Below are 230686 nucleotides of genomic sequence, written 5' to 3'. Positions count from 1 at the left end.
GGTAAGGTGCTGGCCGAAGGCCGCAGCGTTGGGCACCGCATCGGCAATGGGCTCGCCAAAGTCATCGCCAGCGTGTCGCAGATGGATCTGGTGCAGCCGGGCGACGTGCTGGTGACCGACATGACCGATCCCGATTGGGAGCCGATCATGAAAAGAGCCAGCGCCATCGTCACCAATCGCGGCGGGCGGACCTGCCACGCGGCGATCATCGCCCGCGAGCTCGGCATTCCCGCGGTCGTCGGCTGCGGCGACGCCACCCGCAAGATCCAGCGCGATACCATGGTCACCGTCTCTTGCGCCGAAGGCGATACCGGTTACATCTATCAGGGCGAACTGCCCTACGAAGTCAGCAAGGTCAACTTGGACGAGATGCCCAAGCTGCCGGTCAAGCTCATGATGAACGTGGCCAACCCGGAGCGCGCTTTCGCCTTTTCCGCGCTGCCGAACGACGGCGTCGGCCTGGCCCGGCTCGAATTCGTCATCGCGCGGACCATCGGTGTTCATCCGAAAGCCTTGCTCGAATACGAGCGCCAGCCGGCCGAGTTGCAGCAGGCGATCCGCGAGCGCATCGCCGGTTATCGCGATCCGGTGAGTTTTTATGTCGACAAGCTGGCCGAAGGCATCGCCATGATCGCCGCCGCCTTCGCGCCCAAGCCCGTGATCGTCAGGACCTCGGACTTCAAGACCAACGAGTACGCCAATCTTCTGGGCGGTAAAGCCTACGAGCCGAACGAAGAAAATCCCATGATCGGTTTCCGCGGCGCCTCGCGTTATGTGGACGACTCATTCCGTGACTGCTTCGAGCTGGAATGCCGCGCCTTGAAAAAGGTGCGCGAGGACATGGGGCTGGAGAACGTCTGGGTCATGATTCCCTTCGTGCGCACTTTGGACGAGGCGCGCGGAGTCGCCGAGCTGCTCCAGCGCTTCGGCTTGCCGCGCGGGGTGAACGGGCTCAAATGGATCATGATGTGCGAAATTCCCTCGAATCCCTTGCTGGCCGACGAGTTCCTGCAAATCTTCGACGGCTTCTCCATCGGTTCCAACGATCTGACCCAGCTCACCCTGGGCATAGACCGCGACTCCGGGCTGGTCGCGGGGGGCTTCGACGAGCGTAACCCGGCGGTCAAGGCGCTCATCCGCCAGGCCATTCAGGCCTGCCGCAAGCATGGCAAGTACATCGGAATCTGCGGACAGGGGCCGTCCGATCATCCCGACCTCGCTCGCTGGCTGCTGGACGAAGGCATCGAGAGCTTGTCCCTCAACCCGGACACCGTGGTCGAGACCTGGATGTTTTTGGCCGGGAATAACGTCGGTTGAGTATCGAGGAGGCTGACAACCGCCGGATTTTCAATTAAAATGCCGCGTTTTCGGAGAGATGGCCGAGTGGTCGAAGGCGCACGACTGGAAATCGTGTATACGGCAAAACCGTATCGAGGGTTCGAATCCCTCTCTCTCCGCCAATCATAGAAACCGAAGGCGTTCGGTGAAATCCGGAAAACCCGCGAGTCACAAGGCTTGGCGGGTTTTTTGTTGTCCGGAGACGTTCGGCAGGGAACGCTTGAACCAAATCGCTTGTCATGCGAGGCCGTCACCCCGACACTCCCCCCAAATTGGCCAGTGAAGCCCCTAAGGAGCCGCCGATAAACGGTGCCAACATAGCGATTACCTGGGGTAATTGACGCATGGGTTCCCGCGATATACCGAAAGTCTGGAGATAACTCCACAGTTCCTGATGTTCGGATGTGGGAAAGTTTCGATTGAACTCGCGCTTGGCGCGCGCGTACAAGGCCAAAGTGCAGGGGATATACAAGGCGATGACCATCAGGGAAAAAACCGCACCCCAGTACATGCTCAAAGTCAGCGACCAATTGACGAATTCCTCGGTCAGTTTTCCCTGCCCCAAGAAGACCACCGGCCACCGCAGCCAGGCGAGCATATGCAAGACGCCGATCAACAGCATCGCAGAACCCAAATTGACCGCGTTTTTTAGGTGGCTAAAACGCGCTTCGATAAAATGCAGGACTTCATCCGGAGGCAGTTCCTCGAACGGAGCCATGGAACTGCTTCCGGCCAGAATGATCGCGAAAGGCACCACGGTCGCGATCAGATTGACCACGCTTACTAGTCCGAGAATAACTCCGAGCTGCAAGGGTGAAAAATAGCCTGACGCCTCAAGTACCCCGTAGGTCAGTCGAAAAATCGCGGTTACACCATTTTCGCGGAGAGTACCAAAAACGAAGTAGGCGACGGACAGGATTCCGAGGAGACCTATGATTGCACCGAAATACCTGAAGCATTGACGACTCAGGTTGAGGCGAATCGTATGAATGCTGACGATCATCACGGCAACTGCAATGGCGTAATAGACAATTACAGCCGTCAGCCACACCGTTCGCGCACGTAGCTCGGACAATTCCATAACGATGCCGCGGTCGAACGCTGAAATCTGACGGGCCAACTTGCCGGGGATCGTCGACAGTCCGAACCCGCCCAATTCGAATACTACGATAGCCGTCAGCAAAACCCCGACCGGGGCAAAGGCGAAAAGAAGACATCCGAACTCCTGCTTCGTCGCAGCATCGGGAAGAAAAAAACGCTTTCTCATGGCTTTGGCCCCCAGCCGATGTCCTTCTCCGCCAGGAACGCACCGGGTAATGACGGTCGTGGCAGAACGACGATCGTTTAGATGTGAAATTTACATTGTACGAGTCTGTCAGGCGGTCGATTCCTTCGCCCACGGTCGGTCGCCGCAAATAGCCCCGACCCGCCGACCATGACGTGTAGCCTATTTCGGGAAGCTCGGATAGAGCGACGCCGAATTCAGGGAGCTTGCCGCCCTACGCGTCCAGCATTCCAATATATTTCAGCCGGTTGATTTCCGCAGATGATGGGAGATTTTCGACAAACGGTCCAGGGGGCGGTCTCTACCTGATCCGAGTGTTTGAGCTCTTGGTCTATTACTCGAAGAGTCGCTATTTCGGTGCTGCACGGTTTCCATTAGCTAATCCGTTTGCCGACCCGTTAACGTCGGGAAAGGATTCCCGACCTACAATAGCCTAAGGCGCTATACCACATCGGAAAATGCACTAGCGTGGCGCGTGTGCCGCCATGGGCAGTATCTACAAGAACGGTTAAAGCAGCTCCCGAATGACCGGATAATCCGAGTAAAGCCGCTGGCGAAAGGTTTCGATCGCGGCCTCGCTTCGCTCGGTGCGCGGGATGTTTACCGGAATGTCGCCAATCACCGAAGCCGGACGCGACGACAGGAATATCAGCCGATCCGCCAGTTCGATCGCTTCGCGCAAGTCGTGGGTGACGAACAGGACCGTGTGCGGACGCTCTTGCCAAAGTGCCACGACCAGTTCGCGGACACGGCGGGCCGTGGGCGGATCGAGCGATACGAACGGTTCGTCCATGAGCAAGAGATCCGGATTGACGGCGAAGGCCCGCACCAGGGCCACACGGCGGCTCATGCCCAGCGAGAGCCGTTCCGGGTATACATCCTGCGCGTTGGCGAGTCCGACTACGTCGAAAAGATGATCGATATAGGCGGGATCGGCCTCTTTGGGAAGGGCCAGCTCGATGTTTTCCCGCACCGTCCGCCACGGAATGAGGCGCGGATTTTGAAAGACATAACCGATGTGCGGTTTTCCGGTTTCGGTTCCGATTCGGACCGTGCCTTCATAATCCCGGTCCAGTCCGGCTGCTATATTTAGTAGCGTAGTTTTGCCGCAGCCCGATGGGCCGACGAGACAGGCGAATTCGCCGGATCCGAGTATGATGGACAGATCCTGGAGTATAGCGGGTGCTCCCGTTTCTCCTTTGGGCCGATAGGTTTTTCTGACTATCTCGATTTGAACCGCGGTCATCGGCGCCACCGTTGGGCATGGCGATCGAGAGGCTTGAGGAGGCCGATCTCGATCAGTTGAATTACGACGACGAAGGCGATGGTGTAGGCGAGGATGGCGGAGACGTTGAACATCTGGAAGAACAGGTGCAGTTGAAAACCCATGCCGTTGCTGCGTCCGAGCAATTCCACGACCAGAATGATCTTCCAAATCAGCGCGAGCCCGGTCCGCGAGGCGGCGATGAAGAACGGGTACAACTGCGGCCAGACGATGTGGCGCAGCGTTTTGTACCGGCCGAACCGATACGCTTCGGCCATCTCCAGGAGATCTCGGTCCAGCGTCCGTGCGCCTTCCCGCACGGTCACGACGACATTGGGCAGCTTATTGATGACCACGGCGGCGATGGCGGCGCTCTCGACCAGCCCGAACCAGACGTAACACAGGATGATGATCACCAGAGCCGGAATGTTCAGAAAAAACACGAGCCAACTGTCGAAAAAACGATCCAGTTTTTCGTGCCGGCCCAGCAGGATACCCAAGGCAGTCCCCATACTCATGGCCAAGACGAAACTGACGGCCAGCCGCGCCAGCGTCACGCCGAGATGGTAGGGCAGCGCTCCGGAGCGGACTTCGGACAGAAGCACTTCGGATACCTCCAAGGGAGACGGCAACAGCGGCGTTCCAAAGGCGATTGCCGCGGCTTGCCAAAAGGCGACCAGCGCCGCGATCGAGGTTATCGGGTAGAAAAAAGCGGCGCGCATGTCGGAAATAGCGGCAAATGGACGTGAGAAACGACTGATTACAACTGACGTGTTATTTTAAGGGTTCGGCGGTGTCAGTGGTAAACAATCCGCCTTCTTTGAGGAAAATTAGAGTTTTTTCGAAAACGATTGCGGAACCATGACCGAAACAACATCCGATTCCGAAGTATCCGATCTCCGCAACGATCACATCAGCTATCGGCTCAAGCTGCGCCGCATCGCCATCGATACCTATCGGGAAAATGTCGCCTATCTCCACCGGGAGTGTTCGGTTTACCGTGCGGAAGGCTTCCAGGCGCTCGCCAAGATCGTGGTCTATTGCAACAACGAGCGAATCGAAGCCGTACTGAATGTGGTGGACGACGACCAGATCGTCAATCCCGACGAACTGGGCCTTTCCGAGCAAGCCTTCAGTCAACTGTGCGCGGAGGAGGGGCACGACGTTCGGGTCGCGCAGGCGGAACCGCCCGCATCCATGGATGCGGTTCGGCGCAAGATCGGCGGAGAGCGGCTGAGTTACGACGATTACATTTCCATCACCCGCGACATCGCGAATCGCCGTTATTCGAAAATGGAAATGGCGGCCTTTCTGGTGGCGACCGGACAAAACGGACTGGATCGGGATGAAGTGCTTCTTTTGACCAAGGCCATGCTGTCGACCGGAAGCCGGATCGACTGGAACGAGCCTTTGGTGGCCGATAAGCATTGCATCGGCGGCATTCCCGGCAACCGGACATCCATGCTGGTCGTGCCCATAGTGGCGGCGCACGGCACCTTGATTCCGAAAACCTCGAGCCGTGCCATCACGTCGCCGGCCGGTACGGCGGATACCATGGAGGTCTTGGCGCGAGTCGATCTCTTGCCGGAGACCTTGGACAAGTTGGTTCGAATCGAGCGAGGCTGCCTGGTCTGGGGTGGAACGACGCGCCTGGCGCCTGTGGACGACATGCTGATTTCGGTTGAGCGCCCGCTGGGCATCGATTCGCAAGGCCAGATGGTGGCTTCGATTTTGTCCAAGAAGCTCGCGGCCGGCGCGACGCATCTGTTGCTGGATATCCCGGTCGGGCCGACAGCCAAAGTTCGGCACATGCGCGATGCGATGCAATTGCGAAAACTTTTCGAGTACGTCGGCGACCGCTTGGGACTTTATTTGGAGGTCATGATCACCGACGGCCGGCAACCGGTCGGCCACGGTATCGGGCCGGTTCTGGAGGTGCGCGACGTGATGCAGGTGCTGGAGAACGACCCGCGTGCTCCGACCGATTTAAGGGAAAAGTCCCTGCGATTGGCCGGGCGTATTATCGAATTCGACCCGGATGTGCGCGGCGGTCAGGGATATGCCATCGCTCGGGAAATTTTGGAGTCGGGGCGAGCCTTGGAAAAGATGAACCGTATTGTTGTGGCACAAGGTGTGCAAGAACAAAAATTCGAGCTGGGCAAGCTAACGTATGAAGTCTGCGCCGAACGCGCGGGGTCGGTGACTCATATCGACAACTTTTTTCTCGCTCGTATCGCGCGACTGGCCGGAGCGCCGATGTCGAAAGGGGCTGGCGTCGACGTGCTGAAGAAGCTGGGAGACAAGGTGGAAAAAGGCGAAGCGCTGTACCGGATTCATGCCGAGTTTCCGTCGAATTACGATTTCGCTTGCGATTTCGTCCGTCAGCGTACGGGGTACGAGTTGGGCGAGTTCGATAAAATACCTAAAGGTTACGTGGAATTTTGACCATGATTTTAGGATTCTCCGATTCTCGCGTTCAGGCCATGGCAGTGGTGGAGGCTCTGGATGCCCGATACGGCGAGGTCGGCATCCACCGTTTTCCGGACGGGGAAAGCAAGGTGACCTTGCCGGAGATAAAGGACGAGCATGTCGTCGTATTTCGCAGTCTCCAGGATCCCAACGACAAATTGGTCGAGCTGCTCCTGGTCGCTCGCGCTCTGCGGAACCAAGGCGTCAACAGACTGTCTTTGATAGCGCCCTATTTATGTTATATGCGGCAGGATTGTGCCTTTCAACCGGGTGAGATCGTCAGTCAAAAAATAATCGGGGAGTTTCTTGCCGGCTTGTTTGATGATGTCGTGACCGTCGATCCTCATTTGCACCGTATCAGCCGGCTCGAAGAGGCGGTTCCGGCGAGAAATCCGATTGTCGTACCGGCGGCTCCGCTGTTCGCGCGTTATCTCGCGAACCGGTCAGACAAGCCGTTGCTGGTGGGGCCGGATGCCGAATCGGAACAATGGGTAAGCGCCATCGCGAAAGGCTGCGGGCTTCCTTTTGTCGTCGCTTTCAAGCAACGTTTCGGTGACAGGGCAGTGTCGGTCGAGACGACTGATTTTCAGGTGAGGGGGCGAAGCGTAGTCCTGGTTGACGACGTGGCCAGCACCGGCACGACCTTGACCGAAGCCGTTGCCAAGCTGCGCGCACTGGGGGCCGAGAAGGTCGATGTGCTGGTGACTCACCCGTTATTCGTCGAGAATGCCGTCGATAAGCTGCGACGTAGCGGTGTTTCCGAGATCGGCAGCAGCGACAGTATTCTTCACTCCACGAATGTCGTGTTTTTGGCCCCGATCCTGGCGGAAACCTTAAGAAACGCACTCGACTACAATCGGAATTCCAGCTAAGACTCCATGCTGATCTTCTTTAATATTCTGCGAAGGATATCGCTCAGGAAGCTGATTCTTGTCGGTTTTACGATGGCGATACTGCCCTTGGTGCTCGCCTTGGTGTTCGCTGTCACGGCGGTCAAGGAATTGGCGGTTTCCTCTCAAAAAACGGCTTATCGGGTGGCTCAAATCAGCCAAAAAAAGGAGTTGTTGCGCGAGAGGCTCACCGATTTCGAGCGCAAGGCCAAGCGGTACTTGATTTTAGAAGACGCGGAGAGCCGCGTCGCTCTCGAAACGGTTCACCGTGACCTCGGCGAGGTAATCAGCAATTTGTTGAGCTTGACCGAAGAGCCGGCGTTGGTCGCCCAGCTCCAGCGGTTTTCGGTAGAAGAGGGAGGCATCTTTCAGCATGTTTCGAACATGGCGATCGAGCCGACGGCAAAGCCCGAAAAAGTCGACACCCGCCGTTCCGGCGCGACGCGCGAGCAGCGTGACCGGCCTAGAAAGGCGCGCATGGAAAAGACAGATGAAATGTTTTCGACGCTCAATCTGAAGGCTAAGGAACTCGCTCGCGGTTTCTCGGGGATCGTGGATTCCGAGGTCGACAATCTGGAGAGCAGGTCCTCCGCGGTTCAGCGCCGGATGTTGCAGGAGTCGTCGGTTCTGCTGCCTATTTCGGTGGTCTTAATTTCGTTTGTTACGTTTTTCATCATCCGCTCGGTGCGCCAGATGGACCATGCGATACGCAAGCTCGGGGCCGGCGATTTCATTCGGCCGATCCAGGTGACCGGACCCAAGGATTTGGAATACCTGGGCGAACGGCTGGATTGGCTGCGCAGCCGGCTGCGAGGTCTCGAGGAGGCGAAACAGCAATTCATCCGCCATGTGTCCCACGAGATCAAGACTCCGTTGGCGACTATCCACGAAGGCACCGAACTGTTGGCGGACGAAGTGGTCGGGGAACTCAATACCGAGCAAAGAGAGATCGCGCAGATCGTGGTCAGCAATACGCAAAAGCTGGATACCTTGATCGCCGAGTTGATCAATTACAGCCAAGTCAACGCTCGTCCCGGAGCCATGCTTCGGGAAACGGTCAATATGGCGAGGCTCGTCTCAGAATTGATCGACGATTACCAGATTCGCTTGCGCACCAAATCCATCGAGCTGACCGAGCAGTTGCGGCCGGTCGAACTCGACGGCAACCCGGATCAATTGCGTACCGTTGTTGATAACCTGCTGTCAAATGCAGTTAAATACTCGCCCGTCGGCGGCGAGATCTGCGTGACGCTCCGCCAAAACGGCGGCCATATGGAGTTGGAAGTAGAAGATGACGGCCCGGGCATAGAGCCCGACGAGCGTAAACACGTTTTCGAGCCGTTCTTTCAGGGAAAAGCTGCCCGAGAGGACGGCATCGCGGGGACGGGCATGGGATTGGCTATTGTCAGCGAATGCGTTTCCGGTCATCATGGCAAGGTCGAAGCCTTGGAGCCCCGCCCGAACAAAAAAGGCGCCCGTATTCGGGTGCAAATACCTTTACGGCTAGATTAAGCGATACATGAAATTCCCCTCCCGCGCTACAGCTCTGATCGTGCTGTTTGCTATCACGGGTTGCGCAGGATTCAGAAGCAAGGAGAGTGCTGATACTGCACCCAAAGCGTCCGAGCAGAAATACGCCAGCTATGCGTTCGAGGATCTCCTCAGTTTTGCCGCCGAGATTGCCCGCCTGCCTCCGGCCGAGCGGCTATCCGAATGTCAGCAACTGTTGCAGCGTTACCAGGCCGATCGCAGCTTAGGCGTACGTCTGCATTTTTTCTTTGCCCAGGCGGCGACCGAGGCCTGTGGCGACATCAGGAATGCCTCCGTGATCGTGGACGCCTCTTTGGCCGAACTTCAGGACGAACGGCTTAAAGCCTTGTTGATTTATCAGAAAGAAATTTTGAGCCGTCTCGACAACGAAATCGAGCGGCGAAAACACTCGGAGCGTCAGGTCTCTCACACCGTATCGAAAGAAAAGAAAGTGCACCGGCGGCTGAAAACGCAAGAGAGCGAGCTGAAAGAGCTTCAAGAGAAGCTGGATGCGCTCAAAGCTATCGAGCAGCGTTTAGACGAGCCAGACAGCGGACAATAATCCTATGAACACTGCACGTAAACGTGTCCTATTGGTGGACGATGATCCGGATCTGTTGCGCCTGGTGGCCCTGCGTCTCACCTCAGCGGGATTTGAACTGGAAACCGTGAACAGCGGACCGGCGGCCATTTCGAGGGTCTCCGTGTTTCGCCCCCATGTCGTCGTGACGGATCTGCGTATGGAGGGCATGGACGGCCTGGCGTTGTTCGACTTTCTCCATGAGCAATATCCGACGCTGCCCTTCATCATCATGACGGCCCACGGCACGATCAGCGATGCCGTCAGCGCGACCAAGCGGGGCGTGTTCGGCTTCGTGTCCAAACCTGTGGACAAGAACGAACTGGTCAAGCTGGTCAACCAGGCCATGCGGATCGGACTGACCAGCGGCGTCACGGTGGATCAGGACGCTTGGAGACAACACATCGTCACACAGAGCCCTCTCATGGAGGAGTTGCTGAGCCAGGCCAATCGCGTCGCACAGAGCAAGGCGAGCATATTTATCGGCGGCGAGAGCGGCACTGGCAAGGAGTTGCTCGCGCGCGCGATTCACGAGGCCAGTACGCGGGCGGACGGGCCGTTCGTGGCGGTCAATTGCAGCGCGATTCCGGAAAATCTCTTCGAATCCGAACTTTTCGGGCATCGCAGGGGCGCGTTCACAGGCGCCACCCGCGATCACAAAGGGCTCTTCCGTGCCGCGGACGGCGGCACTCTGTTTCTGGACGAAATCGGCGACATGCCCAAGTCTTTTCAGGCCAAGCTGTTGCGCGCGCTCCAGGAGATGAAGGTGCGCCCGGTGGGCGCCACCGATGACGAGCCGGTCGACGTGCGCATCATTTCCGCAACTCACGCGGATTTGGATAAGGCCATGGCGGAAGGGAACTTCCGCGAAGACCTTTATTACCGGCTCAATGTCGTCACCTTGATGCTTCCGCCCCTATCCAAGCGGCCCGAGGATATTCCTTTGTTGGCGATGCATTTCCTGAGGGATCTCGCGGAAACCTACGGCAATCGGGTCAAGGGATTTTCGCCGGAGGCCATGGAATGTTTCGTGAATTTCGAATGGCCCGGAAACGTGCGGCAACTCCGTAACGTCGTGGAGCAGTGCGTCGCGCTGTCCTCGACGCCACTCATCCCGGTGACGCTGGTGCAACGGGCGTTGCGGGACGAACCGGCGTCGTTCCTGTCCCTGCAGGAAGCCAGGGAACAGTTCGAGCGAAACTATCTGATCCGGCTGTTGCAGATGACCAACGGCAACGTAACTCAAGCCGCCAAGCTGGCCAAGCGCAACCGGACCGAGTTCTACCGCTTGCTCAGCCGGTACGGCATGAATCCGTCGTTGTTCAAGAGTTCCGACGTAGCGCCTTAGGGCAGTAGGATGGGTAGAGCGATAGCGAAACCCATCGATCGCGAACCGGCAGGGCAAGCAGGCAGGCCGGAAAGGTCTGCCCCGGGTCGCCCGAGAAGCGGAAGCTTCTTCGTGCGGGTTCCCAAACAGGAGTTTGCGAACGAGAAAAAAACTAAGAAAAAATAGCCTTATTTTTCTTCCTGCCGGTTCCATCGCTTACCTTTTCGATTTTTCGTTATCGCAGCACCAGCACGGGAAGCGAGGCATTGGTGAGCATGCTCGTCGTCGTGCTGCCCACCAGGAACTCGCGTATCCTGGAGTGGCCGTAGGCGCCCATGATCAACAGGTCGATGCCATGCTCTTGCCGGTACCGCTCGGAAACGTTGATGACGTCGCCCTCGCGGATTTCGGCCGTCACGTCCAAGCCGGCCCGCGCCAATGTGGCTCTGGCCCAGTCGAGGTGCTCACGCAGACCGGCACCGTCTTTGCCGGCCATCAGAATGTGACAGGAAAGCCCTCTGAATAGCGGGCTGTTGGCAACCATCTCTATGCCTTTGCGCGTGGTCGCGCTGCCGTCGAAAGCGAACATGACCCGTTCGGGCTCCCGGAATTGATGGGGCGTTACCAGAATGGGTCTGTGCATCGTTCTGATCACCGTTTCCAGGTGGCTGCCGATATGACGATTGGTGCCGTTGGTGCTTTCGCCCTGCTTGCCCATCACCAATAAGCGTATATCCTCCTCGAGTTCCAGAAGCGTATCCACCAGGCTGCCGTGGCGTTGAACGCAGGATGGCGACTCGACGCCGTCGGCCACCGCACGCTCTTTTGCCGCCGCCAGCATCAACCGGCCCTGTTCGCGTGCGAGTTTCCCGCGTTTTTCATCCAGAGCCGTCAGTTCTTCCAATAAGGATTCGCGGCTGCCCAACCCGATATTGCCGCTCAGATTGCCGTCCACCGGGTACTGCGACTTGTCCAGCACATGAATGAAAGTCAGCCGAGCCCGAAGGCGCCGACTGGCCCAGGCCGCATAGTCGCAGACCGCCGTAGCCGCCCTGGACCCATCGATACATGCCATTACCTTAGTCATACTGAAACCTTTCCTCAGTGAGCCATCAATTTTTCCACGGCTTCCGGTTTATCGTGCACCGCGAACCGATCCACGATGGTCGCGCTGGCTTCGTTCAAACCGACGATCTCGACCTCGATGCCCTCGCGCCGGAACTTGATGACGACTTTATCCAGCGCGCTCACCGACGTGATGTCCCAGAAGTGGGCGCGAGTCAAATCGATCACGACTTTATCAATATCCTCCTTGAAATCGAAGGCTGCGGTGAACTTGCCGGCGGAGGTGAAAAACACTTGGCCGACCACGAGATAAGTCCGTATCGAACCGTCATCGCTGGACTTCGAACGGACTTCGAGAAACTGACCGACCTTGTTCGCAAAAAACAATGAGGCCAGCAATACGCCGACGAAAACGCCGAGAGCGAGATTATGGGTCGCGACCACCACCGCGACGGTCGTGATCATGACGATATTGGTGCTCAAGGGGTATTTGCTCAGATTGCGAATGGAGTCCCAACTGAAGGTTCCGATGGAAACCATGATCATCACGGCAACGAGCGCCGCCATCGGGATGCGCGATACCCAGGGCCCTAAGAATACGACCATGATCAACAGGAAAACGCCTGCCGTCAGGGTAGATAGTCGCGTCCGCCCGCCGGACTTCACATTGATCACAGACTGGCCGATCATCGCGCAGCCCGCCATGCCGCCGAACAGGCCCGCCGCGATATTGGCGATGCCCTGGCCCTTGCACTCCCGATTCTTGTCGCTGGGCGAATCGGTGAGATCGTCGACGATGGTGGCCGTCATCATCGACTCCAATAGCCCGACGATGGCCATGGTGATGGCATAGGGGAAAACGATTCCAAGGGTTTCGACATTCAGCGGCAGATCGGGCCACAGGAACACCGGCAGACTGTCGGGCAGTTGCCCCATGTCGCCCACGGTACGGATATCCAGGTCAAACCCTATGGCGATTGCGGTCAGAACCACGATGCAAACGAGCGGCGACGGAACGGCTCTAGTCAGGGACGGAAACAGATAAATGATGGCCAAACCGCCGGCGGTCATCGCATAGACATGCCAGCTCACGCCGGTGAGTTCGGGTAGTTGCGCCATGAAGATGAGAATGGCCAAGGCGTTGACGAACCCCGTCACCACCGACCGCGACACGAACCGCATGAGGTCGCCCAGTCTGAGATAACCGGCAATGATTTGCAGAATGCCGGTCAGAATAGTGGCGGCGAAGAGGTATTCCAGCCCATGCTCTTTGACCAGCGTAATCATGAGCAGCGCCATGGCGCCGGTGGCTGCGGAGATCATGCCTGGACGGCCGCCCGCGAAGGCGGTAACGACGGCGATGCAAAACGACGCGTACAGGCCGACCTTGGGGTCGACCCCCGCGATGATCGAGAACGCGATCGCTTCTGGAATCAGCGCCAACGCCACCACGGTACCCGATAGCAGATCGCTGCGAATATTGGAAAACCAGTCTTGTCGAACGGACATTAGCATTTGACGCTCCAATCAAATAAAAACAACGAAGATAGTTATCGCGACGAACTCAACGATCTGAAGAATGCCGACTAACGGCAACGGCGAAATTGAAGATCTTTCCGTTGATCGTCCCGCCAACGGTGCAGTTCGTCCGATATCCGACGCCTGGCTGCTTCTTGCGTCCGGGCTTTCTTTATCAATCAGGCCCGTAAATACCCTCCCGGTATTTCGGGCCGCAGCCCAGGCCGGTAACACGCTTAGGCCGAGCTTACGCAGCTTGTCGCCGCGCTAAGGAAACCCTGCCCCGGATTAACCCGGCCTAATTTATAAGCCTGGTTAATAAACCGAGACAGACTTGATCAGGTTCCGCCCAAGCGTGGTTCTCGACAGCAAAATAGCCGGCGTCCGTCATTCAGGGCATCTGACGGCAAATTCGAAAAAGCTGGGTAGGAAGGGCGGATGTCCTGCCGAGTAGGACAGGGCAGGCGACGCTATGGCGGAGTTGGAGAGGTGTGGTAAGGCATCGGACAGATCAATTGTCGCTTCGCTTTTGTTTACGTTTGGTTGACAATTTAGTGGGTTGTGTCAGGCTTGTCCACGAAATGAATTGTTTCTGTGGAACAATATAACTTCACAGTAGTCGCGAAGCGGGCAGTCCTGTGCTGCAACCGCGAGTCAGGAGGCAACGCCGGCGCCCGCATCCTGCATTTCCCGTCGGGCTTTCTCTCCGCCTTGAGGCGTGACCGGACGGGTGGCATCCCGGATCACCATGACCTCGAAGCCCTCCGTGCGTGCGTCCAGCACCGTGGCCAGCACGCAGACATCCTCCGCGAGACCGCCTATCCAGAGGCGCCTGATGCCTGCTTTGCGCAAATGTCGGGCAAGTCCGGTCTGGTCGAAGGCGGAATTTTGATCCTGGTCGAAGCGCACGCCCTTGGTCACGATGATGGCCGAATCGGGAAGTTTCAGGTCGGGGTGAAAGAGGGCGCCCGCGCTGTCCTGGAGGCAGTGAGGCGGCCACGGGCCGCCGCTTTCTTGGAAGCTGACATGCCCTACGGGGTGCCAGTCACGCGAGGCGTAGACCGGAACGTTTGCTTTAGTGGCGGCCTCAATCCAACGGTTGAGTACAGGCACCACCGCATCGCCGTTTTCGACAGGCAACGCCCCGCCCGCACAAAAATCGTTCTGCACATCGACCACGATCAAGGCGTCGCCGGGTGCAAATAGGCTGTCGATATTCGTCATTCTCGTTCACCTTTCATCTCGACGCTAAATCACCCATAAAAGGTGTCGACTTGAGATCACGTTTTGGACTCGTGTTCCGAAACGGTCTCGAGGATTCTGGCGTGCAACTGCAGGTCTTTCGCGTGGAACAGGACGAAGCGTATGTGTTCGACCGACGAGAGCTTCGTTGCTTCGTCGAAAATAGTCCTAAAGGCAATATGTGCCGCCGCTTCCATCGGATAGCCGAACGCGCCGGTTGAGAGAGCCGGGAAGGCGACGGACCGGATGTTGTTCTGCTCGGCCAGGTGAAGTGCGTTGCGGTAGCAGGCGGCGAGCAGTTCGTCGGCGGGTTCGTCAACCCCGTAGACCGGCCCAAGGCAGTGGATCACGTAACGGTTGGGCAGGTTATGAGCGCCGGTGATGACCGCCTGACCGGGACGAATCGGGGCGAACTGCCGGCATTCCTCTTCGAGTCCGGGCCCTGCGGCCCGGTGGATCGCGCCGGCTACGCCCCCACCCGTGCGCAGCGCGGCATTGGCCGCGTTGACGATAGCCTCCATGTCGGGCTGATCGGCGATGTTCCCCTGTATGCATTCGATCGCTACGTCGTGGATAATTCGTTTGGTCATCGATGTCACTCCCTCAGTCGCGCTGTTGGTGACGACAACTTTGCCACGTGACCGGACCGTAAATCGCAATAATTCGCTCAGGTTTGACCTTTACTGCCGTCCTCGTGAACGCGAAATCTCGACCAGGAGACAGAACGGTGGCGGACTGGTTCCCGAACTCCGGTTTGGGAACCCATTGCGAGAAACTACAGCTTCTCGGGAATTGCTCCCAAGCTTGGAGCTTGGGCGCCAGCGGTAAGTTCGTCTTGAATCGTCAGTCGCGTGCCTTATGGCCAAGCGGCCTTCAGAGCCGTAGGATAATGGCATGGACTCGTCTCCTCGGAAAAAGTCTCGTATCAAAGCGGAAAACAAGACTACGCGGTCGAGCCTGTGGAGAACTCCCTGAAATCGACAGTCAGAAATGAGCTGTTCCTAATCCGGATTTAACCCATTCATGAATTACCCAGTAAACACCGAGAAACTCAATAACCTGCATCTTTCCGCCGCCTGTCTCCTGCGCGGATTACGCTTGCTCTCGACGCCCGGTCTGCGCCACCTGGTAGGAATTCCGCTGCTGATCAACCTGGTGCTCTACGGAATCGCCCTGGTCGGCGGGGTTTATTATTTTTCGGCTTTCATAGACTGGCTGGTGCCGGCCTGGCTGGATTTTCTGCGCTGGCTGCTGTGGCCTCTGTTCGGACTGAGTTTTCTGCTCATCGTGTATTTCACGTTCACGATGCTGGCCAATCTGATCGGGGCGCCGTTCTACGGACGTTTGGCGGAAAAGACGGTCGTCTTGCTGAAAGGGCAGCCGGCGCTGGTGTCGGAAGCCTCCTTGGGTAAAGCGCTGGTGAGTGATTCGTTGTCGGAGGCGAAGCGGTTGCTATATTTTCTGACCCGCGCCGTTCCGTTGCTCGTCCTTTTTCTGATTCCGGGCCTCAACCTCATCGCGCCGTTCCTTTGGCTGGCGTTCAGCGCCTGGTTCCTGGCGCTCGAATACATGGCCTATCCGCTCGAGGTCCATGGCTACAGGTTCGACGAGCAGCGCCGCATCGCGAAGAAACTGCCGTTCGGTGTGTTCAGCTTCGGCGGCCTGGTCACGCTGGGGCTAACCATCCCTTTGCTGAACGTGCTGATCCCGCCGGCAGCGGTGATCGGCGCCACGCTTTATTTCTTGGAAGGACAGATCGGGGATCGGCCGGATGCCGGTTCGGCCAAGAGATAATCGCCCGAATCGGCGACAGCCCTCAGTCGAGCGTTGGTGATGCGGTTCGCCAAGGATTGTTTTGCTTCGGCTCGGGCCGCCACGCGCAGATAATTCGGCGTATAACCGAAAACCTCGGGGACATCGTCCGACGCCGCTTTCTCGGTTTCCCAGAGAACCGGAAATTCGCGCCCCAGGAATCGCTCGAAGTTTGCCCGCTTCAGTCTTTCCGAAAGCTCGTGCAGCGCGCGGCTTCGGGCCTTCTTGAGCTCGGCCGGGACATGGCCCGGCATTTCGGCGGCCTTGGTGCCGGAGCGGGGCGAGTAGGCGAAGATATGGATGTGGCCGAACTCGATCGACTCGATAAACGCGAGGCTCTCTTGCCATTCCGCTTCGGTTTCGCCGGGAAACCCGACGATCACGTCGGTGGTGATATTGATGTCCGGAACGTCCTTCCGCAATCGGCCTACCAGCCGGGCGAAATCGGCCGTTTTGCAGCGACGGGCCATGCGTTTCAGTACCGAATCGGCCCCGCTTTGCAGCGGCAGATGCAGGTGCGGCATGAATCTCGGATTCTCGAAAAGTTCGCTGAAGGAATCCGGCAAATCCCAGGGTTCCAGGGAGCCCAGGCGCAGGCGCGGGATGTCGGTGCGTTCGAGTACGGCGCGAATTAGCCGATCGAGCCCGTAGCCGAGGTCGCTGCCGTATCCTCCTAGATGAACGCCGGTGAGCACCGCCTCCTGGACGCCTTGGGCGTGCAGGTCGTCGATCTCGGCGACGATTTCGTCTATGCTCCGGCTCCGCTCCTCGCCGCGCGCGACGGTGACGATGCAGAACGTGCAGCGGTAACGGCAGCCGTCCTGAACCTTGACAAAAGCGCGTTGCCGGCCGAGCCGGAATAAGGCCGATTCGCCGGGATCGGTCGAAAACGCCGGCATGACCGGCAGATCGAGTTCGTCCTTGGCGATATCGATCAGCTTTGCCTTGTTCTCGTTGGCGACCACCAGATCGACGCCCAGGCCTTCCGCTTCCTCCCGGTTCAGGGTGGCGTAGCACCCGCTGAGGACCAGCTTCGCTTTTGGGTTTTCGCGCGCCGCGCGGCGTATCAGATGCCGGGATTTGCGCACGGCCTCCTGGGTGACCGCACAGGAATTGAGCACAACGAGATCGGCTTCCTCGGAGTCGTCGACGATGCGATGCCCCTCACGCTGGAGCTGCCGCGCCCAGGTTTCGAGTTCCGCCTCGTTGAGGCGGCAGCCCAAGGCTTTCAAATTAACGCGCATTGTTCTTAACCAAAAAATCGATAGGTAACCGCAATGGCCGCAAGCACCCCGGCCATATCCGCCAGAAGCCCGCAGCCTATTGCATATCTCACGTTTTTGACACCGACCGCTCCGAAATACACCGCCAGCACGTAAAAAGTCGTCTCGGTGCTGCCCTGAATGATGGTGGCGAGTCGTGCCGAAAAGGAATCGACGCCGTAGGCGCGCATGCTGTCCAGCATCATCGCGCGCGCCCCGCTGCCGCTGAACGGCTTGATCAGCGCGGTCGGCAGGGCGTCGACGAAGCGCGCGTCGATCTGGACGGCATCGCAAAGAAAACGTATTCCGGACATGATCGCTTCCAGGAGCCCGCTCGCCCGCAATACGCCGATGGCTACCAGCATCGCCACCAGATAGGGCAGGATGGCGATCGCCGTGTGAAACCCTTCCTTGGCGCCTTCGACGAAGGCTTCGTAAGCGTTGATCCGCTGGCGAACCGCGCCGGCCAGGAACAGGGCTATCAGCGAGAACAGCAGCAGATTGCTGAAAGCCGCCGAGTTCCGCTGCATCTCGTCCTGAGCCAGTCCGCCGAAATAGAGCGCCAGGCCGGCTACCGCCAGAACGAATCCGCCGAAATAAGCCATGATGACCGGATCGCGAAGACCGATGCGCTGCCGCAGGGCGACGCTCGCGAAGCCCACGAACGTGGAGCAGAAGGTCGCCATCAGGATGGGAACCACGACATCCGCCGGATGAGCCGCGCCCATCTGCGCCCTGAACACCAGAATCGACACCGGAAACAAGGTAATGGACGACGCATTGATCACGAAGAACAGGATCTGGGCGTCGCTGGCGGTGTCCGGCTTTGGGTTCAGGCATTGCAGCTCCTGCATGGCCTTGATGCCCAGCGGCGTGGCGGCGTTGTCGAGGCCCAAGACGTTCGCCGAGAGATTCATCACTACCGCCCCCATGGCCGGATGATCCGGCGGAACCTGCGGCATCAGGCGGCGGAGCAAAGGCGTCAGCCCACGGGTAAGCAGCCTGAGAAAGCCGCCGCGCTCGCCGACCCGGAGAATTCCCAGCCAAAACGCCAAGGCGCCGGTCAATCCCAAGGAAATTTCGAAAGCCGCCTTGGCGCTGTCGAACACCGCCTGCATCAGCCGGGCGAAAATCTCGGCATCGTCCAGCCACAGCCACCGGGCCAGTCCGGAAACGAAGGCCGCCAGGAAAAAGCCGACCCAGAGATAGTTCAATAACAAAACGTAAGTATCGTAGGATGGGTAGAGCGAAGCGAAACCCATCGATGGTGGGTTAGGCGCGCATCGCACCGACTCTGGAAAGTTCCTTTGGCGTTTCCGCGCGCCGTAACCCACCGCAACGGAACCCATGAGGCAAAGCCGCGGAACCGGTGGGTTACGGCGCGCGGAAAGCCCAGCTGCGACGGCACGGTTCGTAGCAGTGCGCGCCTAACCCACATTGGAAACATGCATCGGAACGCTGTTTTCGGCCAAATTTGTCAGACGTCCGGCGGCGGCGGAGCCAGGACCTCGCGACTTCCGTTGGTTTCGGCGGGACCTACGACGCCGGCCTTCTCCATGTCCTCGATCATCCGGGCCGCGCGGTTGTAGCCCACCTTGAACCGGCGCTGGACGCTGGAGATGGACGCCTTGCGCGATTCGGTGACGAAGCGCACGGCTTCGTCGTACAGCGCATCCAGCTCTTCTCCGTCTCCGCCGCCGGGGGACTTTGCACCGGAAAAATCGCCGCCATCCTCGGAGAAGCGGGTAATCTCGTCGATGTAATTGGCGCGCCCGGTCCGTTTCAGGAACTCGACGACATTATGCACTTCCTGGTCGGACACGAAGGCGCCGTGCGCCCGCATCGGCAGTCCGGTGCCGGGAGGCAGGTAGAGCATGTCGCCGTTGCCGAGCAAGGCCTCGGCGCCGCCCTGGTCGATGATGGTGCGCGAATCGATGCGCGACGACACCTGGAAGGCGATACGGGTCGGGATGTTGGCCTTGATCAGGCCGGTGAGGACGTCCACGGAAGGCCGCTGGGTGGCCAGAATCAGATGCAGTCCGGCGGCGCGCGCCTTCTGCGCCAGGCGGGCGATCAGTTCCTCGACCTTCTTGCCCACGATCATCATCATGTCCGCCAGTTCGTCGATGACGATGACGACATAGGGCAGGGGCGTTAGGGTAGGGGGCTCTTCGCCCTCCAAGGCTTGATCGGCGGACCACATGGGATCGCGAATCGGTTGACCGGATTCGATGGCCTCGGTGACCTTTTGATTGAACCCCGCGAGATTGCGGACGCCGAGCATGGACATCAGCTTGTATCGCCGCTCCATTTCCGCCACGCACCAGCGCAGGGCGTTGGCGGCTTCCTTCATGTCGGTCACCACCGGCGTCAATAGATGGGGAATGCCCTCGTACACCGAGAGTTCCAGCATCTTGGGATCGATCATGATCAGGCGGATCTCGTCCGGCCGTGCCTTGAACAGCATGCTGAGGATCATGACGTTGACGGCGACCGATTTGCCGGAGCCGGTGGTGCCGGCCACCAGAAGGTGAGGCATGCGGGCCAGATTCGCCACCACCGGCTGGCCGCTGATGTCCTTTCCGAGAACCAGGGTCAGGGGCGAGCCGGAGTGCTGGTAAGGTTCGGACGAAAGCACCGAATGGAGCAGTACGGTTTCGCGCTCCTCGTTGGGGATTTCAAGGCCGATCACGGATTTGCCGGGAATGATTTCCACCACCCGGACGCTGGTGACAGACAAGGCCCGCGCCAGGTCTTTCGCCAGTCCGCTGATCCGGCTCACCTTGACGCCGGCCGCCGGCTGGATTTCGAATCGCGTGATGACGGGGCCGGGATGGACCTCGGTGACCTGGACCTCCACGCCGAAATCCGCGAGGATCGTCTCCACCAGTTGGGACATTTCCTCCAGCGCTGTGTCGGAGTAGCCCCTGACCTTCGGAGCGACATTGTTGAGCAAATCGAGCGGAGGCAGTTCGCCCTCGTTCGGCAAAGGCGTGCTAACCGGCTTCGCAGTTTTTCGGAACCGGAACGGTTCTCTGGGTTCCTTGGGCTCTTTGGTGTCTTTGACTTCCGGGGGCTGAGGTTTGCGTTTGACCGTGGGCTCGATTCGCTTCGGCTTGACCTTATCTCTCGGTGCGTCGATCCTTGGCTCGCTTTCTTCGCGCTGCCGTTCCGGCCGGGATGTTCCGGCAAGCGCTCGGAACGCGGCGAAAAAGCCGTTGGCGACCATCAAGCCGCCTTTCCCCACCGCGTCCAGCAAGCCCAGCCAGGAAAGGCTGGTATAAAGCGAGACGCCCGCCAGAAAAAACGAGATGAGCAATATGGTGGCGCCGGTCGTGCCGAACGCGCCGGTCAATAGTCCGGCCGCTTCCTGGCCCAGGATGCCGCCGCTGGTCACGGGAAGAGGAAACGGCAGACGCAGTACGTGAATATCGGCCAAAGCGGAGCCTGCCGCCATCGCGGTCCCGAAACCGAACCAGCGAAACAGGTAGTTCGCGGCGCCGGAGGGTTCTTTCGAGGCGGGGCCTTTGTAGATAGCGTAGCCGTAACCGGACAGCAAAAAAGGAAACAGGAAAGCCGGTATTCCGAACAGGGAAAGGGAGAAATCCGCGAGCCAGGCCCCGACCGCGCCACCGCCGTTGGCGATGGGATGGCCCGTGCCAGTATGCGACCAGCCCGGATCACTCGAGTCGAAAGTCATCAGGGAGATCAGGAAAAACAACGAAATAGCCAGGTAAATCAAAAAGGCTGCTTCGCGCAGCCCTCTGACCAGTACCGAGCCCAGATCCTGACCGATCGTGAGCTTTTTGTAAAACTGCGACAAAATTCTCACCAAATCAAATAAATAAATGACCGGGGTATTGTTCAAAATCGGCGTCATTTAATCAAGAGCCGGGGTTTACGCCCCAAAAACTTATCGTCATACTTGGTATTTTGTTGTTGCGATAACCCAACCGAGGAGCACATGACCGAACAAAAACATTGCCGGTTGTTGATCTTGGGATCCGGTCCGGCTGGATACAGCGCCGCCATATATGCGGCGCGCGCCAATCTGAACCCGGTCCTCGTCACCGGTATCCAAATGGGCGGACAATTGACCACGACCACCGAGGTGGACAATTGGCCCGGCGACCCCGAGGGACTGCTAGGGCCCGATCTCATGGAGCGCATGCGCCGTCACGCCGAACGCTTCGAGACCGAAATCATCTTCGATCACATTCATACGGCCGATCTGTCGTCCAGGCCGTTCCGGCTGAGCGGCGATTCCGGCGTATATACTTGCGATGCCCTGATCATCGCCACGGGTGCTTCCGCCCGCTATCTGGGCCTGCCGTCGGAGGAAGCGTTCAAGGGCAGAGGCGTATCGGCGTGTGCGACCTGCGACGGATTTTTCTATCGGAACAAGCCCGTGGCGGTCATCGGCGGCGGAAATACGGCGGTGGAAGAGGCCCTTTATCTCGCCAACATCGCATCCCATGTCACCGTCGTGCATCGGCGCGATAAGTTTAGATCGGAAAAGATTCTTTCGGAAAAACTGCTGGAACGTGCGCGATCCGGCAACGTGACCATCGAGTGGAATCATGTGGTGGACGAAGTGCTGGGCGACGACTCGGGGGTCACCGGATTGCGCATCAAGAGCGCACAGGACGGCTCGTCCAAGGATTTGACGCTGGATGGCGTCTTCATCGCAATCGGCCATACGCCCAATACCGAAATATTCGCCGGGCAATTGGAGATGCGCGACGGTTACATCATCGTTAAGAGCGGGCTCGAAGGCAATGCGACGGCGACCAGCGTGCCGGGCGTATTCGCCGCCGGCGATGTAGCCGATCCCGTTTACCGCCAGGCGGTCACGTCTGCCGGTTCGGGATGCATGGCGGCGCTGGATGCCGAGAAATACCTGGACGGTATCGGAGGCGGCTGATCGCCGTCTCGCTTAACTCTTGAAAAAAATGCGAGCGGCCGGACACGTCGGCTGCCCGCAGGATTGCTCGAATAAGAAGATCAATTAATGGAGCCGTTATCCATGTCCCAATATCGAAAGTTCATTTGTTCCGCTTGCGGTTATGTTTACGACGAGGAACTGGGCGATCCCGATTCCGGTATCGCGCCCGGCACGCGTTGGGAAGACATTCCGGACGATTGGGTATGTCCCGAATGCGGGGTGGACAAAAGTTACTTCGATGCCATGGAGTAAGCCGGGCGAACTCGGGCACTTCGTCGGCAAAGGACTGTCGACCTACGAGTTAGCTGTAGTAGGTCGGGAATCCTTTCCCGACATGACGAGGCGGGAAACATGACGGGTCGTCGGCAACGGATTGCCGACCTACAACCTTCCCGATCCACACTGCTAAACCTTGATGAACAACGTTCTAGCCGACGGTCTTCTGGCGCTTTCGGACGGATGCCGGAAGAACCCGTTCCAGCAGTTTCGACCCCTGAACGGCTTCGGGAACTTGGGCTGGCGACGAAAGGCTGGCGATCCGGCGGCCTTCTTCCATCAAGGCCTGTCGCTCTTGCTCCATCTCGCGGAGTAACTCCGCCACCCGGTCGCCGCTCAGATCCAAAGCCAGCCCGATGCCGTCTCGCAGTCCCTTGATCGCGGTGCGTTCGGCCGAAGGCTTCAGCTTTCGATAAAGAAAATAGGGCAGCAGCCAGGACAGGGCGATGAGCAATACGCTGTGTATCGCGAAATCGGTTCCCAGATAGCCCAGGTGGTAAAGCGCGCTTTCGTAATAGCCTTTGACGACTTGGTAGGAAACCCAGCCGATCGCGATCAGCGGTAGGAAAACCGTCAGAAAGCCGGAAAGTTTCAGGAAGAAACGTTGCAGCGCGTTTCCCGGATTGGCCAGCGCCAGCCGCAGCGACCGCTGCCCCTCCGAGAGAACGGTGCGGCCCACTCCGCCCGCCAACTGGTCCAGCCGCGTCTTGAGCGGGACGACGGCAAGCCCCCGTTCGCCGGCTTCGACGATCAAATGATCCAGCGCGTCCCGATACCGGCTTTCCGCCCAGTCATCCCACAAGATCGATTCGGGCGGCGCTTTTTCGGATCGGGGTTTCTCGTCGGGAGATTTGGTCAAATCGATGCGCCGGCGGAGCAAGCTGGTTTCATGGGTGACGAACGCGCGGGAGACCTCTTGGATCGGCCATTCCAAGCCCTTCATCAAATCATCGCACGTTTCCTGCCAGATCCCGGACCAATTCGGTTCCAGGCCGGCGTAACCGTCGCGGTTGCCGAGTTTTTCGAGACAGTCGTGCAAAGCGTCCCGAAGCGCATCGAGGCGCAAGGTTTCCGCCCGCATCTCCAACTGATGGATGACATGGCGGTCGGCCATGTCCTGGAGGATGGCCTGCAAAGTCTCGAAATCGTCGGGTTTTCGCTCTCCTTCGATTTCGCGGCTGTCGGTTCGGAGCAAGATGGGATTCCTGAAACCGGCCTTGGTCAGCAGTTTAGCGAAATCTTCGATCTGAGCGGGGTGGCCGTGGTCCCACTGGTTCATGACGAACAGCCAGGCGTGCTCGCCGCCGTGGGCCTGCAGCAGGCGCCAGCCTTTATCGTCGCGATAGCGCTCGGGGCTGACCACGTAAATCAAAACATCGATGTGAGGCAGCCAGTCCAGCACGAGTTCCCGGTTGCTCTGTTCGATGCTGTCGATGTCGGGCATGTCGATCCAGAGGATTTGCCGGCGCCGGTCATCGTGGTGATAGGCCGTGCGCACCCGGTCGATGGGAAAGTTCTTCGGGAGGTGTTGGATTTTCACCGAATCGTGGAGATAAAGGGACACCTCCCTAGAAGTAGGGCGCTCGACGCCGGTTCGGGCGATACCCTGGCCGGCAAGCCGGTTCAGCAGGGTGCTCTTGCCGACGCCGGTCCCGCCGAAAAAAGCCGCAACCAAGGGGCGGTGTGCGCCGGCTTCGAACAGGGCCGCCGGCGTTCCGATGTCCACTTCGTTGAGGGCGTGGATGTCCCCTGATGTCAGCCATCCTTCGGCTTGGGCTTTTTCCGCCCAGCCCTTTGCAGTCGTCAGCAGTTGTTCGAAGGGTATTTGCATGGCTTAAACCAGTTGCGCTTCGGCCGACTCGATGGCCTCGGGGGAAATGTTGAACTGACGGGAGGTGTCCATCTGCCCCGGTAGACCGTTCAAATAGGCATGAACGGTTCTGTCGAATAATGCTTCCACGGCTTTGAACTGCTTCTGCTTGAGGTCGGCCGCCGCTTTGCTCATGTAACGCCCCAGCGCACTCTCGGCGAGCATGGTCGTCAGCGAGAGCATGGCCGGTGCGATGATGAAATCCTGCACGCCGATGCCGCCGGTATGCAGGGCCACGGCCAGTGCTGCAGCGTCGGTGGTGACGCGGGTGGCCCTGAGGCCATTCAAGACTGCGGGATGTTCCCGCAGGCGATCGTACAGACTGTGCGCGGTTTTCTCGATCTCCGGTTGAAACGCCCGAATATATTGGTCGACAGCCAATTCGTAGCGGTTCGTCAGGACCGGTCTCGTGGTTTTGAGCAGTCCTGCCATCTCTTTCCACCAGGCTTGCCGGGACGGATCGTCGTCGCGTTTCAGAAGAATGGTTTCGCTGATGCGTATGAACAGGTGTTCGGCGGCTTGGTGCAGGATCGCAGCCTCGCCGCTGATGCTCTGCTGGCGACGGCCGCCGACGGCCTGGCCGAGTTTTACGATCTGCCGCACCGGCCAGGTCACGATCTTGCGTGCCGTGAGCAGCGTGCCCGCGAGGCCTGGAATTTCCAGCAGCGTCAGGAGTTCTGCCAGCGCTCGCTGGAATGTCTCGTAATGGTGGGGATGGTTGAGATAATCCCGCTTGTAAAGATTCAGGCTGTCGCGGACGGCCTCATCGACCAAGCTGTGCCATTCGATCTTGAGGCTGTGCTCGGCCTTGACCGGCGCCAGCCAGTCGCGCCAATGAACCTGGACAAAATGCTTCGCATTCTTCGCGTGCCGCTCGCGACGGACTTCCCGGATCGCCCGATCTACGGCGCCGAGAAGTTGTGTGCGCTCGCTGTGCAGCAGGGCAAAGTCGTCGACCTGAATGTTTTCCAGATAAGGGACGGTAATGATGGGCGGAGGCGGGTCCCGCCGGGCGTTTCGCCACTTCTCTTGGAGCGATCCGACCAAAGTCTGGTAGGACGTTTTCTCGATTTTATTCAAGCAGATCACGGTCGGCTGAGACAACGGCTCCAATAGATCGATCAGTTCCCAGACCGACAAGTCGGCGTACTTGTCCTTGCTCAATATTAGCAAGACCACGTCGGCCAAGGCCGCCACGCGCAGGACGGCTTGCCGGTACTCTTCGGCATCGACGGAATCGAAATCCGGCGTATCCCAGAGTACGGACCCGCTCAAGGCATGACGCGCATCGGCTGCGGTCTCCAGTAGCGCGAAGCAGTCGTAGCGGTCGGACGGAAGCACATCCCGAGGGCAGCGCTGGTATTGCCGGAAATAGCCGTCGATCCATTCCACGCGGTCGGGCGGGAGATTGATGCAAAACCCCTGCGGATGAACGGTAAAACCGGCGAGCGGACTGACTTCGGCAAGCTTCTTCTCGAGCAGCCAGTTGATGACCGAGCTTTTTCCCGCTTGCGTGGGGCCTAAAACGGCAATCTGTAGCGGATGATCCTTCCTCGACCGATTCAATTCTCCCTTTTCCAGTACCGCCTCGCCGAAGCTTATGGATTGCAAGTTTCTTCGCAATTCGAGGAAGCGTGCCTCATCGTCCGGCGGGACGTGCTTCGAGACACTTTCATAGCTCTGCTTCAAGCGGCGGATAAAGGAAAGCATGGTCTGGGGAGCTAAAGAGACATCCACGTTGCTGAAAGGCAGATTGTACACGATGGCATTGCGCACGCGCTGGTCCTGAAATTGGAAGGCGCTACCTTCCCGATTGCTGGAGGACATGGGCTGTGTCAGGAAATTGTAGTTCTGTTGGTGAAAGCGTTGCATGTCCACACTATTTTGGCCGAGGAAAACTGTAAGAGTTCGGCTGGTTTCGCGTGGAGACGCATCTCTAAGAAGCTGTCTTCAAACTACTGCGCGCCGCCATGCCGGCGTTGCTCAAGGGCTCAAAATGCTGATGAAAAACATCCCTGTTTTTCACTCACCACATCCCTGGGGCTCGCCCTGCGGGCCAGCCTAACGGCTGTTCCCTCCGCGGGTCCCGTGGCTTCGGGTCGCCCTTTCGCGCCTTGGCCTGACGTCGCTCGTGACGTTTGAAGACCGCTTCTAAGCATTCGATTTTACACGTTATTTCGGCGCTGCTCCGATGTTGGTCGTATTGCATCTTTATGTTGTAATTTCATAACAAATTTTGTGCTGGGGCCATTCGTGAAGAGAAGCATAAAAATAGCATGCGGCGTTGTGCTGATCGCAGCATCCCTTCAAGGTCAGGCTGCCGTCGATCAAAAAGAGGAGAAGCCGAAGACGGGCGGTCGTCCGCCGTTCAGTTGCTTCGGCAGCCAAATGAACGATTATTTGGCCGGTGTGGTGCCGGCGCGCCCCGCTCATAATGCGCACGATATGTTGGGTTTGCCGGGCTGGTTGAACTTCAGCATAGAGCATCGCACCCGCTATGAAGTACTGGACGGACAATTCCGCGCCGGAGCCTCGGGCGGCGACCAGCAGATTCCTATGCAAACTTGTGTGTTTCTGGAGGCGAATTTCGAGCCTTTCAGAATCGGCGCAGAATTTTTGGATGCACGGGAATACGGGGCCGACGAAGGCTCGACGCTCAATAACACCCATGTCAACGAAGCGGACTTTTTACAGATCTACGGCGCCTGGTCCGACGAGGACGTGCTGGATTCGGGACTCGGAATGGAAGTCAAGGCGGGACGGCAGACCATGAATTTGGGCAGCCGCCGTCTGGTCGCCCGCAACGTTTTCCGCAATACCATCAATGCCTTTACCGGCGTGACGTTCCGATTGAGGGATGGCGAGGGGAAATGGCAACTGCGCGCTTTCGCCACTCAGCCGGTCAACCGGCTACCCACCAGCCAGGCCGATCTGCTGGAGGGGGTACACGAATTCGACGAGGAAGAATACCGTACCTATTTCTCCGGCCTGTTCTTCGAGGCCTCCGACTTGATTTGGGGCATCAACGGTGAGGCCTACTTATTCCACTTGCACGAAGAGGACCGGCCCAACGGCGCCACCACCAACCGCCGTTTGTTCACGCCCGGCGTGCGCTTAATCAGGCCGCCGCGAAAAGGACAATGGGACATGCAGGTGGAGACCATCGCCCAGGTCGGCGAATCTCGGGCGACGACCGGCCGCAACGACACGCGGGATCTGTCCCATGAAGCCTGGTATCAACACGCCTCCTTGGGCTATACCTTCGATATGCCCTGGTCGCCCCGGTTCTTAGCCCAGTACGACTACGCCACGGGCGATGAAAATCCCAACGACGGCAAGAACCAGCGTTTCGACACGCTATACGGGGCGCGCAGGTTCGAGTTCGGTCCCACCGGGATTTTCGGCGCCTTCGCCCGCAGCAATATCAATTCGCCCGGTTACCGGCTTTTCGTCAATCCGCGCAGCGATTTGTCGGCGTTCGTGTCCCACCGGATGTTCTGGCTCGCATCGGACAAGGATCAATGGACGCCGGCGAGACTACAGGATAGAACCGGCCGCTCCGGCGATTTCATCGGCCATCTGGTGGAAGTCTCGGCGCGCTGGGATGCGTTTTCCAACGTGTCGTTCGAATCCGGCTGGGCGCGCCTGATCAAAGGCGAATTTGCGAAAGATGCTCCGAACGCGCCGGATCCAAAGGACGTGGATTACTTTTACGTACAAACTTTGCTGCGGTTCTAATCCGACGCGTTTGTCGGCTACGGATTGTTTAGCTACGACATCGTATTCGGGTCTATCTCTCGGTCCATGGAAGCCTTGTGCGGAGCGCCCCCCGCTCTAAAATCATTGGTGCGGCGGTCTAACTGACCGTTAAGGAACGGCAATCATAGTGGAGCAAGGAATGCGAAAACGGAGCGACAAACACCGATCAGGCCGGAATGGCCAATCCCACCGAACCCAGTCCCCCGGTCGAACGGTCAAGAACGGATCTTTGATATCCCCAATGAAACCGCGACGCGCGATGTTTCTGCGGGCGCTGGCCGTCGCTGGCACAGTCGCGGTGATCGGCATTGCGCTTTGGCAGGGACGGCCCGAGCAAACCGTTCCGGAACGCTCGAGGAAAACCGTGGAGAAGGCCGTTGCGCCGGCGCCGACTTACGTCGGGGAACAGGTCTGCGCGGATTGCCATCAGGAAGAGAATCGGCTCTGGCGGGGCTCTCATCACGAGCTGGCCATGCGTCCCGCCAGCGAAGAGACGGTTGCCGGCGACTTCGACAATGCCTCGTTCACCTATGCCGGGGCGACTACCATCTTTTTTCGCCGCGATGGCCGCTTCATGGTTCGCACCGACGGACCCGACGGGCAGCTTTGCGACTATGAAATCCGGTACACCTTCGGCGCGACGCCGCTGCAGCAATATCTGATTCCGCTGCCGGGCGGCCGCCTGCAGGCATTAGGGATCGCCTGGGACACCCGGCCCAAGGCGGAAGGCGGGCAGCGCTGGTTTCACCTCTACCCGGATCAGAACGTGACCCATAGCCATCCGCTGCACTGGACCGGCCTAAACCAGAACTGGAACTACATGTGCGCGGAGTGCCATTCGACGAACGTGAAGAAGAATTACGAGCTCAAGGCGCGGCACTATTCGACCACGTTCTCGGAAGTCAACGTGTCTTGCGAAGCCTGTCACGGCCCCGGTTCGAATCACGTCGCGTGGGCAAAGAAGGAAGGCGACGGACAGCACCACGACGATGGGAGCAAGGGTTTGGTCATTGCGCTCAACGAGCGCAAGTCCGTTCAATGGATGCCGAATCCGGAAAGCGGCAATGCCGTGCGCTCGGCGCCGCGTCGGTCTACGCGGGAAATCGAAATATGCGCTCGCTGCCATTCGCGGCGTGGTCCGATTTCCGAAGACTATGGTCATGGTCGTCCGCTGGGCGACACCCATCGGTTGGCGCTGCTGGAGGACGGTCTTTATTACCCGGATGGGCAGATGCGCGACGAGGTGTATGTCTACGGCTCGTTTCTGCAGAGCAAGATGTTTCGGCACGGTGTGACCTGTAGCGATTGTCACGAGCCGCACAGCCTTGGGTTGCGTGCTCCCGAGGGCGAGGTGTGTCTCCAGTGCCATGAGGCTGAGAAGTACGAAAGCCCCAAGCACCATTTTCATCCGCTGAATTCCCGCGGCGCGGACTGCATCGAATGCCATATGCCGGCGACGACCTACATGATCGTCGATCCGCGACACGATCATGGCTTTCGCGTGCCGCGGCCGGATCTGTCCGTCAAATTGGGAACGCCGAACGCCTGCAACCGATGCCATGCAGACCATTCGCCCGCTTGGGCGGCGAAGCGGGTAGAGCAGTGGTACGGGCATACGCCCGAGGGCTATCAGCGATATGCCGAAATACTGCACGACGGTTCCACGGGAGCGCCCGGCGTGGTCGAGCGCTTGCTCGGCCTCGCCGAGGATAAAAGTCAGCCGGCGATCGCCAGGGCGAGTGCGCTGGCTCGCCTGGACCGTGTTCCGAATCCTCGCTCCCTCTCGGTAATCGGCAGGCAGTTGCGCGACGACGACCCGCTGGTTCGCGAGGCGGCGGCCGGTGCGTTGGAAGGCGCGGAACCACAAACCCGTTTCCGGTTTCTGGCAGATTTACTCCGGGACCGGGTCCGCGCTGTGCGCATCGAGGCGGCACGGGTGCTGGCCGATGTTCCGGCGGAACACCTGATGTCCGAACAGCGGACTGCGTTGACTCGGGGTATCGCCGAATACATGGCGGCACAGCGGCTCAATGCGGATCGTCCTGAAGCGCACCTCAATCTCGCGCAGGTGCATGCGGCCCAGCGCCGGTTCGATCGGGCCGAGGCGGCCTTGCGCACCGCTCTGGAGCAGGACCCGGGCTTCGTGCCGGCATCGGTCAACCTGGCGGATCTTTATCGCGCGCTGGGCCGCGATACGGAGGGGGAATCGGTGTTGCGGGAGGCGTTGCGACGCAGTCCCGAAAGCGCCGCCCTGCACCATGCGGTCGGATTGCTGCGGGTGCGCCAGAAGCGCATGTCCGAAGCCTTGGCGGAGTTGAAACTGGCGGTTAGCTTCGACCGCGGCAACGCCCGCTATGCCTACGTCTATGGCGTAGCCCTGAACGGCGTCGGGCAGGCGCAAAAGGCCATTGCGATGCTTCAGAGCGCACTCCGGCAACACCCTTTCGATCGGGATTTGCTTTTTGCGCTCGCGAGCATCTACCGAGACAACGGGCAGCCGCACAAAGCGCTCTCCTACGCGCGGACTCTCGCCGAATTGGAACCCGAGAATCCGGAGAGGGCAGCCCTGGTAGCGGAGCTCCAAGAACAGGGGCGGCGCAAGTCGAGGGATTGAGCGGTGGCTTGTTTTTACACACTTTAGGAATATATCGAGACGCTTCCGTCGGCAAAGGATTGCCGACCTACGCCGCTGGTGGAGGTGTTGCGAAAACAGGTTCAACCAAAGCCGAGCGATTGATCTGCGGCCTGTGACTACACACTTGGAAAATGTTTAGTGTTGTCGTCGGCAAGGGATTGCCGACCTTATATCTCGATTCTGGATTCCACAAGAGGCAGAATCTCCGACTGATCATCGGACCCAGACGCTGGGCAAGACGTTGCCGACCTTGGGCCTGAAGCCCGCGCCGTAGATCGTCCCCCAGCGTCCCTTCCTCGCCATAGAGTTCGAACGGTATCGTAGGGCTGCCTTGGGCAACACCCTGGATGGATAAGGCTGAACCCGGCAGGAGCGGTTTCGATCGGTCAGCACTTTGCCCCATCGTCAACGCAGACCAAGGAGACCCTATGACATTCAGCCCCATCGGTATCGACATCGCCAAAGCCAAGTTCGACGCCGCCGCGCTACGCAACGGCAAGTACAAAACCAAGGTCTTCCAGAACACGCCCGAAGGGTTTAGGGCGTTTCTGGCCTGGCTGCAAGCCTTCCCGACGCCCCACGTGTGCCTGGAGGCCACCGGCCGCTATGGTGAGGGCTTGGCCCTGTTCCTGGTCGACCACGGCCTCGCCGTCAGCGTGGTCAACCCCGCCCAAATCCACGCCTTCGGCCAAGCCGAACTGAGCCGCACCAAGACCGATAAAAGCGATGCCAAGCGCATCGCCCGCTTCTGTCTCAGCCAACGGCCGCTGCTCTGGCAGCCGCCTCCGCCGGCCGTGCGCCCATTACAAGCCTTAGTGCGTCGGCTCGAGAGCCTCCTCGAGATGCGGCAGATGGAAAAAAACCGCCTGGACGGGGCCGACCCCACCGTACGCCCCTCCATCGAAGCCGTGCTCGCCACCCTCGACGCCGAGATCGCCGCTACCCAACAACGCATCCGCGAGCACATCGACCACGATCCGGACCTCCGCCAACGGCGTGACCTGCTCGACACCATCCCCGGTTTGGGCGACGCCACCATCCCGGTGCTGCTGGCCGCCCTGGGCGACGTTCACCGCTTCGAAAACGCGCGCAGCGTCGCCGCCTTTGCGGGCCTCTCGCCCAAAGAGCACCAGTCCGGGAAGTGGAAAGGCCACACCCGCCTGTCCAAGACCGGCGATGCCTTGCTCCGCAAGGCCCTTTACCTGCCGGCCATCGTCGCCCGGCGCCATAACCCACTGATCCGGGCCTTCTGCGAGCGCCTTAAAGCCCAAGGCAAGAACGGCAAACTCATCGTCGGCGCCGCCATGCGCAAGCTCCTCGTCCTGGCCTACGGCGTCCTTAAGTCCGGCCGACCGTTCGATCCCAATCATGGGCTTGCATCGTGATTTCTAAGACGGTATCTACAATCGCTGAGTAGGTCGGCAATCCCTTGCCGACAAATGCGCCTCTTCGTGCGCATTCGAGGCCCTCCCAGCCGAATTACCTCGATACTCCCCCCAAGGCGCATGAGGGAGGCGGTTTGTAGGAGTCCAGGGAGCCCACCGGCACGTTCGGACACTGTTCGACGCTGCGTCGGAAATCGGTCGTGATGGTGTTCGCATAAAAGATCCAGGTGTTGTAGGGCTCGGCGGCCTGCCGCTCTTCCCGCGGATCGCGGGTCAGGTCGACTACCTTCGGCGCGGTCGAGAAGCGCTCGACCGGACTGTATTTCGTCTCCTGCCAGGCGTAGTGGATTTTCCAGTTCCGCCACTTCACCGCCCTCAGGTCGTCGCCCACATAGATCACGAAACCCTCGCGGCCGGAGTCTTCCCGTTTTCCCAGAAAGAAATCGGCCATGTCGATGCCGTCGATGGGGCGGTCATCGGGAACCTTGGCTCCGGCGAACGCCGCCAGCGTCGGGAAGATATCCACCAGGTGCACGATCGCGTTGTTGACGGCGCCGGCAGGCACTTTGCCCGGCCAACGCATGATGAAGGGCACCCGTATGCCGCCCTCCATCGCCGTGACGTAGGTGCCGGCCCAAGGTCCGCTCCAGCCGCTGAATTGGCCGTCTCCGGCATCGGGGTCCTCCACCCCGTTATCGGAGGCGAAGATCACCACCGTGTCGTCCTCGACGCCGAGTTCGGTGAGGGCATCGAGCATTCGGCCGACGTAGTGGTCGGTCTGCACCAGCATATCCGCATAGTCGCCGTGGCCGCTCTTTCCCGCGAAGTCGGGATGCGGGAGAGTGGGATAATGGGTCGCCGTGAGCGGCACATACGCGAAGAACGGCTTTCCGCTTCTGACGTTGCGTTTCATGAAATCGATCGCCCGCCGGGTGAGTTCGGCGTCGATCAGCCGGCGCTCGTTCAGATCGTAGAGCTTGACCCGCTGAGGCTCGCTTCCCTTGCGGCCCTCCATGATCCAGGGCTGGTCGGCTTCCGGAACCTGGGCGTCCGCCGGGACCGAATACTCCTGAAGCACTTCAGGCGTCGTCCAGACGGCTTCGTCGGTACTGTTGGGGATGCCGTACCATTCGTCGAACCCCTGATCGGTCGGCCAGCGTCCGGGCGTGCGGCCGAGGTGCCACTTGCCGAAGGCGCCGGTGGCGTATCCGGCGTCGGACAGCGCCTCGGCAAGAGTCACCTCCCATGGCACGAGGCCGTAGAAGGAAGTCCCGATCGGCACATTCTGCGCGCCGCTGCGGACGGCGAGCCGCCCGGTCATCAGCGCCGCGCGGCTCGGCGTGCACTGGGCCTCGGCGTTGAAATTCTCGAGCCGCATGCCTTCCGCGGCGAGCTGGTCGATCCGCGGAGACGGCGCCCCGCGCAGCGCTCCGCCGCCATAAGCGCCCCAGTCCCCCCAGCCGGTGTTATCGGTGAGAATCAGCAGAACGTTCGGCTGGGCGGCCTGTGCCTCCGCGCAGATGAGGGGCTGGAGCAGAGCAAGGCAAAACGCCATCAGCAGCGGTCGCCTTGTGAGTGGAAACGTGTGGCGTTCAATCATTCGATGCCTCTTATCGGTCGTAGGGCGGCGCCGTTCATCCCCTCGAGAGTGTGGCCGCGACGCCGCCCGTATCGGGAAAAGACCGATCCCGCCGCATTGTGGCGGGACGCTTCACTATCGAGCCACCTTCAGAAGCCTATCTTGATGTTGGGCGGGTACTTTTCCAGGACGGCTTCGTAGCGTTCGGCTTCCTGGCTTATCACCGTCGTGACGGGGAGGTGCCTGATGCCTTCGCCGACATCTTCGCCCGGGTTGGTGTAGAGATTGACGACCGCGCCTCCGGGGATCGTTTCGACGATGGCACCGGTGAACCCGCCCGTATAGCCCCGGTCGAAGACCGCCTGCTCGAGCTCGACGACCATATACATTTTGAATTCATCGAGGCGAATCGCGGACATTTGATCACCGAGGGTATAGATGATACTGCGGCGATTCGATTCGCCCTCGTCGGCCAGCAGGAACGAGGTCTGGTCGATGCCGTCGATATAGTACCCGGTCGCGGGCACGTACTTGGCCACCTCGGCGCCGGGCGCTCCGGCCAGAGATGCCGCGGTGTTGAAGAGGTCGGTCAGATCGAACAAGCCGTCCGAGATTCTGGGCTTGATCACCCCTTTCCAGTAGGCGAAAGTCGGTACCCGTACGCCGCCTTCCCAGGTCGAGCCCTTGCAGCCGCGGAACGGGGTGCGGCCGTGGGGCGGCACTTCGCATTCGGGTCCGTTGTCGGAGCTCAGGATAATCAGCGTGTTTTCGATTTGCCCACTGTCCTCCAGGGCCTTGTACAAGCGGGCCAAAACATCGTCCATTTCCACCATGCAGTCGCTGTAGACGGTGCGCGCCGGGGACTTGCCCGCGTACTCCTCGTTGGGATAGTTGTCGAAGTGACAGCCTCGGGGCGCATGATAGAGGAACCAGGGCTGGTCGTTGTCGGCTCTATCCCGGATGAATTTTTCGCTGTAGGCGGCCCAGTCCTGATCCAGGTTCTTGATCGTCGTCAGGTTGATCTCGTAGGTGTTTTCGCACTGTTTCTGACCCTTCACGCAGTGCACGTTGTTGCGGTTGAAGGGCAGTTTTTCCATCATCTCGGTCCGCGAAGGACTCAGGGCGATTTCCGGGTTGAAGTACACGTCCCGCCACTCTGTGTACATGTCCGACACCGACAGGAAGCCGTAATAGTCGTCGTAACCCACATTTTGAGGCAGGGACCCTTCGTTCTCGCCCATGTGCCACTTGCCCACGCCCTGGGTGAAATAACCCAAATCGTCGAGCACGTCGGCGATAGTCACCGCCCCGTCCAGTCCGCCGGGTTCGGCGTACAGGGCCGGCCGCAAGAGCCCGTGGTGCAGGGGGTTCTGACCGGTATGAATGCTCGCTCGGGTCGGGGTGCAACTCGGCGTCGAATAGGCCGAGGTCAGGATCAGACCTTCCCGGGCCAGCTTGTCCATGTTCGGGGTGGGGTTGCCGACCGCGGTGCCGCCGCCGTTGAACCCTGGGTCCATCCAGCCCACGTCGTCCATCAGGAAAATAAGGATATTCGGCTTCTTACCGAATTTCTGTTCCAGTTCGTCGAGCTTCTGCCGGGCTTCCCGCTCCTGGTCGGCGTGCGGGATCACCGGTTCCATGTTTTCCGCGATGCTTTCCGCCTGAACGTGAAGGTATTGGTTGGGATGGTCGTACCCCGGGGCGTCGGTTTGGCCCGTGGTCGATCCGCGGGTAATGTCTGCGGCAGTCGCAGCCCCGGCAGTCAGCATCACGCTCGCCGCGAACGCGCATGTCAGCACGATCGAGTTGCCGCCGCTGGGACGTGGTGGTTTCCTACCGTACATGCTGTGCCTCCTTGTCGGCGTGTCATGCTCGTTCGACTCTCTCGCCGCTCAAGAACGATCGAGAGCCAGCCGACGATGCGCAAGATAACGCCTATTTGACAAGGGACGCGGACAACGATTCACATTTGAATCACGTTGTCGAACTTCGAAGGCGAAATCATCCTTGAGAGGAACGCACAGGATCGTTCTTCCGAGGCAATTCCTGTCTAATTGAGGAAGGAAAGGAAGCGAAACCACGAAAGGAGATCGAAATGGACGCACCCCGTTTTCAGAAGCGGCGCTTGGGCATGTTCCCCTGGTTGCCGTTCAGGGTGATCATACTGCTGGCGTTCTCGCTTGCCGCCGCATGGGCAGAGGGCCCGCGCGGCACGGTGCTGCCCGCGCCGGAGCCTGCCTTCAAGGGCAAGATCGGACGCACTTACAAGGACTCTCAGCCGGACAAGATTCCGGTTGTCAAAGCGCCGGCCGGTGCTCCGAACGTCCTGGTGGTTTTGATCGACGATTCCGGGTTCGGCCAGTGGGGCACCTTCGGCGGGCAGATTCCGACGCCCAATCTCGACCGGCTGGCGAAGGCCGGGCTAAGCTACACGCGTTTCCACACCACGGCTCTCTGTTCGCCCACCCGCGCGGCTCTTCTGACCGGACGCAATCACCACTCGGTCGGTACCGGCACGATCACGGAGACCGGCACCGCCTATCCCGGCTACACCGGCCAGATTCCCAAGAGCGCCGCGATGGTCTCCGAGATTCTGCGCCAGAACGGCTATAGCACCGCGTTCTTCGGCAAGAACCACAATGTCCCGGACTGGGAGACCAGCGTATCGGGCCCCTATGACCGCTGGCCGGGACTGCAAGGCTTCGATCATTTTTACGGCTTCCTCGGCGGAGAGGCCAACCAGTGGGCGCCGGCGCTCTACCGCGACCATCAGCGGGTGGAGATGCAGGTTCCGAAGGGCCGAGAAGGGCGCTACACGCTCAACGACGCGCTGGCGGACGAGGCCATCGACTACATCTTTCAGCAACAGTCGGTCACGCCCGACCGGCCGTTCTTCGTCTATTACGCTCCGGGCGCGACGCACGCCCCACATCATGTGCCGAAGGAGTGGCTCGACAAGTTCAAGGGACAGTTCGACCAGGGCTGGGACAAGTACCGCGAAGAGACCTATCAGCGCCAGCTCAAGCTGGGCGTGATCCCGCCGGATACCAAGCTCACACCCAGGCCGAAGGAAATACCGGCCTACGACTCGCTGACGCCCGACCAGAAGCGGGTGGCCGCGCGGCTGATGGAAGCCTTCGCGGCCTACACCGCCCAGACCGACTACGAGGTGGGCCGCGTGCTCGACGCCATCGAGCAGGTCGGCCAGTTGCACAATACCGTCGTCTTCTGGATCATCGGCGATAACGGCGCCTCCATGGAAGGCACTCTCTACGGCGCTTTCAACGAAATGGCGGCCATCGGCGGTTTATCCGAAGATCCGGCTTTGCTGGTGCAGCACCTGGACGAAATCGGCGGGCCCAACGCTTACAACCATTACCCGGTGGGCTGGGCCTGGGCGATGAACACGCCGTTTCAATGGGGCAAGCAGGTCGCCTCGCACCTGGGCGGCGTACGCAATCCGATGGTGGTTGCCTGGCCGGATCGCATCAAGGACAAAGGCGGCATTCGCACGCAATTCCACCACGTCATCGACATCGTGCCGACCATTTTGGAAGCGGCCAAGATCCCGATACCCACGGAGGTGAACGGCGTCAAGCAGAAGCCGATGGAAGGCGTCAGCATGCTGTACGGCTTCGATAATGCGAACGCAAAAGGCACGCGGCAGGTACAGTATTTCGAAATGTTCGGCAACCGGGCGCTGTACAGGAACGGCTGGATCGCCGCCGCCCGTCACGGCCGGCTGCCGTGGACCACCGGGACCTTCGATTTCGACGAGGATCAATGGGAACTTTACGACCTGGATCGCGATTTCAGCGAAGCCGACGATCTGGCCGCGAAACATCCCGACAAGCTCAAGAAGCTTCAGGACGAGTTTTGGGTGCAAGCCAAGAAGTTCCAGGTTCTCCCACTGGACGATCGCTTGACCGAGCGTACCGATCCCGGCTTGCGGCCCAGCCTGATCGAGGGACGGACACGGTTCACCTACTACCCGGGCGGTGTGCGCATTCCGGAAGGCTCGGCCGCTCCGGTCAAGAACCGCTCGCACATCATTACGGCAGAGATAGAAGTGCCCCAGGGCGGAGCGGACGGCGTACTCGTTGCCGAGGGCGGCGTGGTGGGAGGCTTCGCCCTCTACGTCAAGGACGGACGGCCGGTTTACGAGTACAACTACGTCACCCAGGCCCGTTACAGCGTAACCGGCTCGGAGCCGCTGTCTCCGGGACCGAATACCATACGCATGGAGTTCCGCTACGACGGTGGCGGCATAGGCAAGGGCGGCACGGCGGCGCTTTTCGTCAACGACAAGAAGGCCGGCGAAGGCCGGATCGAACATACCACCTGGGGACGTTTTTCCGCCGACGAAACCTTCGACATCGGCGAAGACTCGGGATCTCCGGTAAGCGCCGCCTACGCTTCGCCCAATCGGTTCACCGGCACCTTGAAGAAGGTGGAAATCGATGTTCAGCCCGCGAACCTGAGCGCCGACGATCGGGAAAGACTCCGAAGCATGGCGTCAAAGGCGAGGCAAGTCATGGACTAAGGGCCGGGGAAGGCGGGTCTTGCGATACCCACCCTCGGGGAACGTCATTTGGTCGTTTCAGGCTGGGCGATATTCGTCTGACTTTTGCGTTTTCGCGATGATGAGCAAAAATAGCCGGGACGTGGATGGTGCTCGTCCATGAATTTACCTACGTTTCCGATCGGCTCTTCAAAAAAGGATTCAACATGCTAAGAAATCGTCTTGTTGTTCTCGGCCTGATCGCCTCGGTTGTTTTTACCCCCCTGGCCCTGGCCGAACAGGTGCTGAAAATGGCGACCACGACGAGTACCGAGAACACGGGGCTCTTGCCGGTGCTTAATGCGCCGTTCGAGAAAAAGCACACGGCCAGGATAGACGTGATCGCCGTAGGCAGCGGCAAGGCGATGAAACTGGGCGAAAGCGGCGATGTCGACATCGTCTTCGTGCACGACCCCGATGCGGAAGAGAAATTCATGGCGGCGGGAAACGGTGTCGACCGCAAGCCCGTGATGCACAACGACTTTGTCGTCGTCGGCCCGGAAACGGATCCCGCCGGTGTCAGGAACGCAAAGACCGCGGACGAAGCTTTCAAGAAAATCGCCGCGGCCAAGGCGGGCTTCGTTTCCCGCGGCGACGAATCGGGAACCCATGTCAAGGAAAAGACTCTTTGGCGGAAAGCGGGGCTGCGGCCGGAAGGCGAATGGTATCTTTCGGTAGGGCAGGGCATGGGAGCCGTGCTGCGCATGGCCGACGACAAGGCGTATTACGCGCTGACCGACCGGGGAACCTTTCTCGCGGGCAAGGACAAATTGACCGTGAAGCTTCTATTCGAGGGAGATCCGGCGCTGTTCAATCCCTATCATGTCATGGCCGTAAATCCGAAGAAGCATAAACACGTGAATTACGAGCTGGCCAAGAAATACATCGACTACGTCACGGGCACGGAGGGGCAAAAAACCATTGCCGACTTCAAAGTCGCCGATCAGCCGTTGTTTTACCCGGACGCGATCTCGAACGCAGAAAAATCGAAGAAATAGTTCGGAGGAACCAAAACCCTGAAAATGTGCCCAATTTAGAGGATTATCCGAATCCGGATACCGATATCGCGGGAACAGTTGCGCCACTGATGTTCCCGATTTTGTTATCGTAACAGGGAGATATCGATATGTTGCTTTGGATTATTTTCGGCGGGATCGCCGGCTGGGTAGCAAGCCTGATCGTCGGTCGGGGAGACGAGATGGGAATGCTGGGTAATATCGCCGTGGGTATCATAGGCGCCTTTCTCGGCGGCTGGATTGCCGACCGTTTGGGATTCGGAGGAAAGCCGGGTGTGGAGCGTCCGACATCTTTGATAAGCTTCGCGACAGCGGTGCTCGGCGCCGTTATTTTATTGGCCATTCTCAATGCCTTGATTTAGTGCGGTGTTCCGGAGAATCCGGTGTGTTTTGCCCGCCGATCGTAGGCGGTGGAGTTCTCCAGGACGATGTCGTTTTGGGGCGAGTACGAGAAACGGCTAAGGCGATCGCTGCAACCGGAAGTCTTGATGGTTCCGAAGGCGGTGTAAACCGCTGAGCGAGGCAAAGGCCTCATGCCCGAATAGAGAGGCAGACTCGCATAGATTTTCGCGGGGGATGATAGTGAACAATTGGTCAGTGAAGGCTTTGGGGGGATTTCTCGTCATATGGGGGTTTTCCTGCCCGGCCACGGCTCAGAAGTTCGGTCCGGTGCCGGACGTTGACGAAGGATCCGAAGAAGTGGAATCGGCTACTCTCAACGACGTCGATCTCGAATTCAGCGAGGACGAGCGGGTGAGGCTGAAGGAGCTGAGAGCATGGCTGCATCAGCGTAGTCGCGAAAGAGCGCGAGCCGCGGCGTTAAGTTCCGGAGACGTGGATGAAGCAAGCCGATTTGATTCGAGTGCCACATACCGAACGGTGCGCCCGCCGCAGCTCCTGCACGATGCACGAAACTGGCAAGGCCGGCCCAGGCTGCATATCGGTCGGGTACCCGACGATCGAGTGCGCGGCAGCTACGAGCCTCTCGATCCGAAAACCATCGTTTCTCCACGGCGGCAACCGACTCTAGACGCGGCCTCCGGGCGTCAAGCCGGCACTGCGGCGCCGCTGGAAACCAAGGCCAAAAAAAGCCGCGTCAGGCTGGTCTGGACCGCCGATGTGGCCCGGCACAAATCCGATTCATCCCCATCCTCCTCCAACGGCCGCCGCTGACATTGGCGCAGTTCTCGATCGGACCGGCTTGTCTATCTCTGGCTATGGCAGGCTAGAGCATTTTCCGATTCGGTGTCAGAGAGCCCGATAGGTAGGTCGGCAATCCCTTCCCAATCGCAAACGGCCGTCCTGGGAGCGCCAGGACGCCCCTTCCCACAAAGTCCTTTGCCGAGCCGATAAGTCGGCAAGGGATTGCCGACCTACGTTCTTCCCGCCCGACACGAAGCCGTACACCGGGATGAAAAACGCTCTAGATCTCGCTAGTCTGCGCTTCGTCCGCTTTCGCGAGCTTGCTGTGGCGTACCGAGTAGACGAAATAGACGATCAGCCCGATACCGAGCCAGATTATGAACCGGTACCAGGTGGTTGTCGGAAGAAAAACCATCAGTGCTCCGCACGAGAGGACGCCGAGTATCGGGAGCACGGGGTTGGCCGGTGTCTTGAAAGGACGGTGCATGCCGGGGTCGGTGATGCGGAGAATCATGACGCCGAGGCAGACGAGTACGAATGCGAACAGCGTACCGATGTTAACCAGTTCGGCAAGTTCGCTCAGCGGCACGAAACCCGCTACGGATGCGATCAGAAAGCCGCACAGGATGATGACTCTCACCGGCGTTTGGGTTTTCCGGTTGACGGTCGAAAACCACGGAGACAGGAGACCGTCGCGGGCCATCGCGAAAATGATCCGGGTGAGCGCGTAATAGAGCACAAGCATGACCGTGGTCAGCCCGGCAATGACGCCAGTCGCCACCAGTGCGGACGCCCAGTTCAAACCCAACAGCTGGAGCGCGTGGGCCACGGGAGAGGACACGTTGAGTTCCGTGTAGGGAACAACCGCGGTCAGCAGGCCGGCGACCAGGATATATATCAAGGTACAGAAAGCCAGCGCCGTCACGATGCCGACCGGCACGTCCTTTTTCGGGTTGCGCGCTTCTTCGGTGGCGGTCGAGACGGCATCGAACCCGACATAGGCGAAGAAAACGATGGACGCTCCCGCGAAAATGCCGATCGGTTTGCCCTCGGCCGTGTGGTCGAACCAGCCGAAAGGCATGAAGGGCTGCCAGTTGGCCGGATCGACGTTGAACAGCGCGACCGAGACGAATATGCCTATGGTCAGCAGCTTGATGAAAACCATCAGCGAATTGAGCCGGGCGCTTTCCTTGACCCCGATGATCAGCAGGATCATGAGAATCAGCACGATGCCGGCCGCCGGAAGATTGATGATGCCGCCCAGCTCCGGCGCATGGGTCAGGTAATCGGGCAGCGGCAAACCGATGGCGGTCAAGGCGTTGTTGAAATAGCCGGACCAGCCGTTGGCCACGGCGGCTACCGAGAGCCCGTATTCCAAGATCAGGTCCCAGCCGATGATCCAGGCTGTCAGCTCGCCGAACGCTGCATAGCTGTATCCGTAGGCGCTGCCGCATCCGCCGACGCTCGAGGCTAGCTCGGCATAGGCCAGCGCGGCGAAGGTGCAGGCGAGACCGGCGATCACGAAGGAAATGATTACCGCGGGCCCCGCCTGAGTCGCGGCGGCAATGCCGGTCAGTACGAAGATTCCGGTACCGATGATGGCGCCGATGCCGAGGAGAGTCAGATCCATCGCTCCGAGGCAGCGTCTCAGTCCACTGTCCTGGAAGTCGTCCGTGGTAGTTCTTTTGGTGCGGAAAATCTGCATCATCGAATTCTCGCGGGCTGGTTTTATTAAAGGAATTATGCCTGATAAATCCGACCGATGACGATTTCTGCCGTCCAGCGAGCGGGAAATCTCGATTGGAGCGGAGGGCCGCCCCGCACGCGGTTGTCGTGACCCAACCTGTCGTTGATCGACAATCCCTTGCCGACAAATGCGTCCGTTCGCCGGGAACGGCCAAGCATTCTCGCCCCGCCCTCCCCAAACTCCTTATTCGGCCAAACAGGAGGGCGAATTGGGGAGGACGTAGCGAGAGGGGACAAAGCGGGTTTGGAATGGAGAGCGCTTCGTCTCGGCTTGCTTGGACTGCGCTCCTTTGGTTTTCAGTCAAAAGGCGATGGCCGATCGGGACTTGAAAGATGACGCGGCAAGCCGTGTTCCGCAGCCATCTCTCGGAGCCTCGCTTTAGTGGATTTCACCGCGCCAGGCGCCGGTTTCGTGTCCCCGTGACTCGAGAAAGTCCCTGAAGTTCTCCAGGTCCTCTTCCACGTTGGAAGACACCATTCCGAGCATATCGCCGACCTTCTCCATCGTGGTCTCGGGTTGATATTCGATATCCACGCTGACACGGGTGCGGTCGCCGCCCACCGGCTCGAAACTCACTATCCCGTGGTTCTCCGGTCCGGCCGTGGTACGCCATGCGATGCGCTGATCCGGTACCTGCTCGACGATTTCGGTGTCCCATTCCTTGTGTTTTCCGCCGATCTCGGCATGCCAATGCACATGGCTATCGTCGATCTGGCGCACCTCCACGATGTTCTCCATGAAACTGGGAAAATCCTCGAACTGGGTCCACTGGTTATACGCAACTCTTACCGGCACGTTGACCTCTATGGATTTGTGCACGCTTGCCATTTCACACTCCTTCGGATCTGGTCTATTCGGTTTGTCCGGAATGCACCGGTCGAACGATGCATGGGTTCAATAAGTCGTTACCGATGGTGCCCAAAACGCCGCAATCGCCGCCGTTCGATCACTCATCAGCTCAAAAATTAGACACCGGGCGATTGGCACGGTTCGAAAGGAATCCAGAAGCCAAGGGCGGCGTATGCCCGGATCACATCCGTGTGTTTTGGATACCGGCATCCAGAACAAAGATCTGCAATTCGGTCCGACGCCATCCTTGGCCTCTTCGGCCAGTTTTCCACAGAACGCCGAATCTTCGGGAAAACCGCTTCGGTCATCGCGTATCAGTCTTATCAGGCCGAGTTCGTAAGCTTTTTCTGACTTGACGCGGGCAACAAGAACAATTCAGCATTCCGGCGCTTAACAGGATGGCGAAAAACTCTGACTGGTGCGCCGGGCGTCAACGGCGTGACCATATGAATGCCCGTCCGGCTTACCTGAAACAGTCCGTAGGGCGGGTTAGGCGATAGCCGTAACCCGCCTTGCCGCGGAATCGGCGGCTATCGCCTAACCCGCCCTACGAGCTGACCCATTCACGATTGGGCTGTGTGGCATAAGCGGTGAACAATGGATTACGAACTTAGACCTGCTACTTCTGATGACTACGCATACTGTTACCGTCTCACCAAGAGGAACATGCATGATTTATTCTGTAAACACTGGGGAGGCTGGGTTTCAACCGAGTTCCGTAACGGATTCGTCGTTGAGAACATAACCATGGTGATCATTGCCGGTAAACGAGCTGGTTACCTCAGCGTAATCAAAGAACCCACATCGATTTACATCGACAACATCCAGTTATCCCCTGCCCGGCAGGGCCAAGGTATTGGCACAAAGCTCTTGAACCGTCTACTTGCTACTTATTCAAAGGTCAGCATTCGTCTTACGACCTTTGAAGACAATCCGGCCAAAAGGCTGTATGAGCGAATGGGGTTTGTCGTCGTAGAAAGAAATGGCATGACAGTTAAGATGGAAAAACAGCCTAACGAGGCGGTGCACCGGAGCTGCTAACGCGGCCCGATTACCGGTGACGTTAGCAAAACGGCCCACGCTTTGGTTATTCGCTTTGATTTTTTTACGCAAAATGACGAAGTTCACTTAGCTGAACCAAGCCGAAGTTAAAACAACAAAAGCTTGACCCAGTCACCAAGCGCCGATTGTTCGGCACATGAGGCCACGTACCATATGTCCATCGCAAAGCTCAGATACTCAGATCTCCTTGATGCCTTCGAATTCGTGAGTTCCGGCGCGCCCTTTGACAGCAGGGCCTTCATCGATCGGGACACCGGAACGATTCACTATTTGTCACCCGAGTTCGACTTCGAAGAAGAAGTTCCCGACGATCTCGAAACATCAGACAGGTACGTCGAAGTTCCTCACAAGCACGATCTGGACTTGGGGCATAACCTGGTATTGTCATTCGTAGAGCAAGAACTCCCCGGCGAATACGAAACCGTTTCCGAGTTTTTTCGAAAGAAAGGCGCTTACGGTCGCTTCAAAGATTTCTTGAATAGCCGAAACCAGCTTGAACGCTGGTACGAATACGAATCCCGCGAGACTGAAAAGGCGTTGCGCCTTTGGTGCGACGAAAACGCCGTCGAGCTCACCGATGATTCATCTGTGGCCTAACCTCTCGGTCAACCGGGCCGTCTGCTGGTTGCGCTTGCAGGTTCCCGCCGCCTTATCGGCTGCTGCCCGGTCCGGGATTCCAATTCCGCGCGGTGCGGCCGGCGACAAAGAAAGTATTTTCTTGCGTTCTACGGGGCGACGATCAGTCGCGCCGCACCAGCTTGAAAAAACGGCTTATCTCTCCGCTCTGGGTTCTTTCCTGATAAAGAAAAGCCAGCTTTTGCTCTTCGAACTTGTCGAAGAACGCCTCCCAGGAGATCCGCTCCAGCGTTTCACCGCCTTCGGTGAACCGGATGCGCAGGATGCCTGCTTCGTCGCCTTTGCCGGCGGTACCCTTAACGGTGGCGGGCCAGCCTCCCCGTTCTTCCACCCAGCGGCGAATCTCCTCGTGATTCGTCGTTTTTTTCGATTCGTGCGACATGACGACACCTCCTGGCATTGATCATTCGGTAATGAAGCCTTGCGGCGAGAACATTTTTTAGTTCGGTGTAGGGTGTGACGGTTTCGTATGCCGCCCGTTCCTGCACCCTAGTAAAAAACGTTCTAACCGTAGCTATGAATGATGCGGGGTCTAGGGAATCCCCCGCGTGCCCGGCGCACATGGTTTTCCAACTCTATGGCCCGATGAATCGAGGTATGGGCCGAAAGCACCTTGGCACGCGCCCGCTCGCCGATGCGGGTCCGTTCGGCATCCGAGGTCTCCTGGAGATGGCGCAGAACGTCCTCGGCGCGTTCGGCCACCAGAATTTCTTCACCGATCTTGAAGAAGCTGTTGAGACCTTGCCAACGATCCGAGATGACCGGCGTCCCGCAGGCGGCGGCTTCGAACAGGCGCACGCTGGGCGAGTATCCGGCGCGTACCATCTCGTGGCGGGTGACGTTCAGCGTGAAACGCTGCGAGGTATAGAAGCGCCGGTGAGCGGCGGGCGGCAAGTGTTCGATGCGGTGAACGTTCGGAGGCCAGGCTATCGTTTCCGGGTATTGCGCTCCGACGATCGCAAATCGCCCCTGTGCCCACTGACGCGCGGGTTTCAGCAGCAATTCCTCGACCGCCGGCTGCCGGTCTTCGCTGTAAGTGCCCATGTAGCCGAGGTCGTACTCGATGGGGCCGAAGTCTGAAGAATGTAGATCCGGGTCTACCGAGCAGTAGAGCGGTTCCACCCGTTGAGCGCGGTACGAGCGTTTGAGCCAGGACAGGAGCGGACCGCCGGTGAAGGATAGATAAAGCTCGTAGCGGGGGATTAGATCCGGGTGCAGATATTCACAATCGCCGTGCACCAGTTTAGCCAGCGTGATCGGCGTATCGATGTCGTAGAAAGCGGTAAGGCCGCGCGCCGTGGCGATCACCCATTGTCCGACCTCGACGCCGTCCGGAACGTACGAGCCGACGATGACCAGATCGGCTTGCGCCACCTCGTCGGTGAACCGATCTTTCAGTTCGTCAAGATCGGCATAAAGGCGGGTCGTGCCGTAAGGCGGGTTGGGCAGGTCGCGGTTTTTCGCATACCAGGGCTGGTCGCGTTCCAGAAACAGTACGCTATGGCCGCGCGCGCTCAAGCCGTGTACCAGCGCCCGATAAGTCGTGGCGTGGCCATTGCCCCAGGATGACGTAATCGAGAGTCCCAGTATGACGATGTTCAATGGCTCGGACATGATCAAGCTCCTGTGTGTGGGTTTAAGGAGGGGTTGAACCGATCGGGAAGAGAGTTCTCCTCAGCATTGGATCGAGGCGCGGGCGTATTGCTCGAAACGCCGCCATCCGCCAGTCCGGTCAGAATACGGTGGACCAGCGCCGCCCGGTGCGCATAGGTATGCTCCGCGATCACCCGCCGCATGGCGGCGGCGCCGATCGCCCGAGCACGTTCTTCGGACGTCGTTTCAAGATGCCGGACGACATCGTCCCCGGTCCGGGCAACCAGAATTTCCCGGCCGGGTTCCAGAAATTGCTCGATGCCCTCCCAGGCGTCGGTGACGATGCAGGCGCCGGCACCCGCCGCCTCGAATACTCGGGTGGCGGGGGAGTAGCCGAAGCGCGCCATGCTGCTGCGGTTGATGTTGAGGACCATGCGCGAGCTGCAATTGAACGCGTTGTGATCCTGGGCGTATACATGGCCGAGATAGCGGAGATTGGGGAGTTCCGGTATGTTGCATTCCCACCCGTTTCCGCCGAGCAGGAAATCGGCTTTCGGGAGTTTCGCCGCGGGACTGAAGAAGAATTCGTGCACCCGCGTTTCCCGGTCCGGGAGGCGGTTTCCGAGAAATCCCAAAGTGGCGGCAAACCGGGGATCCGGTGTCACGGGATAATGAATGGCCGGGTCCAGCGCGTTGTAGACCGGCACGCAACCGCGTGCGCCCAATGTCCGGTAGGCTTCCACGACGGGCGGTCCGCCGCCGTAGGTCAGAATCAGGTCGTAATGGGGAATCAGGGTACGGAACGGATCGTTGGGATTCTGGTGAACCCGCTCCAAGGTGGCCGGGGCATCGACGTCCCAATAGATGACCATTCGGTTTGGCGCCCGAAGGCCCGGGATTTCGCGTTCCAGCCAGTCGTCGAACACGCCGACGCCGCTTGCCTTGACCAGGATATCCGCCTGCCGGGCGGCTTCCAGCGCTTTCGAAACGCCCTGTTCCGTGGCGGGATAAACCACGACGTTGGCCCAGGTCGGATTGGCCATATCGCGATGCTGCTGCCGCTCGAAGGCATCCGGCTCGTAGAAGGTGGTGCGGTACCCCAGCACGCTCAAGGCGCGAATCAGTCCGCGGTAGTACGTGGCCGCGCCGTTCCAGTAGGACGAGACCAGACTGGAGCCGAAGAATGCGACTTGCGGCCGGTGTTTCATGAAGACGTCTCCTATGTGACAGCGGGTTCTTTCCTCGATTTGTGTTCCGCGGAGCGGGACAGGCGCAGTTCGCGGCAGATGTCCAACAGCTCGTCGATTCGGTGCGCGCAGGTGTGGCGTCTGAGTATGGTGGCGCGTCCCTGCGCGGCCAGACTCTGCGCGAATTTGCGGTCGTGCAGAACCGCTGCGACGGCTTCCTCCATTTCGTGACGGGTGCGGGCGACCAGGAAATCCCGGCCGGGCGTAAACAAGCCCTCGACATCGTCCCAGGGCGCGCTGACCAGCGGAATGCCGCAGGCCAGCGCTTCGAAGGGGCGTATCGTGGGTATGCCCGGCAGCGCCCTGCGATAAGGCCGCCGCGGAATGTGTACCGTCACCTTGAAACGGGCGAACATTCGGGGAACCTCATAATTCGGCAGCCATCCGCCGTATTCGATTCCGGCGTCGGACAAGACGTCGAGCGCCCGTGCCGGGTAGCGCACGCCGTAAATGCGCGTCCTCAGCTTGAGCGTCTTGACCGGATCGATGAGAAATTCCTTGAGCTCGCGGGTGCGCTCGTCGTCGCCCCAGTTGCCTATCCAGATCAAATCTCCTTCGTCGGGCTCGCGCGGCATCGGACGGAATACGCGGGTATCGGCGGCCTCGTGCCAGGTCCAGGCCCGCGAGGCCCAGCCCCGGTCCAAATAGATGTCGCGCAGTACCTTGCCGAAGGCCAGCACCCCGTCGTAGTGTTCCAGATCGTATCGGGCGATCGATTCGGGATCGGTCACCGCCCGATGATGGGTGTCGTGGAACAGCAAGACGTAGTGCCCCGATCGGGCGCGATGGCGTCCGATCTTTTTGACCAAAGCGGGATCGTTCCACTCATGCACGATGACCACGTCGGCATCCGCCAGAACGGCGCCGATGTCGATATCGTCGACGTTATAAAAGCGGCTGAGCAGCTGTGGATAGGCCTCGAAAAAGCCCATCAGCGAGCCGGGAAGCCGCTCGGCGCGGAGGTTCTGAAGACTCCAGCCGTCGGTCGGTTCGTAAACCTCGACGCGGTGGCCGCGCTGCAGCAGTTCGGTGGCGATGCCCCGCAGGAAATGGGCATTGCCGTGGTTCCAGTCGGAGATCAGAGAGTGATAGAAGAGGACAAATTTCATTCTAAGATTCCATTGTTTTAGTTAGACGTGGTGATCGGGTCGCACCGGCGCTCCCGGCGATGCCGTTTGCGAGTGAAAAGAGACGTTCGTCGTCTTGCCGGCCCGGCGTTTGGTCGTCCGTCGGTCGGCGATCAGATCGTGATAAGCATTCCAGTACGCGGCGGCCATCCGTTCCGGCGTGAACCAGGCCGCTCTGATCCGGGCCTTGGCCGCCCAGTCGTGCCGCAGGTCCGGCCGGTCGATCAGTTCCTGAAGCGTCGAGCGGAGTTGCTCGGTATCGTTCGGCGATACGAACAAGGCAGCGTCCTGCCAGATTTCGCGAAGGCTGGGGATGTCGCCGAGCACCAGGGCGCATCCCGCCGAGGCCGCTTCCAGCGCCGATAAACCGAATGGTTCGTAGCGGGCGGGCAGGGCGTAGATAGCGGCATGGGCGAACCAGTTCGCGAGTTGCTCGGGAGAAAGCCGCCCGAGGCAATGGGTGTCCGCGAAGTCGGACGTTCCGCCGTCGGGATGTCGGGCTTCGCCGGCGATGTAGACGGGCCATGACAGGCGCGGGGCGATTCGGGCGAGAGCGGCGATATTCTTGGCCGGGTCCCATAATCGGCCGGCCGAGAGGATAAAGGGCTTTTTGTTGCTCTCGGGCTGGCCGGCGCGCCCATTGGAGATCACGCGGGCTGTCGGCAAAGGACCGTACAGCCTGCGCAATTCGGCGAGCATGGCCGCGGTCGGTGCGACCAGGCAGTCCGCCGCCCGCAGCCCGGTTCGAACGACGTCCCGATAGCGGTCCAGGCGCTTCGGCGCCGGCTCGCCGTATACCGCTTGCCACCACGACAGCACGCAGGAGTGGCCGACCATCAGGACCGGAGCCGGCCAGGCCAGATGGCCGTGGGGGTAATCGTTCAAATGAATCAGCGACGGATTGGCGTCCTTCGCCAGCTTCAGCAGCCACCGGCCGGCTGCTTCGAGATCCTCCCAGGGATCGTCCATCCAGACCAGTTTGTAGCGGCTCTCGGCCACCCGGACATGGTGAAGGGCCGCGGCTTCGCGCCGCTGTTCGGCGGACAGGAGGGCGCCCATCGTGGCCAGCACGATGTCCGCCCCGAAAGCTTCCAATCCGCGGGCCAGCTCCAGCGCGTACCGCCAGACGCCTCCGATCGTGTCGGCCGTCATGAGGATTTTCATCGTCCGTAGATCCTGTCGAGTACGGTTGCGATTTCGACGAACTGCCGGGCTTCCGGGGCGAAGCGCCCTTCTTGGCCGAGCCTCCGTGTCCAATCGATGAGCGCCCTCCCGCCCCAGGGGTCGGGAGGGCTGGCGACGGCTTCGCGCCGGGTTCCGTGGAAGCGTTCGACGATGAAGTCGTAGAAGGAGCCGTCGACATTGCGGAGCGCGGCCCCGCCCCCGGTGCCGTGGAAAGAGAAATCGATCGCCGCATCGCGGCCGGCCGAAAGCCGCCAGGAACAGGCGATGCGAGCGACGGCGCCGCCTCGGAATCCGATCTCCGCGACGGCATAGTCTTCGATCTCGGCAGCCGGTTTTGCCAGGAGCCTCCCGCGGGCGTACAGGCGGCTGACGACCTCGGTGACGTCCGGAAAATCCAGCATCCACAGCGCCAGATCCACGAGGTGGACGCCCAGATCCATGACGCAGCCGCCGCCCGCCAGGGCGAGGTCGTAGAACCACGGCTTGTCCGGGCCATAGGCGTTGTGGAAGGTCAGGTCCACGGCATAGATTTCGCCCAGATCGCCCCGGCGGATGGCGTCGCGAATTTCCGCCATGCCGCGTACGTAGCGGTAGCTCAAATCCACGCCCAACAGCCTGTCCGCACGGCGCGCCGCATCGACGATGCTTCGCGTTTCCTGCCGGGTCCTGGCCAGCGGTTTTTGGCAGAACACCGCAAGGCCTCTTTCGAGAGCGGCCATCGCTTGCCGGGCGTGAGCGGCGCTGGGCGTGGCAATGACTATTCCGTCCACAGAGTTCTCGAAGAGGCTCTCCGGACGTTCGCTCAGGGCGGCTCCGGGCGCGAGGTGCGACGCTTCCTTCAGGGCTTCCGGGGACGGATCGGCGAGGGCGACGATCTCGGCGCAACCCTCCTCCGCCAGGGCGGCCATCCGGTTGCGGCCGATCCAGCCGACGCCGAGAAAGCCCAGCCGCGGACGGTTCGGCCGAACTTCCGTAGTCGCGTTTTGTACCGGAGTCGCGCTCATAGCAGCACCACCGCCTTCAGAAAGCCGTCCGGGCGCGACCGCATCAGCTCGAAAGCCTGGGGCAGCTCCTTGAGGGCGAATCGGTGGGTGTAAAGCGGCGACGGATCGATGCGTCCGGTGGCCACAGCCGCGATCGCGGCGTGCAGACCGTCGGCGTATCGCTGCGGGTCGCGTTCGTGGGCGTTGATGACGTCCAGGCCGCGCCAGTTCCACAATTGCATGTTCACCTGGCGCGGCCCGTCCTGATGGTAGCCGGCGATCACCAAGCGACCCCGTACTCGGGTCAATTCGGTGGCCAGATCCAGGGTGTACTGTTCTCCCCCGACCTCGATCACGCAGTCGCAGCCGACATCCCCGGTCAGTGCTTTGACGCGGTCGACGGCAGCCTGAAAATCACCGATCGACAGGGTTTCGTCGGCGCCTTGGCGGCGTGCGACATCGAGCGCGTAGGGACGGCGGGACAGTGCGATCACGCGGGCTCCGGCCTTGGCCGACAGGCCGACGAGCAGGGCGCCCAGAAAGCCGATGCCGACGATGGCGACCGTTTCTCCGGACTTGATGCCGCTGCGGTGAAACACGTTCATCGCGCAAGCCAGGGGTTCGCCTGGGAAGATCTGGTCGTCGAGCACGGCGGGAAGAGGAATGGCGGCGCCGGCTTCGACCAGATCGTATCCGGCGTAGGCGTGATAGGACAAAACCGCTACCCGAGTGCCCACCGCCGGACGCTCGACGTCCGCGCCCACTGCCTCGACGCGGCCCCAGCCTTCGTGTCCGGGGGCGCCGGGCGGGAAGGGGTAGTCGAACCAGGGGCGTCCTTCCCAGACCGGAAGATTCGAACCGCAGACGCCGCAGCCTTCCAGCTTGACGCGCACCTGCCCAGGACCCGGTGGGGGCACCGAGACGGGCATTACTCGAAGGTCCTTCGGTCCTCTGAAAACCGCCGCCAAGCAGCGAATCTGGGCGACGGTTGCCTGTAAGGGAGCTTGTTCCGTTGCCGGTCTCACGCGTTGATGTCCTCCTTGTGCTCAGCCATCCGTGCTGAGATTGTCCCGTTCCGGAAGCGGGCATCGGCCGGCAAGAGATCAGATGTTCATGCTGCTGACCGCTTCGCTATCGTTCCCTGTTTAAGCACTCTCGGATTCCACGCATCGGTCGGATTCCAAGGGGTGTCCAGTGCTAACTGTCGTGTTATTAACCCGGCCTATAAATATAGGCCGGGTTAATCCGGGGCAGGGATGCCCCGGCGCGGCGACAAGCCGCGTGAGCCCAGGCCGGGCGTGTACCGGCCTGGGCGGCGGCCCGAAATACCAGGAGGGTATTTACGGGCCTGATTAATAAGTAAAGCTTTGAAAAAAGCCATCTCCCTCTGACCAAAGGTATCTACACAAGTCCGCAAAACCGTCATTCCGGCAGGGAAGGGTTGCGACTAAAGCAACCGTTTGCGATTGGATGCCGGAATCCAGAACACATGGATGTGAGAGGCCGTTGCCGTCCTTAGCCTCTGGACTCCGGCAATCCATGCCGGGGTGACGATTTGTACAGATACCTCTACTCTCCGGGAGAGGGTTGGGCGAGGACCCTTTAAGTCAGTCAATTACGCAAGTTTTTTACTCCGAACAGAGATTTACCGCGCGTAAATAAAGTTGCGTAAAGTTAAGCCCTATTCAACTCACCCGCACCCTAGCCCAATCACTCCGCAAATCCCCGATGCGGAGCCGCAAGCGGATCTCGCGCGTGCACCCGTTCGCCGGGAGCGAACGGGAACGTGCGAAGCACGGCCCGAAGGGCGAGCCTCAGGGATGAGGCGAGTAAATCGGCCTCGCCACGCTGTCCAGCTTCGCTCGCGAGTCCGGGGCAGCCCATCCCAGGCCTGCCCGCTCGTCGCGTTGCGCCTCGCCCTGCCGATTTTTCCCAGAGGGAGAGGGAGTGTTTGTGGCTTTACTTTCCCGGCCATTCGTAATCAAAGCTTCCTTTTAGTCCCTTCGACCGCACTGCCGCTGTCTTGCCGGGGTTGTACCGCGTCTTTTGGTCCGAGTACATTAGTAACCATTCGTATGTCGCCGCCACCCCGTCGTGCACGGCGGTTTCCGGTCGCCAGCCGATGGCGCGGTCCAGCTTGCGGATGTCGGAGACGTAGTACTTCTGATCGCCGGTGCGCCACGGCGCGAATGCCAGCTCAGGCCGGCGGCCGTGCAGTTCCTCGATGAGGTCCACCAGTTCGATCAGGCTGGTCGTCCTGGCCGGTCCGCCGCCGACATTGAAGGCCTGTCCGCGCAGCCGGCCGATGTTGTCTCCGGCGAGCCGCAAGGCTCTTACCAAGTCTTCGACGAACAGCACATCCCGGACCTGAAGGCCATCGCCGTAGATGGTAATCGGCCGATCCTGCAAGGCTCGAATCAGAAAGTGAGCCACCCAACCCTGGTCCTCGGTGCCGTACTGGTGCGGCCCGTAGATGCAGCTCATGCGGAACACGGCCGTAGGCAGCCCGTAGCTGCGCGCATAGTCGAGGACGTATTGGTCGGCTCCGCCTTTCGAGCATCCATAGGGGCTGTGAAAATCCAGGGGCCGGTCTTCGCCGACACCGTTTCGGGCGGTTTCCTCGTCGCGCGGCATATAGCGATCGCCCTGGCGGCGTACGCCGAGATCGCCGAGATCGCCGTACACCTTGTTGGTCGAGGTGTAAACCAGCGGCGGCGGATTCTGGGCCGAGCGCAAGCCTTCGAGTATGTTGAGCGTGCCGCGGAGGTTTACCTCGAAATCGGCGGCCGGATTTTCGATGCTGGTGGTGACCGCCACCTGCGCGGCGAAGTGGAATACCTGCCGGGCCCGGTGCACGGCGTTCCGGACCGCGTGAAAATCCCGGATATCGGCGATGTCGACCTGGACCCGGTTACCATGGGTGGAGCGGAGCCACTCGAGATTGCGCTCGACGCCCGGCCGGCCCAGATTGTCGAAGATCAGCACCGGAATGCCGTCGTCGAGCAGACGATCCGCGAGATTGGTCCCGACGAACCCCGCTCCGCCGGTGATCAGCACCGGCCTCAGGTCGTTTCCGGTAAAACCTTGCTTCGGATTCAACGGTTGGTGCTTGTCGGTCATAGCCGCAGTCCCCGCTGCGAAAGTTCCTCGTTCGCCGCCTCGAACCGGTCGAAAGCGGGCTGGGTTTGCAGCCATTCCGCCAGTTCGGCCATGCCGTCTTCCAGCTCGATACGGGGGCGATAGCCGAGGATGTTTTGGGCCTCGCCGATATCGGCGAAGCAGTGGCGGATATCGCCGACCCGGTATTGCTCGGTGATTACCGGCCGAATCTCTTCCCTGCCGAGCAACCGACCCATCTGCTCGGCAATCTCGCGCACCGTATAGCTGCGGCCGCTGCCGACATTGAGTGCCCGACCGGCGGCCTCGTCGCGCTCGAGCGCGAGCACACAGGCCTGCACCACGTCCCGGATATTCACGAAATCGCGTCTTTGTTCGCCGTCCTCGAAGATCGACGGGCTGTTGCCGTTGAGATAACGCGAGGCGAAGATGGCGAGCACGCCGGTGTAAGGGTTGGACAAGGCCTGCCGGGTCCCGTAAACGTTGAAGAAGCGGAGCGCGACGGCCGGAATGTTGTAGGCTTGGCCGACCAGCAGGCATAAACGCTCCTGGTCGTATTTCGACAAGGCGTAGACCGACGCGGGCGAGGTCGTCTTCGATTCCGGCGTGGGCAGGGGTTGCAGCGGATTGCCGTTATTGTCGGTCAGTTCCCACTGGCCGTGCTGAAGCTGCGTCAGCGGCCGTTCCGGGGGGGCGCAGGTCTGACCACTGGTGGTCCGGTAAAGTCCTTCGCCGTAAACGCTCATACTGGACGCCACGGCCAGCTTTTTCACCGGTTGTTCGATCAGAGATTGCAGCAGCACGGCGGTGCCGCGGTTATTGATATCGGTGTATCGCTCGATCTGATACATGCTTTGGCCCACACCGACCGCGGCGGCAAAGTGGAACACGGCATCCACGTTCCGTAGCGCCTCTCGGACTGCGCCGGCATCGCACACGTCGCCGTGCATGAATTCGACCGCGGGATTGAGGTATTGCGGCGGCTGTCGGTTATCGCCGTGGACTTGCTCGCTGAGAGTGTCGAGCACCCGGACCCGGTAGCCTTGGTCGATCAACCCATCGGCAAGGTGCGAGCCGATGAACCCTGCTCCTCCGGTAATCAAGATCCTTTCCATGGTCACTCCTGTCGATCCATCGTTTCGGTGATGCTCCGGTGTCGTCGAGGCGTGTTGTCGGCAAAGGATTGCCGACCTACGAACCCGTATCGCCGGCCGGGGGCCGGAACGGAATCAGCTTCCGGTCATGGCTTTCGAGGACGTATGTCCCTTCGCCGTCAATGTGCTCTCGAAATAGTCTATGGTGCGTTTTAAGCCGTCGACGAGAGACGTGGATGGCGTCCAGCCGAGTTTTTCGCGGGCGTGGCTGATGTCCGGACAGCGCCGGATGGGATCGTCCACCGGCAGCGGCCGGAAGGTGATTTTCGAACGCGAGCCGGTCAGATCGATGATAGTGTCGGCCAGTTCGAGCATGGTGATTTCGGCCGGGTTGCCCAGATTGAGGGGGCCCGGCACATCGTCGGACGTCGCCATGAAGCGCTGCATCGCCTCGATCAAGTCGTCGACATAGCAGAAGGAACGCGTCTGGTTGCCGTCGCCATATATGGTCAGCGGACGGTTTCTCAGCGCTTGCCCGATCAGGTTCGGAACCACGCGGCCGTCGTTGAGCCGCATATAGGGTCCGTAGGTATTGAAGATGCGGCCGACTTTGACGCGCACCGTGTGCTGCCGGTAATAGTTGAGAAACAAGGTTTCGGCGCAGCGTTTGCCCTCGTCGTAACAGGCCCGCGGCCCCACGGGGTTGACCGAGCCGCGATAAGCTTCATGTTGAGGATGGGTTTCCGGATCGCCGTAAACTTCGCTGGTCGACGCCTGGAATATCTTGGCTTTCGAGTAACGGGCCATTTCCAGGAGATTGAACGAGCCCTGCACGCAGGTCTTCAAGGTGTGGACCGGATCGGCCTGATAGTGGACCGGCGAGGCGGAGCAGGCGAGGTTATAGATTTCGTCTACGTTTTCGACGTGCAGCGGCAGGGTAATGTCCTGATTGATGATTTCCAAAGCACCCAGATCCTTGAGTCCGAGGAGAATCTCCTTGCCTCCGGTTCGAAAGTTGTCGATGCAGGTGACCGCATGACCTTGCATAAGCAACCAGCGGCAGAGATTCGTTCCCAGAAACCCGGCTCCGCCGGTCACGACAACGTGTTTCCTTCCACTCTCTGTCATATCCATGATCTCCGCTTTTAGAGTGCATCCTTGACGTTCTTGGACGAATGACCTGCCGACTTCGGGATCAGCGGACCGTGTTGCGGATTTGCCTTATGCGTCGTTGTTCATTCCGGTAGCACACGGCTGTGCTCGATACTGTTCGGCAGCGGATAAACCCACCGCAGCAGTTGCTTAATTGGGCAGCAAAAGGCGTCGCATTCCTTGCGGTCTGTTTATGGTTTGACTGGGTAACTGAAAGCTTGCGGATGACCCTTCCCTGCTGAAAGCTTAAAACTATCCATGTCCCAGGCGTATTACCGGCTACTGATATTTTGGTCCGTGCTGTTTGTCAAAAGTTCAATGACATCTAAGTTGATGCTCGACTTCGGTAGCGGCAGTGTCTATCGGTCGTGCGTTTCGTCACCGGGATATCTATCGCCATGATCTATCGACGGTCTTCGCCGAAATGCCGGATAAACAAGCGACGCTCGGAGTCGAATATTTACATTTGAGGTTGATGTTCTCGGTTTGAGTCCGGGCGAACACGGGCCGATATCAGGCAAAGGAGCAAGCGTATGACGGGCGAGTTGCAAGAACCGAAACCGCCGTTTCCGGAACAACATCTGGAGCGGCCGGAGCTGGAATCCAAGCTGGAGCCCCGGCCAAGATATTCGGCCCCTCTTTACAAAGGGGCGGGCAAGCTCAAGGACAAGGTCGCGCTGGTGACGGGGGGAGATTCGGGAATAGGCCGGTCCGTCGCCGTGCTGTTCGCTCGGGAGGGAGCGGATGTCGCCATCGTTTATCACGAGGCGCATTCGGACGCCGAGGAAACCAAGCAGGCGGTCGAAGCGGAAGGGCGTAAGGCTCTCGTCATTTGCGGCGACATCAAGAACTCGTTGTTTTGTCGACAGGCGGTGGAAAGAACCGTTCAGTCGTTCGGCAAACTGAACATTCTGGTGAATAACGCAGCCTATCAGAAACACTGCGACAGCCTCGCCGAGATTTCCGAGGAGCAGTGGGATCTGACGTTCAAGACCAACATCTACGGTTATTTCCATATGACCAAGGCGGCGCTGCCTCACCTCAAGGGCGGCGATGCCATCATCAACACCGGATCGATCACCGGTCTGGAAGGCAATGCCGGGCTTCTGGATTACTCGGCGACCAAAGGCGCGATCATCGCCTTCACCAAGTCGCTGGCGCAGAATCTGGCGGAATCGCGGATCCGGGTGAATTGCGTCGCTCCGGGGCCGGTTTGGACGCCTCTGAATCCCGCCGATCAGCCGGCCGAAAAAGTCGCCAAATTCGGCATGCAGACCAAGTTTCAGCGACCGGCCCAGCCCGAGGAAATATCGCCGGCTTACGTGTATTTCGCGTCCGAGGCGGATTCGAGTTACGTGACGGGCGAAGTGCTGACCTTATTGGGAGGGAATGTTCGCGCCGGTTGAGTTAATGCGGTCTTCACGCCGGTCTCGCGCCATGCACTGGAAAACGTCCCGCCTATTCAAAAGGCAGGCCGAACCGAGTGGTCGTCGGTCGGCCATCGTTTGCCGAGCAATTCGTGATGTCGGGAAAGGATTCCCGACCTACCCGGAGTGATTGCCTGAGTTCGTAGGTCGGCAATCCTTTGCCGACTGCAATGTCGGGAACGGGGCGACTCGAGGTCCGTTTGCTATCGATCCGGCGATACCGACCTTGAATCCAACGGCATCGCCCTCCGTGCTTCGACGGGTCGCTTTAGGGCGCGGCGGAAATCGCCCTGACCAAGTCCCCTACCTTGGAGGTGTCTATGCTCGTGGCCAAGTCGCCTTGGCTCACGACGCCGACCAGCTTGTGCTCCTCGATGACCGGCAAGCGCCTGACTTTATGGTCGATCATCTTGCGCAGCGCATCGTCGATGGAGTCACTGGCATGGACCATGACGGGAGTGCCCTGAGCGACTTCGCCCGCGGTAGTCGTTGAAGGATCCCGATCTGCGGCCAGAACCTTCACCACGATGTCGCGGTCCGTCAGCATGCCCTTGAGGCGCTTGTCGTCGCCGCAAATAGGGAGTGAGCCGATGTCGAGCAGTTCCATTCGCTTCGCGGCTTCGATGATGGTTTCGTGCTCGCCGATGCACTCGGCGCCCTTGGTCATAACATCTCGTACCTGTTTGTTCATACCGTTTTCCTGCGCTCCAGTGATTGACCGGACGTGAGTCGCCGCTGCGAATGCAGGCCTCATCGTCTCGGATGTTGCCTCGAATCGTCCGTGTTGTCCCTTCCTTTGTCCCCATAGGCTTTGCCGATGGTGTCGGCCACGTATGCACGACGTTCGCCCAAAGGCTCGGGTTCGCCTATGGTGGTGTCCTCCTTGGTTTGATGCTCCATTTCGGCGTTGAGCTCGGCGCCCAGGAGCACCACGTAAGCCGTGAGGTAAAACCAAGTGAGCAGAATGACGATGGCGCCGACCGAACCGTAGGTTTCGTTGTAGTTTCCGAAATTGGACACATAAAAAGAAAACAGCCCCGAACCGATCAGCCACAACACTACCGCCAGCACGGCACCGGGGCTGATCCATTGCCAGCGGGGCGCATTGCGGCAAGGGCCGTAATGGTAGACGACGGCCAAACCGAAGATGAAAGCCAGCGCCAGAAGCGGCCAACGCAGGAGAGAAAACAGGAATGACAGAAATCCGCGGAGGCCGGTAAAGCTCAGAAAAGCAGGCAAGCCGGCAATGAGGCCTATGGCGACCAGGGCGAAGAGGATTCCGCCGAAGGTGAAGGCTAGAGCCAGGCCGTTCAATTTCAAGAAGCTCCTTTTCTCCTGCTCGTTGTAGACGATGTTCAGCGCGGTGATCAGGGAGGTGATGCCCTTTGTAGCGCTCCAGATCGCCACCGCTAAACCGATGAGGACACTTAAGCTCAGCGCTGTGTTGGCATGACTGGCGATGTCGTTCAACTGCCGGCTCAGCAGCGCATGGGCCTCCGCAGGGACGATGTTCGCCAGCGCTTCGATCTCTTTCTGAACGTCGGCGGGATCGGCGACCAGACCGTACAGGCCGATCATTGCCGCCAAGGCGGGGAAGATCGCCAGCAGGGCATAGAACGCTACGCCGGCCGCGACGATCGAAATATTGTCGTGGACGACCTCGTTCTTGACACGGTAGGCAATGTCCCGCCAGCCTGCGAGCGGGATATCCCAAGGACGCACTGCCGAGCGGCCTCGGTCGTTGTAAGCGGAAGCGTCAGTCGATGTGGGCATTGGGAAGACCTCCCTGACTGATTCGGGAAAAGCGATTTCCGGCGCGGAGACGGCATCGACTGTGCAATCTCGACGCCGTCGTTCATGGCGCGCGCCGTCGTCGCTTTTTATGCGAATTCGCCATGACGCGTCGAGCGCGCCATGGCGTTTTTCCAATGATTAACCGGCTTGAGGACCGTCGCTTACGGCGTGTTCGGAGACTCGTAGCCGGGTCCTCGGCTCATGGAGCCGGACATCCGGCGATCGGGCATGCCGTGCCGCCGCTCTCCGGCAGGCGGTACTCGCGTGACGTTTCCGATCGTCTCGGCCAAGAATCCCTTGCGGCGGTCGCTTACGCCTCCGCGGCGCTCGCCCATCGGTGGCACGCCTTTCATGGATTCGGCGGCGGCTGCCTCACCTCCCGTGGCTCGTGTAACTCCGCCCATACCTTCGGTGGTCGTACCGCCGGCCGTGGTGCCTACCACCGTAGTTCCACCGGTGCCGATGCCGGTTTCGCCGCTTTCCATGCCATGAAGTATTTCGCCCGAACTCGAGCCAGCCGTAATCGGGCTGCTCTCGGCTTCGGTCGGACCCTCGTGCATCGGGCCGGCGGTAGCCGGTTCGCGTTCGGCTTCGACGGCGCCCTCATGCATGATTTCCCGGCCGGTTTCGCGAGCTTGACGCGCCAATCGGTCTCTCGTCTCTCCCATCATTTCGTCTTCCATGCGTGTGCGGGGCACGGCGGCACCGAGCGCCGCTCCGATGGCGATCCCCAACACGCCCAGGACCAAGGGTTGTTCCTGAACGATGTGCTGATACTGGTCTTGGGCCGCATGGCCGAGTCGTACCGCCTGATCCTGCGCTCTGTGAGAGACTTCTCCGGCTTTTTCGCGGACGCTGCTCATGGTGTCGCCGACGGAGTGCCGAACATGGCTCGCCTTTTCGCCGAGCGTTTCCCGGACATGGCCGACGGTCTCCGATACTCTGCCTTTGGCGTGTCCAAGCTTTTCGCTCATGGCGCCTTCGCCCTTGGTTCCGCCCATGCCGTGGGAAACGGACCGTTCTATCTCGCCATGGCTGCTATGCAGACTTTCCATGCCGTGAGAAGGCTTCATGAGCCCAGAAACGGATCGGCCGCCTTTGCCTTTGGTTCGGCCCGACAGCGCCAGCCAAGCGAGCCCGGCGCCGAGCAGAGTCATCGGAATCGGATTTTCCTTGACGACAGTCCCGGCACTGGTGCCGAACCGTCGCAAATTTTCGTTTATCTGCTTCTCGTCCAGATAGTTCAAGGCTTGATCCAGGAGCTGTCCGGGCGAAAATCGCTCTTGAATCGTGTCCAGAGTCTCCGCCATCTGGCTTCGTGTCCGTTCGATATCGGTTTCGATTTGTTCGGGACTTCTGGTCTCGTCATATGTAGCCATAACATTCTCCACTATGCTTGCTAGAGAGCACCCGTCCCAGTCGTAGCCTGGGGGGACGCTCTTTAGAACTATGCTGATAGGATGTCCTCAAAACAGTCGGACTACCCATTAATCGCCATCGAAATACGGTCACATCAGTGTCAATCGCTCTTCGATCCAGGCCCGGTGCCTCCGTTCGTCCGCCAGATTGCGCTCCAGCAGCGGACGGGCTTGAGGCAAGATATCGGTCCGCTGGAGTGCCTGGCTGTACGCCTGGTTGGTGTCGTCCTCATTGGATTTCATGGCCTGGAGAATGCCTTTATCGCCGGCAATGTTGCCGATGATGACCTTGCCTTGCGTCAAAACGGCTTTGAAGTCGGCCTCGGTAGGCGGCATTTGGCCAAGATCGCGTACGATGCGACTCAGTTCCTGGATATGGCGCTGGTGATCGCTCATGAATTCACCGAGCCGATCACCGACGGCACCATCGTCGATCCTTTTAATGGCGGCTTCGTATGCGGCGACGGCATCGAAGTCGAGCTCGATCAAATTGCAGAGCGTTTCGATGAAGGATTCCTCATTTCCGATTAGGGTAGGCATATGGTTCCTCGCTCGTCCGAGCGGTTCTCTTTTCTTAACGATGACGAGTTACTTGATATGCTCACGCAAAACTTCCGAATCTCTGCGGAGTGACTCGCCGGACTTCTTTGGCATCAAGTTTTTCGCCTTGAGATTGCTGCGGCCTTTTTGCAGCAATACCAAGCCGATGATGAGAACGATCGATCCGACGATCAGCGGCGACAGCCACGGGTTGTCGACAGCGACGGCTCCCATGATGTCGTTGAGGGCGGCGACCGCTGCGAGCAAGAGAGTCAAAAACCCTGCAAACACGATCGCACCGCCCACCGTCAGCGAGCCGACCCCGGCACCTGCTTCCGACACTTTCTCGGAAAGCTCCGCCTTCATCAATTGTCCCTCTTGACGGACGAGAGTCGACAACTCCCGCGTAAAGTCCGTTAGGAGTCCGGCAAGCGAAGAATCCTTCTTGCCTGTAACTTCATCTGGTTGCATGACAGCACTCCTCTCATAAATGGTTGTGCCGGCGCCTTTGACGCCGGATGTTTCGCGTGTCGGATATGTAGCCCTTTCGGAATCGGAAACCTCAGTGGGTATATCGGGTTTCGGTTCCCACGCGCTCCGTGGAGCCATGCGCCGGCTCGGTTTCTCTCCGTTCTGCCGAGCTCTTGAGAAATCGTGAAAGCATGAAACCCACGAGTACGCTTCCACCGAAGAAGACCCCCGGATTTCGGCGGGCGAAGTCCTCCGTCTTTCTCATCATGGTGCGAAGATCTCCTTCGCGAATGGTATCGACCATTCTGTCGAGAGCTCCCGCCGCACGATCGACATAGCGGGCGGTCGTACCTTGTTCCCGCTCGTTCAACTGTTGAGCGGTTCGATGCAAGGCCTCCGCCATGCCGCCGACTTCCGAGGCCGCGGCGTTGCGCTGACCCCTGAACAATGATTCACCTCTTTGCTTGGCTTCTTCCTTCAGCCGTTGCATTTCGTGCTTGATTTCGCCGGCTACTTCCTTGGCTTCGGTCTTAATATCCGACGAACGCATTTCCGCGCTGCCTGTGGTACCCATTCCAGTACCGGACTGAGTCGAGGAGGCAGGTTTGGTGCTATCTAAATCAGTATCTACGTTAGCCATGACATCACCTCGCCTTCTGATGGTTGATAATTGACAAATTATTCTTCGAGATACCAGGAAAAAACAGTCGTATTAATTCGTATTCTTAGTTAAAAATCATGGTTTTCCGATAAACTAGAACTGCTGGTATATTCCTTTTGGCAAATCGATCTAAATACCTTGACGATCTGTGAGAAGGTAAATAAGACCAGGTTATGAATGTTTTTAAGAAGATGGTCTAAAGCGGCTGGCGAATACGTACTTGAAGGGTGATATGGAATAGTATAAGAACGAATATATTGCCCTTATGAACAACAGGCGGCCTGTTGTTTTGTCTCTTGTCTACAACAAGTTGGGAAAAAGACTAAAAATACAAAGCTAAGTTGCCGATCTCCAATGATGGTTAAACCGAGGCCCGCCTCGATACCGAGTCTTGATATAGGTTTAAGACCATTGATAGGGATTGAATATCCCTGATGTCGAGGTAACGATGGCTCGTACGTGCGGACATCTATTTCCGAATGAGACCCCGCCTCCGGGAGAGGTTCAGGCTATTTATCGGGATTCGGTAGAACGTTGCCGGCTTCGGCAGTTCGTGGTGTCGAGCGTCTGGAGGAGTTCAGGTAAAGCGCCGCGCCAAGACCGGCGAGCAGGGCCAAGGTGCCCGCAGTCCAGGCCGTCTTTCGATAGCGTTGTTGATGGGGTTCCAGCCAGCCGCCGCGCACGGTGTCGAATTCGGGCATGGGTTCGAAAAGGTTTCCGGGCGAATCCGGTCCGGGCCGGTCTTGAAAGTGACGTCGCTCCACCTTTCTTGCCACCATCCGTTCCGCCAGCGGCGGCGCAAGATTCCACATGGCGATCATGCGCCCCGCGTTGCCCACGGTGACCTCCCTCTTCGGATGGCGAATCGTCTCCAAGATCGCCTCCGCTACGTCTTCGGGCGCATAAACCGGCGGCATCGCCTGAACCGCTTTTCCGGAGTAGTTGGCGGCATGTTGGAACAACGGGGTATCGATGGTTGCAGGCAGAATGGTGCACACGTGAATGTCGGGCGTATCGCGAAGCTCCATGCGCAAGCTTTCCGAGAATCCGGTGATGGCGAACTTGCTGGCGACATACGCGCTGGCATACGGCGCCGCCACTTTCCCCACTACCGACGCCACGTTGACCAATACACCGTAACCTTGCTTGTGGAAATAGGGCAGAACCGCCCGTGCACCGTGAACATAACCGAAGAAGTTGGTTTCGATGACGCGTCTAAATGCATCCGCAGGCGCGTCCTCGAACCGGGACAGCATGGTAACGGCGGCATCGTTGACCCACACGTCGATTCGCCCGTAAGTCTCGATGGCACGGCGCGCCAATTGCCTGACTTGCTCTTCGTCGGTGACGTCGGTCCTTACCGCCAACGCGCGTCCGCCGATTTGCTCGCATTCCCGCACCACTTCGTGCAATACGTCCGCTTGGCGGGCCGCCAGCACGACCGTTCCATGCTGTTCGGCGACCTTCATCGCCGTCGCTCTGCCGATGCCGCTGGACGCTCCGGTAATGACGATCACGGAGTCGGCAATATTCAATCGCATGGAAACGTCCTCTCATTCCAGCCGGGCACCGACTCGAAGATCGGTATAAATCGCCGAAACAAACGAGGCGCGGTGGACAGAGCGCCGCAGCGAGATTCCCTCTCTATCGGCTCTCTGCGGCCGCGCCGCAACAGGATCAGGTGGTCCCGATGAGCCTGTTCAGAACGTTGAGGTGTTGCTGTTGTCTCGGCAACAGCGTGGTTTGAATCAAGTTTCGGACATCGGCCGGAATATCCGCATCCAGCAGGGCTTCCTGGTAATCCTGAATACCGTTTTCCTCTCCTTGGCGGAGGGCGGTGAGAGCCGCCTTATCACCCAATAATTTGGCGCCGCCCATGACCATTTTGGACCAGGTTCCCCAGGCTCCGGAGTCCTCCGTGGGTTTGCCTCCGGACTGAATGATCCGCTCCCTGAGCTTGTTGGCGGAGTCTCGATGATCTTCGCAAATCGAAGAAATCTGCTGCACTTCTCCAACCTGCGGCTCATTACGCAATTTATCCAGAGCCTGTTGATAGGTTTCGACGGCGGATATTTCGTCTCGCAATAGGGTATTAAGTTTGGATTCGTCCCATGGCATATACGTCTCCTGATGTTTGCTCCGAAGCGAAGTTGTCCGCTGGTTAGGTGACGCTCGCTTCTCCGCTCACTGCGATGTCTTCCGCATTAGCCTGTTCGAAAATCTCTTTGGCTTTGGACCTTTGGTGGCTGTCAGTGGTATGCACGGAAATCAGAATGTTCCCGCTCTTGATCTTGCCCTCGTAACGTTTGGCTTCGTACTCCGGAATTCCCATGCCGACCAGAGCTCCGATGATTCCTCCGGTTGCTCCGCCGATAGCTGCGCCGGTCAGTGCCGCCGCGATAGGTCCGGCAGCGATAAAGGGGCCGACACCAGGTATTGCAATAGTGCCGATTTCTGCAAGCCAACCGAGCACGGCACCCACGCCCATGCCTGCGACTCCTCCGGCGGTAGCTCCCTCCGGTGCCTTGGTGTGCTGCTCGTGGGCGAAATCTTTGGTCGTGGACTTATCGGGAAAAAGGACGGAGATATCGTTGTTTGAAAATCCCGAGGATCTCAAACGATCGATAATCAACTCGGCTTGTTCTCTCGTCTTGGCGACACAAAATACGGCTTTTTCCATGTCAATCTCCTTATGAAAATTGCGTGATTAGAATATATTGACGCAAGAAGATACCGAAATGGCTTGAGTTATATCTTGAATTTATCAGCAAAAGGTAACTACCTTAAAAGCGGCAATGCCCCACTTATTCTATTCAAGTAGTCGACGCGCTAACTGACGGTACATCCCTGATTGATGGCGCTCGAGGAGCGTGGAAAGACGGCGTTACCGTCAGCTAGCCAAGTATTCGATTTACATCTTCATACCTTCTACTTGCCTTTCCGCTTCTTCACGGGCTATCCCGTATCTTTCCTGAATCTTGCCTATCAGTTTTTCTCTTTCGCCATTAATCTCGTCGAGCTCATCGTCGGTCAACCGACCCCATTGAGCTTTAATCGTGCCTTTGACTTGTTTCCAGTTTCCTTTGACTTGATCCCAGTTCATGACATTTCTCCAAATATTCGCCATCGACAAAGCATCTGCCCTGACTGGCTCATAACGTTGCGTACATATACGTATTGACGAAATATGTACCTTTCTTCGACCGTATTTATTCCACCGGTCGAAAGTTTGTAAAAGTTCGACAAAACCTCTCGCGAAAGATTCCTTACTGATAATATTTTCGGACGCCAGCCGCGAAGAGTGTCGCGAACGGCTTGTGATCACTTCCCTGCCAAGGTATAAAAGCCATAAAACAGGCTTCGGAGGAGTTGTGTCATGACTGAGGAACTCAAGTCCTCAAACAGCGATCAAGAATTGGAGAATGGGCAAGCGACAAAATCCGAATCGCAAGCTGCTCCGCGCAAGGACGCAGAGCGCCCAGAGCCTACCCGCTACGGAGATTGGGAAAAGGACGGACGGTGTATCGATTTTTAGTTTCCATGCACGCGGTTCTCGGCGCGTCCGGCAAAGATTGCTGGGCGCAGGTTTGCCATCGCAGCCAGGAACAAGACCCTAGGTGTTTCGCCAAGTTATGAGTGAGCGTCCGCTGTCGCCCCATCTTCAGATTTACCGCTTGCCGCTGACCGCGGTCTTGTCGATCACGCATCGAATAACCGGAGTGTTATTAAGCGTCGGCCTGGTTTTTTGGGCAGTGTGCCTGATGGCCGTCGCCGAGGGAGAGGCTCAGTTCGCCTGGATACAAGCCGTTCTGCGCTCGTTGCCGGGGCAATTACTGTTGTGGGCCTGGCTTTTTTCTTTGTTCTTTCATTTTTCCCATGGCGTCAGACATCTGATCTGGGACACCGGGCACGGTTTCGATCGTGACACTTTGGATCGGTATGCTTATTTGGAGTTGGTCGCTGCGGTGTTGCTGACCCTGGGGTTATTCCTACTCACATGATCACGATTTTCTAAGGGCCCATGAACTATCGATCACCGCTTGCCCGTGCCCGGGGACTCGGCTCGGCCAAACAGGGAACTCATGAATGGTGGCGGCAGCGGGTGACCTCTATCGCGCTGATTCCTCTGATATTTTGGCTTGCGCCCGTAGTCGTTTCGCTGCCTCATGCCGATTACGAGCAAGTCGTTCGGTGGATAGCGACGCCTTGGAACAGTATCTTCCTGTTGTCTTTCATCATTCTGGTCTTCTATCACGCCACGCTGGGGTTGCAGGTGGTGATGGAGGATTACATTCATACCGAATGGCTGAAAATGCTCAGCATTCTGGGCATGAAGCTGGTTTTTTCCTTTCTGGCGTTGGCGTCGCTCTATGCAACGCTGCGCGTCGTATTCATGGGGTAGCATGACCAAGGCCTACGAGATCATTCGCCATACCTATGACGCCGTGGTTGTCGGAGCCGGCGGCGCGGGTTTGCGCGCGGCGCTGGGACTGGGCGAAAAAGGTCTGAAAACGGCGTGCCTTACCAAGGTCTTTCCGACACGCAGCCACACCGTGGCGGCTCAGGGCGGCATCAGCGCCGCATTGGGCAACATGGGCGAGGACGATTGGCGCTGGCATATGTACGACACGGTGAAGGGGTCCGACTGGCTAGGCGATCAGGACGCGATCGAATACATGTGCCGCGAGGCGATTCCCGCCGTCATCGAGTTGGAGCATTACGGCGTCCCTTTTTCGCGTACCGAGAACGGCAAGATTTATCAGCGCGCTTTCGGCGGCATGACCACCCATTTCGGGAAGGGCTCCGCCCAGCGCACCTGCGCGGCGGCGGACTTTACCGGCCACGCCATTCTCCATACGCTCTACCAGCAATCGCTCAGGCACAAGGTGGAGTTCTTCACCGAATACGTCACTCTGGATCTCATCATGGACGAGGGCGAATGCCGCGGGGTGCTCGCATGGCGCCTGGATGACGGAACCTTGCACCTGTTCCGCTCGCACATGACGATCCTCGCAACCGGCGGTTACGGGCGTTGCTACTTCTCCTGCACGTCCTCGCACACCACGACCGGAGACGGCAACGCCATGGTCCTGCGAGCCGGATTGCCGCTCCAGGACATGGAATTCGTGCAGTTCCATCCCACCGGGATCTACGGAGCCGGCTGCCTGGTCACCGAAGGCGTGAGAGGCGAGGGCGGTTATCTCACCAATTCCGAAGGCGAGCGTTTCATGGAGCGCTACGCGCCCCACGCCAAGGACCTGGCCTCGCGCGACGTGGTGAGCCGCGCCATGACACGGGAAATCCTGGAGGGGCGGGGTGTCGGGCCGGACAAGGATCACATCTACCTGCATCTTGAACATGTCGATCCTGCGGTAGTCGAAGAAAGGCTGCCCGGCATCAGCCAGACCGTCATGATCTTCGCCGGCGTGGATGTTACGAAGGCGCCGATTCCGGTCATTCCGACCGTCCATTACAACATGGGCGGCATTCCCACCAATTACAAGTGTGAAGTGGTCACGCTGAAGGACGGCAACCCCGAGACGCCGGTGCCCGGCTTGATGGCGATCGGCGAGGCGGCTTGCGTGTCCGTGCACGGGGCGAACCGGCTCGGGTCCAATTCCCTGCTGGATCTGGTCGTGTTCGGGCGGGCGGCGGCATTGCGTTGTGCCGAGCTGATCCAGCCCAAGCGGCTCCACAAACCGCTTCCGCCGGATGCTTACGATCCGGCGCTGGCCCGCTTCGACCGGCTGCGCTACGCCAAGGGCTCGCGGAAAACCGCGGACATCCGCCTGGCGATGCAGAGGAGCATGCAGAGCCATGCGGGCGTATTCCGGACGGGCGAGGTGCTGCAGGAAGGCGTCGACCAGTTGAAAGGCGTCATGGATTCCTTTCAGGATGTGCGCGTTTCGGATCGTTCGCTCATTTGGAATACCGATCTGGTCGAAACCCTGGAGCTCGAGAATCTTCTCGCCCAGGCCATGGTGACCATCGCCGGAGCGCTCAACCGCGAAGAGAGCCGGGGAGGGCATACCCGTGAGGACTTTCCCGAACGGGACGACGAAAACTGGCTGAAACACTCGCTGCTGTGGCTCGATGAGCGTCACAATGTCCGTATCGATTATCGTCCGGTCCACCTGTACACCCTGACCGACGAGGTCGAAGTCATTCAGCCGCAAAAGCGGGTGTACTAGAGTAAAGGTTATGGGGCTTTTTTCACTACCCAAGAATTCTACGGTCAAACCCGGCAAGGTATATTCGGCGCCCGAGGGCGCCACCAATGTCAGGCGATTCGAAATCTACCGCTACGATCCCGAGTCCGGAGAAAATCCGCGCCTCGACGTTTTCGAGGTCGATCTGGATCGCTGCGGGCCGATGGTTCTCGACGCCATCATCAAGATCAAGAACGAGATCGACAGCACGCTGGCGTTCCGCCGCTCCTGCCGGGAAGGCGTGTGCGGTTCGTGCGCCATGAACATCGACGGACACAACACCCTGGCTTGCACCATGGCGATCGCCGATTGCCGCGAGGTGATAAGAATTTACCCTCTGCCGCATCAGCCGGTGATCAAGGATCTGGTGCCCGATCAAACCCACTTTTTCGCCCAATATGCCTCGATTCGGCCGTGGATTCAGACTCAAACGCCGCCGCCGGCCGATCGGGAGCGTCTTCAGAGCAAGGAGGAGCGAAACCGGCTCACAGGCTATTACGAGTGCATATTGTGCGCATGCTGCTCGACGGCTTGTCCCAGTTACTGGTGGAACAGCGAACGCTACCTGGGGCCTGCGGTTTTGCTGCAAGCCTATCGGTGGATCGTGGACAGCCGGGACGAGAACACCGGCGAGCGGCTGGACGAATTGGAAGATCCGTTCAAGCTGTATCGTTGCCACACCATCATGAACTGCACGCATGTCTGTCCGAAATATCTGAATCCAGCCAAGGCCATCGCCGAAATCAAGAAGCTCTTGATCGAGCGGCAGCGTTGAGAGAGGGTGAAAAAAACGTGGCGAGCGGCCCATATTCGCTACGAGAAGCGCAGGCGTACAGGGGGTACGTTGAGCATCGCAGGAGCGAATATGGGCCGCGCAGTAGTTCTGTTCACCCTCTCTGAGCCGATGAAAGCGGCTCAGCTCCGATGGCGCTGTCGCCGCGGCATGCGGGAACTCGATCTGCTGTTGCAGCGCTACCTGGATAGTGCTTACGATCAAGCGCCGGAAACGGAAAAATCGACCTTCATCCGGCTTCTCGATGAACCGGACGAAAGGCTTTGGCGCTATCTTTATACCGACTGCGTCCCCATAGATTCATCGCTGGCCGAGCTTGTCCTCAAAATCCGTTCCGCCTCTCCGTCTTCTTCTTAATCCGTCCCGCAGCCTGGCCGTCGCCGTGACAGCGGTTCACGCATTGGCGGCGTTTGCGTCCCTGGCCAACCCGCTGCCGGCGTGGACGAGGCTGGGGCTGCTCGGCGCCGTGTTGTTCAGTTTGTTCCTTTGTCGTAGGGAATATTCATTGAATCCGGCCGTCAGGGAACTGGTCCTCAAACCGGGAGGCGAATGCGAGATCTTCCCGCCGTCCGGTATGCAATCCGGAACCGTGCTGGACAGCAGCATCGTCACCACGTGGATAGTCATTTTGCACATTAAAACCGAAACGAAGACACACGCCGTTACGGTGTGCCGCGACGGCATGGACGCCGAGTCCTTCCGGATGCTTCGGGTCTATCTTCGCTGTCGGTATTAGTTCGCGATCGATGGGGTTCGCAGGTTCAGCCGATCCTCTACATACTGCGATTGGAAAATCAGAAAGCGCACAAGACATGATGCCGCTAAATTGCCGGAAGAATATTGAAATGGCGCTGATCGAATACGCATCCTGGCACATATTCACGGCAGCCGGTATTTCTTGCAGTAGTCCGGGTAATCTGAAACTTCTGCCGAGTTTATGGGTCGAAGTTTATAAAATCAGGCGCGTAATCTGTTATCGGATATACGTCCGAACGCGTAACATTATGGTTACGATATTCGCATGAAAGTATCTCACGCTCTTATCGTGCCGATAAACACATAAACTGGCGATCTTATGCCATGTTATAAAGTACTAGGCACGCAGAACTGTTCTACGACGACAAACGGTATCAGGAATTCAAGAGAATAGTGGGAGGCCACCTTTTTTAGGGAGAGCGTGCCCTATGCAAAAAGTATTTGGATCGACTGGATTCGAATTCGGTTTTCTGTTCGTCATGCGGGCGGAAAGAGCCATGGATCCGGAGGCTTTTGAGCCGTTTTTCAGCAGTCTTCCCGTCGACCCTTATATCAAGGGTGACTATCGTCTTCGAAAGCTATCACGGTTCAAGGTTTCTGAGGATGGCATCGTTAAAATGCCGCATGGCTTTCTTTTCCAACCCAAAGAATATAATCCCCTGGTCGGCGGTATAAAACGAGAATTTTCCGAATTGGATGAGGAGCTCGTCAATTTCGGAATGTTCAAAAGCCTACTATCGATATTCAGAGATTTTTGCAGTCTCGATATTGGTACCGAAATAGGCGTTCATCAGATACGAACCACATGCTCCCCGGATAACTTTGGAAATCCGGCGCCAGAAGGTATACACAGCGACGGTGCCGACTTTGTTTGTATCTATTCTATTGACCGGAGAAATATTCAGGGCGGGGAAACGCATCTGTACAAAAATAAAACCGGTAATCCTGTTTTTGACAAAATCTTATACCCTGGAGAACTTTTGTTGATCAACGACCGGAAGTTCTTCCACTATACCAGTCCTATCCAACCTATTGGGAAGAGCGCTGGCCACCGGGACGTATTTGTTTTGACATCTCCGAGCTTGCTTATGGATTCCCGAGAAACGGCAGTTGACCGCTGAGATGGAGCGGAAAAGTCCTCGCGCATTTTTCACCGCGGTTTAGCAGTGGGCATCGCAATGTGTAGGTCGGCAATCCTTTGCCGACAAAGGCCCTCGCCGACGGCGGGTGTCGGCAAAGGATTGCCGACCTACTTCGGGCGCTAAGCCAAACTGCAAAAGCGGGAGTTTTGTGAAGCAGGTTTCCAAACGGGAGCATGGGAAACCTGCTTTACCTGCGTAGATTCCGAAGGGGGCGCTTTATTAATCAGGTCCGTAAATACCCTCCTGGTATTTCGGGCCGCCGCCCAGGCCGGTACACGCCCGGCCTGGGCTCACGCGGCTTGTCGCCGCGCCGGGGCATCCCTGCCCCGGATTAACCCGGCCTATATTTATAGGCCGGGTTAATAATCCCGATTCTTCGACGGGGCTCAGGACCCACGGCCTTAGCTTGCCCGAACCGCGACACCCGTGGTCGACTCTGTCCCGTCCGGAAGCCTCGTTAACGTACCAACCGCTCCAAGCGGCGCAGAATCCCGTCGGGTTCGGCCACCGCCATGCCGGCGATGGCATCGGCACGCGCCTGAGTGTCCGCGACCGCGTAGATTCGCAGTTCGTCGGCGTTGCCGGAAGGCCGCAGATGGGCCACGTCCCCGTTGCGGAATCGTATGCGTACCCCGTCGATGAAATTCAGGGTCGTAATGGCGCCGAAACCGAGATCTGCCGTGAAGAAACCGGTGAGTTCCCGCCGAATCGCATCGAGTTTAGGAATTTCCACATCCGCGGTTTCGAGTTTCCGGCCGTCTGTACTCAGCACCGAGGTACCGTCGGGCGAGAACCGAACCTCGCCGATTGCTGGCTCGGAAGGCGAGAAACGTTTGACGATCTCGAGGCCGACCGATCTCGGAAACTGCTTGAGCAGTGCGGCGCGGCTGTAGCGTTTGGGTAATGAAGCGAACAGCTCGGTTAGACCGAGTCCCTGTTCCCGGCCGGCACAAAGCACGGCGAGAATGGGCAGGACGGCGTCGCGCGTGGGCAGCGCCTTGAGGGTCTTGCCGTTCCTGAGGATATCCGAGCCGGTCAGAAATCCGCCATTGGCTTCCCAGCCGCAGACTGCTTTTTTGCCGCGCGCACGCGCGGCTTCCATGCCGGCAATGACGAACGGCGAACCGATGCGCGTCTTGGGTTCGGTGATGTCCTTGAGCGCGCCTCGGTCTATGCCATCGTTGCAGCTGATCGGTACGACCGCGGCATCTGCCCCCAAATATTCCGCCGTAATCATCCCCACCAGATCGCCCCCGAAAAAGCGCACGGCGGAGGTTTCGGGATCAACGCCGAGAATCAGCGGACGATCGCTGTCGCCATCGGTGGAGACTACGGCATCGATCCGGCCGTGTTTCGCCACGGTTTCGTCGAACAGCGTCTGAATAACCGTGAGCTGTTCCGCATTGATGTTTTCGGTATCGATCGGGACGAAGGTTTCGCTGCGCCCGGCGACGACGACCTCGGCGCCGAGTTCGCGCAGGATTTCGACCACGAGATCCCGTCCCACGGCCGAATGCTGGTACACCAGGAGGCGTAGCCCTTTCAGCGACTCGGCACCGAAGAAATCCGCGTAGCGCTTGATGTAGGCGGTGGCGGCCTCGCCGCTTTCGGCGGAGAGTTCGAGGTGGCCAGCCTTGAACTGCCCGTGCTCATCGAACAGGGAATCGGCAAAAGACTGGCCGTATAGCTTTTCCCGCACCTCCCGCACCTTTTCGTTGATGGGCTGCTCATGCTGTTTCAGCAGCTCCCCGCGCGATGTGTTGGTCTTGTATCCGTTGCGGTCGAAAGGGATATGGCTGCCCGTCACCATGATACTGCCCTTGCCGCGCGACACGGCATAGTAGGTCAGCGCCGGCGTCGGAATGCGGCCGAGATTCACCGGCCTCATGCCGGCGGTGCGGATGGCGCACTCGACGGCTTGGGCAAGTTCTCCGCGCCGAGGTTCCCCGTCGATGAAGCGGCTGGAACTGGGGCGCAGATCGTAGGCGAAAAAGAAATCCTCGCCGCGCACGATGCCGCCCTCGGCAAGCGGCAACGATTGCAGGTATTCGAGCTCGGCGAGGGCATTGATGAAGATTTCCAGTTGGCTGAGGTGAATCAGCAGGCCACGGCGCCCGCTGGTTCCGAATTGTAGTGTTTGCGGCTCATGCTCCAGCCGCGAACGAAGCGATTCTTCTCGAGGAATAACGGATGTCATGTTGGGCAGGTGTGTCCATGGTTCGAATATCGCCTAAGTGTTCCATCAACCGGGCGACTGGGCAAGCCGAGCGCAGATCCGACCGGGGAGAACGACGGACTTTGAAAAACTGGTCACAGGCTGATTTCAAACCAAATCGAAACCACCGCCCCGGATTCGACCGAAACGAGCGTCTCATCCTTCGCCGGCATCCTTTGTGTTAACCTGTCCGCGGTCCAATGCTAAGACCGACGAAAAACCGGTTGGCGCTCCGATGGACAGGCCGACCGTATCACAGAGGAGTCCGCCATGGCGTCTATTGATCTCGAATGGATACGTTCCCAGTTCCCGGCACTCGCTCAAGGCACCGGCAGCCAGCGCCCCGTTTTCTTCGATGGACCCGGCGGAACCCAAGTGCCTCAATCGGTGATGGATGCCATGAGCCGCTATCTGGCAACATCCAACGCCAATGCGCATGGCGCTTTCGTCACCAGCCGGCGGACCGATGAGTTGATTGCCTCGGCTCGCGCCGCAGTCGCTGATTTTTTGGGTTGCAGTCCCGATGAAGTGATCTTCGGCGCCAATATGACGACGCTCGCCTTCGCTTTCAGCCGAGCCATAGGGCGCAGCTTGAAGCCCGGCGACGAAATCGTCGTGACGCGGCTCGACCATTACGCCAATGTTTCCCCTTGGTATGCGCTGGAAGAAGTAGGCGCGGTGGTCCGCGTGGTCGATATCCATGTGGAAGACTGCACGCTCGATATGAGCGATCTGGAACGGCAGCTCAGCGACCGGACCCGCGTGGTCGCCATCGGATATGCTTCCAACGCGGTCGGCACCGTCAACGACGTTGCTAAAGCGATACGTCTGGCCCATGCGGTCGGCGCACTGGTTTTCGTCGACGCGGTTCACTACGCTCCGCATGGCCCGATCGACGTACGCGCCCTCGATTGCGATTTTCTCACTTGTTCCGCCTACAAATTTTTCGGTCCGCATGTCGGCATCCTGTTCGGCAAGCGCGAGCATCTCGCCCGCTTTCGGCCTTACAAAGTGCAACCGGCTCCGGATGAAGTCCCTTCGTGCTGGGAAACCGGAACCCTGAATCACGAAGGCTTGGCCGGGCTGATTGCGACGATCGATTATTTGGCGGAACTCGGCCGGCGTGTTTCGTCTTCCCCAGAAAACCGCCGCGACGCCTTGATCGTGGCGATGGAAGCAAGCCGGCAATACGAACGTCGCCTGAGCGAACGCTTGATTCAGGACCTGTTGCAAATAACCGGCCTGAAGCTTTATGGCATAACTGACCCTGCTCGCTTCGACTGGCGAACGCCGACCGTTGCCATAACCCTAGCCGGCCACACGCCCTATGCGGTCGCCGAACGATTGGGCGATCGCGGCATCTTCACCTGGCACGGCAATTTCTATGCGCTCGGCCTTACCGAAAAATTGGGCGTCGAATCGACGGGCGGCCTGCTGCGAATCGGGCTTTTGGCCTACAACACCTTCGACGAGATCGATTGTTTGTTGAATGCGCTGGACGAAATCAGCGCCGCTTCGGCCTGAAGCGGCCGAAGCGGCACTTTTTATTTCCTGGTCAGCGTATCGTTCCGCCATTGCCGGTATGCGGGGCGATTTCTAAAACGATCCCGCGATATCGCCGATTGCTGTTTAGGACGGAATCTTCCCGGCCGTTTGCACAGCGATCACCGTTCGCGATCAAAGGTGCCGCTCCATCGACCCTATCGTCGCCGCTGTCCGTCCGTAGCGCCGTCGTCGTCGCCTTCATCATTATCGTGATCGTTGCCGCCGTCGGTCGGCGTAGCGACGGCTACCCCTGTCGGCTCCACGATATTCGGATCGGTAATGGAAGTCAGCAAGGCGCCGGTGTCGGCGTCGTACACGTTCAGGGCGTTGGCGAAGTATTCCGGGACGTACAGCTTGGTCCTGTTCGGATGCAGTGCCATTTGATCCATCCCGTAGAATCCGAACGTCACCGAAATTGGAATCGACAACCGCGGCCTGGCGCCCAATTCCGCTGTCGCGGCCTTATAAGAGAAAACATCCACGAAACCGTCGTAGCTGCTTCTGGCAAAAACCCGGTCCCCGGCCGGATCGACGAAGCCCGAAATTCCGAAGTTCCCGGATAGGGCGCTTGTATTGACTCGCTTCAACCCCGGCACCGTAAACGAGGTTATATCGCCGGACAAAGTGGTGACGACGAGACCCGAGCGACCGTCCGGGGCGCAAAAGACGTTGTTGGGTTCGTCATTGAGAGACAAGACCTCGCCGGTATCCGTTAAGGCGCCGTCGCCATCGATCATCAGCCGGCGCACCGTCCCGCTGGTAGAGGTCGCCAGCACCGAACCGTCGCGGCAGACATCCACCGAATTGGTGTCGGAGTCCACCGATAAGGTTTGGATTTCGCGCTGGGCGGCGATATCGATGACCGAAATCGGTTGAACGGCGTTGCCATCGGACGCCACCAAATATTTGCCGTCGGGGCTGATCGACAGATCCTCGCCAAAATTGGAGATGCGAATCGGATTGGTGCCCTCGGCAAGGCGGGGAGGAGATGCGGTCAAGTCGATGACGGAAACTTCATTATTGAAGTTGGTCACAAAACCCCGTTTCTGATCCGGCGTGATGAGCACATCGCCGATGGTGCCCGGAGGTATGGGCACCGTTCCCAGCACGCTATCGGTGTCCGCATCGAATACCGTGACCGTGGATTCGGTGTTATCCGCCACCATACCGAGAGTCCTGGCGGAAACCGCGGGCGACTGTAAGGCCAAGGCCATGACCGCGCCATTGAGTACCGCCATCAGGCGCATCCTTTTTCCGTAATCGTTTGTCATGATTATCCATCCCTGTCGATGTGAGAGACAGCCGCCGTTTATGCGGCCTCCAAGTCCACGCTGCCGCTATGGCGAGACGACCCCCGATAGGAACGTCTATCCAGTACGGCCTCGCAGCCGACACACGAAGTTCGGTCGGAGAAAAAGATGTAAAACCTTTAGACAGGTTTTGCATCGGACCATTCGCATCGGACCCGAGAATTTGCGTAGAGTGCCCGCACCTTGCGGTAGACACATCTTCCAGGCAGTATGGACACCAGCGCTCTTAGGGAAGCTCTGATTAAGTCCTTCGACAGGCCTGTCCTGAGCCAAGCCGAAGGGCATGAACGGAATCCACTTGTTCAGAGCTTCCTTAAGGACGCTCGATCGTTTCGCTGGTGTTCAGGCACGACGCCGGCGTCTGTGTGCGGGACGGAGCGAATCGCAAACGGGCTTTGAACTTAGAGCATGACAATCGCTCTATGGGGCAATGCCGTTTGAATTACAACAAACATATTCTCTGCGATGGTTGAGCAGCGCGGCCAGGGTAATCACGCTATGCGTCTGACAGTGCGGTTTGGGAGACACCGCGCCGCGCTGTGTGCGGTTTCCGGGGAATGAACATGGACATCGCCGTGCCCATGGCCGTTCGAAAAGACCCAGGACAGACTTGCCGACCCACCGTTCGGGTGCATCCGAAAGCCGGTTTCGGACTGAACTCGGCGGCGCGGTTTCGGCGGTGGCTCGTATCGTGGAGCGTGCGACTAACGCTCTTCCTGTGCTTGATCGTGCCCTGCTTGGTGCGGGCCGAGCCGGATCGTCCTCTCGTTGTCGGATCGGAGATCGGTTTTCCGCCCTATGCCGATGTCGATGCCGAGGGCCGACCGACCGGTTTTGCCGTCGAGCTGTTCGCCGCGGCGGCTGCGGCGGCGGATATTCCCGTCACTTTTCAGCCGGGCCGATGGGACACCATCTGGCAAGCCTTAAAGTCGGGCGAACTAGATGCTCTGCCCCTGGTCGCAAGCATCGACGAACGTGAAGGGCAGGTGGAATTCACCCGGCCGCATACCATCGGCTACGACAGCTTCTTTGTCCGCAAGGAACGCCCGCGCATTCATGCCGTCGGCCAGGCGCGCGCCCTGAGCATCATCGTCCTGCGCTCGGATACGGCTCACCAGGCCCTCGTCAGCCGCGGCTTCACCCATCAACTGGTGGTCGTCGACAATCTGGCCGACGGCTTTCGTCTGCTGGCCTTGGGGCAGCACGATGCCGTATTGGCGCCGAGGCTGCAGGGAGACATGCTGGTGCAGACGAGTGGGCTCGCCGGAGTCATCGAAGCAGGTCCGCTGCTCAAGGATTACCGGCGCGAGTTCTGTTTCGCGATACGCAAAGGTGATATCCAACTGCGCGACCGTCTCGATCGGGGCCTCGCGATCGTCCAGGCGAGCGGGGAGTACGATCGGCTTTACAGGAAGTGGTTGGGCATCTACGAAACCCCGACGTTTCCGGTCAAACACGTCGCCTGGGGCGCGGGAGCGATTGCCGTCCTGCTGGCGCTCCTGGGCCTTTGGACCAGACAACTGCGCCGGCAGGTGGCGCTCCGCACCGCCGAACTGGGCCGGGCCGTCGCGGCCGTGCAGGCGGAACGCGAGCGGCTGCATGATGTGCTACAGGCACTTCCGGTTTCCGTGGTATTGCTGTCGCGAGACTACCGGATCGTGTTCGCCAATCGCTTCTTCGAACAGCGCTACGGCAAGGCATTCGGGCGGCGCTGCCACGACTACCTGTTCAACCGTGCCGAGCCTTGCGAGGTCTGTGAGACTTTCAAGGTCCTGAAGACGGACGCGCCTCTGGATTGGGAGTGGACCGGCCCGGACGGTTACGACTACCAGATTCACGATTTTCCGTTTACCGACACGGATGGTTCTCCGATGATCATGGAGGTCGGCATCGATGTCACCGAGATCAATCGGGCCAAGCAGGCCCTGAGGGAAGCCAATGCGTCGCTGGAACAGCGCGTCGCCGAGCGCACGGCCGAACTGGAGGCGGCACGACGGGAAGCGGAAGAGGCACGCGACCTCTTGCACGTAACCATGGACAATGCCCCGGCCCTGATGTCCTATATCGATGCCGACGGCCGATACCGCCGCGTCAACAAGGCCTATGAGCAATGGTTCGGTTACGGCTGCAAAGAGATGTATGGGCGTCGTATCTGGGATGTCCACGGCGAAGCCGCGTGGCAGTCCCTCGCTCCTTATGTCGAGAGGGCTCTGACGGGAGAACGGGTCGCTTTCGAAATTCCGGTGTCCTACGCCGAAGGCGGAAAGCGCTGGATTCAGGCCACGTACTCCCCGGATCTCGATGCGGCAGGGCGGGTCCGAGGATTCGTGGCGCACGTGGTCGACATCACCGAGCGCAAACAGGCCGAAGATGCGTTACGCGAAACCGACCGGCGCAAGGACGAATTCCTGGCCATGCTCGCCCATGAACTCCGAAATCCCCTGGCGCCGATCCGCAACGCCGTTCAAATCATGCGCAGGCTGGGGGCGGCGGATGCCAAGCTGCCATGGGCGCGAGACGTGATCGATCGCCAGGTCGAGCACTTGACCCGGCTGGTGGACGATCTCCTGGATGTCTCCCGGATCAGCCGCGGGAAGATCGAACTCAAGAAAGAACCGCTTGCCCTGGCCGATATCGTGCAGCGGGCGGTGGAGACTAGTCGGCCGCTGATCGAGGCCCGTCGGCATCGATTCGCCGTGCATCTTCCGCCGGAATCGGTCAGCGTCGAGGGCGACCTGGTCCGTCTGGCGCAGTCGGTGTCGAATCTGCTCAACAATGCCGCCAAGTACACGGACGAAGGGGGGCAGATCACTCTGACCGTCGAGCCGTCCGAATGCGATGTCACGATTCGGGTCCGCGACACCGGCCGCGGCATCGATCCCGCGCAGGCAGCCAGCTTGTTCGACTTGTTCTATCAGGTGGATCACACCCTCGACCGGGCCGAAGGAGGCCTTGGGATCGGCCTCTGCCTGGTGAAACGCCTGGTGGCGATGCACGGCGGCGACGTATGGGCTTTCAGCGAGGGACTGGGTAAGGGTAGCGAGTTTGCGATTCGCCTGCCGCGCTTGCCGGAATACCCGGCGGTTCATCCTCTTGCCGTTCGGGGCGGCGCCGGCGAGCGGCGGATCTCGCAGCTTGGGCCGTCATCTTGAGGTCGGGACGTAAGGCTTGCAATCGCCCTACGGCCAGTATCCGGTGCGGGTTGTTCGCGCCGGAAAGCCGGAGCGTTCCGGCCGGTCGATCAATAAACCGAAGCCGAGCCGCGCTTGCCTTTCGGTACGATGGTGATCCGGGGCGGGGATGCCGGACTTTGGTTTTTGTCGAGATATCGTCCGTCGCCGATGACGGAACCGGGCGGAATGATGTTGTAGCGATCGACGATGGTCCGGCGAAGTTTCGAGCCCCGGCCGATGACGGTGTAATCCATGATGATGCACTCGTCGATATCCGCGTCCGGCTCGACGATCACTTCGCGCCGAATCACCGAACGGTTGATCCTGGCGCCCCGGATAATGGTGCCCGCGCCGAGAATGCTGTTCCGGACTTCGCCGTCGATGATGCGGGTGTCCGGGCCGAGATAATTGTCGGAATAGATCGGCCAGCTCGGATTGAAAATCTCAAAGCGTGGTTCCGCGCCCAGCATATCCATATGAGCCGCGAAGTAAGCCTCGATCGTGCCGACATCGCGCCAGTAAGGCTGCTCTTCGTACGGTTTGATTCCGGGGACCTGGTTCAAGGCGAAATCGTAAACGCACACCTTATGCGTGTGGATCAGCCGCGGCAGGACGTCCCGCCCGAAATCCTGTTCGCTGCATGGCCGAATGGCTTTGAGCGTGTCGATCAATACCTCGGTGCTGAAGATGTAATTGCCCATGGACGCGAGCGCTCTCCGGGGATTGCCGGGCATCGGCCTCGGGCTGGCCGGTTTTTCCTCGAACTCCGCCACCCGCCCGGTATGATCGGGACGGATGATGCCGAAGGCCGAGCATTGCTCCAGCGGCATGGGCAGAGCGGCGACGGTGACATCCGCGTGTTGATCGAGATGAAAGCGGACCATTTGATTGATGTCCATGCGATAGACGTGATCGGACCCGAACACGGCCACCACGTCGGGGCGGTGATGATCGATCAGCCCCAGATTCTGGTGGACCGCATCGGCGGTGCTTTGGAACCAGTCCGGTCCGTCCCGCATCTGGGGAGGCACGACGGTGACGAAATGTCCCGCAATCAAATGAGATATCGACCAAGCCCTGCGCACATGCTCGATCAAGGATTGGGACTTGTATTGGACGAGCAGGTAAATCGAATGGATTTCGGAGTTGACCAGATTACTCAGCACGAAATCCACGATGCGATACCGGCCGCCGAACGGAACCGCCGGTTTCGAACGTTCAGCCGTGAGTGGAAGAAGGCGGTTGCCCGCGCCGCCAGCCAAGACCATGGCCAAGACTTTGGGGGGCGCCATTATTAGGCCTCTGTTGTTTTAGTTGAACAGCTCGGATAGCAAACAAACACGATTATCTTTCCGGACGTCCCTGGCAATACGGACGATTACTGACGGCTAGACCTTGCCGGCAATTTCCGCCACGATTCGTCTTCTTGCGAATGCGAGGGGGCCGGTATGGTTTCGGCCGATGTCCGCATAAGGAACGCTTTGACCGGCACCCGACTCCAAGCCAAGGCTTCTTGCCAATCCAATCTTTAAGGTATCAACGCGATGTCCATGTTCAGGTTTTTGCCCGGAATCCTCGTCGTGGAAGCGGCGACGGTCGGCGTGGTAATGGCGGCGAGAGGGGCTTCCGGCGAGACGGACTGGGTTCCGCTCGGGTTGCTCGCCTTCATCATCACGCTGCTGATTTCCGTGTGGTTCGGCTCTATCGCCGATCATGTGAAGAAAGACGCACTGGCCGAAGCCCGGAACAGCTTTGCCCGAGAACGGGAGAATCTCTTGGTCGCCGCGGAAACCGATAAGCGGGCGACGCTCGAGGAAACTCATCAGCGGCTGGTCCGCGAAGTGAGCCGCGCCAACCGCAGGGCCAATATCAAACTCGGCCTCGGGCTTTTCGCTCTCCTGAGTATCGGAGCGATCCTCTTGGCCATCGAGCTGGTGACGGTGGGTTTGCTGACGTTCGCCGCTGCCGGCGGCGCGGTCGCGGGTTATCTCGTTCGCAGCCGGCAGGACTCTCTAGCGTACCAGCAGAAGACTGGCCAAGGCGCGCCGCCGCCTCAGCTCGATCGCGTGATCGAGGTCAAGCAGGCGACACCGATGTCGCGCCGCCTCATCCGGCAGAGACGTCGGGACGAAGAGAATGATGGGCGTTAGACGGTATGTGGGAGCGGGCTTCAGCCCGCGACTGAAGGCGCCGAACAGATCGCAGGTCGGCAATCCTTTGCCGACAAGGCCCGCTTGCCGACCCAGGGTGTCGGGAAGGGATTCCCGACCTACTATAGCCAGGAAGTGCTATACCAGACCGGAAAATGTGGGAGCCGTGCGCCGCTTTAGCGGATGCACGACATATACCGCCTTCGCTACAGGCGAGCTCCGGCCGACGGCCGTTTACACCGGATCACGATCGTTTTTTCGACGATGGGCGCCGTTTTTCCCTGCCGGATGGCTCCCGTCACCATATCGAAAATTTCATTCATCTGCCGTTCGTCGTTTAAACCGATTTCGTCGTATCCCCGCGTCCCGCAGAGATCGCCGGCCTTCCGATAGCAGCTGTCTTTCGCGAGCCCTCGCTCTTCGCAGGTGATCTGATAGGCCGGTTCGCCGCTGGGCAAATAAATGGACCTTGCGGTCGGCTCCGACAACGAGTGGGCGCACCCGGTCAGCCCGCAAATCAAGCACATCATGCCCAGCCGCTTTTTCATGGATTCGCGCCTCGCGTAAGCCTGGAGTTCCTTAGAATTATATTTCACTCGGAGCTTTGAGCGGTCTTCGCCTCGATATATTTCCGGTGCGAATCCAGATAAGTCGTTCGAACCAGCTCCCGCGCCGCCGCCCAGGATCCGAAGCCTTCGGAGAAACCCGGTACGACCGGGTCGATCGTCAGCCGGGCCGTGCCGATCAAATGCAGGATCAGATCGAGCGGATCTTCGTCGCCGACGGCGACGCGAATGGTGGTCGGCGAGATGCCGGCTTCGCGCAGCGCCTTTTCGTCCAGTTCCGAATGCGTGGTCAGGGCCGGACAGGCCACGATCGTGTTGCTCTGGCCGAGGCTGATCATATGGCCGAAAGTCGGCGACAGGTTGTCGAAGAACCGCTGGAAAGCTTCCCGAGGCAAATCGCCCATATCCAGGGTGAACAGCGGTGCGGGCAGCCCGAGCGTCGCGGTCCTCTTCATGATCAAGCGGTTGGGATTGTCGGGCAGCGCATTGCAGTGGACCGTGATATTCGGATGGGCGGCCAAGAACCGCGCGAGTATCTGCGTGTTGATGCATTTCTTGAGCATGCGCACATCCAGCGTACGCAGTCCCTGGAGTACGTCGAAAGCGGCATCGGCGTTGAGAAACGCGCCCTTGACGTAATACACGTTCCAGAACAGGGTTTCGTTCCACGGGACGCCGTTCATCGAATCGCCTTTGGGGGTGAACATGTCTTCGTTGCGCCCGATGACGACGCCGGCGATGACCGAGCCGCTGCCGGAAAGATCCTTGGTATAGCTGTGGATGACGAAATCCGGGCGCTCCGCGCGATCTTTGCGCTGCAGCGGGGTGTAGAGGAAGGGTGTGCCGACGGTGGAATCGAGGATGACGCGCAGTCCGAGCCGGTGGGCTTCCCGGCAAATGGCCGGCACGTCCAGCACATAGCCGTGCGGGTTGCACGGCGATTCGAGGTAGACGTAGGCGCGCCGCCCGGCCGAGAAACGGTCGGCGTATCCGGCGAGAGCACGCTGCCAGGCTTTCAGGAAATCGTCGACGGTATAGCCGTCGAAGGTTTCGACGGCGATTTCCAGGTTCGCAGATTTAGCGAACCAGTGGTGGATGAGCTGATGAGTGCCGCCGTAGACATTACGGCTGGTGATCAGAATGTCGTCGCGTCCGAGAACGTGCGACAGCACTCCGTCGATGGCGGCCATTCCGCTGTTGAAGTTCCAGGCGAAATACTCGTTAGCATAAGGTCCGGCTTCAAGATCGACGATGTGATGGGCCAATGCGATCGATGTCGGGTTAAGCAGTCGCGAATAGATTTCCAGAAGCCGCTCCTTGCCCTGGAAGGCGTCTTCTATCCACTCGGCGCAGGCGTAGACGTACGTCGCCGTGCGGGTAATGACCGGATTCGCGGAGAAAATCGCGGGAACGTTGTCGAAGACGCTGTAAGGTCCTTTGCTGGCGGTCGTCGCGGTACTGTAATTCAGGCTCTGGTAACAGCGCCGGTTAGGGCGCTGCAAGTTGTCGAGCAATTTCGCCAGTTGAAACGAGAGGAACTTTTTCGCGTTGAAATAGGCGATCCGGTCGGAACGATCCAGGCTTTGGACAGTCTCCGCGGTTTCGACCCAAAGCCGGTCGATATCGGCGCAGCTCTCGTACATCCGCCGCGACACGCGTGCCAGCGTTTGGCCGAAAGTCGTTTGGGGATCGATACCGAAATGGGCGAGCTGCTCCTCTACCAGTTCATCGAGCGAGCGAGCCGCCGTCGATTTCCGTCGTGGCGAGAGAATGCGCAGGCGATCGATGCTCTCGGAGGCATCGCCCGGCTGCGCCGGTTCACGAGGCCTCGGAGGCGAAGCTAATCCGGTGTTGTCCATAATTCGACTCTTCCTCTTGATCGAGCTTGCAGTGAGGCGACAGCCGATCGGTCGCCTTCGGCAATCATTAGACCAAATCGGCGGTCGATCCGCTCGCATAAGGTGCTGTTGCGCCCCTGTTTGGGGCGGGAAGGGACTATTTCGGTAAATGCGATCGTATCCCGTGGTCTGCTCGACGGCTCTTGCAGGCACTTCGCCGATTTTTGCGGATCGTCGCACGAGTACTTGTCACTTTTCGGTACACTAACCCAGTGTGATGTCCCGGCCGAGGATGGCATCGCAACCAACCCCGTGCGAGCTCCAAGCAGTAGCCGTTCCGAACGGTTCGGCAGATGGAGCGGGGTATCGCCGCCGCAGGTCGAATTTTTCAGACCGCGCGAAAGTTCCCCTTGCGCGATGACTGGCATGAGGCAAATCCGTTGATCGCCTATATCCCCACATATGCACAGTCTGAGTTTGCTTGAAAATATCGCCGCTACGCTGAGCTTCGCGTTTCTGGGCGGGCTGATCGTTCAACGCATAGGCCTGCCGCCCATCGTGGGTTATTTGTTGGCGGGCGTCGTCATTGGTCCTTTTACGCCAGGGTATTTAGCCGATCCCGAAACCATCAACCAATTGGCCGAATTGGGCATCGTCTTTCTGATGTTCGGCGTGGGCCTTCATTTTTCCTTCGCGGATCTGTGGAAAGTGCGCGACATCGCCGTCGTGGGCACGCTGGGACAAATGCTGACCATGCTGGCTTTGGGGTTCGGACTCAGCCAGCTCTGGGGCTGGACGCCCATGGCGGGGTTGGTGTTGGGTTTCGTGCTGTCCATCGCCAGCACCATCGTCATGCTGCGCGGTTTCATGGACCGCGGCTGGCTGAATACCCCGGACGGACAGGTCGCGGTCGGCTGGCGGGTCATGGAGGACATCGCCACCGTTCTGATCATCATGATCATGCCTAACCTGGCTGACACCGGAGAATCCATAAATTGGAACACCCTCGGCCTGGCTTTGCTGTCCGCTTTAGGCTTTCTCGTGTTCATGTTGTTCGTGGGCACGCGCTTCATTCCCTGGCTGTTGCTGCGGGTGGCCCATACCCGCTCCCGTGAACTCTTCGTTTTGGCCATCCTGGCGATCTCTTTGGGAATCGCCCTGGGCGCCTCGCAGTTGTTCGGCGTTTCGTTGGCATTGGGCGCTTTCGTCGCGGGCGCGGTGGTCAGCGAATCGCCGCTCAGTCATCGCATCACATCCGATCTGCTGCCGTTCCGGGAGGCCTTTTCCGTCCTGTTCTTCGTATCCGTCGGCATGCTTCTGGATCCGGGCTTTCTGGTGCAGCACCTCGAACCGGTCCTCATTCTCACCGGTCTGGTGGTCATCGGAAAGTTCATCGTCTCGGGGCTTTGGGTCTTGCCGTTCCCTCGACCGGCCCGCACCGCTCTCGTCGTGGCGGCGGGCTCGTGTCAGATCGGCGAATTTTCCTTCATTCTGGATCAGACCGGGCTGCGCCTCGGGTTTCTCGACGAGGGGCAACATTCGACGATTCTGGCGGCTGCATTGCTATCCATCATCGTCAATCCGCTCATGCTGCACGCAGTCGACCCGCTGCAGCGCAGTTTGCGGGCCATCCGGCCACTGTGGCGATGGCTGAATCGGCACGGCTCGACGCAGACGCCGGTGGAGGACTCCGTGGCCGATCATGTGGTGGTGGTCGGCTACGGGCGGGTCGGTTCGCACATCGTCGATATCATGGGCGAACTGGGGATTCCTTATTTGGTGATCGATTCCCGCATCCACCGAATCGAACGGTTGTCGAAAAGGGGCATTCCCACGCTCCTGGGCGATACCGCCAATTCCGACATTCTGACTCACGCCGCGCTGCACCGGGCCCGTCTGCTCGTGGTGACCTTGTCCGAGGAAGCCGCCACCGAACTGACGGTTGCGGCAGCCCGGGACATCGCCCCGGACCTTCCGATCATCGCTCGCGCCGCAACCCGGGCCGGCGTTAAACGGCTTTCCGACTTGGGTGCGCAACTGGTGATCCATCCGGAGCTCGAAGGCAGTTTGCAGGTGATCCGGCACACCTTGTTGCAGCTGGGGTTTCCGTTGCATGAAGTGCGGCATTACGCGGACACGGTTCGGCGCGAGCACTACGATGCGCTGGTCAAGGCACACGGCGAGCACGCGCTGCTGAGAGACTTGCTCGATGCCCACGAGTTGATCGACATTTCCTGGCGAAAAATACCCGCGGAAAGCCCAATGGTAGGGCAGACACTGGGCGAAGCTGCGTTCCGGGCGCGCACCGGCGCAAACGTGGTGGCCATCAAACGCAAGAACGAACTCGTGGTGAACCCGTCCACCCAGACCGTATTTCTTCCGGGGGACCGCATCGGCCTGCTCGGAAATCCTGAGCAGATCGAGGCTGTCGAGCGGTTATTGGCTGCGCATCAGCAAGCTTGAACCGATGTGAGGTAAGCCGGAAAAAGAGGACACCAAAGTTTCAAACTATGCTATGGAGGTGTTGAATGCAAAAGTTACCGAAAGGAACGTATACCAAAGAACCCGCGAACAGGCGGTGAAATTGGTGTTAGGAGAAGGGTTACTGTTGCGAGAGGCCGGCGTGCGGCTTTTTTGACTATCCACAGATTCCGTGGACAACCTTGTGGATAAGTGTGGGGGTAAAACGGACGGGACCTGATCTCACGGGGCTTTAAGTTAGCCTGGCTAGGTTTTTTTCAGGTCCTGGTTTCGCAGCAAGATAAAACGTAAGTAGTTGATTCTGAGGTTTTAATTTATTACGAAATAATGAATTAATAATTTACGGGGAGCAGTGATAAGTCGCCGCTTGCTGAAGTTCCTGTCAAGTCTTGACAGTGGATAAACTTTCAAGCTGGTATCCCGAACGGAACTACATGCATCAGAAAAGCGCCGCCGCAGCCGTTGGCCAAAAACGCCCGGGCGCGGTTGACGAATTCCGCACTTTGCCGGAAAGTTGTTCTCTGGGTCGCGGCGGGTAAGGGAAATGCCTATTGGTCGCTAGTCGGAAATGAGTTGCCCTAGCGTCCGAGCATTCGGTCATAATCGAATAACACTATGAGTTCACGAAAACACCCGGCAAACGGCGGTCTCGTATATTCCACCGAATTTGGACGGATGTGCCCGGCCTGTCGCAAACCCGTCGCCGAATGCCGTTGCAAGAAAGACCCGCCGGCGCCGAAATCGGACGGCATCGTGCGGGTGCGCCTGGAAACCAAGGGACGCAAAGGCAAGGGCGTGACGGTAATCACGGGGGTTCCGCTGGACGCCACGGGTCTTGAAAACTTGGGCAAACAGCTCAAGCAGCGCTGCGGTTCCGGCGGGACCGTCAAGGACGGCGTCATCGAGATTCAGGGAGACCATCGCGAACGGGTCGTAGAAGACCTGTCCAAACAGGGCTGGACCGTCAAGCGGTCGGGTGGCTGAATCAATCACCGTCTCGGTCGATGAATATCCGCCAATGCACCAATTTAATGCTATTAGCATTCGATGATATTCTTCTGCTATGCTCTACTTCTAAGCCCTATTTCTCACATTTCGCCGCAGCCAGGGCATCGTACGGACCGCGCGGCAGGAGAACAGAGAAATGCGGGCTAATATTGTCGGGAGGCAGACCCGCGATTCTTGATGCGTTTTCCGCCATCAATTCATCCGGCCTTATGGAACGCGACTTGCATTAATCGGGACAGAAAGGGTCGAAGGCATAACGCCTGTCATTTTTCCATACTGGAAGAGACGATATTTCGCCGTTGGATGATCTTTTAGTGCGTGGCAATGCCGAGGACCGGCATTCCGTGTCGAAACTTTGGAGCCGTTGTATGTACGCCATATTGATAATCCTGTTCGCACTCTTGCAAGTCGCAGATGGAATAGTGACTTACTTCGGGCTGAGCTTTTCCGGTTTGGAAGAAGCGAATCCTGTTCTCAATTTTTCCGCCGAACTGGTGGGGCTCGGATATTCGATCGTCCTGATCAAGGCCGCGGGCCTAGCGTTCATCGCGTTTTTATTCAGCGACCGGCATAAGGCGAGAAGCCGCTGGATCAAGGCGACCCTGACCTCGTCCGTTGCCTTTTACAGCTGGGTCGTGACGAACAATGTGATGTTGGTTATCGAGGCGTAGTACTGACGGCAGCCGCTTAACGTCCCCAAGCCGAGAGTCCTTGAGGGACGTCCTGCTCTGCGGCAGCCGGCCATCAAGCGCTCTGTACGTTACACGCCGGCTTCGCTTCCGTCTCCGCTTTGCAGTCGCCGAGCGGCAGCCGCACGATGAATTCGCTGCCCTTGCCGGGGCCTTCGCTTTTTACCTCCACCCGCCCTCCGTGCAATTCCGCGATCTTCTGTACGATGGTCAATCCGAGACCCAACCCGCCCTGAGCGCGATCCAGCGTCCGTTCCGATTGGGTGAACACGTCGAAAAGATGCGGCAGCAGCGCGCTGGGGATACCTTCGCCGTTGTCGCGCACCGAAATCGCGACCTCGTTACCCGTATGATCCACGCCGAGCCAGATCCGTCCCCCCGCGGGGGTATATTTGTTGGCATTATCCAGCAAGTTCGAAACCATTTGCGTCAAGCGCACCGGATCGGCCTCGAACCATAAGGGATATTTCGGCAGGGCCGCGGTAAGCAGATGGCGGCGGGCATCGAGCTGCGGTTTAGTGGCCTCCATGGTTTGATGAAGAAGGGCGGTGAGATCCACCGGCGTTTTCTGAAGCTTCAATTTGCCCTGAACGATCCGTGAGACATCCAGAAGGTCGTCCACCAGCCGGGTCAGGTGATCCACTTGTCGGTTGATGACTTCCTGCGCCCATTGCATCCTCGGGTTCGGCGGGGCGAACTTGCGTATCAAATGAGCCGCGTTGCGGATCGGGGCGAGCGGATTTCTCAGCTCATGGCCCAGCATGGCGATGAATTCGTTCTTGCGAAGATCGGCCTCTTTGAGAGCGGTCTCGGTCTGGGCTCGTTCGATAATATCCGCGGTTTGACGCGCCAACAGGTCGAGCAGGCGCAATGCCCGCTCGTCCGGCCAGTGGGGTGTTCCGTAGTGGGTCGAAAGCACGCCGAACAATCGGCCGCCGCGGCTCAGCAGTGGGGTGCAGTGGACCGCGCGCACCCCCGCGTTCAGGATCGCCTGAAGCTCCCGCGCGTCGTTAAAGATAAGACTTCGGGTAACGTCCTCCACGATCACGCGCTTTACCCATTCCATCGTAGCGCCCCAGGGCCCCGGCCCCACATGGGCACTATGCCAGAAATCGACGTAAGCCGGCCCGAAGCCTCGCTGAGCAACGATCCGGAGAGAGCCGGACGGCGTGTCGACCAGTTGAATGTGGCCGCGATCTGCGCCTGCGATGGCCATAGCCGTTTCCACGATCTGATCGAGTACAACCGGCAGCCCGTCCTCCCGTACGAAGAGCGCACCGACCGCTTGCAGTCTCGTCATAGCCTCCAAATCGGCCGCCAAGCGGTCGTTCGCTGCCGCCAATGCCTGCTGGGCCTGTTTACGCTCGGTAATGTCGTGGCTCACCGTCGCGAATCCCACCGGTTCGCCGTTCGTATCCCGGATATAGAACACGTTGCAAACCATCCAAGGCGTAGCGCCGGTTTTAAAATGGCGAAAGCGGATCTCCACCTCGGCACGGCCTTCACGCAGCACGCGCGGGAAGAATTCTTCATAAACGAATTCTTGGTCTTCCGGAAAGACGAACTCCTTCACCGGCGTTCGGCACGCCTGCTCCAGGCTATCCAGTCCAACCAGGCGCCGACCGGCCTCGTTGACGTAGAACGGCTGGAAGTCCAGGTCGCACATGCCGATAAATTCCGTGCTCTGATCGGCGAAGGAAACAAATTTCTGGCGTTCGATCTCGATCTGCTTGCGTTCGGTGATGTCCAGGAAAGTGGCCGTGGCGCCCTGCACGCGGCCGGTGTTGTCATATAGCGGTGCGGCCGCGCTCAGGACGAACCGGCGTGTGCCGTCGGCGCGGACTATTTCCAGTTCCACGTCCTCCACGACTTCGCCCGTCTTCAAGACTCGGCACATGGGGAGATCCTGAGCGGGAACCTCCCGTCCGTTGTTGAAGAAACGGTAAAGAGCGGCGCCGTTCGTGTCCGGCACGGCCGATAAATTTTCGCCTTCCGGTACGCCCAGCAATTGATGCGCCTGAACGTTGCCCGTGATCAGCCGGCACTCCGGGTCATGGGCGACGCAGATGGCGACTCGCGCCGTCTGCATGATGGCCCGCATCTGGACGTTGGCTGCGAGTGCTCGGGCTTCACTGGCTCGCAGAGCTTCCTCGGTCCGTACCAAATCGTCGATATCCGTGAGCGAACCGGTCCAGCGGACGATTTTCCCATCGGCATCGCGATCCGGCAGGGCGCGGGCGATAAACCACCTGTACGAGCCGTCGGCCGACCTCAGACGATACTGGCTCTCGAACGACGTGCCGGTTCGTGCCGCTTTGTTCCACCGGGCCAAAACCTTCGCGATATCGTCGGGATGCAGCGCCGATAGCCAGCCTTGCCCCGCGCTCTGTTCCGGGGACAGTCCGGTATAAGAGCACCATTGCTCGCTTACGAAGGTATTGTTGCCTTCCGCGTCGCTTTCCAACGTAAGGCTCGGGACGGCCTGCACGATCGTGCGGAAACGCGCTTCGCTTGCCCGCAGAGAACGCCGGTCGAGAACCCGCTGCATGGCTATCGCCACCTGGTCGGTGACCGATTTCATCAGATTCAGTTCTTCGGCGGTAAATACTGGGCGGGTCTTGGTGCCGAATGACAGGATTCCGATGACGCGTCCCTGTACCAGCAGAGGATGGCAGGCGTAGGCTTGAATACCGTAGCTTCGGACACGGGCAGCACATAGTCCGCCGTGATGACGAACGTTTTCGGCGGCAACATATTCACCGTCGCCTGCGAAGCAGCCGCAGGCGATCACGTTGCAATCGAGCCACTCGAGATCGCGAATCTCCTCGGCCGACAAGCCGGCGGAAGCATTCAGGCGGAATCGTCCTTTGGCGTCGTCGAGCAGAAAATTGAAAAAGCATTCGCAGCCGAGTTGGCGCATTACGGCGAGGCAAAGATCCTCGATAATCGTATGCGGCTCATCGGTAGCCAACAGCCTCGCCGACGTTTCGGCTAGCAGCTTGAACCGCCGTTCGCTCGCTGCCAGCGTCTGTTCGGCCTGTTTACGCTCGGTAATGTCTATGTTGCTTCCGGCCATATGGACCGGACGGCCTTCGGCATCGTAGCGGATTGTGGCTCGCAGTTCGATCCAGCGGACGGTGAAGTCATTTTGGCGGATGATGCGGAATTCGCTGCTGAAATCCGGCGCTTGCCGCGCGAACGCCGTCTCGATACCCGACTTCAAGGTATCCCGATCGCCCGGATGTACCAAATTCAGCCAGGCATCGGTGGAGTGTTCGAACGCTTCGGGCGCGATACCGTAAATCTGGTACCACTGCGGCGACATACGGTGACGAGCGTCTTGGCTTAGATCGGCCTCAAAGCTCGCTACCTGGACGATCTTTTGCGACAGCTGGAGGAGTTGATCGCGTTCGTATAGCGCAGCCTCGAGGGGCTGCCGCTCGGCCAAGGCTCGATTGAGCAGCGACTGGCGCTCCAATGCAGCCCTGAACGCGCGCCGTTCGGCTTTGCGCAGGCGCGAAATCCCAAAGCTCAGCACTGTGCCTACTCCAAAAAGTAGTCCCAATCGCAGGGCTTCGGCGGGGTTCAGGATGTCGATAGAATCGGTCAGAATGACCAGGAGCGGAACGCTTGCCCCCATGCTCAGCGCGGTAGCCGCGAACCCCGCGCTCATTCCGCCATGCCATGCCCCGAACATAATTGCGACCAAGAACAGGGACAACGGTGGCGGTGGATCGAGAATGGCTCCTAGTGCAAGAATTATGGCGCTGACACAGGCCGTCGCTCCGATCGCAACCGAATATCCGTTTCCCAGCAATCGCTTTACGTTCACTCCGTTGTTCCCTCATATGACGTCAGGTCACGGGTCCACAAATGGTTAGTGTACTGCGGGTTGCGGGAAGGGGTGAAGGTTTTGTCGAGAGGCGGCTAACCGAATGAACGCACGCCCCTCGGACGGGCGGAATATCAAAAGCGGTTAGCTACGGGGAGCGGTGCCGGGCAGGGCATCAGGAAAAGGAGAATTATAAGAATTTTGCCGAAAGCCCCATTGCGGCTGAGACTTACCGCATTAGATGAGATAACTGGACCAGACCGCCTCCTCCTCTTGACCGACTCTCGGCTGGCCTTTGGCCGATGTCTTTTTCTTTAGTATTTTTCTGGTCCAGTTATCTTGGAGCATCCTGTTCCTGCGAGATCCGCATTCCTTTCGCTATGTCCTAAATCCTACCGAATCATCCATGGTTCGGCCTCGAATCGTTCAACCCGTACTCCTATCCTTAGCCAGGCTTAGGGGTAGGCTGTTACATTCGAGTGACGCGTATTTAAGCGTGTTGCGCCTGATCAAGACATCCGCAAGTCTACGTATGGACACCGGTGTTCCGAAAAAGCCGTCGGTTTGGAATTGCCTGGGCCGTTCATGCGTCCATAGGCACTTTTGCGTATTTCCGAAAGAGCTCGGACGCTGTTCAATGACAACTACTCTGCAATCGCCAAGGGCGCTTTCCCCTGAGGCGCCCGTGGCAGTCGTCGAGTGGAATCAGGGATGATTCGATCAGTGTCAGGACAAGCGAAAGGAACCGGGGTGTCGCATGGAAAAGGATGTTCCGAGAGTAATGATGGCTGGGCGCTGGTGTCGAGTCACCCGGAAATGCGGAATTTGTCGCCGAAACAGCGGATGTTTAGGTCCAGTCGTCAAGACTCTCCTTCGAACCTCACGCTTCGGTTATTCTGTTTTATCGCATCTCGATCCCGGCCGATAGAACATCCTTTTAATCCAGCCAGGACGGAGGAGGGATCGCGTCGTCCTTGGCGCGTCGTCCGATGCCTCAATGTAAAAATTCGATTTGCTTGTCGAGGAATTCCCGCGCCCGGAAGATGCGCGAGCGGACCGTTCCGACCGGGCATTGCATGACCTGGGCAATTTCGTCGTAGCTCAGCCCGTCGAATTCCCGCAACTGGATAGCAGTCCGCAACTCCCCCGGAAGTTTGTCGAGCGCCTGCTGAATGGTTAGCGCAAGTTCCTCGGTCAATACCAAGCCTTCCGGAGTTTCCTGGTCTTTCAGTCGAACGGCGGATTCGAACTGCTCGGCCTCTTCGACATCGAGCTCGTCTTCCGACGGGCGGCGCAGCCGCATCGCCAGGTGATTCTTGGCGGTGTTGATGGCGATTCGATAGAGCCAGGTATAGAACGCGCTGTCACCGCGGAATCTCGGGAGTGCAAGGTAGGCCTTGATAAAGGCTTCCTGCGCGACATCCCACGATTCGTGAGGGTCCTTGATATAACGGCCTATCAGTTGCAAGAGCTTGGCCTGGTACTTGCGCACCAGACGATCGAAAGCACTCCGGTCTCCCTGTTGGACTCGATGTACCAATTCCTGATCGTCGATATAAACAGTAGCCATGAAGATCCTCCTTGGAAAGATTCTGTCGGATCCCATAACGGCTTCAGTGTTCGAGCTCATCAAGACCGTCCTGTCCAAAAAACCCTTCCGCTCAGCAGTTATACCGATTTTTACCGTTATCTTCCTGTTATCATTCGGCCATGGATATAGCCGCACAACAAAAAGCTTATATCGTTAAAAGGCAAATAGTGCCGCTACAGCAGCGAGTTACACCAGCCGTTAGGTGTTCCGACGTTAAATAAGAATTGGTTTATGGTCTTATTAAACACTCGGCATTTGTTGTAAAAAAGTCGTAAAACTTCGCACGAATATCTACGGATCAAATCTCTTCGCCTTTAACCGCTTTCCCGGTTCGTTGCCTGAAAAGACCTCGAAGCCCTTCAAATGTCAGCTGGATTTCATCGGAATGCGCAGTCGTTGACCTGGCCGAAGCACCGTCCCTTGCGTGATCGCGTTCATCGTCAGCAATTTGCGAAGTCCAACGCCGTATTTTGCCGCGATCAGACGCGGAGATTCGCCACGGCGAACCACATGTACCCGGTGCCCTTGTTTCGACAGCTTTGCGGACTTGGCTTTCTGCGCGACGGCTTTTCCGCGCCCGGAGCCCTTTACGATATCCTCTGCCGGGACCGGTGCCGGCGTCGTGAGCAAACGCGATGACATCATCACCGGCTCCTCTCCGACATCGATCAGCGAGGCAGTGACGATGCGTCTGTTGGACTGAGCGTCATCGCCGGCCACCAGCACGGGTTGTTCATAGGCCGAAATGCCCGGGGTGCGCTCCAAGGTCCCTTGAGGAAGCCAAACGTCGATGCCCGCGGGGAGCAGGGTGCGCCCCTTGATCGCGGATGTTGTCCAAGCGGGGTTGAGCTCGGCAAGCGTGTCGCGTTCCAGGCCGTGGAGTCTCGCCAGATGAGTGACCGGAAGGGAGCCGGTTAGACGGACGAGATCGTGCTTGAGAGGCGGTTGGAAGAATACGCCCGCCGGGAAATAATTCGGCAGATTCTGGATGATCGACCGCACGGCAAGGAATTCGGCATAAAAATTCCGTGACGCGAAACCGAAGGTCGAACCTTGGTAATAGCGGACGATCCGAGCGAGGTTCGGTCCGAATTCGTCTCTGGCGCGCGCCATTCCGCCTATGCCGTGGTTGTACGAGGTGATCGCCAGTCCCCAGTCGCCGAGCACTTCATAGGCGTGGGCCAGGTACCGTGCGGCGCCGCGCGTGGCAAACACCGGATCATAGCGCTCGTCGACCGCCCGGCTCAGGTGAAGGCAGCGGCGAGCTGTCGCGCGCATGAATTGCCACATCCCGGCGGCTCCCGCCGAGGAATGCGCGTGATTGACGAAAGACGATTCGACGTGGGGAAGCAAGGCGAGGTCTTCGGGCAATTCGGCCTCGCGGAATATCCTGCGGAACAGGCGATCGTAGCGGCCACTGGCTTCGAGTCCCTTTAGAAAGCGTTCCCGCAGCCCGCGTTGACCGCGTACCCGCTGACTTGCTCCGTACACGGCGTTTTCGCCGGCGTGGCTGACCAGGAGATCGAACAGTCGTTGCTGCGTGTCGGTCAAGCTGGCACCGAACCGCACCCGATCTTCCAAGTCCCGAAGTTCATTTTCGAGGGCATGGACGTGCCATTCTACGGACGCTTTATGCTCATGTGTCAGACCCTCGCCATCGACATCCGGCAGCTTGATCACGTCGTAGACCACGCCCAAATGAACGGTGTCGTGGAGTGCAAACTGATTCAGATGCCACACCCCGAAAACCTGGCGCCAGAATTGCACCGCATCCTGCAATCCTACCGGCTCGACAAACGGGGGGCTGCCTTGTTCCTGCACCGCATCCGGATAATGACGGGGTCGAGGAACGGTATTCTCGGCAGTGGATTCGGCAAACACCATCACCAAGATGCCGAGCGTCATCCAAGAGCGAAACGAGGATTTCGGTTTCATAACGATCCATCTCCATCCGTGAGAAACAGTCGTGCGGGCACGACGGAAAGGTAAAGTCGATGCCTTCTTTTTCGGGTTTCTGGGAAACTGGGGAAGCCCCCCGAAATACCCCGATGTAAGTATCTCTCCGTAGTCAGCTGGGGGCAAGTGATATCCGCAAGCGATTCAAACGGTGCTTTCGGGATCAAGCGTGACGAGGCTATCATCCCGAAATATTCGGCGGAGTGCTTCTACTAGAACCCGGATGGAGGACATGCGTTGACGCCTGATGACTCAGCGAAGCCGGACAGAGGGTCCGAATGGTTCGTTCCCCGATTCGGCTCTCCTAAATTTCGGAGAGCGATCGGCCTTCTTTTTCTGCCCTATACGGCGATGGTCGTATCCTTTACCGTGATCGGGTCCGTGCTGGCACCCGATCTCCATTGGGACCGGGTGATCGCCATCGCCTTCATTTACTTCTTGGGTCTCGGAATCGGCGCCCATGCCCTGGATGCGCTGGGCAGCAAGGCGAAAAAGCCATGGGGCGACGTGTTCGGCAAACGGCAGCTGTGGCTCATGGCGGGATGCTCGCTAGCGGCGGCCTATCTGGTTGCAGCCTACTTCATGGTGCGTTTCGTGCCGAATCTGATCTTCATCGCGCTTGTCGAGGGATTCTTCGTCTTTGCCTATAACCTGGAATGGTTCGACGGACGCTACCATACCGACGGATGGTTCGCGTTTTCATGGGGATTTCTGCCGGTTTTGGCGGGATACGTGATGCAAACGAACACTCTCTCCGTCGCCGTGATCGCGGTCGCCTTGTCCATGGCTCTGTTCAGCCTGGTAGAGATCAAGACATCGCGGCCTTACAAGGCGCTCAAGCAATGCGGCGGCGGCCTCGGCGATGCCGATCGGGCCTTGATGATCCGGTACGAGGCGATTTTGAAAAGCATCAGCCTAGGAGTCATCGTGCTGGGCATGGGCCTGCTGCTGTTTCGCGTGTTCGATTAGGGCGCTACCTCTCTGCCGATATCGGCGAATATCCCGGCGGGTCTTGCCCAAGTTGTGATATGGTCTCCCGAGCGGTTTTCGCCATGTGAGAAGGACTGCGGGCGTGAAGGGATTCAAGGATTATTGCTGCGGGTGTAAGCCGATTCTTGTTGAAGCGATCGATCAGACCTTGCAGGGACTTTTTCAGGGCCTGCATGTCCGTCCCGATGAGGCGCTGAACGATACGTTCCGGGGCGGAAAGATGATCAGAGGTTCCCTCGTGTGCCTGGTGAACGAAAGCCTTGGCGGAAATCCGTCGTCCGCAGTGCCGAGATCCGTGGCGGTGGAGCTTGTTCACGGGGCCACGCTGATCCATGACGATTTCGTGGACCAGGATCGCGCCAGGCGGGGCAAACCTGCTGCCTGGACCTTGGCGGGGGCGCGGAAAGCGGTGCTTTTGGGAGATGTCATCTTCGCTTCCGCCATCGAGATGATGAGCGACTTGAGCCGGGATGATGGCCTGGCGGTGTCGCGTGCGATCGCCCGAATCGCCAAGGGCGCGTTTCAGGAACCCATCGATCCTTCGGAACTGGCTGTTTATCTCCGGGCCGATGCCGTGCCCGAATCCCTCTATGACGCGATCATCGATCTCAAGACCGGCGTGCTTTTCGGCGTTGCCTGCGAACTGGGTGCACTTGCGGCGGGTGCCGAGCGGGATGTCCGAAATGCGTTTTATCGCTATGGTGTTTTGATCGGCGAAGCGTATCAGATCGCCGACGATTTGCAGGAAATCAAGCATCACCTGTCGAGCGGAGTCATCGACGCTCGGGCCATAGCCGCTCTTGCGCCTGCGATAGTCCGCTTCGGCGGGAACCTACAAGCCTCGATTACGCCCCTGTTGACCGGAGAGCGCTCGACGCTGTCGTGCGAACTGTCGAAAAGCTTCGAGGAAGCACGGATGAACATGGAGGAGGAGATGGAACGACGTCTCCAATTATCGTGTCTCGAGGTCTCGGGGCTCGTGCCCGACTCCCGCAAGAGAGTAATGATTCATGACGCTCCACGGGATTTGATCGACATGTTTAACGGGGTTTAACGCATCGGGCTTTGGAGTGAGCGCTCACCGGAATTTCAGCTCGCGGATTTCGTCGCCGTCACCAGGGCCGACGCGCCCCAGGTCAGCGTTTCGACGTTCACCGGGGCGAAGCCGTTCTCGCGCAAAACCTCCGGAAGTTCGGTCAGCCATGCGGTTTGTTTGAGAAATCCGGGCAGTTCGTCGAAAACCGTTTTCCATTCGGGGAAAAATCTGGGTCCCGCCATTTGAAGAATTTTGAAGTAAAACTCCCAGAGCCGAGCGAATATGGGACCGCTGGGATAGGTGAAATCGTGCATGACGAGAACTCCGCCGGGGCGAAGCATGGCCTTGGCGTTTCGAATCAGACTCTCCAGCTCGGCATATTTGGCCAGATAAGAGGATGTAATACAGTCGATCGGGCCATCGACGCGGATGTCTTCGGCTTTTCCGAGCATGAAATCCACATTCCGGAGTTTCAGCGCGCGCGCTTTTTCCTTGGCGATATTCAGATATTCGTCCCGGAGTTCCACGCCCGTGACCCGGCATGCGGGAAAACGGCGGGCGATCTTGAACGTCAGGATGCCGGTCCCGCAGGCCTGGTCGACGATATGCGAAGCGTCTTTAGGAATCGCGTCCACAATCCTCTGTTTCCACCAAAGGTCGAAACCCAGGGTGCAGAGTCTGACGATGGTGTCGTAGCTGGCGCCGGTGCCGGCGAAAAAACGATGGGCCGTGGCTGTTCCGGGATGCGAATCCATGCGACCGACTCCTTGGGCTGCAACAAAGCCCGAAAGTGGATATTTCTCGAAGGCCGAGACTATCACGCGCATTAGGGTTTCGACTACTCCGACATCTATGTCGTCGGACGCTTCCGACGGCGAATGATTTGGATTCTCATAGAGCGTGTTGCCGCCGAGACAAACCGTTTGCGAATCGTAAAGTTCCCACTTATCCTAAACTGAACCGTTTAGTTTAGGGCGTCGCAACTGTGTTCATTCGTTTTCTGCTTCATCGAACTTCTCCGCTGGTCTTTTTTCAACGCCGATTCGGCGCATCGAAGCGCGGTTCGTCTACCCTGATCAGGACTCGAGTTCGATAGCGCGTCATGGCGGCAAGCGCAGCGGAGAAAATCCGTCTCGACACTGCCGGGAGCGAGCCGGAGCACGTAAGCGAAAGTCCGGAGATCCGGGAAAGAGAGGTCAGCCCGTCCGAATGGATCGGTTTTACCGCCATGATCTTCGGAGTATTCATGGCGGTCCTTGATATTCAGATCGTCGCCAGTTCTCTGGAGCAGATTCAGGCGGGTCTTTCGGCGACGCGGGACGAGATCGGCTGGGTACAAACCGCCTATCTGGTCGCCGAAGTGGTGATCATTCCCTTGTCCGGGTGGTTGGGCCGGGCCTTATCGACCCGTTATCTGTTCGTTCTCGCCTGCGGCGGCTTCACCTTGATGAGCCTATGCTGCGCGCTGGCCTGGGATCTGCCCTCGATGGTGGCGTTCCGAGCCTTGCAGGGGTTGTTCGGCGGAGCCATGATCCCGTCGATATTCGCGGTGATCTACACCTTGTTTCCGCCCCGCTTGCAACCGGCGATCACCATCCTGGTGGGGCTGGTGGTTACCGTCGCGCCCACCGCGGGCCCGGTACTCGGCGGCTATCTCACCGAGACGGTATCCTGGAAGGCGCTGTTTCTGATCAATCTCTTGCCCGGCTTGCTGGTCTGCCTAGGAACCTGGCTGTTCCTGCGGATTGACGAGCCCGAATGGGACTTGCTGAATCGGATCGATTTCCGCGGCATTTTGTACATCGTGGTTTTCCTTGGCAGCCTGCAATTCGTGCTGGAAGAGGGGACTCGGAAAGACTGGTTCGAAAGCGGCGAGATCGTGTTTTTCGCTTGTCTTGCCGCGGCGGGCGGCGTCGCGATGTTTTACCGGGAACTGACGCTCGAACACCCTATCGTCGACCTTTGGGCGTTTCGCAACCGCAATTTCGCTGTCGGCTGCGCGTTCAGCTTCATCCTCGGCATCGGCCTCTACACCATGATTTATCTGATCCCGGTGTATCTGGCCGGAGTCAAGGGGCTGAACAGTCTGCAGATCGGTCAATACGTCATGGTGACGGGCTTATTTCAATTCGTATCCGCCTTCTTCGCCGGCCCGTTATCCAAGGTGCTGGATTCGCGCCTGATGCTGGCCGGCGGACTGGCGCTCTACGGAACCGGCGCCTGGATGAACGGCAGTCTGACCGCCGACGCCGGCTATTGGGAATTCTTCTGGCCGCAAGCCGTGGAAGGCTTCGCCTTGATGTTCTGTTTCTTGCCGATCAGCGGTTTGGCCCTCGGTACCTTGCCGCCGGACGAGGTCAAGAACGCTAGCGGGCTGTTCAATCTGATGCGCAATCTGGGCGGAGCTATCGGCATCGCTGTCGCCAGTTCCTTGAAAACGCGCTATATCAAGGAGCATTACGCTGCGTTGCGAGAATCCGTGACCGGGGGTTCGCGGGAGGCAGAAGCCTTGATCGCTAAGCTGCAGGCGCAAATGGCCGGATTTCCCTTGCCGGACAGCGAAAAAGCGGCGCTCAAACAGCTTTCCCGGTGGGTGATACGAGAAGCCGAGGTCATGGCCGCCAACGATTTATTCCATCTGCTGGGGGCTATCTTTTTCGCCTCCCTCTTGTTGATGCCTCTGGTCAGGAAAGTGTCGACGGATCAGGAAACCGGTGGAGGACACTGATCCCGCACCGATTCAACGAAAACCTCTTGGGGAAGGGCAGCAGTAGTCGGCAAGGGATTGCCACCTACGACTAAAATAAACCGGCTCCCGCGATCGGGAGATGTTCTTATCTAAGTCAGCCAAACAAACCTGGTCGCCTGTCCACAGATTTCGTGGACAACCTTGTGGATAAATATGGGGATGAAAGCGGCGGCACCTGATATTTTCGGGCCTTACGTTAGTCTGGCCAGGTTTTTTTCAGGCCCGGTTGTTGGACGGATTAAAATCGTAAACTATTGATTTTGCGAAGATGATTTATTACGAAATGATGAATTGATAATTTACGGTATCGCCTTAACTAAGCGCTGCTTGTTCAAAATCCTGTCAAGTCTTGACAGTGGATAACTTTTCGATGCCGTATCGAAAAAGTATAGCAGTGGCTCAAAAAAGTGCCGTGGCTCACCTTGCCTGATTTGGGCATCGGCGGAACAGACGGAAACGGCCCTCAAACGATCTGATAAAGCCCGTCCAGCACGAGTGTGTTGGGACTTATCATGCCCACGACGTTGCGGCCGTCCAGCACCGGGGCGCGTACGAGATTGTGATTTGCGAACAGGCGCGAGCAGTACCGGATATCCATGTCGGGGTGCACCGAAATCACCGGCTTGCTCATGATTTCGTAGACATTGACCCGATCGGGCGCACGATCTTTCGCCAATACGTGCCGAGCAATGTCCCCGGCGGTGATCAAGCCGTATTCGTCGTCATCGTGCCGCTTGTTGACCACCAGCACCGAGGTTCTCATCGATTTCATTTTCTTCAAGGCTTCGCTGATGGTGGCGATGCCGTCGATCGTTCCGAAATCGGTCTTCATAACGTCCCGGACCCGGATAATGGGCTTCTTTTCCATTAAAGTTCCTCCTCGACGATGGGGGCTAATTTTTCCATTTGATGCGTGATCCCTACGGCGTCTTCCACATCGATCTGAAGCGCGATTCCGGTGCCGGGCTTTTCGTCGAACTTGCCCGCACGGCCGATGGCTTCCAGGATATGTCGAGTCAGATGCTCCTCTACCAGGAACAACAGCACGTCCCTTTGGCTTTCCAGGCTCAGTCCGAAAAACGTTTTCGTTCGCTTGAGTCCTTCGCCGCGGGCATTGGCGATGACGGTGGCGCCGGTAGCGCCATGTGCACGAGCGGTTTTCAGGATGAGCTCGGTTTTATCGTCTTCCACGAAGGCGATGATCAGTTTGAAGCGCATATGAGGCTACCTTAGTCGTTGTTGGCCGCTTGATTGCGCCGACTCAACCACATGGCGATCTGGCCGTAACCAAGCACGTTGATTATAGGAATTAGACAAGTGAACGCAATCAGGCCGAATCCGTCCAGCAAGGGATTGCGGCCGGGAACGGCGGCGGCCAGACCCAATCCGAGTGCCGTCACGATGGGTACCGTTACCGTCGACGAGGCCACATTGCCGGCGTCGTACGCGAGCCCGGCGATGACCTTGGGGGCGAAAACGGTCTGAATGGCTACGATGGCGTACCCCGTAAGGATGTAGGTGTACAGCGGTGCGCCGGTAACGATCCTGAACGTGCCTAGCGCCAGTCCGCCGCCTACGCCGAGGGCGACCGCGAGACGGAGCGGCAGGGCTCTGATGCTTCCGGCCGAAACCTCCGATACCTTGACCGCAACGGCGATGAGGGTGGGTTCGGCCATGGCCGCGGCGAATCCGATGCAGCCGGCAAACAGATAGACCCAGATATAGTTATACCAATGGACACGATCAGGATCGGGCTCGATACCGAGAAAATCCGGCGCGGTCAGCTGTTGAGCCATCAGATCGCCGATCGGAAACAGGGCCATTTTGAGTCCTACCAGAAATAGGGCAACGCCTAGCAGGACGTACAAAAAGCCCACGAGAATCCGGCCCGGGTGAGGCAAGGGTTTTCTGATGACCAGCAGTTGGAAGAGCACCAGCAAACCGATGATCGGGGATACGGCGCGCAGGGTCTCCAACAATATATTTCCGAATTCGTGCAGCCACTCGTTCATGCAAATATCCCGTATCCCATGACGAAGATCATGGACATCAAGGCGGCGAGGGCGAGCAGTCCGAAGCCATCGCTCACGGGATTACGCCCAGGAATGGAGGACGAGAGTCCAACGCCCAACGCAGTCACCAGGGGCACGGTGATGGTCGAGGTGGTCACGCCGCCGGAATCGTAGGCGATGCCGATGATTTCCGGCGGCGCGAAGATCGTCATGATGCCTACGCCAGCGTAGCCGCCGACGATCACATAAGGAAGCGGCCAGCCGCGGATGATGCGGATCGTGCTGACGATCAGCGCGAATCCCACCGCCGTGGCGACGGTAAGGCGAAGACCCAGTGCGTATGATTTGCGGGCCTCTACCGAAGCTGTAATCGCGCCGTCGTCGGCGGCGATGCGGGCTGCTTCGTCGGCGACGGCGATAAGTGCCGGTTCGGCTACGGTGGCGCCGAATCCCAGTGCGAAAGCGAATACCAGTATCCAAAATAGGCTGCCCTTGCGGACGAACGCATGGGCCATGCTTTCGCCCAGCGGAAACAGCCCCAGCTTCAAGCCCCGCATAAAAAAGGTCAGCCCCAAAACGACCAGCAGCATGCCTGCAACGAACCGTCCGGCCTCGGGAATCGGCTGCTGGATTACCAGGATTTGAAAAAACAGGATGACCACCACGATGGGCACCAGATCCAGTGCGCTGGCGAGTAACTGCCGAACGAAGCGGTTATGCAAAACCCGTTCGATGAAAGGAAATTTTGACCCCATAAGTACAATCGTGAATCTTGCTCGATATGGATTGGTAGATGTGCGACCGCGTTGATGGCAACTTGGCGAACGCGAGTGCCCTAAGTGCGCGAAAATCGCCTCTTCCAGGTCGTTCCGAACCGACGAGGTTGAGGGGGTTTTGCGCTAATAGTGCACCCGGGGTGGGATAGTCTAATCATCGGCCATTTTGGTCGTGCTGTGCAAGGTGGTTGTCACGCTAGTGGTACATTAAGCCGGTATCATGCTGAGTCCAGAGAACGATGATTGAAAGCGTGCGGGACTTGACCGACGATACGTTTTTCCGGTTCTCTAGGCGTTTCCCCATACGAGTTCGCCGAATCGCCACATCGGGAGAATATGTCCTATGGAATACCCGGTACACGGATTCTTCCTCAATCTTCTGATCATTCTCTTGAGCGCGCGCATGTTCGCCGAGCTGGCGGCGCTGGCGCGGGTGCCCCCGGTGGTCGGAGAACTCATGGCCGGAGTCGTTTTGGGGCCTACGGTGCTGGGCTGGATCGAACCGAGCCAGACCATCCGCATGCTGGCCGAGATCGGTATCATTTTGCTGTTGTTCGAAGCGGGGCTCGAAACCGACATCCGCCAGTTGGCGCGCGCCGGCTTCAAATCCTCGATCGTGGCGGTCAGCGGCTTCGCCTTGCCGTTCGCATTCGGCTTCTTGGTGAGCTATGAAGTCTTCGAACGCCCGTTGCTCGAATCCCTTTTCATCGGCGGAACCCTGACCGCCACCAGCATCGGCATCACGATACGGGTTTTGACCGACCTGCATCAGAGGCACTCTCACGAAGCTCAACTGGTGCTAGGGGCCGCAGTAATCGACGACATTCTGGGGGTGGTGCTGCTCGCGATTCTTTATGAGTTTTCCATCGGCGGCGGTATCAGTTATATGAACGCCGGCCGGGTGCTGCTGTTCATCGCCGTATTCTTCCTGCTGGCTCCGATTTTCGCCAAGCTCATATCGCTGGAGATCAGGCGCTTCGACGAGTTCAGCCAGACGCCGGGACTGATTCCCACGACCGTTGTGTCCTTGGTCCTTTTTTTCGCCTGGCTATCCCACGAGATCGGCGCGCCCGAACTTCTCGGGGGATTTGCGGCAGGACTCGCCCTTTCCCGGAGATTTTTCCTGCCGTTCGGTCTGGCCGTGCATGCCGGTACCGAATTCGCCGAGCGCATCGACAATCAGATGCGCCCCATCATTTATCTGTTCGTGCCGATTTTCTTCGTGATGGTCGGGCTATCGCTGAATCTCCGAACCATCGATTGGACGTCCCCCTTCATTTGGGTGTTTTCGCTATCCCTGATCGGTACCGCAATAGCGGGCAAGCTGTTCAGCGCGCTGTTCATCAGCGAACGCTGGGTGACTCGTTTTGCCGTCGGGCTGGCGATGATTCCGCGCGGCGAGGTAGGGCTCATCTTTGCCGAGCTGGGGCGGACATCGAACATCTTGAGCAACGAGATCTATGCCGCCTTGATCATCGTCATCGCCTTCACCACCATCTTCGCGCCGCTGCTGCTGAAAGGGTATTACCACGCCCTCGGGTCCCGGCTTGCAGCCGAACCGGTTCGCAGACAGTAAATCCCGAGCCTTGCCCGCCGATGGGCGGTTTCCGTCAGCCGAGAGGCCGCGAAGCAGGCCGGCCGCCTTCAGTGACAGTCAGGCCGGCATGAAGCGATAGCCATTTCAAAATATCTTCGCGCCGGACGAATCCGAGGAGCTGCCCGTTTTTCAGCACCGGCAGCTGATTCACGTCACGCTTGCCGAAAAGGTCCAGCGCGGCGGCTGCGTCCTGCTCGGGAGAAAGAGTCACCAATTCGTGTCTCGGCGTCATGATGTCGCCGACAGTCGTGGTCCTCCACGCGTCGCGCGGGCGCTTCGGCAGATCGCGAAGGCAGATCATTCCGATGAACTGGCCGCGCTCCTCGACCGGAAAAGCGCGTTGTCCGCTCGGCATCAGGTGTTCGTCCACCAATGCCTGAAGAGATAACTGCGGCGCCACCCGCTCGAACCGGGTGTGCATGATGCGCAGGACGGGCACGTCCTCGAGCCATTGGTGAACGAGCAACTGGCGGTAGCTCATGACGGCCGCATTGTTGAGGAACCAGCCGATCAAGGCGAGCCACAAGCCATTGATGAAACCGGCCCCGAATATCGGTACGCGCAATCCCAGGATCATGAGAAAGCCGGACCCCATCAACACCCAGGCAAACCCTTGCCCGACCGCCGAGGCGCGGCGCGTAGCGGTGAGCAAATCGCCGGTCGCGCCCCACAGCGCGGCACGAAGAATCCGCCCGCCGTCGAGCGGAAAGCCGGGAACCAGATTGAACAGGCCGAGAATGATGTTGATGGGGCCCAGCCACATGAGCAGGCTGACGGTAGGCCCCAAAGTCGCGAACGATTGCTGCGGGTTGTCGGGATCGATCTCCATGGGACCGATAACCATCTTGGCCAGTCCCAGAAAAACGAATCCGAGCACGAGGCTGGTGATCGGCCCCACGGCTGCCATGTACAACTCGGCGCGCCATGAGGGAGGTTCTTTCTCCATATGCGCCATCCCGCCGAACATGAACAAGGTAATGCGCGGAATCGGAATACCGTTGGCTCGGCCAACTATGGCATGGGAAAGTTCATGCAAAAGCACCGACCCGAAGAACAGCAAGGCCGCGGCGATTGCGGTTCCCCAAATCAGCAGCGGGCCCCAGTCCGGATGCCAAGCCGGAAACAAGCCGGCCCCGAGACTTAAGGTAATGAGCGAGAAGATGATCAGCAGGCTCCAGTCAACCAGGATTTCGATGCCTGCCACGCGCCCGAGGCGCAAAGCTGTTCGTGCTCCCATGGTAATGCTCCGTTCGGTTGGTCCGGCCGTCGATAAACTCTTTGACAGTTTCGGGCGGGATAAAGCATCGGAACGCGCAAATCTCACCCCGATCGACTAGTTGGTTCTTTCATCGGCATTTCGCTGCCGTCTTGTCCGCGGCGTTGGGCGTCCGAAAAGCCGACATGCTCGCGGGTGCTGGTCCCGCACGATATGACGAATTGCATGCCTTCTTCCACGGTCCAATCGGTGGGCGTCACCTGGGAAAAGGGCACGATTTCCATATAACCGGACGTCGGATTCGGAGCGGTGGGCATATAAACCACCGCCAGTTCCTCGCCGGTTTCGGTATCCCGGACGATGCGTGTCACAAAGGCCACGGCCCGCATTTTCTCGGTGGGATAATTGATCAGCACGACCCTTTGGATCTGCTCCGGTTGCGCTTGAAAGGCGAGTAGCAGCCGCTTGGTGGAGCCGTAGATGGCTTTCAGTACCGGGATTTTTTCCAGCAACAATTCAAACCCGATCAGAATCTGCCGACCGACCACCCGGCTCGTCAGCCAGCCCAGCATGAAGAGCAAGACGAGGGTGATCAGCAGGGCGAGCACCGAATCGATCCAGCCGTTGAGCATCAAATCCGCCAGCTTGGGAGAAAATGTATAAATGGCTCTATACAAGGCCGGTATCCAAGGTCGCCCGAAGGCGATCAGCTTTGCCAGGATGAAGTCGAAAACGAGCCAGGTGAGCAGTATCGGGGTAAGGACGACCAGCCCCGCGAGAATGTTTCTCTGCACGTGGTGGATGAAAGATCTTCGCCGTTTGCTCTCCATAGAAATTACCGACAAACGTTTTGCAAAGTCGTTGCGTGATTCAGGCTCGCCGAGATATCGCGAGGTTCAAAAATTCTGGCTACGGATCGGCGAAATCCGTCTTTCAAGACGGGGCTGCGGCAATCTGTCCATAAGAAAATCATTGAATTATTATGCTGTCGCTCCTGTCCTAGGCGTATCATAGTACCGGTCGGCAGGACTGCGCGATCATTCGGTTTCCAGGAGGAAGAGATCTATTTATTCCAGGCGCTCGCCGGTCGAGGTGAACAACCCCAAAAGATGCGGCTGAGCCGTCTGCGACCATAACGACAGATTCGAGGAGAGCTTATGCAAGATCCAGTCGATCGTTCGCGCCGCCGCTTCATTTTTCAAACCGGTGTCGGTTTATTAGCCGCAGCGAGCATGCCGGCATGGGTGCGTGCCATGGAGATGCACGGCATGCCCAAATTGACGCCCAATCGGGCGTCTCCCGCCTTCAAGCCCGATGTCGAGATCGAATTGGCTGCCCGCCAGGGCTCCATATCCATTCTGCCGGGACAGGCGACCCGGGTGCAGCACTATACCGCCAAGTTGCTGAGTGGCCCGAAGGATACGCTGACCGAGCTGCCCAGTTGCTATCTCGGACCGATCATCCGCTTGCAAAAGGGCCAGAAAGTCCGCATTCATTTCCGCAACGACCTGATGGAACCCACTATCACCCATTGGCACGGACTCCACGTCCCCGCGCTGATGGATGGCCATCCGATGTACATCATCGATCCGGGCGAGACCTTCGTGTATGAATTCGAAGTGATCAACCGGGCGAGCCTCAATATCTATCATCCGCATCCGCACGAAATTACCGCGAAGCAGGTGTACTACGGTCTTGCCGGCGGCTTGATCATAAACGACGAAGAGGAGGCGAGACTCGAATTGCCTTCCGGCGAGTACGAGATACCCATTGTCCTTCAGGACCGCCGGTTCAATGCCCAAAACCAGTTGATTTACGGTCCGCACATGCACGATCGCATGATGGGATTCTACGGCGACCGCATCCTGGTCAACGGCCAGCCGAATGCCGAGTTCGAAGTGGCCAGCCGCGCCTACCGTTTCCGTTTCCTCAACGGCTCCAATGCCCGTATTTACAAACTCGGCTGGAGCGACGGCACGCCGGTGACCGTGATCGGCGTCGACGGCGGACTCCTGGAGTCCCCGGAAACTTTCCCTTACGTGATGCTGGCACCCGGGGAGCGCCTCGATGTCTGGGCGGATTTCAGCGGCCGGCCCAAGGGCACTGAGTTGACGATGCGCAGCCTGCCGTTCTCCGGCGTGCTGCCGATGATGGCCGAGCACATGGGGGGGCGCGGCGGAAGGGGAGGCATGGGCGGCATGATGGGAGGAATGGGCATGATGGGCGCCATGGCCTTGCCCGTCGGCAGCGATTATCCCCTGTTCAAGATCCGCGTCACCCGCGAGACCGGCGAGAGCCCGAAGCTGCCGAGCCGGCTGTCGAAGATCGACCGCTATACGCTGGACGATGTCGCCAACCCCAGCAAGCCCGTGCCGATCGCCATTTCTGAGTCTCCGATGGCGATGCTGCTCAACGGCCGCTCCTATGCCTTCGACTATATTCAGCCGTTCGAGCGGATTCCGCTCGATACCGTGCAGCTCATGGAAATTTTCCATACTAGCGGCGGCGGACACGGCATGGGCCACGGTATGCGAGGCCGCATGATGGGAATGATGGGCGGCCACGGAAGCGATGCTCAGCCAGAAGGGCAGGGCATGGGCGGTATGGGCATGAGGGGTGGCATGGGGATGATGTTTTCCATGGCGCACCCCATCCACCTGCACGGCGACCAATTCCAGATCATCAGCCGCACCGTAGCCGTCGAGAGAGCGGACAGCTATGCGACGGTAAAAGACGGTTTGGTCAGTAGCGGCTGGAAGGATACCGTGTTGGTTATGCCTGGCGAGACCGTGCGCATGATCAAGCCGTTCCACCACTTCAAGGGCGTGTTCATGTATCACTGCCATAACCTCGAACACGAGGACATGGGCATGATGCGGGATTTCTTGATCGAGTAGCCGCCGGGATTTGTCTGTCAACAATATCCCGCCACACCGGAAAACGATGGCGTTGTAGCGTTGTAGGGTGGGTTAGGCGCGCATCACGCCGAGTCCGCAAAGTTCCCTCTGTGTTTCCGCGCGCCGTAACCCACCAGGCAAGGCCGCGGAGCCGGTGGGCTTCGCTTCGTTCTACCCACCATCGATGGGTTTCGCTTCGCTCTACCCATCCTACGCCTACGCCGGAAACATGAGGCGTAATCGTGTTTTCCGTCCAACTCGAGGCCGGCATCCTTCGCCGACGCCTGTCCCTCTAATCGGCTCTCAGCCGCTTTCCATCGACTTCGATCAGGCGGTCCAAGCGAATCTCCAACCCGCTCTTCAACTTCAGGAATTCCTCCTTGTCCCTGGCGTAAATATCCTCGATTCGGTCCTCGACGGTAACGGGATCGCCGGACGCGTCCCGATAAGTGATCGGGCACGTACGGCGTCTCACCGCGAGCGTTTCCAGTTCGTCGTGGAAATCACAGCTGATGGGTTGGTAATGATCCGTCACCGGAATGGCTCAGTGATGGGTATAGTCATGGAAGGATTTCTGAAAAAGCGGCGTCAGGGTTTCCCACAAGACTTCGCTTCCTTGCGCGATGAAATACGAGTCGCCGGGTGTCAGATAAGTGATTGTTCCCGCTGAATCTGTGATTTTGAGCACCCCGTGAATGACTTGCATGTGCTCGTCGAACGGGAAGACGATCCGGATCCTGGCTTGTCCGATCTGCTCGAAAACCCCGTGCACGGTAGTGTCGTCCGGAGGAGGCGGCGCGTCGAACCGCATCTTGATGGTCGGATTGCCCTTCAACACCGTTCCGCCTAGCGCCGGTATCTGGGAAGTGACATCCACGAAATCGGAATCGTCGACGATCCGTCCCATCTTGTAGATCATTACGCCGGTATTCGAGGTGTTGGAGCCTTGAACGCCCTCAGTCATGTCTGTGGTGCCGGCCCAACCATGACCACTATAAAGGATCAAAGCGGAAGCCATGGAAATCGCAATGCGCGAGATGGATTTTTGAGACTTCATCGATACCCTCCCTGAGTTTCCTTCGATTACCGTTGAGAAGAACCAGCGGTTTCCTTCGGAAGAAGGAACGTGGCGGAAGGGTATATATCCCAAAAAGACTTGTCAGGCAAGCGGACGTCCGGGCCGCCTGAGCCGGCTGTATGACCGATCGTTGACTTGGCCGATTGGCGGATATGCTGGTTACTTCTCGCTGTGGTCGACGTAGATCAGACGATCGGTTGCAAATCCGAGCGCTTCGGCTTTCGTGACCAGGTGGTGTAGTACAGAGGATTCCAGTGTCTTCTCTCTCGCCAATATCCACAAATACGATCGGGTGGGGCCGGAAACGAGGGCATAGGAGTAGTTCTCCTTGTCCAGATCGATAATGTTATAGCCGCCGTAAAAGGGCCCGAAAAACGAAACCTTCAGCCGGCCGATGTCCGGACTTTCCACGAAATAGGCTTTGCCTGTCGCTTCCCGCCATTCCTGCTTTCGGGAGTCGAAGCCCCGGTTGACCACCTTTATGCCGCCGTCCTCCCGAAGGCCATAAGTCGCGGTGACGCGGGTCAGGCCCCGTTCGAACGAGTGGTCGAGGCGCGCGATTTCGTACCAGGCGCCGAGATACCGGCTCAGTTCAAAGCCCTGAACGGGCGAAACGCCTTTGGGGATGCCGGCGCATCCCGCGAGAAATAGGGTGGACAGGAGTGTCAGCAGTTTCATTGACCGTGATTCAGTGTAACGGCCTTATAGAAGAACCACCCGGAAAACCCGGCAAACGCCATGGCGGCGACCAGGGACGACCAGACGGGCAGGGTAAAAGGACCAAGGCTGGCCGGCCATCCGGCGACCAGCGAAACGGCGAGGATGCCGGCCATAACGGCGAAGACTCCTCCGCCGAGGAGCAGCATTCCGCTGATACCCGATTCAGCGAGGTCCCACGCGAAATCCGTTTCATCCTCCTCCCGCTGTTGGCCGGTTGACTCGGCCTGCTTGAGTTTGATCGCTTTCTTGCGCGCTTTATCCCGTTCCCGGGCCTTGGCGCTCTGCTGTTTCTTGTAAAGCTCGATGCCCTTGGCGATGCCTTGCGCGATCAGCTTGGTTTGTTCCTTGGTCTGCCCCGGCTTCTGGATACTCCTCGCGACCTTGAGCGCTTCTTCCTGGATGCTTTCGTTGACTTGAGTCTGAATCGACGGTCGAGAATCGGTCTTGGACATGGTGTTTCAGAAGAATGAATTTAATTTCCTCACGTTAGTCCAGGAATGGGGCGTTTGACAATTGCTTTCATAAAGCGAGCCGGATTCAAACGGGTTGCCTCGGCCATCCCAGAGGTCTATTTATTCAAGGTATCGATCTCCCGGAGCTTATTACTCGTGATTTCAGAACCCGCAATCGACGCCGAACGGATTCGAAAGGCCGTGCAATCGGGCAAGGCAGCCGATGCCGAAAGCGGCGGTTTGCGCCATGTCCGATTCGTTCACGATTTCGAGGACATTGCGCGCGGCACCGTCGTCTTCGACGAAGGAACCGTTTACGGCTATCCGGCCATCGGACGGCTGCTCGCGCTGCGAACCGGGCTCGCGAAGCAACTTTCCGGTCCTTTCTGGATGGAGGAGAAAATCGACGGTTTCAACATCCGTGTGACCCGAATCCAGAATAGCCTCATCGCTCTGACCCGCGGCGGTTACGTTTGCCCCTTTACCACCGATCGCTTGCCCGATCTGCTGGACACAGCGATTTTCGACGATCAGCCGGATTTGGTGCTGTGCGCCGAGGTCGCGGGGCCGGACAATCCCTATATAGAGAGCGCGCCGCCGTTCATTTCGGAAGACGTGAGGCTGTTCGTGTTCGACCTGATGCGGCGGAACAGCCCGCGCTTTCTGTCTCAAGACGAGAAAATGGAGCTGATCCGCCGGTATGCCCTGCCGTCGGTCGAGATCTTCGGACGTTTCGAAACCAGCGATATAAAACCCATTTCGGACATCCTGAAGCAACTCGACGAGGAAGGCCGCGAAGGCGCCGTGTTCAAGGAGGATTCGCCCCGCCAGCGGCGCACCAAGCATGTCACCGGCAGCGCCAATCTTTCGGACATCCGAACCAGCGTCTACAGCCTTCTGGATTTGTCGCCCGAGTATTTCACCAGCCGAATTCTGAGACTGGCATTGTTTGTCGACGAGCAGGAGCTGGAAGGATTCGACGATTTGAACCGGCGGGCCGGGGCGGCATTCCTGGACGGTTTGCAGGAAGCCATCCGGCAGCACCGCAGCGAAGGCCGGGTTTCCCACCGCTTCCGCTGCCGTTTCCGCGATCCGGAAAACGCCCGCCGCTTGATCAAATATCTGAAACGGGCCTCGGGCCACGTTCAGGTCGTCCAGCGGGAGTTGAAGCCGGAGGGCGGATTCTGGCTACTGGAGTTCGACCGCATCTATCCGTCGCTGAACGGTCTATTGAGCGACTGGCTGGCCGGGAAAGTGGTGTTCGATTAGCGTTTCCAGAACGCTGCGGAGGTTTTCCGGCATCAGGATTTTTACGCCGACCTTGTCGGCCCATTTCCGAAGTCCCTCGTCGGCGGATATCAGGACGCCGTCCAATTCGTACGCCAGCAGCAGCACGTCCATGTCTTCGCGGCTGTCGATGATGCCCTGCCGCAGCGCTTCCCGGTAACGCTCCCTGAGCCGGTTGATGACCCGTCCCGCGTCCTGGATTTCGCCGGTTTCCCGGGCGGCCTTGGCGTATTCCTCGGCGATGTGCTGGCCGCGGTCGATGCGCTTGCGCACTTCTTCGATGAGTTCGTAAACGATCTGGGCGGGAATCTGCAAGTTGAACTTGCGCGGCGAGCGGATGCGTACGCTGGCCTCGAAAGCCGGCGGCAGTTCGCCCATGTTTTTCATGAGGCGGAGCTCGTCGTACACCGAGCGCGGCATGAAACATTCGACGGACGTCTGGCGGACCAGTTCGAGAAAGCCGAGTATGGCGCTCGGCGAATCGACGCCGAATTGGGTGTAGATGTCGGGATTGGTGAAAACGCTGGTATCGAGGACGAAGCGCTCGGTCATGGCGGCTCCTGCGCGGGTTTTGGAAGGTTATAGCCAACCGGGTCGCGAACCGTCAACCGTTACTGCATGCGATTCGTGACCGGCGAGCAATGCTTTTCATTACCCTTGGAATCACCCCGGCCGCACACGTTGCAAACCTGGCATAAGGGGAATATGTTGAATCCGGCGGCCTAAGCCTGAGGAGAATGCCCCGAGTGCGGACGTATCCGCTTATTCACTGAGAGGAGTTGCATGAATCTGGAAAAAGTCGTCTTTGGTTTCTTCATCGTTCTCGCCGCCACGCTCAACTTTGGCTTCTTCGTCGGCGAAATCGACAAGCCTCATCTTCATCATGTCTCCGAGTTGTTCGCCGCCATAGTGGTGAATCTGATAGCCACCGTGCTCAAATTCGGCGATCGCACGCAGATCGGCGCGATTCATCTGGCCACCAGCCTGGTGGCCGACCTTCAGTTGATCGCCGCGGCCGTGGACTGGGGCTATGCGGTTTATATGTCGGCCGAGGGGCTGACGCCCGGAGCCATGGCCAGCGTGGTTTCGCTTGCCGGCGGTGCGATGCTCGCCAATCTCATTTCCGTGACGATGCTGATCGCCGAGACGGTAATGCTGCGCCGATGAATACAAGCCCGATAAACACCGCCTTTTTTGTCGCGCTCCGCCACATGCGGGCGCCGCTGATCTTCTTGATCGGGATCTTTGCGATTTCGGTGGGCGGGCTGGTGCTGATTCCCGGTGTCGATGCGCAGGGAAATCCCTGGCGGATGGATTTCTTCCATGCGCTTTATTTCATCAGTTACACGGCAACGACCATAGGCTTCGGCGAAATTCCCTACACCTTCACCGATGCCCAGCGACTGTGGGTCATTTTCTGCATTTTCCTGTCCGTGATCGGCTGGGCCTACGTCATCAGCAAACTGTTTGCCGTGATTCAGGACCGCGGTTTCAAACAGGCGCTGACCGGACAACGCTTCGCCCGTTCGGTAAGAAGGCTGGGAGAACCTTTCTATCTGATTTGCGGTTACGGGGAAACCGGCCAGTTGCTGGCCCGTTCGCTGGATTATCTGAACATCCCGTTCGTGGTGATCGACATCGATCCCGAGCGTATCGACGAACTCGATTTGCAGGATTATCTATTCGATGCGCCAGGCCTGGCCGGAGATGCCCGGCTGCCGAACAATTTGATCATGGCCGGCTTGATCCACCCGAACTGCGTGGGCGTCATCGCCCTCACCAACGACGACTCCGCCAATCTCGCCGTCGCCATCGCGGTACGGCTGTTGAATCCGGAGATTCCCGCATTGTGCCGGGCGACGACGGTCGACGTGGCCGCCAATATGGCATCCTTCGGTACTCGGCACATCATCGATCCGTTCGAGAAATTCGCGGAATATCTCGCGCTGGCGATACGGTCTCCCGGCTCCTACCGACTGCTCGAATGGCTGACAGGGCTGCCGGGCACGGAACTGGCCGCCGAGCGGGTGCCGCCTCGCGGGAATTGGCTGGTGTGCGGCTACGGGCGATTCGGGCAGGCGATCGTTCGTCATATCACGCACGAACAGTTGGACGTAACCCTGATCGACCCGAAGCCGCCCAGCCGCGAAACGGCTCTGCCCTGGGTTCTCGGCGTGGGCACCCGCGCCGAGACGCTGTGCGAGGCCGGGGTGAACGGAGCGGTGGGCATCGTCGCCGGTACCGACGACGACATCAACAACTTGTCGATTGTGGTCACGGCGCGCGAGCTCAACCCCAATCTATTCGTGGTGCTCAGGCAAAACTTGCAGGCAAACCGCGAATTGTTCACGGCTTTCGATTCCGATTTCACGGTGGTTCCGAGCGAAATCATCGCGCACGAATGCCTGGCGATCCTGACGACGCCGCTGCTGTCGCGCTTTCTCGCGATCGTGAAGCGCAAGGACGATGCCTGGGCCGACGATGTCATCGCCCGGATTTCCGCCGTCACCGGGACGCTCGTTCCCGCCGTCTGGAGCGTGACCCTCGATTCTCGGCAGGCCCCGGCCGTCGCGGAGATGATCCACCGCTCGGCGATTGGTTTGGACAGCCTGATGCGCGATCCCGTCGACCGGAATCGGCAGCTGCCCTGTATCCCGTTGATGGTGGTGCGGAGCGCCGAGGACATCGAGATTCCTGCGCCGGAGCTCATGCTGCGCGAGGGCGACAGCATCCTGTTTGCCGGGCTGTCGTCGGCCATTCCGGACCAGCAGTCGATACTCCGCAATCTCAATGTCCTGAATTATGTTTTGTTCGGCACGGAGGTAGCCAGCAGCTGGCTTTGGCGAAAGCTGACCGGCGCCGAGGCGGGACTCTAAGGGTACAGTCCATCTTGGCCACCTGGTGGACGGACCGTTTGCCGCTATGACAGACTTTTTCGATTGACGACCCTGCGAGAAGACATACCGATGACCATTCACCCTGACGCACTGCGGCAATCCATCGATGAATTTTGGGACCGAGAGATCCTGCCGACGCTCATCGATTACATCAAGATCCCCAATCTGTCGGTTGCGTTCGATCCTGACTGGCAGGCGAACGGCCACATGGAACGGGTGCGCCGGCTGGCGGTGGACTGGCTGAACGCGCATCCTGTTCCGGGCTGGACCCTGCACGATCTCAGCATTCCCGGCCGGACGCCGCTGCTGCTCCTGGACATTCCGGGCAATCTGGACAAAACCGTGCTGATCTACGGCCATCTGGACAAGCAGCCGGAAATGGAAGGCTGGCACGACGGTTTCGGGCCGTGGACGCCGGTACTCAAGGACGACAAGCTCTACGGGCGGGGCGGCGCGGACGACGGTTATGCGCTGTTTGCCGCGGTTGCCGCCTTGAAAGCGCTGGAAGGGCGAAAGCGCCCTCGCATCGCGATTCTGATCGAGTTCTCGGAAGAAAGCGGATCGCCCGATTTGCCGCCTTATCTCGAGCGTTATGCCCATCTGATCGGCAAGCCGGAGCTGGTGATCGCGCTCGATTCCGGGGCCGGCGACTACGAGCGCCTCTGGTCGACCACCTCGCTGCGCGGCCTGGTGAGCTGCATCATCGATGTGAAGGTGCTGACCGAATCCGCCCATTCGGGCATTGCCAGCGGCATCGTGCCTTCGTCCATGCGGATCATGCGCCAGTTGCTGGAGCGCCTGGAAGACGCGGCAACAGGCGGCATTCGCCTGTCGGAGCTCCATGCCGAAATTCCGGTTCAGCGCCGGGAGCAGGCGAAAGCGGCGGCGGCGATACTGGGCGGCGGCCTGCTCGAAAGTTTCAGCGCGGTGCCGACGCTCCGTCCGGTGAGCGACGATCCGGCCGAACTGCTGCTCAACAGTACCTGGCGTCCGACGCTTTCGGTAGTCGGGCAGGGCGGCATGCCGCCGCTGCAATCGGCCGGCAACGTGCTGCGCGCGCACACCGCTTTCAAGCTGTCCTTCCGCCTGCCGCCGACGGTGGACAGCTTGAAGGCCCAGGACGACATCCGTCGCGCGCTGACCGCCGATCCGCCTTACGGCGCCGAGATTTCCGTCGAGTTCGAGCAGGCCGGAACCGGCTGGGACGCCCCCGCCCTGGCGCCCTGGCTGGAGCGGGCCACGAGCGAGGCCTCGCAAACCTTCTACGGCCACGATGCGGCCTATCTGGGGCTGGGCGGCAGCATTCCCTTCATGGGCATGCTCGGCGAGCAATTCCCCGAAGCCCAATTCCTGATTACCGGCGTTCTGGGCCCCAAGAGCAACGCCCACGGGCCTAACGAGTTTCTGCACATTCCCTATGCGAAGAAGCTGACGGCGTGCGTGGCATATATTCTGGCGAGATACTCGGAGTTGGCGGGTTGAATATCCAGCCGCCCAAATGTGTAGTCTGGCTTGAGCAACGAAACCCGGCAATTTCGCGGGGTTGCCGGGATTCCCTCGTCATTCCGGGGTGCTTTTGGGACACGTGGGAGTCGTAGGTCGGCAATCCCTTGCCGATGAAGCCGTCGGGAAAGGATTCCCGACCTACTTGGTGGCCCGGTTTTGTAGGTCGGCAATCCCTTGCCGACAGACCCGCTGGGGGCCCTCCAATAAGCAGAAGAATGCTCTCGCCGTCCCCGGAGCGGGGCCGACCGGCCGAGATCTTCAGCCGATAACCGACTCCGGATTCCGTCAGAAGATGTTCTGGCTTGGCGAGATCGACCTTTAGCTGACCGGTCGCGAATTGTCCGGCCCCGATGCCGCCGCAGTCGAGGCTATCGCCCGGCAGGCCGTGAAAGACGGCACCGTACCGCTGCACCCGGAATCCGGCAGCTATCCCGTCCGCGATCCCTTCCGGAACCGCCGGGAGTTCGCCGCCCTCCTCGGTTATTGGTGGCAACTGCCTCCGGAGCTGGAGCGGTATTACCCGACCCTCGAAGAGGACGGCGCCGCCTCGGCGATCGCCGACGACGGCACCGAAAGATGGATTTACTCTTCGCCGAAACGGCTCGGCGTTGGAGAAGAGTTTCTGCTCCGGACCGGATAGTGAAGGGCAGGGCGCCGGCGATCATTCGCTCTTTGCCGAGTTGATGCGGCAAAGCCACGAGCCCACGGGAAAACGGCCCGATAATCGAAGGCTGGGGTCGCCGACCGATCAATTGGGACGGATTCCGCGAAGGCCCCGGCTTGGTTACGGAGATAGCGATGTACCGAATGCGATTTCCGCGATCGTTTACCGCATGCGATCAGGCGCCCATCGTCTCGTCCATTTGCGCCAATGGACGTGCCGCCTCCCGCAGGGCATCGAACGCGTCGTCCAGAGGCACCGCCTTGCAAGAGGCCAATCGGCCGACGGCGCGCAAGGGCACGAGCACGTCCTTGGTTTCATCTTCACAATTAATCCATAGCGCCTCGAAATTGAGAGCAGGCACACGGAACATTCTCAGTTCACATTCCTCGCCGATCTGTTTAACCGTTGCCAGCGCTTCCGCCATGCCACGCGCGAAGGGTTCCAGATGGTTCTTCGATGCGGACATCTGCAGCAGGCGTGGTTGTTCCTCTTCGCTGACATCGAAGAAAGCCTGTGGCGTGTCGCCGGATATTTCATAGACACGAATACCGATCGCGTGGGGTGCCGGAGCTCGATCGGCGACCAATGAATCCAAGCCGACCGAATAGATGCGATGGGCCATTCCAAGGGAGGCACGTCCTTCCTGCAAGGCATCGCGCATGTTCCCGGTGAACGTCATATCTTGCTTCAAGCTCAACAGCGGTCGAGCTTCCCATATCCGGCGGAGAATTGGTTCTTTGGGAATCAATAGTTTAATCGGCATCTTGAAGTAACTCTTGGTGAAGTATGTGTGCGTCCAAGTTCCGCTGCCTTGGTAGTTACTGGCGAACTCCGAGACGGCAAGATGGCTATTGCCGTAGATCGGGTCATCAATATCGAAGTATTCGACACCGCCAACAAGGCTATAGCCGCAGATCACCATGAAGTGGCCACCACCCCCGTTCCAGCCAACCCGCGCGCCGACGGGTCGTCCGGCATCGATTTCATCGCGTATCTGCTGAAAGCTGGCCTGTCCCATCATACTGACAAAATTATCGGTGCGCGTCAGCGCCCGATCGAGATACCACGGAACGTTACACGCCGGTGGGACCGTGCTGTTGCAGCAATCGCTTCGTCCCAACTCGCTGCTCGCGACGCGGCACTGCGTCCATGTGCTCGTGAGCCAATAAAAGTGAGACACGCTTGTTGCCGTCGCGGCCCAACACCAGTTGGATTCGGTCTGCGCCTGCATCTCAAAGGCCAATTGCTTTGATGCGAAGAGCTTTCCCAGAATGCTCACCTCCCGTAACAGAGAGCTGTACGGGCGACTTGTAGCCAGTGTGAAGGATGCATTCATACCTCATTTCCTCCTAATCAATGGTGGGCAAGGTCCCCAGCTGAGGCACGTGCCATGATGGCCCGGGCCAAAGCCGGGGATGCTTAACGCTAACTCGGACGTTCGCCGAGTCGCCGGGCAGGGCTACCCCGCTAGGGGTTCTATCTCTTGCGAAACAAGCCTTCCCGGTCGGTCGGCGGTTAAAAGAAGCACATTGCTCCGATACGAGAGCGGATTCACGAAACCCGCCGGTTACGATGCGCTTCGGGCGTGTCTGTTCAATACCCGCTCTATCGTTCGGGGAGGCTTGATGGCAACACGGGGATATTCCGTCAAGTCAACGCCGAACACGTTCACGCTCGGGTCGGAGGAAAATTCCAGGGATGTCGCCGGTTCGTCCGATACCGTGTTATCCAGGATCGCATCGAGATTGTTATTGGCGTCTTGATACGACACTGCTTGTGCCTTGTCCAGAAACGCCACGAACTGCTTGTAGTCATCGGAGGTCGTGTCCAATATCGATGCCTTCAAGCCGGTGACGTAGTACTCGTACTTGAAGTCGAAGGTCAATTTCTCCACCGTTGCACAACTGGACGTGAAGGCATGCTGGGAGGAGTCGACCGAGATGTAGTAGTACTTGATCTTGGGGAAGTAGACGGTGGTCTGGTCCGAAGCATCTACGGGAACCGCTTCGTGACATTGACCGAGCAAGGCGGTCGCATAATGCCTGGACTTGTCGTCCCAACTCGCCCGCAGGGATTGTCCGACTCCTTGCACAAACTTCACGACATCGCTCACGATGCTCTCGGGAGCCGCAGCCGCGTCGAATAGAAGCTTGATCAGCGAGGTGCTGAACTCGGTGATGACCTGAGTTACAGAGTAAGTTTCCGTTGTGACCCTGTAATTCGTGAGTCCGCCGGCCTGAGTCAGCAGAAATTGCATATAGTGGGTCACGGCGGCGTCCCACTGCGTTTTCGGCACGCTGTCTCCCGGCAGAACCTTGCCGGGGTTCTTCTGTAGATAGCCGAAAACCTTGATTCGCAGGGTCGCGAAGAAGTTGGAAACTTTGTCGCAGACCTCCCGTCCGGTTTTGTATTCCGGGTTGCTGGTAACGAAAGAGCTGGACATGTTTACGAACGAGATCAGTCCATCCGAGTCCTGGAAGGCCGATTGGTCCGTGGCGAGGACTGCGTCTAAAGCCGCGTGGGGGCCGGCGGCGATGATTTGATCCAGTTCAGCCAAGGACATGGTCGATACGGCACTCAGCTTCAACGCGCCGCCATGGGTGCTTTCACCTGCTTCCACGACCTCTACCCACGTTTCTTCCACCTGGAATAGCAGCCTGTCGCTTTTACCTTTTCCGTGCGTTCCACTCGGGTATATTTCTACATAATTGTTCTTGCCCGCCAATTTTCTGGCGTCTATTCCTTTCTTCCTCAAAAGAGAAAGCCACTGCGACATGTAGTCGGGTTGTCTCTTGGTATCAAGGCAAAGCTGCGCAATTTCGCGCAACACCTCCTTTGCCTTCCCTTCGTCTTGAAGAGACCTGTCAATCTGTTTTTCGATCTTCGCCACATCCGTCCGATTCTCATAGGTACACATATCAACCTCCGAAATGTTGCGGCGCTTGGTCCATAAATTAAGCTCCCTCGAAGCGCCCTTTAGCGGCGGAGCCTAATGCGTTAGCCTGGAGGTGCTGAACTTCCGCCGGAGAGGAAATGTCCAGCGCATCTTCAGAACGCGCTGACAAACTAACTCGGCCGCAACGAGATATCGGTACGCTGGCGTACCCAATGCAAAAAAAATTGGAATCGAACGGATGATTTTGACGCTGCAAGCATGCTGTTAGTCCTGTCTGCACGGTTAAACAGGACTGGCGTATCCGCGCTACCGCAGCAACCGGCCGCTCCCCTTCCGCAGTGCCCGGGCCACGCCCCCTAATGGGCGCCGATTGTTCCGGCGTTCCCGACTCCTTAATGACGGATGGCGTTTCCAACCCGTCGCGATTTTGCTTCCTGGTTGACGGCCCAATAGCATTCACAAACGGCCGCTTCCAAGCCCGACCGGTCCAAAACCGTGATTCGGCCCCGGTAGCAAACAATCAGTCCCATTTCCTGCAAATGGCCCGCAGCGACGGTGACGGTCGCCCGGCGGCCGCCCAGCATGTTGGCAATGCCGTCCTGCGTCACGGCTATCTCGTTAGACGAGAGTCGGTCGAGGCGCAGGAGCAACCAGCGACATAGGCGTTGCTCCATGGAATGGAAACGATTGCACACGGCGGCTTGTGCAACCTGAGCAAGAAAGGCTTGGCTATAGCGCAACAGCACGCGCTGGAGTAGGTCGCCGCGGCAATATTCAGCATGCAGCGAGGCAAGCTTGATTCGGAATGCGTCCCCGGCGAGTGTGCAAACTTCCTGGCCTGGCGCCGTCCCCCCCAGGAAGGTGTTTAAACCCACGACGCCATCGTTGCCTATGACGCCGATTTCTACGGTCGAACCGCTGGCCAGGGTATAAATAAATGAGACAAGAGCGGTTGTTGGAAAATACAGATAAGCTTGCGTGCAAAGCGGGGTTTTCGGCGAAATTCGGGTAATCTCCAGATGGGGCGTCAGACGCTCGATCTCCCCATGGGAGAGTTGGGTAAGTAAACGATTACCGACGACACAGGAAGACTTACGAACCTGTGAAGCTACACCCGCTCTCAATTTTGAAAGCTCCTTGGCATAAGTGGACATGTCCCTCATGTAAAGTAGCCTCGATCCGTGGCTCGGTCGGTACGCTGGAGTACCGTAAGTGTCCATTGCAGAACGGGGAGTCTCAATAACGTGATATCGGCGGCGAAGCCGCGAGACAGCTAAGCCTTATCGTCGCGTCCAATTCCACATCGCGCCCGTCGACACAATAAGCTCGTCCTCATCTTTAGGTGCGACGGAGTATGGCGAGACCGCCAAGGGGGTGAGCCGTTTCGCCACGAGCTCACGCCGCGTCCGGGAAGGTGCGGGGCATCGAAGCACCGGAAGGTCTCTCGTGCTGGATGTGCTTGATGCCGGAGCCGGTGGGCGTCAGTCTTGGAGAGTGTTGCGACCTGATCAGGCCCTGTCCCCGTCCGGGCCATTTGCGCAATCGTTTTGGGCTTCCGACGCCGCCTTGGTGAACTCGGGCTCGATTTCCGACATCCTCGGCGGGGATTCCTAAGTTGAAAAGGAGGTCAGGAAGATGGATGAGACAGGGATCGTTACCCTTTTTCCTTTCGGCGGTCGCGGCGGATTTACATAGCAACTGCACGATTTCGCGCTGAGGGGAATAAATTTCTTTGCGGTGTTCAAGATTCTACGGCCCGTGGCGATCGGCCGGGTCAATCGGGAGTTTGCGAAGTGCCCCGAATCCTACCGTCCGTGCTTTCTCACCGCGAAGTTGCGCTGGTTCCCAGACTCCCGTTTGGGAACCCAGTTCGAGAAGCTCCCGCTTCGCGATTCGCATGCGGTTTTGAGAAGCTTGAGTTTCTCGGATAAGACTCCGAAGCGGGAGCTTGGGAGCCAGCGGAAAGAGTGTCCTTTCGGGTCGAATCATCGGTTCACGCGGACGGCCATGTCGAGCGCTCGAATCGCCTCCGCGATTCGATCCAGAAATGCCTCAGGCAAAGCCGAGAGCCGTGGCGCCTGCTCCTGCATCGAGGGCCGCGCGAGGCCGTAGAGCAGGATGCCCCGGATCGGCACGCTACGCCGTTTGAGCTCGGCCAAGAAATCCAGATACGCGTCCAGTTCCGCTTCGGAAGGTGGCTCGCCGTCGAATGCGAATAGGCAGGTTTGAATCCAGGTGGGACAAAGCCGTGCGCTGATCTCCAGATTGCGGAGCACGGTCTCCGGGGCGAGATTGACCTGGTTGATCCGAAGCATGCCCTCGGCCGTTGCGCTGTCGACTTTGAACCAGACTTCGCCCCCGAATTCGCCCCAGCGTTTCACGCCTTTCTGCACGACGGGCTTGTGCATCAGGCTGCCGTTGCTGATCAGCACGAGCTTGATCTTGCCGAGCAGGCCGAACTCGCCGCAAACCGCGCCGATCCACTCGACGATCCGGTCGAAGGTCTTGCAGCTGGTCGGTTCGCCGTTTCCCGAGATGGCGATGTCCTTGATGGCGCGCTGTTCGTTCGGTATCTGAAACCGTTCGTAGAAATCGCCGAGCAAGATGTCGTTCAAGAGTTCGAGCAGCTCTTCTCGCAGACAGTCTTCATCAATGTCGGGAGCGGCGCCGCGGGCGAGATTCGGCACCTGGCAGTAGACGCAACGCCAGTTGCAGGCATTGTTGGGGTTGAGATTGATGCCTATGGATAACCCGCCGGAGCGCCGGGAAATGACCGGGTAAACATAGGTGAGGCCGGCGCTGTCGCGGCTGTGGTTCGTGGTGGTGAGTCGATGCATGAATTGACGGGAGGGTTTGCTCATTAGTCAGGCGTGATGTTTACAAGTTTCTTGAAATACTACCTTCCCCGCAATCGATTTTGCCCGAGCCCAAGGCCTCAGCACACCGTTTTGCCGCCGTAGCCCGGTTCCGGCTCGGTGTTGAACTCAGACTCGATTTTCGACATCCTTGACGGGTTCATTAGTTGACAGGGAAGTGCAACATATGGATACAACAGGGACTGTTTCCGTTTTTCCGTTCGGCGGGCGCTGCGGGTTTACCCAGGAACTGCACGATCTCGCGGTGAAAGGGATAAACTGCTTTACAGTATTCAAGATTCTACGAGCGGTGACGATAGGGCGGGTCAATCTGGAGTTTACGCAATGCCCCGAGCCTTACCGACCGAGCTTCCTTACCGCGAAGAGGCTTCGCGAGTTCGCCCTTAACCCCGAAAACGGGATGTCGGAGAGCTTCATAGAGGAGGCGTTGGCAAAAGGCGACGAGTGCTACGGCATCTGTGACGGCAATCAGCTCGCCTCTTACGGCTGGTATTCGTTTCGCCCGACGCGCATCGATCCTCCGGATCTGCTGCTGCGCTTCAACCGCGACTACGTCTATATGTACAAGGGATTCACGCATGCTCGCTATCGCGGGCAGCGGCTCCACGCGATTGGGATGACGCTGGCTCTGCAACACTATCTCGGTAAGGGATACAGGGGACTGATCTCCTACGTCGAGTCGAACAATTTCGACTCGCTCAAGTCGGTCTCGCGGATGGGATATGAGGAGTTCGGCTCGATCTATCTGATGAGGGTTTTTGGCCGCTACCTCACGCATGCGAGCCGCGGCTGCGAAAGCTTTGGCTTCGCCCTCGAGGAACTGTCGGCGGAACCCGCCGGATTGTAGCGGCATCCGGCCCAACCCATTCTCTCCCAGGGAGCCGATCTACAGCGCAGGCCATCGAGGTCAAAAGGAATCAGACGCGACCATTTTGCTTCCTCGGGCTGCCCATCCTTTTCGGAGCGTAGCATGAAATATCCTAGTTTCCGAAATGCAAGCGGCAGGTCCAGAAGTGACCGAATGTGTATGGTGGCGCCTTGCAGTTGCTCCAACGTATGCGAGGTAAGAACCGCAATTACCCGCATGCCGGCTTTCAAACCGGACGCTACTCCGGCCGGGGCATCCTCGAGTACGATACAGCCCTTTGGCGGGACAGGATCGGAACCGGCGGACGCTTCATGTTCTCAACGGCCGATGGATTAAGTCGGTCATTTGGGTATCCCCAAGGCCACGCAGCCTGTACTAAGCCGATAGTGCATCGGCCAGAGCACGCAGCAGTTTCGCGCCGTCGCCGGACCAGGCGCTGCCGTGCATGCACGCCAGGGTGGTCGGCTCGGTGGCGGCCAGCCGCTCGAGGAGCGCATGGGTATCCCGCCCGTGCGAGAAGTAATCCATTTTCTGTCGGAATGCCTCGCTGGGTCCCAGGATGTCCGTTTCCGTGACCGGGGGTAGATTCGCGCCGCCCTGCGTGAACAGATCGCCGCAGAGCAAGGTGCGGGTTCGTTCTTCCATCAGGAAGCCGCATTCCCAGGCATGGGGCAGATGGGGCGTATCGAGCCAGCGCACGCGATGTTTGCCCAAGGTCAGCGTCTCTCCGTCTGCGAGCGCCCGAGGAGCCCGATCGGCCAGATCTTGGATGGAGACCATCGCCGCAACCGCACCGCACACAGGCACGGATCGAGGGGATACGGCAAGCCATTCATTGAGTGATCCACACTCGTCAGCCTCCACGTGCGAAAAAGCGATGTATCGAAGCCGTTCGACCGGCAGTATGCTCGCCACGGCTTCACGCACCAAAGGAAACATCTTTCGAGGCCCGGTGTGGAACAGCAAAGGCTCATCGTCGACGATGAGATATTGGTTGAATGTGAAGCCGCCTGCGCCTTCGATCACAACTGGCGTATTGATGCGGTAAATCCCTTCGGAAACTTCATGGACGTTGGTCCCCGATTGGCTATTCGTAACAGTCATGGCATTCTCCTTGATCCTCAATTATGCGGTTCATGATGGGAAAATAGGTCCTCGTTATCCAGAGCTGGCGATAACGGGTTGATTCAAAAATGAGAAAAACGGTTCCTAAGCCCAGAGTCCCGATTGATCGCCCTTCTTAGACGCTTTTCTCAGTGGGCTTTCCCATCACCATGATGCTTTTGTTTTCATGAAATCCTAACGACGAGTAGAAGCGCGAATGGATATTATCTCTATGGGTAGCCTGGTATATTCTTTATACTCAACTTTCTCTTAGCATTTCCTCAAGCGTCATCGTAAGAGCTGTGCCGACTTTTTCCCTTTGAATGGCTTTGCTGACACATGTTTCTTTTAGGCAATAAGGCGTAGCGCCATTCCATCGCTGAACTTCTTCAAAAAGAAAGCCACATGTATCGTCGATACTTATTTTCTTGATAGCGACTGCTTTAGGAAGAGCTAGAAAGTCACTCGGCTTTTCAAAGGTATTGTTCGGCGTCCATTCTTCATTCCAGGGAAACTCATGAAAACTAGCGACATATAGATCAGAACAACGGACTAAATCACCATCATCAATGTTCGAAAACATTATTTCCATCGTTTTGTTCAAGCTATTGCTTCAGTAGCGAAAAAGGGGGTAGACGCCTAAAATACCAGTATATGACCCTATTTTATTCCGTTTTGATAACAGACCAAGTCGAACCTGCCGACGGACAATGGTAGCGCCTCGATAAAATTGACGGAAAATTTTGCAAACTTTAGCCTATTCTGAAATTCTTGCAGATAGTCCTCCATGAGTAGTTTCCAGCAACTTTTCTCCTCAAAACGCCGACCCCAAGTTAGTTGTGAGTCCTGCAGTCTCGGCAGACTCTGCATTCCGCAGGGCCTTAGCGAGCAAGAAGTGGAGTTGGTCAGCAGGATCGTGACAATCAATCGCACGCTCGGCAAAGGCGACTATCTCTATCACAGTGGGGAGTGGTTCCACCGCTTTCTGGCGCTGAAGTCCGGCACGGTCAAACTGGTTACCCTGGACGGCGCAGGCAACGAGTATGTCGTCGATTTCGTGATGCCAGGCGAACTGCTGGGCTTCGACGGACTCAGCGGAGAGCGTTATACCTGTTCCGCGATTGCTTTGGAAACGGTCAGCTACTGCGAGCTGCCGCCTCATCAGCTGGAACGGTTGGGACGGGAAATCCCCAAGCTTTCGCAGATATTGTTGCAGCTTTCCGGAAGTCAATTCCAACTGGGCATCCAGCGGGTCGTCCTCAGCCGCCGCCAGGCCGACGAACGTTTGGCGGCGTTCCTGGCGCATCTTTCCGAGCGCCATCGAAAGCGAGGATTCTCGCCAACGGAGTTTCGTCTCAGCATGACCCGGCAGGAAATCGGAAATTATCTCGGTCTGGCACCGGAAACCGTAAGCCGCCTAATGAGTCAATTCGAGGCGAGCGGGCTGATCCTGGTACAAGGCAAGATGGTGCGCATACTCGACATGGACGGCTTGCTGCGATTCTGCCCACAATGATTCCTAATTCCAAATTGCTTTCAATAAGGAATTAATTTTTGTAGGGTGGGTTAGGCCGCGAGGCCGTAACCCACCGAGCGGCCTCGAATCGGTGGGTTACGCTTCGCTAACCCACCCTACAATTAATGTTCACTCGAATGCCGAATGGAATAACCCCTCGGCAGACATTCCCGCTTTCCCCCGAAAAACTGATCTGGATCAGTTTAGAGCCGCTCAGCGGCTGATCTGAAACAAAATACCCGCCATCCCCTTTCTTTATGATCTTCGCCACGGTCAGACCTCTTCAAGGTCGCGCCGTTGCAATGATCAAGAGCTGTTCGCAGTTCGTTCGACAAGAACCAAAACATATTGATTTTAGGGGAGCACACGATGGCTACTAGCGATTTCGATATACAGCAAGAGGCAAAAGCGACTCCTGCCGTCGGCGCACGGGAGAGCGATGCGCCGCTGCTCAACAAGCGCAATCTTTTCGGCGGCGTTGCACTTTACATCGCCTTCTACGTCTGGGTGCGCTGGTATGAAGGCGTGTACGGTTGGGCGGCCGGTCTGGACTCGTTTTCACCGGAATTCGAGACGTACTGGATGAACTTTCTATACACCCAGATTGTGATCGAGGTCATTGTGGCGTCTCTTCTGTGGGGGTATATCTGGAAAACTCGCGACCGCAATCTCGCCGCCGTGACGCCACGCGAGAACCTCCGCAGGAATATGACCCATCTGGTTTGGTTGTGCCTCTACGCCACGGCAGTGTACTTCGGCGGAAGTTACTTCACCGAGCAGGATGCAACTTGGCATCAGACCGTGGTGAGGGATACCGATTTTACGCCCAGCCACATCATCGAATTCTATCTGTCCTATCCGATTTACATCATCACCGGATTCGCCTCGTTTCTCTACGCAAAAACCCGTTTGCCGTACTTCAGTGTGGGCATCTCTCTTCCCTACATTGTCTTCACCGTCGGCCCGTTCATGATTCTTCCGAATGTCGGTTTGAATGAATGGGGCCACACCTTCTGGTTCATGGAAGAATTGTTCGTGGCACCGCTGCATTACGGCTTCGTCGTATTCGGCTGGTTCGCACTGGCCATCTTCGGCGTGCTCTTGCAAATCATGGATTGCGCCAAACAGCTGATGGGTAGGGAAGTGTGCGATGCGATCGACGCCGGTGTGTTGAAACTTAGGTAAGATATCCTCCAAGCTCGCACTTTAGTGCATGAGCAAGGCGGTTTTGCAGAGGGGGTGCAAAACCGCCTTTTTTATTCCTTCTTACGTCATAACGCCTCTGGTATTTCTTTGGCTTCGTGCGGGTTATGGCAACGGCATTCCAATCCGCAGAAATGCCGGTCTGGCTTTTCGGCCAATGAAGAACAGTACCGGTATGCTCGCCAAAATGACTGCAACACTCGCTGGACCAAACCACGCGAATTTGTCGGTGCTGATAGATCCATCCTGCACTCCAACATACAGCAGCATGCTGCACACCGGCAGATTGAATAACAAAGCTGTTGCCGTGCCTGGCATGTATTGGCGCAACGCAATGGTTGCCAAGACATGCGGAAAGAAGACATTCAGCAGCATTGCCAGCGCGTAGCCGGCTATAGCGTAGGCTGCCATGGCTTGCGGGCCTTGTATCGAGGAGAGATATGCGACTCCATAGGCAAGAAGCGCAAGGACTGCCGCAGCGAATCTGAACTCAAACGCACTCACTGGAGCGCGCCACCGACCGCCGCGCATAGACCACTTCGGTAAAAGCAGCGCTTCTTCCGCATTGTGCAGAGTGACGGCAACTGCAAACAGCCAACCAAGCGTTGAGTAGGTCATGGAAAGCTAATGCCCCGGTTCACCACCGCAGCCACCGGAGGGGACGCCGGCGAATCGCGTAGAGTTGCTTCTTGCTTTCATGCATTAGCACTCGATCCTCAAGCAGGGCAAGGTGTCCGGGACCAATCCCAAGCAGCCGCTAATCGTTCATCAGTTCAAATAACCCTAAGGGCAAAGCGCATCCGTTCAACAGAACATCGACCCGGTGCGTCCCGGTGTAATGTTTGCGCGTCGTCATTTCGGCCAAGGAAATAGTCTTTCCCAGTTGTACGGTTTCCTGAGGCGCGAGCTCGATAGTTTTTAATTTGAAAACCTTTGGACTGGTTTTTCCGTTAGCCTTCACAAAATGGACGCGGAAATCCACCAACACACGCTGCCGTTGCGAATCGGTGTTTGTGATTTCAAAGGCGATCGCCACCGAGTCCCCAATCATGGGGCGTTCAGGGGTGATGCTCGCTTTGTTTACCGATACCTTTGCATTTTTGCCGAAACCCAGAACCTCAAGAACTCCCGGTTCGGCACGCTTCACGGCTGAACGTAGCGCATGATGGATGAGCCAGCGTCTTTCATCCGTCGCATCCTTCATCCACCGGTGTGCGGTTTCGACAAGTATTAACGGATGGTCTTTACCGATATCGTTCAGATTATTTGCTACGGAACGGCGCACATAAAGTTCCGGGTCGTCCTTTAGCAATTCAAGCAGTGCCAACACCGGTCGGGGGTCTTTCTGGAAAGACCGCAGCCGGGGCGCCCACGGCAAGCGGGGACGCGTTCCCTCGGATACGAGGCGACGAACATGGGGATTTTGGTCTTTCGCCCAAATCGTAAGGCGAGCAAGCGTTGCTTCCGGATACCGCTCCAAGAATGGCCGAATGCTGAACTCGGCAGAAAATCGTTGCGTCAGCTCGTATTGGGCGTGCATCGCAACCTCGAAGTGGTCGAGCCCGTATCCCGCAACAAAGCAAACGTGCGGAAGATACAGGAAGGGCGCCATTCCAAAGTTTTCGGTCTTTTCGAGTTTCGGACCGAGCGAATTAATCAGTATCTCGACGGCCTCCGAATAGTCGTCAGGCAAATGGCGGCGAAGCGCCTGTGCGATCTTCAATCCACGCGGCATCAGATCGAGAGCCTCGTATCCGTCAAGAGCGTCTCTGACGAAGGCGTCAGCAGAGAATCGATGAAATTTCGCAGATATCATCCCGGCAATTTTGCCGGGCACGTCCACTCCGAATTGATTCTTGAGCGGTTCAGCCAAGCGAAGACTCCTTGTATAAGAAACTGTTCGAATTCACCGGGTCGTTGTGAGTCGCGCGAAACGCCGCTTTGCGACGAGACCGGCGGGATGACGGCTTGGACGGCAACCTCATCGGTGATTCACCGCCAGTTTTACGCCGAACTCGACGAGCCGCACGCCGGCAAGCCGAGTCGCGGGTTCGGGATAAACTGGGTCAGGCTATTTTTGTTTGACCCCGCCTGGTTCCGTTTCAGTGAGCATAGCCACTTCGCCTAAAGAAATCTGTACCAAATTACAAACGTCTGATTCTTTCAGCGAAAAACCGCATTCCATCAATTACGCGATGGCGTCGACAGTCGGGCATTCCGTCGTTTCATGCGGCGCAATATCCGGGTACGCCACGTCCTACGCAAGCCGACCCTTGTTGTGACCTGTAAAGTGGTGAGGCGGGACGATGGTCCGAGGGCGGACCTCAAGAGCCGGCTGTACCCGGTTGTCGGGCGTCGCCGTGCCCTTTCTCCCATTCGGCGATGCCGCCAGGCACAGTGTAAAAAAGCGGGTGCGGTTCCGGAATGCGGACGCGGGTGATCCTAGCCAGCCATCCCGGATCGCGTGCTTCCAACTTACTCAGTAGATGCAGCCACTCGAATTCCAATTGTCCGCGGCTTACCGCGATACGGCCGTCTGCCTGCGAGCGACTGATCTTTGTCGCCGTAAACCGGTAGCCGCGGCTTGCCGCCTCCGCATAGACCCCCCTTAGGTACTCGGCAATGAATCCGACCGGGTCCGGCTGGGTGCGAAAACGATGAAGTTGCGGGTGATGAACGTAGCCCTTCGTCTTTCCTTCGAGTACGGCCTGGGCAAGCAGGCCCTCCCGCCACAATGTGACCAAACCGCATGGGTCGAGATATTTCGGATGCAGACTCCAGAGCCTCATAGCCGCTACTTTTTAACTGTTGTTCAACCAAAAACCGACACCGAGAACGACGCAAGAGTTCGCAGCTTCGAGGTGTATAAGTTGATGGCTAGTTGAGGCGTTTATTGTTTGACTTCGGCCGCTTCCGTTTCACAAAACGAATCACTTGGCACAATCCGAAGCCAATACGAAAGCCCGACCCGTTCACAGGCTGACTCGCCCGACACGGTGAGTTTCCGGGGATATTGGTGGTACGTTCATTACTTTATGCTTGGCGCCGCGCTCAGCAACAACGGCCGTCAGGGTCTCGCTGATGCCGGCGCGATCGGGGGACGTACCGTGCCCGGGCACAGGCTTCCGGGAGGACAACGCGACGGCGGCGCCGGAAAGCCATAGAGCGTGTCGCCCGCGAGCGCATAGACCCTTCCGTTGGCGGAGATCGCCGGCGACGAGAGGCCGCCGCCTTCCCAGAGGAACTCCTCCACCACTTGAAGGCTTGCCGCGTCGATGGTGTACAGCTTGTCCACGCCCGAGACGAAAATATGAGTGCGCGATGCCGCCGCGGGCGCGATCGATTCCGACGCGAGCGGGATGTGCGGATCAACGACGCCCACGTTCGGATAGGTGCTCACCAAGGTGACTCCGCCGGCTCGGTCCACCATGACGATCTTGCCGTCTCCGGTGATCGTCGGCGTCGTGCCGGTGTGGGGTACGACGACTTCCGTCCAATTGACCGGATGCGGCCCGGCGAATAGAACCCAGCCTTGCGAATCCGAATTGCCGCGCACGACCGAATGCCCGTCGCCGAGCATGACGGGCGAGGACATGCTGATTCCCCTTTCATCGTTGGTGATGTGCTTGCGGAAGTTCTCTTGGAAGCCGGCCTCTGGCGAGAAGGTGTAGCCGACGATGTTCTGATAATTGTCGGCAACGACCACGAACGGCTCGTTACCGATCGATGTGAACAGGGCCACGCTCGGCATTGGCGGATTGACTTCGGGCGGCAATTCGTTGGGCTCCGGTATCGGTACCGTTTCCTCGAGAAAACAAGGAGGAAGAAAGAAGAATATCCCACACAAAGTCTCGCCGACGCTCGCGCCGCCCGTTATGTCGCCGTAATCCACGGTGGTGACCGGCTGGTTGAACAGAACGCCGCCGCCGGTGGAAAACGCCACGATGCTGATCACGTGGCCGTTGTAGCTACGGTGAAGGACCGGCACGAGGATGACTTCGGTCGCACCGGAGCGCCAGATGTTGGGCGCCGCGCTCGTCACACCCGTTCCGAATTGAGCCGGCGTGAGGGTGCCTTCCGGAAAGGGGGCCGCCCAAAGCATGGCGGCGGTGGAAGTGAATCGATACAGGGTCAACTCGTTACGGGTGACTACCTGGCCGCCGCGATGATCGCGCACGGTCCTCGCGCCGATCACATAGATCGAGCCATCGGCGCCGATGACCGGCGAGGCCACGATTTCATGGCCTGGCGTGTCGCGCGTCCATTTCAACGTACCGTCCGGTGCGAACGCTTTCAGCAGACCGGCCCGATTGCCGAGATAAACCGTACCGTCCGCGGCGATGACGGGGCCGGCGCCTATTGCAAACGAGCCGAGATCGGCGACACGCACCAGGTCGTTTGCGGCGGGTGCCGTATCCACATTGACGAATCCCCTGTTGGCGGCATCGCCGTGCGCATGGTCCCAGGTTGCCGTCGCGCCCGACACTGCCGAGAGCAAGAACGCGGCAAGGATGATGTTTCGAACCGAACAGAGTTGCCTGTGCAGCATGGCTTATTTCCGCTCGTCCGGATTCTCTAAAGGGTCAGTGGACGGATCAGACGTTTACCGTTCATTTCGGCGGCTTCCGTTTCACTCGGCATCGTCGTTTCGCGCGAAGAGATCTAGACCTATAGCAAAAGTCTGCCCCCAAAAAAGAAGGACCGCGATGGCCAAACCTACGGGCCCCTTTGCTTCCGCAAATCAATAAGCCCACCAGTATCCCGGTCCCCACAGTTCCCAATTCATGGCGGCATCCTCGTTCATTTCGGCGGCCATTCTTTGATCTTCGGCGATTCTCTGTTGCGTTGCCAATCGCTGGTAGCGCTGGTAAGCCTCCTCCGGCCCCCAGTAAACGCACCGGCACGTCGTGGCATCGGCGTAGACGTAATACACCGTGCCGTCCTTCTCGTGCGGCACCAGCTTGTGCTGGGTCAGGCTCTTAACATGGGCGAGCTTGTCCGGGGTGTCGGCGGGTTTTACCTTGAACCCTGCCGCGGCCAGCAATTGCTCGGTGTCCCTCGCCCGGTCGGCCTCCATCGTTGCACAAGACGAACAAAGCCCACCCAGCATCGCAAAGGCCAAAACCCCGGAGAAAATGCGCGGGTTGAAAATACGCTGCGTGTCCATGTTTGAATCACTCCTTTGATCGAAACCTGTCAGCCATTCCTTGTGTGACACCTCTCCACCGGGAATATATCCACAGATATCTACAAATAAGCCCGACCGTTTCCCGCCGTACCCATTTGCCAATTCGGCAATACTGCCGGGTGCCGGGTAACACAAAGCGGGTATGGCTCCGGGGTGCGAACGCCGATGATCCCAGTCATCTCGGATCGCGCGTTTCCAACCGACTGATGAGATGCCGCCATTCGAATTCCAATTGTCCGCGGCTTACCGCAATATGGCCGTTTGCTTGCGAAAGCGCTGAAGTTGTGGGTGATCAATAGCCATGTCTTTCCTTCAAGTATGACCTAGGTACGCAGACCCTCTGGTCGTAAAACAATTAGGCCGTATGGGTCGTGATATTTCGCAATAGGTGGGACATTCGTTTTACTGGCAAACTATGCCGGGTTTCCTAGGCGTTGATTTGAGGTGCATCGAACAGCTTGAGAACCGTCTTGCGCGAGGCGGACCAGCTATGCCCAGAAAAATGAACTCCGAAGCTTCAAAAAAAAGAATAAGGACAACATCATGCCCAGCATTTACCAACTCAAACCCCTGTTCCAGCAAAGCCTGAGCGGCATCGTTCGAAAACTGGCGGCTATCGGTGTTACGGCCAATCAGATCACGGTATTGGCGGCGGCGCTTTCCGTCGCTCTGGGCGCGGCGCTGGCGTGGTTTCCGCAGAGCGCGTCATTGTGGCTGAGCTTGCCGGTCTTTTTGTTCGTGCGCATGGCGCTCAATGCCATCGACGGCATGCTGGCGCGGCAGTACGACCAGCAAAGCGCGCTGGGCGGGCTGCTCAACGAAGCGGGAGATTTGGTCTCCGATGCCGCGCTGTATCTGGCGTTCGCGATTTTGCCAGGCGTCCATGCCTGGCTGGCGGTGGCCGTGGTCTTGCTGGCCTGGCTGACCGAGTTCGTCGGCGTGTGCGCCGTGACGGTCGGCGCCTCGCGCCGCTATGACGGTCCCATGGGCAAGAGCGACCGGGCGTTCGTGTTCGGCGCTTGCGGGTTGGTCATCGGGTTGGGGTGGCCTGCCGGATCCTGGCTCAATGTCGTGCTGATGATCATCGCCCTATTGTCGCTGGCTACCGTGTTGAATCGCGCTCGCGCGCTCCTAAAAGAGGTTCAGTGGGAGGCGCAGTCATGAATTTGACGCACCTGCCCGATGTGTTGCTGTATGCGCTGGCCGGCATCTTCCTGCTGCTCGCCATCGCTTCGATAATCACTTTCCTGCTCCCGAAGCGGTATCCGAACAAGGACTACACCGAGCTGCGGCTGCGTGTACGCACCTGGTGGCTGATCGTCGCCGTGTTCTGCCTGGTGGTGGTGTCCAGTCCGTCGATGGCGGTAGTGGTGCTGGGGCTGGTGAGCTTTCTCGCCTTCAAGGAATACCTTTCGCTGATCCCGACGCGCCGTGCCGATTATCGCGTTCTGTTCTGGGCCTATCTCGCCATCCCGGTTCAGTACTACTGGGTGCACATGGCTTGGTACGGCATGTTCATCATCTTCATTCCGGTATACATGTTCCTGTTCCTGCCGTTGCGCATGGTGCTGGCCGGCGATACACAGGGGTTTCTGCGATCGGCCGGCATCATCAGCTGGGGTTTGATGACCACCGTGTTCTGTCTCTCGCACATGGCTTATCCGCTGGTGTTGCCGCAGCCGGTGGGCGCGCATTACAACGGCGCGACGCTGCTGCTGTTTCTGGTGGTGCTGACGCAACTCAACGATGTCGCGCAGTATCTCTGGGGAAAGAGCCTGGGCAGGCGCAGGATCGTCCCGAACGTCAGTCCCAACAAGACCTGGGCGGGTTTCCTCGGAGGCGTTGCGACCACGACGCTGCTGGCCTGGCTGATCGCACCCTGGCTGACGCCGCTGACGGAGATTGAGTCGTTGTTGGCGGGGCTTTTGATCGGGATTTGCGGTTTCGTCGGCGACGTGGTCATCTCGGCGCTGAAGCGCGACATCGGCGTCAAGGACAGCGGCAGTTTGCTGCCCGGTCACGGCGGCATCCTCGATCGGTTGGACAGCCTCACCTACACCGCTCCGTTATTCTTCCATTTCATCCGTTATCTGCACTACTGATCATGCAGCGCCTGCTCCGCCTGTTATTCGTCCTCTTGGTGGCGCGTCCCGTCACCCTGTTCGTGCTCGGCCTCAATATCCGCAATCGGGAACGGCTGCCGGTGCGCGGGCCGGCGATCGTTGCCGCCAATCACAACAGCCACCTGGATACCCTGGTGCTGTTATCGCTGTTTCCGTTGCGCGATATTCACCGGGTACGTCCCGCCGCAGCGGCCGACTACTTTCTCAGCAAACCCTGGCTCGCATGGTTTTCGCGCAATTTCATCGGCATCGTGCCGGTCACGCGGGGCGGCGGGAACCGCCATCACGATCCCTTGAGCGAATGCCACGAGATACTGGCCCAGGACGGTGTACTCATCATCTTCCCCGAAGGCACCCGGGGCGAGCCGGAAACCATGCAAAAACTGAAGTCCGGCATCGCCCATCTCGCCATGCACTGCCCGCAAGCGACGGTCGTTCCCGTGTTCACGCACGGACTGGGGCGAGCCATGCCCAAGGGCGAGTGCCTGCTGGTGCCGTTTTTCTGCGATATGTTCGTGGGCGAACCGATGCGCTGGACCGGCGACCGGCGCAGCTTCATGGAACTATTGGAGTCGCGGTTCAGGTCCTTGCAATCCCAACTGAATCCGGTAAATCACCTGTACGAAGGCGCCACCAATGCCCCCGAGTCGCACCAATGAGCGCCGCTTTACAGCCACGGCGGAGAATTCCGGCATTTTTGACAGGCTGAGTCCCCATCGCCGGTTCTCGGTCATGCAGCCGTGCCGGCGCTTAGAGCGTTTTCTTCTCGTTCGTACGACAAAACAGGCTCGGCGGAAGTGGTTGGCGCCTTCGGCTGGGGTGAATTGATTCAAGCCTTCGTAGGTCGGCAATCCTTTGCCGACGAAGACGCTCGGCCGGGACGTGGCGTCGGGAAGGGGGGCTTCGGCGCTCCAATCGCAAACGGTCATCCCAGGAGCGCTGGGATGACCGTTTGCGATTGGAATGGATTCCCGACCGACTCGCGAGTGCCCGTATAGCCGACGTAGCCCGGATGAAGCTTGCGGAATCCGGGATGATCGGCGCTTCTACCTCCCCGGATTTCACTGCATTTCATCCAGGCTGCTCGCTGTATGGGACTCATTCCCGCACGACATGCCATCCCGATTCGCCGGGCCGGAATTTCAGTTGACCGTGCTTGAGCGGAATCACGGCGCTGCCGCTCTCGACCACCGGCAAATCGGTGGGCAGTTGTTCGAGGTCGGGCGAGAACCATTTCCAGCCGCTCCCGCGCGGCAGCTCGGTGCCGAACTCCAGCGGGTTCTGCAGCCAGACCAGGTCGGGCAAGCGCTGCTGCTCCGGCAGGCTCATATACCACCGTATCCAGCGGCTGTCGCGCGAATATCCCTGCTGCACGTATTCCTCCTGCCATGCGGGCAGTTCCGGCGCGGATTGCATGACGATGACCGTCGGTTCGATCGAGACGATGAAGAAGCGATAGGGCGCCACGCGCTGGGAATAGGTCACGATGGTGTTGCCGTAATCGTCCTGGTGGTGCACGTCGCCGGGCTGCAGCTGTTCATAGACGCTATAGGTTTCGAAGGTGCCCGCTGCGGGCCAGGCATTCATCGCGCGGTGTTTCTCTAGGAAGGCAAAGGCCTTGTTTGCCGTGTCGAGCGGGTACTCCTTGCGCCACGAGTTGGAGCCCCACGCGGGGACGCGGGTGATCCCGTTGTTCCAGTCCCAGGATTTGAGCGAATAGTAGCGTGCCTTGCGGCCGGGCGCCGCCCATGGCAGGTCTGAGTTCGTGGCGATTTCCTTGGCGAAAAAACTATTGAGCACGGCAACATCGATCCAGGGCAGGGCGGCCAGGAAAACCCCGAGCGCGAGCAGTGCGCCGAGTACCAAAAGTATGATCGTGACGATTTTCATGGGCGCTGCGCCCGCATCCGGCGTGTCATAAGTCAGCAATCGTAGCCCCCTTCCTGTTTCACGGTCACTCCGGGAAAGCCGGCGAGCATTTGCGCGGCGTCGCGGATGGCGCGCGAGCCGTGTCGCCCGTAAACGGACCAGACTCCGAGCTGCAGCATCGCATAGCCGGGCCCTTTGGCCGGCTGCAGGTCGACCCAGGTGGCCTGCACCGGTTGCCCGAGCTCGAACATCACGCTGTCCCGCAAAGTCGAGGCGCACCAGATGCCGTTCGACTCGCTGCTCCAGAGTGCGAAGCTGTGCGGGTTGAGCTTGGCGGCGATATTGGCAGGGGTATCCAGAAGTGTGGGTTGGTACAGGCTGATACGCGCCTGGCGTGCGGCCAGCGCCTGAGGTGTGGCGTCTCCCGTCAGCCAGTACGCGTTCTGCGGCCAATCCAGCACGAAGGTCCGCAACTGCGACGGCCGTTCGGCCATGGCCGTCAGCCGGGCGACGCGAGCACGCCATTCCTCGATATAGGGTTGCGCGGCCAACTGCTCGTTCCAGCTCAACCACAAGGTGCCGGCGGATTGGCCGCCGTCGACTTTACGCAACCCGCCGTAGATCGAGAGACCGACGCTGGTCTCGGGGCGTACCCAGCGGGCATAGAACGGCACGCAGTCGGCCGGATCGGCATAGGACGGGATTTCGGAACGGCTCACCTGGTCCGGTGGTCCCAAGCGTTCGGACAGGGGCGCGGCCCAGATTTCGGGCTCGGGCGTTCCGGTCCCTGCGGGCGCCAGCTCGAAATCGACGCTCGTCACCGGGCGATCCGTCGCGGGTGCCTCCAGGTGGACGTTCACCGCCGCAAAGCCGTAAGCGCTCGCGCAGAGCAGCCTGACTTCTTCCGCCCTGTGGCAACCGTGCCCCGGCTGAATGCCGAGCTGCCGGCACGCTTCCTCGAGCGTCGCGCCCCAGGGAACGAACTGATCGCCGATCCCAAAGCCCTTCTGCAGATTCAGCATGTGGATTCCCCCTCCCGTAACGAAAACGATGCGGCGAGTATAGTCAACGGGGCGGGTGTCGGCGTAGCGTGCGCCCCGGCCGTAGTGCGGAATAGGGTATTCCCGCATTCCGCCGATGGAGCCGCTTCCCATGCGGCGGAATACGCGGGTGCGCTGGCATTCTACATGAGCTGAATTTTGAGTGAGGGGATTTCTACGTCCTTGAGGAAGCTCTGAACAAGTGGATTCCGTTCATGTCCCTTCGACAGGCTCAGGACAGGCCTGTCGAAGGGCTTAATCAGAGCTTCCTTAACATGGTAGTCCAGCCGACATTTGGAGCGCGGCGCAAAACGGTCGGCTGGAATGACAAACTAGGCCCCGTGCTCCCGATGTGCCACCGTACCCGATTGGTAAGCCGCTCAACGGCGCCCCTCGCATTTGACCTCTTCCTTGAACTCCTCACGGCTGGCTTCAAGCTTAACCTTTCGGGGGCACCAGCATTGCTAAGAACTTGCGCAAATGGAACACCGCGGAATTCGCGTCCGTGCTGACGGGTTTGTTAGGACTCCCGTTTCGCTTCCCCCCCATGGGTACAGCTTCGGGATATACAGTGTCAGCGCCGTTGCGATGACAACAGCAACGACGGTGCCGACAATAAACAGCGTCCAGCTCATTGGCCGGATAGCGCCAAGCGCGACTATCAAGAATAGGATGGGCAGATCAAGAAAATGTGTGAAAGTGGGAATCCCTTCGCCCCGGGCCTTCTCGAGCTCCGGCGTAATCGCGCCCGCCTGCAGGGCCTCTCTGGTGATGCGCCGCAGGCGCATGAGGTAAAAGCGGGTGACCGTATTGCCCTAGACAAACTCGAAGGCGAAGAGCACAACCATTCCGAGCAACCAGGGAACTTGCACGAAATTCCAACCGCCATAGAACTCGATCATCATCCAGAAGCCAGCAGAAGAAGGGCTCCCGGTACAACCAGTCCATCGTAGAACACTATGGCCAACGCCTGTGCTCAGCCGCTGGCAAACCGCACATCGGTTTACCAGTTGGTTGGAGCGGATTATTGGGGGCGATGGACCTCAATGAACCACTTTGGCTTGATTCGCCAAAAGTCCGTGCGGACATGGCTTGCAAGCGCCTTATTGGAGTCCAGCACAACGGGACCATGAGGCCCGCGCCAGAAAACGGCCCAATGCCAGAAAGGCCGACCCTGCTCCAAATGCCATCTGGTGGAGAGAAGGGCAAGTGTAGGTAAAGACTCCCAAGACTGAAACAGCGACTCATCGGGCGAAGCATCAAGCCCGAACTGCCGCAGAAGCGTGCGAACATGATGCGTTTCTGACCAGAGGCGCCGATCCTCCGCGAAAATGCCGAGACTATTCGCCACAGCCTTCGCCTGTTTGTAAGTGACTCCAACGAGTGCAGCGACGCTCGCGATGCCGCAGCCCGTTATCTCCTCCTGAATGATCGGTTTCATAGCAAAACCTTCAGTTTGCGCCCGCCGGTTATGGAAAAGCCCTCGCGTTCATAGAACGCCAGAGTTCTATCAAATTGTGGCAGGGGAGGAGTTGTTACCTCCAATCGAGTCCAGCCACGTGACGAGCCGAACCCTTTGGCCTGAGATACAAGGCGAAGACCCAATTCATCCGAGCGGTACTCCGGCCGAACGTAAAGTTCGGGAATGGTGCCAAATGCTCCCTCCGCGTAGAGGGCGTAGCTTTCATAAAGGGAAATGAACCCTGCTGGCCTTCCATTTTCGTTGCGAGCGACAAAGACGAAATATTTCTCTTGATTAATGAAGTCCGTCAGCCTAGATGCTGTTTCGGCAAAGTTGAAGTTGAACGCCTGAATTCCGATGGCGTTCGTGATTTCAGCCAGCAATTCGCCAACCATTTCGGCGATTTCCACTGCATCCTTGGCAGTGGCTCTTTGGATGGTGATCTCTGAGCTCATTTCATGACACCCAACGTTCGCCATAACCGGCGTGGTTAGGCGGTTTATCGTTTTGTGCTTTCATGTTGCTAATGCTCGTCTTCGAACTGTGACCATTGCCATTAATGACATACATGCCGCAGCTATAGCTGCGGGAAACAGAACCGTCGTGACCGAGTAACTTTCAAGAGCCAAAATTACGAGGACATTACGGGCCGCGAACAAGGCGAAAAATAGCAATGACTCTGAATGCGGGGAACTATATGCCTTCCTCACCGTTGGTCCAAACCCCAGAATATCTACGGTGGTAAGAATGACGACAGCCCACAGTGGGTCTGATGTAAAGTACCAAAGCGGTAACGAAGACAGCGCCGAAACGAAAAATACCCAATCGGTTCTTGTGATCGTAATGTCCGTGCGCTTCACGTAAGCCAAGACCGCGACAAAAATGGTGATGCTTCCCGAAACCCCGATGGGCCAAGCACCAATTCCACCTTTTCCTTCAAGTTGGGCAAGAAAAACAACGAAGGTTGTCGCGCCCCAAATGACCCAGGAAAAAACATGGGGTCGGGTTGCGCCGCTAACGATTGCGCGGATATAGGGAACAAAGGCCGCAAAAGTGAGAGCAATTGCAACGGCGCTCAAAATTTCTTTATACGGTTGGGTCCCCATGCTTTTATTCGCCTAACGATGCTATGGAAAAAACCGGTTTTCGAACATTTTTGCGTCTGTAACTTGTTGATTGGTTGTGGACTGAATTTTCGAGTAGGGCGTTTTTCTACATTCTCAACGTGAAGCTTGAGGTGCGCGGAAACAGGCGGCAAAGCCGGCTGTCGGAGTGCCTCTCTCGAAGTGAAAGTTAGGGTTATAACTGGCCACAAACTGGACCGTATTCATCCTCATCCTCCATTATGCAGCCAAGCCAAAGACGAAGCGCCTCTGCACGTCTTCCGGTCTGATTCTTCTTACACCAGTTGACTGCGCGGTTTGTCCATTCTGTAGGAGCCATTGTAAGCGCCCCCTGTATTTCACAACTCTTGAGCCAAGCCCGCTGTACGGCCACTATTGCCAGCGCAAAAACGACATGTGCCAATCTCGGTGACATACCTGCCCCCAGTGACCAAGCTCAGCCGCGGCCTTACCGGAGCGAAGCGGAATCAAGGCCGTCGACCGAGGCGACCCGTTATGTCTTCCCCTGCGGGGGGCCTTGCACGAACCAATCAAACATTCCGACCGATGTGACGACACCATCAGAGTCTCTGACCTCTACATCGACGGTGATGGACGACCGCCGTTTCTTTTCAAACTGCTCTTTGAATTTTGAAACGGCCTCTTCGGATACGGCTGGGAACGCGAAAATAGCACTGCTTGCCGGCCTTTTGAATTTGACATGGGATTCTCGCAGGACCGGCACAACCTTCCCCGCAAGCTCGGGAAACAGTCGTTGCAGTGCTTCGCCACTGGCTGTCTCGGCAAGCGCGAACTGTGCGCTCGCATGTATCGTGTTCAAGTGGTTTTGCGTTGACGTGCTGAAGGGCAGTGTAAGCGTTCCTTCTTCCGTTCGGCATATCCCGACCTTCTCTATAAAGGGAATTGCAGTAACATCCATGCGTCTTTCCTTTTAAGGTTAAGGCGGGGGGCGCGCCCCTCTTGTCGGAGGGGGGCAATCGACGACGCTCGTGAGGTCCGGAGACTTTGTCCCGACCGCAGGCGAGCGGCCTTACCACGGCGTTCTTCCATCTCGGATTCCCGAATTCACCGCACGGCGTTCTGGTAAGCCGCGAGCATGTTTGGGTCCTCGATTGAGCCGTGATGGTGAAACTGCAGCCACCGTCCTTTCACTCTGCGGAAAATCCGTGTCGTACGGATCGCCAAGTCCAGCCTCGCACCATCAACCTCGATCCAGCCTCGCTCTCGGCCCACTACGTAGAACAGATCGCCTGCCTCGTGCAGCGTATAGTCGTAGAACTCGAAATGGTACTGCGAGCGGAACCTGAAGAGACGCTCGTAAACCGAGCGAATCTCCGGCCAGCCCCGTTTGACGCCGCCCAGGGGGTTGTCCATGACCGCTTCCGCAGACTGATCCCAGTTTTGGGCCATCAAGTTCAAGTCGCGGTTGTTGATGGCTCGATAGAACTGGGCGAGAACTTGGCGAGGCTGGCCTAAATCACCTAAATCCTCCTGACCGGTAACCGGCGCCTGGGTGGGCTCAATGCGGCCCAAGGGGGCATCTGCCTGTCGTGTCCTTGCCGCCGAGGCATTCGGCGGCAAGGACTTCGCCGATGCCACGGCAGCTATCGAACCTAATGCCGCGAGAACGATCACAAACGTACGAATCATTCAATGTGTCTCCTAAATTTCACGAGGGACTCCTCCGTTGCTTTTGTCGCCGGCTGAGGTTTGACATGATAGGCGACCGGGGTTACAGACCGGGGGAGGTCCATTAATGGAAGGCTTAGGTGCCCGGTTTGTCATAGAGAACCATTTGCGTGCAGCGGAAAAGTGCAATGATCTTGCCTGTCTCTCGGTGAATGACGATTGCATCCCAGAGCTGGGTTGTCTTGCCGAGGTGAACCGCCTTCGCGATACATTCGATCATGCCTTCGCGGGCGGTTCCGACATGATTGGACTTGAGTTCGATCGTCGTGAACCCTATGGCTCCTTCAGGGAGATTGGCGACGCAACCATAGCCTGCCGAGGTATCGGCGAGCGCGACGACGCTTCCTGCATGAAGAAAACCATTCGGTGCCATGAGCGACGCCTTTACCTGGAGTTCAGACCGTACTTCCGCTGGTCCCACATGAGTGACGACGATGCCAAGATAGCCTGGCAAGTTTTGCGCGCCGAGCTTGTTGAACTGATCCGGGGTAAGCATTGGGCACCTAAGGATGGTGTAGAAGAAACCAGTTTTCGAGCATTTTTGCGTCTGTAACTTGCTGATTGTTTGTGGGCTGAGTTTTCGAGTAGGGCGTTTTTCTGCATTCTCCAGGTTTGGATTCACCGGCACTGCGCGGTGTTATCGCGCAGCATCCGGCGGAATCATGGGTTGGGCTTCTTGTTCTATTTTCCTAGAACGGCCGACTGGTACTCGGCCAATAATGCAGGATCGTCGATAGATCCATGGTGGTGTATCTGGTGCCATTTTCCGCAATCCATTCGGTAAAACCGACTGGTACGGATGGCAAGGTCAACTTGCTTCCCATTAGCGCGGAAATATCCTCTTTCTCGACCGACAGCGCAGAACATGATTCCGGCGTGGTGAATCGTATAGTCGTAGAACTCGACATACACCTCGGCAGGGCCTGCGAAAATTCTTGAATATGCTTCTTCTATCGCTTCCCACCCTCTACGCACTCCGCCAAGGGGATTGGACATTGATGCCTCGTCGGAATTTGCCCAGTTGGTGCTCATGAGTTCCAAGTCTCGGGTATTAAACGCACGGTAAAACTCCTCAAGAGCATTAAGTGGCTTGCCATCGTTTTCCGTAGATTCGAATCCGGTAATCGGATTAGTTGTAAGGTTCATCCCGTATCTCCATTAATGGTTGTATGAGCAACTTTATGGGCAAAAAAATCACGACAACAATCGAGCGGTTTTGCGAAGTTGTGCCACGAGGGCTTTCATTTCAGCTTCGCCCAAATTACCGCACATCCTCCTATATAAAGCATCGCATGTTGCCTCCAGCGCTTCCTTCATGCTCTTGGCCTTGTCGGTAGGAAACACTCGCTGTTCGCGATTGTCTTCAGCCCCAAGTTTTGATCTTTGGACCAACCCCTTTTCCTGTAACGAATCAACAAAACGGGTGATAGTAGATTTCTCGAGCTTTAGCTCACTAGCGATCGCCTTATGGGATATTCCAGGTGACGCCAGCACGAGTCTGAGCAAATAGGCATGCGCAGGCGACAAGCCAAGTTCCTTGAAAGCCTCGTCCCAAATGCGATTCACTGCTCTTGCTAGAGCATTGACATTGAAATACAGACATCTCTCAAACACTGTCGTAGTGTAGAGTATTGTGGTTGTATGTACAACCTTGCGCCCTGCGCATGGCGCCGCGGTTCAGGCACGCCCGAGCGCCCTGCACATAGCGTTGCCTGGAACCGCTTGTTAGGCGTCACTGGCTTTTCCTACTCAACTTCTTCGAACGCCCCTGTGCGCACCTCGCCGCTGCGCACGTAGCGGGTGATCAGCACACCGCCAGGGGTGCTGGTCGAGTGCGCCAGGGTGAAGGCCGACACCTGTGCATCATCGTCGAACAAGCGCTTGCCGCGCCCAAGTACGACGGGATAAATCAGAAGCCGAAGCTCGTCCACCAACCCGGCTGCAAGCAGTTGGCGCACCATATCGCCGCTTCCCCACGTCAATAGGTTCACGCCATCCTGGTGTTTAAGCGCGCGAATCGCGTCGACAAGATCGTCCTCCAGCGCATGACTGTACTGCCAGTCAAGCGTATCGGGTCGGTGCGTGGCCACGTGCTTAGGTACGCTGTTGAACAGGTCAGCGATGGCGTGGCCGGCCCGTACACGCGGCCAATACGCCGCCCATATGTCGTAGGTACGACGCCCCAGCAACAGCTCGAACGGCTGCGCGAACAGGTCCTGCACAGCTTGGCCGGTGGCCTCGTCGGCGTAGGGCACTATCCAGCCACCGAGACTGAATCCCCCGCTGGGATCTTCTTCAGGCCCACCGGGGGCTTGAATAATGCCATCTAGACTGATGTGTTCGGCAACGATCAGCTTGCGCATACTCTTCTCCAAGTTCGTCCTCGTGAAAGTTCTCGTACAGGGAATGCCTACAATCACTGCGACCAATCAGCTTCATTCCCTAACGGATAGTCGAACGAGACTCTGCGAAATCGACGGTGCGATGCCTGGATGACGGCTAACGTTTCGAGTAACCGGCGCCAGGAAGCGGAGCGCAGCGTAGCTTTCTGGCGTCCGAGTTGACGCGATTGTGTACGCCCGACATGGGCATGAACTGATGGGGTGAGAGTCCCCTGTAGGAGTACCTGTAATGCCCATTCTTTGGGCCAATGTAACTACTAGCCGACGGCAAGGGCAACTCCGCGAGGAGTGGTCTGAAGGAAGCCCGAGCGCAAAGGTGCGAGCCGACGAACAGAAACCGCATAGAAGGCTCAGTCTCCGGGTGAGTCAGCACATGATGACGAAACCCGCCGGGTACGGGAGATAGGGTAAATGCGGCGGTTGTGCGCTGAAAGCTCATGTTCTTATTCGGGGAGATCTGTCCGGCGAGCGGCTGGGATAGGTTATGGGAGTCGGACTGAGGTCCAGGGCGAAAGCCTTGGAATAGCCACCGGACCCTACGACCTGTCTTTGGCAGCGCGTTCTGCGGCAACGCAGGGTGTGACCGGGCAGAAGTCAGCAGAGGCCATACTAGCCGCATCGGCCTGGAAGACCGGACGGTGAAGGGCCGAACACAAGAAGACAAGGAGGAGCCGTGAGCGACTCGGTATCGACGATGAACCCGACCGGGGGAGCCGATGTCCGGCGTGGCGTCACGCAGCCAGCCTTGCACGACGATCTGATGGAGCGGGTGTTGGACCGTGCGAACCTGCGACGGGCCTGGAAGCGGGTGAAGGCCAATCGGGGTGCGCCCGGCATGGACGGGATGCGCATCGAGGACTTCGCCGAGTTTGCGCGCTCGCATTGGGCCGAGATTCGCCAGCAACTGGCCGATGGCAGTTATCAACCCCAAGCGGTACGACGGGTGTCGATCCCGAAGCCGGGAGGGGGCGAACGACTGCTGGGTATCCCGACCGTCATGGACCGGGTGATCCAGCAGGCCATCGCGCAAGTATTGACGCCGATCTTCGACCCCGGCTTTTCGGAGTCGAGTTTTGGTTTCCGACCGGGACGCTCCGCCCATGGAGCGTTGAGGCAGGCACAAGGTCATCTTCAGGCCGGCTACCGCATCGCCTGTGACCTGGACTTGGCGAAATTTTTCGACAACGTCCGGCACGATGTCTTGATGGCTCGTGTGGCCCGCAAGGTTGGCGACAAGCGGCTGTTGGCGCTGGTTGGCCGGTATTTGCGGGCGGGTGTTCTGGTCGGCGAGTCCATCCAGGTAACGGCGTTGGGGACGCCGCAAGGCGGACCGCTGTCGCCGTTGCTCGCCAACATCCTGTTGGATGACTTGGACAAGGAACTGGAAGGGCGTGGCCACCGGTTCGTCCGCTATGCGGACGACCTGCTGATCTTGGTCAAAAGTCAGCGGGCCGGCGAGCGGGTGAAGGATAGCGTCACGCGCTTCCTGACCGGCACGCTCAAACTGGTGGTCAACGAGCAGAAGAGCCGGGTGGTCAAAACCGACCAGGCCAAGTTTCTCGGATTCAATTTCCGGGGAACCAAGCTGCGTTGGGGCGACCGGGCATTCGAGGACTTCAAACACAACATCCGGACACTGACCGGGCGTAGCTGGGGTGTCTCGATGGCTCACCGGTTTTACAAGCTCGCCCAGTATATCCGCGGTTGGATGGGCTACTTCGGCATTTCGGACTACTACCGCCCGATCCCCGAACTCGACCACTGGCTTCGACGCCGGGTACGCATGTGCTACTGGAAACAGTGGCGCTACGTGCGTACCAAGGTCAAGAACCTGTTGGGTTTGGGGACGAGCAAGCGCCAGGCAATCCTGACGGCGATCAGCAGCAAGAGCTACTGGCATCTGTCGCGGACGCTGGCGACGCAGACCGGGATGACCAACCAATGGCTGAAGACCCAGGGGCTGATCACTATCCGTGATCTTTGGATGAAGGCCCATGGCTACACCTGACATCGTCGTGTGCTCCCTTTTCGTGAACCGCCCGGTGCGGACCCGCATGCCGTGGTGGTGTGGGGACTGGGGGTTAGAAACCCCTGGTTACCCGATTAGCTGCCATATGCTGCGCTCGCGCGAGAACACGCTTCTTCTGGGGTGATGGGATCAACAAAGCGCGCTTCGAATACATTCCGTTCCAGAAAACCGATTGGGCGAACCAACCGAGCAAAGTAGCCATTTACATCAGTAGTGGCATTCCCAAACGGCTCCGCCCGACAAAGAAGGCCCGTCTTGGTATTTAACTCGACCGAAGAACCTAAATCGCCACTGATGAACAACACCCCGAGAACCCCTACTGTACCAGCTACATAACCAAGAAGGATGGGACTTCCGAGGACTGCAACAGCCACGATCCGTGGCGCAATTCGTTTGATGCGAAAAGCGAGCAGAAACATCGATGAATAGAAGACAGAAGCAGTGAAGAGAACAAAGACATCCGCCTCCATCCACAGCATTGATACGCCGGCTAACCACAATACCGCAATAGTGGCCAGAAAGATAACCGAGCCTATGAGGAGGCTACGCGTATGCTGCGGAGCATGCTTCGCAAAAAGGCGTGTGACAACAAAGGCAACAGGGAGCGCTGCTACCAAGGCCGCTTCGATACCAAAAAAGACGATTTCGTTCATAGCAGCTAACGCTATTGCTCAGGCGCGCGGGTTTCCCGCGTCGCCTGCAGCAATTTGTTGGAGGCCAGGATGCGAATTCGATCGACGACAATGGTGGCGCACAGCGCCGCCAACGGAAGGTAAGCGATCGCGATCGGGTAATGTCTTGAATCGGCCCATGAGAAAGCCATCAGCGACGCAATGAGACCACCCAAGATGGCAAGCATCATTCCCAATGACACGGTCCACACCCCGCGCTTTGGGACCCTGACTGCCGTAAGAAGGCAGACCAGAATAACGATGGAAACGACCACTCCGTCAGCGAGCGGCAGGCCTATCGAATCTGCATCTATGGGGTAGACGCCGAGGGAGAGATTGTGCCTTAGCGTGAAGTAGGAGACGACGTTAACTCCGCCAGCCGAAGCGAGGGCTAGGAGCGCTGCAGCCGTAGTCTTCACTCTGGCCTCCAACGAAAAAGCTCAGGCGCGTAGCGAAGCGGAGTCGCCTGGAGCGCATAGTTAGGTTTGATTGCCGATACTGCGAAGAGACTCAAGACGATGTTTAAGTATCTCAGTCCCATTTTTTGGGATTCCATACAAAACCAGAAAATCCGGGTATTCCTCGTTGCCGCCGTGGTATGCGTTCCATGCGCGGTTAAGGCGGAACCTGTCAATGGGACCGAGATAGTTTCGGAACTCATCAACGGCGTTTCTATGAGTTGGATAGACTCTGGTCAAGGCGTTAACCAATGCGTGTCCTCGAAGATCGTTGATGGAGTCAGTGATGATAGCGGTGCGGAAAATAGCAGCGGCTTCTACACGACGATTTCGCCGTTCTCGACTTGTTGCGAGACCATGGTTAAGACGTTGCGCCAACCATTGGCCACCCCAGGTAATGAGGGCCAAAACACACAACCCATAAAACCATCTTTCGGATTCGTTCAAGGATTCAATCAGCGCGAACAACTGTTTTGGCTCCTGTGTTTTTTTTGTGTCTGTGGTTTCGTCGGTTATCTCAACGTATGTAATCCAGCGCAAAGAATTAAAACATAACGCAGAGCTAAGGGGCGCGCAGCGAAGCGGAGCGTCCCTTTGAGCGACGTGTGTACGCCCGACATGGGCATGAACTGATGGGGTGAGAGTCCCCTGTAGGAGTACCTGTAATGCCCATTCTTTGGGCCAATGTAACTACTAGCCGACGGCAAGGGCAACTCCGCGAGGAGTGGTCTGAAGGAAGCCCGAGCGCAAAGGTGCGAGCCGACGAACAGAAACCGCATAGAAGGCTCAGTCTCCGGGTGAGTCAGCACATGATGACGAAACCCGCCGGGTACGGGAGATAGGGTAAATGCGGCGGTTGTGCGCTGAAAGCTCATGTTCTTATTCGGGGAGATCTGTCCGGCGAGCGGCTGGGATAGGTTATGGGAGTCGGACTGAGGTCCAGGGCGAAAGCCTTGGAATAGCCACCGGACCCTACGACCTGTCTTTGGCAGCGCGTTCTGCGGCAACGCAGGGTGTGACCGGGCAGAAGTCAGCAGAGGCCATACTAGCCGCATCGGCCTGGAAGACCGGACGGTGAAGGGCCGAACACAAGAAGACAAGGAGGAGCCGTGAGCGACTCGGTATCGACGATGAACCCGACCGGGGGAGCCGATGTCCGGCGTGGCGTCACGCAGCCAGCCTTGCACGACGATCTGATGGAGCGGGTGTTGGACCGTGCGAACCTGCGACGGGCCTGGAAGCGGGTGAAGGCCAATCGGGGTGCGCCCGGCATGGACGGGATGCGCATCGAGGACTTCGCCGAGTTTGCGCGCTCGCATTGGGCCGAGATTCGCCAGCAACTGGCCGATGGCAGTTATCAACCCCAAGCGGTACGACGGGTGTCGATCCCGAAGCCGGGAGGGGGCGAACGACTGCTGGGTATCCCGACCGTCATGGACCGGGTGATCCAGCAGGCCATCGCGCAAGTATTGACGCCGATCTTCGACCCCGGCTTTTCGGAGTCGAGTTTTGGTTTCCGACCGGGACGCTCCGCCCATGGAGCGTTGAGGCAGGCACAAGGTCATCTTCAGGCCGGCTACCGCATCGCCTGTGACCTGGACTTGGCGAAATTTTTCGACAACGTCCGGCACGATGTCTTGATGGCTCGTGTGGCCCGCAAGGTTGGCGACAAGCGGCTGTTGGCGCTGGTTGGCCGGTATTTGCGGGCGGGTGTTCTGGTCGGCGAGTCCATCCAGGTAACGGCGTTGGGGACGCCGCAAGGCGGACCGCTGTCGCCGTTGCTCGCCAACATCCTGTTGGATGACTTGGACAAGGAACTGGAAGGGCGTGGCCACCGGTTCGTCCGCTATGCGGACGACCTGCTGATCTTGGTCAAAAGTCAGCGGGCCGGCGAGCGGGTGAAGGATAGCGTCACGCGCTTCCTGACCGGCACGCTCAAACTGGTGGTCAACGAGCAGAAGAGCCGGGTGGTCAAAACCGACCAGGCCAAGTTTCTCGGATTCAATTTCCGGGGAACCAAGCTGCGTTGGGGCGACCGGGCATTCGAGGACTTCAAACACAACATCCGGACACTGACCGGGCGTAGCTGGGGTGTCTCGATGGCTCACCGGTTTTACAAGCTCGCCCAGTATATCCGCGGTTGGATGGGCTACTTCGGCATTTCGGACTACTACCGCCCGATCCCCGAACTCGACCACTGGCTTCGACGCCGGGTACGCATGTGCTACTGGAAACAGTGGCGCTACGTGCGTACCAAGGTCAAGAACCTGTTGGGTTTGGGGACGAGCAAGCGCCAGGCAATCCTGACGGCGATCAGCAGCAAGAGCTACTGGCATCTGTCGCGGACGCTGGCGACGCAGACCGGGATGACCAACCAATGGCTGAAGACCCAGGGGCTGATCACTATCCGTGATCTTTGGATGAAGGCCCATGGCTACACCTGACATCGTCGTGTGCTCCCTTTTCGTGAACCGCCCGGTGCGGACCCGCATGCCGTGGTGGTGTGGGGACTGGGGGTTAGAAACCCCTGGTTACCCGATTAGGTGCATGACACTTCATTGTTTTGTCTCGACCGCGTGAATCACGAATTCTTTCCCTCCCAGATCAATTACTTTTTTCCAAACATTTATCCTATTCGGGACGGGGGCGAATTCACCGTGATACGCCTTTTCCGCAAGCTGTTTCTTGAGGCTGGCGCTAAATCCGTTTAGTGCATTGTCTGGCATCTCACTACACCACGCAGTAACAAATCCTCGGAAATTGCTGTGCCTTCCCTGACCAACATATGTCGAGTTGTTAAAAGACACGATGTATGTATAGAGCGGCATTTGTGTACCTAACGTAGAGCTAACGGGCAGGCCAAAAGCGCAGCTTTTGGCCTGCCCCTGTTGAGCGCCATGTTATGTTCGTTTGTTTATCAGCCATTCTGCCAACCCCGCATTAACGACAAGCCCGGCAAGCCTTTTCAATCCCCAAAGATGAACATTTGGATAAAGCGATTCAATGTCGGACAAGTCAGTGTGGCACGTGTGGTACACAAAATACATTTCATTGAACTGTTCATATTCCTGATAGGTCTCGATATATGACTGAATTTCGGCGCGCGTGGTTGTTGATTTGATTTGCACGAACGCTCTTCTTTGTGTTGAAGGAGAGTAAACGTCGAGGTCAATATCTTTTTCTGTTTTTCCAAGAACGGAGAATCTTTGCCATCCTGATTTTGAGAAAACCAGATCAATTAACAACTCAAAATCATGCCACCAAAGACCTTTTATTAACTCCTCAATGTCAGTCCGCAGTATTTCAAGGGAGTTCTTTGTTTTTTCTACTTCAGGAATGGCCAGCCCATTAATTTTCCTTACAAGGTAGTCCTGTAGGTCAATGGAACAGATTGTTCCACGAAACATCTGAACTTTTGTTATACGTCCATCTATGTTCTCAACCCGTAGTGGTTTGTCATTAATGTCTGTAGATGACCAAGAACCAATAACCTTTCTAATTCGGCTCTGGTCGTTCAGTTCTATGACATCACTGGCAGCATGGCACCAATATAGTTTTTTCTTGTAGAAAGTAATCCAAACGTCTGTTTCTTTGAGTTCGTAAAAGTCCCGTATTTGGTTTATGTCTCGCGTTGCAGCCCCCTCATTGCCCTTGCGAATATTTAACCAAAATTGTCTAACTGCACCCCAATTGCCATTCAACGAGTCTTGGTGATGAGGGCTGTGGTACCCCAGTCGAATCGTACCCTCATGTATGCATGACTGTTCCCACTCGCCGCCTTCTCCGAGCTTGATAAACCGTATTTTCTCTGGAGCAATTTGCGTCAATTTAGCCAACCTCGACTAAGAACATAACTTTGTATTAGACACCTACCCCAGGTGTATAGCACCGAGCAGTGAGGTGTATAACTCGGAATTTTTTATTCTAAGCATTTGTATTTAATACACTGGCTTCATGTAGACGGGGCTTATGGCCGAAGCAAACACACCGCCCGCCGCCGGTGGCCCAAAACTGCTGGATCAGGTGCGCGCCCGCATCAGGGCGATACGATATTAGTAGGGAAACACAATATGTCCAATGAATCAGGCGCTTTATTCTCTTTAAGGCAAACGCCATCCGCGTGACATGGGTATCCTCGAGGCGGAAGCGTTTCTTACGCATCTCGCGGTGGAAGGCAAGGTGTCTGCCTCGACGCAAAATCAAGCCTTGGCGGCGCTCTTGTTTCTCTATCGAGAGACATTGGGCATCGATTTACCGGGACACAAGGACGTGAGCACCACCATGATTTATACCCATGTGCTGAATCGTGGCGGACAAGGCGTGGTCAGTCCTTTGGCCGGACTAAGTTGAGCTCTTTCTGAACTGGTGTGGCTACCAACCCTTTCGTCGGCAAAGGATTGCCGACCTACGACCGTGCCGCTGTAGGTCGCGATTCCTTTCGCGACATTGCGCCGCTCGGCCCGCGGCTTGCCTCTTGATTTCCAAGACGGTATCTTCCATTCGACCCAATCCCCACATCCACGACCAAGAGCACCGCTAGGTCCATCGCGCGGCACATGCGGCTGCCAACGCCGGATGCCCGGCGCCGGTACTTTTGGCCGGGGTCAATGGTTTTGCCCAGGGGACAAGGATTTTCAGATCTTCCTTAACGCACTCAATGCGCCTCATCCCAATTAGCCCCGATCCCCACATCCACGACCAAGGGCACCGCGAGCTGCGCCGCGCGGCACATGCGGTTGCCGACTTCGCGGGCGGCTTCGTCGACATAATCCTCCGCCACTTCGAACACCAATTCGTCGTGCACCTGCATGATCATGCACACCGAAGCGCGGGATTCCTGAATCCAGGCGTCCACGGCGATCATCGCGCGCTTGATGATGTCCGCCGCGGTACCCTGCATCGGGGCGTTGATGGCGGTGCGTTCGGCGTATTGGCGGCGCTGGGCGTTGCGGGATTGGATCTCGGGGATGTATAGCCGCCGGCCGAACAGGGTTTCCACGTAGCCTTTTTCCCGCGCCGCGTCGCGGGTCGTTTCCATGTAGCCTTTGACGTCGGGATAGCGGGCGAAATAAAGGTCGACGTAGCGCTGTGCCATGCTGGTGGGGATGCCGAGCTGTTTCCCCAGGCCAAAGGCGGACATGCCGTAGATGAGGCCGAAATTGATCGCCTTGGCGGAACGGCGCTGGTCGGGCGTGACCTGTTCCGGCGGCACGCCGAATACTTCTGCGGCGGTGAAGCGATGGACGTCGGTATTGTCGTGGAAGGCGGCGCGCAGGCTGGGATCGCCCGAAATGTGTGCCATGATCCTGAGCTCGATCTGCGAATAGTCCGCCGCGAGGATCTTGCGGCCGGGCGGTGCGATGAACGCCTGGCGGATGCGGCGGCCTTCCTCGGTGCGAACCGGGATGTTCTGCAGGTTGGGGTCGGAGGACGACAGGCGGCCGGTGGCGGCCACGGCCTGGTGATAGGAGGTATGAACGCGGCCGGTGCGGGGGTTGATTTGCTCCGCGAGCTTGTCGGTGTAGGTCGACTTGAGCTTGCTCATGGAGCGGTAGTCCAGGATCAGTCGCGGCAGCTCATAACTTTCCGCCAATTCCTGTAACACCGATTCGTCGGTGGACGGCTGTCCGGTCGGCGTTTTCTTGACTACCGGGATGTTCAGCTTGTCGTACAGGATGGTCTGGATCTGCTTGGGCGATCCCAGGTTGAACTGGCATCCCGCCGCCTTGCAGGCGTCCTGTTCGATCTCCAGCATGCGCTTTTCGAGCTCGCGGCTTTGCTGGGCCAGCTTGTACACGTCCACCAGCACGCCGGTGCATTCCATGCGGGACAGGACCGGCACCAGCGGAATTTCGACGGTTTCGTATAGCAATTTGAGCGAATCTTCCGCCTCGAGCTTCGGCCAAAGATGGTGGTGAAGCCGCAGGGTGATGTCGGCGTCTTCCGCCGCGTATTCGGTGGCGCTTTCGATGCCGACCTGCTGGAAGGGAATCTGTTTCGCGCCTTTTCCCGCCACGTCTTCGTAGTGGATGGTCCGATGATTGAGATAGAGTTGGGCCAGGGAATCCATGTCGTGCCGGGTGGCCGTACTGTTGAGCACATAGGATTCGAGCATGGTGTCGTGGCGGATGCCGGTCAGCGCGAGGCCGTGATTCGCAAGGACATTGGTATCGTATTTGAGATTTTGTCCGAGCTTCGGGCGGTTCCGGTCTTCCAGCAAAGGCCGGAGTTTTTCCAGAACGTAATCGCGGCTGAGCTGCGCCGGTGCGCCGGGATAATCGTGAGCGACCGGGACGTAGGCCGCTTCGCCCGGTTCCACCGCGAACGACAGTCCCACGACTTCCGCGCGGCTGTAGTCGAGGCTCGTGGTTTCGGTGTCGAAAGCGAAATATTCCGCGGCCTCCAGCTTTTTCAGCCAGCGCTCCAGTTCATCCTCGGTCAGGATCGTTTCGTAGTTACCCTTGGTTGAGGTTTGCTCGACAGGGGCGGCTGGGTTTTCGGCAGTGTTCGAAGCATCCAGTTGCCGGAGCCAGGAATTGAATTCGAGCTGGACCAGAAGCTCCCGAAGGGCGGCTTGATCCGGTTCGGTTCGTTTCAAATCGTCCGGTCCGATCGGCAGATCCACGTCGCACTTGATGGTGGCCAACTGGCGCGACAAGGGAATTTGATCGAGACTGGCGCGAAGACTCTCGCCGACCTTGCCGCCGATCTCGTCGGCATGGGCGAGAATGCCGTCCAGCGAGCCGTATTCATTCAGCCATTTTGACGCCGTTTTCGGTCCCACCTTGGGAATGCCGGGAATATTGTCCGAGGTGTCGCCCACCAGTGCCAGATAATCGACGATGCACTCGGGCGGCACGCCGAACTTGGCTTTTACGCCCGCGACATCCAGGCGGCTGTCGAACATGGTGTTCTCGAGCATCACCCGGTCGTTGACCAGTTGCGCCATGTCCTTGTCGCCGGTGGAAATGACGACCGAAAACCCCTGTTCGACCGCCTTCATCGTGAGTGTGCCGATGACGTCGTCCGCTTCCACGCCGGATTCGATCAGCAAGGGCAGGCCCAGTGCCCGGATAATGGCGTGTAGCGGCTGAATCTGCGCCCTGAGTTCGTCCGGCATCGGCGGCCTATGGGCCTTGTAGTGCTCGAAAAGATCGTCGCGGAAGGTCTTTCCGGGCGCGTCGAACACGACGCCGATATGGCAAGTCTCATACTCTCCGATGAGCTTGCGCAGCATATTGGCAACGCCCAGAACCGCGCCGGTCGGTTCGCCCCGAGAGTTGTTCAAGGGCGGCAGAGCGTGAAACGCGCGGTACAGGAACGATGAACCGTCGACGAGGACAAGTTTTTTTTCGGCTGGTTCGGACATGTTTCTTATGGACTAGGGCGGGACGGAAAAATCATTTTAACAGTCCGATGATGGTTACCGGCATGGGGCGGGCAGTTTAGTGTGCGTGAAAAAAGCGGGCTGTCGGCGAAGGGTTGCCGGCTCACGAGTTCTCCCATCCCGTTTTGCGCATAAAGAAAGCAAAGCCCTATTCGGATCGCCCCCACCGTAACGGCTTCGCCCCCTCGCTTCGCTCTCCTCGGATGAGGGTGGCAAAAGCCCTCTCCAGCGGGAGAGGGTTGGGTGAGGGGAGATTAAAAGGTATTGATTCTTTTGATCCCCTCATCCCAACCTTCTCCCGGAGGGGAGAAGGAGTAACATCTTTTGCGACACCCTCAGAGAGAGCTTTTGGTTTTACTTTCTTGGCTATCGGCAAGCCAGGTTTTGAGTGTTCGCACCGATGTTCTCGCTGCAATCCGCTCCCAATAGCGCTTCGCCACCTATGGCCGAGTTTCGTTATCGCGGCGGTCCGAAAGGTGGCGGGGGCGGGTGTCCCTCGGGCACACAGGCGAAATAGGCGTGAACCTGTTCACAGCGTCCCCGTGCCGGTGGCCTGCCCGGAGGATGGAGATTACAGGCCATTCCCGCCGTCCTGCCTAGACAGGCCTCGATGGCATGGCGAGGCGGCGGGTAGGGAGGATGATCGAAACGGTGTACGAATTCGGGCTGTCCCGGTTGCCTGTTCTCCGGTCCCCAGGCTTCGGGCGCCCTTTCCGGCGGAAACGGCGGCGGCGCCGGAATAACAGCGGGCTCTTCCCTTGGAGGTGGTGGGGGCGGGACGGGTTCTTTCCACGAGGGCGGAGACAATGGAACTGCCGCGGGTTTTTCCGCCGGGGCGATGACGGGTTTCTCGCTTGTCGCGGGAGGGTTCTCCAGTCGTCGGGACAGGTCTACCGGCCCGAAAATGACGAGACCCCAAACCAGCAGAGTCGTTCCGAACAGCACCCACAGCCAGGCGGGAACAGAACGACTGCGCTTGAGCAGTCCGAGATTTCTGCCGCACTTTGCACAGCGGTAATGGCTCGGATTCGCATCCATCGGAACGGATGTTGCCGTCTTGCAGTGAGGGCAGTTCAGACGGGTACGACCCGACGATGGCGGCATTGGCTTTCGCGGAACCGCGGTCGATCCGGACTGTCCGGGGCCATTGGCTGGTACGGGAGGCATGAGCATTGCCCGAAGTTCCGGGATGGTCTGAGGGCGCCGTTCCGGATCGACGGCCAAGGCCATCATGACGGCTTGGCTGAAGCGGGTCGTTATGGAGGGAATCCGCTGATGCGGAGGCACCATTTCATCCTTCTTGTACCGGCTGATCGCCTCCTGCGGCTTTACGCCGGTCACCAGATAATAAAGCGTGGCGCCGATGGCGTAGATGTCGGCGGCAGGGGCGAATTCGTGCTTTTCGAGATATTGCTCGAAAGGAGCGAAGCCCGGCGTCAGCATCACGGAGAGCGTCCGGCTTCCTTGCCCATGCAGGGCGAGTCGGGCGGCGCCGAAATCGAGCAGGATGGGGGTTCCGCCTTTCGTCAGATAGATATTGGAAGGCTTGATATCCCGGTGGAGAAAGCCTTTTTCATGGACTTCCTTCAAGCCGTCCAAAACGGGAAGCATTAGGGCTGTTGCCGTGGCCTCGTCGAGCTTGCCGCCATTGCGCTTGAGATATTCTTCGAGAGAAATGCCTTCGTAGTAGTCCATCACCAGATAGGCGGTGTTGTTCTGCTGAAAGAACTCCCTGACCCGCACCACGTTGGGATGGCTGAACTTGCACAGGGTTCTTGCCTCCCGCAGAAACTGTTCCAGTCCATAGGCGAATTCCTCGCTGCCATCGAGCGTGTGTGGCGTAACCGTCAGGCTGTTGGCCTCCCGTGCCACCAGGTCGCGGGGCAAATATTCCTTGATCGCCACCGTGGTGTGCAGCACCAAGTCCCAGGCGAGATAGGTCACGCCGAAACCGCCGGGTTTGCCCAGGATGCGTCCGACGAGGAATTTGTTGTTCAGGACGGCCTGATAAGGCAGTGCGAAAGGGCTGCGCCGATGATCCGGCCGATACCCGCAGGCGGGGCAAACCGCGGATTCGCCCTTGTCCTGCATGCAGCCCATGCATAAGTTGCCGAAATTGTCGACAGCCATGTGTTTGCCGACTATGGACGGTGGATTTTTGGCAAAAACACGGGATTTATGCGTTTACCCACGGCCGCGAAAGACAACCGTCCGGTTTCTGCCCGCATTTTTGGCCTGGTATAGCGCGCTGTCCGCACGTTCTATCAGGTTCCGGGAAGAGCAGGTTGCCGCCTCGGCCGGTCCGAAGGAGGCAGCGCCCAAGCTGATGGTAACCTTGATTTCTTCTTCATCCTGGACGATGGCGGCGGTTTCGACCGCGTACCTTAACTTCTCGGCCGTGAATTCTGCTTGCTCGGCATCGCTATCCGGCAGGACGATGGCAAATTCCTCACCCCCGTAGCGGCTGAAAATATCGCTGTTTCGCAGATGGGTTTTCACTGTGTTGGCGACGTGCAGCAGGACCAGGTCGCCGGTCTGGTGACCATAGGTATCGTTGATGCGCTTGAAGTGATCGATATCGAACAGAATGATGGCGAATTTCGTCGGAAATAACTGGCTGTAACTGCATTTTTGTTCGAGATAGTCCAGAAAGAATTTTTTATTGAGGATCTGCAGCACGGGATCGAGCATCGCGAGCTTGTGCAATTCCTCGTGGTAAGCGAGTTCCAGGCTGTTGTTGGCGATGAATTTGAAAAGGGTGTTTCCGAAAGTGATCAGATCCTGGTCGCGTAAGACGCATAGCATCTGTTTTTCCATATTGACGAGAGTTCCGTTCTTGCTGTTTTGGTCCTCGATGATGAATTCCGATCCCCGCTTCCTGATGACAGCGTGTTTCCGGGATACGGAACTCTCGTCGATTTGGGCGTCTGCGCTTTTGGATCGGCCGATGACCATTTCGTCTTTATTCAGAACGATCCGTTTCCCCACATGGGGACCTCTAATCATGATCAGGCAAGCCACCAACTCGTTTCGGCCGCTTTTTCTTTCGGACCATTGTGTGGCGGATGGCCTCGTTGTTTCATCTGGCGATGTCTCGTTTCCCATATTTTCTCCCGGGAAGATAGCGGACTTTTGCGTCGGCATTTTTTAAAGGATAGGAGTTTATCGGCGGATCGGGCGGGTAACGTTGGTGGGGCCTCGGCTTGCCCGTCCGAAAGCCAAATGTGAAAATACCCAATCCATTCGGATCGGCGCCCGCGATTGATGACCGATACCGGTGTTCCCAGTTGGATTTTAGCCGGAGCGTTATGAACGTTCCGTTTTTTCTTTAGAGAGCCATCGCCTATGAACGAACTCTGGATTGCGCCTTCGATTTTGTCCGCCGATTTTGCCCGCCTCGGCGAGGAAGTGGTAAACGTTCTGAACGCCGGCGCGGACATCGTCCATTTCGACGTGATGGACAACCATTACGTCCCCAACTTGACCATCGGCCCCTTGGTGTGTGAAGCGCTGCGCAAGCATGGTGTCACCGCGCCCATCGACGTGCATCTGATGGTCAAGCCGGTGGACCGCATCATTCCCGATTTCGCCAAGGCCGGAGCAAGTTACATCACGTTTCATCCGGAAGCTTCCGAACACGTGGACCGTAGCCTTCAGCTGATCAAGGACTCGGGCTGCAAAGCGGGGCTGGTGTTCAACCCGGCAACGCCGCTCAATTATCTGGACCACGTGATGGACAAGCTCGACATGATTCTGCTCATGTCCGTCAACCCCGGTTTCGGCGGCCAGTCTTTCATTCCCTATGTGCTGGACAAACTGCGCGAGACCAAGCGGCGCATCGAGGCCAGCGGGCGCAACATCCGGCTGGAAATCGACGGCGGCGTCAAGGTGGACAATATCCGCGAGATCACCGCGGCCGGGGCCGATACCTTCGTGGCCGGATCGGCCATTTTCGGTGCCGGAAAGGACAGCGATCCGAACCGCTACGACTCGGTCGTGCGCGCATTGCGCGAGGAAATGGCCAAGGCCAGAGCCATTTAATAATGCTGGATCGCACGCCGGAGCTCATTGCTTTCGACCTGGACGGCACGCTCGTGGACAGTTCGCCGGATCTGGCTGCTGCCGTCGATGCCATGCTGGGCCGGCTGGGCTTGCCGCCGGCCGGGGAATCGCGGGTGAAAGGCTGGATCGGCAACGGCGTCGACATGCTGGTGAAGCGCGCGCTGACCGGAGAAATGTGGCCTCAAGGCGAGCCGGCGCGATTCGCCGAGGCCTTGCCGATGTTCATGGATCTGTACGAGGCGAACGTCTGCAATCGCAGTCGCTTGTTTCCGGGTGTTGCCGAAGGGCTGAAACTGCTCAAGGCGGCGGGTTTCCGCCTGGCGTGCGTCACCAATAAGCATTCGAGGTTCACCCGTCCGCTGCTGGATCGGTTGGGCGTACTGCACGATATGGACTTCGTCGGTTGCGGCGATCAATTCGAAAAGCATAAGCCGGACCCTTATCCCTTGCTGAAGACCGCCGAATTTTTCGCAGTCGAGCCTTCCCGCGGTTTGATGGTCGGCGATTCCGCGAATGACGTGAAAGCCGCGCGGGCGGCTGGGTTCATGGTCGTCTGTGTGCCTTATGGCTATCATGGCGGCAACGGCGTCGAGTGTCTGGAGCCGGATGCCGTCGTTTCGTCCCTGACCGAGTTGCCCGCTTTATTGAAAAAAGCCGCGTGAGCATCATGCATCGACCTATTCTGAAAGAGCGATGGCGTCACTGAACCAGCCTCAAACGTAAACCGGGTTGGGCCGGAAGGCCTTAACCCGAGGAATGGCTTATTGGGTTACGCTTCGCGAACCCGCCCTATCTCGATGGACAAGACATCATGACGCCCGAACGATTTCAGCAGTACGCCGATCAAGGCTACAACCGCATTCCGCTGGCTCGCGAGGTCCTTGCGGATCTCGATACGCCCCTGAGCGCCTATCTCAAGCTGGCCGACTCGCCTTATTCCTATCTGTTCGAGTCCGTGCACGGGGGCGAGCAGTGGGGGCGTTATTCCATCATCGGTCTTCCGTGCCGCACCGTGATCCGGGTATGCGGTTCGGAAATAATGGTCGAGAGGGACGGACGCATCGTCGAGGCGAATCGCGTCGATAATCCCCTGGACTGGATTCGCCGCTACGGCGCACGCTTCAAAGTTCCGCAGATCGAAGGCTTGCCGCGTTTCACCGGCGGGCTGGTCGGCTATTTCGGCTACGAGACGATTCATTACATCGAACCCCAGTTGCACTGCGAAAAACCCGATCCGATCGGGGTACCGGACATTTTGTTGATGGTGTCCGAGGATGTGCTGGTATTCGATAACCTGTCCGGCAAGCTGCTGGTTCTGACTCATGCCGATCCCTCCGAGGCGAACGCCTACCATCAGGCGCAGGACCGGCTGGAAACGCTGATCCAGGGGCTTCGGCAAAACCGTTTGCCGGCGAATCGGGGGCAGGGGACGCAAAGACGGGTCGATGAAAGCGACTTCGTCTCCGGCTTCACCCAGGAGGGTTTCGAAAACGCGGTGCGAAGGGTGAAGGAATACATCGTCGAAGGGGATGTGATGCAGGTGGTTCTTTCCCAACGCTTGTCGATTCCGTACTCCGCCTCGCCCATGGATTTGTACCGTGCCTTGCGCTGTCTGAATCCCTCGCCTTACATGTTTCACCTGAATCTCGGGGATTTTCACGTCGTCGGTTCTTCGCCGGAAATCCTGGTGCGCGTCGAGGACGAAACCGTTACCGTCCGGCCGATCGCCGGCACCCGGCGGCGCGGCAAGACCCACGAAGAGGATCTGGCCCTGGAGCGGGAGCTTTTGGCCGACCCCAAGGAAATCGCCGAGCACCTGATGCTGATAGATCTCGGCCGCAACGACACCGGGCGGGTGGCGGAGACCGGCAGCGTTCGCGTTACCGACAAGATGATCATCGAACGTTATTCCCACGTCATGCACATCGTATCCAACGTCACCGGCCGATTGGCCAAGGGCAAGGACGCTTACGACGTGCTGGCCGCGACATTTCCCGCCGGCACCGTCAGCGGCGCGCCCAAGATCAGGGCCATGGAAATCATCGCCGAGCTGGAGCCGGTCAAGCGCGGAGTCTATTCCGGCGCCGTGGGCTACATCGGCTGGTCGGGAAACCTGGATACGGCCATCGCCATCCGCACCGCCGTCATCAGGGACGGCACCCTGCATATCCAGGCGGGAGCGGGCGTGGTGTACGATTCCGTTCCCCGAAACGAGTGGGAGGAAACGCTTAACAAGGGGCGCGCGGTGTTTCGCGCGGTCGCCATGGCGGAAGCCGGGATCGAAGGAGGGCGGAGCTTATGAGCGCTCGCGTATTGATGATCGATAACTACGATTCGTTTACTTACAACCTGGTACAGTACTTGGCGGAGTTGGGCGCCGACGTGGAAGTGGTGCGCAACGACCAGATCGACGTCGAGGAAATCGAAACGTTCGCCCCGGACAAGATCGTCATTTCGCCGGGACCGTGCACGCCGAAAGAGGCGGGCATCTCGGTGGACGCCATCCGCCAGTACGCGGGCAAATATCCCATTTTGGGCGTCTGCCTCGGCCATCAGAGCATAGGCTACGCATTCGGCGGCAATATCATTCACGCCAAGAGCATCATGCACGGCAAATGCTCGATGGTGCATCACCGGAATACGGGGGTATTTCGCGGGTTGAACAATCCGTTCCAGGCGACCCGGTATCATTCCCTGGTCATCGAGCAGGAAACGCTTCCCGAGTGCCTGGAAGTCACCGCCTGGACCGAGGACCGGGACGGCAAGATCGAGGAAATCATGGGCGTCAGGCACAAGCAGCTCGCCATAGAGGGCGTGCAATTCCATCCGGAGTCCATCCTGACGGAGCAGGGCCACGACCTGCTGCGAAATTTTCTGAATCAGTAAGGATTCGCGATGGAAATGCCTGTCGTCCTGCAGACTCTGTTGGATAAGAAAAATCTCGGCGCGTCGCAGATGCGCAAGGTCATGCGCACCATCATGAGCGGCGGCGCCACGCCGGCGCAGATTGGAGCCTTTTTGGTCGCGCTTCGCGCCAAGGGCGAAAGCGTGGAGGAAGTAGTGGCGGCGGCCAAGGTGCTGCGGGAGATGGCCACCAAGGTTCCGGTCCGGGGCGATCATCTCATCGACACCTGCGGCACCGGCGGCGACGCCAACCACACGTTCAACATCAGCACCACGGCGGCATTCGTGGTAGCGGCGGCCGGCGGCAAGGTGGCCAAGCACGGCAACCGCTCGGTTTCCAGCCGTTCGGGCAGCGCCGACGTGCTGGAGGCGGCGGGCATCAATCTCGATTTGACGCCGGACCAGGTCAAGGCCTGTATCGACCGGATCGGCCTGGGATTCCTCTTTGCCCAGCGCCATCACGGCGCCATGAAGTACGCCATCGGCCCGCGGCGGGAAATCGGCGTGCGGACCTTGTTCAATCTGCTCGGACCGCTTACCAATCCGGCCGGCGCGCCCAATCAGCTGGTCGGCGTTTTTTCCGACGTCTGGGTGGAGCCGCTCGCGGAAGTGCTGCGGCAGCTCGGCAGCAAGCATGTGCTCGTGGTGCATGCCGAGGACGGGCTGGACGAAATCAGCATCGGCGCGCCCACTCACGTCGCGGAACTCAAGGACGGTCAGATCACGACCTATAGGCTGACGCCGGAACAATGCGGCATCAAGCGAGCTCCCTTGAGAAAGCTGACGGTCGATACCGCTGCCGCGAGTCTGAAGATGATGCTGAGCGTGCTCGACAAGGAACCGGGTCCGGCTCGGGACATTACCGTTCTCAATGCGGGCGCGGCGATTTATGCGGCCAATCTGGTGGACAGCCTGGAGGCGGGCGTCGAGCGTGCGAAAGCGGTCATCGACGACGGTTCTGCCCGACGGAAGCTGGACGCCTTGATCGAATTCAGCCAATCCATAGCCATTCATGAATAATCCCCCCGACATCCTGCAAAAGATTCTGGCCCGCAAAGCGGAAGAAGTTACCGAGCGCCGTTTGCGCACGCCGCTGGAGGACGTCCGGCGACAGGCACAGGATGCCGATGCGCCCCGCGGTTTCGTACGGGCCTTGCGGACTAGGATCGAAGACGGCGCGGCCGCCGTCATTGCCGAAATCAAGAAGGCTTCGCCCAGCAAGGGCGTGATGCGGCCGGATTTCCGCCCGGCGGACATCGCCCGGAGCTATGCCGATCACGGCGCGGCTTGCCTTTCGGTGCTGACCGACCGGGATTTTTTTCAAGGCTCAGAGGAGTACCTGAAAGAGGCCAGAAGCGTTTGTTCGCTGCCGGTGCTGCGGAAGGATTTCATGATCGATCCGTACCAGGTGTTCGAGGCCCGCGCGATCGGGGCGGACTGCATTCTGCTGATCGCCGCCGCCTTGAATGACGGGGCCATGCAAGAACTCTCGGATGTCGCCGTCGACCTCGACATGGACGTGCTGGTGGAGGTACACGATGCCTCCGAATTGGAACGCGCTTTGCGCCTAGACCTGCCGCTTGTCGGCATCAACAATCGGAATCTTCGCACCTTCGAGACCCGCCTCGACACGACGCTCGACCTGCTGGAACGGATTCCGCCAGGCCGCTTGGTCGTGACCGAGAGCGGCATTCATACGCCGGAGGACGTGTCGCTGATGCGGCGTCACGGCGTCCACACCTTTTTGGTCGGCGAAGCGTTCATGACGGCGGAAGATCCGGGCGTTCGTTTACAGGCCTTGTTTGCTTCAAACTAAGGTGGATTCTGTGCCGCATCGTCCTGGGAGGGTGTCGCAACGGTAGGCCGGGATGACGGCCGAATCGCGGCAACCCCGGGGAAATGCTGGGTTTCGTTCATCAACCCAGTCGACGTGTTAAGCTCACGACATTAGCCCTCTCGGAGAGGGCAGGGGTGAGGGTAATCGAAAGATCGCTTTCTTTCCGTAATTTGCAGTAACACGGTTGTTGGACACTCATTCACCGAGCCCACCAAGGCATAGCCTTCATGCTTCCTCATCTCGACGATCTCGCGATTCTGGTTAAAGCGGTAGCCAAGGAAGAATTGCTGCCCCGGTTTGCGGGAACCGAACGCCGGTTCAAACCCGACGGCAGCGTCGTTACCGAAGCCGATTTCGCCGTGCAAAAGCGGCTGACTATTGAATTGCGCGAGCGTTATCCGGCGTTCGAACTGCTGGGCGAAGAAATGGACGCTCAGCGGCAACAAGAACTGCTGGCGCAAAACGATAACGGGCTCTGGTGTCTGGATCCCCTGGACGGAACCAGCAACTTCGCCGCAGGTCTGCCTTTTTTCGGTATTTCGCTGGCTTTGCTCATCGAGCGCAAACCGGTCTTGGGGATCGTCTACGATCCTATCCGCAATGAATGCTTCACCGCGCAGCGCGATCATGGCGCCTGGCTGAACGGCGTCCGACTCAGGGTTCGCCCCACGGATCTGCCGCTGCGGCGCAGCTTGGCGGTGGTGGATTTTAAGCGCTTGGGGCCGCTGGCGGCGAAGCTGGCCGCCCGTCCCCCATACAGTTCGCAGCGCAATCTAGGTTCGGTGGCTTTGGAGTGGTGCTGGCTCGCAGTCGGCCGATTCCATGTATATCTGCACGGCAAACAAAAGCTCTGGGACTATGCCGCGGGCGCGCTGATCTTGTCCGAAGCCGGAGGCCATGCGGAGACCCTGCAAGGTGAGCCGATTTTCAGCCCGGAATTGCAGCCCCGTTCGGTGGTCGCTGCCGGCGATGCACGTCTGTTCGAGGAATGGAAGACCTGGCTGGTTGAACAGTCGAGCGGCGTCGATTCTCCCTGATCTTTTTCATGCGGCAGGACTTCCGTTTCCGGCCTGATGTCTCTCGGCCGCAGAGCCGATTGCGAAATCACATTGTCCGTTTATCCCTCGATATGGTCCGATCGTCGCCGTGAGCCGGGATATCGGCGACATGCGGCGTTCGATGCCAGTGATATCCTATCGCAACCTTCAGCATAGAGAGATGGGGCGGAACGGAAGCCGAGTCGATGCCGATAACGACGCACCGCGAAATCGATGGCCCAGATATGGAGTGGTATGGGCATGTACCTTGCATAAACGGCTATTTTTTGGCCAGACGCGGAGGGGTTAATATCGTGAGTGATGCTGTTCTTGTACGCCAAGGCGCGCCATATTCGGATCGTCCGGTACACGCCGGCGATTTCAATCGCACAAGGGCCTTTAGTCAGCCCCTCGCTCAACTGCGCTTGCCGCTGCTCCTTCTTGTTGCCGGTTTTCTTCACGCCTGCGCTTGGTCGCCTTTCCGGCAGGAGGAGCCGAAAGCCCCTCCCGAGCCGCTGGTCGAAAACATCGAGGGCAACCGCTTTGCGTTGGGAAAAGACGACAGTGTCGTCGGACAACTGGCGACGGTAAAGATAGCGGAAGGGGATTCTCTTCCGGACGTGGCTCGACATTTCGGTCTGGGCCTGGAAGGGGTCGGTGAGGCCAATCCCGATATCGATCTATGGGCGCCGCAGCCGGGCAGTCGGGTTATATTGCCGATGCAGTTCACCCTTCCGGACGCCCCGCGCAAGGGCATAGTCGTCAATCTCGCCTCTATGCGCCTTTTTTATTTCCCGAAAAAGAAAGGCGGAGAGGTGGTCACCTATCCGGTCGGCATCGGCCGCGAAGGCCGTTCCACGCCGACCGGCGAAATGCTGGTCGAGCGGAAGACCAGTCATCCGACCTGGCACGTTCCGGAGTCCATTCGCAGGGATCACGAGAAGAAAGGCGATCCGCTTCCGGCGGTGGTGTCGCCTGGCCCCGACAATCCCCTGGGCGACTACGCCATGTATCTGAGCCGTCCGAGCTATTTGATTCACGGCACCAACAAACCGTATGGCATCGGACTTCGTGCGAGTAACGGCTGCGTCCGACTTTACCCGGAAAATATCGAAACGCTTTATCGGGAAGTGCCGGTCAAAACGCCCGTGCGCATCGTCAATCAGCCCTATTTGGTGGGGTGGCGCAACGGCGAACTTTATCTGGAGGCCCATAAGCCTCACGAGGAACTCAATGCAAAGCAGCTCAAGAAAAATCTGATGGCCGCGCTCAAGAAAATCGAAAAGAAGCAGGAGCGAAAGCTGGATTGGCCACGCATCGAGCAGATCGTGAGCGAGGCTCGGGGCATTCCGGTACCCATTTTCGAGAACAGCGAAAATCTCGCTCGGCTGGTGAGTCAAGCCGTGGCTCTGAAATATCCCGATGAGCTATACGGTCGGCCGAAAACGCCGGCGATGACCGATAGCGGCTGGTACATCACGGCGCTGGAATCCGGGGACGAATTGAGCGCTCAGCGTTTGGCGGCGGTTCTGAATCATCAGGGACCGCAGATTCCGGCCCGGGTGGTGGCCCTGGAGAACGGACGCTTCAAAGTCATCGCCGGCCCCTTCAAAGACAGCAAGGCGACCAAGGCGGCGGCGAAGCGGATGAAGATCGATCTGGATATCACGGGCGATATCGTGTCGCCGAAAGAGCGCGTGAGTCTCAAATAGCGTTTATCCCCGAGGCGGCATCCGAACGCCGGTAACGGCTGCCGCCTCGTCCCGGCGGCGTCGATCGCCTCGGGCGAGATGGTCCGATTTCAGGTCGTAGGTCGGCAATCCTTTGCCGACGACCCTCGCTAAGTACATTCCGCAAATATTTGCGGAATCTCGACAGATTGGCTTGATTGGCGGGGTTGTCCTGCAGGTTGCCTATGCCGCAAGACTTCCCTGAATGTACTTAGAGCATTTTCATACCGATTGTACGGGCACTCGCGAGTAGGTCGGGAATCCCTTCCAATCGCAAACGGTCGCTTTAGTCGCGACCCTTCCCGACGCCGCCGTTGGGCCAACGGGTTCGTCGGCAAAGGATTGCCGAATGCTTGAATCCATTCACCCGAGCCGAAAGCCCAACGACTTCCGCCAAGCCGGTTTTGCCGTACGAGCGAGATAAAAACGCTCTAACTCCAAAGCGCTTTAAATCAAGGAGTTAATTCTTGTAGGGGATTGGGCCGCGAGGCCGTAACCTACCGGGCGAGGTTGCGGAATCGGTGGGTTACGGCACGCGGAGACATCACCGTAATTTTCCGGAATCGGCGCAATGCGTGCCTAACCCACCCTACAAAGGTATCAAAACTCCGGAGCGGCGCGGTAAGTCCAGGTAACGGCCAAATTGCCGAAAAAGCCGTCCCCCAGTTGGACCTGGTCGAATTCGCGGCGGGGATTGGCGAGCACTACGTGCTTGGTGTTCAGATCTTCATAAATCGGCAAGCCGACCGATCCGCGCAGCTTGAAGTTTCCGCCGAAAGCGTTGAGAAAGCGGTAGTCGAAGACGAATGCAAGATTGGTCACGGTGCCGCCGCTGTTCCCGATCTTGTAGCCGCGGTCTTCGCTTTTTTGCGTGTAGCTGGCGTCCATCTCGATGCCCAACATCAGATCATAGTTCGGCGTGTAGTGGAAAGCCGCGCCGACGGTGGCGACGTCGCCGAAGGCAAAGTCGTTGTCATTTTCCGGGTTGACGGCGTAGAGGGCCGAACCGTGAAACCAGAAATCTTTCCAGCGCTGCGAATAGAGCAGTCCTCCGGTGAAAGTGGCGGTGTCTTTGCCGAGTTGCAGCGCCGGGCCGGTGGAAACGAGCCTTCTCCCGGCCACGGGATCCGTGGTCGCTCCCCGCTCGCCGTCGAACTGTCCGGTCGGCAAGGTGGTGCCGAGCAGAATGGTCCCGAATTTGTCCCAGCGGGTGCTGCGCCAGAAGTTATAGCGTCCTTCCAGGGTAATGTCGCCGATGCCGTTTTCCTCGCCGACGGTTTCCCTGACGCTGGTGGGCGACGTTCTGACTAGCGTCTTGGTTCTACGTTCGAACCAGGGGACGTTGACGAAAAGAGAGAGATTGTCGGTGGGCGAGTAGTTGACGATCAGTGCCTGCTGATGCGCTTGGACTTCTTTCGGCGCCCGCGGCTGGGTCCTGTTGCTGTTGATGAACTCGCTGGGATCGGTACTGTTTGAGCCTGCTTTGACCTGGTCTTTCTGCATGTAGCCGTAGACGGCGCCGATGCTGAAGGCTCCCGCTCCCGGCGTCACTGCCGTACGGATACGGAATGGCGCGGTGGTCCCGACCGGCGAGACATCCTGATAGGCGATCCCGAAGTCGATCACGTCACCCCCTTCCTTGGCGGCGAATGCCTCGGCCTCTTCCCGGTTGGCGAAAGCGATATAGTTCGGAACCATATCCGGAATGACGCGGCTGCCGATGACATAAATGGCGTCTTCGGCATCTATCAGCTTGCCGGAGACCCAGTCGTGCACTTTTACCGATTCGAAGGCGGAAAGTCCGCCGGCATCGTCGACCTCGCGCAGCATGCAGGCGACGCCGCAGGTGAATTTTTTCTTGCCGTCCTTGTAAACCAATTCGGCGGCACTCTTTAGGTACTGATCGATGTACATACCACAGACCCGGCAGCTTTCCCGTTCATGGGGCTCCTCGGCCGAGACCGCAAACGATATGAGCAGAAGCTGGCATATCGCCAATGCTGGCCCCAAGCCAAATCTAATGAGTGCCGTCATAAAATCCCCCTTTGTATAGCACTGTGGTCAAAAGCTTTTCGAAAGTGTCGATACTGGCTTCCCCGGTGATCTTCTCCCGCACGATGCCTTTCTCGTCGAGCACCAGGGTCGTCGGCAAGCCGATTACGCCGAACTGCCGGGCTACTTTTCCGTATTCGTCCACCAGCATCGGATAAGTGACGTGATCGAACTTCCGGAACCGCTCGTCCGCCTCGACGGGCCGGCTTTCGTGTATGGCGACCGGCAGGAAACCTTTGTCCTTATATTTTTGATAGAGGGTTTCCAGGGCCAGGACGGTTTCTTTGTTGCAGTGGGAGCAATCCATAGCCCAGAAGCGCACCAGGACCACCTTGCCCCGGATGTCCTTGGGCAGCGTCACGGGATTTCCGTGAAAATCGGTGAGCGTGACGACGGGCGCCATGTCGCCGATCTGCAAGCCCGGCCGTCGACCGTTGCAGGCGCCGAGCGACGCCATGATCGACGCGGCCAATAAAAGTCGAATCCAAAATGTGATCGTCATGAACGCCGGTCCAGCGATTCGATGACGGCCGGGGTCACATCCTGAAAGCGCAAGATCTTGGTGCCCTTGTGGTCCTCCAGAAATTCCTGGGCGGACTCTTGATCCCTGAAGGGGAGCAATTCATGACCCATGGGGCCCAGCACGTCCGAGCCGATCACGTAAAATGCGGGCTTGGCTTCGATCAGTTCGACTTCGTAATAATCCGTGACGTAAATGGCGACGATTTGGTCCGCCGTTTTCCCCGGTGTGTATTTGGACGTGTCGAAGATATGCTTGAACATATCCTTGGCGCCGTCGTAAAAGTACGAGGTGCCGTCCTTAAAAACGATCTGCGCCACCCACTTCGGATATTTGTAGACGAACATGCCGCAGACCGGGCAGCGGTCGCTCTTCTTGAGCACCGCCTTTCCTGCTGCGTCGGCGACGGAGCCGGGAACGACCCGGGACAAAGCCAGCGCCGCGAGGGCGCGCAAACAGTTCCTTCGGGATCGATCGGTCATGATGGCTACCTTAACTTACAAAATGAGATTCGAGATCGCGATTCGATACGTCACGATGGATGCGAAAGCCGTGTAGGACACGATCGAGGTCAATGCGAGTCTTCTTAGCAGCGATGGTATTGCCGAGCTCAGGCTTGCTATCCCGCGGAACGGGATCAGGACGGCGATGCCCGCGCCGGCGACTACGGCGCTGAACAACAGGATGTATAGCAGATAACCGATGTAGTTATATTCCTCCATGATGATGCAGAACGGACAATGGTGGGTCGGCAATTCGTAGATATAAAGCGAGATGCAGGAAATGATCGCGACTATGGAGACGAAGAAGGCCACTACCGCCAAAGCGGAATAGACATAGCCGCCTTTTCCCCGAAGATAGAAATAAATGCCGGAGAGCAGCGCCGCGGCAATGCTGATATAAAAAGCCCAGAGCGTGGGTAATGCCGGCAGGGCCGCGATTTCCGAGCCGAGTCCCTCGACCCGTTCGCTGCTGAAAAGGGCGCCGCAGCACGAGGTGATGACATTGGCGTCCAGCTTCAGGAAATAAGCCAGTTCCACAATCGTTTCGGCCACGATGAACGGGGCGATGACCGCCAGCAGGAGGTATTTTTTCCTGATGAGAGGGTAGTCGTAAGCCTGATTGTCCGCGTGGTTCAGCACCAGCCAGAGTCCCGCCAGCAGGAAATTGCCGACCTTCAGGATCAGGGTCGGATAACCGAAGGCATTCACGCTCAAGGCCCCCGCGGCGCACATGGCGCCGACGAACAGCGGGTAGAGCGTGTCGGCGGTGAACACGTAAAGGAACAGCGAGATCAGTTGCAGCCCGAAGGTATAGGACAGCAGCGTCGAGACCAGGTAGGTCCGCCGCTCCAGGGTCAGCTGCAGTTCGCTGCCGCTCTCGATGTTCCAGTGGCGATAGATCTGTAGCCCATAGTAGGCCGAATAAACCACCATCAGGCTCACCGTCAGCGCGGCGATGATATTGGCGATCACCGCCGGATGCATGATCACGGCGCTTCTCCTTCGAGCCGGCCGTCCCGCAGCCGGACCACCTCGTCGACGACGCTGGCCTGGTACACCAGGGGGTCGTGGCTGGTAATCAGGACCGTTTTGCCGTCTTTTTTGAACGTTTCCACGATTTCGAGGAATCTGTAAGAGAGCTTGGTGTCCAGGTTGGAGGTTGGCTCATCCGCGATGATGACGGACGGGTCGTTGATCAGTGCTCGGACGATGCCCACCCGCTGCGCTTCGCCGCCGGACAGCCACTCGATGCGCGAGTGTGCCTTGCGGGAAAGGTCTAGCCTGTCGAGCAGATGCATCGCGCGCTCCTTGAGCGGCCCATGCCGTTCGCCCAAGGGGTAGGCGGGCAGCATGACGTTTTCCAGTGCAGTGATCCCCTTGATCAGATTGTGCTGTTGGAAGATGAAGCCGAAGGTCTTGCGGCGGATATCGGTCAGAAAGCGTTCCGGCAAGCTGGTGATTTCGCGTCCGCTCAGTTTCACCCGTCCGGCGGTAGGGCGCGACATGCAGCCGATGATGCTGAGCAGGGTGGTCTTCCCCGAGCCGCTGGGGCCGGTCAGAACGGTGACCTTGTTGGAGCTGATGTTGAGGCTGATGCCGTTGAGCGCCGAGTATTCGCTCGGCTTGCCTGTGTTGAATACTTTGCGGACGTCGAAAAGCTCGATCATGAATCACTCTCCCGTATGGCGCATGGCGGCGTCCGGATCGATGGTCGCCGCCCGCCAGGCCGGAACGATGGTGGATACCGTGTAGGGCACCACCGTGAGGAAGAAGAGGGTGGTCAATTGCTCGGCGCTTACGAAAGGCATCAGCTTGAACTGCGGATACAGGGTCGACCAGCCTTTCAAAGCCGGTTCGAACACCAGGGAATGGGTGAAGAATACGTGGATGTAAGCGAGGATCACGCCGGCGAGAAACGCGGTCAGCGAAATCACCGCGCCTTCCCAGAATTTCATGCGGATGATGTCCGAGGTTTCCCAGCCGATGGCCTTGAGTATGCCGATTTCACGCCGTTCCCCGGCGCTGAGCCCGGAGGCCTTGTCCCAGGCGAAGATGACGAATGCCAGGACCGCCGCGGACAGGATCACGATCATCATGCCGCCGCGCCAGTTGAAGATCGAGTCGTAGGTGCGGAGGATCTCGTCCCGTATGATCGGGCGGGAATCGGGAAACAGCCGGGTGATCTTGGCGGCGATCGTGGAAAGCTCCTCGGGATTTCTGACCGAGACCGCCAGATCGGTCACATAGTTCTCGGGGATGCCGAAAAATCTGCGGAAGTCGGGCTCGGTCATCAGGATCAGATCGGAGGAGACAAGTTCCGACGCGGAGGAAAGCGTGTCCTTGATTCTCAAGGGCATTCCTTCGCCGGCATGGGTGCGGAACAGTATGAATTCGCCCTTGCCGGCATTCCGCACCCGGGCGATGCCGTTGCCGATGACGATGTTTCCCGCGCCGATCGTTTCGGCGCCGACGAGAGGCATGGCTTGCTCTTCAGGGCCGTGGCGGTGCTCGTTTTCGGTCACGACCGTGCGCATCGGCTCGGTCTCGGCTTGTTCCGTCGCTGTCGTGGCGGGCGGCACCAGCAAGGTGTAGTTGGCTCCGAAAACAGGGTCGAAATAATAGCCCCAGAGCCGCCCCTCGACTGCCTGCACGCCCCGGATTTTCAGAATTTCGTCCCGATAGCGCAGCGGCATGAGGTCGTGGCGTCCCGCCACGACTTTTTGCACGATCATTTCCGGCGACTCTCGAAGGACGAGGGATGCCTCTTTCTTGATCGCGTGGGTAAAGAACATCACCGAGGCCAGGATGAACACGATCAAGGCGTACAGGATCAAGAGGCCAATGTTCTTCACCTTGCGCCGCAGCAGCGACGACAGGGTGAAATCGATGATGTATTTCTGCTTCTCAATCCAACTCTTCATTGATTTTCCGAATGTTTTCCGGTGCGCCCAGGAAGGAGCCGGAAGGGAAATGCTCCAGGGATATGGGATGGTCCTGAAAGGGTGTGCTCAAGTCCGCTTGCGAGAGATGACGCGTGTAGCGGGCCTCGGTAAACAGGCATAGATCGGTGAGATGGAGTGCCTTTACCAAAGCCCGTTTTTCAGTCAATTCCGGTGGATGCGTCCGAGTGGAGATTGCGGCGTGCAGGAGCAACAAACCGAGGATGGCCGATTGCGCTGCGATCGCCGATAAAAAAACGCTCGATTTCCTGGTCATTGTTCTTGTGAATTGTCTTGTGTTTCGGTCTGCGGCGCGTCTTTCCTCAAACTATGTTCTGCCGCTGGCGGGGGGGCGAAGAGAAGAGTGTGACCGCCATGCAACAGGTATGCCTGAATTTGAGACCTTTTTTTGATCGGAGTTTTCCGATGTTCATGTGCGTTGATTGCGGCGGAAGTGTGGGAAATCCCGCTTCGGTAGTGTAAATCCCACAGTTTTCGGCGATACGTCGACCGCTCGACAACTTCGCTCATTCGGGCGGGCGACGGCCGGGTTGTTCGTCGCTCTTCCCCTGTTCTGGGCCGGCGGCGTCTTCTTGCACGATGAAGCTGCCGGGAATCATGCCCATCCAGCAACTCCAGGGAATCACGCCGGCCTGTTGCGGCGTGAACTCGATGATTTGCTCGCCTTTTACCACGTCGAATTCGAGCCCCAGAGACGGGACAATGATCCGGTGGTTGCAGTAGTTCAGTTCCTTTCCCTCGATGATCCACTTCACGGGAACGCCTTTTTTCAGTACGAACGTGTCCGGTTTAAAACCCCGCTTATTGACCTCCATGCGGATCACCTGGTAATCGCCGGCGGGAGCCGTGGAGTCCTCTTTCTTGGTCAAATTTTCCAGGCGGGTTGCGGCCAAGGTCGCCAAGGTCCGAAAGTCGTAGCCGGAGCCGCTCATGATCAGGCCTCGATTCAGCATGATGAGTCCGAGGGCCATCACCAGAAAGGCGGATGCTTTCAAGAGTCCTCGGGTCGCCTGGGCGGAAATCAGGCTGGTCAGCACCCCGAAGCCGAACAATATCGGCAATGTGCCCAGCCCGAAGACGAAAAGGAGCTTGGAGCCTTCGATAAAGCTGCCGGTGCCGGCGGCCATGATGTACATGGCCTGGAGCGGACCGCAGGCGATCATCAGACCGTTCAGCAGGCCGATCAGGAATGGACTTTTGCTTTTTTGCGTCCTGCCGTATACGAAGCGGTTCAAGAATGTCGGTATGCGAATGTGAACGCGCCGGAGGCTCTTGAACCAATCCAGCATGTTGAGGCCGAACACGATCAGGAAAATGCCGGCCGCGATCGCGGCGATGCCACGGATTTCCGGGGTAAAGGCTATGAACGAACCGAGCAGCCCGAATAGGCCGCCGATCAGGGTATACGAAAGGGTCTTGCCGATGCCGTAAAAGATATGGGAGAGCACCAAGGAACGTTTGCCGGTCGCGGCGGCGCTCGCGGTATAGCCGACAACGAAACCGCCGCACATTCCCACGCAGTGAAAACCGGTGACGAAGCCGATCAGAAACAAGAGGCCATAGCTCATGCTACGATCGAACTCTGGCAGGTGCATGCGCTCGGCGAGCTGATCGCCTTGGATCAGGAGTGCGGCAATAACGGTTAGTGAGAGCAGGGCGACCAGCAATCGTCCGAAGGCGCGGAGCCGCGAAGAACCGCCGGCCGGCGCCGGTGAGCATTGATAACCCTGGCTATCGATGGCTTCGATGATTTTTCGGGGATCGGTTCGAGCGGGGTCGAAGCTGACGGTGGCGGTCCCGGCCGCAAAATCGGCCTTGATATCTTGGACCCCGGAAAGTTGGGCCACCGCTTGCTCGATCGTCGTTTCGCATCCCTGGCAGTGCATGCCGTCGACGCGGAATTTCCGGGTTATCATCGCCATCCAATAGTACCTGCTGGGAAATTTCAGCCCGTTACCCGCGGAGCTCAGTAGGGGTGAATTATATTAGCGGATTTTAATGATGACGTTACAAGAGTGTTTCATCAATGTATCGTTTTCGGGCGAATGAGGAGCCTTGAAACAAGGAGCCGCGGTTATGATGGCGTTTCTCGTTTTCGGCAAAGATGAATGTTTGCAAAAACTACGCCTCTCGATGAAGCGCGTTCAAAGCACGGCTCGGATAATAGTTGGCGGGAAACCGCGAAAGGCGTTATGAGTCAGTCTTCACGCTTAAATTCGCCTTCTATCGTGTGCCGGGTTTCGCGTGTCGTCTTTCCGGGAGGGTGGGAAATGCCGCTTTCGAGAATACGTTGCGCGATTCGTTTCCGGGTGGCCGGCAGCAGGCAGAACAATGCCAGCATATCGCTGATGAAGCCGGGTATCAGCAACAGCAAACCCCCGGCGGCTATCAAGCCGCCTTCGATCATCTCGCGGGCCGGCAATTCGCCACGCGCCAAGGCTTGCTGAACCCGGAACCAGGTGGTCCAACCCTGTATTCTCAATAAAAAGCTGCCTAGCGCCGCAGCACCCAGCAACAGGAATAAAGTGGGGAAAAAACCCAGCGAACCGACGAGTTTGATCAGTAAATAAATCTCCAAGACCGGCAAGCTCAACAGCGCGAGCAATAACCATTGACCGATGTTCATTAAGCCCTCATACGTTTAGAATTCCGATTAATCCAGTGCTTTTTGCCATGTCTACCCAATACTGTCTAGTTTTGTGCACTTGTCCGGATGCGAACACCGCGGAGACGTTGGCTAGGGCGGCGGTCGCCGAACGCCTGGTCGCCTGCGCCAACATCGTTCCCGGACTGACATCCGTTTATCCTTGGGAAGGCAAGATAGAAACGGCTCAGGAGCATCTCCTCCTGATGAAGACCGAAACGGCTTCTTTGGAAGCATTGGAAGTCTTTGTGCGCGAGAAACACCCGTACGAACTTCCCGAATTCATTGCGGTCTCCATACTGCATGGTTCGACCGCGTACCTCGATTGGATCAGCAGATGGCTGCCCCCCGAAAATTGATGGACCGTCCGGACGGATTGCTTCCGGACAGAGTCCGCATCCCCGACCTTCTTCCTACTGAGTGATTTTGTTATGCCGCAGTTCCCCGACAAAGGTATCTACACAGATCGTCACCCCGGCAGGGAAGGGTCATCCGGGCGCTCCCCGGATGACCGTTTGCGATTGGAGTGCCGGGGTCCAGGCGCCAAGGATGGCAAAGGCCTTTCACATCCCTGTGTTCTGGATTCCGGCAATCCATGCCGGAATGACGGCTTTGCAAACGTGTGCATATACCTTTGGTTCCGCGAGTGGGTTTTTGGGTTGTTGTTTATCTTTTTGCCGGCCTGGACAGGTACGGTTTGGGCCATCAGCAGCGAAGAGCTTCTGCCACCCGAACAGGCTTTCCGGGCATCGGCAAAGATCGAGGGCGATGAGGCCTTGGTCGGATTCGACATCGCGGACGGCTATTATCTGTACCGGCAAAAATTCAAGTTCGCGTCCAAGACTTCGGGCGTCGATTTGGGCGAGCCGGTTTTTCCGAAGGGAGAAACCAAACACGACGAATTTTTCGGCGAGATGGAGATTTATCGCGGGCACGTCGATATCCGTCTTCCGTTGATGCGGAGCGGCGGCACCGCCGATGCACTGGCTCTCGACGTAACCTCGCAGGGCTGCGCCGATGCCGGAGTATGCTATCCGCCGTACAAGCGGACGGTGAACGTGGCGTGGCCTCCGACTGGCGCAGGCGGTGCCAAGACCGATTCGCTCGGAAAATTGGCCGAAGCCTTCAAATCGCTGGGCGTGAAAACCCAGCCCGTCGATTTGCTGCCCCCGGATGAGGCGTTCCGTTTCTTCGCCGAGGTCAAGGATGCTGGTACGCTGTGGGTGAGCTGGCAGATTGCCGACGGGTATTATCTTTACCGGGAAAAATTCAAGCTGGCCTTGCTCGGCGAGAGCGGGGTAAAGCTCGGGAGCTATGAGATTCCGCACGGCGAACCCAAGCACGACGAAGAGTTCGGGGCGGTGGAGGTATTCCATCGGGAAGTCGGTTTTGCCGTTCCGCTGTCGCGTGCCGATGGCAAGCCGGTCAATATTCAGTTGCAGGCGAATTATCAGGGCTGCGCGGAGAAGGGTGTGTGCTACCCGCCGATGCAGAAAACCGCGAGCCTGGATTTGCCGGCCGGTGGTACCGGAAAAATCGCGTCGGTAGCAAATCCTGCCGAGCCGGTATCGGAGCAGGACCGAATCGCCTTCGCGCTGCAAAGCGATTCCCCCTGGGCGACGGTTCTCAGTTTTCTCGGGTTCGGGCTGCTGCTGGCGTTCACGCCCTGTATTTTTCCGATGATCCCGATTCTGTCGGGCATCATCGTCGGGAATGGCCACACGATCACGACCGGCCGGGCTTTCATGTTGTCCCTCAGCTACGTATTGGCTTCGGCGTTTGCTTATACCGTCTTCGGCGTTTTGGCCGGGCTGTTCGGCAGCAATCTTCAGATTCTGTTTCAAAAGCCCGAAGTCATCGTGGCATTCAGCGCTTTGTTCGTGCTGCTGGCCTTGTCGATGTTCGGCGTTTATACGCTGCAAATGCCCGAATTCATCCAATCCCGCGTGGTTTCCATCAGCAATCAGCAACGCGGCGGCACTCTGACTGGAGCGGCGATCATGGGCGCACTTTCCGCCTTGATCGTCGGGCCGTGCGTGGCGGCGCCCCTGGCCGGCGCGCTAATCTATATCGGCCAGACCGGCGATGCGGTGCTTGGCGGGCTGGCTTTGTTCGCGCTGGGCTTGGGTATGGGTATCCCCTTGCTGGCCATTGGCGCATCGGCAGGCAAGTTGCTGCCCAAGGCCGGGACCTGGATGAACGCGGTGAAGGCCGCTTTCGGCGTGGGTCTTTTGGCGATCGCGGTTTGGCTGCTCGAACGTATTTTGCCCGCCGCCGTATCCATGTTCCTTTGGGCGCTGCTGCTGATCATTCCGGCCATTTACCTCGGCGCCCTGGATGCCTTGCCTCATCCGGCCTCCGGATGGCGCAGACTGTGGAAGGGCGTGGGCATCGTCATGCTTACGTACGGGGTGCTGCTGTTGATCGGCGTCGCTTCGGACAGCACCGACCCGCTACAGCCGTTGCGCGGGATCTCTGCGGCGACGGCCAAGGCGTCGCCGCAGTCGATCGCGTTCCGAAAGGTCAGGACCATTGACGACCTGAATCAGCAGGTGGCGGCGGCCGAGGTCGCCGGAAAGTGGGTCATGCTGGATTTCTATGCCGATTGGTGCATCTCCTGTAAGGAAATGGAGCGCTATACCTTCGCCGATCCCAAAGTACAGAATGCGCTCAGCAACGTGGTATTGCTGCAGGCCGATGTCACGCAAAATTCCGCGGACGATCAGGCGCTCTTGCAACGCTTTGGTCTCATCGGTCCGCCGGCGACGCTGTTCTTCGGACCTGATCGGGAGGAGCGGAAATCGTTCCGCGTGGTCGGCTATATGAATGCGGATGAATTTTTGGGACATTTGCAAAGGGCGTTGCAGTGAAATCGACAAAGTTTCTCTACGGATTGCTCGCATTGGCCGCGCTTCTTCTCGGCATTCTCGCCCAAAGCTGGCTGAGCGGAGAGTCGACAGCCCCGAGGAATGGGGCGCCTCCGGAGCCTGTGACGCTCAGGGATCTCGATGGCAATCCGCACGATATCGCCGAATTGAAAGGCAAGATCGTCGTACTCAACTTCTGGGCGACCTGGTGCGCCCCCTGCCGGGAGGAGATGCCGGAGTTCGTCCGATTGCAGACGGAATTGGGCGACAAGGGCGTCCAGTTCGTCGGCATTGCCATAGACGAATCGGAAGCCGTGCAGGACTTCTTAAGAGAGACGCCGGTCAACTATCCGATATGGCTGGGTGACGAACGTGCCGCCGCCTGGGCGGAGAGTCTCGGAAACCGGCTTAACGTCTTGCCGTTCTCCGCCGTTTTCGACCGTGCCGGCCAGCAGGTGGACGCCCATACGGGGCCATTCTCGAGAGAGCAGCTCATGAAGGTTCTCGAAGCGCTGCTTCATTGACCTTTCCGCCAAAACGCGCTAACTGCGTCGAATGTAAGCGAAATCCTTCATTTGTGGACAGATTTTGCGCATTTCGGCAAAATAGCCGCGGTTTTTCGGCTTCTGCGGTAATCGGAAACGGGGCTGCTCTCGTAATATGGCAAACATCCTTGTGCTCAACGGCCCGAATCTCAATTTGCTTGGGTTTCGCGAGCCGGGGTTATACGGCAGTCAAACGCTTGGCGACATCGAGTCTGCACTGGACTCCAAGGCGCAAGCGCTGGGTTGCCATCTGGATTTTTTCCAGAGCAATGCCGAGCACGAGCTTATAGACCGTATCCACCAGGCGTTCAGGGAATCCATCGACTTCATACTCATCAATCCGGGAGCTTACACGCATACCAGTATCGCGCTTCGAGATGCGTTTCTTGCAACCCGCATTCCTTTCATTGAAGTCCATTTATCCAACGTTCACGCGCGGGAGCCTTTCCGCAAACACTCATATTTGTCCGATATCGCCAAAGGCGTTATTTGCGGATTCGGCGCGCTCGGTTATGAGCTCGCCTTGACTGCCGCCATACACATCCTAAAAACAGGCTAAGACATGGATATTAGAAAAATAAAAAAGCTCATCGAAATGATCGAAGAGTCGGGCATTGCCGAAATCGAGATTCGCGAAGGGGAGGAATCGGTACGCATCAGTCGGTACAGCAGTACGGCGCCGCAACCGGTGCAGGTATTGCAGGCTGCTGCGCCGGCCGTTGCGCCACAGCCGACCGCAGCGCCTCAGTCGGCCGAGGCGACGGCGGATAAACTGACCGGGCACATCGTCCGATCGCCCATGGTGGGAACCTTTTACCGTTCGCCCTCGCCAGGAGCGAAGGCTTTCGTCGAGGTCGGCCAGCGCGTGGAAATGGGCGATACGCTCTGCATCATCGAGGCGATGAAGATTCTGAATCAGATCGAGGCGGACAAAGCCGGTGTGATCGCAAAGGTGCTGGTGGAAAACGCCCAACCGGTGGAATACAACCAGCCCTTGTTCGTCATCGAGTAACGGCTTATCGCTGTTGCTTCTAATTCGGCCCATCCACCAGGTGTCAGTTCATGCTCGGTAAAGTTCTCATCGCCAACAGGGGCGAGATCGCCCTGCGCATTCTTCGTGCTTGCCGCGAACTCGGTATCAAAGCCGTGGCCGTGCATTCCGAGGCCGATCGCGACCTAAAGCACGTGCGGCTCGCCGACGAGTCCGTGTGCATCGGTCCTGCGCCGTCGAAGGAAAGCTATCTCAACATTCCGGCTATCATCAGCTCCGCCGAAGTCACCGATTCGGTGGCTATCCATCCCGGTTACGGGTTTTTGTCGGAGAACGCCGACTTCGCGGAAAAAGTGATCCAAAGCGGTTTCATTTTCATCGGCCCTCGTCCGGAGACCATCCGGCTCATGGGGGACAAGGTGTCTGCCATCGAGGCCATGAAAAAGGCCGGTATTCCGTGTTTGCCCGGCTCGGATGGCCCTTTGAGCGAAAATCACGACGAAAACCTGAAAGTCGCCCGCCGAATCGGTTTTCCGGTCATCATCAAGGCGGCGGGCGGCGGTGGAGGACGCGGCATGCGGGTCGTCCACAGCGAGGCGAATCTTCCGAGCGCCATCACGCTGACTCGAGGGGAGGCCGCGGCGGCATTCGGCAACGACATGGTCTATATGGAGAAGTTCCTGGAAAATCCGCGGCATATCGAGGTCCAAGTGATTGCCGACGGACACGGGAATGTGGTTCATCTGGGCGAGCGCGATTGCTCCACTCAGCGTCGGCATCAGAAAGTCGTCGAAGAGGCGCCGGCGCCCGGCATTACCGAGGAGCAGCGTCGCCAAATCGGTGAGCGTTGCGTCAGAGCCTGTCAGGAAATCGGCTATCTGGGCGCCGGAACCTTCGAGTTTCTTTACCAGGACGGCCAGTTTTATTTCATCGAGATGAATACCCGGGTACAGGTGGAACATCCGGTGACGGAAATGGTGACGGGCTTCGATATCGTCAAGGAGCAGCTTCGCATTGCCGCCGGCGAGGTATTGGCGATCAGGCAGGAGGATGTTCAGATGCGGGGCCATGCCATTGAGTGCCGGATCAACGCCGAGGATCCGCAAAGTTTTATCCCGAGCCCCGGCGTGATCGAGCAGTTCCATATGCCCGGAGGTCCTGGAATCCGGGTCGAAACGCATATCTATAACGGCTATCGGGTACCGCCTTATTACGACTCGATGATCGGCAAGCTCATCGCCCACGGCGAGACCCGGAGCGGGGCTATCGCGCGTGCCCGCATGGCGCTTCAGGAAATGGTCATCGGCGGTATCAAGTGCAATATTCCTTTGTTGCTCGATATCATCAACGATGCGGCTTTTAATGCCGGCGGGCAGAATATCCATTATTTGGAGCAGAAGCTCGGATTGAAACACTGATGTGGCGTCAGCTGGCGATTACGGTCGATGAGTCTTTGGCGGAGCCGGTTTCCGATCTTTTGTCGAATCTCGGCGCCGTTTCCGTCAGCTTCGAAGATGCCGGCGACCAGCCTCTGTTCGAACCCAGGCCGGGGGAGACGCCGGTTTGGCGGCAGACTAAAGTGATCGGGTTATTCGATGCCGACGCCAATACCAATCGCATACGGAACTCGGTCGCGAACCAATTCGGCGAGCGAGTACTTCAATATCAGCTCGAGGATTTGGAAGACCGTGTATGGGAGAGAGCGTGGCTGGATCATTTTCAGCCGATGCGCTTCGGCCAGAGGCTCTGGATTTGCCCGACCGGCTTCGAGCCGCCGGAACCCGTGGCCGTCAACGTAGTGCTCGACCCCGGCTTGGCTTTCGGAACCGGCACTCATCCCACGACAGCGCTTTGCCTCGAATGGCTGGACGGCCAGGATCTCGCAGGCAAGACCGTGATCGATTACGGCTGCGGATCGGGAGTTCTGGCTGTGGCTGCATTGAAGCTGGGTGCGGCGAAAGCCTATGGCGTGGATATCGATCCCCAGGCGCTCACCGCCTCGGACGAAAACGCGCGCAAGAATGGCGTGGAGGACAGGTTGGCCCTCGGGTATCCGCGCGAGCTTGCCGCTGTCCGCGCTGATGTGCTGGTCGCCAACATTTTGGCTACGCCTTTGATCGAACTGGCGGCGGAAATCAGCGAAAAAGTCCGGCCCGGCGGGAGTTTGGCATTGTCCGGTATTTTGGCGACGCAGGTCGAAAACGTCCGCGCGGCCTACGCGTCGCAGTTCGATTTCTCTCCCCCCGTGGTTTGCGAGGAATGGGCATTGCTTACCGGCGCCAAGCTTCGAGGTTGAATCGTGTTTACCCGCTGTCCCGAGTGTAAGACCGCATACCGCATCAGCGTCGGCCAATTACGGGCTGGACGCGGAGAAGCGCTTTGCGACCGCTGCCATATCGTTTTCAACGTCTTAGTATCCTTGGGGCAAGCCGTGAAGGATGCGGTTCCGGAGGACACGCCTCAAGCCAGACCTCCGGTTTTGGGAGATCGAGAAGCGGTCCTCCTCCGAAAATTCGAGCGGGAGCTGTCCGAGGAGTCGGGTGGCGAGCAATCGGGGACCGAGCACAAAAGCAAGGCGTTTGACGGGGAAGCTCGGGCAGGCCATGGCAAAGGAAAGTCCGGTCCGTCCTCGGTAACGCCGGGTGCTTTGTGGGGGCTGGGCGTGTTCGGGCTGCTGGGTCTCCTGATTGCTCAACTGGTCATTTTCGAAGGAGACAGAATAGTACAGAGCGCACGACTGCGTCCCTGGCTGGACATGGCCTGCAAGACGATCGACTGTTCTTTGCCGCCCTATAAAGACGTGCGCCGCATCCAGATTTTCGATCGCGCCTTGCGGCCGGACTCGACCCGCGATGACGCATTGGAATTCCAACTCGTCTTTGCGAATCAGTCCAACTTGCCGCAAATGCTCCCCAATCTGAAGCTGGTTCTCACCGAACTCAACGGAAGCCCGGTGGCGGAGCGGATATTCACGCCTGCGGAATATCTTCCCGAAGGGGAAAAAACCTCGCTGATGCCTGTCGGCAAACCGTTTGAAATTCGCTTGCTATTGGCCAAACCCACTAACGACGTGGGCGGCTTCACGTTCGAACTGCTCTGATCCGGGTCTTTCATGCTTTCCGATAGCGAAATAGCTATCGGACGTCAAATCAGCTGCAAGAATGCGCACAGGCAAACGGGTGAGTCGAGCCCGAGCCTTGCTGTTGATGGGCGAGGCCGCCTGCCTGGAAATGAAAAGAAATCGGCACTCCGCTAAATTTCGGGCAGGCGGCATTAAGTACATTCAGGGAAGTCTTGCGGCATAGGCAACCTGCAGGACAACCCCGCCAATCAAGCCAATCAGTCGAGATTCCGCAAATATTTGCGGAATGTACTTAAATGGGCTTATTTCAGCCGCTTGGCTAGCATCCTCTTGAAACACGGACCTCGGAATGCGAGCCCGAGTCTTTAGATTTTGCGGGAACGTCTTGAGATCAGGCCCAGCCCGGCGATGGCCGAGCCGAACAGCCAGACCGCGCCGGGAACCGGAACGGGCGACGGCGCTACTCCCGGGCCGTCGCCGCCGCCGAAATAGCCGCTCGTGATCTCGCCGTTCTGGTTGCCGTTCATGGCCGGTTCGGGGCCTGAAAAGTCCGTCACGTGGGCGGCGTACCAAGCGTTTCCTTGGTCCGCAGTTCCGGTAGAGGGGGCGTGGTAAGAGTCGGGCGTATCGCCGTTGATGTCGGTGATGCTAAAGCTGAGCGGCTCCTGGCGGTTACTCCCGGTGCCCGACACGACTACGTCGAATCTGCCGAATCCGTTTAGTGTCCGGTTGAAATCGACGTTCCAGCCGGCGGGTAAACCGGTGATATTGTCCGATTCCAAGCTGGTTCCGTTTGCCAGATTGAACCCGAACGATTGGATGCCGAAATTGGATAATTCCTTGTCCGCAAATGGCTGGCCCGGATCATTCAGTGCATCGACGTCAAAGGTAACATCGTTCCCCGATGTGCCCACATTCACCGTCAAGTAATTCGTTCCGTCGGTAAAGGGGGCTTGGTCGATGTTCGTTTGGTCCAGGAAATAGGATGCTGCCTGGGATTGGCCCGTCACGGCCAATGCCGCTCCCAAATAAAGCGGTGCGAGTCTCATGATTCTCTCCTTGAAAATCCAGTTTGGCCAATTCGGTCGGCGGATACAAACCGGGTCTATCCGGACTATCCCTGATCCCGGTTACGAGCGTGAGCCCGTAACGGTGTTGACGCACTTGAATCGCCAGAGTTCCCGATTGTGAGCAAGGTTTTACGTTCCGCCTCACGTTTGCGACGGATGCCTTCGAAGCATTTGAGAGAGCGGGAAGCCGGTTTCGACGGTTGAAGTTGTATTCCGAGGGAGGAGGCGACGGAACGAAGGCGAAGCGATTGGGCGGTGCGCGCCGTTTGAGACAACAGCCGATTCGCGTCCGAATCGGGCAAATCTTCCTTGGAGCGCCGAAAGTTCTTGGCTTATTCTATCCGGCGACCCTGGGCATTCCTTTGTGTCAGGGCTCCAAACGTTGGTCATTTAGTATAAGTAAGTCTTATTACAGTAATCATAACAACTGAATTTTTTTTATGAACGGAACGGCTTATAGTTTCTCGCTGTGAAAGGACAATACGATTTGCGGTCCAAGTAGGACCAGAAAAACATTCCTGAGAACAATCCACAGATGTGGTAGGAGGAAAGTATGGCTGTAAAGACCTATAGCGCGGGCGTAAAAGAATACCGCGAGACCTACTGGATGCCGGATTACACCCCGGCGGATACCGATATCTTGGCCGTATTCAAAATTACGCCTCAGCCTGGCGTGCCTCGCGAGGAAGCGGCAGCGGCAGTCGCCGCAGAATCGTCCACCGGCACCTGGACTACGGTTTGGACCGACCTTCTGACCGATCTCGACTATTACAAAGGCCGCGCCTACCGCATCGAAGACGTTCCGGGCAGCGACGAGCAGTTCTATGCCTTCATCGCTTATCCGATCGATCTGTTCGAGGAAGGGTCGGTGGTAAACGTTTTCACTTCTCTGGTCGGCAACGTGTTCGGCTTCAAGGCCGTCCGCGGATTGCGCCTGGAAGACGTGCGCTTCCCGATTGCTTATGTGATGACCTGCGGCGGTCCGCCCCACGGCATTCAGGTCGAGCGCGACATCATGAATAAGTACGGCCGTCCGCTCTTGGGCTGCACCATCAAGCCGAAACTGGGGCTGTCCGCGAAGAACTACGGACGCGCGGTTTACGAGTGCCTGCGCGGCGGCCTGGACTTCACCAAGGATGACGAGAACGTAAACAGCCAGCCGTTCATGCGCTGGAAGCAACGCTTCGATTTCGTCATGGAAGCCATCCATAAGGCGGAGCGCGAAACGGGGGAACGCAAGGGCCATTACCTGAACGTGACCGCGCCGACCCCGGAAGAAATGTACAAGCGTGCGGAATACGCCAAGGAAATCGGTGCGCCCATCATCATGCACGACTACATTACCGGAGGGTTCTGCGCCAATACGGGTCTTGCCAACTGGTGCCGCGACAACGGCGTTCTCCTGCATATCCACCGTGCCATGCACGCCGTGATCGACCGCAACCCGAATCATGGCATCCATTTCCGTGTGTTGACCAAGATTCTGAGACTATCGGGCGGCGATCACCTGCACACCGGCACCGTCGTCGGCAAGCTGGAAGGCGATCGGGCGTCCACCTTGGGCTGGATCGATCTGCTTCGCGAGCGCTACATCAAGGAGGATCGCTCTAGAGGCATCTTCTTCGATCAGGATTGGGGCGCCATGCCGGGAGCGTTCGCCGTCGCTTCGGGCGGTATCCATGTCTGGCACATGCCGGCGCTGTTGTCGATTTTCGGCGATGACGCCGTGTTCCAGTTCGGCGGCGGTACTCTCGGCCATCCGTGGGGCAACGCGGCGGGCGCCGCAGCCAACCGCGTTGCTCTGGAAGCTTGCGTCGAAGCCCGCAACCAGGGCCGTCAGCTCGAGAAAGAAGGCAAGGAGATTCTGACATCTGCGGCCAAGGACAGCCCCGAGCTCAAGGCTGCATTGGAAACCTGGAAGGAAATCAAGTTCGAGTTCGATACGGTTGACAAACTCGACGTGGCGCACAAGTAATCGCCCGGACAGTCCGACTGATTTGAAGCGATACCGTTGAAGAACCGAACGTCGCTAGAAAGCAGTCCCCTCTGAAACGGGAGGGGATTGCTCAAGCGATCAATGAACGAGGATTGGAACAATCATGAGTGAAATGCAAGATTACAAATCCAGCCTGACCGATGTTTCGAGCCGAAAATTCGAAACTTTCTCCTATTTGCCGCCGATGGACGCCGCCAATATCCGAAAACAGGTGGAATACATCGTCAGCAAGGGCTGGAATCCGGCCATCGAGCATACCGAACCGGAGAACGCCTTCGACCACTACTGGTATATGTGGAAGTTGCCGATGTTCGGCGAAACCGATGTGGACCGTATTCTGGCGGAAGCGGAGGCCTGTCATAAGGCGCATCCGAACAACCATGTGCGGTTGGTCGGCTACGACAACTTCAAGCAGTCGCAAGGCGCTGCCATGGTGATTTACCGGGGGCCGATCAAAGCCTAGGCGCAGCCAGGCTTAGGTTCGAAAGCCCCGTTCTGTGAATGCAGGCCGGGGCTTTTTTTCGAGATGGCGATTCAAAAAGGTATGGACTTAAGCAAGCGACTTGATCGGAGCGTTACGCTCAAAGACGGGCGCAGGCTCGGCTTCGCCGAGGTCGGTGATCCCGGCGGAATGCCGGTCGTCTACTGCCACGGGTTCCCCGCCTCCCGGCTGGAGAGCGTCCTCATTGCGCAGGCGGCCGAACGTCAGCGGGCACGCATTATCGCCCCCGATCGTCCCGGCTACGGACTGTCGGATTTGAAGCCGGCGCGCACTATCGGGAGTTGGGCTGACGACGTCGCTCAATTGGCTGATTATCTCGGCATCGAACGGTTCTCAGTGCTGGGCACGTCCGGCGGGGGACCTTACGGGCTGGCCCTCGCCGCGCAGCTGCCGGACCGGGTACAGGCGGTCGGGATCATCTGCGGTCTCGGGCTATTGGAAGATCCGGAAGCGACGCAGGCTATGCATTGGCCGGCACGGTTCGGATTCGGCGCGGCCCGTAGCGCACCCCGGATGCTGCGTTTGATTTACGGAGAGTTCCTCGGACGCCTGATTTTCCGAAGCCCCGAAGTGGCGCTGTCTCTACTGGCTTTAGGCAGTCCGGCTTCCGACCGGTCGACCTTGACGCGCCCGGAGATTAAAGCGGCCCTCTGCGCCTCGGTGCGGGAGGCCTTGCGTTCGGGCGGGGAGGGAGCAGTACAGGACATGATTTTGTATGCTCACGACTGGGGGATTGACCTCGCGCAGATCCGAATGCCGACTACGTTCTGGCACGGCGAAGCGGATGTTACCGTGCCGTTATCCCACACGCTGGCGCTCGCCGAACGACTTCCCCACGCTCAGGTTTTTACATTTCCGGGCGAGGGCCATTTTTCTCTGCCGATAAACCGTGCGGACGAAATTATCAAAACGTTAATCGAGTCGATAAAACGTGGAAATCCGTGAAGAGGATTGAGCGATGACCATCTCCGAACAGTATTTTATCGAAGAACAACCCTATTACCGGCCGGTCTCTAACGAGATCGAGTTATTCGAGGCCGCCTATGCCGCGCGGATGCCGGTCATGCTGAAAGGCCCGACCGGTTGCGGCAAGACCCGTTTCATCGAGTTCATGGCTTGGAAGCTGAAGCGGCCGTTGATTACCGTCGCCTGCAACGAGGACATGACGGCCTCCGACCTGATTGGACGTTTCCTGCTCGACGCCACCGGCACGCGCTGGCAGGACGGGCCATTGACCACGGCGGCCAGGATCGGTGCGATTTGTTACCTGGACGAGGTGGTCGAAGCGCGCCAGGACACGACGGTGGTCATACACCCTTTGACCGATCATCGCCGGACCATGCCGCTCGACAAGAAAGGCGAGTTGGTGCATGCGCATCCCGATTTCCAGTTGGTCATTTCCTACAATCCCGGCTATCAAAACCTTTTGAAGGACTTGAAGCAATCCACCAAGCAACGCTTCGGCGCCCTGGATTTCAATTACCCGAAGACCGAAGTGGAAACCGAAGTGATTTCCCACGAAACCGGCGTCGACCCGAAAACCGCAGAGAAGCTGGTGCAGATTGCTCATCGAGCCCGCAATCTCAAGGGCCATGGTTTGGACGAGGGAATTTCGACGCGTCTTCTAGTGTATGCGGGGCAGCTGATCGCGAAGGGCGTCGAACCGAGGGCGGCATGTCAGATGACCTTGGTTCGCCCCCTGACCGATGATCCGGACATGCGGGATACTCTGGACGCAGCGGTTGCTACGTTTTTCTAAAAAAGGACTAAGCCGCTGCGGGGCAAGACGAGGCGAGCCATGAGCATCAACCTGGAAGACTACCGCGAATACCTGGAGCGGGTCGAGCCGCATATCAAGGACACCCTAGAGGCCAGCTTCCACGAAGCGGGGCGGGTGATGTCGCCGGGCGGCTTGCGCAATTATATCGAGGGTGCCCGCGTGCTTTCGGAACTGGGACGCGGGTCCGAACTGGTGGTGTCCTATATCCAGGAAATGCCCCTGGTCGCCAAGGAAGTGGGCGACGAAATCATTCCCGACGTGGTGACCTCGGTGATGAAGCTGGCCTCCATGGTCAGCGGGGGCGTGATCGCCGCGCTGTTCGACAGCCTGCCCACGGCGGCCAGCCGGCTGGGCGATGCCGACTTGCTGCGCCAGTATCTGGCCCTGGTCCATCAGCTTTCGGCGAAAGCACCACGCGGATTGCGCCCGATGCTTCAGCACCTCGACCAGCTATTCGATAAGTTGACGCTGGGCGGGCTGCGCCGCTGGGCGCTCTGGGGCGCACAGGCGCACGGGCGCGATTTCGAAAACCTGGCCAAATATTTCGGTCTCGAAACGGCGGACAGCCTCGCGGTGCTCCAGAAGGAACGCCGCGGCACGCTGTTCGTCGATACCCAGCGCAAGCTGAACTTCTATCTGCGCGCGTTGTGGGGCCGCGATTTCCATTTGCGCCCGACGGCCGGCGATTATGAAACGCGCGAAGGACTCAAGCCTTTCATCGAGTTTCCGGTCATCTACCTGCCCGATGCTTTCGACGATTACGGCGGCATTTCCGGCAAGGAGCTGTACCGTGCTGCCTGCGCCCACGCCGCCGCGCATCTCGCCTACACCAAGAAGCCGATCTCGGCGGAAGCGTTGAATCCGGTGCAGATGTTCATGATCGGTCTGATCGAGGATGCCCGTGTCGAGCATCTGGCCATCCGGCAGTTTCCAGGGCTCCGGCAGCTCTGGCTTCCGTTGCATGAGGCGGATGCCGAAGGTCGGGAAAGCCGCGATCCCGCTCTGTCTTTCTTGGAGCGCTTGGCCCATGCGCTGCTCGATGCGGAACTCGAAACCGAGGATAGCCTGATTCGGGAGACGGTAGCGGCCTTCCGGGAAGTCTTTGCGGCTCGTCCTGATGACAACCAAATCAGCTGGGATCTGGGTGTAACGCTATATAACAAGGTCAAGGACCGACTGGTGCTCCCGCCGTTGCGCATCCTGGAGGGCATAGCTATCCCGTACCGCGACGACAACCGGTTCATCTGGGCGTTCGCCGAGCAGCTCTGGGAACAGGCGGAATACGCACCGGCCAGCGAGCGCCAGGTCCGCAGGAAGGTTTCGGTCATGGAGATGGTCAACGAGGTGGACTGCGAACTGGCGGGGGACGATGCCCAGGAGGTCTGGACCCTGGAGACGCCGTTCCATTTGGATCAGGAAGGCTGCACCATCAATGAACTGGAAGGCAAGGAGCCGGTCAGCGATCCTTATCATTACCCCGAGTGGGACTACCAGGTACAGTTGCACCGCCCCAATTGGGCGACCGTTTTGGAAAAACGGCAGCCCAGGGGGGAGCAGGAACTGATCGAGCAGATCCTGGTGGAGTACAAGCCCGTCGCCAGCCGCCTCAAGCACATCATCGATGCCTTGCAGCCGCGGGGTTTGGTCCGCCAGCGGCGGCAGGAGGACGGCGACGAGATCGATCTCAACGCCGCCATTCGCGCCATGATCGACATCCGCATGGGTGAGATGCCGGACCCGCGCATCAATATCCGCTATATCCGCAAGACGCGGGATCTGGCGGTACTGGTACTGCTCGATCTATCGGAGTCGACTAACGAGATCCTGCCGGGATCGGATCGCGCCGTGATTCAGCTTGCACGTGAGGCGACGACCCTGCTGGCCTGGGCTATCGACGGTATTGGCGATCCCTTCGCCATCCACGGGTTTGCTTCGGACGGGCGGCACGACGTGCAGTATTACCGTTTCAAGGATTTCGATCAGCCCTTCGACGATCAGGCAAAGGCGAGATTGGCGGGCATGCAGGGAGGGCTTTCGACCCGGATGGGGGCGGCGCTGCGCCACGCCGGAAAGTTTCTGCTGCGTCAGCCGCAGCAGAAAAAACTGCTGCTTTTGGTTTCCGATGGGGAACCCGCGGACATCGACGAGCGCGATCCGCAGTACCTTCGGTTCGATACCAAAAAGGCGGTGGAAGAACTGGCTACCGTCGGAGTCATGAGCTACTGTCTTACGCTCGATCCCGAGGCAGACGAGTACGTGTCCAGAATCTTCGGTCCCAACCGCTACACCGTCGTGGATCACGTGCAACGATTGCCGGAGCGCCTGCCTTCGCTGTTCGTTAGCTTGACTGGATAGATTGAGAGGAGCACCTATCCCGAATCTCGGAATAGGCGCTCGGGAATATGGCGTGAAACGACGCCGATGATTCATGGGGAGTCGGCCGATAAGCCGGGTTCAGTCGTGGACAGTCATTCATCTAGGGCGCGCGTCACCGCGCGCCTCGAGCGACCTACCCGGGAGCCGTGCGGGCCGCACGTCAGGAGTTGCCTCCAATGCCCCCCTATTTGGTCTTGCTCCGGGCGGGGTTTGCCCTGCCACTTCCGTTACCGGAAGCGCGGTGCGCTCTTACCGCACCATTTCACCCTTACCGCGGTCCCGGAGGACCGTGGCGGTATATTTTCTGTGGCACTTTCCGTAGGCTTGCGCCTCCCAGGCATTACCTGGCGCCTTGCCCTGTGGAGCCCGGACTTTCCTCTCCCCGCGTCGACGACGTGGGCAGCGACTGTCTGGCCAACTCCCGATGGTATTGTATTAAGAGATCGGTCGAGTGGCTAGTAACCGAGCGGTTACGCCACTGTTTCGAAGCTTTTGTCGAAACGACAGAAAAGCGGGCGTTTGTTGATTTAAGTCAAAATCGTACCGTCCGGTTGAGGCTAGTATTTTGACCACGCGAGAACGCTAAGTTGATTTACCTCCATCTCCTCTTTGGAACTTGTTATAGCATTCTCCGGGTTAGCGACATTGCGTTTAAGACCTCTTAATCCTCTGGGATGTTGTCAGGGCCGAAGCTTTGCTAAGGCCCTTTTTTTTGTGCTGAATTTTGAAACAGTCCTGTAACCAAAATTAGAGTCTCGGCCCCCGTTTTTCCTTCTGATTCAAGAACTCCGCGCGTTGAGCCCCTCGGGTATTTGTGTTCTAATACCAGACGGTTTACCTAAGTCTTAGGGAAACGCCGAGCATACCTCTCGCTACGCGCAGCTTCGATTTGAGGCGCGACGTTTTGAATAAACTCGTGGCACTCTCTCGGCGCGCCTTAAGCCGAATACATCTTAGCACTCCCTCTACCGTCTTCTTCGAACCTGTTGCAGGAATGCGAGAGGGGTGGTTTGGCCGTCAATTTGTGCGATCCACAGGCGTATATATGCTAATCAGAACAAAGAAAGGCTTGAATCTGCCGATCACTGGGGAGCCCGAGCAAACGATACACGACGACGGTAACGTTGTTAAATCCGTAGCGTTACTGGGCTTGGATTATGTCGGATTGAAGCCCTCCATGAATGTTTCGGAGGGAGACCGGGTCAGGCTCGGTGAGGCGCTGTTTTCGGATAAACAGTATCCCAAGGTTTTGTTCACCTCGCCCGGGAGCGGCGTGGTCAAGGCGATCAATCGCGGCGCCAAACGCGTGCTTCAATCCGTCGTCATCGAATTGGACGGCGATGACAGCGTTCAGTTTCAATCGTACGACCAATCCAAACTCGCCGATCTGACTGTCGAGCAAGTAAAAGAGAATCTGCTGGCTTCCGGCTTGTGGACCTCTCTTCGAACCCGCCCCTACAGCAAGGTTCCCGATCCCGATACGGCGCCCCATTCCATTTTTGTGACGGCGATCGACACCAACCCATTGGCCGCTCGGCCGGATGTTGTCATTCAGGAACGGGTTCAAGACTTCAAAAACGGACTGACTGTCGTTTCCAAGCTGACCGAGGGGAAGGTTTATCTCTGCACGGCGCCGAATCATTCCCTGCCTTCCGGAGACAGTAACAAGATCGAGATCGCTGAGTTCGACGGGCCGCACCCCGCCGGTCTCGTGGGTACCCATATCCATTATCTCGATCCCGTCAGCGCTACCAAGATAGTCTGGCATCTCGACTATCAAGCCGTCATGGCGATCGGTAGCCTGTTCACCACCGGCCGATTGAACGTGGAGCGAGTCGTTTCTCTCGCCGGGCCGATGGTCGAGCGCCCCCGTTTGATCCGCACTCGGCTGGGCGCCAATCTGAGCGATTTGGTTCGAAATGAAACCGTTGCGGATAAGGAAGCACGCGTGATTTCGGGGTCCATACTGTGCGGCCAGAAGGCGGAAGGATGGTCGGACTATCTCGGGCGCTATCACAATCAGGTCAGCGTCATCGAGGAAGGGCGGCAAAGAGAGTTCATGGGGTGGGTAGTACCGGATCGCGACAAGTACTCTTTCCTGAACGTGCTTTTATCCAGTCTTCCCAAAGAACAGGGGCGCAAGTTCGCTTTCACCAGCGCCAAATATGGCAGCGCGAGAGCTATCGTGCCGGTCGGCGTCTACGAAGAGGTCATGCCCATGGACATTCTGCCGACGCAATTGCTGCGCTCGCTGATCGTGGGCGACACCGATACGGCGCAGGCCTTGGGTTGTCTCGAACTGGACGAAGAAGACCTGGCGCTTTGCACCTTCGTCGATCCGGGCAAGCACGATTTCGGCCCGGTGCTTCGCAAGAATCTTACCCAAATTGAGAAGGAAGGCTAATGTCTCGTACTAGGCAATTCTTAGACAAGATACATCCGTACTTCGCGCATGGCGGTCGGCTGGAGAAGCTCTATCCGATCTATGAGATGGTCGACACCTTTCTCTATAGCCCTCCCGATGTGACGGCTGGCGGGGTTCACGTCCGCGACGCAGTCGATTTGAAGCGGGTCATGACCTACGTCTGGATCGCGGCTCTGCCGTGTTTGCTGATGGCGCTGTTCAACACCGGCTATCAGGCCAACTCGGCCATGGAGAGCATGGGTATCGCCTCGGCACCCGGCTGGCGCGGTGCCATCATGGACGTTTTCGGCTACAACCCGGTCAATCCGATTTCCGTTGTGATGCACGGCGCCTTGTATTTCTTCCCGATCTATATCGTCACGCTCGTGGCGGGCGGTATATGGGAAGTCTTGTTCGCCGTCGTCCGGAAGCATGATGTAAACGAAGGCTTCTTCGTATCGTCCATCCTGTTCGCGTTGACGCTGCCGCCCAATACGCCCTTGTGGCAGGTGGCCATCGGCATTTCGTTCGGCGTCGTGATCGGCAAGGAAATTTTTGGCGGCACCGGCAAGAACTTCCTGAATCCGGCGCTCACCGGCCGCGCATTTCTGTATTTCGCCTATCCGGCCTCCATGTCGGGTGACGCGGTATGGACCGCGGTAGACGGATTCAGCGGCGCGACCGCTCTGGGCTTGGGCGCCATGGGAGGCGTCGACGCGATCACGGCGGGCGGCATCTCTTGGTGGCAGACCTTCTTCGGTTTCGAGCAAGGCTCGCTGGGCGAGACCTCGACCCTGGCCTGTCTGATCGGCGCCGCATTCCTGATCTACACGCGCATCGCCTCGTGGCGGATCATGGCCGGCGTCCTGGTCGGCATGGTCGCAACGTCCACCTTGTTCAACATCGTCGGCAGCGATTCCAATGCCATGTTCGCGATGCCCTGGTACTGGCATTTGACTCTGGGCGGCTTCGCTTTCGGCACGGTGTATATGGCCACCGATCCGGTCAGCGCGGCGCATACCAATGCCGGGCGTTGGGTTTTCGGCGCCTTGATCGGTTTCATGACCGTGCTGATTCGAGTCGTGAACCCGGCTTTCCCGGAAGGCATCATGCTGGCCATCCTGTTCGCCAACATTTTCGCGCCGCTGATCGACTACGCCGTAATTAAAGCGAATATCACGAGAAGGGTTAGACGTCATGCCTGATTCAGCAAATCCCAACACAGCGGGAACGCAGGTGTCCGATAAGATCGCCGGCTTCATCGAAAAAGCGAACGAGTACGCGCAGAAGATTCTGGTGCTGCCGAACGACAGTTTCCAGAAAACGCTCGCCGTCGCTTTCGCATTGTGCCTGGTCGGAGCGGTATTGGTATCGGGTTCGGCCGTTGCGCTCAAGCCGCTGCAGGAAAGCAATAAGTCCAAGGACGAAAAAGTCAACATTCTCGAGGTGGCGGGCCTGTTGGATGAAGGAACCAAGGTCGACGAGGCCTTCAAGAATATCGAGCCGAAAGTCGTCGACTTGGCAACGGGCGATTACGTCGATTCGATCGATCCGAAAACCTTCGATCAGCGCAAGGCAGCCAAGGATCCGGCGATGAGCGAGGCCATACCGCCGGAAAAGGATATCGCCAATATCAAGCGCAAGCCCAAATACGCCAAGGTCTACTTGGTCAAGGAGGGCGGCCAATTGAAGTCGGTGATCCTGCCGGTCAGCGGTTACGGGTTGTGGTCCACCATGTACGGTTTTATGGCGCTGCAAGCCGATGCGCAGACGGTTATCGGCCTCAATCTTTACGATCAGGCGGAAACTCCCGGCCTGGGCGGCGAGGTGGTGAATCCGAAATGGAAGGCGCTTTGGAAAGGAAAGAAAGTGTACAACTTCACCGGCAAGGAATTGCACGAGAGCAACTTGACCGAGAAGGGACAGCAGATCGAGATCGGCGAAGTCGCATTGGGCCTCGTAAAGGGCTCCGTCGATCCGTCCAAGCCGGGCTCGGAATACCAAGTGGATGCGCTCGCGGGCGCTACGCTCACGAGCCGCGGCGTCAGCAACCTGGTGAGCTACTGGATGAGCAGGGAAGGCTTCGGACTTTATCTGGCAAAGCTTAGATCTCAGAGGGGTTAAGCCGATGAACCTTAATGAAGAACACAAGAAAGTTCTTGTCGAACCGTTAGTCGATAACAACCCCATCACTCTGCAGGTGTTAGGGATCTGTTCCGCTCTGGCGGTGACTTCGCAGCTATCGACCGCGCTGATCATGAGCCTCGCGTTGACTTCGGTCACCGCCTGCTCGAGCGCCGGTATCGCATTCATCCGCAATCACGTTCCGAGCAGCATTCGTATCATCGCTCAAATGGTGATTATTGCCTCGCTGGTGATCGTGGTGGATCAGATTCTCAAAGCGTTCGCTTACGAAATCAGCAAGCAATTGTCGGTGTTCGTAGGTCTGATCATCACCAACTGCATCGTCATGGGGCGCGCGGAAGCCTATGCGATGAAGAATCCGCCGTGGGAAAGTTTTCTCGACGGCATAGGCAATGGCCTCGGCTACAGCCTGATTCTGATCACCGTCGCCATCGTTCGCGAACTGTTCGGTTCCGGCAAACTGCTCGGCATCGACGTGCTGCCTCTTTTGAAGGACGGCGGCTGGTATGTCCCGAACGGCTTGCTGCTGCTCCCGCCGAGCGCTTTCTTCCTGATCGGATTGCTGATCTGGGCGGTGCGTACCTGGAAGCCGCAACAAGTCGAGAAGGCTGACTTCGCCATCATGCCGGCTCACGGGGAGGCACACTGATGGAAGCCTATATCAATCTATTTATTAAGTCGGTCTTTATCGAGAACATGGCTCTGGCCTTCTTCTTGGGAATGTGCACGTTCATTGCCGTCTCGAAGAAGATCGAAACCGCAGTCGGCCTCGGCATCGCCGTTGTCATCGTGCAGACGCTCACGGTTCCTGCCAACAACCTGATCTATACCTATCTGTTGAAAGAAGGCGCACTGTCCTGGGCGGGTTTGGAAAACGTCGACCTGAGCTTCATCGCTTTGATGGCGTGTATCGGCGTGATCGCGGCGATCGTGCAGATCCTGGAAATGGTGCTGGATCGCTTTTTCCCTGCACTTTATAACGCTCTCGGCATCTTCCTGCCGCTCATCACCGTGAACTGCGCCATCCTCGCCGGCAGCCTGTTCATGATCGAGCGCGATTACAACTTCAACGAAAGCGTGGTTTACGGCGTCGGCAGCGGCTTCGGCTGGGCTCTTGCGATCACCGCCATGGCGGGCGTTCGCGAGAAGCTGAAATACAGCGACGTGCCGCCGGGACTTCGCGGCCTGGGCATCACGTTCATCACGGCAGGCCTGATGGCGCTGGGCTTCATGGCGTTTTCGGGCATTCAACTGTAAGGGGCAGGGCATAAGACAATGTTGGAAATCATCCTAGGCGTATTGTTTTTCACCCTGATCGTCATTGCCCTGGTCTTCGTGATTCTCGGCGCGAAATCGAAGCTGGTCGCATCCGGCAACGTCGATATCCTGATCAACGACGAAAAGACCATCCACGTTCCCATCGGCGCCAAGCTGTTGACCGCGCTTGCGGACAACAATCTGTTCGTATCCTCGGCTTGCGGCGGCGGCGGTACCTGCGCCCAGTGCCGGGTAAAAGTGCACGAAGGCGGCGGCGACATTCTGCCCACCGAACTTTCGCACATCACCAAGCGAGAGGCGGCGGATGGGGATCGTCTGGCCTGCCAGGTCACCGTCAAGCAGAACATGAAGATCCATGTTCATGACGAAGTCTTCGGCGTGAAGAAATGGGTGACCACGGTTCGCTCGAACCATAACGTCGCGACCTTTATCAAGGAGTTGGTGCTGGAACTGCCCAAGGGCGAGCATGTCAATTTCCGCGCCGGCGGCTACATCCAGATCGAGTGCCCGCCTTATCATGCGAAGTTCTCGGATTTTGATGTCGAAGAACGCTTCCGTGACGATTGGGACAAGTACAATCTGTGGCAGTACGAATCCGTCGTCAAGGAGCCGGCCATTCGCGCTTACTCCATGGCGAACTATCCGGAAGAGAGCGATATCATCATGCTCAACGTCCGTATCGCCACGCCGCCGCCGGGAGCCAATGGCATTCCGCCGGGGGTCATGTCGTCCTATATCTTCAATCTGAAGCCGGGCGACAAGGTGACGATTTCCGGGCCGTTCGGCGAGTTCTTTGCCCGCGACACCGACAACGAGATGGTCTTCATCGGCGGTGGCGCCGGTATGGCGCCGATGCGCTCGCACATCTTCGACCAGCTTCGCAGGTTGAAGAGCAAGCGGAAGATGACCTTCTGGTACGGCGCTCGTAGCTTGCGGGAAATGTTCTACGTGGACGATTTCAACAAGCTGCAGGAAGAAAATCCGAACTTCAAGTGGTTCATCGGTCTTTCCGAACCGAAACCGGAGGACAATTGGACCGGCTACGTCGGCTTCATTCATAACGTTCTGTACGAGAACTATCTGAAGGACCACCCGGCGCCGGAGGATTGTGAATACTACCTTTGCGGTCCGCCGATGATGAACACCGCCGTGATCAAAATGCTGGAAGACATCGGCGTGGAAAGGGAAAACATCATGCTGGACGATTTCGGCGGCTAGTCCGCCCGGTTCGTCCGGCCGAGAAAGCGGGAGGGGTTTTCGGGCGCCTCCCGCTTTTCTTTTTTGGAAAACGTAGTAAAGTCGAGACCATTTTTCGGGGCATGTCCTTTTCGGCACCGGCGCAACCGGCCATAAGGGTGCCTCAAGATCATCCGTATTGGATTAGTCGAGGCGAACGATGACACTGTTTCTGATTACTTTTGCGGTGATAGCCGCCGTTATCTTCTTTATGGCGATAGGCGTCATGTTCGGGCGAGGCGCCATCAAAGGCACCTGTGGAGGCGTAAACAACGGCGAATGCGTTTGCGTTCAGAAATGCGAGAAGCGGCGAAAGCTCGAAGCTATGGCCGAAAACTCCTGATCAACAGGCGCTTTAATTCCCACAGTCGCCAGCGGATAGGCGCTAATACATTAACGATTTTTTCCCGCAAACAACCCATGTGCCGGATGAAGACAGTACCGTGGCGGTTTACGTTCCTCGCTTGGACACGTAAACCCTAGGTACTTCCGGCACATGTCCGCCTGCTCTTCCTTATATTGGTACGATTACGAAACCTTCGGGACCGATCCCAGGCGCGACCGTCCTGCGCAGTTCGGAGGCATTCGAACCGATCTGGAACTCAATCCGATCGGCGAACCCGTAACGCTGTTCTGCAAGCCCGCGCGTGATGTATTGCCGGTACCCGAAGCTTGTCTGATTACCGGCATAACGCCTCAGTTGGCTGCGGAGCGGGGCGTCACGGAAGCGGAATTTATCGCCAGGATTCATGATCAGTTCTTGGTGCCGGGAACCTGCGTAGCCGGCTATAACAATATTCGGTTCGACGACGAAGTCACCCGAAACTGTCTTTACCGCAACCTGTTCGATCCGTATGAACGGGAATGGCGCAACGGCAATTCCCGATGGGACATCATCGACATGCTGCGACTGACTCGGGCGCTCCGGCCCGAGGGCATCGAATGGCCCACGGACGATTCCGGCAGGCCGAGCCTACGATTGGACGCGCTGACGGTCGCTAACGGAATACAACACGAGAATGCGCACGACGCCTTGGCCGACGTCTGGGCGACCATCGCCATAGCGCGTTTGGTTCGCGAGCGCCAGCCCAAGCTTTTCAATTTCGTTTTTTCTAATCGCGGGAAGAGAGAGGCCTTCGAATTGCTGCGGTTCGGCGCAATGCAGCCGGTCTTGCACGTTTCGGAAAAATTCGCCGCAGAGCGGCACTGTATTGCCGTCGTGGTTGCGCTCGTCAAGCATCCGCGAAATCCGAACGGGATAGTTGTTTACGATCTTTCCGTCGATCCCACGCCACTCGTCACCCTGAGTGCTGAAGAGCTTCGGGAACGCCTGTTCACTCCGGTTGCGAAACTGCCGCCCGGCGTCGAGCGTGTTCCGCTGAAAACGGTCCACGTGAACAAATGCCCCGTTATCGCGCCGTTATCGGCTCTGCGTCCCGGAGATGCGGAACGGCTGCAAATCGACCTTTCTCGCTGTAACCGCCACCTCGATTTACTCAAGCGGGAATGGACCTTGGCGAAGAAGATCCAGGAAGTGATGGAATTCAACGGTGTCGAGATGGTTATGGATGATCCCGATCTCATGCTGTATGACGGATTCATCGGCGATGCCGATCGCGCGACTCTAAAATGGCTACGCGGTTTGTCTCCGGATGAATTAAGCCGCGCGCAACCAACATTTAAGGATGCACGTCTGCCGGAGCTGGTTTTCCGCTATCGTGCTCGAAACTTTTCCGAGACTTTGTCGGCGGAAGAAGCCGCCCGCTGGGAAGCGTATCGCATCCGGCGCTTGACGGTTCAGGGATGTGGCGGAAGTATAGTTCTGAGCGAATATCAAGCAAGAATCGATGCGCTGGAAACATCTCCCGGCTTATCCGCCAAGGATCTGGAAATCCTCGCGAGTCTGCGGCGTTACGCTCAGGAAATTATCTCCTAACCCATAAGCAATTTGCCTTATACTTTCGGCTTTGTTCGTTCACACCAGGAGAAAATAATGAAAAAGCTCTTGTCATTAGTCGCCGTCCTGTCGTTGCTGTGGGCGGGGTTTGCGAATGCCCACGGTCCGAGCCGTCAGAAGGTTACCGAAACAGTCGACATCAACGCCACGCCGGACGCGGTTTGGGCCCTTGTCGGCGACTGGGCGAATCCGCAGAAATGGTTGCCGCCGGTTGAAAGCACCACGGCGCAAGGCGGTACCGAGAAAGGCGCGACGCGGGAACTCAAGCTGAAAAGCGGCGGCGTGATCAAGGAAGAACTCAAGAGCTACGATGCCTCCAAAATGACCATGCAATACAAGATCACCGAAGTCGATCCCAAGGATCTGCCGGTAGCCAATTATTCGTCGAATATCAAAGTCGAACCGAACCCGGCCGGTGGTTCCAAGGTGGAATGGAACGGCGCCTTTTATCGCAGCTTCATGAATAACAATCCTCCGCCGGAGCAGAGCGATGAAGCCGCCCTCAAAGCGGTTACCGAACTATACAAGGAAGGATTGGCGAATCTGAAAGCCGTTGCCGAGAAGAAATAACGACATGTTTGGCGTTTACGATTCGGTAAATCGGGCGAAAGCGGTGGCGTACGCCACCGCTCTCCTGTTTTCCTCGGTCGGTGACGTTTCCGCCGAACCCTATGCTTATGTCACTAACCAAAAGGACAACAGCGTATCCGTGATCGATACGGCGAGCGGAACCGTCGTCAAGGCTGTCAAAGTCGGGTCGGAGCCGGCCGGCGTCGCCGTCAGCCGAAACGGCGCCAGGATTTGCGTCACCAACCCCGGCAGTAAAGACGTTACGGTTCTGGATGGACGCACCCAAAACGTGATCGCCACCTTGCCCATGGGCGAGGGACCGTTGGGCATTGCGGTCGATCCGGCCGGGACGAGGGCCTATGTGGCGGATTGGTACGGACACTATCTTTCCGTGGTCGATCTCGATAGCTCGAAAGTACTGAAGCGAATTCCGGTTGGGCATTCTCCTTCCGGTGTCGCTGTGAGTCCGGACGGAGCGAAAATTTACGTGTCGAACCGGGACGACGACACGGTTTCGCTCATCGATGCCGCCGAGCTGGAAGTCAAGAAAACGGTCACCGTCGGCAAGCACCCCTTCGGCGTCACACTGGACTCAAGAGCCAGCCGTCTGTACGTCGCCAACGTGGAAAGCAACGACGTCTCCGTGGTCGATGCGGAGAGCATGGCGCTACTGAAAACCATTCCGGTCGGCGACAGACCCTATGCGGTGGCTTTGGGCGCCGGCGGTAGTCGTCTGTTCGTGACGAACCAATACGACAACACCGTATCGGTCATCGCGGCCGACCGGGGCGAAGTCATCGCCACGATCAAGGTGGGCGAATACCCCGAAGGCATAGCCGCCCATCCCGACGGCAAGCATATCTATGTCGCCAATTGGTTCAGCAACTCCGTTTCCGTGATCAATGCGGACACCTTGCAACTGGAAAAAACCATTCCCACCGGTGACGGCAGTCGGGCCTTCGGCGAGTTTGTGGCACAGGCGGTTGAGGCGAATCCGCACTAGTTTCAGTGTCGTGTTTGACGCATGGACGCTCTGCCGTTTTCCGATTGGGACTTCGTTCCTTTTCACACCAGAACACCGAGCCGTATCCATATTACGAGCAGAACGGCATTGCTCAGGATGAATAAAAAGAAGCGGACGGGAACTTTGTTGAACGTCAGGTGCACCATGCTGTGCCCGATCCTTAATGCTACGTAGCTCCACGCGAGAGCAATGAAAACAGCGTCTGTACGCGCTGTTACCATAATTGCGAGGGCGGCGACATAGAACAAGGGTGGAAACTCTGAGAGATTTCTCAGATTGTTCCCGGTCTTCAATACCTCTTCCGGAGGTTCGGGGCCGCAGAAGAGTTCGAAGTATTCGTTTGTAAGCTCTCCCTTCAAAACCGCCCGGACTCTGACCTGTACATTCCTGAGCATGATCAGAAACGTCCAGCAGAACAGTGCTAGCATCGGATAAACAAGATCGTACGTCTGAACCGTCATCGATCAACTCCCGTAAATAGAGCCTCTTATGAACTTTTTTCGGGAGGCCGGTCATAGGGAAGTATGATCGAACCCAAACCCCGTCCTTACCACTAGAGCCCCGTCACGATAAACACGGGAACTGCACAGCGAGGCACGGATATGCCAGCACCTTCAAAGCGGACAATCAAGCTTGTCAGTGTCTTGGCCGTTTTAGTGCTGACCGTGCTCGTCGGCACCGTAAGAGCAGTTGACGAACGGGTTTGGTATCCGAGGTCCGTGATCGACACCACCCAGTCAGGGCAAGTTTCTTTTCCTCAGCTGCGCGACGTCGCCAAGCAACTGGATACAGGTGCAACAGATGTCTGGCTCATCGCCAAGGACGGAACCCTCTGGCGGCATGGCGGCGGCCCCTGGCCCCCCCGAATCGCCGGTCAAGTCGCAAGCCCCGGCGGACTTGCACGCGTGGATGTGGCGTACGACGGCACGGTATGGTGCATCACTTCTAGCGGCTTTTTGTGGCATCGGCGCAATGATGAAACGTGGAAGCAGGTACCGCAGAACTTGGCCGGGCCATTGGTGGACGTCACGGTGTTTAATGGAACCGTATGGGTCGCGCGCGCCGATGGGTCTGTCTGGATGACGAGGAACGGTATCGATTTCGAGGACCGAAGTGCCTTGATCGGCTTTAAGCGACTCGCCGGCAACAACCGTAGTCAAATGTGGGGTATAGCGAACTACGGTGCTCTTTGGTGGCGCGGCAACGTGGGGACGCCCGATGAAGCCTGGTTTCCTGCCGAGGGAATCGGCAGCGAAATGCAATGGGAAGATGTCTCGGTCAGCCATGATGGCACAGCCTGGCTCGTCGCTGCCGATGGGACTGTCTGGTTTACAACCGATGGAATCGGTTATCAAAAGATCCCAGGGGAAGGGTTTAGCAGCATCTCCGCTGGAAGGTATCTTGATCATTGGGCCGTAAAGGCCGACGGCACGTTATGGGCTTGGCAACCCTCCGAAGCGCCTCCTCCCGCGGCCCCACCTCCACCGCCACCGCCGCAGTCACCATCTCCGCCGCCGCCGTCCCAACCGGAGCCCAACCTCGGCGTCTCGACCACCGGAGCCGGCCTGGAAACGGCCTTCCACGTAACGGGCTCGGGCTTCCTCCCCAATACACAGACGACTATCCGCGGGGTGCGCATCGGCCAAGACGAAATCTCCGAGTATTATTGGACGACGACGGCCAATGCCGATGGGGAAATTGCCGCTGATCTCCCTATCCCTTGTCTTTCCGGCATCATAATCAATTTTTCGGCAAACGATGGCCGGCCGGATCCGAACGATCTCACTAATCGTTTTTGGAGTAACACAGTCCCTGCTTCCTGCCCCTGATGAGTATGAGTCAGGCTCGAAAAAGTGGGCGCCATCGATCGGGTAAATCCTTTAAATCAATCATTAATTTGCCGCCCTAACGGGCTTAGAATCCCCCAAGGTTTGAACAGCTTAGGGTCTGTGGTTCGTCGATGATCGAAAAGCTGAATTTTCGAGTCGAGGGTTTTTCGACGCGTTTGTATGGGCGTCTACTCCCGGGCAAACCGGAAACGGCAGCCGTATCGAGACGTTAAGCGATGTGTGCGACGATAGCGTAGCGGCCCTTGTCCCGGCCGGAGGTTGGTTCGTTCATGAACTCGGCGACGAGTGGCCTAAAACCCAGTTCGCCGAGCATAGACATTACCTTCTCCGGAGGAAATGAGTCGTAGAAGAACGTCTCGCCGAACATTGTATCCGTGAATGCCGGGTGCTGGTGCTTCGACCCTCCCACGGTCAACATCAGTCGGCCTTTCGGGCTAAGCATTTTGGCAATGCGGGCCAGGATAGCCGGGTGATGCTCGCGCGGAATATGGAAGAGGGCGTCCCAACAGACAACGCCGGCGAAACGATCGTCGGTGTCGAATCCCTCAATCGTCGATTCGATCCAAGTCCCTGACGGCATGCGCGTTCTGGCGCGCTCGAGTAGCTCGACTGCCTGATCGATACCGGTGACCTTATGCCCCTGGTTCAAGATGTACTCGGCCATCGGGCGTCCAGTGCCGCAGCCCAGGTCCAAAATAGGGGACCGCGCGGCCATATCGCGGAGAAAAGTGTCCAGGTACGCCTTCTCGCGGCCATAAAAGGCACTGCGCGCTCGGTCCCATGATTCGGCGATGGCGTTGTAGGCGTCGCGATTCATGGTTTGGACTTCAGCCAATCGCATTGTTGCGAGCGCCGCAAGGGGATCATCGTCGATTTGGTAAAGCCGAACCGCTCGTAGAATCTTTGAGCGCCAAGATTGCCGGCGTCCGTTAGGAGCGTGATTCGTGCACATCCTCGTTCGCGGGAAATCTGCAACGCATACTCAAGCAGCTTGCTGCCAACCCCGTCGCCTCTCTTGATGGGATCAACGACCATGTCCTCCAAGATCGCCGCCCGAGCTCCGAGCGCCGTTGAGACGGTATAGAGGAGACTCACCATCCCAATGATCTTGCCGTCCGCTTCTGCAAGCATGATCTCTCCAACCTGAGGGTTTGAGATGATCGTTCTTAAACCGGCCTCCTGCAGCGCGACGTTGGGCGTGAATTCTTCTTCTTGCGCGAACAGGATCTCAAGGAGACGAGACAGCTGAGAGATGTCCTCGTCTGTTGCGATTCTCAGATTCAATGCCGCCTCTCCTGTGAATGCCTGACGAAGCTGTGGAAAAGTCTCATTTTCACGCCAAATAGGTCCGCTATCGACTGATTTTTCATGCCGTGGTTTTTTCGAGTTTAAGGGATTTCTACACCCTCAACATCCAAGTTCAGCCGGCGCGAAGGCGCGTATCATGATCGATCGGCGTCTCTGGTGTGAGCCGCCAGCAGGTTCCGCTATCACGCTTGAAGGCTCGCTCGACTAATCCAGATCGGCGAACTGGCTGCGCGCCTGACTGATTAGCTTCTCCGCAGGGGATAGTACATCCTTCTTCGGACTATGGACGATGGCATCAAAGTTCTGCGCCAAGGCGGCTGCGATCATCAGCACGCACACGTCCTCACGGGGATCGCCTTCCGAGCGCAAGGTGATTAGGGTGTCGCGCTGGCCGGCCTGCGCCTGCAGGTTGGGGAATCGGGCCAGATAAGGCTCCAAAGCATCGAAACGGATATTGACTCCACTGTCTTCGCCGTTGATGGTACAGGGCAAATAGCCAGAGCTTTCGAACGGAGCGTAGGACTCATCGACGGAGAGCTGGAACTTGAGCCCCTTGATGGCCTCCTGAAGCGCTTCGCGCGTGGGCACGTCGGAGCGGTTAAGGATTACGGATTGCGATTGCGACACGTTGAATCTCCTGGCTTTTTGATTAATCAAAAGTGAATGCCCGTGCTACGTCGCGCCAGTACACAAGCAGTGAGGTGGCCCATGTGCTTACCGGTTCTCGGCTGTCATGGATTCGGGGCTCCTTAGGCTTACCAGCTGCATTGTTAGCAGGCCGAGTCGCATGGAGTCTGAGGCGCGAGATCCTTTGAGCTACCATCCCAAGAGCAGATCGATATATGCGCCTAGTCAGCGCTAGGCTTGACCAAGGCTCGGTGAAGGTAATCGGCAATGGTGCTCACCCCGTCATCGTCGAGGCCGTGATAACTTCCGGGTTTAGCCAACCTTTGTATAGGGATTCCCCACTTGGCCAATTGGTGCTGGGCCTGATCCAAGCCCACCGCGCCGGCGCCGGCCTCCACATCCGCCTCAACCAATAACACCGGCGGACCGGATCGAATCATATTGCGCTCGATAGGGACTTCATCGATGCCGCCGGCGACAGCGACGATCGCGCCCGGCGGCTTGGCCCGCGTCAGGCCGGCGCGAAGCGCGAGAGCCGCGCCTTGGGCAAAACCGACCAACGCGAGCTGGCTGTCTTCCAGCCGCCGTTTGGCGAGGACAGCATCGAGAAACACCTGAAGACGTTCAGCGGCTTCGTCCAGCCCAGCGCCCGAGTGTTGAGCGTTGTCGGTCGGGCAAGTCCACTGGCGCCGATTGCTTTCCCCATCGCTAAGCCAGGGTGCGTTGGGCGCCAGGAATTCCGCTTTGTTCAAGGTGGGAGCCCAATCAAGCGCCAGTTCGATGATCTCATCGCCATTCGATGCCGCACCATGCAGCAGGATCACGAGGTACTTGGGTTTTCCGCAGGAAAGCGGCGGTTGACTCGGCCCGTCCAGAATGATGTCCATGCTCAGGGACCTCCAAAGAGCAGGTATTGATGTTTTCCATTTTCGCCATTGCCCAGGCTGTTGGAAACAGGAAGGCGCGCCGGAAAACTTCGCGGGATTCACCGTGCAGAGGCTTGAACACCGCAATTTCAAGGCCTGCAGCCGTATCGAATCATTTTCGGAAACAATGAGTCGCCGGATAGGGAGCACTATCCAGCGCCTGCGACGATTCGTATAGGACGCATTGGCTTTAGCGTAATGTGCTAAACGGAAAACCAGGTGGGAGACTGGGTGGACTCTTTTGCGAAGACGGGGATTCCAAAGACGCCAAGACGTACTCAGCCGGGCAGGCGAATGAATTCCTGACTCGTTTGCTATGGATTCTGGTGTATGCTGTGGCCTCTGAATCTAATGCCGATTCATGTCGTCGGACGAGTCAGGCAACCGTTTGATTAATGAGAGAAAACTAGAGAATGGTTGAAAGATGCCATTCCGATTGAGCTGTCCGAGCAATAGCTCTATTCATTCACATGCAAGATCCGAGGTTTCCATGGCTGTGCATGAACTGGTTTCAAAGATGAAGAGACTTCCCAAAACCGCGTCAATTGTGCTTGCGGGGGCGGTGTTCCTAGCGGGATGCGGGGAGTCGGACAAACCCGCTGAAATGTTCCAGGGGCTGCCGCAAAAATTCCAGGAAGAGCAGAAATTCGAAAAAGAGCAGACCCTGCGAGGTACGGTAAACGACGAGAAGGAACCCGTCATCCAAGGAAAAGTGGTGGCCACCGACGAAAAAGGCAACACCATTGCGGAAACATCCTTGGAAGGCAGCAACCGCTTTTCCATCGTCATTCCGGCCGGCACCGCATTGCCGATCCTGCTGAAAGCGTATCGTGAAGGATCGGAGCCGCTCATAGTGGCCATCGTGGACTCGTTCGAGAGCCAATACAACATCAATCCCAAGACCACGGCCGTCGCCGAAAAAGCCAAGTCGCTGGGCGGCTATACCCGGAAAAACCTGATGGCGGCCGCGATGATGAGCAGTACCGTTCCCGAGGAAGACAAGACCACCTCCGGCTTCCGCGGCGATCCGACAAAACGCTACGGCGGCTGGCATTGAGGCGATGCGGGGCACAAGCGGCCTGTCGCTGGCTGAGCACGGTCATGCGATGGCTATACATCGGCCATAAATGACAAGCGGCCCCTTCCCCTTGAGTTTCTCGAAGGTCTTGGTGCGCATCTCTTCAAGCGATCGGTCGCTTGTCGTGAATCAATCCCGTGCCATGCCCCGCTCGCCATAAGAAGCGTTCGCACATCAATCCGTACACTCCCGATCGGTATTGCATCAATCCGCCAACCTTTCGATCACGACAGGGTGCCTATCCCGGCGGCCCTCGAAACTTCGCGACAGGGCCGGGCGGATGGTCAGGCGTCGCTGCCGTTTGTGCCGGGCGTGTCTAGTTGTGAACAAAATCGACCTATTCCGAGTCTCCTTTTATACAGGCCCGAATCGGGTAATCGGGCTTTTCTGCCTCCCCCGCTCCAAACCCATGGCGGCATCGGGTTCGCTACTTAAGCGTTTCACGAGAGCCAGGGGCGTTTGTCGAAAATCGCTCCTCGTGCCGAAGCGATAACAAACGCCCGCCGCGTTCATGAGCAGGAAACTCATACTGGAATAGTGAGGAAAGACTTATGGATAGAGTCAGCCTTATCACCCGGACAATCACCCCGTTATTTCTGTCACTTGCGGGGTTTTTGCTCAGCTTGGCGGCGTTTGCCAATGATTCCCACAGAACCGGCAAATCAACAGAGGCCAACACGGCTTCCCAATTGGAGCGCGACCGAATTGTCCAAAATGCCGCGCAGATGGTTACCCAAGGACGGGAAATTTTTCGCTTCGATAGTTTTGGCGACGAGCAATTCTGGAGTGATGCGCTTCAATTGCATAAAGCCATCGAAGGGGAACGCTTCGGCGGAATCGGTAATGGACTGACACCGCAACAAGCCCTGGACTTGGGGCTAAAGGTCGACGTAGAGGCGCTGCCGGGATCAGTCGTCCAGCAACTCGAGCAGGGGGCGGTCGATTTGAGCGACGTCGCGGTTACGCTGGCCCTGATCAAGCAGGACGCCGTATTGGGCGTCAAAGGCACGTTCAATTCCGACGGTTCGCTCAAATCCGTGGGTCTCACCTGCGCCCTTTGTCACTCCACCGTGAATGACTCGCTCGCTCCGGGCGTCGGCGAGCGCTTGGACGGCTGGGCGAATCACGATCTCAACGTCGGGGCCATCATCGCCCTCGCTCCGAACCTGCAACCAATCGTCGATTTGCTGAGAATCGTTCACCCCGACATTACCGACTCCCAAGTCCGCGACGTGCTACAGAGTTGGGGACCCGGCAAGTTCGATGCGCAACTCCTCCTCGACGGCAAGGCGTTCACCCCGGAAGGCAAGCCGGCTGCCACGCTCATTCCCGACGCCTTTGGGCTTGCCGGCTACAATCAGCACGCCTGGACCGGCGACTGGGGTACGGTGACCTACTGGAATGCATTCGTGGCGGTATTGGAACTGCGCGGGGTCGGTACCTTCTTCGATCCCCGGCTGGATGACGCCGATAAGTTTCCGATCGCTGCCGCGAAAGAATTCGGCCACATATCCGTCGATCCGAAAGAGGATCAGGTTACTCCCAAGCTGCCGGCGCTCCATTTCTTTCAGCTGGCTCTGCCCGCACCCAAGCCGAAAGCCGGCGTGGACTTCGATGCTGGGGCGGCCGAACGGGGGAGCGAACTGTTCGGCGGCAAAGCCAGGTGCGGGAGTTGCCATGTCGAGCCGCTGTGGACCGAGCCGGGCTGGAACCTGCATACACCCGACGAGATGAGGATCGACGGTTTTCAGGCGAATCGTGCTCCCGGAGACGCTTACAAGACGATGAACCTGGCCGGGATTTTCGTGCGTGAACGCGGCCTTTTCATGCGTCCGGAGAACAAAGGGCGTTTTTACCACGACGGTCGGTTCAAAACCTTGCTGGACGTGGTGGACAGTTACGACGCACGCTTCGATTTAGGACTGAGCAATCAGGAAAAACGCGATGTAGTCGAGTATCTGAAGTCGTTATGACGACACCGGCGGGACGCCGGGCTGTGCGCATGACCTGCGGGCGGCTCCGCTGTATAAATCGGCTTTCCTGCCAATTTGTCATACGGCACGTCCATGTGCCGTCCCCTTCGGGCGCTTTGCGTGCAAATCGGCTTTCCTGCCGATTTGTCGTACCTCAGCGCATCCTACGGGCTCGTAGGATGTGCTGAACGAAGGTGAAGCGCATCATTCGCGATTGGTGCGCTGCCATCCATGTCCTCTGGACCCCGGCATTCCAATCGCATAAACGGTTCCGTGCCGGGGGGCGTTCTTCGGCTTAACGTAACGGCATTGCCTGTTAGCCCGTGTATCTCGGCTATGACGTAAAGAACTGACGCAGTCCTCCGTTTTTGTCAGGTCGAGGCATGATTGCAAGACCCGACCTCATCCATGGAAGCGGAACAAATGCCGAGCCTTGCAATCTAGCAGATTATGGCGGCATGAAAATTTTTTGATGCAAGGCGCTTCTGCTCTGATCCATTTCCGCAACATGGGGCGCTTTGCCGCATTCGTTTCACTCAGGACACTAGGTCGGTCAGGAGGACTCATGAGAACCCACATGCTTTGCTTCGCGTTCGCGGCGATGATTGCATTTGCGTCCGCGGCGAACAGTGAGAACAACGGATCGAGTAACGACAATCAGCTCCCCGAGTCGCTGGAGCAGAAGGTCCGGAATCTCCGGACCGACCTGGAGGCGAAAGGCTACGAGGTCGCTCGGGGAGCCTGGAACCTGTTCAGGATCGAAGACTGCAAGTTCGCGCTCGAGACCATCGGAAACTGCCTCGGCAACAACCCGGCGGCGCCCTATCTCATCCCTTCCGTTCCGCTCTGGCCGGACGAGTTCGTGGACCAGAACATGAGGGATTTGCTCGGGCCGACGCCGGGCGACACCTGGTGGACGTACCGCCTCGATGAGCGCGAGGCGCTGGTCGTGCTGGCGCAGCTTCCGCCGCCCGGAAGGTACTTCGGGATACAGACGTACATCTTTACGCGCGAAGGGGAGATCGACACCACGGATGAAATCTACCAGTCCGTGGCCGATGATCCTTTCATGCAGAGCATCCTCTTCATGATGTCGCCGAATCCGTCCCGTGCGCTGGTGTTCTCCAGCATCGGCAACAGCAACAACAACGTCGTCATCGAGCGGCAATCCGACGCGGCGTTCAACCAGCAGCGCTTCTTCATCATCACACCGGACGCGGTGATGGAGCGTGCGCTCACCGAGGCGCTGCTGCGGGCGGGCGTACCGGATCGCAACCAGGTGTTCGTCGAGCCCGTGTCGACGGACCTCGGCCGGCTGGGGTTCGGCTCAAAGGCGGACGACCTGATGACCGTGATGCGTTATTCGCTGCCGGAAGACGAGGCGGCCGGCGATGAGTGGCGCCAGAAGCGCCCGCTCGCCATTCTCCGCGTGAGGGACACGAACACGGCGCGTCCGACCGAGCCCTACCCAAAACCTGTCCGGGACGAGAGGATCGCCAAGTCCGAGCTCGGGTTCGAGGGTAATGTCGAGAATCTGGTCGAGGCGGTCAAGCAGCACTGGGGACAGCCCGACGCCAAGGACGGGCCGTTCGAAAGCCTGCTGCTCAAGGTGGACCTTATCGGCGAGCATTGCGTCCGGCGCCCCATGAACTGCCTCGGCGATACCCAGGACGCAGACTACCAGATCAGCCCGACGGAGAGCATCGACTCGGGCGAAGTCCTCGCCGTCGCGGGCACCCTCGGCACCGCCACCGGCAACGCCACGTACACGAGTCTGGCGCCCAACCGGATCCCGGCTCTGGTGGGCGTCACGAACGTCTCGGATCCCGATCTCAAGGGGAGCGCGTCCGCCTTCTCGGAGACGGTCGGCAACACCGACAAGCTCTACGTCTACTACTTCGCACGCGACTGCGGGAACCTTCCGAATTGCCGCGAAATCACCGAGGAAATGGTCCCCCCAGGCGACGCAATCAAAATCATTCAGCGGAACTACGTCGTGCCGGGGTCGACCCGAGGTCCTGACCCCAAGCAACTCGTGAACCCGACGCTCATCGTCTTCGACGGGGCGAAACGGCCGTCGAGCCGTTAAAGGGGCCTCTGAGCAAGCGGATTCCGTTCATGACCCTTCGACAGGCTCAGGGCAGGCCTGTCGAAGGACTTAATCCGAGCTTCCTTAAGGACAACAGGATGGTCGGTCAGGAGGACTTATGAGAACCCACACGCTTTACTTCACGCTCGCGGCGATGATCGGATTTGCGTCCGCGGCGAACGGCTGGAACAACGGTTCGAGCAACGACAATCAGCTCCCCGAGTCGCTGGAGCGGAAGGTCCAGAATCTTCAAGCCGACCTCGAGGCGAAAGGCTACGAGGTCACACGCGGCTTCTGGGACCTGTTCACGATCGAGGATTGCCAGTTCACGATCGCCGTGATTGGAAACTGCCTCGGGAACAATCCGGCGTCACCGTACGTTATTCCCGCCGTTCCGCTCTGGCCGGACGAGTTCGTGGACGAACACATCAAGGATCTGCTCGGGCCGACGCCGGACGACACCTGGTGGACATACCGCCTCGATGAGCGCGAGGCGCTGGTCGTGCTGGCGCAGCTTCCGCCGCCCGCGAAATACTTCGGGATGCACACCTACGTTTTCACGCGCGAAGGGCGCATCGACCCCGCGAATATAGTCTTCCAGTCGGTCACGGACCCCTTCCTGGGGGAACTGCTCTTCGCCCCGTCGCCGAACCCTTCCCGCTCGGTGATGTCCGCGACCTTCGGCAACAGCATTAATAACGTCGTCATCGAGCGGCAGTCCGGCGCGGCCTTTAACCAGCAGCGCTTCTTCATCGTCACGCCGGACGCGGTGATGGAGCGGGAAGTGACCGAGGCGCTCCTGCGGGCGGGCGTCCCCGATCGCAATCAGGTGTTTACTACCCCCGTGTCAACGGAGATTTTCCGAGCAGGGCTCGGGCCCGAGGCGGACGACCTGTGGATCACGATCCGCTATACGCGTCCGGAGGACGAGGAGGCGGGTGATGAGTGGCGTCGGCAGCTTCCCCTGGCCGTGCTCCGGGTGAGGGACACGAACACGGCGCGTCCGACCGAACCCTATCCCAAACCCGATTACGATGAGCGGACCGCCCGCTCCGAGCTGGGGCTCCAAAGTGAATTCGCGGCTCTGATCGAGGCGGTCAAGAAGCACTGGGGGCAGACTTCCGCTCCCGAACAGCCGTTCCAGGCTCTGGAACTGACCGTGGATCTCATCGGGCAACACTGCCTCGAACGCCCCATGAACTGCCTCGGCGATAACCAGGACGAAGACTGGCGGCTCAGTCCTCGTTCGAGCATCGATTCGGGCCAGGTGCTGGCCGTCGTGGGGACTCTCAAAACGGCTACGGGAAACGCGACGTACTCGGCCATCGCACTCAATCGTTCGTCGGTTCTCCAGGGCATCGGGAACGTTTTCGACGAAGATCTCGCGGGGAGCGCGTCGGCGTTTTCTGGAACGGTCGACAACACCGACCGGTTTTACGTCCAGTACTTCGCGCGCGACTGCTCGGGGCTCTCCCACTGCTTTGAAATCACGGAGGAGATGATTCCGAAAGGCGAGACAGTCGCGTTCATCGAGCGGAACTACGTTGTTCCGGGTACGGCCCGCGGCGCCGATTCCAGGCAGACGCTGACGCCATTGGTCATCATCTTCGATGGCAAGGCGCGGCCGTCGAGCCGCTGAGGAAGTGTGCCGCTGCGAGCGCCCGCGGAAACGCAGAAAGGCCCCGTGGACGCTTGTGGCTGCAAGATGCCCATACACGGAGGTAAACCATGCGTCCCAACGACCTCAAGGAAGCTCTGATTAAGTCCTTCGACAGGCTCAGGACAGGCTTGTCGAGCCACGAACGGAATCCACTTGATCAGAGCTTCCTCAAGCACCGAGGCATCGTCGCCGCGGCACTCGCCGCCTTGTTGCTCGTATCCTCGCCCGGCGTCCGGGCACTCACGATCGCCCTCAGCGACGACGACGGCTGGGATGCTATCGGGATCCAAGCCGCCAAGCGGGCGCTGGCGGCCGCCGGTCACACCGTGATCCTCGCCGGCCCGCTCAATGAGCAAAGCGGCAGCAGTGCGGCGATCAACCTGACTGACCTCCGGATTACCAAGCGACGCGACGACGAGGGCGCGCTCGAGTATTCCGTTGCGATCGGCGACGGGACGGAAGGAGCCGAACCGGCGACCAGCGCGCTCGTTGCCATCGACATCGCCCGGCAAAGCACCGGCCGGTTGCCCGACTTGCTGGTGTCCGGCATCAACGTGGGCGCCAATATCGGCGCCGCCACCCAGTTTTCGGGTACGGTCGGTGCCGCCATTGCCGCGCTATCCCCCATGCTCAACGGCGCTGTCCCCGCCATCGCGATCAGCACCGATCCGTTGTGCGGCGAGTCCACACCGGATTGCAAGACAGCGAACGAGGCCCATTTCGCGCAGGTGGCGGACTTTCTCGTTGCCGTCATTGCCCGCCTCGAACGCAAGGCCGGCTCTCTGGAGGGCGAAAAGGGCCTGCTGCCACGGGGGATAGGTCTCAACATCAACTACCCGCCGTTACCCGAGCCCGCCGGCGTCGTCGTTACACGGCAGGGTCGCACGGTCACCTTTGCGGACGATCTGGTGGTGAGCTATGGCGCCGATACGGTCACCATCAACATCGGCTGTCGTGAGCCCTGCGCCGATGTACCGGTCGGAACCACGCTCCGGGGCGGGATCACGAAGATTGTCCCCGACGAAACGCCCGAGGTGCCCGGCGCCGACACCACGTGGTATACGCGAGGGTACATCACCATCGTGCCGATCACGCCCGACTATACGGCTGACGCGCCGAGTGCCTTCTCTCTCGGGATAGATATCAAGGCTGGCCTTGGCAGGCGATAGACGGTGATTTCAACGGGCTCAGCATTTGTAGGTCGGCAATCCTTTGCCGACGAAAACGTTGGCCCAACTGTGCACCGTCGGGAAGGGCGGCTTCGGCGCTCCAATCGCAAACGGTCATCCCAGGACGGCCGTTTGCGATTGGAAGGGGCGTCCTGGCGCTCCCAGGACGGCCGTTTGCGATTGGAAGGGTCGCGACTAAAGCGACCGTTTGCGATTGGAAAGGATTCCCGACCTACTCGCGAGTGCCCGTACAGCAGGTATGAAAATGGTCTAGACGGTGATCCCGACGAGAACGGTTCTTTAAATGTTGGAATGTGAAGACTGACCGCGATAGATGCCTATCCCACATCTTTGGCTTGCCTGCCGAATTGGGCAGCTTTGAAATGTGTAAAATGACCATATTTGACACACATCGGAATCAGGCATGCGAACCAATATCGTCATCGATGACGAGCTAATGAACGAAGCTCTGAAATCCACCGGCCTTTAAAACCAAACGGGAGGTGGTAGAGCTTGGATTCAAGACACTCGTCCGCTTGAAAAACAGGAACAGATCAAAGCGTTCAAAGGAAAGCTCAAATGGGAAGGCGACCTTGACGCTATGAGAACCGACGGGTGATCGTGGTCGATTCCAGCGTCTGGATCGATTATTTCAACGGCAGCGACACGCCCCAAACCGCCATACTCGACGAACTGCTCGCGTGGAACCGCTGGCCATCGGCGGCTTGATTCTAACCGAGGTCTTGCAGGGCTTCCGCAAAGATGGCGATTTCCGAACGGCTAAGCGGCTGCTGATGTCGCTAACCGTCTATGAGTTGCTCGGCACCGAACAGGTACTCAAAAAACGGGGCATCACCATTCGCAAAACCGCCGACGTCATCATCGCTACATTTTGCATAGATAAACGGACACGCCCTGCTGTTTTCCGATCGCGATTTCATTCCGTTTGTCGAGCACTTGGGATTGCGAACGGTCGGGAGATACGGGGTCGAATAGCTGGGGCGTATTGAAGTCGGAAGCAAATAACAAAAGCCTGACCCTTTCACTGCCCGAACGATGGGTTGGATACCTTTTCAACTATGGTTGGCTTCGGCATGGAGCTTAAGCCCGAGGGCGCTAATGACCTTGAGGATGGTATCGAAACCTGGGCTACGTTCGCCGGAGAGAGCCTTGTAGAGGCTTTCCCGAGAAAGTCCCGCATCCCGAGCAACTTGCGCCATACCTTTGGCACGGGCGATGTCGCCAAGGGCCTTTGCGATGAAGGCGGCGTCTCCGTTCGCTTCTTGCAGACAAGCTTCAAGGTAGGCGGCCATTTCCTCTGGGGTTCTGAGGTGTTCAGCAACGTCATAGCGAGTGGTAGTAGTCTTGGCCATAGCAATTACTCCGAAAGATTACGAGCGAGACGCAATGCGGCCTTGATGTCCTTGGCTTGGGTGCTCTTATCACCACCGGCCAAGAGAATGATGAGCTCTCGCCCCCGCTTTTTGAAATAGACCCGGTAACCGGGACCGTAGTTAATCCGCAACTCCGACACACCTTCGCCGACGGGCTCAACGTCGCCAGAGTTACCGGCGGCGAGCCGTTCAATTCTGGCTTGAACACGCGCTCTCGCTTGGATGTTTCGCAGGCCATCGAGCCACTGAGCGAAGACGTCTGTCTTGCGGATTTCGATCATGGGCTAACCGTAGCCGCTCGGCTACATAATGTCAATGGCGCGAGGACACCGCTGCAAGATGCCCAACGTCTAGCTAAGCGGCGCACCGGACAACAGAACCTGAGCAAAGCGCCGGAGCCGAATGTAAAGCAATACCTGTAAACGGCCTGCGTCCCGGCGGGTCGCGCTTTAATGCAAATTAAGCGCTTTGCGGTAAGACGTTCAATAAGAAGATGGCGGCCGCTAGGCGACCGAAGACGTGAACGAGGAGCCCCCGAGAGGAGTGGACCTCGCTGGCCGCATCGATACCGGTTTTCTCCTGAATCCAGTTAAGGAAGCTCTGATTAAGTCCGTCGACAGGCCTGTCCTGAGCTAAGTCGAAAGGCATGAACGGAATCCACTTGTTCAGAGCTTCCTACAGTGAACGCCTGGATGAGTGCCGATCTCCGACATAGTGTAAGCGCCGGATAGATAGGCCCGCGCCAATGCCTCATTCCTGTCCGGATAGCGTTGCCGATAGTCGTCAAGGGGCAGGGCGATAAACCGCCGATGCGCTTTGGAGCCCGGAGTTCTTCGGGCTTTTGTTCTGCCGGTATCGCTCGACGAACGCATTATCGCCCAATAGCAATTGATGGTGGGTCTGATCCAGTGGACTGGGCAGCCCTCTGCCGTCCATTACGAATCGACGGCAGGACTTGATCGCGCTCTTGCGTTCCCGCCCAAACTGGCTGAGCAGCCAACCCGTATCAAGTAGGTGTCCTTCTGAACCAATATCGCCTTATAGCGCCCCTGAAGTCGGTGTCCGACCATCCCATAGTGCTGAAATGTTGGAATGTGAGATCTGACCCCGGTGTGCCCTCCTTCAACGGCATCGACACGCCCCAAACTGCCATACTCGACGAACTGCTCGGCGTGGAACCGCTGGCGATCGGCGACTTGATCCAACCGAGGTCTTGCAAGGATTTCGCCAGGATGGCATTTCCGAACGGCTAAACGGTTGCTGATGTCGCTAACCGTTTATGACTTGCTCGGCACCGGACAGGCGCACAAAAACGTGGAGAATTATCGGGCACTCAGAAAACGGGGCATCACCACCCGCAAAACCGCCGACGTCATCATCGCTACATTCCGCATCGAAAAGGGACACGCCCAGCTGTTTTCCGATCGGGACTTCATTCCGTTTGTCGAGCACCTGGGATTGCGAACCGTCGGGGGATACGGGGTGGAATAGTCGGGGCGTGTTGGAATCGAAAGTAAACAACAAAAGCCTGATCCTTCTGCGTTATTTAGCCATAATGGTAAACCTTATAGGATGTGCCGACGGAGGGAGGCGCATCGCTCGCGATTGATGCGCTTCGTGCCTCAGCACATCCTATGGGCCTAAACTATCGGGACATCATGCTCGTAGAAAAGCGATTAGGTGGGTGAAACCACTATTCGGCATTCTCCTTAGGAAGAAAAGTATGTGGCTATCGCGCGTTCGGAAATGGCGCTACGCATATGTCCATCGGCTGCACTACGCTCCTTCTTCACTAGCCCCATTTCCTGCATCTTTGAGGTGCGTCGGCCAACAAGTTGATAAGTTGTGTCAAGGAGCGCCGAAATCTCACCCGCGCGCATCTGATTTGCTTCATTATGGAGCGTGCTGAGGATATCCAATTCAACGGATTCGAGCATTACATCCTCTTTCAATTGGTTATATTCCTCCTGAAAATCCTGGGCCAGAATCACGACCGCACAAGTGCCATCCTTACATTCAGGGCAACGCCATTTGAATAGTTCAAAACTATCCTGTTTTTCCATAGGAAAACAGGCGCCACACTGATCACATCGAATTGTCTGTTTTTTTGCAAGAAACTCCTGAATTGCTCTACTGAAGTCAAAGCACCGCTGGACGAAATAGTTGCGAAAGTCACGACCAGGCGGGTATCCCCAAGACATTCGGTGCGTTTCAGTAATGCCATAGTACAGTGCATAAACGACAACGGGGGCTCCGTTCTTGTCTCGTGTATCTTTATACTTGGACACAAAGAAATTTGCTTCTAGAGAGCGGAAGAGCGGCTCAAGACTAGGTTGAATAACAAAGTGGCTGGTTGGTGGATTGCTTAGCTCCTTGAAGTACGAGCCACCAATGCTGCCATCCTGTATCTGCTTTCTCACACGCCGGGATTCGCCAATAACGCAGTCCAGGAGTTCCTTCTGGTTGTGTCGATCCAGTTTGTTCTCGAACGGTTCGAGGGCATAGCGGAGCATTCGGTCAAAGTATTGTGAAATGGTTGACTCGAAATATTTTTTAGCAGCGAGCCGAACGGCTGCCTGGGTAATTGGTTGCCCCTTGGAAATACGGTCCAAATAGCATGTATGTAACAGGGCACCCATAAGCCGTGGAACATTAAAGGACACCTGAAACATGAGTTTCATATGTTCCGAGAAGGGTGTAGAGGGGTCGAAGTAGCCTGCTACATCTTCGCCGAATGCATAGAACCTCGTCTTCATAAGGCGTGTCGCATAATCGATTGCCGCCGCTTCCATCTCTTGGACTTCTGTTGCCTCATAGAGCGAGCAGAAGTCTATACAGACGGTATCTACTTTACTGGGGTCGATTTTGCCGTAATACACCCGACCCGGATATCCTGCAATCTTAAGTTTGACGGATTCGTTACTGGCATTATTTAGTGGGGCGAGTACAACATCTACAAAAAGTTTTTGGTCTAGAAAATTGAGCTCAGAGAAGTCATCAAAGAAGACAACAATCCGAGCCATTCGCGCCTCCTCCAAGAGATCCTTGATCTCGTTTAGCAACGCTAAGAAAGGATAAGCTTGGAGAATGACCTCGGAGTACTCCTTGTAGACTTCGGCGTCCTCCAGCGTTTTGTCAAAGTCTGACAGCGTAGCCGATGCCATGAACTTGGCACCAGTAGTCGACACATCTCCCCCTGCTTCAATCTTTGCGTCGCCACCTTGTTCTTTCTTGCGCTGCGACCGCCATTGCCGTGAAATTTTCTGAAGGATTGGGATTTCGTGACTTTCGAGCTTAGTTTCCTTGACTTCCTCAGCCAATTGGCTCAAGGATGCCTGAAGGTCTTTGTATGAACGTCGGACGCCGCGAAAGACTTCCAGAAAGGTCATTTTGCTGCATGTTTTTTCAATCTCTTTAATTAGTTCGGATATGACCGCGCCTAGGAATACTTTTCGCAGAAGGTGTGCGCGACAAATGCCCTGGTCTATGTCATGGACTGAGAAAGCCGTAGGAATCTCCTCCGGTGAAAGGAGTTCATATAGGGCTTTGACATCAACGTATACAGATAAAACATCTCGTGAGTTTCGATACTGCGCTTGAGCCTTTGCGAAAATCGTGCTTTTCCCTGTGCCTTTTCGCCCCAGCAGAAACGTGGTATTGCTAGACAACACAGACCGTAGCACGGCGTCGCCAGGAAGAGGATCAACATAGAGGGCGTCAACCGGGTCATTGCCCAGATCCTTCTGAAAATCCCTCAGCTCAGCCCTTCGGTACTGACGTAGAGACTCAGCAATTCGTGCGAAAATATCTTGTTTCACCATTTATCTCCATCTGCCGAGCCAGAAATAGACACCTCAAATCTCGTAAAACCTTACACCTACTCAGACGAATAAATCTGAATGAGACTGGCGAAAAACTTGCAACTGAAGTCATTAAGCCGTTCAAGAATCCCCGAAACAGAATAGCAAATGCACCCTTCTTTGTTGGGGTGACAGGGGCAATGAGGATATCGGGTGACACAGTCAGGCTTTTATCTTTCGCTTTCAATCGAATTATCCCGTTTCGCCAAAAAGACCTTAACTGGCAGATCAACTAGTACTCAGGCCAATCTTCTTAACGAGTTCGTCAACAGAAACCGCTCCGCTGGTCTCGATCATCAGCGCATCGCGCTGCTCTTCTTCGGTTAATTCATCATGCGCCGCAAGCTGACGGTCTAGTACCGACAGATCGGCTTCAGAGGGGTCGCGGCCCAGCAGGGCGCGGGATTCGATGCGGCTTTTTAAGGTAGCTATCGGTGCCTGGCAGTCGAGGATCAGGAATGATGCGCCGAGCCGTTCGGCCAGTATTCGTTGGCTTTCACGCTGCTCGTGTTTTAGGAACGTGGCGTCGACGATGACGGAGAGGCCGGATTTCAGGATCTCTTCGGCGGTATCCAGCAGATAGCTATAGGTTCTGCGCGTCATGTCCGCGGTGTAGATGCCGGCGTCGAGGGTCGATGCGGTGCTGGCGTGTTCAGCGAAGCCGGCCAGGCGTTTTCGTTCCAGGTCGGAGCGCAGGCGTATGGCCGGGAGGCGTTCGGCGATTTGGCCCGCGATGTGGGATTTGCCGCTGCCGGAAAAACCGTGGGTGATGAGCAATGCCGGTTTTTGAGGCCGGATGAGGCCGGATGCGTAATCGAGATAGCGCCGGTACAGGTCCAATAACTCCTGCTGCTTCGCGGTGTCGCCGGTAGAGGCGCGGGTCAGTTGGGCGATCTTGGCCCGAACCATGGCGCGGTAGACGCGGTAATAATGGAAGAGCGAGAGACCACGGTAGTCTCCGGTAACTTCCAGGTAGCGGTTTAGAAGCCGGAAAGCCAAATCCCGCTTGCCTTTGACTTCCAGATCCATGACCAGAAAGGCCAGCTCACTCATCACATCGATCCAGCGCAAGTCTTCGCTGAATTCGATGCAGTCGAACGGCGTGGGCTCGTCGCCGATGAGCACGATATTGCCGAGGTGGAGGTCGCCGTGGCATTCGCGAACGAAGCCGGCGGCTTTTCGGGCGAGCATGGTCTCCCGGCAGCGCGAATACGCCTCGGACGTCCAGGCGCGCACGGCTTCCAGCTTGGCGACGTCGACCGGATCGTCCTGCAAGGGCTCGATGTGGGTGAAATTATGTTCGGCGGCGTCGTAGATGTGTTCCGGGAGTCCGTGGGCGTCTTCGATGGTGCTGCGATTTACGCTTGCGTGGAATCGGGCCAGCGTCTCGGCCAGTTTGTCCATGTGTTCGGCCGACAGGCGATCGTCCTGACACAGACGATCGAATAGTGCCGCTTCGTCGAAGCGGCGCATCTTGATGGCGAACTCGATGGGGGCGCCGCTGCCGCCGATTCGCGGGTTTTGGGGATCTCCGGCGATGGGGACGACGACCAGATACAAGTCCGGGGCGAGCCGGCGATTGAGGCGGAGTTCCTCTTCGCAAAACCGGCGGCGCTTGTCCAGGGTGGTGAAGTCGAGGAAGCCGAAATCCACCGGCTTTTTGATTTTGTAGGCGTGTGGAGCGGTCAGCAAAACCCAGGAGATATGGGTCTCCCGGATTTCGATGGCGTTCGTGGGATGATCGTAGGCGGCGGGATTCCGCAGCGCCGAGATCAGTTCGGGATAGCGGGCGTCATCCATGCGGTTCCATCCGTAAACGGCCGTTGATCACTCTGAGTTGTCGTTCGCCCTGAAGGAGCGCTTCCAGTTCCGCCCCGGCCATCGCCTTGCGCCAGCCCTGAAGCAGTTTCGATTGCTCCGGGTCATCCATCAGTTGTTCCAGGTCCTTGCGGCCCGCGAGTACAGCCGGGTTCAGGGTGTGCTGGGCGGCCCGAAGACGCACCACCGCGGTCAATACGTCGAGCAACGCTTCCTGTTCGGGCGTCTTTTTGGCCTGCCGCGGCCTGAGAGAAACCGCCGGCGGCGGACGATGTTTCGCCTCGTCGATGATCCGGCACAATTGGCTGCCGTAACGCTTGAGCGTCCGTTCCTCCAGTCCCCGGATCAGCTTGAACTTGTCGGCATTCGTCGGCTGAAGCCGTGCGAGATCGAACAAAACCTCGTCCTTGACCAGCCAGCTGCGTGGAATGTCCTGCTGGCGCGCATTGTCCTCGCGCCAGGCCGCGAGCGCCTGCAACACGGCGAGCTGGGACGCATTCAGCTGATAATGTCCGCTGATACGCTGCCAGGCTTGATCGGACGCATTCTCGTAAAGCTTCGGATCGAGCAGGGCGCCGAAATCGCCTTCCGGCCAGTCCAGGCGGCCCAAGGCTTCCAGTCGCTGGCACAGTTTCAGGTAAGCGGTTCCGAGATGGATGACGTCGTCGGCCGCATAGCGCAATTGCGCATCGGCCAGGGGCCGGAGCGACCAGTCGGTGCGCGCATGTCCTTTGCCCAAGGTTATTCCGAGCAGTTCCGAAATCAGTCCGGCATAGCTGATTTGTTCGGGCAAGCCGATCAGGGGAGCCGCGATCTGGGTATCGAAGATCGGTGTCGGCAAACGTCCCCACAAATGAAAGAAGATTTCCAAATCCTGTCGCCCGGCATGAAAAACCTTGGTGATGGCGGGATCGAACAGTAAATCCGCTACCGGCTCCAAGGATTCGAGCGCGAGCGGATCGATGCAGGCGACCTTGTCGGCGGTCGCGATCTGGAGCAGGCAGAATTTGGGAAAGTAGGTTTTCTCGCGCAGGAACTCGGTGTCCACGGCGAGCCATGAAGAGTTCTTGACGGCACGGCAGAAATCTTGGAGTTGGCTGGGCGAATCGATATAGCTGATTTGGGAGAGAGGCGTCATGTCGAAGAGAGTGCTTTTTCGAGTCATAAAGTTATTATATGGCTTAGGGACGAAGAATACGCTCCCGCCGATGATCCGAGGTGGCGCATGAAGGTATTGGTGAGTGTAAAGCGCGTGGTGGATTACAACGTGCGCATCCAGGTGAAGCCGGACGGCTCGGGCGTCATGCTGGATGGGGTGAAGATGAGCATGAATCCCTTCGACGAGATCGCCCTGGAAGAGGCGATTCGCCTTAAGGAGGCCGGCAAGGCGACGCAAATCGTGGCCGTTTCGATCGGGCCGCAGGCGGTCCAGGAGCAGCTGCGGAGCGCTTTGGCGCTCGGTGTGGACCGGGCGATTCATATACCCCTGGATGCAGCGCCTCAACCCGTCAATGCCGCACGCGCCCTGGCCGGGCTTGCCCGGCGCGAAAATCCCGATTTGATCCTCATGGGCAAGCAGGCCATCGACGACGACTGCAACCAGACTCCGCAGATGCTGGCGGCTCTGCTCGGCTGGCCCCAAGCGACCTTTGCTTCCAAAATCGAGTTGAATGACAAGTCCGCCACCGTCGCCCGCGAGGTGGATGCCGGGCTCGAATATCTGTCCGTCGACCTTCCCGCGGTGATTTCCGCCGATCTTCGCCTCAATATTCCCCGTTATCCCAAGTTGCCGGATATCATGAAGGCGCGCCGCCTGCCGATCGAAACGGTTACGCCGGAAGACCTGGGCGTCGAGTTCGTACCGGAGGCCAGGCTGCTCAAAGTCGCGCCGCCACCAAAGCGCCAGGCCGGCCGGAAAGTGGCTTCGGTCGACGAGCTGGTGGCGGCGCTGCGCGAGCGAGGGCTGTTGTCATGAGCAAGGTATTGGTTATTGCCGAGCACGACGGCGAAACCTTGAATCTTTCGACTTCGAGAACCGTGGCCTGCGCGCTGGCTCTCGGACCTGAGGCGGTCGATGTGGCGGTGTTCGCCGAGGCGGAGAACAAACCTGCTGAAGCCGCGGCCCGGCTGAATGGCGTGACCCGGGTGTTGCTGGTCGAACATGCCGCCAACCGTAACCCAGTGGCGGCGGTTCTGGCGCCGCAAGTTTCCGCGCTGGCCAAGGACTACACCCATGTGCTGGCGCCGGCGACCACCTTCGGCAAGGATGTTCTGCCACGCGCGGCGGCGCTGCTCGGTGTTCCGCAAGTCAGCGACATCATGCGGGTGCTCGGCCGAAATGTCTTCGAGCGGCCGATTTATGCCGGCAACGCGCTGGAAACGATCGAAACGCCGCCGGGCATCGTCGTCGCGACCGTGCGTACGGCTTCGTTCAAGGCGGTTGCCGAGACAGGATCGGCGCCTGTGGAAAAAATCAGCCTCGATTTCGACTGCCCGACCCACACGCGTTTTCTCCGGGTCGAAGGTTCGTCCGGCGGCGGGCGTCCCGATCTCCAGTCGGCCCGCGTGGTGGTGTCCGGCGGGCGCGGCCTGGCAAGCAAGGAAAACTTCGACTTGATCTACGCCCTGGCGGATCGGCTGGGCGCGGCGGTCAGCGCTTCCCGCGCGGCGGTGGATGCCGGATTCGTTCCGAACGACTTGCAGGTGGGGCAGACCGGCAAGATCATCGCGCCGGAGCTTTATCTCGCCTTCGGTATTTCGGGCGCGATACAGCATCTGGCGGGAATCAAGGATGCGGGGACCATCGTCGCCGTCAATAAGGACCCCGATGCGCCAATCTTCGAAGTGGCGGATATCGGCCTGGTGGGCGACTTGTTCGAGGTGCTGCCGGCATTGGCCGATGCTCTGCCCAAGGATAAATCGTGAATCGGGAGAGTCTGGAGTTCGATGTCGTCATCGTGGGGGCCGGCCCCGCGGGACTGTCCGCCGCCTGCCGATTGATGCAGCTGGCCAATGAAGCCGGAAAGTCGCTCCGGGTCTGCGTCGTCGAAAAGGGTGCGGAGGTCGGCGCCCACATCATTTCCGGCGCCGTGTTCGAGCCGACCGCCCTGAACGAACTTTTCCCGGACTGGAAAGGGCAGGGCGCGCCCGTCACCGTGGCCGTCGAACACGATGAATTGCATTACCTCCTTAGCGAAAAGCGCTCGTTCAAAGCGCCCGGCTTTCTGATGCCGAAGCCGATGCGTAACGAGGGCAATTACGTGATCAGCCTGGGCCGCTTGTGCCGATGGCTGGCGGAACGGGCCGAAGCCCTTGGAGCGGAGATATTCACCGGATTTGCCGCGGCCGATGTGCTTTATGACGATAAAGGCGCGGTAGCCGGCGTCGTCACGGGCGACATGGGCATTGCCAGGGACGGTTCGAAGAAGCCGAACTATCAGCCGGGCGTGGAGCTGCGAGCGCCCTACACGATTTTTGCCGAAGGCTGCCGCGGGCATTTGGGCAAGCGGCTGATGGAGCGCTTCGAATTGCGGCGGGACGTCGATCCGCAGCATTACGGCATCGGCATCAAGGAAATCTGGCGCATCGATCCGTCGCGTCATCGGCCCGGATGGGTCGTTCACACCTTAGGCTGGCCTTTGGACAACGAAACCGAAGGTGGCGGCTTCGTTTACCACGGCGAGGACGGATTGGTTTCGCTCGGTTTGATTGTGGCCTTGAATTACCGTAATCCTTATTTGAATCCTTTCAGCGAAATGCAGCGTTGGAAGCACCATCCGGTGGTGCGCCGGTTCCTCGAAGGCGGAACCCGGATCGGCTACGGCGCCCGCGCGGTGAACAAGGGCGGCTGGCAGTCGGTGCCGAAGCTGTCTTTTCCGGGCGGCGTGATGGCGGGTTGCGATGCCGGTTTTCTCAACCCGGTGAAGATCAAGGGCAATCATACCGCCATGAAGACCGGCATGCTGGCGGCGGAGGCGGTGTTCGAGGCGCTGGAAACGGGCGGAATTCCGGATATGGGCGGCCGTTATCGCCAATCGTGGGTCGATCAGGAGCTGTTCCGGGGCCGGAACTTCGGTCCCGCGCTCGCGAAATTCGGAACGCTCGTTGGAAGCGCGTTCATTTGGATGGACCAGAATATTTTTCGCGGAAAGCTGCTGTTTACCCTGCACAACCGCTTGCCGGATCACGCCTCGTTGGATCGAGCCGCGGACAGCCGTGAGATCGATTATTCGAAGCCCGACGGCGTGCTGAGCTTCGATAGACTATCCTCGGTCTATCTCTCCAACACCAATCACGAGGAAGACCAGCCCTGCCATCTCGTTCTGACCGATCCGGCCATCCCGATCGAGCGGAATCTGCCACTGTACGACGAGCCGGCGCAGCGTTATTGCCCGGCGGCGGTTTATGAAATCGTGGAGGCGCCGGGACAGCCGGCCCGATTCCAGATCAACGCGCAGAACTGCGTTCACTGCAAAGTATGCGACATCAAGGATCCGGCACAGAACATCAACTGGGTGCCTCCAGAAGGGGGCGGGGGACCGAACTACGTAAACATGTGAAAGCAAGGTCGTTCTGTGTGTCGAAGTCGGGAGAGTTATAGGGTAGCAGGACGCTGTTGAATAAAATCTTGGTACCGGCTGTTCTCCAAGCCTGGCTAAATCGCGAACGCACGCTTCTGATCGAAAGTTGCAAATATGTCCGGGTGGCGGATACTCAGCTGTTAAACTAGATTACCGGGAAGTAAAGTTTGATTGACTTTCGCTCCAAATCTTGGCAAACGTCAGAAAGTTTTACAAATGTACCAAAATTGTTGCGCATGCGATCAAAAGTTGCCAAGAAATCAATTTATTAGGGTGATCGGCGCGTAAGTTGCATTAGAGTTTTTAACAATCGGAAATTTGCACTAACAATGGCTAAAGATATGCTTCATGAAGACCAGTCTGAGTTGCGGTCATCAACGCAGCAAAAGGAAATTGATCAAACGCGGCGCAATTTAACGAGAATTGGTCTGACCACGCCTGTCCTGATGAGCTTTTCTGGTTATTCGCCGTTGGCTAATGCTTGTGCTACTCCATCCCGGCATGCATCTGGAAACACCAGTCCCCAAACAGAGGAGCCGGTTTATTCCTGCAATGGAAAACCGCCTTCCTATTTGGTTATGTGTGCTTCGTTCGGTTCATGGCCTCTAGGTGGATTGGATGCACCGCAACTGCAGATACAAGACGGCAGTGGAAATCCGATCGGCTGTACCGGGGGCGGTGTCCCTTCGTTTGACACATTTTTTTCATCGGACTCGAATCCTCCCGCTTCAAAGATATCCAGTTTTGGTACAACCGTGGATGTGTATGTTGGCGCCACTACTACTTTTATACCAGTTTTACCAACAAACGGTGCCGGGACTGTAGATCAAACTCGGCTTGCGTCTGTATGGGAACTTTTGGCGTTTCCGGAAAAGCAGCCCGATCCGCAAGCCGCCCAGTTCGCCCAATTCATTATTGCGGCGATTTATAACGCAAATGCCGATTCGAAGTATCCAGTTTCGGTAGATCAAGCAAAAGAGATGTTTGCGAAAGGTCCTTTAACGGAGTATCAGCCCACGAATGGTGTTAAATGGGGAGTAACGGAAATCATTTTTTATCTACAAAGCACCATGGGGTTTGTCTAAGGATTAGATGGGTTTGGTATAAACTGCTTTTAATCTTCATGACCTTACGCGTGGTCACTCTTTGTTCGGCGGTCCGCCTGAAGATGTCGCCGCTTTGGCAGGACGAATGCGTGGTATTCGATGCAGCCAGCTGTAACACTTACGCAGTGCCGAAATTGAGTGCTCAGATTCTAGAAATGCTGCAGGCTGAGAAGGCGCTTAAGACTTCAACCATTCTTGCCAGAATAAACGCAAAAGGTGATCTCGACGAACAGGAGTTGATTCGAGTTCTTGACATCACATTAGAAGAATTTCAGCGTCTTGGCCTAATTGAAATAATTGCCAGTTGAGCTCTTTTAACTCCTTCGACGAGACCCTGTCCGCGCAATTTTCGGACAAGGGCGTAACTCTAGAACTTGCTCCGTTTGTTGTCCGAATCTATACCGATATTCCTAGCGTTTTAGCCGGCTTACAGCTTTACTACAGCGAGTACCCGGTACCAGATTCAAGCGCGTTTGCAGATTTCCACGTATCGTTGCGGCGACCTCGATCGGCGTATCGCTGGTTCCGCCCTCAGGTCAGCTTTGAATTCGACGGCACGGTTCCATTTAAGCCTTTGCCTTACGAGCAAGCTTATCCCATGTTCGAATGGGGGCTTAATTGGTGTATAGCGAACCATTGCCATCGGTTTCTGATGATTCATGCAGCGGTCGTTGAGCGGGAGGGATGTGCGGCAATTTTGGCGGCTCCCCCGGGTTCGGGCAAGAGTACACTCTGCGCCGCTTTGGTCAGTCGCGGATGGAGGCTGCTTTCCGATGAATTGGCTCTTATCGATCCGGCAACGCTTCGGATAACGCCTATTCCCCGCCCGATCGGGCTCAAGAATGATTCGATCGAAATTATCCGCCATTTCAATCCTTCGGCAGTGATTGGGCCGGTAGTAAAAGATACCCGCAAAGGGACAGTAACTCACATGAAAGCGCCGGTCGGCAGCATTCTCCGTTCTCGCGAAACGGCTTGTCCTGCGTGGGTCATCTTTCCTCGTTACGAGCGCGATGCTGCCGTTCGGTTGCGGCCTCACTCCAAGGCTCGGACAGTCGTGCGTCTCGCCGAAAACTCATTTAATTACACCTTACTGGGTGCAATAGGCTTTGATGCTTTGATAGGCACAGTCGATCAGGCTGAATGTTATGAATTTACCTATAGTAAGCTGGATGATGCCATCTCGATATTTGCTGATTTGAAGGCGCCTCCGCTATGTCAGGCCCGATGAATGTCGCCGCCGCCAAGGCGCTGACACGCACCGAGACTCTAATCGATTGTTCTCTCGGCGACTGGGACATCGTTATCCGCCAGTGCAGGGCGGCAAAGGTACTCGCCAAGTTAGCGGCCCGACTCGAAGACCATGGCTTGCTCGATCTAATCCCGGAGGCCCCCCGCAGACATCTGATCTCTGCGCACCTGGTTGCACGCCGGCAAAACCAGGCCGTGGAAATCGAGGTCGAGCAAATCCGAAAGGCCCTGGCTAGAACTCAGGCTCCAATCGTCCTGCTCAAGGGGGCGGCCTACGCAATGGCCGGCCTACCGGCAGCACGGGGGCGTGTGTTTGCTGACATCGACATACTGGTGCCGCGCGAGCGATTGGCCGATGTCGAAGCGGCGCTGATGCTGCATGGCTGGATAAGCACGCATCATGATGCTTATGACCAGCGCTACTATCGCCAATGGATGCACGAAATCCCACCGATGCAGCACATTAAGCGTGGTACGGTTATCGATGTACATCATGCTATTACACCGATTACTTCCAGGATTCGGGCCGATTCGAAAAAAATGCTCGCTGCGGCAGCGCCGTTGCCGGGACATGACAGGCTGTTTGTGCTTGCGCCCGAAGATATGGTGCTGCACAGTGCTACTCATCTTTTTTTGGAAGGCGAACTGGATTCGGGATTTAGAGACCTCGCCGATATCGATACCCTGCTTACGCACTTCGCAGCCGCTGACGACAGCTTTTGGGAGCGTCTGATGGAACGAGCCGTGGAGGTCGGTCTTGCCAGGCCTTTGTTTTACGCTTTTCGTTATACGGAGAAGATACTGGGGACGCGAATTCCTCCGCGGATTCAGGCCAAGGCTGCGGTGGGATCGCCGGCGCGGCCATTGCTCAGCCTGATGGATGCGCTGTTCTTACGGGCGCTTCGGCCGAAGCATTCCACAGTCGCCGACCGTTTCACGGGGATTGCCCGGTGGATGCTTTATGTTCGGGGCCATTGGCTGCGCATGCCTTTGCCTCTGCTCGTTTATCATCTCGCTCGTAAGGCATTGGCGGTTGAACAGTCCGGGTGAAACGAGGGCTCGATGCGAGCTTGCTGGTGCTCCGGAGGCATCCTAGAGCGTTTTTCATCCCGGTGTACGGCTTCGTGTCGGGCGGGAAGAACGTAGGTCGGCAATCCCTTGCCGACTTATCGGCTCGGCAAAGGATTTTGTCGGAAGGGTCGCGACTAAAGCGACCGTTTGCGATTGGGAAGGGATTGCCGACCTACCTATCGGGCTCTCTGACACCGAATCGGAAAATGCTCTAAAGGCGGGAGACGTAGTCGACTACCAACCCGAAAAATACCGCCGCGCCGAACCAATGATTGTTCAGAAATGCTTTGAAGCAGCCGGCGGGATCGCGCTCCCGGATCAGATACTGTTGGTAGGCGGCCAGCCCGGCGGCGACCAAGAGACCGAGAAAATAGGCTATTCCAAGCCCGGATTGCCTTCCCACCGAATAAAGAATCAGCAGCACGAAGACCTGAAGCATTCCGATCAGCACCCGATCCATGTCGCCGAACAGAATGGCGGTGGATTTGACGCCGATCTTGAGATCGTCCTCCCGATCCACCATGGCGTACATCGTGTCGTAAACCAAGGCCCACAGGATGGTGGCGAAGTAAAGTTCCCAGCCGACCCACGGAATGCCGCCCGTCTGGGCCGCGAAAGTCATGGGCACCGCCCAGCCGAAGGCGAGTCCCAGATAGGCTTGCGGAAGATAGGTGTAGCGCTTCATGAACGGATAGGACGCGGCGAGAAAAGCGCCGGGGACCGACAGCGCGATTGTGAGCGGGTTGGTGAGTAGAACCAGGCCGAACGATACCAGGCACAGCACGACGAACAGCCAAAGCGCTTCCTTGGGTGTCACCAGTCCGGCGGCGATCGGACGTAATTTGGTGCGTTTGACGTGGGGGTCGAAGTCGCGGTCGGCGTAGTCATTGATCACGCAGCCCGCCGCCCGCATCAGCACGACGCCGGTGACGATGACGAAGCTCACCAGGACGTCGGGTTTGCC

General features: G+C 58.2%; 205 protein-coding genes, 1 tRNA gene, 1 other RNA gene and 1 pseudogene (2 of these 208 only partly in view). 101 read left to right on the top strand and 107 right to left on the bottom strand.

The features are described 5' to 3' along the window. Both ppsA and ACR2R1_RS09875 read left to right on the top strand, forming a co-directional pair. Positions 1-1317: the 3' portion of a phosphoenolpyruvate synthase gene (ppsA, locus tag ACR2R1_RS09880; RefSeq protein WP_086133109.1), read on the top strand. 1044 nt of this gene lie to the left of the window's left edge; the window shows 1317 of its 2361 coding nt (coding positions 1045-2361); the start codon falls outside the window, past its left edge; the stop codon is at positions 1315-1317. Between the two features lie 52 nt (positions 1318-1369). Continuing rightward, positions 1370-1460, top strand: a tRNA-Ser gene (locus tag ACR2R1_RS09875). A gap of 128 nt (positions 1461-1588) precedes the next feature. On the opposite strand, the gene ACR2R1_RS09870 is transcribed toward ACR2R1_RS09875, so the two are convergent. The 3 genes from ACR2R1_RS09870 to ACR2R1_RS09860 all read right to left on the bottom strand — a co-directional run bounded on the left by ACR2R1_RS09870 (position 1589) and on the right by ACR2R1_RS09860 (position 4609). Next, a complete protein-coding gene (locus ACR2R1_RS09870) occupies positions 1589-2605 on the bottom strand; it encodes a hypothetical protein (protein ID WP_210024137.1) in 1017 nt (338 codons plus the stop codon). A 526-nt stretch (positions 2606-3131) separates the two neighbouring features. After that, positions 3132-3869, bottom strand: coding sequence for an ABC transporter ATP-binding protein (locus ACR2R1_RS09865; protein WP_086133111.1), 738 nt, complete (start codon positions 3867-3869; stop codon positions 3132-3134). After that, a complete protein-coding gene (locus ACR2R1_RS09860) occupies positions 3866-4609 on the bottom strand; it encodes an ABC transporter permease (protein WP_077729313.1) in 744 nt (247 codons plus the stop codon). Before ACR2R1_RS09860 ends, ACR2R1_RS09865 begins: the two co-directional genes overlap by 4 nt. A 139-nt stretch (positions 4610-4748) precedes the next feature. Here ACR2R1_RS09860 and ACR2R1_RS09855 point away from each other — a divergent pair, with 139 nt between their 5' ends. From ACR2R1_RS09855 to ACR2R1_RS09835, 5 genes are read left to right on the top strand one after another with little or no spacing between them, the layout of a single operon-like run. Next, positions 4749-6332 (top strand): thymidine phosphorylase family protein, encoded by a 1584-nt coding sequence (locus tag ACR2R1_RS09855; protein WP_086133112.1) that lies wholly within the window; start codon positions 4749-4751, stop codon positions 6330-6332. Positions 6333-6334: 2 nt separating this feature from the next. Continuing rightward, positions 6335-7228 carry a ribose-phosphate diphosphokinase gene (locus tag ACR2R1_RS09850; protein ID WP_210024138.1) on the top strand — a complete coding sequence of 298 codons (894 nt, stop codon included), beginning with the start codon at positions 6335-6337 and terminating at the stop codon, positions 7226-7228. Between the two features lie 6 nt (positions 7229-7234). Continuing rightward, on the top strand, positions 7235-8758 hold the full coding sequence (locus ACR2R1_RS09845) for an ATP-binding protein (protein ID WP_086133114.1): 1524 nt from the start codon (positions 7235-7237) through the stop codon (positions 8756-8758). A gap of 7 nt (positions 8759-8765) precedes the next feature. Beyond that, on the top strand, positions 8766-9338 hold the full coding sequence (locus ACR2R1_RS09840; protein ID WP_077729321.1) for a hypothetical protein: 573 nt from the start codon (positions 8766-8768) through the stop codon (positions 9336-9338). Positions 9339-9342: 4 nt separating this feature from the next. Beyond that, on the top strand, positions 9343-10704 hold the full coding sequence (locus tag ACR2R1_RS09835) for a sigma 54-interacting transcriptional regulator (protein ID WP_077729322.1): 1362 nt from the start codon (positions 9343-9345) through the stop codon (positions 10702-10704). Positions 10705-10918: 214 nt separating this feature from the next. Here ACR2R1_RS09835 and ACR2R1_RS09830 read toward each other — a convergent pair whose 3' ends face one another. The 4 genes from ACR2R1_RS09830 to ACR2R1_RS09815 all read right to left on the bottom strand — a co-directional run bounded on the left by ACR2R1_RS09830 (position 10919) and on the right by ACR2R1_RS09815 (position 15098). Next, positions 10919-11770: a universal stress protein gene (locus tag ACR2R1_RS09830; RefSeq protein ID WP_077729323.1), complete on the bottom strand. Its 852-nt coding sequence runs from the start codon at positions 11768-11770 to the stop codon at positions 10919-10921. A 14-nt stretch (positions 11771-11784) separates the two neighbouring features. After that, positions 11785-13257: a SulP family inorganic anion transporter gene (locus ACR2R1_RS09825; protein WP_434113909.1), complete on the bottom strand. Its 1473-nt coding sequence runs from the start codon at positions 13255-13257 to the stop codon at positions 11785-11787. A 663-nt stretch (positions 13258-13920) separates the two neighbouring features. Continuing rightward, positions 13921-14490 (bottom strand): nicotinamidase, encoded by a 570-nt coding sequence (locus ACR2R1_RS09820; RefSeq protein ID WP_156880652.1) that lies wholly within the window; start codon positions 14488-14490, stop codon positions 13921-13923. 56 nt (positions 14491-14546) lie between these two features. Next, a complete protein-coding gene (locus tag ACR2R1_RS09815; RefSeq protein ID WP_156880653.1) occupies positions 14547-15098 on the bottom strand; it encodes a macro domain-containing protein in 552 nt (183 codons plus the stop codon). 433 nt (positions 15099-15531) lie between these two features. On the opposite strand from ACR2R1_RS09815, the gene cysZ reads away from it, so the two are divergent. Further along, the gene (gene cysZ, locus ACR2R1_RS09810; protein ID WP_156880654.1) at positions 15532-16302 is read left to right on the top strand and encodes a sulfate transporter CysZ; all 771 of its coding nucleotides are present in this window, start codon (positions 15532-15534) and stop codon (positions 16300-16302) included. On the opposite strand, the gene mtaB is transcribed toward cysZ, so the two are convergent. From mtaB to ACR2R1_RS09795, 3 genes are all read right to left on the bottom strand, one after another. After that, positions 16245-17564, bottom strand: coding sequence for a tRNA (N(6)-L-threonylcarbamoyladenosine(37)-C(2))-methylthiotransferase MtaB (mtaB, locus tag ACR2R1_RS09805; RefSeq protein ID WP_133717390.1), 1320 nt, complete (start codon positions 17562-17564; stop codon positions 16245-16247). The genes cysZ and mtaB overlap by 58 nt on opposite strands. Before the next feature lie 5 nt (positions 17565-17569). Continuing rightward, a complete protein-coding gene (locus ACR2R1_RS09800) occupies positions 17570-18802 on the bottom strand; it encodes a nucleoside recognition domain-containing protein (protein WP_434113905.1) in 1233 nt (410 codons plus the stop codon). A gap of 257 nt (positions 18803-19059) precedes the next feature. Next, positions 19060-21462: a DNA translocase FtsK gene (locus ACR2R1_RS09795; RefSeq protein ID WP_156880655.1), complete on the bottom strand. Its 2403-nt coding sequence runs from the start codon at positions 21460-21462 to the stop codon at positions 19060-19062. Positions 21463-21546: 84 nt separating this feature from the next. Here ACR2R1_RS09795 and trxB point away from each other — a divergent pair, with 84 nt between their 5' ends. Together trxB and ACR2R1_RS09785 are read left to right on the top strand one after the other, a co-directional pair. Beyond that, the gene (trxB, locus tag ACR2R1_RS09790; RefSeq protein WP_156880656.1) at positions 21547-22506 is read left to right on the top strand and encodes a thioredoxin-disulfide reductase; all 960 of its coding nucleotides are present in this window, start codon (positions 21547-21549) and stop codon (positions 22504-22506) included. A gap of 102 nt (positions 22507-22608) precedes the next feature. After that, a complete protein-coding gene (locus ACR2R1_RS09785; RefSeq protein ID WP_077729473.1) occupies positions 22609-22779 on the top strand; it encodes a rubredoxin in 171 nt (56 codons plus the stop codon). Positions 22780-22954: 175 nt separating this feature from the next. Here the strand turns inward: ACR2R1_RS09785 and ACR2R1_RS09780 are convergent, their stop codons facing one another. Both ACR2R1_RS09780 and ACR2R1_RS09775 read right to left on the bottom strand, forming a co-directional pair. After that, on the bottom strand, positions 22955-24634 hold the full coding sequence (locus ACR2R1_RS09780) for a GTPase (RefSeq protein ID WP_156880657.1): 1680 nt from the start codon (positions 24632-24634) through the stop codon (positions 22955-22957). Positions 24635-24637: 3 nt separating this feature from the next. Then, the gene (locus ACR2R1_RS09775; protein WP_156880658.1) at positions 24638-26545 is read right to left on the bottom strand and encodes a GTPase domain-containing protein; all 1908 of its coding nucleotides are present in this window, start codon (positions 26543-26545) and stop codon (positions 24638-24640) included. Positions 26546-26959: 414 nt separating this feature from the next. On the opposite strand from ACR2R1_RS09775, the gene ACR2R1_RS09770 reads away from it, so the two are divergent. The 3 genes from ACR2R1_RS09770 to ACR2R1_RS09760 all read left to right on the top strand — a co-directional run bounded on the left by ACR2R1_RS09770 (position 26960) and on the right by ACR2R1_RS09760 (position 32452). Continuing rightward, the gene (locus tag ACR2R1_RS09770) at positions 26960-28411 is read left to right on the top strand and encodes an alginate export family protein (RefSeq protein WP_156880659.1); all 1452 of its coding nucleotides are present in this window, start codon (positions 26960-26962) and stop codon (positions 28409-28411) included. Positions 28412-28673: 262 nt separating this feature from the next. Continuing rightward, on the top strand, positions 28674-31046 hold the full coding sequence (locus ACR2R1_RS09765; protein ID WP_210024145.1) for a tetratricopeptide repeat protein: 2373 nt from the start codon (positions 28674-28676) through the stop codon (positions 31044-31046). 449 nt (positions 31047-31495) lie between these two features. Then, positions 31496-32452, top strand: a complete 957-nt coding sequence (locus tag ACR2R1_RS09760) for an IS110 family transposase (RefSeq protein WP_434113898.1) — start codon at positions 31496-31498, stop codon at positions 32450-32452. A gap of 94 nt (positions 32453-32546) precedes the next feature. Here the strand turns inward: ACR2R1_RS09760 and ACR2R1_RS09755 are convergent, their stop codons facing one another. Both ACR2R1_RS09755 and ACR2R1_RS09750 read right to left on the bottom strand, forming a co-directional pair. Continuing rightward, positions 32547-34007, bottom strand: coding sequence for an arylsulfatase (locus tag ACR2R1_RS09755; protein WP_077729479.1), 1461 nt, complete (start codon positions 34005-34007; stop codon positions 32547-32549). 173 nt (positions 34008-34180) lie between these two features. Continuing rightward, positions 34181-35875, bottom strand: coding sequence for a sulfatase-like hydrolase/transferase (locus ACR2R1_RS09750; RefSeq protein WP_086133967.1), 1695 nt, complete (start codon positions 35873-35875; stop codon positions 34181-34183). A 251-nt stretch (positions 35876-36126) separates the two neighbouring features. On the opposite strand from ACR2R1_RS09750, the gene ACR2R1_RS09745 reads away from it, so the two are divergent. The 4 genes from ACR2R1_RS09745 to ACR2R1_RS09730 all read left to right on the top strand — a co-directional run bounded on the left by ACR2R1_RS09745 (position 36127) and on the right by ACR2R1_RS09730 (position 40781). Then, positions 36127-38574, top strand: a complete 2448-nt coding sequence (locus tag ACR2R1_RS09745) for an arylsulfatase (protein ID WP_086133968.1) — start codon at positions 36127-36129, stop codon at positions 38572-38574. 185 nt (positions 38575-38759) lie between these two features. Beyond that, on the top strand, positions 38760-39590 hold the full coding sequence (locus ACR2R1_RS09740) for a substrate-binding domain-containing protein (protein ID WP_434113893.1): 831 nt from the start codon (positions 38760-38762) through the stop codon (positions 39588-39590). Positions 39591-39718: 128 nt separating this feature from the next. Then, entirely contained in the window at positions 39719-39970 is a 252-nt protein-coding gene (locus ACR2R1_RS09735; protein ID WP_205780696.1) for a GlsB/YeaQ/YmgE family stress response membrane protein, read from the top strand. 220 nt (positions 39971-40190) lie between these two features. Further along, positions 40191-40781: a hypothetical protein gene (locus ACR2R1_RS09730; RefSeq protein ID WP_434113890.1), complete on the top strand. Its 591-nt coding sequence runs from the start codon at positions 40191-40193 to the stop codon at positions 40779-40781. Positions 40782-41031: 250 nt separating this feature from the next. Here the strand turns inward: ACR2R1_RS09730 and ACR2R1_RS09725 are convergent, their stop codons facing one another. Together ACR2R1_RS09725 and ACR2R1_RS09720 are read right to left on the bottom strand one after the other, a co-directional pair. Next, positions 41032-42459, bottom strand: a complete 1428-nt coding sequence (locus ACR2R1_RS09725) for an amino acid permease (RefSeq protein WP_434113888.1) — start codon at positions 42457-42459, stop codon at positions 41032-41034. Positions 42460-42876: 417 nt separating this feature from the next. Next, positions 42877-43326 (bottom strand): SRPBCC family protein, encoded by a 450-nt coding sequence (locus tag ACR2R1_RS09720; protein ID WP_077729339.1) that lies wholly within the window; start codon positions 43324-43326, stop codon positions 42877-42879. A 687-nt stretch (positions 43327-44013) separates the two neighbouring features. Between ACR2R1_RS09720 and ACR2R1_RS09715 the strand changes: the two genes are divergently transcribed. Then, positions 44014-44388, top strand: coding sequence for a GNAT family N-acetyltransferase (locus ACR2R1_RS09715; RefSeq protein WP_280859364.1), 375 nt, complete (start codon positions 44014-44016; stop codon positions 44386-44388). 174 nt (positions 44389-44562) lie between these two features. Beyond that, positions 44563-45006, top strand: coding sequence for a UPF0158 family protein (locus tag ACR2R1_RS09710; RefSeq protein ID WP_156880664.1), 444 nt, complete (start codon positions 44563-44565; stop codon positions 45004-45006). Positions 45007-45148: 142 nt separating this feature from the next. Here the strand turns inward: ACR2R1_RS09710 and ACR2R1_RS09705 are convergent, their stop codons facing one another. The 10 genes from ACR2R1_RS09705 to ACR2R1_RS09660 all read right to left on the bottom strand — a co-directional run bounded on the left by ACR2R1_RS09705 (position 45149) and on the right by ACR2R1_RS09660 (position 56519). Further along, on the bottom strand, positions 45149-45427 hold the full coding sequence (locus ACR2R1_RS09705) for a hypothetical protein (protein ID WP_077729343.1): 279 nt from the start codon (positions 45425-45427) through the stop codon (positions 45149-45151). Positions 45428-45549: 122 nt separating this feature from the next. Continuing rightward, positions 45550-46659, bottom strand: a complete 1110-nt coding sequence (locus tag ACR2R1_RS09700; RefSeq protein ID WP_077729344.1) for a CgeB family protein — start codon at positions 46657-46659, stop codon at positions 45550-45552. 2 nt (positions 46660-46661) lie between these two features. Then, on the bottom strand, positions 46662-47846 hold the full coding sequence (locus tag ACR2R1_RS09695; RefSeq protein WP_434113884.1) for a CgeB family protein: 1185 nt from the start codon (positions 47844-47846) through the stop codon (positions 46662-46664). An 11-nt stretch (positions 47847-47857) separates the two neighbouring features. After that, positions 47858-48994 carry a glycosyltransferase family protein gene (locus tag ACR2R1_RS09690; RefSeq protein WP_156880667.1) on the bottom strand — a complete coding sequence of 379 codons (1137 nt, stop codon included), beginning with the start codon at positions 48992-48994 and terminating at the stop codon, positions 47858-47860. A 21-nt stretch (positions 48995-49015) separates the two neighbouring features. Next, on the bottom strand, positions 49016-50176 hold the full coding sequence (locus ACR2R1_RS09685) for a glycosyltransferase family 4 protein (RefSeq protein WP_434113881.1): 1161 nt from the start codon (positions 50174-50176) through the stop codon (positions 49016-49018). Then, the gene (locus ACR2R1_RS09680) at positions 50173-51201 is read right to left on the bottom strand and encodes a Gfo/Idh/MocA family protein (RefSeq protein WP_077729348.1); all 1029 of its coding nucleotides are present in this window, start codon (positions 51199-51201) and stop codon (positions 50173-50175) included. Before ACR2R1_RS09680 ends, ACR2R1_RS09685 begins: the two co-directional genes overlap by 4 nt. Further along, a complete protein-coding gene (locus tag ACR2R1_RS09675) occupies positions 51198-52205 on the bottom strand; it encodes a zinc-binding dehydrogenase (protein WP_208110112.1) in 1008 nt (335 codons plus the stop codon). Before ACR2R1_RS09675 ends, ACR2R1_RS09680 begins: the two co-directional genes overlap by 4 nt. A gap of 934 nt (positions 52206-53139) precedes the next feature. Further along, the gene (locus tag ACR2R1_RS09670) at positions 53140-54300 is read right to left on the bottom strand and encodes an NAD-dependent epimerase/dehydratase family protein (RefSeq protein WP_434113877.1); all 1161 of its coding nucleotides are present in this window, start codon (positions 54298-54300) and stop codon (positions 53140-53142) included. After that, on the bottom strand, positions 54297-55412 hold the full coding sequence (locus tag ACR2R1_RS09665) for an NAD-dependent epimerase/dehydratase family protein (RefSeq protein ID WP_133717402.1): 1116 nt from the start codon (positions 55410-55412) through the stop codon (positions 54297-54299). Before ACR2R1_RS09665 ends, ACR2R1_RS09670 begins: the two co-directional genes overlap by 4 nt. Positions 55413-55526: 114 nt before the next feature. Next, positions 55527-56519 carry an NAD-dependent epimerase/dehydratase family protein gene (locus ACR2R1_RS09660; RefSeq protein ID WP_156880671.1) on the bottom strand — a complete coding sequence of 331 codons (993 nt, stop codon included), beginning with the start codon at positions 56517-56519 and terminating at the stop codon, positions 55527-55529. 557 nt (positions 56520-57076) lie between these two features. Here ACR2R1_RS09660 and ACR2R1_RS09655 point away from each other — a divergent pair. Next, positions 57077-57949 carry an SDR family oxidoreductase gene (locus tag ACR2R1_RS09655; protein ID WP_434113874.1) on the top strand — a complete coding sequence of 291 codons (873 nt, stop codon included), beginning with the start codon at positions 57077-57079 and terminating at the stop codon, positions 57947-57949. 289 nt (positions 57950-58238) lie between these two features. On the opposite strand, the gene ACR2R1_RS09650 is transcribed toward ACR2R1_RS09655, so the two are convergent. From ACR2R1_RS09650 to ACR2R1_RS09605, 10 genes are all read right to left on the bottom strand, one after another. Further along, on the bottom strand, positions 58239-58661 hold the full coding sequence (locus ACR2R1_RS09650; RefSeq protein WP_205780699.1) for a CBS domain-containing protein: 423 nt from the start codon (positions 58659-58661) through the stop codon (positions 58239-58241). 59 nt (positions 58662-58720) lie between these two features. Continuing rightward, the gene (locus ACR2R1_RS09645) at positions 58721-59743 is read right to left on the bottom strand and encodes a YihY/virulence factor BrkB family protein (RefSeq protein ID WP_077729357.1); all 1023 of its coding nucleotides are present in this window, start codon (positions 59741-59743) and stop codon (positions 58721-58723) included. A gap of 182 nt (positions 59744-59925) precedes the next feature. Then, positions 59926-61143, bottom strand: coding sequence for a DUF3618 domain-containing protein (locus ACR2R1_RS09640; RefSeq protein ID WP_156880672.1), 1218 nt, complete (start codon positions 61141-61143; stop codon positions 59926-59928). 129 nt (positions 61144-61272) lie between these two features. Beyond that, entirely contained in the window at positions 61273-61722 is a 450-nt protein-coding gene (locus ACR2R1_RS09635; protein ID WP_077729361.1) for a DUF2383 domain-containing protein, read from the bottom strand. 48 nt (positions 61723-61770) lie between these two features. Beyond that, positions 61771-62193 (bottom strand): phage holin family protein, encoded by a 423-nt coding sequence (locus ACR2R1_RS09630; protein WP_077729363.1) that lies wholly within the window; start codon positions 62191-62193, stop codon positions 61771-61773. A gap of 91 nt (positions 62194-62284) precedes the next feature. Next, positions 62285-62833, bottom strand: a complete 549-nt coding sequence (locus ACR2R1_RS09625; protein WP_143735102.1) for a hypothetical protein — start codon at positions 62831-62833, stop codon at positions 62285-62287. Positions 62834-63363: 530 nt separating this feature from the next. After that, entirely contained in the window at positions 63364-64395 is a 1032-nt protein-coding gene (locus ACR2R1_RS09620) for an SDR family oxidoreductase (protein ID WP_077729366.1), read from the bottom strand. Positions 64396-64531: 136 nt separating this feature from the next. After that, positions 64532-64972, bottom strand: a complete 441-nt coding sequence (locus ACR2R1_RS09615) for a DUF2383 domain-containing protein (RefSeq protein WP_077729367.1) — start codon at positions 64970-64972, stop codon at positions 64532-64534. Between the two features lie 43 nt (positions 64973-65015). After that, complete coding sequence (locus ACR2R1_RS09610; RefSeq protein WP_077729368.1) at positions 65016-65534, bottom strand: hypothetical protein; 519 nt, start codon at positions 65532-65534, stop codon at positions 65016-65018. 231 nt (positions 65535-65765) lie between these two features. Continuing rightward, complete coding sequence (locus ACR2R1_RS09605) at positions 65766-65957, bottom strand: CsbD family protein (protein WP_077729369.1); 192 nt, start codon at positions 65955-65957, stop codon at positions 65766-65768. Between the two features lie 273 nt (positions 65958-66230). Between ACR2R1_RS09605 and ACR2R1_RS09600 the strand changes: the two genes are divergently transcribed. The 8 genes from ACR2R1_RS09600 to ACR2R1_RS09565 all read left to right on the top strand — a co-directional run bounded on the left by ACR2R1_RS09600 (position 66231) and on the right by ACR2R1_RS09565 (position 71733). Further along, positions 66231-66389, top strand: a complete 159-nt coding sequence (locus ACR2R1_RS09600) for a DUF1674 domain-containing protein (protein WP_077729371.1) — start codon at positions 66231-66233, stop codon at positions 66387-66389. A gap of 97 nt (positions 66390-66486) precedes the next feature. Beyond that, complete coding sequence (gene sdhC / locus ACR2R1_RS09595; protein WP_077729372.1) at positions 66487-66855, top strand: succinate dehydrogenase, cytochrome b556 subunit; 369 nt, start codon at positions 66487-66489, stop codon at positions 66853-66855. Positions 66856-66875: 20 nt separating this feature from the next. Next, positions 66876-67256, top strand: a complete 381-nt coding sequence (sdhD, locus tag ACR2R1_RS09590) for a succinate dehydrogenase, hydrophobic membrane anchor protein (RefSeq protein WP_210024001.1) — start codon at positions 66876-66878, stop codon at positions 67254-67256. Position 67257: 1 nt separating this feature from the next. Continuing rightward, entirely contained in the window at positions 67258-69045 is a 1788-nt protein-coding gene (gene sdhA / locus ACR2R1_RS09585; RefSeq protein WP_347258325.1) for a succinate dehydrogenase flavoprotein subunit, read from the top strand. Positions 69046-69055: 10 nt separating this feature from the next. Then, complete coding sequence (locus ACR2R1_RS09580; RefSeq protein ID WP_347258324.1) at positions 69056-69838, top strand: succinate dehydrogenase iron-sulfur subunit; 783 nt, start codon at positions 69056-69058, stop codon at positions 69836-69838. 90 nt (positions 69839-69928) lie between these two features. Beyond that, positions 69929-70213, top strand: coding sequence for a succinate dehydrogenase assembly factor 2 (locus ACR2R1_RS09575; RefSeq protein ID WP_240502445.1), 285 nt, complete (start codon positions 69929-69931; stop codon positions 70211-70213). 25 nt (positions 70214-70238) lie between these two features. Continuing rightward, entirely contained in the window at positions 70239-70592 is a 354-nt protein-coding gene (locus ACR2R1_RS09570; RefSeq protein ID WP_143735103.1) for a protein YgfX, read from the top strand. A 448-nt stretch (positions 70593-71040) separates the two neighbouring features. Beyond that, positions 71041-71733, top strand: a complete 693-nt coding sequence (locus ACR2R1_RS09565) for a 2OG-Fe dioxygenase family protein (RefSeq protein ID WP_077729379.1) — start codon at positions 71041-71043, stop codon at positions 71731-71733. Between the two features lie 478 nt (positions 71734-72211). On the opposite strand, the gene ACR2R1_RS09560 is transcribed toward ACR2R1_RS09565, so the two are convergent. Next, positions 72212-73951: a hypothetical protein gene (locus ACR2R1_RS09560; RefSeq protein WP_434113865.1), complete on the bottom strand. Its 1740-nt coding sequence runs from the start codon at positions 73949-73951 to the stop codon at positions 72212-72214. Positions 73952-74239: 288 nt separating this feature from the next. Between ACR2R1_RS09560 and ACR2R1_RS09555 the strand changes: the two genes are divergently transcribed. Next, positions 74240-75493, top strand: a complete 1254-nt coding sequence (locus ACR2R1_RS09555; RefSeq protein ID WP_434113862.1) for a cysteine desulfurase-like protein — start codon at positions 74240-74242, stop codon at positions 75491-75493. Between the two features lie 176 nt (positions 75494-75669). On the opposite strand, the gene ACR2R1_RS09550 is transcribed toward ACR2R1_RS09555, so the two are convergent. Continuing rightward, complete coding sequence (locus tag ACR2R1_RS09550; RefSeq protein ID WP_434113859.1) at positions 75670-76785, bottom strand: hypothetical protein; 1116 nt, start codon at positions 76783-76785, stop codon at positions 75670-75672. A 602-nt stretch (positions 76786-77387) separates the two neighbouring features. On the opposite strand from ACR2R1_RS09550, the gene ACR2R1_RS09545 reads away from it, so the two are divergent. Next, positions 77388-79976: a PAS domain-containing protein gene (locus ACR2R1_RS09545; RefSeq protein WP_434113856.1), complete on the top strand. Its 2589-nt coding sequence runs from the start codon at positions 77388-77390 to the stop codon at positions 79974-79976. A gap of 89 nt (positions 79977-80065) precedes the next feature. Here ACR2R1_RS09545 and glgC read toward each other — a convergent pair whose 3' ends face one another. Beyond that, on the bottom strand, positions 80066-81289 hold the full coding sequence (gene glgC, locus ACR2R1_RS09540; RefSeq protein ID WP_434113854.1) for a glucose-1-phosphate adenylyltransferase: 1224 nt from the start codon (positions 81287-81289) through the stop codon (positions 80066-80068). Positions 81290-81547: 258 nt separating this feature from the next. Between glgC and ACR2R1_RS09535 the strand changes: the two genes are divergently transcribed. Next, the gene (locus tag ACR2R1_RS09535; RefSeq protein ID WP_434113851.1) at positions 81548-82147 is read left to right on the top strand and encodes a hypothetical protein; all 600 of its coding nucleotides are present in this window, start codon (positions 81548-81550) and stop codon (positions 82145-82147) included. Between the two features lie 206 nt (positions 82148-82353). Here the strand turns inward: ACR2R1_RS09535 and ACR2R1_RS09530 are convergent, their stop codons facing one another. Beyond that, positions 82354-82695, bottom strand: a complete 342-nt coding sequence (locus ACR2R1_RS09530; RefSeq protein ID WP_139841082.1) for a hypothetical protein — start codon at positions 82693-82695, stop codon at positions 82354-82356. Between the two features lie 44 nt (positions 82696-82739). After that, positions 82740-84572 (bottom strand): trans-sulfuration enzyme family protein, encoded by a 1833-nt coding sequence (locus ACR2R1_RS09525; protein ID WP_434113848.1) that lies wholly within the window; start codon positions 84570-84572, stop codon positions 82740-82742. Positions 84573-85028: 456 nt separating this feature from the next. Between ACR2R1_RS09525 and ACR2R1_RS09520 the strand changes: the two genes are divergently transcribed. The 3 genes from ACR2R1_RS09520 (at position 85029) to ACR2R1_RS09510 (ending at position 88711) form a co-directional block, all read left to right on the top strand. After that, positions 85029-87014: a cation:proton antiporter domain-containing protein gene (locus ACR2R1_RS09520; protein ID WP_434113845.1), complete on the top strand. Its 1986-nt coding sequence runs from the start codon at positions 85029-85031 to the stop codon at positions 87012-87014. 633 nt (positions 87015-87647) lie between these two features. Then, positions 87648-88016, top strand: coding sequence for a translation initiation factor Sui1 (locus ACR2R1_RS09515; RefSeq protein WP_133717420.1), 369 nt, complete (start codon positions 87648-87650; stop codon positions 88014-88016). Positions 88017-88408: 392 nt separating this feature from the next. Beyond that, positions 88409-88711: a DUF5658 family protein gene (locus tag ACR2R1_RS09510; RefSeq protein ID WP_086134286.1), complete on the top strand. Its 303-nt coding sequence runs from the start codon at positions 88409-88411 to the stop codon at positions 88709-88711. A 73-nt stretch (positions 88712-88784) separates the two neighbouring features. On the opposite strand, the gene ACR2R1_RS09505 is transcribed toward ACR2R1_RS09510, so the two are convergent. The 3 genes from ACR2R1_RS09505 to ACR2R1_RS09495 form a co-directional block, all read right to left on the bottom strand. Beyond that, positions 88785-92561, bottom strand: coding sequence for a PAS domain S-box protein (locus tag ACR2R1_RS09505; RefSeq protein ID WP_434113842.1), 3777 nt, complete (start codon positions 92559-92561; stop codon positions 88785-88787). A gap of 994 nt (positions 92562-93555) precedes the next feature. Then, positions 93556-94131, bottom strand: coding sequence for an RNA polymerase sigma factor RpoE (gene rpoE, locus ACR2R1_RS09500; RefSeq protein WP_077729405.1), 576 nt, complete (start codon positions 94129-94131; stop codon positions 93556-93558). 387 nt (positions 94132-94518) lie between these two features. Next, positions 94519-96087 (bottom strand): lytic transglycosylase domain-containing protein, encoded by a 1569-nt coding sequence (locus tag ACR2R1_RS09495; RefSeq protein ID WP_077729409.1) that lies wholly within the window; start codon positions 96085-96087, stop codon positions 94519-94521. 372 nt (positions 96088-96459) lie between these two features. Here ACR2R1_RS09495 and ACR2R1_RS09490 point away from each other — a divergent pair, with 372 nt between their 5' ends. Continuing rightward, positions 96460-97077 carry a hypothetical protein gene (locus ACR2R1_RS09490; RefSeq protein ID WP_434113838.1) on the top strand — a complete coding sequence of 206 codons (618 nt, stop codon included), beginning with the start codon at positions 96460-96462 and terminating at the stop codon, positions 97075-97077. A 103-nt stretch (positions 97078-97180) separates the two neighbouring features. Beyond that, on the top strand, positions 97181-98152 hold the full coding sequence (locus ACR2R1_RS09485) for a polyprenyl synthetase family protein (RefSeq protein WP_434113835.1): 972 nt from the start codon (positions 97181-97183) through the stop codon (positions 98150-98152). A 35-nt stretch (positions 98153-98187) separates the two neighbouring features. Here ACR2R1_RS09485 and ACR2R1_RS09480 read toward each other — a convergent pair whose 3' ends face one another. Beyond that, complete coding sequence (locus ACR2R1_RS09480; protein ID WP_077729492.1) at positions 98188-98889, bottom strand: class I SAM-dependent methyltransferase; 702 nt, start codon at positions 98887-98889, stop codon at positions 98188-98190. A 347-nt stretch (positions 98890-99236) separates the two neighbouring features. Here ACR2R1_RS09480 and ACR2R1_RS09475 point away from each other — a divergent pair, with 347 nt between their 5' ends. After that, entirely contained in the window at positions 99237-100862 is a 1626-nt protein-coding gene (locus ACR2R1_RS09475; protein ID WP_086134290.1) for a DHA2 family efflux MFS transporter permease subunit, read from the top strand. A 484-nt stretch (positions 100863-101346) separates the two neighbouring features. On the opposite strand, the gene ACR2R1_RS09470 is transcribed toward ACR2R1_RS09475, so the two are convergent. The 4 genes from ACR2R1_RS09470 to ACR2R1_RS09455 are packed head-to-tail and all read right to left on the bottom strand — an operon-like array spanning position 101347 to position 103650. Next, the gene (locus ACR2R1_RS09470; protein WP_086134291.1) at positions 101347-101751 is read right to left on the bottom strand and encodes a CBS domain-containing protein; all 405 of its coding nucleotides are present in this window, start codon (positions 101749-101751) and stop codon (positions 101347-101349) included. Beyond that, complete coding sequence (locus ACR2R1_RS09465; protein WP_077729416.1) at positions 101751-102101, bottom strand: P-II family nitrogen regulator; 351 nt, start codon at positions 102099-102101, stop codon at positions 101751-101753. The genes ACR2R1_RS09470 and ACR2R1_RS09465 overlap by 1 nt, the downstream gene beginning before the upstream one ends. 11 nt (positions 102102-102112) lie before the next feature. Then, positions 102113-102895 (bottom strand): DUF1538 domain-containing protein, encoded by a 783-nt coding sequence (locus ACR2R1_RS09460; RefSeq protein WP_077729417.1) that lies wholly within the window; start codon positions 102893-102895, stop codon positions 102113-102115. Then, a complete protein-coding gene (locus tag ACR2R1_RS09455; RefSeq protein WP_347258287.1) occupies positions 102892-103650 on the bottom strand; it encodes a DUF1538 domain-containing protein in 759 nt (252 codons plus the stop codon). The genes ACR2R1_RS09460 and ACR2R1_RS09455 overlap by 4 nt, the downstream gene beginning before the upstream one ends. A gap of 364 nt (positions 103651-104014) precedes the next feature. Between ACR2R1_RS09455 and ACR2R1_RS09450 the strand changes: the two genes are divergently transcribed. Then, the gene (locus ACR2R1_RS09450) at positions 104015-105247 is read left to right on the top strand and encodes a cation:proton antiporter (RefSeq protein ID WP_086134292.1); all 1233 of its coding nucleotides are present in this window, start codon (positions 104015-104017) and stop codon (positions 105245-105247) included. A gap of 34 nt (positions 105248-105281) precedes the next feature. Here ACR2R1_RS09450 and ACR2R1_RS09445 read toward each other — a convergent pair whose 3' ends face one another. Both ACR2R1_RS09445 and ACR2R1_RS09440 read right to left on the bottom strand, forming a co-directional pair. Beyond that, a complete protein-coding gene (locus tag ACR2R1_RS09445) occupies positions 105282-106505 on the bottom strand; it encodes a site-2 protease family protein (protein ID WP_077729420.1) in 1224 nt (407 codons plus the stop codon). Between the two features lie 83 nt (positions 106506-106588). Then, the gene (locus tag ACR2R1_RS09440; protein WP_434113830.1) at positions 106589-107314 is read right to left on the bottom strand and encodes a DUF502 domain-containing protein; all 726 of its coding nucleotides are present in this window, start codon (positions 107312-107314) and stop codon (positions 106589-106591) included. Positions 107315-107641: 327 nt separating this feature from the next. Between ACR2R1_RS09440 and ACR2R1_RS09435 the strand changes: the two genes are divergently transcribed. Continuing rightward, entirely contained in the window at positions 107642-109381 is a 1740-nt protein-coding gene (locus ACR2R1_RS09435; RefSeq protein ID WP_434113827.1) for a multicopper oxidase family protein, read from the top strand. 292 nt (positions 109382-109673) lie between these two features. Here the strand turns inward: ACR2R1_RS09435 and ACR2R1_RS09430 are convergent, their stop codons facing one another. The 4 genes from ACR2R1_RS09430 to ACR2R1_RS09415 form a co-directional block, all read right to left on the bottom strand. Next, positions 109674-109916, bottom strand: coding sequence for a hypothetical protein (locus tag ACR2R1_RS09430; RefSeq protein ID WP_077729424.1), 243 nt, complete (start codon positions 109914-109916; stop codon positions 109674-109676). Positions 109917-109925: 9 nt separating this feature from the next. Next, a complete protein-coding gene (locus ACR2R1_RS09425) occupies positions 109926-110438 on the bottom strand; it encodes a cupin domain-containing protein (protein WP_086134295.1) in 513 nt (170 codons plus the stop codon). Positions 110439-110618: 180 nt separating this feature from the next. After that, positions 110619-111137, bottom strand: coding sequence for a lipocalin family protein (locus ACR2R1_RS09420; RefSeq protein ID WP_434113823.1), 519 nt, complete (start codon positions 111135-111137; stop codon positions 110619-110621). After that, entirely contained in the window at positions 111134-111631 is a 498-nt protein-coding gene (locus ACR2R1_RS09415) for a DUF2956 family protein (protein WP_434113820.1), read from the bottom strand. The genes ACR2R1_RS09420 and ACR2R1_RS09415 overlap by 4 nt, the downstream gene beginning before the upstream one ends. Positions 111632-111787: 156 nt before the next feature. Here ACR2R1_RS09415 and ACR2R1_RS09410 point away from each other — a divergent pair, with 156 nt between their 5' ends. Continuing rightward, complete coding sequence (locus tag ACR2R1_RS09410) at positions 111788-112900, top strand: RNA ligase (protein ID WP_434113817.1); 1113 nt, start codon at positions 111788-111790, stop codon at positions 112898-112900. On the opposite strand, the gene ACR2R1_RS09405 is transcribed toward ACR2R1_RS09410, so the two are convergent. Further along, positions 112859-113470 (bottom strand): RNA ligase partner protein, encoded by a 612-nt coding sequence (locus tag ACR2R1_RS09405; RefSeq protein WP_077729430.1) that lies wholly within the window; start codon positions 113468-113470, stop codon positions 112859-112861. The two genes, ACR2R1_RS09410 and ACR2R1_RS09405, sit on opposite strands and share 42 nt — an antisense overlap. A 231-nt stretch (positions 113471-113701) precedes the next feature. On the opposite strand from ACR2R1_RS09405, the gene ACR2R1_RS09400 reads away from it, so the two are divergent. The 4 genes from ACR2R1_RS09400 to ACR2R1_RS09385 all read left to right on the top strand — a co-directional run bounded on the left by ACR2R1_RS09400 (position 113702) and on the right by ACR2R1_RS09385 (position 117961). Continuing rightward, on the top strand, positions 113702-114085 hold the full coding sequence (locus tag ACR2R1_RS09400; protein WP_077729431.1) for a DUF6394 family protein: 384 nt from the start codon (positions 113702-113704) through the stop codon (positions 114083-114085). Next, positions 114082-115794: a potassium channel family protein gene (locus ACR2R1_RS09395; RefSeq protein WP_434113813.1), complete on the top strand. Its 1713-nt coding sequence runs from the start codon at positions 114082-114084 to the stop codon at positions 115792-115794. The genes ACR2R1_RS09400 and ACR2R1_RS09395 overlap by 4 nt, the downstream gene beginning before the upstream one ends. 90 nt (positions 115795-115884) lie before the next feature. Beyond that, positions 115885-117297, top strand: a complete 1413-nt coding sequence (locus ACR2R1_RS09390; protein WP_434113810.1) for a M20/M25/M40 family metallo-hydrolase — start codon at positions 115885-115887, stop codon at positions 117295-117297. 361 nt (positions 117298-117658) lie between these two features. Continuing rightward, positions 117659-117961, top strand: coding sequence for a hypothetical protein (locus ACR2R1_RS09385; protein WP_156880697.1), 303 nt, complete (start codon positions 117659-117661; stop codon positions 117959-117961). Positions 117962-118160: 199 nt separating this feature from the next. Here ACR2R1_RS09385 and ACR2R1_RS09380 read toward each other — a convergent pair whose 3' ends face one another. The 4 genes from ACR2R1_RS09380 to ACR2R1_RS09365 all read right to left on the bottom strand — a co-directional run bounded on the left by ACR2R1_RS09380 (position 118161) and on the right by ACR2R1_RS09365 (position 123742). Then, positions 118161-119321, bottom strand: a complete 1161-nt coding sequence (locus tag ACR2R1_RS09380) for a papain-like cysteine protease family protein (protein WP_434113807.1) — start codon at positions 119319-119321, stop codon at positions 118161-118163. 231 nt (positions 119322-119552) lie between these two features. Next, positions 119553-120902 carry a hypothetical protein gene (locus tag ACR2R1_RS09375; protein ID WP_168183827.1) on the bottom strand — a complete coding sequence of 450 codons (1350 nt, stop codon included), beginning with the start codon at positions 120900-120902 and terminating at the stop codon, positions 119553-119555. A 371-nt stretch (positions 120903-121273) separates the two neighbouring features. Continuing rightward, positions 121274-122035 (bottom strand): Crp/Fnr family transcriptional regulator, encoded by a 762-nt coding sequence (locus ACR2R1_RS09370; RefSeq protein WP_434113804.1) that lies wholly within the window; start codon positions 122033-122035, stop codon positions 121274-121276. Positions 122036-122866: 831 nt separating this feature from the next. After that, on the bottom strand, positions 122867-123742 hold the full coding sequence (locus tag ACR2R1_RS09365) for a radical SAM protein (RefSeq protein ID WP_434113801.1): 876 nt from the start codon (positions 123740-123742) through the stop codon (positions 122867-122869). A gap of 181 nt (positions 123743-123923) precedes the next feature. Between ACR2R1_RS09365 and ACR2R1_RS09360 the strand changes: the two genes are divergently transcribed. Then, a complete protein-coding gene (locus ACR2R1_RS09360) occupies positions 123924-124604 on the top strand; it encodes a hypothetical protein (RefSeq protein ID WP_434113798.1) in 681 nt (226 codons plus the stop codon). A gap of 396 nt (positions 124605-125000) precedes the next feature. On the opposite strand, the gene ACR2R1_RS09355 is transcribed toward ACR2R1_RS09360, so the two are convergent. Continuing rightward, the gene (locus ACR2R1_RS09355) at positions 125001-125729 is read right to left on the bottom strand and encodes an MBL fold metallo-hydrolase (protein ID WP_133717444.1); all 729 of its coding nucleotides are present in this window, start codon (positions 125727-125729) and stop codon (positions 125001-125003) included. A 259-nt stretch (positions 125730-125988) separates the two neighbouring features. Beyond that, a complete protein-coding gene (locus tag ACR2R1_RS09350) occupies positions 125989-126312 on the bottom strand; it encodes a hypothetical protein (protein ID WP_434113795.1) in 324 nt (107 codons plus the stop codon). Positions 126313-126645: 333 nt separating this feature from the next. Here ACR2R1_RS09350 and ACR2R1_RS09345 point away from each other — a divergent pair, with 333 nt between their 5' ends. After that, positions 126646-127245 carry a helix-turn-helix domain-containing protein gene (locus tag ACR2R1_RS09345; RefSeq protein ID WP_434101558.1) on the top strand — a complete coding sequence of 200 codons (600 nt, stop codon included), beginning with the start codon at positions 126646-126648 and terminating at the stop codon, positions 127243-127245. Positions 127246-127614: 369 nt separating this feature from the next. Continuing rightward, positions 127615-128430, top strand: a complete 816-nt coding sequence (amoC, locus tag ACR2R1_RS09340) for a bacterial ammonia monooxygenase, subunit AmoC (RefSeq protein WP_086134307.1) — start codon at positions 127615-127617, stop codon at positions 128428-128430. A 123-nt stretch (positions 128431-128553) separates the two neighbouring features. Here amoC and ACR2R1_RS09335 read toward each other — a convergent pair whose 3' ends face one another. After that, on the bottom strand, positions 128554-129066 hold the full coding sequence (locus ACR2R1_RS09335; RefSeq protein ID WP_434113792.1) for an HXXEE domain-containing protein: 513 nt from the start codon (positions 129064-129066) through the stop codon (positions 128554-128556). Positions 129067-129205: 139 nt separating this feature from the next. After that, positions 129206-130291: a hypothetical protein gene (locus ACR2R1_RS09330; protein ID WP_434113790.1), complete on the bottom strand. Its 1086-nt coding sequence runs from the start codon at positions 130289-130291 to the stop codon at positions 129206-129208. Positions 130292-130408: 117 nt separating this feature from the next. On the opposite strand from ACR2R1_RS09330, the gene ACR2R1_RS09325 reads away from it, so the two are divergent. Continuing rightward, entirely contained in the window at positions 130409-130576 is a 168-nt protein-coding gene (locus tag ACR2R1_RS09325) for a hypothetical protein (protein WP_434113787.1), read from the top strand. Between the two features lie 196 nt (positions 130577-130772). On the opposite strand, the gene ACR2R1_RS09320 is transcribed toward ACR2R1_RS09325, so the two are convergent. The 3 genes from ACR2R1_RS09320 to ACR2R1_RS09310 form a co-directional block, all read right to left on the bottom strand. Further along, positions 130773-131237, bottom strand: coding sequence for a pyrimidine dimer DNA glycosylase/endonuclease V (locus ACR2R1_RS09320; protein WP_434113784.1), 465 nt, complete (start codon positions 131235-131237; stop codon positions 130773-130775). Positions 131238-131515: 278 nt separating this feature from the next. Next, positions 131516-132997: a PQQ-binding-like beta-propeller repeat protein gene (locus ACR2R1_RS09315; RefSeq protein WP_434113781.1), complete on the bottom strand. Its 1482-nt coding sequence runs from the start codon at positions 132995-132997 to the stop codon at positions 131516-131518. A gap of 192 nt (positions 132998-133189) precedes the next feature. Next, positions 133190-133615 carry a hypothetical protein gene (locus ACR2R1_RS09310; protein ID WP_205780704.1) on the bottom strand — a complete coding sequence of 142 codons (426 nt, stop codon included), beginning with the start codon at positions 133613-133615 and terminating at the stop codon, positions 133190-133192. 564 nt (positions 133616-134179) lie between these two features. Here ACR2R1_RS09310 and ACR2R1_RS09305 point away from each other — a divergent pair. The 3 genes from ACR2R1_RS09305 to ACR2R1_RS09295 are packed head-to-tail and all read left to right on the top strand — an operon-like array spanning position 134180 to position 136418. After that, entirely contained in the window at positions 134180-134800 is a 621-nt protein-coding gene (locus ACR2R1_RS09305) for a CDP-alcohol phosphatidyltransferase family protein (protein WP_434113778.1), read from the top strand. After that, on the top strand, positions 134797-135738 hold the full coding sequence (locus ACR2R1_RS09300; protein ID WP_156880707.1) for a phosphatidate cytidylyltransferase: 942 nt from the start codon (positions 134797-134799) through the stop codon (positions 135736-135738). The genes ACR2R1_RS09305 and ACR2R1_RS09300 overlap by 4 nt, the downstream gene beginning before the upstream one ends. Positions 135739-135740: 2 nt before the next feature. Then, positions 135741-136418, top strand: a complete 678-nt coding sequence (locus tag ACR2R1_RS09295) for a lysophospholipid acyltransferase family protein (RefSeq protein ID WP_077729463.1) — start codon at positions 135741-135743, stop codon at positions 136416-136418. Positions 136419-136857: 439 nt separating this feature from the next. On the opposite strand, the gene ACR2R1_RS09290 is transcribed toward ACR2R1_RS09295, so the two are convergent. The 11 genes from ACR2R1_RS09290 to ACR2R1_RS09240 form a co-directional block, all read right to left on the bottom strand. After that, positions 136858-137688 (bottom strand): hypothetical protein, encoded by an 831-nt coding sequence (locus ACR2R1_RS09290; RefSeq protein ID WP_434113774.1) that lies wholly within the window; start codon positions 137686-137688, stop codon positions 136858-136860. Next, complete coding sequence (locus ACR2R1_RS09285; RefSeq protein ID WP_086134316.1) at positions 137682-138782, bottom strand: hypothetical protein; 1101 nt, start codon at positions 138780-138782, stop codon at positions 137682-137684. Before ACR2R1_RS09285 ends, ACR2R1_RS09290 begins: the two co-directional genes overlap by 7 nt. A gap of 910 nt (positions 138783-139692) precedes the next feature. Then, entirely contained in the window at positions 139693-140109 is a 417-nt protein-coding gene (locus ACR2R1_RS09280) for a hypothetical protein (protein WP_434113771.1), read from the bottom strand. Then, entirely contained in the window at positions 140106-140585 is a 480-nt protein-coding gene (locus tag ACR2R1_RS09275; protein ID WP_434113768.1) for a GNAT family N-acetyltransferase, read from the bottom strand. Before ACR2R1_RS09275 ends, ACR2R1_RS09280 begins: the two co-directional genes overlap by 4 nt. Positions 140586-140645: 60 nt before the next feature. Further along, complete coding sequence (locus tag ACR2R1_RS09270; RefSeq protein WP_133717456.1) at positions 140646-141236, bottom strand: hypothetical protein; 591 nt, start codon at positions 141234-141236, stop codon at positions 140646-140648. A gap of 511 nt (positions 141237-141747) precedes the next feature. Next, complete coding sequence (locus ACR2R1_RS09265; protein WP_434113766.1) at positions 141748-142173, bottom strand: PaaI family thioesterase; 426 nt, start codon at positions 142171-142173, stop codon at positions 141748-141750. Between the two features lie 146 nt (positions 142174-142319). Beyond that, entirely contained in the window at positions 142320-142904 is a 585-nt protein-coding gene (locus tag ACR2R1_RS09260; RefSeq protein WP_077728757.1) for a YybH family protein, read from the bottom strand. Between the two features lie 115 nt (positions 142905-143019). Next, positions 143020-143565: a PaaI family thioesterase gene (locus ACR2R1_RS09255; RefSeq protein ID WP_434113763.1), complete on the bottom strand. Its 546-nt coding sequence runs from the start codon at positions 143563-143565 to the stop codon at positions 143020-143022. 59 nt (positions 143566-143624) lie between these two features. After that, on the bottom strand, positions 143625-144089 hold the full coding sequence (locus ACR2R1_RS09250) for a YybH family protein (protein WP_434113760.1): 465 nt from the start codon (positions 144087-144089) through the stop codon (positions 143625-143627). A gap of 48 nt (positions 144090-144137) precedes the next feature. Beyond that, positions 144138-144509, bottom strand: a complete 372-nt coding sequence (locus ACR2R1_RS09245; RefSeq protein ID WP_168175345.1) for a MarR family winged helix-turn-helix transcriptional regulator — start codon at positions 144507-144509, stop codon at positions 144138-144140. Positions 144510-144688: 179 nt separating this feature from the next. Beyond that, on the bottom strand, positions 144689-145306 hold the full coding sequence (locus ACR2R1_RS09240) for a dihydrofolate reductase family protein (protein WP_077728761.1): 618 nt from the start codon (positions 145304-145306) through the stop codon (positions 144689-144691). 712 nt (positions 145307-146018) lie between these two features. Here ACR2R1_RS09240 and ltrA (ACR2R1_RS09235) point away from each other — a divergent pair. Beyond that, entirely contained in the window at positions 146019-147353 is a 1335-nt protein-coding gene (gene ltrA, locus ACR2R1_RS09235) for a group II intron reverse transcriptase/maturase (RefSeq protein ID WP_205780748.1), read from the top strand. Between the two features lie 95 nt (positions 147354-147448). Here ltrA (ACR2R1_RS09235) and ACR2R1_RS09230 read toward each other — a convergent pair whose 3' ends face one another. From ACR2R1_RS09230 to ACR2R1_RS09220, 3 genes are read right to left on the bottom strand one after another with little or no spacing between them, the layout of a single operon-like run. Beyond that, positions 147449-148027 carry a hypothetical protein gene (locus ACR2R1_RS09230; protein ID WP_434113756.1) on the bottom strand — a complete coding sequence of 193 codons (579 nt, stop codon included), beginning with the start codon at positions 148025-148027 and terminating at the stop codon, positions 147449-147451. Positions 148028-148038: 11 nt separating this feature from the next. After that, the gene (locus ACR2R1_RS09225) at positions 148039-148464 is read right to left on the bottom strand and encodes a hypothetical protein (RefSeq protein ID WP_133718433.1); all 426 of its coding nucleotides are present in this window, start codon (positions 148462-148464) and stop codon (positions 148039-148041) included. A gap of 60 nt (positions 148465-148524) precedes the next feature. Further along, positions 148525-148971 (bottom strand): hypothetical protein, encoded by a 447-nt coding sequence (locus ACR2R1_RS09220; RefSeq protein ID WP_434113753.1) that lies wholly within the window; start codon positions 148969-148971, stop codon positions 148525-148527. A 641-nt stretch (positions 148972-149612) separates the two neighbouring features. On the opposite strand from ACR2R1_RS09220, the gene ltrA (ACR2R1_RS09215) reads away from it, so the two are divergent. Further along, positions 149613-150947: a group II intron reverse transcriptase/maturase gene (gene ltrA, locus ACR2R1_RS09215; protein WP_205780748.1), complete on the top strand. Its 1335-nt coding sequence runs from the start codon at positions 149613-149615 to the stop codon at positions 150945-150947. A gap of 456 nt (positions 150948-151403) precedes the next feature. Here the strand turns inward: ltrA (ACR2R1_RS09215) and ACR2R1_RS09210 are convergent, their stop codons facing one another. After that, positions 151404-152330 carry a restriction endonuclease gene (locus ACR2R1_RS09210; RefSeq protein ID WP_434113750.1) on the bottom strand — a complete coding sequence of 309 codons (927 nt, stop codon included), beginning with the start codon at positions 152328-152330 and terminating at the stop codon, positions 151404-151406. A 292-nt stretch (positions 152331-152622) separates the two neighbouring features. Here ACR2R1_RS09210 and ACR2R1_RS09205 point away from each other — a divergent pair. Further along, positions 152623-152853 (top strand): annotated as a pseudogene (locus tag ACR2R1_RS09205) (site-specific integrase); the annotation flags it as partial. 304 nt (positions 152854-153157) lie between these two features. On the opposite strand, the gene polA reads toward ACR2R1_RS09205, so the two are convergent. From polA to ACR2R1_RS09190, 3 genes are all read right to left on the bottom strand, one after another. Then, positions 153158-155872 carry a DNA polymerase I gene (polA, locus tag ACR2R1_RS09200; RefSeq protein WP_434113747.1) on the bottom strand — a complete coding sequence of 905 codons (2715 nt, stop codon included), beginning with the start codon at positions 155870-155872 and terminating at the stop codon, positions 153158-153160. Positions 155873-156346: 474 nt separating this feature from the next. After that, complete coding sequence (locus tag ACR2R1_RS09195; RefSeq protein ID WP_434113744.1) at positions 156347-158020, bottom strand: serine/threonine-protein kinase; 1674 nt, start codon at positions 158018-158020, stop codon at positions 156347-156349. Between the two features lie 54 nt (positions 158021-158074). Beyond that, the gene (locus ACR2R1_RS09190) at positions 158075-158896 is read right to left on the bottom strand and encodes a GGDEF domain-containing protein (protein WP_168183830.1); all 822 of its coding nucleotides are present in this window, start codon (positions 158894-158896) and stop codon (positions 158075-158077) included. A gap of 339 nt (positions 158897-159235) precedes the next feature. Between ACR2R1_RS09190 and rpe the strand changes: the two genes are divergently transcribed. The 8 genes from rpe to ACR2R1_RS09150 all read left to right on the top strand — a co-directional run bounded on the left by rpe (position 159236) and on the right by ACR2R1_RS09150 (position 167442). Continuing rightward, a complete protein-coding gene (gene rpe / locus ACR2R1_RS09185; protein WP_077728769.1) occupies positions 159236-159931 on the top strand; it encodes a ribulose-phosphate 3-epimerase in 696 nt (231 codons plus the stop codon). A gap of 2 nt (positions 159932-159933) precedes the next feature. Beyond that, positions 159934-160614 carry a phosphoglycolate phosphatase gene (locus tag ACR2R1_RS09180; RefSeq protein WP_086134324.1) on the top strand — a complete coding sequence of 227 codons (681 nt, stop codon included), beginning with the start codon at positions 159934-159936 and terminating at the stop codon, positions 160612-160614. A gap of 149 nt (positions 160615-160763) precedes the next feature. Then, the gene (gene trpE / locus ACR2R1_RS09175) at positions 160764-162254 is read left to right on the top strand and encodes an anthranilate synthase component I (RefSeq protein ID WP_086134325.1); all 1491 of its coding nucleotides are present in this window, start codon (positions 160764-160766) and stop codon (positions 162252-162254) included. Further along, positions 162251-162838 (top strand): anthranilate synthase component II, encoded by a 588-nt coding sequence (locus ACR2R1_RS09170; RefSeq protein WP_156880336.1) that lies wholly within the window; start codon positions 162251-162253, stop codon positions 162836-162838. The genes trpE and ACR2R1_RS09170 overlap by 4 nt, the downstream gene beginning before the upstream one ends. A gap of 9 nt (positions 162839-162847) precedes the next feature. After that, on the top strand, positions 162848-163876 hold the full coding sequence (gene trpD / locus ACR2R1_RS09165; protein ID WP_434113737.1) for an anthranilate phosphoribosyltransferase: 1029 nt from the start codon (positions 162848-162850) through the stop codon (positions 163874-163876). After that, entirely contained in the window at positions 163869-164672 is an 804-nt protein-coding gene (gene trpC, locus ACR2R1_RS09160; protein ID WP_434113734.1) for an indole-3-glycerol phosphate synthase TrpC, read from the top strand. The genes trpD and trpC overlap by 8 nt, the downstream gene beginning before the upstream one ends. A 248-nt stretch (positions 164673-164920) precedes the next feature. Continuing rightward, positions 164921-165730, top strand: coding sequence for an inositol monophosphatase family protein (locus ACR2R1_RS09155; protein WP_156880342.1), 810 nt, complete (start codon positions 164921-164923; stop codon positions 165728-165730). A 314-nt stretch (positions 165731-166044) separates the two neighbouring features. Then, positions 166045-167442, top strand: coding sequence for a L,D-transpeptidase family protein (locus tag ACR2R1_RS09150; RefSeq protein ID WP_434113731.1), 1398 nt, complete (start codon positions 166045-166047; stop codon positions 167440-167442). A 618-nt stretch (positions 167443-168060) separates the two neighbouring features. Here the strand turns inward: ACR2R1_RS09150 and ACR2R1_RS09145 are convergent. From ACR2R1_RS09145 to ACR2R1_RS09105, 9 genes are all read right to left on the bottom strand, one after another. After that, positions 168061-169494 (bottom strand): nitrous oxide reductase accessory protein NosL, encoded by a 1434-nt coding sequence (locus ACR2R1_RS09145; RefSeq protein WP_434113729.1) that lies wholly within the window; start codon positions 169492-169494, stop codon positions 168061-168063. Next, on the bottom strand, positions 169478-170014 hold the full coding sequence (locus ACR2R1_RS09140; protein ID WP_077728777.1) for a TlpA family protein disulfide reductase: 537 nt from the start codon (positions 170012-170014) through the stop codon (positions 169478-169480). Before ACR2R1_RS09140 ends, ACR2R1_RS09145 begins: the two co-directional genes overlap by 17 nt. Beyond that, positions 170011-170514, bottom strand: coding sequence for a nitrous oxide reductase accessory protein NosL (locus ACR2R1_RS09135; RefSeq protein ID WP_077728778.1), 504 nt, complete (start codon positions 170512-170514; stop codon positions 170011-170013). The genes ACR2R1_RS09140 and ACR2R1_RS09135 overlap by 4 nt, the downstream gene beginning before the upstream one ends. Before the next feature lie 15 nt (positions 170515-170529). After that, positions 170530-171519: a hypothetical protein gene (locus ACR2R1_RS09130; protein WP_347257864.1), complete on the bottom strand. Its 990-nt coding sequence runs from the start codon at positions 171517-171519 to the stop codon at positions 170530-170532. A gap of 2 nt (positions 171520-171521) precedes the next feature. Then, the gene (locus ACR2R1_RS09125) at positions 171522-172202 is read right to left on the bottom strand and encodes an ABC transporter ATP-binding protein (RefSeq protein ID WP_077728780.1); all 681 of its coding nucleotides are present in this window, start codon (positions 172200-172202) and stop codon (positions 171522-171524) included. A 3-nt stretch (positions 172203-172205) separates the two neighbouring features. Continuing rightward, complete coding sequence (locus ACR2R1_RS09120; protein ID WP_077728781.1) at positions 172206-173456, bottom strand: ABC transporter permease; 1251 nt, start codon at positions 173454-173456, stop codon at positions 172206-172208. Next, complete coding sequence (locus tag ACR2R1_RS09115; protein WP_077728782.1) at positions 173440-173751, bottom strand: hypothetical protein; 312 nt, start codon at positions 173749-173751, stop codon at positions 173440-173442. The genes ACR2R1_RS09120 and ACR2R1_RS09115 overlap by 17 nt, the downstream gene beginning before the upstream one ends. A 250-nt stretch (positions 173752-174001) precedes the next feature. Continuing rightward, positions 174002-175417 carry an urease accessory protein UreH domain-containing protein gene (locus ACR2R1_RS09110; protein WP_434113723.1) on the bottom strand — a complete coding sequence of 472 codons (1416 nt, stop codon included), beginning with the start codon at positions 175415-175417 and terminating at the stop codon, positions 174002-174004. A gap of 275 nt (positions 175418-175692) precedes the next feature. Continuing rightward, complete coding sequence (locus ACR2R1_RS09105; RefSeq protein ID WP_077728784.1) at positions 175693-176121, bottom strand: FxsA family protein; 429 nt, start codon at positions 176119-176121, stop codon at positions 175693-175695. 47 nt (positions 176122-176168) lie between these two features. On the opposite strand from ACR2R1_RS09105, the gene cutA reads away from it, so the two are divergent. The 8 genes from cutA to ACR2R1_RS09065 all read left to right on the top strand — a co-directional run bounded on the left by cutA (position 176169) and on the right by ACR2R1_RS09065 (position 183642). Then, positions 176169-176498 (top strand): divalent-cation tolerance protein CutA, encoded by a 330-nt coding sequence (gene cutA / locus ACR2R1_RS09100; RefSeq protein ID WP_434113720.1) that lies wholly within the window; start codon positions 176169-176171, stop codon positions 176496-176498. Positions 176499-176798: 300 nt separating this feature from the next. Further along, on the top strand, positions 176799-179009 hold the full coding sequence (locus tag ACR2R1_RS09095) for a protein-disulfide reductase DsbD (RefSeq protein WP_240502402.1): 2211 nt from the start codon (positions 176799-176801) through the stop codon (positions 179007-179009). Next, positions 179006-179530, top strand: coding sequence for a TlpA family protein disulfide reductase (locus tag ACR2R1_RS09090; RefSeq protein ID WP_156880356.1), 525 nt, complete (start codon positions 179006-179008; stop codon positions 179528-179530). The genes ACR2R1_RS09095 and ACR2R1_RS09090 overlap by 4 nt, the downstream gene beginning before the upstream one ends. 136 nt (positions 179531-179666) lie before the next feature. Further along, the gene (gene aroQ / locus ACR2R1_RS09085; protein WP_077728787.1) at positions 179667-180110 is read left to right on the top strand and encodes a type II 3-dehydroquinate dehydratase; all 444 of its coding nucleotides are present in this window, start codon (positions 179667-179669) and stop codon (positions 180108-180110) included. A 3-nt stretch (positions 180111-180113) separates the two neighbouring features. Then, positions 180114-180563: an acetyl-CoA carboxylase biotin carboxyl carrier protein gene (gene accB, locus ACR2R1_RS09080; RefSeq protein ID WP_434113715.1), complete on the top strand. Its 450-nt coding sequence runs from the start codon at positions 180114-180116 to the stop codon at positions 180561-180563. 50 nt (positions 180564-180613) lie between these two features. Then, positions 180614-181960 carry an acetyl-CoA carboxylase biotin carboxylase subunit gene (gene accC / locus ACR2R1_RS09075; protein ID WP_077728789.1) on the top strand — a complete coding sequence of 449 codons (1347 nt, stop codon included), beginning with the start codon at positions 180614-180616 and terminating at the stop codon, positions 181958-181960. After that, entirely contained in the window at positions 181960-182838 is an 879-nt protein-coding gene (gene prmA / locus ACR2R1_RS09070) for a 50S ribosomal protein L11 methyltransferase (RefSeq protein WP_434113712.1), read from the top strand. The genes accC and prmA overlap by 1 nt, the downstream gene beginning before the upstream one ends. 3 nt (positions 182839-182841) lie before the next feature. Continuing rightward, on the top strand, positions 182842-183642 hold the full coding sequence (locus ACR2R1_RS09065; protein ID WP_077728791.1) for a zinc-ribbon and DUF3426 domain-containing protein: 801 nt from the start codon (positions 182842-182844) through the stop codon (positions 183640-183642). 347 nt (positions 183643-183989) lie between these two features. Here the strand turns inward: ACR2R1_RS09065 and ACR2R1_RS09060 are convergent, their stop codons facing one another. Next, positions 183990-184673 carry a VPLPA-CTERM sorting domain-containing protein gene (locus tag ACR2R1_RS09060; protein WP_077728792.1) on the bottom strand — a complete coding sequence of 228 codons (684 nt, stop codon included), beginning with the start codon at positions 184671-184673 and terminating at the stop codon, positions 183990-183992. Positions 184674-185247: 574 nt separating this feature from the next. Between ACR2R1_RS09060 and ACR2R1_RS09055 the strand changes: the two genes are divergently transcribed. From ACR2R1_RS09055 to ACR2R1_RS09035, 5 genes are all read left to right on the top strand, one after another. Further along, positions 185248-186669, top strand: coding sequence for a form I ribulose bisphosphate carboxylase large subunit (locus ACR2R1_RS09055; protein WP_077728793.1), 1422 nt, complete (start codon positions 185248-185250; stop codon positions 186667-186669). Positions 186670-186793: 124 nt separating this feature from the next. After that, on the top strand, positions 186794-187153 hold the full coding sequence (locus tag ACR2R1_RS09050; RefSeq protein ID WP_077728794.1) for a ribulose bisphosphate carboxylase small subunit: 360 nt from the start codon (positions 186794-186796) through the stop codon (positions 187151-187153). An 81-nt stretch (positions 187154-187234) separates the two neighbouring features. Then, positions 187235-188137 (top strand): alpha/beta fold hydrolase, encoded by a 903-nt coding sequence (locus ACR2R1_RS09045; protein ID WP_077728795.1) that lies wholly within the window; start codon positions 187235-187237, stop codon positions 188135-188137. A 13-nt stretch (positions 188138-188150) separates the two neighbouring features. Beyond that, on the top strand, positions 188151-188951 hold the full coding sequence (locus ACR2R1_RS09040) for a CbbQ/NirQ/NorQ/GpvN family protein (RefSeq protein WP_077728796.1): 801 nt from the start codon (positions 188151-188153) through the stop codon (positions 188949-188951). 39 nt (positions 188952-188990) lie between these two features. Continuing rightward, a complete protein-coding gene (locus ACR2R1_RS09035; protein WP_434113708.1) occupies positions 188991-191327 on the top strand; it encodes a nitric oxide reductase activation protein NorD in 2337 nt (778 codons plus the stop codon). 73 nt (positions 191328-191400) lie between these two features. Here the strand turns inward: ACR2R1_RS09035 and rnpB are convergent. Next, positions 191401-191770, bottom strand: an RNA gene (gene rnpB, locus ACR2R1_RS09030) — RNase P RNA component class A. Between the two features lie 623 nt (positions 191771-192393). Here rnpB and ACR2R1_RS09025 point away from each other — a divergent pair. The 10 genes from ACR2R1_RS09025 (at position 192394) to ACR2R1_RS08980 (ending at position 201941) form a co-directional block, all read left to right on the top strand. Then, entirely contained in the window at positions 192394-193752 is a 1359-nt protein-coding gene (locus tag ACR2R1_RS09025) for a Na(+)-translocating NADH-quinone reductase subunit A (protein WP_077728806.1), read from the top strand. Continuing rightward, positions 193752-194957 carry an NADH:ubiquinone reductase (Na(+)-transporting) subunit B gene (locus ACR2R1_RS09020; RefSeq protein WP_077728807.1) on the top strand — a complete coding sequence of 402 codons (1206 nt, stop codon included), beginning with the start codon at positions 193752-193754 and terminating at the stop codon, positions 194955-194957. The genes ACR2R1_RS09025 and ACR2R1_RS09020 overlap by 1 nt, the downstream gene beginning before the upstream one ends. Next, entirely contained in the window at positions 194950-195876 is a 927-nt protein-coding gene (locus ACR2R1_RS09015) for a Na(+)-translocating NADH-quinone reductase subunit C (protein ID WP_077728808.1), read from the top strand. The genes ACR2R1_RS09020 and ACR2R1_RS09015 overlap by 8 nt, the downstream gene beginning before the upstream one ends. A gap of 4 nt (positions 195877-195880) precedes the next feature. Then, positions 195881-196546, top strand: coding sequence for an NADH:ubiquinone reductase (Na(+)-transporting) subunit D (locus ACR2R1_RS09010; protein ID WP_077728809.1), 666 nt, complete (start codon positions 195881-195883; stop codon positions 196544-196546). Continuing rightward, the gene (gene nqrE, locus ACR2R1_RS09005) at positions 196546-197154 is read left to right on the top strand and encodes an NADH:ubiquinone reductase (Na(+)-transporting) subunit E (protein ID WP_077728810.1); all 609 of its coding nucleotides are present in this window, start codon (positions 196546-196548) and stop codon (positions 197152-197154) included. Before ACR2R1_RS09010 ends, nqrE begins: the two co-directional genes overlap by 1 nt. Positions 197155-197172: 18 nt before the next feature. Then, the gene (gene nqrF, locus ACR2R1_RS09000; protein WP_077728811.1) at positions 197173-198393 is read left to right on the top strand and encodes an NADH:ubiquinone reductase (Na(+)-transporting) subunit F; all 1221 of its coding nucleotides are present in this window, start codon (positions 197173-197175) and stop codon (positions 198391-198393) included. Between the two features lie 178 nt (positions 198394-198571). Next, the gene (locus tag ACR2R1_RS08995) at positions 198572-198754 is read left to right on the top strand and encodes a DUF539 domain-containing protein (protein WP_077728812.1); all 183 of its coding nucleotides are present in this window, start codon (positions 198572-198574) and stop codon (positions 198752-198754) included. A gap of 153 nt (positions 198755-198907) precedes the next feature. Next, positions 198908-200347 carry an exodeoxyribonuclease I gene (gene sbcB / locus ACR2R1_RS08990; protein ID WP_077728813.1) on the top strand — a complete coding sequence of 480 codons (1440 nt, stop codon included), beginning with the start codon at positions 198908-198910 and terminating at the stop codon, positions 200345-200347. A gap of 57 nt (positions 200348-200404) precedes the next feature. Further along, entirely contained in the window at positions 200405-200938 is a 534-nt protein-coding gene (locus ACR2R1_RS08985; RefSeq protein WP_077728814.1) for an SRPBCC family protein, read from the top strand. A gap of 4 nt (positions 200939-200942) precedes the next feature. Beyond that, the gene (locus ACR2R1_RS08980) at positions 200943-201941 is read left to right on the top strand and encodes a cytochrome D1 domain-containing protein (protein ID WP_077728815.1); all 999 of its coding nucleotides are present in this window, start codon (positions 200943-200945) and stop codon (positions 201939-201941) included. 62 nt (positions 201942-202003) lie between these two features. On the opposite strand, the gene ACR2R1_RS08975 is transcribed toward ACR2R1_RS08980, so the two are convergent. Then, the gene (locus tag ACR2R1_RS08975; protein ID WP_077728816.1) at positions 202004-202423 is read right to left on the bottom strand and encodes an MAPEG family protein; all 420 of its coding nucleotides are present in this window, start codon (positions 202421-202423) and stop codon (positions 202004-202006) included. 141 nt (positions 202424-202564) lie between these two features. On the opposite strand from ACR2R1_RS08975, the gene ACR2R1_RS08970 reads away from it, so the two are divergent. Further along, entirely contained in the window at positions 202565-203791 is a 1227-nt protein-coding gene (locus tag ACR2R1_RS08970) for a tectonin domain-containing protein (RefSeq protein WP_077728817.1), read from the top strand. Positions 203792-204020: 229 nt separating this feature from the next. Here the strand turns inward: ACR2R1_RS08970 and ACR2R1_RS08965 are convergent, their stop codons facing one another. The 4 genes from ACR2R1_RS08965 to ACR2R1_RS08950 all read right to left on the bottom strand — a co-directional run bounded on the left by ACR2R1_RS08965 (position 204021) and on the right by ACR2R1_RS08950 (position 206634). Next, a complete protein-coding gene (locus tag ACR2R1_RS08965) occupies positions 204021-204629 on the bottom strand; it encodes a methyltransferase domain-containing protein (RefSeq protein ID WP_156880370.1) in 609 nt (202 codons plus the stop codon). Further along, complete coding sequence (locus tag ACR2R1_RS08960; protein ID WP_156880372.1) at positions 204626-205096, bottom strand: GNAT family N-acetyltransferase; 471 nt, start codon at positions 205094-205096, stop codon at positions 204626-204628. The genes ACR2R1_RS08965 and ACR2R1_RS08960 overlap by 4 nt, the downstream gene beginning before the upstream one ends. 228 nt (positions 205097-205324) lie before the next feature. Beyond that, a complete protein-coding gene (locus tag ACR2R1_RS08955; RefSeq protein WP_156880374.1) occupies positions 205325-205747 on the bottom strand; it encodes a hypothetical protein in 423 nt (140 codons plus the stop codon). A 221-nt stretch (positions 205748-205968) separates the two neighbouring features. Continuing rightward, on the bottom strand, positions 205969-206634 hold the full coding sequence (locus ACR2R1_RS08950) for an alpha/beta hydrolase (protein ID WP_077728820.1): 666 nt from the start codon (positions 206632-206634) through the stop codon (positions 205969-205971). A 529-nt stretch (positions 206635-207163) separates the two neighbouring features. On the opposite strand from ACR2R1_RS08950, the gene ACR2R1_RS08945 reads away from it, so the two are divergent. The 6 genes from ACR2R1_RS08945 (at position 207164) to ACR2R1_RS08920 (ending at position 215132) form a co-directional block, all read left to right on the top strand. Beyond that, complete coding sequence (locus ACR2R1_RS08945) at positions 207164-207730, top strand: hypothetical protein (RefSeq protein ID WP_434113698.1); 567 nt, start codon at positions 207164-207166, stop codon at positions 207728-207730. A gap of 572 nt (positions 207731-208302) precedes the next feature. After that, the gene (locus ACR2R1_RS08940) at positions 208303-209724 is read left to right on the top strand and encodes a hypothetical protein (protein ID WP_434113695.1); all 1422 of its coding nucleotides are present in this window, start codon (positions 208303-208305) and stop codon (positions 209722-209724) included. Between the two features lie 565 nt (positions 209725-210289). Next, positions 210290-211813 carry a hypothetical protein gene (locus tag ACR2R1_RS08935; protein ID WP_143735068.1) on the top strand — a complete coding sequence of 508 codons (1524 nt, stop codon included), beginning with the start codon at positions 210290-210292 and terminating at the stop codon, positions 211811-211813. A gap of 118 nt (positions 211814-211931) precedes the next feature. Then, positions 211932-213452, top strand: coding sequence for a hypothetical protein (locus ACR2R1_RS08930; RefSeq protein ID WP_086134345.1), 1521 nt, complete (start codon positions 211932-211934; stop codon positions 213450-213452). 89 nt (positions 213453-213541) lie between these two features. Continuing rightward, positions 213542-214642 carry a 5'/3'-nucleotidase SurE gene (gene surE, locus ACR2R1_RS08925; protein WP_086134346.1) on the top strand — a complete coding sequence of 367 codons (1101 nt, stop codon included), beginning with the start codon at positions 213542-213544 and terminating at the stop codon, positions 214640-214642. 424 nt (positions 214643-215066) lie between these two features. Further along, a complete protein-coding gene (locus ACR2R1_RS08920; protein WP_240502414.1) occupies positions 215067-215132 on the top strand; it encodes a type II toxin-antitoxin system VapB family antitoxin in 66 nt (21 codons plus the stop codon). A 583-nt stretch (positions 215133-215715) separates the two neighbouring features. Here the strand turns inward: ACR2R1_RS08920 and ACR2R1_RS08915 are convergent. Both ACR2R1_RS08915 and ACR2R1_RS08910 read right to left on the bottom strand, forming a co-directional pair. Continuing rightward, complete coding sequence (locus tag ACR2R1_RS08915) at positions 215716-216015, bottom strand: addiction module antidote protein (protein ID WP_077728825.1); 300 nt, start codon at positions 216013-216015, stop codon at positions 215716-215718. 5 nt (positions 216016-216020) lie between these two features. Next, positions 216021-216317, bottom strand: a complete 297-nt coding sequence (locus ACR2R1_RS08910) for a type II toxin-antitoxin system RelE/ParE family toxin (RefSeq protein ID WP_434113691.1) — start codon at positions 216315-216317, stop codon at positions 216021-216023. Between the two features lie 813 nt (positions 216318-217130). On the opposite strand from ACR2R1_RS08910, the gene ACR2R1_RS08905 reads away from it, so the two are divergent. Then, positions 217131-217289 carry a hypothetical protein gene (locus tag ACR2R1_RS08905; protein ID WP_240506981.1) on the top strand — a complete coding sequence of 53 codons (159 nt, stop codon included), beginning with the start codon at positions 217131-217133 and terminating at the stop codon, positions 217287-217289. Between the two features lie 10 nt (positions 217290-217299). Next, positions 217300-217527 carry a hypothetical protein gene (locus ACR2R1_RS08900; RefSeq protein ID WP_434113687.1) on the top strand — a complete coding sequence of 76 codons (228 nt, stop codon included), beginning with the start codon at positions 217300-217302 and terminating at the stop codon, positions 217525-217527. Between the two features lie 218 nt (positions 217528-217745). On the opposite strand, the gene ACR2R1_RS08895 is transcribed toward ACR2R1_RS08900, so the two are convergent. From ACR2R1_RS08895 to rnd, 3 genes are all read right to left on the bottom strand, one after another. Next, the gene (locus ACR2R1_RS08895; RefSeq protein WP_434113684.1) at positions 217746-219857 is read right to left on the bottom strand and encodes a hypothetical protein; all 2112 of its coding nucleotides are present in this window, start codon (positions 219855-219857) and stop codon (positions 217746-217748) included. Positions 219858-220124: 267 nt separating this feature from the next. Further along, positions 220125-221696: an AAA family ATPase gene (locus tag ACR2R1_RS08890; protein WP_434113681.1), complete on the bottom strand. Its 1572-nt coding sequence runs from the start codon at positions 221694-221696 to the stop codon at positions 220125-220127. Continuing rightward, complete coding sequence (rnd, locus tag ACR2R1_RS08885) at positions 221689-222879, bottom strand: ribonuclease D (RefSeq protein WP_434113678.1); 1191 nt, start codon at positions 222877-222879, stop codon at positions 221689-221691. The genes ACR2R1_RS08890 and rnd overlap by 8 nt, the downstream gene beginning before the upstream one ends. 60 nt (positions 222880-222939) lie before the next feature. Between rnd and ACR2R1_RS08880 the strand changes: the two genes are divergently transcribed. From ACR2R1_RS08880 to ACR2R1_RS08850, 7 genes are all read left to right on the top strand, one after another. Continuing rightward, positions 222940-223689 carry an electron transfer flavoprotein subunit beta/FixA family protein gene (locus ACR2R1_RS08880; protein ID WP_210024149.1) on the top strand — a complete coding sequence of 250 codons (750 nt, stop codon included), beginning with the start codon at positions 222940-222942 and terminating at the stop codon, positions 223687-223689. Continuing rightward, the gene (locus ACR2R1_RS08875) at positions 223686-224639 is read left to right on the top strand and encodes an electron transfer flavoprotein subunit alpha/FixB family protein (protein ID WP_434113675.1); all 954 of its coding nucleotides are present in this window, start codon (positions 223686-223688) and stop codon (positions 224637-224639) included. The genes ACR2R1_RS08880 and ACR2R1_RS08875 overlap by 4 nt, the downstream gene beginning before the upstream one ends. Next, positions 224636-226273 (top strand): electron transfer flavoprotein-ubiquinone oxidoreductase, encoded by a 1638-nt coding sequence (locus ACR2R1_RS08870; RefSeq protein WP_434113672.1) that lies wholly within the window; start codon positions 224636-224638, stop codon positions 226271-226273. Before ACR2R1_RS08875 ends, ACR2R1_RS08870 begins: the two co-directional genes overlap by 4 nt. A gap of 350 nt (positions 226274-226623) precedes the next feature. Beyond that, positions 226624-227379: a hypothetical protein gene (locus ACR2R1_RS08865; RefSeq protein ID WP_434113670.1), complete on the top strand. Its 756-nt coding sequence runs from the start codon at positions 226624-226626 to the stop codon at positions 227377-227379. A 38-nt stretch (positions 227380-227417) separates the two neighbouring features. Beyond that, positions 227418-227708: an HPr-rel-A system PqqD family peptide chaperone gene (locus ACR2R1_RS08860; RefSeq protein ID WP_168183832.1), complete on the top strand. Its 291-nt coding sequence runs from the start codon at positions 227418-227420 to the stop codon at positions 227706-227708. Beyond that, on the top strand, positions 227705-228631 hold the full coding sequence (locus ACR2R1_RS08855; protein ID WP_434113667.1) for an HprK-related kinase A: 927 nt from the start codon (positions 227705-227707) through the stop codon (positions 228629-228631). Before ACR2R1_RS08860 ends, ACR2R1_RS08855 begins: the two co-directional genes overlap by 4 nt. Further along, complete coding sequence (locus tag ACR2R1_RS08850; protein ID WP_434113664.1) at positions 228616-229701, top strand: nucleotidyltransferase domain-containing protein; 1086 nt, start codon at positions 228616-228618, stop codon at positions 229699-229701. The genes ACR2R1_RS08855 and ACR2R1_RS08850 overlap by 16 nt, the downstream gene beginning before the upstream one ends. Before the next feature lie 232 nt (positions 229702-229933). Here ACR2R1_RS08850 and ubiA read toward each other — a convergent pair whose 3' ends face one another. Beyond that, positions 229934-230686, bottom strand: partial view of a 4-hydroxybenzoate octaprenyltransferase gene (gene ubiA, locus ACR2R1_RS08845; RefSeq protein ID WP_077728841.1) — the 3' portion only. Its footprint extends 135 nt past the window's final position; only the last 753 of its 888 coding nucleotides appear in the window; the start codon falls outside the window, past its right edge; the stop codon is at positions 229934-229936.

The sequence above is a fragment of the Methylocaldum sp. GT1TLB genome (assembly GCF_051027445.1).
In the GTDB taxonomy this organism is placed as follows: domain Bacteria; phylum Pseudomonadota; class Gammaproteobacteria; order Methylococcales; family Methylococcaceae; genus Methylocaldum.
Note: the sequence above shows the minus strand (reverse complement) of the source record. Positions and strands in the feature narration are given on the sequence as shown.

What these genes read in the sequence shown, in the direction of transcription:
- ACR2R1_RS09870 (WP_210024137.1), bottom strand. Translation starts at nt 2,605, where the DNA reads ATGAGAAAGCGTTTTTTTCTTCCCGATGCTGCGACGAAGCAGGAGTTC.
- ACR2R1_RS09865 (WP_086133111.1), bottom strand. Translation starts at nt 3,869, where the DNA reads ATGACCGCGGTTCAAATCGAGATAGTCAGAAAAACCTATCGGCCCAAA.
- ACR2R1_RS09860 (WP_077729313.1), bottom strand. Translation starts at nt 4,609, where the DNA reads ATGCGCGCCGCTTTTTTCTACCCGATAACCTCGATCGCGGCGCTGGTC.
- ACR2R1_RS09855 (WP_086133112.1), top strand. Translation starts at nt 4,749, where the DNA reads ATGACCGAAACAACATCCGATTCCGAAGTATCCGATCTCCGCAACGAT.
- ACR2R1_RS09850 (WP_210024138.1), top strand. Translation starts at nt 6,335, where the DNA reads ATGATTTTAGGATTCTCCGATTCTCGCGTTCAGGCCATGGCAGTGGTG.
- ACR2R1_RS09845 (WP_086133114.1), top strand. Translation starts at nt 7,235, where the DNA reads ATGCTGATCTTCTTTAATATTCTGCGAAGGATATCGCTCAGGAAGCTG.
- ACR2R1_RS09840 (WP_077729321.1), top strand. Translation starts at nt 8,766, where the DNA reads ATGAAATTCCCCTCCCGCGCTACAGCTCTGATCGTGCTGTTTGCTATC.
- ACR2R1_RS09835 (WP_077729322.1), top strand. Translation starts at nt 9,343, where the DNA reads ATGAACACTGCACGTAAACGTGTCCTATTGGTGGACGATGATCCGGAT.
- ACR2R1_RS09830 (WP_077729323.1), bottom strand. Translation starts at nt 11,770, where the DNA reads ATGACTAAGGTAATGGCATGTATCGATGGGTCCAGGGCGGCTACGGCG.
- ACR2R1_RS09825 (WP_434113909.1), bottom strand. Translation starts at nt 13,257, where the DNA reads ATGTCCGTTCGACAAGACTGGTTTTCCAATATTCGCAGCGATCTGCTA.
- ACR2R1_RS09820 (WP_156880652.1), bottom strand. Translation starts at nt 14,490, where the DNA reads ATGACGAATATCGACAGCCTATTTGCACCCGGCGACGCCTTGATCGTG.
- ACR2R1_RS09815 (WP_156880653.1), bottom strand. Translation starts at nt 15,098, where the DNA reads ATGACCAAACGAATTATCCACGACGTAGCGATCGAATGCATACAGGGG.
- cysZ (WP_156880654.1), top strand. Translation starts at nt 15,532, where the DNA reads ATGAATTACCCAGTAAACACCGAGAAACTCAATAACCTGCATCTTTCC.
- mtaB (WP_133717390.1), bottom strand. Translation starts at nt 17,564, where the DNA reads ATGCGCGTTAATTTGAAAGCCTTGGGCTGCCGCCTCAACGAGGCGGAA.
- ACR2R1_RS09795 (WP_156880655.1), bottom strand. Translation starts at nt 21,462, where the DNA reads ATGACGCCGATTTTGAACAATACCCCGGTCATTTATTTATTTGATTTG.
- trxB (WP_156880656.1), top strand. Translation starts at nt 21,547, where the DNA reads ATGACCGAACAAAAACATTGCCGGTTGTTGATCTTGGGATCCGGTCCG.
- ACR2R1_RS09785 (WP_077729473.1), top strand. Translation starts at nt 22,609, where the DNA reads ATGTCCCAATATCGAAAGTTCATTTGTTCCGCTTGCGGTTATGTTTAC.
- ACR2R1_RS09780 (WP_156880657.1), bottom strand. Translation starts at nt 24,634, where the DNA reads ATGCAAATACCCTTCGAACAACTGCTGACGACTGCAAAGGGCTGGGCG.
- ACR2R1_RS09775 (WP_156880658.1), bottom strand. Translation starts at nt 26,545, where the DNA reads ATGCAACGCTTTCACCAACAGAACTACAATTTCCTGACACAGCCCATG.
- ACR2R1_RS09765 (WP_210024145.1), top strand. Translation starts at nt 28,674, where the DNA reads ATGAAACCGCGACGCGCGATGTTTCTGCGGGCGCTGGCCGTCGCTGGC.
- ACR2R1_RS09760 (WP_434113898.1), top strand. Translation starts at nt 31,496, where the DNA reads ATGACATTCAGCCCCATCGGTATCGACATCGCCAAAGCCAAGTTCGAC.
- ACR2R1_RS09755 (WP_077729479.1), bottom strand. Translation starts at nt 34,007, where the DNA reads ATGGCGTTTTGCCTTGCTCTGCTCCAGCCCCTCATCTGCGCGGAGGCA.
- ACR2R1_RS09750 (WP_086133967.1), bottom strand. Translation starts at nt 35,875, where the DNA reads ATGTACGGTAGGAAACCACCACGTCCCAGCGGCGGCAACTCGATCGTG.
- ACR2R1_RS09745 (WP_086133968.1), top strand. Translation starts at nt 36,127, where the DNA reads ATGGACGCACCCCGTTTTCAGAAGCGGCGCTTGGGCATGTTCCCCTGG.
- ACR2R1_RS09740 (WP_434113893.1), top strand. Translation starts at nt 38,760, where the DNA reads ATGCTAAGAAATCGTCTTGTTGTTCTCGGCCTGATCGCCTCGGTTGTT.
- ACR2R1_RS09735 (WP_205780696.1), top strand. Translation starts at nt 39,719, where the DNA reads ATGTTGCTTTGGATTATTTTCGGCGGGATCGCCGGCTGGGTAGCAAGC.
- ACR2R1_RS09725 (WP_434113888.1), bottom strand. Translation starts at nt 42,459, where the DNA reads ATGATGCAGATTTTCCGCACCAAAAGAACTACCACGGACGACTTCCAG.
- ACR2R1_RS09720 (WP_077729339.1), bottom strand. Translation starts at nt 43,326, where the DNA reads ATGGCAAGCGTGCACAAATCCATAGAGGTCAACGTGCCGGTAAGAGTT.
- ACR2R1_RS09715 (WP_280859364.1), top strand. Translation starts at nt 44,014, where the DNA reads ATGCATGATTTATTCTGTAAACACTGGGGAGGCTGGGTTTCAACCGAG.
- ACR2R1_RS09710 (WP_156880664.1), top strand. Translation starts at nt 44,563, where the DNA reads ATGTCCATCGCAAAGCTCAGATACTCAGATCTCCTTGATGCCTTCGAA.
- ACR2R1_RS09705 (WP_077729343.1), bottom strand. Translation starts at nt 45,427, where the DNA reads ATGTCGCACGAATCGAAAAAAACGACGAATCACGAGGAGATTCGCCGC.
- ACR2R1_RS09700 (WP_077729344.1), bottom strand. Translation starts at nt 46,659, where the DNA reads ATGTCCGAGCCATTGAACATCGTCATACTGGGACTCTCGATTACGTCA.
- ACR2R1_RS09695 (WP_434113884.1), bottom strand. Translation starts at nt 47,846, where the DNA reads ATGAAACACCGGCCGCAAGTCGCATTCTTCGGCTCCAGTCTGGTCTCG.
- ACR2R1_RS09690 (WP_156880667.1), bottom strand. Translation starts at nt 48,994, where the DNA reads ATGAAATTTGTCCTCTTCTATCACTCTCTGATCTCCGACTGGAACCAC.
- ACR2R1_RS09685 (WP_434113881.1), bottom strand. Translation starts at nt 50,176, where the DNA reads ATGAAAATCCTCATGACGGCCGACACGATCGGAGGCGTCTGGCGGTAC.
- ACR2R1_RS09680 (WP_077729348.1), bottom strand. Translation starts at nt 51,201, where the DNA reads ATGAGCGCGACTCCGGTACAAAACGCGACTACGGAAGTTCGGCCGAAC.
- ACR2R1_RS09670 (WP_434113877.1), bottom strand. Translation starts at nt 54,300, where the DNA reads ATGACCGACAAGCACCAACCGTTGAATCCGAAGCAAGGTTTTACCGGA.
- ACR2R1_RS09665 (WP_133717402.1), bottom strand. Translation starts at nt 55,412, where the DNA reads ATGGAAAGGATCTTGATTACCGGAGGAGCAGGGTTCATCGGCTCGCAC.
- ACR2R1_RS09660 (WP_156880671.1), bottom strand. Translation starts at nt 56,519, where the DNA reads ATGACAGAGAGTGGAAGGAAACACGTTGTCGTGACCGGCGGAGCCGGG.
- ACR2R1_RS09655 (WP_434113874.1), top strand. Translation starts at nt 57,077, where the DNA reads ATGACGGGCGAGTTGCAAGAACCGAAACCGCCGTTTCCGGAACAACAT.
- ACR2R1_RS09650 (WP_205780699.1), bottom strand. Translation starts at nt 58,661, where the DNA reads ATGAACAAACAGGTACGAGATGTTATGACCAAGGGCGCCGAGTGCATC.
- ACR2R1_RS09645 (WP_077729357.1), bottom strand. Translation starts at nt 59,743, where the DNA reads ATGCCCACATCGACTGACGCTTCCGCTTACAACGACCGAGGCCGCTCG.
- ACR2R1_RS09640 (WP_156880672.1), bottom strand. Translation starts at nt 61,143, where the DNA reads ATGGCTACATATGACGAGACCAGAAGTCCCGAACAAATCGAAACCGAT.
- ACR2R1_RS09635 (WP_077729361.1), bottom strand. Translation starts at nt 61,722, where the DNA reads ATGCCTACCCTAATCGGAAATGAGGAATCCTTCATCGAAACGCTCTGC.
- ACR2R1_RS09630 (WP_077729363.1), bottom strand. Translation starts at nt 62,193, where the DNA reads ATGCAACCAGATGAAGTTACAGGCAAGAAGGATTCTTCGCTTGCCGGA.
- ACR2R1_RS09625 (WP_143735102.1), bottom strand. Translation starts at nt 62,833, where the DNA reads ATGGCTAACGTAGATACTGATTTAGATAGCACCAAACCTGCCTCCTCG.
- ACR2R1_RS09620 (WP_077729366.1), bottom strand. Translation starts at nt 64,395, where the DNA reads ATGCGATTGAATATTGCCGACTCCGTGATCGTCATTACCGGAGCGTCC.
- ACR2R1_RS09615 (WP_077729367.1), bottom strand. Translation starts at nt 64,972, where the DNA reads ATGCCATGGGACGAATCCAAACTTAATACCCTATTGCGAGACGAAATA.
- ACR2R1_RS09610 (WP_077729368.1), bottom strand. Translation starts at nt 65,534, where the DNA reads ATGGAAAAAGCCGTATTTTGTGTCGCCAAGACGAGAGAACAAGCCGAG.
- ACR2R1_RS09605 (WP_077729369.1), bottom strand. Translation starts at nt 65,957, where the DNA reads ATGAACTGGGATCAAGTCAAAGGAAACTGGAAACAAGTCAAAGGCACG.
- ACR2R1_RS09600 (WP_077729371.1), top strand. Translation starts at nt 66,231, where the DNA reads ATGACTGAGGAACTCAAGTCCTCAAACAGCGATCAAGAATTGGAGAAT.
- sdhC (WP_077729372.1), top strand. Translation starts at nt 66,487, where the DNA reads ATGAGTGAGCGTCCGCTGTCGCCCCATCTTCAGATTTACCGCTTGCCG.
- sdhD (WP_210024001.1), top strand. Translation starts at nt 66,876, where the DNA reads ATGAACTATCGATCACCGCTTGCCCGTGCCCGGGGACTCGGCTCGGCC.
- sdhA (WP_347258325.1), top strand. Translation starts at nt 67,258, where the DNA reads ATGACCAAGGCCTACGAGATCATTCGCCATACCTATGACGCCGTGGTT.
- ACR2R1_RS09580 (WP_347258324.1), top strand. Translation starts at nt 69,056, where the DNA reads ATGGGGCTTTTTTCACTACCCAAGAATTCTACGGTCAAACCCGGCAAG.
- ACR2R1_RS09575 (WP_240502445.1), top strand. Translation starts at nt 69,929, where the DNA reads ATGGGCCGCGCAGTAGTTCTGTTCACCCTCTCTGAGCCGATGAAAGCG.
- ACR2R1_RS09565 (WP_077729379.1), top strand. Translation starts at nt 71,041, where the DNA reads ATGCAAAAAGTATTTGGATCGACTGGATTCGAATTCGGTTTTCTGTTC.
- ACR2R1_RS09560 (WP_434113865.1), bottom strand. Translation starts at nt 73,951, where the DNA reads ATGACATCCGTTATTCCTCGAGAAGAATCGCTTCGTTCGCGGCTGGAG.
- ACR2R1_RS09555 (WP_434113862.1), top strand. Translation starts at nt 74,240, where the DNA reads ATGGCGTCTATTGATCTCGAATGGATACGTTCCCAGTTCCCGGCACTC.
- ACR2R1_RS09550 (WP_434113859.1), bottom strand. Translation starts at nt 76,785, where the DNA reads ATGACAAACGATTACGGAAAAAGGATGCGCCTGATGGCGGTACTCAAT.
- ACR2R1_RS09545 (WP_434113856.1), top strand. Translation starts at nt 77,388, where the DNA reads ATGGACATCGCCGTGCCCATGGCCGTTCGAAAAGACCCAGGACAGACT.
- glgC (WP_434113854.1), bottom strand. Translation starts at nt 81,289, where the DNA reads ATGGCGCCCCCCAAAGTCTTGGCCATGGTCTTGGCTGGCGGCGCGGGC.
- ACR2R1_RS09535 (WP_434113851.1), top strand. Translation starts at nt 81,548, where the DNA reads ATGTTCAGGTTTTTGCCCGGAATCCTCGTCGTGGAAGCGGCGACGGTC.
- ACR2R1_RS09530 (WP_139841082.1), bottom strand. Translation starts at nt 82,695, where the DNA reads ATGAAAAAGCGGCTGGGCATGATGTGCTTGATTTGCGGGCTGACCGGG.
- ACR2R1_RS09525 (WP_434113848.1), bottom strand. Translation starts at nt 84,572, where the DNA reads ATGGACAACACCGGATTAGCTTCGCCTCCGAGGCCTCGTGAACCGGCG.
- ACR2R1_RS09515 (WP_133717420.1), top strand. Translation starts at nt 87,648, where the DNA reads ATGAGTTCACGAAAACACCCGGCAAACGGCGGTCTCGTATATTCCACC.
- ACR2R1_RS09510 (WP_086134286.1), top strand. Translation starts at nt 88,409, where the DNA reads ATGTACGCCATATTGATAATCCTGTTCGCACTCTTGCAAGTCGCAGAT.
- rpoE (WP_077729405.1), bottom strand. Translation starts at nt 94,131, where the DNA reads ATGGCTACTGTTTATATCGACGATCAGGAATTGGTACATCGAGTCCAA.
- ACR2R1_RS09495 (WP_077729409.1), bottom strand. Translation starts at nt 96,087, where the DNA reads ATGAAACCGAAATCCTCGTTTCGCTCTTGGATGACGCTCGGCATCTTG.
- ACR2R1_RS09490 (WP_434113838.1), top strand. Translation starts at nt 96,460, where the DNA reads ATGGTCGTATCCTTTACCGTGATCGGGTCCGTGCTGGCACCCGATCTC.
- ACR2R1_RS09480 (WP_077729492.1), bottom strand. Translation starts at nt 98,889, where the DNA reads ATGGATTCGCATCCCGGAACAGCCACGGCCCATCGTTTTTTCGCCGGC.
- ACR2R1_RS09475 (WP_086134290.1), top strand. Translation starts at nt 99,237, where the DNA reads ATGGCGGCAAGCGCAGCGGAGAAAATCCGTCTCGACACTGCCGGGAGC.
- ACR2R1_RS09470 (WP_086134291.1), bottom strand. Translation starts at nt 101,751, where the DNA reads ATGGAAAAGAAGCCCATTATCCGGGTCCGGGACGTTATGAAGACCGAT.
- ACR2R1_RS09465 (WP_077729416.1), bottom strand. Translation starts at nt 102,101, where the DNA reads ATGCGCTTCAAACTGATCATCGCCTTCGTGGAAGACGATAAAACCGAG.
- ACR2R1_RS09460 (WP_077729417.1), bottom strand. Translation starts at nt 102,895, where the DNA reads ATGAACGAGTGGCTGCACGAATTCGGAAATATATTGTTGGAGACCCTG.
- ACR2R1_RS09455 (WP_347258287.1), bottom strand. Translation starts at nt 103,650, where the DNA reads ATGGGGTCAAAATTTCCTTTCATCGAACGGGTTTTGCATAACCGCTTC.
- ACR2R1_RS09450 (WP_086134292.1), top strand. Translation starts at nt 104,015, where the DNA reads ATGGAATACCCGGTACACGGATTCTTCCTCAATCTTCTGATCATTCTC.
- ACR2R1_RS09445 (WP_077729420.1), bottom strand. Translation starts at nt 106,505, where the DNA reads ATGGGAGCACGAACAGCTTTGCGCCTCGGGCGCGTGGCAGGCATCGAA.
- ACR2R1_RS09440 (WP_434113830.1), bottom strand. Translation starts at nt 107,314, where the DNA reads ATGGAGAGCAAACGGCGAAGATCTTTCATCCACCACGTGCAGAGAAAC.
- ACR2R1_RS09435 (WP_434113827.1), top strand. Translation starts at nt 107,642, where the DNA reads ATGCAAGATCCAGTCGATCGTTCGCGCCGCCGCTTCATTTTTCAAACC.
- ACR2R1_RS09425 (WP_086134295.1), bottom strand. Translation starts at nt 110,438, where the DNA reads ATGAAGTCTCAAAAATCCATCTCGCGCATTGCGATTTCCATGGCTTCC.
- ACR2R1_RS09420 (WP_434113823.1), bottom strand. Translation starts at nt 111,137, where the DNA reads ATGAAACTGCTGACACTCCTGTCCACCCTATTTCTCGCGGGATGCGCC.
- ACR2R1_RS09415 (WP_434113820.1), bottom strand. Translation starts at nt 111,631, where the DNA reads ATGTCCAAGACCGATTCTCGACCGTCGATTCAGACTCAAGTCAACGAA.
- ACR2R1_RS09405 (WP_077729430.1), bottom strand. Translation starts at nt 113,470, where the DNA reads ATGACCGAGCGCTTCGTCCTCGATACCAGCGTTTTCACCAATCCCGAC.
- ACR2R1_RS09400 (WP_077729431.1), top strand. Translation starts at nt 113,702, where the DNA reads ATGAATCTGGAAAAAGTCGTCTTTGGTTTCTTCATCGTTCTCGCCGCC.
- ACR2R1_RS09395 (WP_434113813.1), top strand. Translation starts at nt 114,082, where the DNA reads ATGAATACAAGCCCGATAAACACCGCCTTTTTTGTCGCGCTCCGCCAC.
- ACR2R1_RS09390 (WP_434113810.1), top strand. Translation starts at nt 115,885, where the DNA reads ATGACCATTCACCCTGACGCACTGCGGCAATCCATCGATGAATTTTGG.
- ACR2R1_RS09380 (WP_434113807.1), bottom strand. Translation starts at nt 119,321, where the DNA reads ATGAATGCATCCTTCACACTGGCTACAAGTCGCCCGTACAGCTCTCTG.
- ACR2R1_RS09375 (WP_168183827.1), bottom strand. Translation starts at nt 120,902, where the DNA reads ATGTGTACCTATGAGAATCGGACGGATGTGGCGAAGATCGAAAAACAG.
- ACR2R1_RS09370 (WP_434113804.1), bottom strand. Translation starts at nt 122,035, where the DNA reads ATGTCCACTTATGCCAAGGAGCTTTCAAAATTGAGAGCGGGTGTAGCT.
- ACR2R1_RS09365 (WP_434113801.1), bottom strand. Translation starts at nt 123,742, where the DNA reads ATGAGCAAACCCTCCCGTCAATTCATGCATCGACTCACCACCACGAAC.
- ACR2R1_RS09360 (WP_434113798.1), top strand. Translation starts at nt 123,924, where the DNA reads ATGGATACAACAGGGACTGTTTCCGTTTTTCCGTTCGGCGGGCGCTGC.
- ACR2R1_RS09355 (WP_133717444.1), bottom strand. Translation starts at nt 125,729, where the DNA reads ATGACTGTTACGAATAGCCAATCGGGGACCAACGTCCATGAAGTTTCC.
- ACR2R1_RS09350 (WP_434113795.1), bottom strand. Translation starts at nt 126,312, where the DNA reads ATGTTTTCGAACATTGATGATGGTGATTTAGTCCGTTGTTCTGATCTA.
- amoC (WP_086134307.1), top strand. Translation starts at nt 127,615, where the DNA reads ATGGCTACTAGCGATTTCGATATACAGCAAGAGGCAAAAGCGACTCCT.
- ACR2R1_RS09335 (WP_434113792.1), bottom strand. Translation starts at nt 129,066, where the DNA reads ATGACCTACTCAACGCTTGGTTGGCTGTTTGCAGTTGCCGTCACTCTG.
- ACR2R1_RS09325 (WP_434113787.1), top strand. Translation starts at nt 130,409, where the DNA reads ATGACGGCTTGGACGGCAACCTCATCGGTGATTCACCGCCAGTTTTAC.
- ACR2R1_RS09320 (WP_434113784.1), bottom strand. Translation starts at nt 131,237, where the DNA reads ATGAGGCTCTGGAGTCTGCATCCGAAATATCTCGACCCATGCGGTTTG.
- ACR2R1_RS09315 (WP_434113781.1), bottom strand. Translation starts at nt 132,997, where the DNA reads ATGCTGCACAGGCAACTCTGTTCGGTTCGAAACATCATCCTTGCCGCG.
- ACR2R1_RS09310 (WP_205780704.1), bottom strand. Translation starts at nt 133,615, where the DNA reads ATGGACACGCAGCGTATTTTCAACCCGCGCATTTTCTCCGGGGTTTTG.
- ACR2R1_RS09305 (WP_434113778.1), top strand. Translation starts at nt 134,180, where the DNA reads ATGCCCAGCATTTACCAACTCAAACCCCTGTTCCAGCAAAGCCTGAGC.
- ACR2R1_RS09300 (WP_156880707.1), top strand. Translation starts at nt 134,797, where the DNA reads ATGAATTTGACGCACCTGCCCGATGTGTTGCTGTATGCGCTGGCCGGC.
- ACR2R1_RS09295 (WP_077729463.1), top strand. Translation starts at nt 135,741, where the DNA reads ATGCAGCGCCTGCTCCGCCTGTTATTCGTCCTCTTGGTGGCGCGTCCC.
- ACR2R1_RS09285 (WP_086134316.1), bottom strand. Translation starts at nt 138,782, where the DNA reads ATGGGAAGCGGCTCCATCGGCGGAATGCGGGAATACCCTATTCCGCAC.
- ACR2R1_RS09280 (WP_434113771.1), bottom strand. Translation starts at nt 140,109, where the DNA reads ATGAAACCGATCATTCAGGAGGAGATAACGGGCTGCGGCATCGCGAGC.
- ACR2R1_RS09275 (WP_434113768.1), bottom strand. Translation starts at nt 140,585, where the DNA reads ATGAGCTCAGAGATCACCATCCAAAGAGCCACTGCCAAGGATGCAGTG.
- ACR2R1_RS09270 (WP_133717456.1), bottom strand. Translation starts at nt 141,236, where the DNA reads ATGGGGACCCAACCGTATAAAGAAATTTTGAGCGCCGTTGCAATTGCT.
- ACR2R1_RS09265 (WP_434113766.1), bottom strand. Translation starts at nt 142,173, where the DNA reads ATGGATGTTACTGCAATTCCCTTTATAGAGAAGGTCGGGATATGCCGA.
- ACR2R1_RS09260 (WP_077728757.1), bottom strand. Translation starts at nt 142,904, where the DNA reads ATGATTCGTACGTTTGTGATCGTTCTCGCGGCATTAGGTTCGATAGCT.
- ACR2R1_RS09250 (WP_434113760.1), bottom strand. Translation starts at nt 144,089, where the DNA reads ATGAACCTTACAACTAATCCGATTACCGGATTCGAATCTACGGAAAAC.
- ACR2R1_RS09240 (WP_077728761.1), bottom strand. Translation starts at nt 145,306, where the DNA reads ATGCGCAAGCTGATCGTTGCCGAACACATCAGTCTAGATGGCATTATT.
- ACR2R1_RS09230 (WP_434113756.1), bottom strand. Translation starts at nt 148,027, where the DNA reads ATGAACGAAATCGTCTTTTTTGGTATCGAAGCGGCCTTGGTAGCAGCG.
- polA (WP_434113747.1), bottom strand. Translation starts at nt 155,872, where the DNA reads ATGTCCGAACCAGCCGAAAAAAAACTTGTCCTCGTCGACGGTTCATCG.
- ACR2R1_RS09195 (WP_434113744.1), bottom strand. Translation starts at nt 158,020, where the DNA reads ATGGCTGTCGACAATTTCGGCAACTTATGCATGGGCTGCATGCAGGAC.
- ACR2R1_RS09190 (WP_168183830.1), bottom strand. Translation starts at nt 158,896, where the DNA reads ATGATTAGAGGTCCCCATGTGGGGAAACGGATCGTTCTGAATAAAGAC.
- rpe (WP_077728769.1), top strand. Translation starts at nt 159,236, where the DNA reads ATGAACGAACTCTGGATTGCGCCTTCGATTTTGTCCGCCGATTTTGCC.
- ACR2R1_RS09180 (WP_086134324.1), top strand. Translation starts at nt 159,934, where the DNA reads ATGCTGGATCGCACGCCGGAGCTCATTGCTTTCGACCTGGACGGCACG.
- trpE (WP_086134325.1), top strand. Translation starts at nt 160,764, where the DNA reads ATGACGCCCGAACGATTTCAGCAGTACGCCGATCAAGGCTACAACCGC.
- ACR2R1_RS09170 (WP_156880336.1), top strand. Translation starts at nt 162,251, where the DNA reads ATGAGCGCTCGCGTATTGATGATCGATAACTACGATTCGTTTACTTAC.
- trpD (WP_434113737.1), top strand. Translation starts at nt 162,848, where the DNA reads ATGGAAATGCCTGTCGTCCTGCAGACTCTGTTGGATAAGAAAAATCTC.
- trpC (WP_434113734.1), top strand. Translation starts at nt 163,869, where the DNA reads ATGAATAATCCCCCCGACATCCTGCAAAAGATTCTGGCCCGCAAAGCG.
- ACR2R1_RS09155 (WP_156880342.1), top strand. Translation starts at nt 164,921, where the DNA reads ATGCTTCCTCATCTCGACGATCTCGCGATTCTGGTTAAAGCGGTAGCC.
- ACR2R1_RS09145 (WP_434113729.1), bottom strand. Translation starts at nt 169,494, where the DNA reads ATGACGGCACTCATTAGATTTGGCTTGGGGCCAGCATTGGCGATATGC.
- ACR2R1_RS09140 (WP_077728777.1), bottom strand. Translation starts at nt 170,014, where the DNA reads ATGACGATCACATTTTGGATTCGACTTTTATTGGCCGCGTCGATCATG.
- ACR2R1_RS09135 (WP_077728778.1), bottom strand. Translation starts at nt 170,514, where the DNA reads ATGACCGATCGATCCCGAAGGAACTGTTTGCGCGCCCTCGCGGCGCTG.
- ACR2R1_RS09130 (WP_347257864.1), bottom strand. Translation starts at nt 171,519, where the DNA reads ATGCATCCGGCGGTGATCGCCAATATCATCGCCGCGCTGACGGTGAGC.
- ACR2R1_RS09125 (WP_077728780.1), bottom strand. Translation starts at nt 172,202, where the DNA reads ATGATCGAGCTTTTCGACGTCCGCAAAGTATTCAACACAGGCAAGCCG.
- ACR2R1_RS09120 (WP_077728781.1), bottom strand. Translation starts at nt 173,456, where the DNA reads ATGAAGAGTTGGATTGAGAAGCAGAAATACATCATCGATTTCACCCTG.
- ACR2R1_RS09115 (WP_077728782.1), bottom strand. Translation starts at nt 173,751, where the DNA reads ATGACCAGGAAATCGAGCGTTTTTTTATCGGCGATCGCAGCGCAATCG.
- ACR2R1_RS09110 (WP_434113723.1), bottom strand. Translation starts at nt 175,417, where the DNA reads ATGGCGATGATAACCCGGAAATTCCGCGTCGACGGCATGCACTGCCAG.
- ACR2R1_RS09105 (WP_077728784.1), bottom strand. Translation starts at nt 176,121, where the DNA reads ATGAACATCGGTCAATGGTTATTGCTCGCGCTGTTGAGCTTGCCGGTC.
- cutA (WP_434113720.1), top strand. Translation starts at nt 176,169, where the DNA reads ATGTCTACCCAATACTGTCTAGTTTTGTGCACTTGTCCGGATGCGAAC.
- aroQ (WP_077728787.1), top strand. Translation starts at nt 179,667, where the DNA reads ATGGCAAACATCCTTGTGCTCAACGGCCCGAATCTCAATTTGCTTGGG.
- accB (WP_434113715.1), top strand. Translation starts at nt 180,114, where the DNA reads ATGGATATTAGAAAAATAAAAAAGCTCATCGAAATGATCGAAGAGTCG.
- accC (WP_077728789.1), top strand. Translation starts at nt 180,614, where the DNA reads ATGCTCGGTAAAGTTCTCATCGCCAACAGGGGCGAGATCGCCCTGCGC.
- prmA (WP_434113712.1), top strand. Translation starts at nt 181,960, where the DNA reads ATGTGGCGTCAGCTGGCGATTACGGTCGATGAGTCTTTGGCGGAGCCG.
- ACR2R1_RS09060 (WP_077728792.1), bottom strand. Translation starts at nt 184,673, where the DNA reads ATGAGACTCGCACCGCTTTATTTGGGAGCGGCATTGGCCGTGACGGGC.
- ACR2R1_RS09055 (WP_077728793.1), top strand. Translation starts at nt 185,248, where the DNA reads ATGGCTGTAAAGACCTATAGCGCGGGCGTAAAAGAATACCGCGAGACC.
- ACR2R1_RS09050 (WP_077728794.1), top strand. Translation starts at nt 186,794, where the DNA reads ATGAGTGAAATGCAAGATTACAAATCCAGCCTGACCGATGTTTCGAGC.
- ACR2R1_RS09045 (WP_077728795.1), top strand. Translation starts at nt 187,235, where the DNA reads ATGGACTTAAGCAAGCGACTTGATCGGAGCGTTACGCTCAAAGACGGG.
- ACR2R1_RS09040 (WP_077728796.1), top strand. Translation starts at nt 188,151, where the DNA reads ATGACCATCTCCGAACAGTATTTTATCGAAGAACAACCCTATTACCGG.
- ACR2R1_RS09035 (WP_434113708.1), top strand. Translation starts at nt 188,991, where the DNA reads ATGAGCATCAACCTGGAAGACTACCGCGAATACCTGGAGCGGGTCGAG.
- ACR2R1_RS09025 (WP_077728806.1), top strand. Translation starts at nt 192,394, where the DNA reads ATGCTAATCAGAACAAAGAAAGGCTTGAATCTGCCGATCACTGGGGAG.
- ACR2R1_RS09020 (WP_077728807.1), top strand. Translation starts at nt 193,752, where the DNA reads ATGTCTCGTACTAGGCAATTCTTAGACAAGATACATCCGTACTTCGCG.
- ACR2R1_RS09015 (WP_077728808.1), top strand. Translation starts at nt 194,950, where the DNA reads ATGCCTGATTCAGCAAATCCCAACACAGCGGGAACGCAGGTGTCCGAT.
- ACR2R1_RS09010 (WP_077728809.1), top strand. Translation starts at nt 195,881, where the DNA reads ATGAACCTTAATGAAGAACACAAGAAAGTTCTTGTCGAACCGTTAGTC.
- nqrE (WP_077728810.1), top strand. Translation starts at nt 196,546, where the DNA reads ATGGAAGCCTATATCAATCTATTTATTAAGTCGGTCTTTATCGAGAAC.
- nqrF (WP_077728811.1), top strand. Translation starts at nt 197,173, where the DNA reads ATGTTGGAAATCATCCTAGGCGTATTGTTTTTCACCCTGATCGTCATT.
- ACR2R1_RS08995 (WP_077728812.1), top strand. Translation starts at nt 198,572, where the DNA reads ATGACACTGTTTCTGATTACTTTTGCGGTGATAGCCGCCGTTATCTTC.
- sbcB (WP_077728813.1), top strand. Translation starts at nt 198,908, where the DNA reads ATGTCCGCCTGCTCTTCCTTATATTGGTACGATTACGAAACCTTCGGG.
- ACR2R1_RS08985 (WP_077728814.1), top strand. Translation starts at nt 200,405, where the DNA reads ATGAAAAAGCTCTTGTCATTAGTCGCCGTCCTGTCGTTGCTGTGGGCG.
- ACR2R1_RS08980 (WP_077728815.1), top strand. Translation starts at nt 200,943, where the DNA reads ATGTTTGGCGTTTACGATTCGGTAAATCGGGCGAAAGCGGTGGCGTAC.
- ACR2R1_RS08975 (WP_077728816.1), bottom strand. Translation starts at nt 202,423, where the DNA reads ATGACGGTTCAGACGTACGATCTTGTTTATCCGATGCTAGCACTGTTC.
- ACR2R1_RS08970 (WP_077728817.1), top strand. Translation starts at nt 202,565, where the DNA reads ATGCCAGCACCTTCAAAGCGGACAATCAAGCTTGTCAGTGTCTTGGCC.
- ACR2R1_RS08965 (WP_156880370.1), bottom strand. Translation starts at nt 204,629, where the DNA reads ATGAATCGCGACGCCTACAACGCCATCGCCGAATCATGGGACCGAGCG.
- ACR2R1_RS08950 (WP_077728820.1), bottom strand. Translation starts at nt 206,634, where the DNA reads ATGGACATCATTCTGGACGGGCCGAGTCAACCGCCGCTTTCCTGCGGA.
- ACR2R1_RS08945 (WP_434113698.1), top strand. Translation starts at nt 207,164, where the DNA reads ATGGCTGTGCATGAACTGGTTTCAAAGATGAAGAGACTTCCCAAAACC.
- ACR2R1_RS08940 (WP_434113695.1), top strand. Translation starts at nt 208,303, where the DNA reads ATGGATAGAGTCAGCCTTATCACCCGGACAATCACCCCGTTATTTCTG.
- ACR2R1_RS08935 (WP_143735068.1), top strand. Translation starts at nt 210,290, where the DNA reads ATGAGAACCCACATGCTTTGCTTCGCGTTCGCGGCGATGATTGCATTT.
- ACR2R1_RS08930 (WP_086134345.1), top strand. Translation starts at nt 211,932, where the DNA reads ATGAGAACCCACACGCTTTACTTCACGCTCGCGGCGATGATCGGATTT.
- surE (WP_086134346.1), top strand. Translation starts at nt 213,542, where the DNA reads ATGCGTCCCAACGACCTCAAGGAAGCTCTGATTAAGTCCTTCGACAGG.
- ACR2R1_RS08915 (WP_077728825.1), bottom strand. Translation starts at nt 216,015, where the DNA reads ATGGCCAAGACTACTACCACTCGCTATGACGTTGCTGAACACCTCAGA.
- ACR2R1_RS08910 (WP_434113691.1), bottom strand. Translation starts at nt 216,317, where the DNA reads ATGATCGAAATCCGCAAGACAGACGTCTTCGCTCAGTGGCTCGATGGC.
- ACR2R1_RS08900 (WP_434113687.1), top strand. Translation starts at nt 217,300, where the DNA reads ATGTCGCTAACCGTTTATGACTTGCTCGGCACCGGACAGGCGCACAAA.
- ACR2R1_RS08895 (WP_434113684.1), bottom strand. Translation starts at nt 219,857, where the DNA reads ATGGTGAAACAAGATATTTTCGCACGAATTGCTGAGTCTCTACGTCAG.
- ACR2R1_RS08890 (WP_434113681.1), bottom strand. Translation starts at nt 221,696, where the DNA reads ATGGATGACGCCCGCTATCCCGAACTGATCTCGGCGCTGCGGAATCCC.
- rnd (WP_434113678.1), bottom strand. Translation starts at nt 222,879, where the DNA reads ATGACTCGAAAAAGCACTCTCTTCGACATGACGCCTCTCTCCCAAATC.
- ACR2R1_RS08880 (WP_210024149.1), top strand. Translation starts at nt 222,940, where the DNA reads ATGAAGGTATTGGTGAGTGTAAAGCGCGTGGTGGATTACAACGTGCGC.
- ACR2R1_RS08875 (WP_434113675.1), top strand. Translation starts at nt 223,686, where the DNA reads ATGAGCAAGGTATTGGTTATTGCCGAGCACGACGGCGAAACCTTGAAT.
- ACR2R1_RS08865 (WP_434113670.1), top strand. Translation starts at nt 226,624, where the DNA reads ATGGCTAAAGATATGCTTCATGAAGACCAGTCTGAGTTGCGGTCATCA.
- ACR2R1_RS08860 (WP_168183832.1), top strand. Translation starts at nt 227,418, where the DNA reads ATGACCTTACGCGTGGTCACTCTTTGTTCGGCGGTCCGCCTGAAGATG.
- ACR2R1_RS08850 (WP_434113664.1), top strand. Translation starts at nt 228,616, where the DNA reads ATGTCAGGCCCGATGAATGTCGCCGCCGCCAAGGCGCTGACACGCACC.